The 219,564-nt window shown below is 71.7% G+C and carries 226 protein-coding genes, 3 tRNA genes and 2 riboswitches (2 of these 231 cut by a window edge); of the genes, 121 read left to right on the top strand and 108 right to left on the bottom strand.

From position 1 onward, the window contains the following. Both KME80_RS01470 and KME80_RS01465 read right to left on the bottom strand, forming a co-directional pair. Positions 1–2,592, bottom strand: the 5' portion of a protein-coding gene (locus KME80_RS01470; protein WP_219499280.1) for a helix-turn-helix transcriptional regulator. 210 nt of this gene lie to the left of the window's left edge; 2,592 of the gene's 2,802 nt are visible here — the first part of the coding sequence; the start codon lies at positions 2,590–2,592; its stop codon lies beyond the left edge, outside the window. Positions 2,593–2,888: 296 nt separating this feature from the next. After that, positions 2,889–5,144, bottom strand: a complete 2,256-nt coding sequence (locus KME80_RS01465; protein ID WP_219499278.1) for an ATP-binding protein — start codon at positions 5,142–5,144, stop codon at positions 2,889–2,891. A gap of 157 nt (positions 5,145–5,301) precedes the next feature. Between KME80_RS01465 and KME80_RS01460 the strand changes: the two genes are divergently transcribed. Both KME80_RS01460 and KME80_RS01455 read left to right on the top strand, forming a co-directional pair. Beyond that, entirely contained in the window at positions 5,302–8,133 is a 2,832-nt protein-coding gene (locus KME80_RS01460; protein WP_219499275.1) for an ATP-binding protein, read from the top strand. A gap of 34 nt (positions 8,134–8,167) precedes the next feature. Further along, the gene (locus tag KME80_RS01455) at positions 8,168–8,992 is read left to right on the top strand and encodes an alpha/beta fold hydrolase (protein WP_219499272.1); all 825 of its coding nucleotides are present in this window, start codon (positions 8,168–8,170) and stop codon (positions 8,990–8,992) included. Between the two features lie 84 nt (positions 8,993–9,076). On the opposite strand, the gene KME80_RS01450 is transcribed toward KME80_RS01455, so the two are convergent. Beyond that, on the bottom strand, positions 9,077–9,712 hold the full coding sequence (locus KME80_RS01450) for a sigma-70 family RNA polymerase sigma factor (protein WP_219499268.1): 636 nt from the start codon (positions 9,710–9,712) through the stop codon (positions 9,077–9,079). 269 nt (positions 9,713–9,981) lie between these two features. Between KME80_RS01450 and KME80_RS01445 the strand changes: the two genes are divergently transcribed. Together KME80_RS01445 and KME80_RS01440 are read left to right on the top strand one after the other, a co-directional pair. Continuing rightward, positions 9,982–10,800, top strand: coding sequence for an alpha/beta fold hydrolase (locus tag KME80_RS01445; protein WP_219499266.1), 819 nt, complete (start codon positions 9,982–9,984; stop codon positions 10,798–10,800). Between the two features lie 74 nt (positions 10,801–10,874). Next, positions 10,875–11,141 (top strand): WhiB family transcriptional regulator, encoded by a 267-nt coding sequence (locus KME80_RS01440; RefSeq protein ID WP_219499263.1) that lies wholly within the window; start codon positions 10,875–10,877, stop codon positions 11,139–11,141. Between the two features lie 20 nt (positions 11,142–11,161). On the opposite strand, the gene KME80_RS01435 is transcribed toward KME80_RS01440, so the two are convergent. The 3 genes from KME80_RS01435 to KME80_RS01425 all read right to left on the bottom strand — a co-directional run bounded on the left by KME80_RS01435 (position 11,162) and on the right by KME80_RS01425 (position 14,195). Then, a complete protein-coding gene (locus KME80_RS01435) occupies positions 11,162–11,956 on the bottom strand; it encodes a universal stress protein (protein ID WP_219499260.1) in 795 nt (264 codons plus the stop codon). Between the two features lie 105 nt (positions 11,957–12,061). Beyond that, a complete protein-coding gene (locus tag KME80_RS01430; RefSeq protein ID WP_246643626.1) occupies positions 12,062–13,255 on the bottom strand; it encodes a low temperature requirement protein A in 1,194 nt (397 codons plus the stop codon). Between the two features lie 172 nt (positions 13,256–13,427). Further along, positions 13,428–14,195 (bottom strand): alpha/beta fold hydrolase, encoded by a 768-nt coding sequence (locus tag KME80_RS01425; protein WP_219499255.1) that lies wholly within the window; start codon positions 14,193–14,195, stop codon positions 13,428–13,430. A gap of 436 nt (positions 14,196–14,631) precedes the next feature. On the opposite strand from KME80_RS01425, the gene KME80_RS01420 reads away from it, so the two are divergent. From KME80_RS01420 to KME80_RS01405, 4 genes are read left to right on the top strand one after another with little or no spacing between them, the layout of a single operon-like run. After that, complete coding sequence (locus KME80_RS01420; protein ID WP_219499252.1) at positions 14,632–16,038, top strand: amino acid permease; 1,407 nt, start codon at positions 14,632–14,634, stop codon at positions 16,036–16,038. Next, the gene (locus KME80_RS01415; protein ID WP_246643624.1) at positions 16,035–17,294 is read left to right on the top strand and encodes an arginine deiminase; all 1,260 of its coding nucleotides are present in this window, start codon (positions 16,035–16,037) and stop codon (positions 17,292–17,294) included. Before KME80_RS01420 ends, KME80_RS01415 begins: the two co-directional genes overlap by 4 nt. Positions 17,295–17,317: 23 nt before the next feature. Next, positions 17,318–18,292, top strand: coding sequence for an ornithine carbamoyltransferase (argF, locus tag KME80_RS01410; RefSeq protein ID WP_281426704.1), 975 nt, complete (start codon positions 17,318–17,320; stop codon positions 18,290–18,292). A 1-nt stretch (position 18,293) separates the two neighbouring features. Beyond that, positions 18,294–19,235 (top strand): carbamate kinase, encoded by a 942-nt coding sequence (locus KME80_RS01405; protein ID WP_219499245.1) that lies wholly within the window; start codon positions 18,294–18,296, stop codon positions 19,233–19,235. Between the two features lie 202 nt (positions 19,236–19,437). On the opposite strand, the gene KME80_RS01400 is transcribed toward KME80_RS01405, so the two are convergent. Beyond that, positions 19,438–20,799, bottom strand: coding sequence for a dihydrolipoyl dehydrogenase family protein (locus KME80_RS01400; protein ID WP_219499242.1), 1,362 nt, complete (start codon positions 20,797–20,799; stop codon positions 19,438–19,440). 649 nt (positions 20,800–21,448) lie between these two features. On the opposite strand from KME80_RS01400, the gene KME80_RS01395 reads away from it, so the two are divergent. Next, complete coding sequence (locus KME80_RS01395; protein ID WP_219499238.1) at positions 21,449–21,700, top strand: hexameric tyrosine-coordinated heme protein; 252 nt, start codon at positions 21,449–21,451, stop codon at positions 21,698–21,700. 231 nt (positions 21,701–21,931) lie between these two features. Here the strand turns inward: KME80_RS01395 and KME80_RS01390 are convergent, their stop codons facing one another. From KME80_RS01390 to KME80_RS01380, 3 genes are read right to left on the bottom strand one after another with little or no spacing between them, the layout of a single operon-like run. Continuing rightward, entirely contained in the window at positions 21,932–22,948 is a 1,017-nt protein-coding gene (locus KME80_RS01390) for a carboxymuconolactone decarboxylase family protein (protein ID WP_219499235.1), read from the bottom strand. A gap of 27 nt (positions 22,949–22,975) precedes the next feature. Next, entirely contained in the window at positions 22,976–24,109 is a 1,134-nt protein-coding gene (locus KME80_RS01385) for a flavin-containing monooxygenase (protein WP_219499230.1), read from the bottom strand. Further along, positions 24,106–24,264 carry a hypothetical protein gene (locus KME80_RS01380; protein ID WP_219499227.1) on the bottom strand — a complete coding sequence of 53 codons (159 nt, stop codon included), beginning with the start codon at positions 24,262–24,264 and terminating at the stop codon, positions 24,106–24,108. Before KME80_RS01380 ends, KME80_RS01385 begins: the two co-directional genes overlap by 4 nt. An 82-nt stretch (positions 24,265–24,346) precedes the next feature. Here KME80_RS01380 and KME80_RS01375 point away from each other — a divergent pair, with 82 nt between their 5' ends. Next, positions 24,347–24,979: a TetR/AcrR family transcriptional regulator gene (locus KME80_RS01375; protein ID WP_308125570.1), complete on the top strand. Its 633-nt coding sequence runs from the start codon at positions 24,347–24,349 to the stop codon at positions 24,977–24,979. A 36-nt stretch (positions 24,980–25,015) separates the two neighbouring features. Here KME80_RS01375 and KME80_RS01370 read toward each other — a convergent pair whose 3' ends face one another. Then, positions 25,016–25,588, bottom strand: a complete 573-nt coding sequence (locus KME80_RS01370; RefSeq protein ID WP_219499225.1) for a TetR/AcrR family transcriptional regulator — start codon at positions 25,586–25,588, stop codon at positions 25,016–25,018. 95 nt (positions 25,589–25,683) lie between these two features. On the opposite strand from KME80_RS01370, the gene KME80_RS01365 reads away from it, so the two are divergent. Continuing rightward, complete coding sequence (locus KME80_RS01365; protein ID WP_219499222.1) at positions 25,684–26,592, top strand: NmrA family NAD(P)-binding protein; 909 nt, start codon at positions 25,684–25,686, stop codon at positions 26,590–26,592. 50 nt (positions 26,593–26,642) lie between these two features. On the opposite strand, the gene KME80_RS01360 is transcribed toward KME80_RS01365, so the two are convergent. After that, entirely contained in the window at positions 26,643–27,419 is a 777-nt protein-coding gene (locus tag KME80_RS01360) for an ion transporter (protein WP_308125569.1), read from the bottom strand. Positions 27,420–27,718: 299 nt separating this feature from the next. Here KME80_RS01360 and KME80_RS01355 point away from each other — a divergent pair, with 299 nt between their 5' ends. Together KME80_RS01355 and KME80_RS01350 are read left to right on the top strand one after the other, a co-directional pair. Next, positions 27,719–29,071: a hemolysin family protein gene (locus KME80_RS01355; RefSeq protein WP_219499215.1), complete on the top strand. Its 1,353-nt coding sequence runs from the start codon at positions 27,719–27,721 to the stop codon at positions 29,069–29,071. Further along, positions 29,068–30,111, top strand: a complete 1,044-nt coding sequence (locus KME80_RS01350; RefSeq protein ID WP_219499212.1) for a hemolysin family protein — start codon at positions 29,068–29,070, stop codon at positions 30,109–30,111. The genes KME80_RS01355 and KME80_RS01350 overlap by 4 nt, the downstream gene beginning before the upstream one ends. A gap of 85 nt (positions 30,112–30,196) precedes the next feature. Here KME80_RS01350 and KME80_RS01345 read toward each other — a convergent pair whose 3' ends face one another. Together KME80_RS01345 and KME80_RS01340 are read right to left on the bottom strand one after the other, a co-directional pair. Next, positions 30,197–30,445 (bottom strand): hypothetical protein, encoded by a 249-nt coding sequence (locus KME80_RS01345; RefSeq protein ID WP_219499209.1) that lies wholly within the window; start codon positions 30,443–30,445, stop codon positions 30,197–30,199. 47 nt (positions 30,446–30,492) lie between these two features. Next, positions 30,493–30,804, bottom strand: coding sequence for a hypothetical protein (locus tag KME80_RS01340; RefSeq protein ID WP_219499206.1), 312 nt, complete (start codon positions 30,802–30,804; stop codon positions 30,493–30,495). A 182-nt stretch (positions 30,805–30,986) separates the two neighbouring features. Here KME80_RS01340 and KME80_RS01335 point away from each other — a divergent pair, with 182 nt between their 5' ends. Next, entirely contained in the window at positions 30,987–31,448 is a 462-nt protein-coding gene (locus KME80_RS01335; RefSeq protein ID WP_219499204.1) for a hypothetical protein, read from the top strand. 67 nt (positions 31,449–31,515) lie between these two features. Then, positions 31,516–31,980: a hypothetical protein gene (locus KME80_RS01330; RefSeq protein ID WP_219499201.1), complete on the top strand. Its 465-nt coding sequence runs from the start codon at positions 31,516–31,518 to the stop codon at positions 31,978–31,980. A gap of 242 nt (positions 31,981–32,222) precedes the next feature. Here the strand turns inward: KME80_RS01330 and KME80_RS01325 are convergent, their stop codons facing one another. Continuing rightward, positions 32,223–34,049: an AfsR/SARP family transcriptional regulator gene (locus KME80_RS01325; RefSeq protein WP_219499198.1), complete on the bottom strand. Its 1,827-nt coding sequence runs from the start codon at positions 34,047–34,049 to the stop codon at positions 32,223–32,225. 140 nt (positions 34,050–34,189) lie between these two features. After that, positions 34,190–34,645, bottom strand: coding sequence for a MarR family winged helix-turn-helix transcriptional regulator (locus tag KME80_RS01320; protein WP_219499195.1), 456 nt, complete (start codon positions 34,643–34,645; stop codon positions 34,190–34,192). 105 nt (positions 34,646–34,750) lie between these two features. Here KME80_RS01320 and KME80_RS01315 point away from each other — a divergent pair, with 105 nt between their 5' ends. The 4 genes from KME80_RS01315 to KME80_RS01300 all read left to right on the top strand — a co-directional run bounded on the left by KME80_RS01315 (position 34,751) and on the right by KME80_RS01300 (position 38,095). Then, a complete protein-coding gene (locus KME80_RS01315) occupies positions 34,751–35,599 on the top strand; it encodes an alpha/beta fold hydrolase (protein ID WP_219499193.1) in 849 nt (282 codons plus the stop codon). Between the two features lie 12 nt (positions 35,600–35,611). Further along, complete coding sequence (locus KME80_RS01310; protein ID WP_219499190.1) at positions 35,612–36,448, top strand: EamA family transporter; 837 nt, start codon at positions 35,612–35,614, stop codon at positions 36,446–36,448. 87 nt (positions 36,449–36,535) lie between these two features. Continuing rightward, positions 36,536–37,522 carry an ArsR/SmtB family transcription factor gene (locus KME80_RS01305; RefSeq protein ID WP_219499188.1) on the top strand — a complete coding sequence of 329 codons (987 nt, stop codon included), beginning with the start codon at positions 36,536–36,538 and terminating at the stop codon, positions 37,520–37,522. 24 nt (positions 37,523–37,546) lie between these two features. Further along, a complete protein-coding gene (locus KME80_RS01300) occupies positions 37,547–38,095 on the top strand; it encodes a hypothetical protein (protein ID WP_219499185.1) in 549 nt (182 codons plus the stop codon). A gap of 31 nt (positions 38,096–38,126) precedes the next feature. Here KME80_RS01300 and phnE read toward each other — a convergent pair whose 3' ends face one another. The 4 genes from phnE to KME80_RS01280 are packed head-to-tail and all read right to left on the bottom strand — an operon-like array spanning position 38,127 to position 41,849. After that, positions 38,127–38,936 carry a phosphonate ABC transporter, permease protein PhnE gene (phnE, locus tag KME80_RS01295; protein WP_219499181.1) on the bottom strand — a complete coding sequence of 270 codons (810 nt, stop codon included), beginning with the start codon at positions 38,934–38,936 and terminating at the stop codon, positions 38,127–38,129. Further along, on the bottom strand, positions 38,933–39,778 hold the full coding sequence (locus KME80_RS01290; protein WP_219499178.1) for a phosphonate ABC transporter ATP-binding protein: 846 nt from the start codon (positions 39,776–39,778) through the stop codon (positions 38,933–38,935). The genes phnE and KME80_RS01290 overlap by 4 nt, the downstream gene beginning before the upstream one ends. A gap of 2 nt (positions 39,779–39,780) precedes the next feature. Further along, positions 39,781–40,689 (bottom strand): phosphate/phosphite/phosphonate ABC transporter substrate-binding protein, encoded by a 909-nt coding sequence (locus KME80_RS01285; RefSeq protein WP_219499176.1) that lies wholly within the window; start codon positions 40,687–40,689, stop codon positions 39,781–39,783. 44 nt (positions 40,690–40,733) lie between these two features. Then, complete coding sequence (locus tag KME80_RS01280; RefSeq protein WP_219499173.1) at positions 40,734–41,849, bottom strand: TIGR03364 family FAD-dependent oxidoreductase; 1,116 nt, start codon at positions 41,847–41,849, stop codon at positions 40,734–40,736. A 145-nt stretch (positions 41,850–41,994) separates the two neighbouring features. Between KME80_RS01280 and KME80_RS01275 the strand changes: the two genes are divergently transcribed. Both KME80_RS01275 and KME80_RS01270 read left to right on the top strand, forming a co-directional pair. Next, entirely contained in the window at positions 41,995–42,747 is a 753-nt protein-coding gene (locus tag KME80_RS01275) for a GntR family transcriptional regulator (protein WP_219499170.1), read from the top strand. Next, complete coding sequence (locus KME80_RS01270) at positions 42,744–43,409, top strand: phosphonatase-like hydrolase (RefSeq protein ID WP_219499168.1); 666 nt, start codon at positions 42,744–42,746, stop codon at positions 43,407–43,409. Before KME80_RS01275 ends, KME80_RS01270 begins: the two co-directional genes overlap by 4 nt. 9 nt (positions 43,410–43,418) lie before the next feature. Here KME80_RS01270 and KME80_RS01265 read toward each other — a convergent pair whose 3' ends face one another. Together KME80_RS01265 and KME80_RS01260 are read right to left on the bottom strand one after the other, a co-directional pair. Further along, complete coding sequence (locus KME80_RS01265) at positions 43,419–44,978, bottom strand: carboxylesterase/lipase family protein (RefSeq protein WP_219499165.1); 1,560 nt, start codon at positions 44,976–44,978, stop codon at positions 43,419–43,421. Then, positions 44,975–45,169: a hypothetical protein gene (locus KME80_RS01260; RefSeq protein WP_219499163.1), complete on the bottom strand. Its 195-nt coding sequence runs from the start codon at positions 45,167–45,169 to the stop codon at positions 44,975–44,977. The genes KME80_RS01265 and KME80_RS01260 overlap by 4 nt, the downstream gene beginning before the upstream one ends. 101 nt (positions 45,170–45,270) lie before the next feature. Here KME80_RS01260 and KME80_RS01255 point away from each other — a divergent pair, with 101 nt between their 5' ends. Further along, positions 45,271–45,891 (top strand): TetR/AcrR family transcriptional regulator, encoded by a 621-nt coding sequence (locus tag KME80_RS01255; RefSeq protein ID WP_219499160.1) that lies wholly within the window; start codon positions 45,271–45,273, stop codon positions 45,889–45,891. A gap of 51 nt (positions 45,892–45,942) precedes the next feature. Here the strand turns inward: KME80_RS01255 and KME80_RS01250 are convergent, their stop codons facing one another. Beyond that, the gene (locus KME80_RS01250) at positions 45,943–46,623 is read right to left on the bottom strand and encodes a response regulator (protein ID WP_219499155.1); all 681 of its coding nucleotides are present in this window, start codon (positions 46,621–46,623) and stop codon (positions 45,943–45,945) included. Next, entirely contained in the window at positions 46,620–47,744 is a 1,125-nt protein-coding gene (locus tag KME80_RS01245; protein WP_219499152.1) for a sensor histidine kinase, read from the bottom strand. Before KME80_RS01245 ends, KME80_RS01250 begins: the two co-directional genes overlap by 4 nt. Positions 47,745–47,862: 118 nt before the next feature. Between KME80_RS01245 and KME80_RS01240 the strand changes: the two genes are divergently transcribed. The 3 genes from KME80_RS01240 (at position 47,863) to KME80_RS01230 (ending at position 51,982) form a co-directional block, all read left to right on the top strand. After that, the gene (locus tag KME80_RS01240; RefSeq protein ID WP_219499150.1) at positions 47,863–48,402 is read left to right on the top strand and encodes a hypothetical protein; all 540 of its coding nucleotides are present in this window, start codon (positions 47,863–47,865) and stop codon (positions 48,400–48,402) included. Positions 48,403–48,497: 95 nt separating this feature from the next. Continuing rightward, positions 48,498–50,219: an ABC transporter ATP-binding protein gene (locus tag KME80_RS01235; RefSeq protein ID WP_219499147.1), complete on the top strand. Its 1,722-nt coding sequence runs from the start codon at positions 48,498–48,500 to the stop codon at positions 50,217–50,219. Beyond that, entirely contained in the window at positions 50,216–51,982 is a 1,767-nt protein-coding gene (locus tag KME80_RS01230; protein ID WP_219499144.1) for an ABC transporter ATP-binding protein, read from the top strand. Before KME80_RS01235 ends, KME80_RS01230 begins: the two co-directional genes overlap by 4 nt. Before the next feature lie 66 nt (positions 51,983–52,048). On the opposite strand, the gene KME80_RS01225 is transcribed toward KME80_RS01230, so the two are convergent. Then, complete coding sequence (locus KME80_RS01225) at positions 52,049–52,747, bottom strand: ferredoxin reductase domain-containing protein (protein ID WP_219499141.1); 699 nt, start codon at positions 52,745–52,747, stop codon at positions 52,049–52,051. Positions 52,748–52,821: 74 nt separating this feature from the next. Between KME80_RS01225 and KME80_RS01220 the strand changes: the two genes are divergently transcribed. Continuing rightward, complete coding sequence (locus KME80_RS01220) at positions 52,822–53,475, top strand: TetR/AcrR family transcriptional regulator (protein ID WP_219499138.1); 654 nt, start codon at positions 52,822–52,824, stop codon at positions 53,473–53,475. Here the strand turns inward: KME80_RS01220 and KME80_RS01215 are convergent. Continuing rightward, positions 53,472–54,059, bottom strand: coding sequence for an SRPBCC family protein (locus KME80_RS01215; protein WP_219499135.1), 588 nt, complete (start codon positions 54,057–54,059; stop codon positions 53,472–53,474). The genes KME80_RS01220 and KME80_RS01215 overlap by 4 nt on opposite strands. A 90-nt stretch (positions 54,060–54,149) precedes the next feature. Here KME80_RS01215 and KME80_RS01210 point away from each other — a divergent pair, with 90 nt between their 5' ends. After that, positions 54,150–54,740 (top strand): TetR/AcrR family transcriptional regulator, encoded by a 591-nt coding sequence (locus KME80_RS01210; RefSeq protein WP_219499132.1) that lies wholly within the window; start codon positions 54,150–54,152, stop codon positions 54,738–54,740. A 7-nt stretch (positions 54,741–54,747) separates the two neighbouring features. On the opposite strand, the gene KME80_RS01205 is transcribed toward KME80_RS01210, so the two are convergent. After that, positions 54,748–55,716 (bottom strand): cation diffusion facilitator family transporter, encoded by a 969-nt coding sequence (locus KME80_RS01205; protein WP_308125568.1) that lies wholly within the window; start codon positions 55,714–55,716, stop codon positions 54,748–54,750. Between the two features lie 202 nt (positions 55,717–55,918). Here KME80_RS01205 and KME80_RS01200 point away from each other — a divergent pair, with 202 nt between their 5' ends. After that, positions 55,919–56,200, top strand: a complete 282-nt coding sequence (locus KME80_RS01200; RefSeq protein ID WP_308125567.1) for an ArsR/SmtB family transcription factor — start codon at positions 55,919–55,921, stop codon at positions 56,198–56,200. Positions 56,201–56,231: 31 nt separating this feature from the next. On the opposite strand, the gene KME80_RS01195 is transcribed toward KME80_RS01200, so the two are convergent. Continuing rightward, positions 56,232–57,422, bottom strand: coding sequence for an NAD(P)/FAD-dependent oxidoreductase (locus KME80_RS01195; RefSeq protein ID WP_219499112.1), 1,191 nt, complete (start codon positions 57,420–57,422; stop codon positions 56,232–56,234). A 172-nt stretch (positions 57,423–57,594) separates the two neighbouring features. Between KME80_RS01195 and KME80_RS01190 the strand changes: the two genes are divergently transcribed. Next, the gene (locus tag KME80_RS01190; protein ID WP_219499107.1) at positions 57,595–58,500 is read left to right on the top strand and encodes an RNA polymerase sigma-70 factor; all 906 of its coding nucleotides are present in this window, start codon (positions 57,595–57,597) and stop codon (positions 58,498–58,500) included. Between the two features lie 23 nt (positions 58,501–58,523). Then, positions 58,524–59,747: a cytochrome P450 gene (locus KME80_RS01185; protein WP_219499104.1), complete on the top strand. Its 1,224-nt coding sequence runs from the start codon at positions 58,524–58,526 to the stop codon at positions 59,745–59,747. Between the two features lie 57 nt (positions 59,748–59,804). Here KME80_RS01185 and KME80_RS01180 read toward each other — a convergent pair whose 3' ends face one another. Continuing rightward, positions 59,805–60,662 (bottom strand): SDR family oxidoreductase, encoded by an 858-nt coding sequence (locus tag KME80_RS01180; RefSeq protein WP_219499101.1) that lies wholly within the window; start codon positions 60,660–60,662, stop codon positions 59,805–59,807. Between the two features lie 73 nt (positions 60,663–60,735). Here KME80_RS01180 and KME80_RS01175 point away from each other — a divergent pair, with 73 nt between their 5' ends. From KME80_RS01175 to KME80_RS01160, 4 genes are all read left to right on the top strand, one after another. Beyond that, a complete protein-coding gene (locus KME80_RS01175; RefSeq protein ID WP_246643619.1) occupies positions 60,736–61,488 on the top strand; it encodes a TetR/AcrR family transcriptional regulator in 753 nt (250 codons plus the stop codon). A gap of 72 nt (positions 61,489–61,560) precedes the next feature. Continuing rightward, positions 61,561–62,547 (top strand): GlxA family transcriptional regulator, encoded by a 987-nt coding sequence (locus KME80_RS01170; RefSeq protein WP_219499095.1) that lies wholly within the window; start codon positions 61,561–61,563, stop codon positions 62,545–62,547. 67 nt (positions 62,548–62,614) lie between these two features. Further along, entirely contained in the window at positions 62,615–63,217 is a 603-nt protein-coding gene (locus tag KME80_RS01165) for an isochorismatase family protein (protein ID WP_219499090.1), read from the top strand. A 24-nt stretch (positions 63,218–63,241) separates the two neighbouring features. Further along, positions 63,242–65,023, top strand: coding sequence for a hypothetical protein (locus tag KME80_RS01160; RefSeq protein ID WP_219499088.1), 1,782 nt, complete (start codon positions 63,242–63,244; stop codon positions 65,021–65,023). A 9-nt stretch (positions 65,024–65,032) separates the two neighbouring features. On the opposite strand, the gene KME80_RS01155 is transcribed toward KME80_RS01160, so the two are convergent. The 3 genes from KME80_RS01155 to KME80_RS01145 all read right to left on the bottom strand — a co-directional run bounded on the left by KME80_RS01155 (position 65,033) and on the right by KME80_RS01145 (position 67,847). Beyond that, positions 65,033–65,959 (bottom strand): quinone oxidoreductase family protein, encoded by a 927-nt coding sequence (locus tag KME80_RS01155; protein ID WP_219499085.1) that lies wholly within the window; start codon positions 65,957–65,959, stop codon positions 65,033–65,035. Positions 65,960–66,039: 80 nt separating this feature from the next. Then, entirely contained in the window at positions 66,040–66,699 is a 660-nt protein-coding gene (locus tag KME80_RS01150; protein ID WP_219499082.1) for a response regulator, read from the bottom strand. Further along, the gene (locus KME80_RS01145) at positions 66,696–67,847 is read right to left on the bottom strand and encodes a sensor histidine kinase (protein WP_219499079.1); all 1,152 of its coding nucleotides are present in this window, start codon (positions 67,845–67,847) and stop codon (positions 66,696–66,698) included. Before KME80_RS01145 ends, KME80_RS01150 begins: the two co-directional genes overlap by 4 nt. 177 nt (positions 67,848–68,024) lie before the next feature. Between KME80_RS01145 and KME80_RS01140 the strand changes: the two genes are divergently transcribed. Further along, the gene (locus tag KME80_RS01140; RefSeq protein ID WP_219499077.1) at positions 68,025–68,909 is read left to right on the top strand and encodes an alpha/beta fold hydrolase; all 885 of its coding nucleotides are present in this window, start codon (positions 68,025–68,027) and stop codon (positions 68,907–68,909) included. Here KME80_RS01140 and KME80_RS01135 read toward each other — a convergent pair. Genes KME80_RS01135 through KME80_RS01115 form a run of 5 tightly spaced genes read right to left on the bottom strand, consistent with a single transcriptional unit; the run spans position 68,900 to position 71,895 of the window. Beyond that, a complete protein-coding gene (locus tag KME80_RS01135) occupies positions 68,900–69,547 on the bottom strand; it encodes a class I SAM-dependent DNA methyltransferase (protein ID WP_219499074.1) in 648 nt (215 codons plus the stop codon). The genes KME80_RS01140 and KME80_RS01135 overlap by 10 nt on opposite strands. A 30-nt stretch (positions 69,548–69,577) precedes the next feature. Next, the gene (locus tag KME80_RS01130; protein WP_219499071.1) at positions 69,578–70,291 is read right to left on the bottom strand and encodes a GAP family protein; all 714 of its coding nucleotides are present in this window, start codon (positions 70,289–70,291) and stop codon (positions 69,578–69,580) included. Beyond that, positions 70,288–70,893 (bottom strand): TetR/AcrR family transcriptional regulator, encoded by a 606-nt coding sequence (locus KME80_RS01125; RefSeq protein ID WP_219499066.1) that lies wholly within the window; start codon positions 70,891–70,893, stop codon positions 70,288–70,290. Before KME80_RS01125 ends, KME80_RS01130 begins: the two co-directional genes overlap by 4 nt. Positions 70,894–70,923: 30 nt before the next feature. Beyond that, positions 70,924–71,244: a DMT family transporter gene (locus KME80_RS01120; RefSeq protein ID WP_219499063.1), complete on the bottom strand. Its 321-nt coding sequence runs from the start codon at positions 71,242–71,244 to the stop codon at positions 70,924–70,926. 3 nt (positions 71,245–71,247) lie between these two features. Continuing rightward, positions 71,248–71,895 (bottom strand): FMN-dependent NADH-azoreductase, encoded by a 648-nt coding sequence (locus tag KME80_RS01115; RefSeq protein WP_219499060.1) that lies wholly within the window; start codon positions 71,893–71,895, stop codon positions 71,248–71,250. Between the two features lie 88 nt (positions 71,896–71,983). Between KME80_RS01115 and KME80_RS01110 the strand changes: the two genes are divergently transcribed. Further along, a complete protein-coding gene (locus KME80_RS01110; protein WP_219499057.1) occupies positions 71,984–72,589 on the top strand; it encodes a TetR/AcrR family transcriptional regulator in 606 nt (201 codons plus the stop codon). A 6-nt stretch (positions 72,590–72,595) separates the two neighbouring features. Here KME80_RS01110 and KME80_RS01105 read toward each other — a convergent pair whose 3' ends face one another. Then, positions 72,596–73,750 (bottom strand): agmatinase family protein, encoded by a 1,155-nt coding sequence (locus tag KME80_RS01105; protein WP_219499054.1) that lies wholly within the window; start codon positions 73,748–73,750, stop codon positions 72,596–72,598. A 64-nt stretch (positions 73,751–73,814) separates the two neighbouring features. Further along, entirely contained in the window at positions 73,815–74,372 is a 558-nt protein-coding gene (locus tag KME80_RS01100) for a TetR/AcrR family transcriptional regulator (RefSeq protein WP_219499051.1), read from the bottom strand. Between the two features lie 76 nt (positions 74,373–74,448). Between KME80_RS01100 and KME80_RS01095 the strand changes: the two genes are divergently transcribed. Then, positions 74,449–75,663, top strand: coding sequence for a CynX/NimT family MFS transporter (locus KME80_RS01095; RefSeq protein ID WP_219499048.1), 1,215 nt, complete (start codon positions 74,449–74,451; stop codon positions 75,661–75,663). A 4-nt stretch (positions 75,664–75,667) separates the two neighbouring features. Here KME80_RS01095 and KME80_RS01090 read toward each other — a convergent pair whose 3' ends face one another. After that, positions 75,668–76,579: an SGNH/GDSL hydrolase family protein gene (locus tag KME80_RS01090; protein ID WP_219499045.1), complete on the bottom strand. Its 912-nt coding sequence runs from the start codon at positions 76,577–76,579 to the stop codon at positions 75,668–75,670. A gap of 150 nt (positions 76,580–76,729) precedes the next feature. On the opposite strand from KME80_RS01090, the gene KME80_RS01085 reads away from it, so the two are divergent. The 7 genes from KME80_RS01085 to KME80_RS01055 all read left to right on the top strand — a co-directional run bounded on the left by KME80_RS01085 (position 76,730) and on the right by KME80_RS01055 (position 84,847). Beyond that, positions 76,730–77,803 (top strand): LacI family DNA-binding transcriptional regulator, encoded by a 1,074-nt coding sequence (locus tag KME80_RS01085; RefSeq protein ID WP_219499041.1) that lies wholly within the window; start codon positions 76,730–76,732, stop codon positions 77,801–77,803. A 106-nt stretch (positions 77,804–77,909) separates the two neighbouring features. Beyond that, positions 77,910–79,175: an extracellular solute-binding protein gene (locus KME80_RS01080; protein WP_219499037.1), complete on the top strand. Its 1,266-nt coding sequence runs from the start codon at positions 77,910–77,912 to the stop codon at positions 79,173–79,175. A gap of 39 nt (positions 79,176–79,214) precedes the next feature. Next, positions 79,215–80,141 (top strand): carbohydrate ABC transporter permease, encoded by a 927-nt coding sequence (locus KME80_RS01075; RefSeq protein ID WP_219499034.1) that lies wholly within the window; start codon positions 79,215–79,217, stop codon positions 80,139–80,141. Beyond that, positions 80,138–80,962, top strand: coding sequence for a carbohydrate ABC transporter permease (locus KME80_RS01070; RefSeq protein ID WP_219499031.1), 825 nt, complete (start codon positions 80,138–80,140; stop codon positions 80,960–80,962). Before KME80_RS01075 ends, KME80_RS01070 begins: the two co-directional genes overlap by 4 nt. 23 nt (positions 80,963–80,985) lie before the next feature. Further along, positions 80,986–82,191, top strand: coding sequence for a glycoside hydrolase family 1 protein (locus tag KME80_RS01065; protein ID WP_219499028.1), 1,206 nt, complete (start codon positions 80,986–80,988; stop codon positions 82,189–82,191). Next, positions 82,188–83,324, top strand: coding sequence for an SGNH/GDSL hydrolase family protein (locus tag KME80_RS01060; protein WP_219499025.1), 1,137 nt, complete (start codon positions 82,188–82,190; stop codon positions 83,322–83,324). Before KME80_RS01065 ends, KME80_RS01060 begins: the two co-directional genes overlap by 4 nt. After that, a complete protein-coding gene (locus KME80_RS01055; protein WP_219499022.1) occupies positions 83,321–84,847 on the top strand; it encodes a family 20 glycosylhydrolase in 1,527 nt (508 codons plus the stop codon). Before KME80_RS01060 ends, KME80_RS01055 begins: the two co-directional genes overlap by 4 nt. A 26-nt stretch (positions 84,848–84,873) precedes the next feature. On the opposite strand, the gene KME80_RS01050 is transcribed toward KME80_RS01055, so the two are convergent. After that, positions 84,874–85,779, bottom strand: a complete 906-nt coding sequence (locus tag KME80_RS01050) for an SDR family NAD(P)-dependent oxidoreductase (protein WP_219499019.1) — start codon at positions 85,777–85,779, stop codon at positions 84,874–84,876. Between the two features lie 51 nt (positions 85,780–85,830). On the opposite strand from KME80_RS01050, the gene KME80_RS01045 reads away from it, so the two are divergent. From KME80_RS01045 to KME80_RS01005, 9 genes are all read left to right on the top strand, one after another. Continuing rightward, positions 85,831–86,280, top strand: coding sequence for a GbsR/MarR family transcriptional regulator (locus KME80_RS01045; protein WP_219499016.1), 450 nt, complete (start codon positions 85,831–85,833; stop codon positions 86,278–86,280). Between the two features lie 137 nt (positions 86,281–86,417). Then, positions 86,418–86,591, top strand: a complete 174-nt coding sequence (locus KME80_RS01040; RefSeq protein ID WP_246643615.1) for a lipopolysaccharide assembly protein LapA domain-containing protein — start codon at positions 86,418–86,420, stop codon at positions 86,589–86,591. A gap of 113 nt (positions 86,592–86,704) precedes the next feature. Continuing rightward, complete coding sequence (locus KME80_RS01035; RefSeq protein ID WP_246643613.1) at positions 86,705–87,181, top strand: iron chaperone; 477 nt, start codon at positions 86,705–86,707, stop codon at positions 87,179–87,181. Between the two features lie 134 nt (positions 87,182–87,315). Next, entirely contained in the window at positions 87,316–89,409 is a 2,094-nt protein-coding gene (locus tag KME80_RS01030) for a protein kinase domain-containing protein (RefSeq protein WP_246643687.1), read from the top strand. Between the two features lie 11 nt (positions 89,410–89,420). Continuing rightward, a complete protein-coding gene (locus KME80_RS01025) occupies positions 89,421–89,927 on the top strand; it encodes a DinB family protein (protein WP_219499007.1) in 507 nt (168 codons plus the stop codon). Between the two features lie 70 nt (positions 89,928–89,997). Further along, positions 89,998–90,624, top strand: coding sequence for a VOC family protein (locus KME80_RS01020; protein WP_246643611.1), 627 nt, complete (start codon positions 89,998–90,000; stop codon positions 90,622–90,624). A 50-nt stretch (positions 90,625–90,674) separates the two neighbouring features. Next, positions 90,675–92,285 (top strand): lysine--tRNA ligase, encoded by a 1,611-nt coding sequence (gene lysS, locus KME80_RS01015; protein WP_219499004.1) that lies wholly within the window; start codon positions 90,675–90,677, stop codon positions 92,283–92,285. Next, positions 92,282–92,803 (top strand): AAA family ATPase, encoded by a 522-nt coding sequence (locus KME80_RS01010; protein WP_219499003.1) that lies wholly within the window; start codon positions 92,282–92,284, stop codon positions 92,801–92,803. The genes lysS and KME80_RS01010 overlap by 4 nt, the downstream gene beginning before the upstream one ends. 59 nt (positions 92,804–92,862) lie before the next feature. Then, entirely contained in the window at positions 92,863–93,834 is a 972-nt protein-coding gene (locus KME80_RS01005; RefSeq protein ID WP_219499000.1) for a ketopantoate reductase family protein, read from the top strand. Here the strand turns inward: KME80_RS01005 and KME80_RS01000 are convergent. Next, the gene (locus KME80_RS01000; RefSeq protein ID WP_246643609.1) at positions 93,800–94,327 is read right to left on the bottom strand and encodes a DUF6886 family protein; all 528 of its coding nucleotides are present in this window, start codon (positions 94,325–94,327) and stop codon (positions 93,800–93,802) included. The two genes, KME80_RS01005 and KME80_RS01000, sit on opposite strands and share 35 nt — an antisense overlap. A gap of 96 nt (positions 94,328–94,423) precedes the next feature. Between KME80_RS01000 and KME80_RS00995 the strand changes: the two genes are divergently transcribed. Then, the gene (locus KME80_RS00995) at positions 94,424–94,840 is read left to right on the top strand and encodes a hypothetical protein (RefSeq protein WP_219498998.1); all 417 of its coding nucleotides are present in this window, start codon (positions 94,424–94,426) and stop codon (positions 94,838–94,840) included. Positions 94,841–94,948: 108 nt separating this feature from the next. Continuing rightward, positions 94,949–96,850: a sensor histidine kinase gene (locus KME80_RS00990; RefSeq protein ID WP_219498995.1), complete on the top strand. Its 1,902-nt coding sequence runs from the start codon at positions 94,949–94,951 to the stop codon at positions 96,848–96,850. A gap of 25 nt (positions 96,851–96,875) precedes the next feature. Here the strand turns inward: KME80_RS00990 and KME80_RS00985 are convergent, their stop codons facing one another. Further along, complete coding sequence (locus tag KME80_RS00985) at positions 96,876–97,619, bottom strand: MBL fold metallo-hydrolase (RefSeq protein ID WP_308125566.1); 744 nt, start codon at positions 97,617–97,619, stop codon at positions 96,876–96,878. Between the two features lie 9 nt (positions 97,620–97,628). Continuing rightward, positions 97,629–97,769 carry a hypothetical protein gene (locus tag KME80_RS00980; protein ID WP_219498993.1) on the bottom strand — a complete coding sequence of 47 codons (141 nt, stop codon included), beginning with the start codon at positions 97,767–97,769 and terminating at the stop codon, positions 97,629–97,631. A 317-nt stretch (positions 97,770–98,086) separates the two neighbouring features. On the opposite strand from KME80_RS00980, the gene rho reads away from it, so the two are divergent. The 3 genes from rho to KME80_RS00965 all read left to right on the top strand — a co-directional run bounded on the left by rho (position 98,087) and on the right by KME80_RS00965 (position 102,027). After that, positions 98,087–99,151: a transcription termination factor Rho gene (rho, locus tag KME80_RS00975; RefSeq protein ID WP_219498991.1), complete on the top strand. Its 1,065-nt coding sequence runs from the start codon at positions 98,087–98,089 to the stop codon at positions 99,149–99,151. Then, positions 99,151–100,116, top strand: a complete 966-nt coding sequence (locus KME80_RS00970; protein WP_219498989.1) for a putative RNA methyltransferase — start codon at positions 99,151–99,153, stop codon at positions 100,114–100,116. Before rho ends, KME80_RS00970 begins: the two co-directional genes overlap by 1 nt. A 144-nt stretch (positions 100,117–100,260) precedes the next feature. Then, positions 100,261–102,027 (top strand): S9 family peptidase, encoded by a 1,767-nt coding sequence (locus KME80_RS00965; RefSeq protein ID WP_219498988.1) that lies wholly within the window; start codon positions 100,261–100,263, stop codon positions 102,025–102,027. Positions 102,028–102,287: 260 nt separating this feature from the next. Here the strand turns inward: KME80_RS00965 and KME80_RS00960 are convergent, their stop codons facing one another. After that, complete coding sequence (locus KME80_RS00960) at positions 102,288–103,832, bottom strand: PP2C family protein-serine/threonine phosphatase (protein WP_246643607.1); 1,545 nt, start codon at positions 103,830–103,832, stop codon at positions 102,288–102,290. 120 nt (positions 103,833–103,952) lie between these two features. On the opposite strand from KME80_RS00960, the gene KME80_RS00955 reads away from it, so the two are divergent. Together KME80_RS00955 and KME80_RS00950 are read left to right on the top strand one after the other, a co-directional pair. Then, positions 103,953–108,128 (top strand): HAMP domain-containing protein, encoded by a 4,176-nt coding sequence (locus tag KME80_RS00955; RefSeq protein WP_219498985.1) that lies wholly within the window; start codon positions 103,953–103,955, stop codon positions 108,126–108,128. A gap of 3 nt (positions 108,129–108,131) precedes the next feature. Further along, the gene (locus tag KME80_RS00950; RefSeq protein ID WP_219498983.1) at positions 108,132–108,758 is read left to right on the top strand and encodes a response regulator; all 627 of its coding nucleotides are present in this window, start codon (positions 108,132–108,134) and stop codon (positions 108,756–108,758) included. Positions 108,759–109,166: 408 nt separating this feature from the next. Here KME80_RS00950 and KME80_RS00945 read toward each other — a convergent pair whose 3' ends face one another. Continuing rightward, positions 109,167–109,529, bottom strand: coding sequence for a hypothetical protein (locus tag KME80_RS00945; protein ID WP_219498981.1), 363 nt, complete (start codon positions 109,527–109,529; stop codon positions 109,167–109,169). A 168-nt stretch (positions 109,530–109,697) separates the two neighbouring features. On the opposite strand from KME80_RS00945, the gene KME80_RS00940 reads away from it, so the two are divergent. Further along, on the top strand, positions 109,698–110,813 hold the full coding sequence (locus KME80_RS00940) for a helix-turn-helix domain-containing protein (RefSeq protein WP_246643605.1): 1,116 nt from the start codon (positions 109,698–109,700) through the stop codon (positions 110,811–110,813). A 12-nt stretch (positions 110,814–110,825) separates the two neighbouring features. Beyond that, positions 110,826–111,413 (top strand): HD domain-containing protein, encoded by a 588-nt coding sequence (locus KME80_RS00935; protein WP_219498980.1) that lies wholly within the window; start codon positions 110,826–110,828, stop codon positions 111,411–111,413. Between the two features lie 56 nt (positions 111,414–111,469). Here the strand turns inward: KME80_RS00935 and KME80_RS00930 are convergent, their stop codons facing one another. Both KME80_RS00930 and KME80_RS51590 read right to left on the bottom strand, forming a co-directional pair. Continuing rightward, the gene (locus tag KME80_RS00930) at positions 111,470–112,732 is read right to left on the bottom strand and encodes an NYN domain-containing protein (protein WP_219499452.1); all 1,263 of its coding nucleotides are present in this window, start codon (positions 112,730–112,732) and stop codon (positions 111,470–111,472) included. A gap of 184 nt (positions 112,733–112,916) precedes the next feature. Next, positions 112,917–115,265 carry a sigma factor gene (locus KME80_RS51590; RefSeq protein WP_219498978.1) on the bottom strand — a complete coding sequence of 783 codons (2,349 nt, stop codon included), beginning with the start codon at positions 115,263–115,265 and terminating at the stop codon, positions 112,917–112,919. A gap of 121 nt (positions 115,266–115,386) precedes the next feature. Here KME80_RS51590 and pyrE point away from each other — a divergent pair, with 121 nt between their 5' ends. Next, positions 115,387–115,920, top strand: coding sequence for an orotate phosphoribosyltransferase (gene pyrE, locus KME80_RS00920; protein WP_219498976.1), 534 nt, complete (start codon positions 115,387–115,389; stop codon positions 115,918–115,920). 1 nt (position 115,921) lies between these two features. Here the strand turns inward: pyrE and KME80_RS00915 are convergent, their stop codons facing one another. Continuing rightward, complete coding sequence (locus tag KME80_RS00915; RefSeq protein WP_219498974.1) at positions 115,922–116,344, bottom strand: hypothetical protein; 423 nt, start codon at positions 116,342–116,344, stop codon at positions 115,922–115,924. A gap of 135 nt (positions 116,345–116,479) precedes the next feature. On the opposite strand from KME80_RS00915, the gene fbaA reads away from it, so the two are divergent. The 3 genes from fbaA (at position 116,480) to KME80_RS00900 (ending at position 119,329) form a co-directional block, all read left to right on the top strand. Continuing rightward, positions 116,480–117,502, top strand: coding sequence for a class II fructose-bisphosphate aldolase (gene fbaA / locus KME80_RS00910; RefSeq protein ID WP_219498972.1), 1,023 nt, complete (start codon positions 116,480–116,482; stop codon positions 117,500–117,502). 34 nt (positions 117,503–117,536) lie between these two features. Further along, a complete protein-coding gene (locus KME80_RS00905; RefSeq protein ID WP_219498970.1) occupies positions 117,537–117,947 on the top strand; it encodes a DUF3151 domain-containing protein in 411 nt (136 codons plus the stop codon). A gap of 98 nt (positions 117,948–118,045) precedes the next feature. Continuing rightward, a complete protein-coding gene (locus KME80_RS00900) occupies positions 118,046–119,329 on the top strand; it encodes an adenylosuccinate synthase (protein ID WP_219498968.1) in 1,284 nt (427 codons plus the stop codon). Here KME80_RS00900 and KME80_RS00895 read toward each other — a convergent pair. Continuing rightward, positions 119,310–119,966 carry a GNAT family N-acetyltransferase gene (locus tag KME80_RS00895; protein WP_246643603.1) on the bottom strand — a complete coding sequence of 219 codons (657 nt, stop codon included), beginning with the start codon at positions 119,964–119,966 and terminating at the stop codon, positions 119,310–119,312. The two genes, KME80_RS00900 and KME80_RS00895, sit on opposite strands and share 20 nt — an antisense overlap. Before the next feature lie 86 nt (positions 119,967–120,052). Between KME80_RS00895 and KME80_RS00890 the strand changes: the two genes are divergently transcribed. Next, the gene (locus KME80_RS00890) at positions 120,053–120,472 is read left to right on the top strand and encodes a GNAT family N-acetyltransferase (RefSeq protein ID WP_219498966.1); all 420 of its coding nucleotides are present in this window, start codon (positions 120,053–120,055) and stop codon (positions 120,470–120,472) included. A gap of 64 nt (positions 120,473–120,536) precedes the next feature. Then, a complete protein-coding gene (locus tag KME80_RS00885) occupies positions 120,537–121,442 on the top strand; it encodes a glycerophosphodiester phosphodiesterase family protein (protein ID WP_219498964.1) in 906 nt (301 codons plus the stop codon). On the opposite strand, the gene corA is transcribed toward KME80_RS00885, so the two are convergent. Next, positions 121,443–122,555, bottom strand: a complete 1,113-nt coding sequence (gene corA / locus KME80_RS00880; RefSeq protein ID WP_219498962.1) for a magnesium/cobalt transporter CorA — start codon at positions 122,553–122,555, stop codon at positions 121,443–121,445. 324 nt (positions 122,556–122,879) lie between these two features. Between corA and purD the strand changes: the two genes are divergently transcribed. The 4 genes from purD to KME80_RS00860 all read left to right on the top strand — a co-directional run bounded on the left by purD (position 122,880) and on the right by KME80_RS00860 (position 127,765). Further along, positions 122,880–124,097, top strand: coding sequence for a phosphoribosylamine--glycine ligase (purD, locus tag KME80_RS00875; RefSeq protein WP_219498961.1), 1,218 nt, complete (start codon positions 122,880–122,882; stop codon positions 124,095–124,097). Further along, positions 124,094–124,930, top strand: coding sequence for a phosphoribosylaminoimidazolesuccinocarboxamide synthase (locus KME80_RS00870; RefSeq protein WP_219498959.1), 837 nt, complete (start codon positions 124,094–124,096; stop codon positions 124,928–124,930). The genes purD and KME80_RS00870 overlap by 4 nt, the downstream gene beginning before the upstream one ends. Before the next feature lie 78 nt (positions 124,931–125,008). Beyond that, entirely contained in the window at positions 125,009–126,274 is a 1,266-nt protein-coding gene (murA, locus tag KME80_RS00865) for a UDP-N-acetylglucosamine 1-carboxyvinyltransferase (RefSeq protein WP_219498957.1), read from the top strand. A gap of 201 nt (positions 126,275–126,475) precedes the next feature. Next, complete coding sequence (locus KME80_RS00860; RefSeq protein WP_219498955.1) at positions 126,476–127,765, top strand: GTP cyclohydrolase IIa; 1,290 nt, start codon at positions 126,476–126,478, stop codon at positions 127,763–127,765. Between the two features lie 232 nt (positions 127,766–127,997). Here the strand turns inward: KME80_RS00860 and KME80_RS00855 are convergent, their stop codons facing one another. Next, entirely contained in the window at positions 127,998–128,444 is a 447-nt protein-coding gene (locus KME80_RS00855) for a rhodanese-like domain-containing protein (protein ID WP_219498952.1), read from the bottom strand. A gap of 163 nt (positions 128,445–128,607) precedes the next feature. Between KME80_RS00855 and KME80_RS00850 the strand changes: the two genes are divergently transcribed. After that, a complete protein-coding gene (locus KME80_RS00850; RefSeq protein ID WP_219498949.1) occupies positions 128,608–129,546 on the top strand; it encodes an EamA family transporter in 939 nt (312 codons plus the stop codon). A gap of 16 nt (positions 129,547–129,562) precedes the next feature. Here KME80_RS00850 and hisC read toward each other — a convergent pair whose 3' ends face one another. The 6 genes from hisC to KME80_RS00820 all read right to left on the bottom strand — a co-directional run bounded on the left by hisC (position 129,563) and on the right by KME80_RS00820 (position 137,247). Continuing rightward, entirely contained in the window at positions 129,563–130,624 is a 1,062-nt protein-coding gene (gene hisC / locus KME80_RS00845) for a histidinol-phosphate transaminase (RefSeq protein ID WP_219498946.1), read from the bottom strand. A gap of 38 nt (positions 130,625–130,662) precedes the next feature. Beyond that, complete coding sequence (locus KME80_RS00840) at positions 130,663–131,328, bottom strand: NUDIX hydrolase (RefSeq protein ID WP_219498941.1); 666 nt, start codon at positions 131,326–131,328, stop codon at positions 130,663–130,665. Positions 131,329–131,358: 30 nt separating this feature from the next. Beyond that, the gene (locus KME80_RS00835; RefSeq protein WP_219498939.1) at positions 131,359–133,149 is read right to left on the bottom strand and encodes a DUF4434 domain-containing protein; all 1,791 of its coding nucleotides are present in this window, start codon (positions 133,147–133,149) and stop codon (positions 131,359–131,361) included. Between the two features lie 43 nt (positions 133,150–133,192). Further along, entirely contained in the window at positions 133,193–134,281 is a 1,089-nt protein-coding gene (locus KME80_RS00830; RefSeq protein ID WP_219498936.1) for a glycosyltransferase, read from the bottom strand. A gap of 19 nt (positions 134,282–134,300) precedes the next feature. Beyond that, entirely contained in the window at positions 134,301–135,548 is a 1,248-nt protein-coding gene (locus tag KME80_RS00825) for a nucleotide sugar dehydrogenase (protein WP_281426673.1), read from the bottom strand. Positions 135,549–135,681: 133 nt separating this feature from the next. Next, positions 135,682–137,247: a glycosyltransferase gene (locus KME80_RS00820; RefSeq protein WP_308125564.1), complete on the bottom strand. Its 1,566-nt coding sequence runs from the start codon at positions 137,245–137,247 to the stop codon at positions 135,682–135,684. Positions 137,248–137,420: 173 nt separating this feature from the next. On the opposite strand from KME80_RS00820, the gene wecB reads away from it, so the two are divergent. The 3 genes from wecB (at position 137,421) to KME80_RS00805 (ending at position 141,267) form a co-directional block, all read left to right on the top strand. After that, a complete protein-coding gene (gene wecB, locus KME80_RS00815; RefSeq protein WP_219498926.1) occupies positions 137,421–138,551 on the top strand; it encodes a non-hydrolyzing UDP-N-acetylglucosamine 2-epimerase in 1,131 nt (376 codons plus the stop codon). Between the two features lie 66 nt (positions 138,552–138,617). After that, positions 138,618–140,654, top strand: a complete 2,037-nt coding sequence (locus KME80_RS00810; RefSeq protein WP_219498922.1) for a glycosyltransferase family protein — start codon at positions 138,618–138,620, stop codon at positions 140,652–140,654. A 43-nt stretch (positions 140,655–140,697) separates the two neighbouring features. Continuing rightward, entirely contained in the window at positions 140,698–141,267 is a 570-nt protein-coding gene (locus KME80_RS00805; RefSeq protein ID WP_219498919.1) for a TOPRIM nucleotidyl transferase/hydrolase domain-containing protein, read from the top strand. 26 nt (positions 141,268–141,293) lie between these two features. Here KME80_RS00805 and KME80_RS00800 read toward each other — a convergent pair whose 3' ends face one another. After that, the gene (locus KME80_RS00800; protein ID WP_219498917.1) at positions 141,294–141,701 is read right to left on the bottom strand and encodes a RidA family protein; all 408 of its coding nucleotides are present in this window, start codon (positions 141,699–141,701) and stop codon (positions 141,294–141,296) included. A gap of 62 nt (positions 141,702–141,763) precedes the next feature. On the opposite strand from KME80_RS00800, the gene KME80_RS00795 reads away from it, so the two are divergent. Further along, positions 141,764–142,369, top strand: coding sequence for a TetR/AcrR family transcriptional regulator (locus KME80_RS00795; protein WP_219498914.1), 606 nt, complete (start codon positions 141,764–141,766; stop codon positions 142,367–142,369). A 31-nt stretch (positions 142,370–142,400) separates the two neighbouring features. On the opposite strand, the gene KME80_RS00790 is transcribed toward KME80_RS00795, so the two are convergent. Further along, positions 142,401–143,057, bottom strand: coding sequence for a hypothetical protein (locus tag KME80_RS00790; protein ID WP_219498911.1), 657 nt, complete (start codon positions 143,055–143,057; stop codon positions 142,401–142,403). Between the two features lie 255 nt (positions 143,058–143,312). On the opposite strand from KME80_RS00790, the gene KME80_RS00785 reads away from it, so the two are divergent. From KME80_RS00785 to KME80_RS00765, 5 genes are all read left to right on the top strand, one after another. Continuing rightward, positions 143,313–144,989, top strand: coding sequence for an FAD-dependent oxidoreductase (locus tag KME80_RS00785; RefSeq protein ID WP_219498908.1), 1,677 nt, complete (start codon positions 143,313–143,315; stop codon positions 144,987–144,989). Positions 144,990–145,178: 189 nt separating this feature from the next. Next, entirely contained in the window at positions 145,179–147,248 is a 2,070-nt protein-coding gene (locus KME80_RS00780) for a sensor histidine kinase (protein ID WP_219498905.1), read from the top strand. Next, positions 147,245–147,649 (top strand): roadblock/LC7 domain-containing protein, encoded by a 405-nt coding sequence (locus tag KME80_RS00775; RefSeq protein ID WP_049557807.1) that lies wholly within the window; start codon positions 147,245–147,247, stop codon positions 147,647–147,649. The genes KME80_RS00780 and KME80_RS00775 overlap by 4 nt, the downstream gene beginning before the upstream one ends. Continuing rightward, positions 147,646–148,008 (top strand): DUF742 domain-containing protein, encoded by a 363-nt coding sequence (locus KME80_RS00770; protein WP_219498903.1) that lies wholly within the window; start codon positions 147,646–147,648, stop codon positions 148,006–148,008. The genes KME80_RS00775 and KME80_RS00770 overlap by 4 nt, the downstream gene beginning before the upstream one ends. Beyond that, on the top strand, positions 147,989–148,561 hold the full coding sequence (locus tag KME80_RS00765) for a GTP-binding protein (protein ID WP_219498900.1): 573 nt from the start codon (positions 147,989–147,991) through the stop codon (positions 148,559–148,561). The genes KME80_RS00770 and KME80_RS00765 overlap by 20 nt, the downstream gene beginning before the upstream one ends. Here the strand turns inward: KME80_RS00765 and KME80_RS00760 are convergent. The 4 genes from KME80_RS00760 to KME80_RS00745 all read right to left on the bottom strand — a co-directional run bounded on the left by KME80_RS00760 (position 148,558) and on the right by KME80_RS00745 (position 152,615). Next, on the bottom strand, positions 148,558–148,929 hold the full coding sequence (locus KME80_RS00760; RefSeq protein WP_219498896.1) for a DUF742 domain-containing protein: 372 nt from the start codon (positions 148,927–148,929) through the stop codon (positions 148,558–148,560). The two genes, KME80_RS00765 and KME80_RS00760, sit on opposite strands and share 4 nt — an antisense overlap. 2 nt (positions 148,930–148,931) lie before the next feature. Then, complete coding sequence (locus tag KME80_RS00755) at positions 148,932–151,121, bottom strand: sensor histidine kinase (RefSeq protein WP_219498893.1); 2,190 nt, start codon at positions 151,119–151,121, stop codon at positions 148,932–148,934. 56 nt (positions 151,122–151,177) lie between these two features. After that, on the bottom strand, positions 151,178–151,843 hold the full coding sequence (locus KME80_RS00750; protein ID WP_219498890.1) for a DUF998 domain-containing protein: 666 nt from the start codon (positions 151,841–151,843) through the stop codon (positions 151,178–151,180). Positions 151,844–151,913: 70 nt separating this feature from the next. Then, on the bottom strand, positions 151,914–152,615 hold the full coding sequence (locus KME80_RS00745; RefSeq protein WP_219498887.1) for a TetR/AcrR family transcriptional regulator: 702 nt from the start codon (positions 152,613–152,615) through the stop codon (positions 151,914–151,916). A gap of 81 nt (positions 152,616–152,696) precedes the next feature. Here KME80_RS00745 and KME80_RS00740 point away from each other — a divergent pair, with 81 nt between their 5' ends. Then, positions 152,697–153,926: a saccharopine dehydrogenase family protein gene (locus KME80_RS00740; protein ID WP_219498883.1), complete on the top strand. Its 1,230-nt coding sequence runs from the start codon at positions 152,697–152,699 to the stop codon at positions 153,924–153,926. Here the strand turns inward: KME80_RS00740 and KME80_RS00735 are convergent. Beyond that, positions 153,915–154,103: a hypothetical protein gene (locus tag KME80_RS00735; RefSeq protein WP_219498867.1), complete on the bottom strand. Its 189-nt coding sequence runs from the start codon at positions 154,101–154,103 to the stop codon at positions 153,915–153,917. The two genes, KME80_RS00740 and KME80_RS00735, sit on opposite strands and share 12 nt — an antisense overlap. 126 nt (positions 154,104–154,229) lie before the next feature. Here KME80_RS00735 and KME80_RS00730 point away from each other — a divergent pair, with 126 nt between their 5' ends. Further along, on the top strand, positions 154,230–154,739 hold the full coding sequence (locus tag KME80_RS00730) for a VOC family protein (protein ID WP_219498864.1): 510 nt from the start codon (positions 154,230–154,232) through the stop codon (positions 154,737–154,739). A 44-nt stretch (positions 154,740–154,783) separates the two neighbouring features. Continuing rightward, complete coding sequence (locus KME80_RS00725) at positions 154,784–155,023, top strand: hypothetical protein (RefSeq protein WP_219498861.1); 240 nt, start codon at positions 154,784–154,786, stop codon at positions 155,021–155,023. Here KME80_RS00725 and pip read toward each other — a convergent pair. Further along, positions 155,020–155,967 carry a prolyl aminopeptidase gene (pip, locus tag KME80_RS00720; RefSeq protein WP_219498859.1) on the bottom strand — a complete coding sequence of 316 codons (948 nt, stop codon included), beginning with the start codon at positions 155,965–155,967 and terminating at the stop codon, positions 155,020–155,022. The two genes, KME80_RS00725 and pip, sit on opposite strands and share 4 nt — an antisense overlap. A gap of 54 nt (positions 155,968–156,021) precedes the next feature. Between pip and KME80_RS00715 the strand changes: the two genes are divergently transcribed. Next, the gene (locus KME80_RS00715; RefSeq protein WP_219498841.1) at positions 156,022–156,486 is read left to right on the top strand and encodes a MarR family winged helix-turn-helix transcriptional regulator; all 465 of its coding nucleotides are present in this window, start codon (positions 156,022–156,024) and stop codon (positions 156,484–156,486) included. A gap of 31 nt (positions 156,487–156,517) precedes the next feature. Further along, a complete protein-coding gene (locus tag KME80_RS00710) occupies positions 156,518–156,700 on the top strand; it encodes a hypothetical protein (RefSeq protein ID WP_219498838.1) in 183 nt (60 codons plus the stop codon). Between the two features lie 4 nt (positions 156,701–156,704). Here the strand turns inward: KME80_RS00710 and KME80_RS00705 are convergent, their stop codons facing one another. From KME80_RS00705 to KME80_RS00695, 3 genes are all read right to left on the bottom strand, one after another. Beyond that, positions 156,705–157,196, bottom strand: coding sequence for a flavin reductase family protein (locus tag KME80_RS00705; RefSeq protein WP_219498835.1), 492 nt, complete (start codon positions 157,194–157,196; stop codon positions 156,705–156,707). Further along, positions 157,193–158,413 (bottom strand): styrene monooxygenase/indole monooxygenase family protein, encoded by a 1,221-nt coding sequence (locus KME80_RS00700; RefSeq protein WP_219498832.1) that lies wholly within the window; start codon positions 158,411–158,413, stop codon positions 157,193–157,195. The genes KME80_RS00705 and KME80_RS00700 overlap by 4 nt, the downstream gene beginning before the upstream one ends. A gap of 73 nt (positions 158,414–158,486) precedes the next feature. Continuing rightward, complete coding sequence (locus KME80_RS00695; RefSeq protein WP_219498829.1) at positions 158,487–159,455, bottom strand: AraC family transcriptional regulator; 969 nt, start codon at positions 159,453–159,455, stop codon at positions 158,487–158,489. Positions 159,456–159,997: 542 nt separating this feature from the next. Between KME80_RS00695 and KME80_RS00690 the strand changes: the two genes are divergently transcribed. Both KME80_RS00690 and thiC read left to right on the top strand, forming a co-directional pair. Further along, complete coding sequence (locus tag KME80_RS00690) at positions 159,998–160,960, top strand: tetratricopeptide repeat protein (RefSeq protein WP_219498828.1); 963 nt, start codon at positions 159,998–160,000, stop codon at positions 160,958–160,960. A 64-nt stretch (positions 160,961–161,024) separates the two neighbouring features. After that, a riboswitch (TPP riboswitch) is annotated at positions 161,025–161,137 on the top strand. After that, positions 161,129–162,619, top strand: a complete 1,491-nt coding sequence (gene thiC / locus KME80_RS00685; RefSeq protein ID WP_219498825.1) for a phosphomethylpyrimidine synthase ThiC — start codon at positions 161,129–161,131, stop codon at positions 162,617–162,619. (Overlaps the previous riboswitch by 9 nt.) Here thiC and KME80_RS00680 read toward each other — a convergent pair. From KME80_RS00680 to KME80_RS00665, 4 genes are all read right to left on the bottom strand, one after another. Then, entirely contained in the window at positions 162,606–163,637 is a 1,032-nt protein-coding gene (locus tag KME80_RS00680) for an NAD(P)-dependent alcohol dehydrogenase (protein ID WP_219498822.1), read from the bottom strand. The genes thiC and KME80_RS00680 overlap by 14 nt on opposite strands. 67 nt (positions 163,638–163,704) lie before the next feature. Further along, positions 163,705–164,556, bottom strand: coding sequence for a DUF72 domain-containing protein (locus KME80_RS00675; protein ID WP_246643595.1), 852 nt, complete (start codon positions 164,554–164,556; stop codon positions 163,705–163,707). Between the two features lie 10 nt (positions 164,557–164,566). Next, on the bottom strand, positions 164,567–165,430 hold the full coding sequence (locus KME80_RS00670; protein ID WP_219498820.1) for an MFS transporter: 864 nt from the start codon (positions 165,428–165,430) through the stop codon (positions 164,567–164,569). Next, positions 165,421–165,816 carry an MFS transporter gene (locus KME80_RS00665; RefSeq protein WP_219498817.1) on the bottom strand — a complete coding sequence of 132 codons (396 nt, stop codon included), beginning with the start codon at positions 165,814–165,816 and terminating at the stop codon, positions 165,421–165,423. Before KME80_RS00665 ends, KME80_RS00670 begins: the two co-directional genes overlap by 10 nt. 144 nt (positions 165,817–165,960) lie before the next feature. Between KME80_RS00665 and KME80_RS00660 the strand changes: the two genes are divergently transcribed. Next, positions 165,961–167,217, top strand: a complete 1,257-nt coding sequence (locus KME80_RS00660) for a vanadium-dependent haloperoxidase (protein ID WP_219498814.1) — start codon at positions 165,961–165,963, stop codon at positions 167,215–167,217. Between the two features lie 43 nt (positions 167,218–167,260). On the opposite strand, the gene katG is transcribed toward KME80_RS00660, so the two are convergent. The 3 genes from katG to KME80_RS00645 are packed head-to-tail and all read right to left on the bottom strand — an operon-like array spanning position 167,261 to position 171,337. Then, the gene (gene katG / locus KME80_RS00655) at positions 167,261–169,492 is read right to left on the bottom strand and encodes a catalase/peroxidase HPI (RefSeq protein ID WP_219498811.1); all 2,232 of its coding nucleotides are present in this window, start codon (positions 169,490–169,492) and stop codon (positions 167,261–167,263) included. A 24-nt stretch (positions 169,493–169,516) separates the two neighbouring features. Then, entirely contained in the window at positions 169,517–169,936 is a 420-nt protein-coding gene (locus KME80_RS00650) for a Fur family transcriptional regulator (RefSeq protein ID WP_219498809.1), read from the bottom strand. A 51-nt stretch (positions 169,937–169,987) separates the two neighbouring features. Then, a complete protein-coding gene (locus tag KME80_RS00645) occupies positions 169,988–171,337 on the bottom strand; it encodes an FAD-dependent oxidoreductase (RefSeq protein WP_219498805.1) in 1,350 nt (449 codons plus the stop codon). A 171-nt stretch (positions 171,338–171,508) separates the two neighbouring features. Between KME80_RS00645 and KME80_RS00640 the strand changes: the two genes are divergently transcribed. The 3 genes from KME80_RS00640 to KME80_RS00630 all read left to right on the top strand — a co-directional run bounded on the left by KME80_RS00640 (position 171,509) and on the right by KME80_RS00630 (position 173,970). Beyond that, entirely contained in the window at positions 171,509–172,348 is an 840-nt protein-coding gene (locus tag KME80_RS00640; RefSeq protein WP_219498802.1) for a hypothetical protein, read from the top strand. Between the two features lie 28 nt (positions 172,349–172,376). Continuing rightward, positions 172,377–173,240 (top strand): hypothetical protein, encoded by an 864-nt coding sequence (locus KME80_RS00635; RefSeq protein ID WP_219498799.1) that lies wholly within the window; start codon positions 172,377–172,379, stop codon positions 173,238–173,240. An 82-nt stretch (positions 173,241–173,322) separates the two neighbouring features. After that, complete coding sequence (locus tag KME80_RS00630) at positions 173,323–173,970, top strand: DNA alkylation repair protein (RefSeq protein WP_219499448.1); 648 nt, start codon at positions 173,323–173,325, stop codon at positions 173,968–173,970. 81 nt (positions 173,971–174,051) lie between these two features. Here KME80_RS00630 and KME80_RS00625 read toward each other — a convergent pair whose 3' ends face one another. Further along, positions 174,052–174,462, bottom strand: a complete 411-nt coding sequence (locus KME80_RS00625; protein WP_246643593.1) for a hypothetical protein — start codon at positions 174,460–174,462, stop codon at positions 174,052–174,054. Positions 174,463–174,622: 160 nt separating this feature from the next. On the opposite strand from KME80_RS00625, the gene KME80_RS00620 reads away from it, so the two are divergent. Further along, positions 174,623–175,318 (top strand): poly-gamma-glutamate hydrolase family protein, encoded by a 696-nt coding sequence (locus tag KME80_RS00620; protein WP_219498796.1) that lies wholly within the window; start codon positions 174,623–174,625, stop codon positions 175,316–175,318. A 323-nt stretch (positions 175,319–175,641) separates the two neighbouring features. Here KME80_RS00620 and KME80_RS00615 read toward each other — a convergent pair whose 3' ends face one another. The 3 genes from KME80_RS00615 to KME80_RS00605 form a co-directional block, all read right to left on the bottom strand. Beyond that, on the bottom strand, positions 175,642–175,953 hold the full coding sequence (locus KME80_RS00615; RefSeq protein ID WP_219498792.1) for a hypothetical protein: 312 nt from the start codon (positions 175,951–175,953) through the stop codon (positions 175,642–175,644). A 295-nt stretch (positions 175,954–176,248) separates the two neighbouring features. After that, positions 176,249–176,321, bottom strand: a tRNA-Arg gene (locus KME80_RS00610). A gap of 48 nt (positions 176,322–176,369) precedes the next feature. Next, the gene (locus KME80_RS00605; protein WP_308125562.1) at positions 176,370–176,924 is read right to left on the bottom strand and encodes a hypothetical protein; all 555 of its coding nucleotides are present in this window, start codon (positions 176,922–176,924) and stop codon (positions 176,370–176,372) included. A 134-nt stretch (positions 176,925–177,058) separates the two neighbouring features. Here KME80_RS00605 and KME80_RS00600 point away from each other — a divergent pair, with 134 nt between their 5' ends. The 6 genes from KME80_RS00600 to KME80_RS00575 all read left to right on the top strand — a co-directional run bounded on the left by KME80_RS00600 (position 177,059) and on the right by KME80_RS00575 (position 182,082). Continuing rightward, a complete protein-coding gene (locus tag KME80_RS00600) occupies positions 177,059–178,216 on the top strand; it encodes a sensor histidine kinase (protein ID WP_246643591.1) in 1,158 nt (385 codons plus the stop codon). Further along, entirely contained in the window at positions 178,213–178,845 is a 633-nt protein-coding gene (locus KME80_RS00595) for a response regulator (protein WP_219498789.1), read from the top strand. The genes KME80_RS00600 and KME80_RS00595 overlap by 4 nt, the downstream gene beginning before the upstream one ends. A gap of 421 nt (positions 178,846–179,266) precedes the next feature. After that, entirely contained in the window at positions 179,267–179,563 is a 297-nt protein-coding gene (locus tag KME80_RS00590; protein ID WP_219498786.1) for a hypothetical protein, read from the top strand. 1 nt (position 179,564) lies between these two features. Further along, positions 179,565–180,296 carry a prolipoprotein diacylglyceryl transferase gene (locus KME80_RS00585; protein ID WP_219498783.1) on the top strand — a complete coding sequence of 244 codons (732 nt, stop codon included), beginning with the start codon at positions 179,565–179,567 and terminating at the stop codon, positions 180,294–180,296. After that, positions 180,293–181,846, top strand: a complete 1,554-nt coding sequence (locus tag KME80_RS00580) for a radical SAM protein (protein WP_308125561.1) — start codon at positions 180,293–180,295, stop codon at positions 181,844–181,846. Before KME80_RS00585 ends, KME80_RS00580 begins: the two co-directional genes overlap by 4 nt. Next, positions 181,843–182,082 carry a hypothetical protein gene (locus tag KME80_RS00575; protein ID WP_219498780.1) on the top strand — a complete coding sequence of 80 codons (240 nt, stop codon included), beginning with the start codon at positions 181,843–181,845 and terminating at the stop codon, positions 182,080–182,082. Before KME80_RS00580 ends, KME80_RS00575 begins: the two co-directional genes overlap by 4 nt. Here KME80_RS00575 and KME80_RS00570 read toward each other — a convergent pair. The 6 genes from KME80_RS00570 to KME80_RS00545 form a co-directional block, all read right to left on the bottom strand. Continuing rightward, entirely contained in the window at positions 182,069–183,325 is a 1,257-nt protein-coding gene (locus KME80_RS00570; protein ID WP_219498778.1) for a hypothetical protein, read from the bottom strand. The genes KME80_RS00575 and KME80_RS00570 overlap by 14 nt on opposite strands. Beyond that, positions 183,322–183,798 (bottom strand): SigE family RNA polymerase sigma factor, encoded by a 477-nt coding sequence (locus KME80_RS00565; RefSeq protein ID WP_219498776.1) that lies wholly within the window; start codon positions 183,796–183,798, stop codon positions 183,322–183,324. Before KME80_RS00565 ends, KME80_RS00570 begins: the two co-directional genes overlap by 4 nt. A gap of 93 nt (positions 183,799–183,891) precedes the next feature. Beyond that, positions 183,892–184,563 carry a CHAP domain-containing protein gene (locus KME80_RS00560; protein ID WP_219498774.1) on the bottom strand — a complete coding sequence of 224 codons (672 nt, stop codon included), beginning with the start codon at positions 184,561–184,563 and terminating at the stop codon, positions 183,892–183,894. A gap of 10 nt (positions 184,564–184,573) precedes the next feature. Then, positions 184,574–184,715: riboswitch (cyclic di-AMP (ydaO/yuaA leader) on the bottom strand. Positions 184,716–184,864: 149 nt separating this feature from the next. Continuing rightward, complete coding sequence (locus KME80_RS00555; RefSeq protein ID WP_219498771.1) at positions 184,865–185,323, bottom strand: MaoC family dehydratase; 459 nt, start codon at positions 185,321–185,323, stop codon at positions 184,865–184,867. 11 nt (positions 185,324–185,334) lie between these two features. Next, positions 185,335–186,549 (bottom strand): TolB-like translocation protein, encoded by a 1,215-nt coding sequence (locus KME80_RS00550; protein WP_219498769.1) that lies wholly within the window; start codon positions 186,547–186,549, stop codon positions 185,335–185,337. Further along, positions 186,546–187,016 (bottom strand): SigE family RNA polymerase sigma factor, encoded by a 471-nt coding sequence (locus KME80_RS00545; protein ID WP_308125560.1) that lies wholly within the window; start codon positions 187,014–187,016, stop codon positions 186,546–186,548. The genes KME80_RS00550 and KME80_RS00545 overlap by 4 nt, the downstream gene beginning before the upstream one ends. A gap of 235 nt (positions 187,017–187,251) precedes the next feature. Here KME80_RS00545 and KME80_RS00540 point away from each other — a divergent pair, with 235 nt between their 5' ends. Then, the gene (locus KME80_RS00540; protein WP_219498763.1) at positions 187,252–188,433 is read left to right on the top strand and encodes an ATP-binding protein; all 1,182 of its coding nucleotides are present in this window, start codon (positions 187,252–187,254) and stop codon (positions 188,431–188,433) included. Positions 188,434–188,524: 91 nt separating this feature from the next. On the opposite strand, the gene KME80_RS00535 is transcribed toward KME80_RS00540, so the two are convergent. Both KME80_RS00535 and KME80_RS00530 read right to left on the bottom strand, forming a co-directional pair. Further along, complete coding sequence (locus tag KME80_RS00535; protein WP_308125559.1) at positions 188,525–189,310, bottom strand: MauE/DoxX family redox-associated membrane protein; 786 nt, start codon at positions 189,308–189,310, stop codon at positions 188,525–188,527. 5 nt (positions 189,311–189,315) lie between these two features. Then, positions 189,316–190,263 carry a hypothetical protein gene (locus KME80_RS00530; protein ID WP_219498758.1) on the bottom strand — a complete coding sequence of 316 codons (948 nt, stop codon included), beginning with the start codon at positions 190,261–190,263 and terminating at the stop codon, positions 189,316–189,318. Between the two features lie 218 nt (positions 190,264–190,481). Here KME80_RS00530 and KME80_RS00525 point away from each other — a divergent pair, with 218 nt between their 5' ends. After that, entirely contained in the window at positions 190,482–190,970 is a 489-nt protein-coding gene (locus tag KME80_RS00525) for a SigE family RNA polymerase sigma factor (protein WP_219498755.1), read from the top strand. Here KME80_RS00525 and KME80_RS00520 read toward each other — a convergent pair. Continuing rightward, positions 190,939–191,421 carry a MarR family winged helix-turn-helix transcriptional regulator gene (locus tag KME80_RS00520; RefSeq protein ID WP_219498752.1) on the bottom strand — a complete coding sequence of 161 codons (483 nt, stop codon included), beginning with the start codon at positions 191,419–191,421 and terminating at the stop codon, positions 190,939–190,941. The genes KME80_RS00525 and KME80_RS00520 overlap by 32 nt on opposite strands. A 95-nt stretch (positions 191,422–191,516) precedes the next feature. Between KME80_RS00520 and KME80_RS00515 the strand changes: the two genes are divergently transcribed. The 3 genes from KME80_RS00515 to KME80_RS00505 all read left to right on the top strand — a co-directional run bounded on the left by KME80_RS00515 (position 191,517) and on the right by KME80_RS00505 (position 193,113). Beyond that, positions 191,517–192,086 carry a YceI family protein gene (locus KME80_RS00515; protein WP_219498748.1) on the top strand — a complete coding sequence of 190 codons (570 nt, stop codon included), beginning with the start codon at positions 191,517–191,519 and terminating at the stop codon, positions 192,084–192,086. A 216-nt stretch (positions 192,087–192,302) separates the two neighbouring features. Continuing rightward, positions 192,303–192,391 (top strand) — tRNA-Ser (locus tag KME80_RS00510). Between the two features lie 41 nt (positions 192,392–192,432). Continuing rightward, positions 192,433–193,113 (top strand): hypothetical protein, encoded by a 681-nt coding sequence (locus KME80_RS00505; protein ID WP_219498746.1) that lies wholly within the window; start codon positions 192,433–192,435, stop codon positions 193,111–193,113. Here the strand turns inward: KME80_RS00505 and KME80_RS00500 are convergent. The 3 genes from KME80_RS00500 to KME80_RS00490 form a co-directional block, all read right to left on the bottom strand. Next, positions 193,108–194,121: a DUF418 domain-containing protein gene (locus KME80_RS00500; RefSeq protein WP_219498742.1), complete on the bottom strand. Its 1,014-nt coding sequence runs from the start codon at positions 194,119–194,121 to the stop codon at positions 193,108–193,110. The genes KME80_RS00505 and KME80_RS00500 overlap by 6 nt on opposite strands. 114 nt (positions 194,122–194,235) lie before the next feature. Beyond that, positions 194,236–194,781 carry an SMI1/KNR4 family protein gene (locus tag KME80_RS00495; RefSeq protein ID WP_219498739.1) on the bottom strand — a complete coding sequence of 182 codons (546 nt, stop codon included), beginning with the start codon at positions 194,779–194,781 and terminating at the stop codon, positions 194,236–194,238. A gap of 39 nt (positions 194,782–194,820) precedes the next feature. Then, complete coding sequence (locus KME80_RS00490; RefSeq protein WP_219498736.1) at positions 194,821–195,423, bottom strand: hypothetical protein; 603 nt, start codon at positions 195,421–195,423, stop codon at positions 194,821–194,823. Positions 195,424–195,510: 87 nt separating this feature from the next. On the opposite strand from KME80_RS00490, the gene KME80_RS00485 reads away from it, so the two are divergent. After that, complete coding sequence (locus KME80_RS00485) at positions 195,511–196,113, top strand: hypothetical protein (RefSeq protein WP_219498734.1); 603 nt, start codon at positions 195,511–195,513, stop codon at positions 196,111–196,113. A gap of 36 nt (positions 196,114–196,149) precedes the next feature. After that, positions 196,150–197,289: a glycosyltransferase family 4 protein gene (locus KME80_RS00480; protein ID WP_219498716.1), complete on the top strand. Its 1,140-nt coding sequence runs from the start codon at positions 196,150–196,152 to the stop codon at positions 197,287–197,289. A 32-nt stretch (positions 197,290–197,321) separates the two neighbouring features. On the opposite strand, the gene KME80_RS00475 is transcribed toward KME80_RS00480, so the two are convergent. The 5 genes from KME80_RS00475 to KME80_RS52545 form a co-directional block, all read right to left on the bottom strand. Beyond that, positions 197,322–197,627: a YbaB/EbfC family nucleoid-associated protein gene (locus tag KME80_RS00475; protein ID WP_219498712.1), complete on the bottom strand. Its 306-nt coding sequence runs from the start codon at positions 197,625–197,627 to the stop codon at positions 197,322–197,324. Positions 197,628–197,631: 4 nt separating this feature from the next. Next, positions 197,632–198,009 (bottom strand): YbaB/EbfC family nucleoid-associated protein, encoded by a 378-nt coding sequence (locus KME80_RS00470; protein WP_219498709.1) that lies wholly within the window; start codon positions 198,007–198,009, stop codon positions 197,632–197,634. A gap of 5 nt (positions 198,010–198,014) precedes the next feature. Next, positions 198,015–198,905 (bottom strand): hypothetical protein, encoded by an 891-nt coding sequence (locus KME80_RS00465; RefSeq protein ID WP_219498706.1) that lies wholly within the window; start codon positions 198,903–198,905, stop codon positions 198,015–198,017. 13 nt (positions 198,906–198,918) lie between these two features. After that, positions 198,919–199,407, bottom strand: coding sequence for a hypothetical protein (locus KME80_RS00460; protein WP_219498702.1), 489 nt, complete (start codon positions 199,405–199,407; stop codon positions 198,919–198,921). 116 nt (positions 199,408–199,523) lie between these two features. Beyond that, positions 199,524–200,105 (bottom strand): YdeI/OmpD-associated family protein, encoded by a 582-nt coding sequence (locus KME80_RS52545; protein WP_219498699.1) that lies wholly within the window; start codon positions 200,103–200,105, stop codon positions 199,524–199,526. 157 nt (positions 200,106–200,262) lie between these two features. On the opposite strand from KME80_RS52545, the gene KME80_RS00450 reads away from it, so the two are divergent. The 4 genes from KME80_RS00450 to KME80_RS00435 all read left to right on the top strand — a co-directional run bounded on the left by KME80_RS00450 (position 200,263) and on the right by KME80_RS00435 (position 202,355). Further along, positions 200,263–201,009 (top strand): alcohol dehydrogenase catalytic domain-containing protein, encoded by a 747-nt coding sequence (locus KME80_RS00450; RefSeq protein ID WP_219498694.1) that lies wholly within the window; start codon positions 200,263–200,265, stop codon positions 201,007–201,009. A 336-nt stretch (positions 201,010–201,345) separates the two neighbouring features. Continuing rightward, positions 201,346–201,573 (top strand): hypothetical protein, encoded by a 228-nt coding sequence (locus KME80_RS00445; RefSeq protein WP_219498691.1) that lies wholly within the window; start codon positions 201,346–201,348, stop codon positions 201,571–201,573. Positions 201,574–201,586: 13 nt separating this feature from the next. Beyond that, positions 201,587–201,997, top strand: a complete 411-nt coding sequence (locus KME80_RS00440) for a TIGR03668 family PPOX class F420-dependent oxidoreductase (protein WP_219499476.1) — start codon at positions 201,587–201,589, stop codon at positions 201,995–201,997. A gap of 67 nt (positions 201,998–202,064) precedes the next feature. Next, positions 202,065–202,355, top strand: coding sequence for a YiaA/YiaB family inner membrane protein (locus KME80_RS00435; RefSeq protein WP_219498689.1), 291 nt, complete (start codon positions 202,065–202,067; stop codon positions 202,353–202,355). 3 nt (positions 202,356–202,358) lie between these two features. On the opposite strand, the gene KME80_RS00430 is transcribed toward KME80_RS00435, so the two are convergent. From KME80_RS00430 to KME80_RS00405, 6 genes are all read right to left on the bottom strand, one after another. After that, positions 202,359–203,009, bottom strand: coding sequence for a response regulator (locus KME80_RS00430; protein ID WP_219498686.1), 651 nt, complete (start codon positions 203,007–203,009; stop codon positions 202,359–202,361). Beyond that, positions 203,006–204,109: a MacS family sensor histidine kinase gene (gene macS / locus KME80_RS00425; RefSeq protein WP_219498683.1), complete on the bottom strand. Its 1,104-nt coding sequence runs from the start codon at positions 204,107–204,109 to the stop codon at positions 203,006–203,008. Before macS ends, KME80_RS00430 begins: the two co-directional genes overlap by 4 nt. 20 nt (positions 204,110–204,129) lie before the next feature. Further along, a complete protein-coding gene (locus KME80_RS00420; RefSeq protein WP_219498680.1) occupies positions 204,130–204,567 on the bottom strand; it encodes a GNAT family N-acetyltransferase in 438 nt (145 codons plus the stop codon). Between the two features lie 32 nt (positions 204,568–204,599). Continuing rightward, positions 204,600–204,968 (bottom strand): VOC family protein, encoded by a 369-nt coding sequence (locus KME80_RS00415; protein ID WP_219498677.1) that lies wholly within the window; start codon positions 204,966–204,968, stop codon positions 204,600–204,602. Continuing rightward, complete coding sequence (locus KME80_RS00410) at positions 204,968–205,345, bottom strand: VOC family protein (protein ID WP_219498675.1); 378 nt, start codon at positions 205,343–205,345, stop codon at positions 204,968–204,970. The genes KME80_RS00415 and KME80_RS00410 overlap by 1 nt, the downstream gene beginning before the upstream one ends. A 103-nt stretch (positions 205,346–205,448) precedes the next feature. Further along, on the bottom strand, positions 205,449–206,579 hold the full coding sequence (locus tag KME80_RS00405) for a S1 family peptidase (protein WP_219498673.1): 1,131 nt from the start codon (positions 206,577–206,579) through the stop codon (positions 205,449–205,451). A gap of 82 nt (positions 206,580–206,661) precedes the next feature. Here KME80_RS00405 and KME80_RS00400 point away from each other — a divergent pair, with 82 nt between their 5' ends. From KME80_RS00400 to KME80_RS00380, 5 genes are all read left to right on the top strand, one after another. Continuing rightward, positions 206,662–208,584, top strand: a complete 1,923-nt coding sequence (locus KME80_RS00400; RefSeq protein WP_219498670.1) for an MDR family MFS transporter — start codon at positions 206,662–206,664, stop codon at positions 208,582–208,584. Beyond that, positions 208,581–208,997: a hypothetical protein gene (locus KME80_RS00395; RefSeq protein WP_219498667.1), complete on the top strand. Its 417-nt coding sequence runs from the start codon at positions 208,581–208,583 to the stop codon at positions 208,995–208,997. The genes KME80_RS00400 and KME80_RS00395 overlap by 4 nt, the downstream gene beginning before the upstream one ends. Then, entirely contained in the window at positions 208,994–209,248 is a 255-nt protein-coding gene (locus KME80_RS00390) for a hypothetical protein (protein ID WP_219498664.1), read from the top strand. Before KME80_RS00395 ends, KME80_RS00390 begins: the two co-directional genes overlap by 4 nt. A 29-nt stretch (positions 209,249–209,277) precedes the next feature. After that, entirely contained in the window at positions 209,278–210,003 is a 726-nt protein-coding gene (locus tag KME80_RS00385; protein WP_246643587.1) for a M15 family metallopeptidase, read from the top strand. Positions 210,004–210,115: 112 nt separating this feature from the next. Beyond that, the gene (locus tag KME80_RS00380; RefSeq protein ID WP_219498662.1) at positions 210,116–210,961 is read left to right on the top strand and encodes an NUDIX hydrolase; all 846 of its coding nucleotides are present in this window, start codon (positions 210,116–210,118) and stop codon (positions 210,959–210,961) included. On the opposite strand, the gene KME80_RS00375 is transcribed toward KME80_RS00380, so the two are convergent. Continuing rightward, complete coding sequence (locus tag KME80_RS00375) at positions 210,944–211,270, bottom strand: STAS domain-containing protein (RefSeq protein WP_219498660.1); 327 nt, start codon at positions 211,268–211,270, stop codon at positions 210,944–210,946. The two genes, KME80_RS00380 and KME80_RS00375, sit on opposite strands and share 18 nt — an antisense overlap. Before the next feature lie 51 nt (positions 211,271–211,321). Here KME80_RS00375 and KME80_RS00370 point away from each other — a divergent pair. After that, positions 211,322–211,408, top strand: a tRNA-Ser gene (locus KME80_RS00370). A 1-nt stretch (position 211,409) separates the two neighbouring features. Here the strand turns inward: KME80_RS00370 and KME80_RS00365 are convergent. After that, complete coding sequence (locus KME80_RS00365; RefSeq protein WP_308125558.1) at positions 211,410–213,347, bottom strand: MinD/ParA family ATP-binding protein; 1,938 nt, start codon at positions 213,345–213,347, stop codon at positions 211,410–211,412. Between the two features lie 111 nt (positions 213,348–213,458). Between KME80_RS00365 and KME80_RS00360 the strand changes: the two genes are divergently transcribed. Next, positions 213,459–214,415, top strand: a complete 957-nt coding sequence (locus tag KME80_RS00360) for an NAD(P)H-quinone oxidoreductase (RefSeq protein ID WP_219498657.1) — start codon at positions 213,459–213,461, stop codon at positions 214,413–214,415. 5 nt (positions 214,416–214,420) lie between these two features. Further along, complete coding sequence (locus KME80_RS00355) at positions 214,421–214,933, top strand: bacterial proteasome activator family protein (protein WP_219498654.1); 513 nt, start codon at positions 214,421–214,423, stop codon at positions 214,931–214,933. Here the strand turns inward: KME80_RS00355 and KME80_RS00350 are convergent. Continuing rightward, on the bottom strand, positions 214,924–215,730 hold the full coding sequence (locus tag KME80_RS00350; RefSeq protein ID WP_219498652.1) for an HAD family hydrolase: 807 nt from the start codon (positions 215,728–215,730) through the stop codon (positions 214,924–214,926). The genes KME80_RS00355 and KME80_RS00350 overlap by 10 nt on opposite strands. A 223-nt stretch (positions 215,731–215,953) precedes the next feature. On the opposite strand from KME80_RS00350, the gene KME80_RS00345 reads away from it, so the two are divergent. Beyond that, complete coding sequence (locus KME80_RS00345; protein WP_043619750.1) at positions 215,954–216,157, top strand: cold-shock protein; 204 nt, start codon at positions 215,954–215,956, stop codon at positions 216,155–216,157. A gap of 281 nt (positions 216,158–216,438) precedes the next feature. Beyond that, positions 216,439–217,821, top strand: coding sequence for a hypothetical protein (locus tag KME80_RS00340; RefSeq protein ID WP_219498649.1), 1,383 nt, complete (start codon positions 216,439–216,441; stop codon positions 217,819–217,821). 32 nt (positions 217,822–217,853) lie between these two features. Here the strand turns inward: KME80_RS00340 and serS are convergent, their stop codons facing one another. Together serS and pheA are read right to left on the bottom strand one after the other, a co-directional pair. Then, positions 217,854–219,116, bottom strand: a complete 1,263-nt coding sequence (serS, locus tag KME80_RS00335; protein WP_219498646.1) for a serine--tRNA ligase — start codon at positions 219,114–219,116, stop codon at positions 217,854–217,856. Between the two features lie 41 nt (positions 219,117–219,157). After that, positions 219,158–219,564, bottom strand: the 3' end of a protein-coding gene (gene pheA, locus KME80_RS00330; protein WP_219498644.1) for a prephenate dehydratase. It continues 514 nt past the right edge of the window; only the last 407 of its 921 coding nucleotides appear in the window; its start codon lies beyond the right edge, outside the window; it ends in the stop codon at positions 219,158–219,160.

The raw sequence follows: 219,564 nt of genomic DNA, 5'->3' as shown, positions 1-219,564 counted from the left end.
GGGTCTGCTGGGGACGTCGCGTGACCGTCGCTGCCCCAGGCCCCTGAGGCGGTCACGCACGCGGGAGGCGTCGTGTTCCGCCTCGGCCTGCTCGTAGAGGCGCAGGGCCGCGTCCAGCTCGACGACCGTGCCCGTGTCCTCCAGAGCTCCCGCCAGCACAAGCGGCCGGGGGATGTCGTGGTACAGCTCTATGGCGCGGGCCAGCAGACCGGCGTCGCCGTCCACAAGGGCGCGGGCGTGCACGGCCGTGGCCTCGTAGATCGGAACGCCGGGGTTCTCGCGGTGACGGGTCTCGGCGAACTCGGTGACCAGGGACGCGCGGGCATGGTCACCGGCCCTCAGCGCCATCCTGACGAGGACGGGCTCGTCGGCTGGGTCGGGCGGGGAAGCCAGCGACGAGGTCGGGCGATGGTAGGAAGCCACGGCCTCGCCGGTCAGGTCCATGGCCAGGGCGAGGTCGCCCTCGTCTGCGGCGATCTGCGCAGCGAGCCACGCTCCCGACCGCCGTACATGTCCGGCCTCGGTCTCCATGATGGACGCGGCGAACTCCCGGGCGCGTGACAGGTCCTGCGGGTCGCCGGTGTGCAGGGCGACGCGGCCCAGCACGTAGCGGGTCGAGACGTCGTCGAAATTGCCCCGGCCGAATTCGTCGGACATGGTCAGGACGGCCTCGGCTTCGGCGCGCGCGTCGCTGAGCCGGCCCGCGTCCAGATAGATCCGGCAGCGGGCCATACCGAGCATCCTCAGCATGCCGGCCTGTCCGTGATGCTGTGCCCGGCGTACGCCGTCATCCGCCTGGGCAAGCGCTTCCTCCACCCGCCCCAGCGTGGTGAGCAGCAGGGCTCTCCAGACGCCGGGCAGCCACAGCCCTCCGGAGCTGACGTCGCCCGCCGCGGCGACCGCCTGGTCGATGAGGTCGACCGCACGGCGGGCGGCGAGCCGGCGGTTGGCGATGATCGAGCCCACGCCCAGCAGCGTGGCCCGCGACGCCTGGTCGGCCGCCTGATCCGCAGTGGCCAGCGCGGCCGGGATCAGGTCTTCCGCCTCGGCGGTCTCATCGGCGTCGATGAAGGCGAGGTTGAAGGCCAGCATGGCCATCAACTGGGCACGGATGCGGGGCGGCAGCCCCGGCAGGGCCACTCCGGCGCGGCTGTGTCGTACGGCCTCGCTGAAGGAACGCCGGTTGGCCTCGATCGCCAGGCCCAGCCTGATGCCCGCCTCGACCTCGACGGGCAGTGGCCGGAGCAGCGCGCTCTCGGCCAGTGCGACGGCTTCGCCCGCGTGGCCCGTCTGGGAGAACAGCGGCAGAGCCTCGGCGATGAGGCCCGCCTCCCCCAAGGGGTCCAGGGCGGACAGCTCGATCGCGCGGCGGCTCATCTGCACGGCGGCCGACGGTGCGACGTCCGCCAGGTCGCGGGCGGCCTGGCGGAGCAGCGTGATGGCGGCGCGGTCGCCGGGCTCGGCGGTCTCGGCCAGGTCGGCGGCTATCCGCGCGACCGGGACGCCCTGAGCGAGCCGCAGGTCGACGGCCTGGCGGCGGAGCGCCTTGCGCAGGGTCGCGGGCAGGGCCGCCTGGATCGACTCACGGATCAGATCGTGGCTGAAGACCAGCGCGCTGTCGCGTTCGACCAGAAGATCCGCCGACAGCAGTTCCTCCAGCGATTCCAGCAGCGTGACGGCGGATTCTCCGATGAGTTCGGCGAGCTGGTCGATGGAGACGGTCCTGCCCAGGACCGAGGCGATCTGCGCGGCCTTCCTGGCCAGCGGGGAGACCTGCTCCAGGCGGTGCTGAACCGAGGCGTGGAACCGCAGCGGCACGCGCTGCCGGGTCAGCCGGGCGACACCGTCGGCGACAGTGACCCCTCCCTCGTCGAGCATGCCGTTGATCAGCTCGGTGAGCAGCAGCGGGCGTCCCTCGGCCCGCTGCGCGAGCTGCAGAATGGCGCCGTCGGGAGTGGCCGCGAGCAGGTCGCCGGTCATCGCGGCGACCGCCTTGCCCCCCAAGGGGGCGAGCGTGAGCTGCTGCCCTCCGGGCTGGGCCAGTGCGAAGATCGTGGCGCGGACGTCGGGGCTGAGCGGCCCGGTCCGCGCGGCGAGGATCCAGGCGATGGGATGCAGGGACAGCCGACGCGGCAGGGTGCGCAGGGCCAGCAGGGTGCCCTCGTCGCACCACTGCAGGTCGTCGATGACGATCACCAGCGGCGCGGCCAGCGCGGCGCGCTCCAGGTGCTCGAGAAGCTCCTGCAGGAACCAGTACGTCCCCGGAGCCGCCTGGGCCGTGCCGGCCGGGATGATCTGGTCGGAGCCGGAGTGCAGCGCGCCGAGCAGGGCGCCGAAGGGGATGGTCTGCCCGTCCGGGTCGCCGCCGCCGTGGATGACGCGCAGCCCCGCCTCCTCGGCCATCTGCCGCGCCTCGGTGAGCATGCGGGTCTTGCCGATGCCAGGACTGCCCTGGATGAGGGTCGTCGTGCCCCGGCCGCGGGTCAGCGCGGCCAGATGGGTACGCAGGGCGGCGACCTCGGACTGCCGCCCGCGCAGCCGGTACCGTCCGTGCTCGGCCGAGGCGCCGATCTTCGATTCACGTGCGTTCACGTTGCCCTCTGTTCGGTGACGTCAATGGCGGATGCCGCGGCGGGTCGTCGACGGTCAGGAGATCCGGGGAGGACGTCGCCGGTGAGGCTCGCTGCCAGGTCAGAGCCGGCGGCGGCCACCCGGTGCCCTCTCCGGAGCGCTTCACGGCGACGTGCCGCCCCGTGCCGCGTGCGGCTCCCGTGACGAACCAGACGGCCATACGTGTCCACCCGAGGTCGGCCTCCTCCGGCGGGAGGCGGTGTGGACCACGGTGTCAGTTCTGTGTGGTGCGATACATCGCACGAACATGCGATGTCTCATTCGGCTGCTTCGAGCTCCTTGAGCACCTCGGCGGCCTTGTCGCCGTCGCCCTCCTCCTCGTAGAGCCGGGCCGCCTCGGCCAGCGCATGGCGGGCCTCCGCGATCCGGCCCGCGCACCGCAGCGCGGTGCCGAGCCTGTGCTGGGTGAGCGCCACCGAGAAGGGCAGCGGGTGGACGCTCAGCTGTGGCATGGCCTGCTGGTAGGCCTCGACCGCCTCTTCCCAGCGCTGGAGCGTCAGGTAGGTGGTGCCGAGATGGCCCAGGGCGGCCCCGAGCATGTAGGTGGTGACGATCGGGAACCCGCCGAAAGCGGGATCACGGAGTTCGGCCACCAGCGCGAGGTTGCGCTCCAAGGCGTCCTCCGGGCGGCCGGCCCGGCGCAGGGCGTGGACCTCGGCGAGCACGGCCTGGGGGTAGTTCTTCAGATCGCCGCCCCGCAGGGCTAGGCGGGCGCCCTGGCGGGCGTGCTCCAGCTCCTGCTCCAGTCTCGCCGGATCGCTGCGCAGAGCCCAGGCGAGGTGGACCAGAGCCACTCCCTGCTGAGGGAGGTCGCCGACCTCGCGGGCCAGTTCCAGCGCTCGCGAGGCGAAGGTCTCCGCGTCCTTCGTCCGGCCTTCGCACACGTACATCGTCCAGGCCAGCTGGTTGAGCTGCGCCGCTTCCTCCCGCCGGTCGCCGGTGGCCCGGGCCGCTTCGGTGGACAGCGTGAACACCTCGGCCCAGTGCCCCCACTTGGGCCACTGGTCCGGGAACCCCTTCATGGATCCGGCCACCTCGACCACTGTCGTGTGCTCTCCGCGTCGTGCCGCCGAGCGCAGCGCCTCCAACCAGGCCGCGCCTTCCGCCTGCAGCCAGGCGCGTGCCTCGGCCCGGCTGTCGAGCGCGACGAGGGAACGCCGCTCCGGCGGCAGCGTGCCGTGCTCGGGCTCGAACCAGCGCCCGGCGGCCACCGCCACCTCCAGGAGCCAGCTCTCCATCCGCGAGCGCGACGCCTCCCGCTCCTGGGCCGGCTCCTCCTGCTCCAGCCGGGCACGGGCATAAAGCCGGACGAGGTCGTGGAAGCGGTAGCGGCCGGCGTACGGGGAGCTGAGCAGCCCCAGGTCGACCAGTTCCTCCAGTGCGTCCTCGGCGTCGTCCACGTCGAGCTGGGTCAGGACGGCGGTCATCGGGATGCCGAAATCGGACCCCACGGCCAGCGCGAGCCGCCGGAAGGTCTGCCGGGCGGCGGGGGTGAGCTGCTCGTAGGACAGCGCGAAGGCGGCGGCGACGTGCAGGCCCCCGGCTGCCAGCGCGTCCAGGCGGTGATCCTCGTCGGCGAGCCGGCCGGTGAGCTGCCTGATCGTCCAGCCCGGACGGCTCTGCAGCCGGTTGCCCGCGATGCGTATGGCCAGCGGCAGATGGCCGCACAACCGGGCGAGTTCGTCGACGGCCTTGAGGTCGGCCACCGAGCGGGCCTCGCCGACGATGGCACGCAGCAGCTCGGCCGCCTCCGGCCCGGCGAGCTGGGTCAGCGGGATCTGGCGCGCCCCCTCCAGCCCGGCCAGCGGACGGCGGCTGGTGATGAGGACCATGCTCGGCCCGTCCCCCGGCAGCAGCGGGCGTACGTGGCTCTCGCTCTCCGCGTTGTCCAGCACGATGAGGCAGCGCCGCTCGCGCAGCAGCGCCCGGTAGTGCCCGGCGCCTTCCTGCTCGTCGGCCGGGATGTTGCGCTCGGCCACGCCCAGCGCCCTGAGCAGCTGCGACAGGCCGTTCGAGCTGGTCAGCGGGATGGCGTCCATGCCTCGCAGGTCAAGGAAGAAGCGGCCGTCGGGGAACAGGTCCGCCAACTGCCCGGCGGCGTGCACGGCCAGCGCGCTCTTGCCCATGCCCGCCGTGCCCGAGATGGTGACGATCGCGGCAGTCTCGTCCGCGCGGGAGCGCCGGGTGGCCAAGTCGCGCAGCACGCCCAGCTCGCGCTCACGACCGGTGAAGTCACCGACACCGCGGGGCAGTTCGCAGATCCCGGCGGTGGAGGGAGCGGCGCGCGGCCGGCCGGCGCGGGCTGCGGCGAGGAGCGCGTCGCGGTCCGCCTGCGACAGCCGCAGCGCCTCGGCGAGCGCGGCGACGGTACGGCCCTGCGGCCCTCGGCTGACGCCGCGTTCCATGTCGCCGATGGCACGCACGCTCACCCCCGAAGCATGCGAGAGCCCCTCGATCGTCAGGTCCGCGGCCAGTCTGTGGGCTCTCAGCAGTGCTCCGAAAGAGTCGCTCACCCCTGCTCGCTTTCCCGGCAGAAGGCAGAATCGGCCACTTCTGCCTGTCGTTCTGCCTCGTCCCACTAAGCCCCGTTTGATTCCATTGTCCTACACGATCTCCGCCTGAAAACGGCACCTCCGGCCGGGCGCCACACCACGGAAACGGAACGAGCACATGAGCCTCAACAACGCGGTAGCGGGCTTCTCGGTCCCTTCTGAGCGTCGCTCCGCCGCAGACGCCTTCCCCACGATGCCGCTGCGCGGCCGCGAGCCCGAGCTGTCGTTGCTGCGTGACCGGCTGCATGACCTGCGGCGAGGGCACGGCGGAGCCGTTCTGATCGAGGGGGCGCCGGGGACGGGCAAGTCACGTCTGCTCGCGGAGGTCGCCGATCTGGCCGCGGCCGGCAGTCTGCGCGTCAGGGCAGGCGCCGGCACGCAGGACGGCCATGCCGTACCTTTCGCCCCCCTGTTGGACGCGCTGCTGTCCGGCCCGGCACCGCTCGTGGCGCGCGAGAGGTTGCTGGCGCTCAGTGAGGCGGAGGAACAGCGTTTCTGGCTGCTGCGGGAGCTGCAGCACGAGCTGGAGAGAGCCGCGTCGGCTGCTCCGCTGGTGATACTCATGGACGATCTGCAGTGGTGTGACGCGGCCACCCGCAGCGCCCTTCGCACGCTGCCCACCCGCCTGTCCGGCCGGCCCATCCTGTGGGTGCTGGCCATCCGCGAACAGCATCAGGCCGGTACGGCACGCGCCTGGCCTGCGGAGCGGATCGTGCTGCGACCGCTGTCGACGAAGGCCGTGGCGCTCCTGGCCCAGGACATCCTGCAGGCCGTCGCCGAACCCGTACTGCTCGAACTCGCCAGGAAGGCCGACGGCCGGCCGCTGCTCCTTGTCGAGTTGCTGAACGGCATGCGCGAGGAAGGCGCCATCCTCATCCAGGACGGGATGGCGCATCTCACGGCGGCCGAGGGCATCCCCATGCGCTTCCGCTCTTCGATCCGGCAGCGCCTCGACCGGCTCTCGCCGCTGGCCCGCGACAGCGTCCGCTTCGCGGCCATGCTGGGCCGCGACGCCGACGTCGACGTCCTGGCCGAACTTCTGCGGTGCTCCCCCGTCGACCTGATGGGCCCGCTGCAGGAGGCTCTGCGCGCCGACCTGCTGACCGACCTCGACGGCCGGCTCGCCCTGCGCAACGACCTGGTCCGCGAGGCCGTACGGAACAGCGTGCCCGCCGCGTTCAAGGACCTCATCCGCCGTCAGGCCGTCGATGTGCGGCTGCGGCGCGGCGCGACGGCCATGGAAGTGGCCGCCGACCTGGCGGAGGTCGCCCAGCCGGGCGACCACGAAGCCGTCTCGCTGCTGCGCCGGGCCGCCACCGACCTCGCGCCCACCTCCCCCGCCGCCGCGGCCGCCCTGAGCGGCCGAGCTCTGGAACTCGCCCCCGCCGACCACCCCGACCGCCCGGCACTGATCGCCGAGACCGCCGTCCTGCTGTGGCTGACCGGCCACGACGACGAAGCCCGTGCGACGGCTGCCGGCGCCCTGGTCGGGCTGCTGGAACCGGAAGGCGAGGCGCAGGTACGGCTCAGCCTGGCCAGGCTGTCGAGCCAGAGCTCGTTCGCCGAGGCGGTCAGGCAGTGCCGGGTTGCGCTGGCCCTGCCAGGGCTGTCGGAGACGACCCTGGCGCACCTGCTCACCCTGCAGGCCCTCTCTCTCGTCGTGGCCGGCGACGTCGAGGAGACCGGTCGCGCCGCCGAGGCGGCGTTGCTCGCCGGCGGCTACTGCGGCAATCGCGCCATCGAGGCCACCGCGATGGCGGTGGAGGCCACGCTCTCGTTCCACCGCACGGACTGGCGGCATGCCTTCGACCGGCAGGACGAGGCGGTACGGCTGGCGACCGACGCGGGCATCCTGCACTCGCCCTGGATCCCCGGGCCGTCCTGGCAGAGCTTCCTGTGGAGCTCGGCGGGCGAACCCCTGCGCGGGCTCGAGGAGATCGACCTCGCCCTGGGAAGAGCGCGGACACACGGACAGGTGGCCGCGGCGCGCATGTGGTCGCTGTACCGCGTCCGTATGCTGCTCGACGCCGGGCGGCTGGCCGGCGCCCGTGCCGAGGCGGAAGCCGCCCTGGCCGAGGAGGGCGCGACGGGGAACACCGCCGACGTGACCGCCCGCTACGCCCTGGGCCGCTCGGCCCTGTACGCGGGTGACCGTCTCGGCATCGCCCAGCTGGCCTCCGACGGCCTGCGCATGACAGGTGACGAGGCTCCCTTCGTCACCAGGGCAGGCTCCTGGATGCTCGCTCTGGTAGCCGACTGCGACGACGACCCGGCACGCGCCCTGGCCCACGCCGCGGCGGCGGTCGCGCTGGGCCCGGACGGCGCGACGGGGGCGACCCCCCTGGACGCGGCCGACGACGTGGTGTTCGTCCGCATGGCCCTGCGCGCCGGTGACCGCGAGGCGGCCGTGCGCATGGTCTGCGAGACCGAGGCCCGGGCCGGGCGCAACCCCGGATTTCCGTTCCTGACCGCTGTCGCGGAACACGCCCGCGGACTGCTCGACGACGACGCGGCCCTGCTCTCACGTGCCGCGGAACGGTTCGCCGGCTTCCCCCGGCCGATCGTGCGCGCATCGGCGCTGGAAGACGCCGGCCGTGCCCTGGCGGCCACGGATCGGCGGGCCGCCGTCGCCCGCCTGAAAACGGCATCGGAGCTGTACGAGCAGGCCGGAGCGTTGCGGGACGCGGCCCGGGTGCGGCGGCGGCTGCGCGAGGCCGGGATACGCCGGCGCGGCCGCAAGTCCGGCGCCGCCCACGGCTGGGACGGGCTGACCGCCGCCGAACTGCAGGTGGTCAGGCACGTGGCCCAGGGCGCCACGAACCGGCAGGTCGCGGAGCGGCTGTTCCTGTCGCCGCACACCGTCAACACCCACCTCCGTCATGCCTACACCAAGCTGGACGTCAATTCGCGCGTGGAACTGACCCGGCTGGTCGTGGAGCACGACGGCTGACCCGGTACCCCAACGGAAAGGAAGCGGCGACTTCATGGCCTACCTGCCTGTAGGCGTCGACCACGGCCATACCTCGGTCGAGCTCTGCTACGAGGACTACGGTGCCGGTCGTCCCGTGGTCCTGCTCCATGACTGGCCGCTGTCCAGACATATGTGGGCGGCACAACTGCCCGCGCTGGTGGAGGCCGGGTATCGCGTGATCACCTACGATCGCCGGGGATTCGGCGACTCCACCCGTCCCTGGGGCGGCTACGGCTACGACAACCTGGCCGGCGATCTCCGCGCGATGCTCGAGGGGTTGGAGCTGACCGACGCGACGCTGGTGGGAGCGGGGATGGGCGCGGCGGAAATCGCACGCTATCTCACCCGGTACGGCCCGGCAGGGATCGCGGGGGTCGTCCTGGTGGGAGCCGCGCTGCCGTACCTGTATCGCTCCTACGGCAACCCGCAGGGCCCCTGGACCCCCGAGCACTTCGACCATCTCAGGGCGCGGCTCGGCACCGACAGGTTCACCATGATCGACTCCTACGTGACCCGGATGTTCCGGGCCGGCGACCGCGTACTGCTGAGCGACCTCCACCGCGGCCACTACCGCGACCAGGGAGCCGCCGCGTCGCCGCAGGCGCTCGACGCCGGGCTGGCGACGCTGGCGCGCAGCGATCTGCGCGCCGAACTCGCCCTGCCGGTGCCGGCCCTGATCATTCACGGTGAGGACGACGAGATCGCCCCGTTCGCGGCCACGGGCGCACGCATCGGCTGCGCTGACGTGGAGGTGATCCAGGGCGCGCCGCACGGCTGCCAGGCCACGCACCCCCTGCGCTTCAACCGCACGCTGCTCCGGTTCCTTGCCGGCAGCTGACGCGGCGAGCACTTACCGAGCCTGATCGCGACCTGTTCCGGCTGGATGACCGCGTGGACGACGCCCCCTCCACCGTGTCGCTCATCACGCACTCCTTCTCATGGAGATGTCGGCGGCGAGAAACCCTTCCAGCTCGGCCAGGTCGCCGGTCCGCGTCGCATCGAGAAACACCTGCACGAGGCGCTGATACTCGGTGATGTCCACCGGTCTGCGCCGCCCGGTCTCGATGCGTTCGCGGGCTCGCCGTACGAGCTGCCGCGCATACGCCGCGTCCAGGTGAAGGACCTCGGAGATGCGTCGGTAGGGGTAGTCGAAGGCCTTGCGCAGGAGGTAGGCGGCCCGCTCGGCGGGCGACAGCTTCTCCAGCAGCACCCGGACCGCGAGATCTACGGCCTCGTGCTGCTCGGCCGCCGAGTCGGGGCCGGCGCTGCCCTCGTTCCTTTCGGCCAGCCAGGGGCCGGGGAACGTCTCACGGCGCATGCGCGCGGACTGGACGACGTTGAGAGAGAGCCTGACGGTGGTCTTCGCGAGGAACGCGGGCGCGTTGACGATGGCCGAGCGGTCGGCGCGCTCCCACCGCAGCCACGCCTCCTGCACCACGTCCTCGGCCTCGCCCGCGTCCCCGAGATAGCGGTAGGCGATCGCGAAGAGCCGCGGTCGTGTGGTGATGAACGCAGCTTCGCGGTTGACGTTCTCCGTGAAATGGCCGATGGGGATCATTCGTCTCTCCAGCTGAGGGCCTGCATCAGTCGGATCCCAGCAAACGCCCGACGAGGTCGGACGACATCGCACGGATGCTTGACATCCGGGCGGGACGCCAGGCGGCGATGCCGGCCCGCGCGCCGCGAGGGGCGGTGCGATCTCAAGTCTTCGTGCGATGTCCGCCGGCCGCCGTGCCGGAACCGTGGAGCATGCACCGGCAGAGGAGGTCGCCGGCGCACCCGGCACCCTCATCGGCCGTGGTTCATCCCTTAACGAAAGGTCTCGTCATGCGTCATCGACCGTCCGTCTGGCAGAGCTCCGCCGCCGCTCTCGGCCTGGCCGCCGTCACGCTGTCCACCGCTCCCGCCATGGCCGGCACCGCCGAGGGCACCCGGCCCACGGTGGTGCTGGTCCACGGCGCCTTCGCCGACGCAAGCAGCTGGGACAGGGTCACCGCCCAGCTGCAGCGGCGCGGCTACCCGGTCGTAGCGGCCCCCAACCCGCTGCGCACCCTGTCAGGGGACGCCGCCTACATCGCGAGCATCCTCAAGGGCATTCCCGGCAAGGTGATCCTGGTCGGCCACTCCTACGGCGGCGTCGTGATCACCAACGCCGCCCGCGACGCCGACAATGTGAAGGCCCTGGTGTACGTGGCGGCGTTCCTGCCGGACAAGGGCGAGAGCACGGAGACCGTGCTGGACCCTGAGAAGTTTCCCGGCAGCCTGCTCGGCCCGGCCACGCTCGACCAGCGCCCGTACACCGACGCGGCGGGCGAGGGCGTCGACCTGTACATCAAGCCGGCCAGCTTCCCCGCGGTGTTCGCCGCCGACCTGCCCGCCGACACGGCCCGGCGGATGGCCGTGGCCCAGCGTCCCTTCGGGGTCGGCGCCTACACCGGCGTCTCGGGCGCCCCGGCGTGGAAGAAGATCCCCAGCTGGGTCATCGTCAGCGGCGAGGACAAGGCCATCGCGCCCGCAGGTCAGCGGTGGATGGCCGCGCGGGCCAAGGCTCGCACCATCGAGGTGAAGTCCTCGCACGCCATGTCGCTGAGCCACCCGTCCGTCATCACCGACGTCATCGTCGACGCCGACCGCCGTACCCGTTAACAGCCGGAGAGGGCCGGCCTGCCCGTCGTCGCGGGCGGGGCGGCCCTCCGGCGTCGAGCACACAGGTGGCGACCATGGACATCGAACCGAGGCTGACACTCCGCTGGGCCGACCACGGGGCCTGCGCGAACAGCGATCCCGACCTGTTCTTCCCGCTCACCTGGGACGGCAGGCCCGCCCCGCACACCGCCCTGGCCCGGCGGATCTGCATGAGCTGCCCGGTGCGCGTGCCCTGCCTGACCTGGGCCGTCGAGACCGGCGAACCGGAAGGCATGTGGGGCGGCACCACACCGGACGAGCGTCGCCGCATGCGCTCCAAGCGGCTCAAGAAGACCGGCTGAACTGTCGCCACCCCATCTCGTCAAGAGATCCGGATCACCGCGACGGGGCAGGTGGCGTGACGGAGGACTGTCTGGCTGACCGAACCCTGCAGAAGTGCGCGGAGCCCATGACGCTGGTGCGAGCCGACCACGAGCAGGGACGCCCCGGAAGCCGGGCCCACCAGCGCCTTGCCTGGGCGGCCGGTCAGCCTCTCCTGGCCGACCGTGACCGATGGGAAGCGCTCACGCCACGTCCCCAGAGCGCGTTCGGGCACGGCCGGCCCGTCGCCGGCATGCGCCAGCGTCAGGGCATTCGTGGTCCGTGAGGCATGAGCGAAGGCGAACGCGAGCAGCGCCTCGCTCTCGTCATGGTCGTCGATGCCCGCCACGACGGGCCCCTTCGGCGTGACGTGCCCGTGCACGACCACGACCGGGCAGGCGGCCTCGGCCGTGAGCCTGGCGCCGACGGAGCTCAGCAGCAGGCTTCCGACCTCACCGAGGCCGCGACTGCCCACGACGAGCAGCCCCGCCTGGTGGGACCGGCTCAGCAGCGCGTTGACCGGCACGGCCTCAGGAAGACCGGTGGTCACCTCGATGCCGGGCGCGACCGCACGCGCACGCGTCACGGCCGTGTTCAGGATGCGTTCGGCGTCGTGCCGGAGGCCGCCCTCAGGCGGGCCTCCCGGCGCAGGGCCGAGAGGCACTCCGAGCAGCGGCCAGATGAAGGCATGGAGGATCTCCAGCGGCCGACGCCGGCGTTCTGCCTCGGCGGCGGCCCACTCCACGGCCCGCAGGCCGTCCTCGGAGTCGTCCACACCTACGACTACAGCGCTCATCGCTGTTCCTTTCTCGTTGGCCGCCGGTTGTTCGACGAGCTTTCCTGTGGCCGAGACCTCCGCATGAGCGCGGCGATCCCGGTCGTCCACGCCCGGTGTCCTCGGTCACTCGGGGCCGGCATGGCGTGCCGCCGTCCTGGCCGCGATGGCCGTCGGCCAGATCGCGACGGCGACCAGCAGCACACAGCTCGCCGAGATCACCGCGACCACGCCGGCCACGCCGATCCAGGGCGTCGCGAGCGGCAGCGCCAGGACGACGACGCAATCCACAAGCGCCGCCCTGGGCGGGATGACGGGCCTCGCGAGGACCAGCGCGTGCGTCACCTGCAACAGGAGGAGATATGCGCAGACCGGGATGGCGACCGCGTAGCCGAGCGCCATGGGCGATGCCGCGACCTCCTGTCCGCTCTGTTCCACCGCCACTTCGAGCCCGGCGCCGAGGGCGGCAAGGGCGGCGAAGACGCCGTAGTGGCCGTATCCCCACAGGTACGACCGATGACGGCGATCGCTGAGGCCCCCACCCGCCTGCACCAGGAAGTACAGCCACCACAGCGCGAACAGCAGAACGAGGCCGGAACCCGCGATGACGACGAGGGCGCCGCTGATCCCGCGGGCTCCGAGCGCCCCTTCCACTCCCCTGCTCGCCGCCAGCACGCTCTCACCGAGCAAGATGATCGTGAACAGTCCGTAGCGCTCGGCGATGTGGTGCGGGTGCCACGTGGTGGGCCGCACCCGTTCCGCCCACCGCGGCACGGCGAGCTCCAGGACCACCAAGCAGACGAAGATCGGCAGCCCTGACGAAGCGGGCAGCCCACCCTTCTCCACCAGGAAGAACCGGAGGATCCACGCCAGTTGCAGGACGGCGATGCCACCGGCGTAGCGCAGCGCGGTGCGCCGGCTCGCCCGATCCTCGACTGCGGCCCGCAGCCATTGGGCGACGAGCCCCACCCTCATGATGAGGTAGCCCAGCGTGACGATGCCGAAATCAGCCTCGCCGGCCGCGGCGGGCACGCCGGCGGCCAGCACCAGCACCCCGGCCATCTGGAGCATGGTCAGCAGCCGGTAGGCGACGTCGTCGGTGTCGTAGGACGAGGCGAACCAGGTGAAGTTCATCCACGCCCACCAGATCGCGAAGAACACCTGCAGGAACGGGAGCAGCCCGGCCAGGCCGTGACCGTCCGCGAGGTCGTGCGCGAGCCGCGCGGTGACGGCGGCGACCGCGATCACGAACGTGAGGTCGAACAGGAGCTCCAGCTGGCTCGCAGCGCGGTGCGGCTCGTCGACAGGGCGAGCGCTCATCCTGACCCTGATGCGGATGGTGGTGTTGGCCGGTGGCAAGGTCGCGCTCCTGTCGCTCCGTGAGTCTGTCCCGCTAGCAAGACCGGGCAGCGCTCCGTTCTGTGACAAGAGAAACGAGCAAGGGCTCAGGCAGTGGCCTCGTGCGGGAGGATGTCCTCAACGGCCGGACCGCTCATCGTTCCTCCGAAGGCGTCGGCATGGACGGACGTTCCGGCCGGCGGCGCCGCCAGTGCCGTTCGAGGGCGGCGGCGACCTGGGCGGGCCGCTGCAACACCGTCCAGTGGTTGCAGTCGAGCTTGAGCACGCGTTCCGCCCTGACAGCCCGGCCCAGTTCGTCGGCGAACCCGACGGGGCAGGCAGGGTCGCGGGCTCCCCAGAACACCAGGCCGGGCGCGGACATCCTGCCCAGTTCCGGTTCCCACTCACCGCCCATCCGCACGGCGGAGCGGTAGAGCTTGAGAATGCTGTCCTGCATCAGCGTGTCCACGTACCGCGCCGTCTCCTCGGCCAGGTCGGCGGGGACCTCGAAGCCGGTGACGAGATCGGCCGCGAAGCCGTCGGGCGTCAGCCCTGCCATGAAGCGCTCCCCCTCGACCGGGTCCTGCCAGATATTGGCCAGCGGATGCCACGTGTATCGAGCGCTGATCGGGCCATTCCCGCCGGCCCAGGTACGTACCAGGTCGGGACGGAGAGAGGCGACCCGGGCGGTGAGGATGCAGCCCCAGTCGTGACCGACCAGATCGACCGGCTCGCCGAGCTCCTCCAGTCGGCTGATCAGCCAGTCGGCGTACTCCTCCTTCGTGCTGCCGAAGCCCTCGGGCCGTGGAGCGCCGAACCCCGGCAGGTCCCAGGCTTCCACGTCCGTACGCGTCAGGTACCGGCGGACACCCGACCAGAGACGATGGGTGTCGGGGACGCCGTGGATGAGGACTACCGGCATGATGCGTCACCCCTGGTCTGGATGGCGGCGACCGAACGGCCGGGACCCGCCGCGCCACTCTCCACGTCGGGCAGCGGGTGGGCCGCGCCGTGGACCAGAACGATGACGGGCCGTTTTCTCGTGATCATGAGCATGCCCTTTCAGGTGTCAGGGTGGTGGTCCGCACCTCAGCGGCTCCGCGCCTGTGACGTGCTGGAGGCCGAGGCCACGGCGGACGAGGCCGGGCTTCACAGCTTGGACCGGACAGCCGGCCGAATCTGTGACAGTGCCGAGCGGCGGCCTTGTACACGGAACACATGAGCGCGCGGCGAGCCGGTCCCGGCAGGTGGTTCCGGCGATTCCTCTGATTCCCCGCCTCGCCCGCCTGTCACAGATCAAGGTGGCCGCCCGGTCCAAGCGGAGGAACCGATCCGGTTCGCGGCGAAAGGGATAGATCATGAACATCACGGATGGCGCACCGCTGCGGGACGTGGCCCGTCCAGCCCTGCCGATGGACAGTGCGCCGCCCGGGCGGGAGCCGGGTGAGCGTCGTTTCGGGCTCGTCACGGCGTCTGCGCTGGTGGTCGGTTCGGTCATCGGAACCGGAGTGTTCGCCCTTCCGTCCGCCCTGGCGGTGTTCGGCCCGATATCGCTGGTGGCGTTCGTGCTCGTCACGATCGGCGCGGTCGCGCTGGCGCTGGCGTTCCGCGGCCTCGCGGCGCGGCTGCCGGCCGCAGGCGGCCCCTACGTCTACGCCCGCGACGCATTCGGCGAATTCGCCGGGTTCCTCATCGCCTGGAGCTACTGGATCACCGCTTGGGCCGGGAACGCGGCGATCGTCGTGGCGTGGGTGGGCTATGTCGAGGTGTTCTGGAACACTGGGCACGAGATCGGCTGGTCGATCGCGATCGCGCTGGCCGGGCTGCTCCTGCCGGCGCTGGTCAACCTCTCGGGACTGCGCAGCTTCGCCGCGTTCCAGGTCGTCGCGACCGTCGTGAAGTTCATTCCGCTGGTGTTCATGGCCACCATCGGCCTGCTGTTCATCAACACGGCGAACTTCGGCGAGTTCAACGCCAGTGGCGGCTCCTGGCTCGGCGCGATCAGCGCTGCGGGAGCCATCGCCCTGTTCAGCTACCTGGGCATCGAGACCGCGTCTGTCGCCGCGGCCCGGGTCAGAGACCCCAGGCGGAACGTCGGCCGGGCAACCGTGCTGGGCACCCTGGCCTGTGCCGCGGTGTACATCCTCGGCACCGTCACCGTCTTCGGCACCGTGCCGCACGACCGCCTCATCCGCTCCGCCGCCCCCTTCACCGACTCGGCGAACGCCATCTTCGGCGGACAGTGGGCGGGGGCGACGGTCGCCGTCGCGGCCATCGTGTCCGGCTTCGGGGCACTGGTCGGCTGGACACTGATCGTGGCCGAGATGCCACGGGCGGCGGCGCGGGACGGCTTGTTCCCGGCCCGCTTCGCCCGGCAGAACCGGTCCGGGGTGCCCGCGTTCGGAATCATCGTCTCCACCCTGCTGGCCGCAGGACTTACCGTCATCAGCTACACCAGCTTCGAGCAGGTGTTCATCGCTGTCGTGCTCTTGTCGGTGCTCACCTCCGTCGTCCCGTACCTGCTGTCCGCCGCGGCGCAGCTGTACTGGCTGATCGTCGACGGCAGGCGATCGCGGACCGGGCATCTTGTACGTGACGTCACCGTCTCAATGCTCGCCCTGGCGTTCGGGTTCTGGGCTCTCGCCGGGAGCGGCTACCAGGCCGTCTACTACGGAACGTTCTGCCTGCTGCTCGGCGTGCCGGTGTACGTCTGGGTCAAGGCCCGCCGCGGCGTCTACGGCGAGGCCCCGGCGGTGACGCGATGACAGCGACCGGCCAGGACACCGCCCTGCGGATCGGCGTCCACTCCGAGATCGGTCGCCTGCGCGAGGTCGTCGTGCACCGGCCCGGGCGAGAGCTGGATCGGCTGACCCCCGGCAACGCCGCTGAGATGCTGTTCGACGACGTGCTCTGGGCCGACCGCGCGCGCCACGAACACGACGAGTTCGTCGCGGCGTTGCGCGCCCGCGGCGTGCGGGTGCACCTGTTCGCCGAGTTGCTGGCGCAGGCGCTCGCGACCGACGCCGGCCGGCGCTTCGCCGTGAACCGCGTGTGCACTGATCAGCGGTTCGGACCGGCGCTGGCCCGTGAGCTGCGGGCGCTGTTCCTGGACACTGACCCGGTCGTGCTGGCCGGCCATTTGATCGGTGGGGTGCTGAAGTCGGAGATCGACCTGCCCCGCGTGGCCAGCGTGGCGTGGCACAGCCTCGACGATGACGGTTTCGTGCTCGCCCCGCTGCCCAACACGCTGTTCCAGCGCGACAACGCGGCCTGGATCGGCCGGGCCGCCGCGGTCAACCCGATGGCCAAAGCGGCCAGAAACCGCGAGTCCATCAACACTCGCACCGTCTACCGGCACCACCCGCTGTTCGCCGGCGCCGACTTCGTCACCGTCTACGGCGACGACGACCTGCCACACGCCCCGGCGACGCTGGAGGGCGGCGACATCCACGTCATCGCCGACGGCGTCGTCATGATCGGGATGGGCGAGCGCACCACGCCGATGGGCATGGAGATGCTCGCCAGGCGGCTGTTCTCCGATGGCCACGCCCGCCGCGTCCTGGCCGTCGAGCTGCCCAAGACCCGCTCGACGATGCACCTGGACACCGTGCTCACGATGGTCGACGTCGCCACCTTCGTCGCCTACCCCTACTTCGACCAGGCCGCGGCCCGGGTCTGGCTGCTCACCCCTGATGGGCGCGTCCGCCGCAGGACGGGGCTGGCAGCCGGACTGTGCGAGGCGATCGAGGACGACGGCGTCCGTGTGCTGACCGCGTCGGGAGACCGGCGTGAGGCCGAGCGTGAGCAGTGGAACGACGCCGACAACTTCCTGGCAGTCGCTCCCGGCGTGGTGCTCGGCTATGAACGCAACACCGCGACCAACGCCATGCTGCGCGACCACGGCCTGGAGGTCATTCCGCTGGCCGGCAGCGAACTCGGCCGTGGCCGCGGCGGCGCCCGCTGCATGACCTGCCCCATCCTGCGTGACCCCGTTTCCCTCACTGCGAAGGAGTCGCCGTGACCCGCCCGTCCTCGTCCGGCTCGTTGCTCACCGTGACCGGCCTCGGCCGCACGGGCTTCCTCGAACTGCTCGACCGCGCCGCGGCGCTGAAGGAGGCCAAGCGGGCCGGACACGAACGGCCCGAGCTGACCGGACGCAACATCGCCCTGGTCTTCGAGAAGGACTCCACCCGCACCCGATGCGCGTTCGAAGTCGCAGCCTACGACCAGGGCGCCCACGTCACCTACCTCGGGCCGTCGGGCTCGCACCTGGGCCGGGAGGAGAGCGTCGCCGACACCGCGCGGGTGCTGGGCGCGATGTTCGACGGGATCGAGTTCCGCGGGTTCGCCCAGGAGACCGTCGAGGAGCTGGCCAGGCACGCCGGCGTCCCGGTCTGGAACGGGCTCACCGACCAGTGGCACCCGACCCAGATGCTCGCCGACGTCCTGACCATGCGCGAACACCAGCCGGGCGACATCGAACGGATCAGCTACTGCTTCACCGGCGACGGGCGCGGCAACATGGCCCGGTCGCTGCTGATCACCGGGGCCATGCTCGGCATGGACGTGCGGATCGCCGCGCCCGCCGAGCTGAGCCCACCGGAGTCGCTGGTGCGACAGGCCGAACGCCTGGCGCAGGAGAGCGGCGCCCGGGTGACGGTCACCGACGATCTCGCGGTGGCGCTTGACGGCGCCGCCTTCGTCCATACCGACGTGTGGGTCAGCATGGGCGAGGCCGACGCCGAATGGGACCGGCGGGTCCCGTTACTCACCCCCTACCGGGTCACGGCGGAGGCGATGGCCGCCACCGGACGCCCCGACACGCGCTTCATGCATTGCCTGCCTGCCGTCCACGACACCAGCACCACGCTCGGCAAGCGGATCCACGAACGTCACGGACTCACCGGGGCCGAGGTCACCGACGAGGTGTTCGCCTCCCCCGCCTCCATAGTCTTCGAGCAGGCGGAGAACCGGTTGCACACCATCAAGGCCGTGCTCGTCGCGTCACTGGGAGCCTGACATGCTGCTGGTCGTCGCGCTGGGCGGGAACGCCCTGCTCGAACGAGGCGAACATCCCGACGAGGAGGTGCAGCGACGGCACGTGCGCGCCGCCGCCCGCGCGCTGGCGCCGCTCGCCGCCGAGCACACGCTGGTGCTCTGTCATGGCAATGGGCCGCAGATCGGGATGCTGGCCGCCGAGAGCGAGAACGACCCGGCGCTGGCCCACCCGTTCCCGCTCGACACGCTCGGCGCCCAGACCCAGGGCATGATCGGGTACTGGCTGGCGCGGGAGCTGGGCAACGCGGGCATGGTCCGGCCAGTCGTCACGATCGTCACGCAGACCGAGGTCGACGCGGACGATCCGGCGTTCCGCGCCCCCGCGAAGTTCGTCGGCCAGGGATACCCGGAGCCGGTGGCCCGGAGATTCGCGCGGGAGCACGGGTGGACCGTCGCCCGGGACGGCCCGGCCTGGCGCCGGGTGGTGGCGTCCCCGTCGCCGCGCCGGATCGTCGAACTCCCCACGATCCGGCGCCTCGTGGCCACAGGCACGACCGTCATCTGCGGAGGCGGAGGCGGCGTTCCGATTCTCGCCGTGGGCGGCGGGCGGTTCGAGGGTGCGCAGGCCGTCGTCGACAAGGACCACACGGCGGCACTGCTGGCGATCGAACTGAACGCCGACCGCCTCGTGATCCTTACCGACGTCGACGCCGTCCGCCGCGACTTCGGCACTCCACGGGAGCGGCCGCTGTCCACCATCGATGTCGGCGAGCTGCGCACGATGCCCTTCCCTGACGGGTCGATGGGGCCCAAGGTCGACGCGTGTATCCGGTTCGCCACGGCAACCGGGCGGGCGGCGGCGATCGGCGCGCTGCGGGAGGCGTCCGCGGTGCTCGCCGGCACGGCGGGAACCACCATCACGACATCGACCGGCTCGGCAAGCGCGCCAAGGCGAACACGATGAGCACAGCGGCGTACACCCGTGGGCGAGACCGTGGGCAACGGTGTCAGCCCTGAGACAGCGGCCGATCCGGCGCTCCAACTGTTGGCCGAATGATCAGCGGACGGGTGCGATTTCCTGAGGGCGGTGGGTCAACCGCTGAGCACCGCCCTCAGGTTCACAGCTCTGACCGGCGAACGATGCCGCCGGGTGTGGGCCGTAGGGTCTATGACGCTTCCTGCCGGGCTGGTTGCCCGGCCCCTGCGATCTTGTCGTGCAGGCCCTTGAGCGCGGCAACGTAGATTTCCGAGAAGGCGGGGAACGGTTGGATGGTGTCGCGCAGCACGTCCAGCGGGATCCGGGCGCGGATCGCAAGGGTCGCCTGCTGCAGCCACTCGCCCGCCTCGGGGCCGAAAGCGCAGGCGCCGGTGAGCACATGGCCGTCGCTGAACAGCGCGAGGAATCCGTTGGATTCCTCGTAGGCTCGGGTGTACGTGGCGGTCTTGGCCACCTCGGAGAGAGGAACGGTGGCGCTGAACCGCGCCTCGACGTCGCCGACCGATGCGGCCTGCGGGTCGGTGTAGACGACGCGGGGCACGGCCGTATAGTCCGCCTCACGACGCGTGCCGAGAATGTTGTCCGCAACGACCTCGCCCTGGTATTTGCCGACGTGGGTCAGCATCCATAGGCCGGTGGCGTCGCCGACCACCCAGAGCTTCTCGGCGGCGCGCAGGCGCCGATCGACGGGGATGCCATGGCCGTCGGCGCTTACCCCGACCGTCTCCAGGCCGAGGTCGTGCACGCGTGGGCGCCGCCCGGCGGCGACGAGCAGCTTGTCGCCGCGCAGCTCTTGACCGTCGTCGAGGGTGAGAACGTAGTCCTGGCCGTCGTGCCGGGCACCGGTGACCTGCGGGCCGAGCACGATCTCGACCCCGTCGCGGCGAAGGACCTCGCCGAGCGCCTCGCCAAGTGGCGCGGGCTCGCGCGGCAGGACATGCCGGCTCCGTGCGGTCAGGACCACCTCGCCGCCCAGACGCCGTACCGCCTGGGCCATCTCCACGCCGACGGCACCGCCGCCGAGTACGAGAAGCCGCCGCGGCACCGCCTTCATACCGGTCGCCTCGCGGCTGGTCCAGACGCCCGGCAGTTCCCGCAGGCCCGGGACGGGAGGAATGACGGGTGACGCGCCGGTGGCGATGACGATGTGGTCGGCGGTGTGGCGAACACCGTTCACCTCCACGACACCCGGCCCGGCGAGCCGGCCGGTGCCACGCAGCAGGTCGATGCCCTTGGCGGCCAGCCACCGCTGCTGGCCCGCGTCGGAGTAGTCGGACACCATGAAGTCCCGCCAGGCCAGGGCTCGCTCGGCGTCGACCTCGGCGGTGGCGGCCGCCTCCCGCGCTCCGTGGACCGCCTCGCCCGGACGCAACAGCGTCTTGGACGGGATGCAGGCCCAGTAGGAGCATTCCCCGCCGACCAGTTCCCGTTCCACGAGCGCGACGCGCAACCCACCGTCGGCCAGGGCGCCGACACAATGCTCTCCAGGCGATCCGCCACCGATCACGATGACGTCGTAATTGCTGCTCATCTGTCTGTCTCCTCGCTTGTTCCGATACGGGGTGTGCGACGCTGCCGGGTGTTCATGGGCGCGCCGGCATCGGCCTTTGAGGAGCCGGGGCCGGCGAAGGCCGTGCGCATCGCCCTGTTCGCGAGACGGACGCCCCGGACCCCATCGCCCCGGCGCCCTGGCCAGTGAGCCGGCCTTCATCGTCACCCCGCACCATGCTCGGTTGCGTTCCACAGCAACGACCGGATGGGGGCGACGAAATGTGACAGCACGTACCGATAGCGCGAATGCCCGGATCACCCAGGGCTGCTGGACTCAGCGAACACGCGTCGGACGGGCCATACCGGCACGGTGACGGCGACAGCCCATCTCCTCCAACCGGCCCAGGAGCACGCTGACAGCCGGGCAGGCCGACTTCGAGCGACACTCTGCTGATTCCTCCTCGCGGCGGCGTCACGAGCCCGGAGGCTGTCCGGTCTAGTAAGTGACGGGTTGGCAACAGGCCACCCCGGCAGGCTCAGGGGGCACGCACGGCTCCAGCGCGGAGTTCGTATCTGCGAGGCAGGCAGCAGGTGAAGGGCGTCACCCCCAGAAGGCACCGCCGCCTGCGAGCCACCCAGAACACGAGCACCCACAGAATTTGAGCGCATCAGTGAAAGGCGAAATCCCCATGACCCACGTTCCCGATGAAGGCATGGTGCTCGTCCCCGGCGGCACCCTCATCACCGCTACCCCCGAAGAGGGACGGGCCCTGGCCATCACGCTCGCCCGTCACACCGTGCACAACCTCCAGCCCGACCTGGAGATCCTCCGGGCCGGGCGGGCGCGGTACGGCGAAGACCCCATGGGCCTGATCGCCGCCGCCCAGGTGGTGGCGCTGGAGTTCGCCACCGTCGCCGCTGCCAACGGCTATTGGCGCTGACCCTCCCGGAGGAGAGTCCCATGACGGCTGCTCTGCACGTCGTTTCTGAAAGGCATCCACGCAACGCTGAGGCAGGGCGGGCGTACGACGTGACTTCCGGGTCTTGGTGCCCCCCGCCCGTACGGACCGCCACACCGCCGAATGCGGCGGCGTGCGGGGATGGTCCCCGGCACGGCACAGAGGCGGGGGCGCGACGGAGCTACCTCCCGCAGCACCCCGACGCGGGTGCAGTCAGACGCGGTCGGTGGGGGCAGTCGGTGTTCGGCTGGTGATGGTCTCCTCGATCCGCTCCATCGCGGTGATGGCGCCGAAGGCGAGCAGGCGCACCAGGTCGGTGTCGGTGGCGGAGGTCGTGGTGCGCCATGCGGTGACATCCGCTTCGGTGATGTCGTGTGGGCTGACAGCGGCCAGGAGCGCGAGCTTGGCGGCGGGCCGGTCGGCTTCGGGAAGCTGGGTCAACCGTTGTGTCAGCCGTGTGCCAGGTGAAAAGGGGGTGGGTTCGGCGACCGTGGCTCGGAGAAGGTTCCGGCTTGGCTCGCTCAGGAGCGTGGCGCCGGCGGCTGCCGCGCTGCGCAGGGCGGCGAACGCGGCTCCGATCGGTGTGTCGCCCGCCCAGGCCGGCCGGGGCTCCATCGGGATGCCGGCCAGGAGCGGCAGGCTGTCGCCTCGGGTGAGTTCCTGGTGGACGGTGCGGGTGTAGGCCATGGCCCCGACGCGGCGTACCGGCCGTGCTCGTTGCAGGTTGCCGGGCAGCAGTTGCTCGTCGGTGAGCGTGGAGAACATGCGGTTGATGAAGTGGGTCGACAGGGCCGTGCCGATGTACTCGGCGGCGAGGTCGGCAGGGAAGGGCGGTGCCGGCAGGTGTGCCGGGTCGAGGGTTCGGGTGGCTTTCGCCCAGGTCGTCAGGGCGGCGTGGTGAGGGTCGGCCGGGACTCGGCCGTCGAGCAGGTCCTCGGCGAGCTGGTGTTCGCCGAGGGCGTGGATGAGGATGGTGTGCGCGTCGATGCAGAACCGGCACCGGTTGGCCTGTGACACGGCCACGGCCACGACTTCCTTGTCGGTGCGGGGGGCGAGTCCTGCCAGTTCCGACTCGCGCAGCACGGCCCAGGCCGCGGCGTGCAGTTCAGGCGCCGGGGACAGCATCATGAACGCGGCCTGCCCGAAGTCGGCCGCCGACTGGGCGTACACCTCGGCTACTCGGCCGGTGGCGGATTTCCTGGGGACGGGCGCGATGTGGCGGATGGACATGCTGATCTCCTCCGTGGTTGGGCTATTTCAGGGACGCGGGCAGGCTTGGGGCGCGTTGCCGATGGCGCGGGCGATCCGCCGCGCTTCGACGGGAAACCGGCGCAGGCTGCCCTCTATCGCCGGTCGGTAGCCGATGAACCACAGTCCCGGCCGGTGCTTGCCCGCATCACGGTGGGGACGTCCGTGGTGGTCGAGGACGTCGAGGTGTCCGACCAGATCGGCGAGACCGGGGTCGTAGCCGGTGGCGGCCAGCACCGTGTCGGGTCGCAGCCGGCTGCCGTCTCGCAGCACGACCTCGGGACCGTCGAGACGGTCGATGTCGGCGACGAGGTGCAGCCGGCCGGCGGTGAGATGCCCGACGAAGCCCTGGTCGATCGCGATGGTGACGCCGGTGGTGCGCATGCGCTCGTACGGGCCCTGCCTCGGGGTGGGCAGCCCGTGGGCGCGCAGGTCGCCGAACGCGTGGTACGCCGCGGCGCGGGCGAGGCGGTCGCGGATCGGCTCCGGCAGGAGGCGCAGCGCGAGGGTGAGCGGATGCAGGGGGAGGCCGTACAGGTGCCGGGGCAGGATGGTCGGTGAGGTGCGCACCGACATCCACAGGCGCCGGACGCCCGCGTCGACGAGGTGGCCGGCGATCTCGACGCCGGAGTTTCCGGCGCCGACGAGCAGGACTCGGGCGCCGGCGAGGTCGGCGGCGCGGCGCAAGGCGGCGACGTGCTGGATCGGCCGCTGGAAGCCCGCGCGTCCGGGCCAGTCGGGCAGCTTGGGGACGCGGTCGTGGCCGGTGGCGACGACGACGTGGCGGCTGCGGTAGTGGCCGTCGTTCGTCGTGATCTGCCAGCCGCCGGCCACGGGGTCGATCCGGCGGGCTTGAACACCGCAACGTACGTGGAGTCGCGCGTGCCGGGTGAAGCGTTCGAGGTAGTCGATGTAGTCGTCCCGGGCGACCCACCGGCCGGCACGTCCGGGGATGGGCAGGCCGGGCAGGTCGGAGAGCCAGCGGATGGTGTTCAGGCGCAGGTCCTGGTGGCGGTGCCGCCAGGAGGTGCCCACCGCCTCGCCCTGTTCGAGGATGACCGGGTTGATCCGGCGCCGGCGCAGGGCCGCCGCGGCCGCCAACCCGGCCGGACCTGCTCCGATGATGATGACGGTGGGCGTCACGACGCCCGCCAGCAGCGTGGTGCGCCGGGCGACAGCGCGGTGATGCCATGTCGGCCGCCAGCGGCTCCGGTGCCGATGGTCGGCAGCGCGGTGTTCTCCGGGAAGACCGCCGACTCCACCGCGGCCGTGTGACCCGTCAAGGTGCGGTTGCCCATGTGTCATACGTCTTTCGCTGGAGCGATACTCCAGCGACAATTGCACTAGAGTGGCGCTCCAGTCAAGTTTGGGAGATCACCGGTGACACCACCCAAGCCCGGAGTGCGCGCGGCCAAGACGGCCCAGACCCGTGCCCGCATGCTCGCCGCCGCCCGCGAGCTGTTCGTCGAACGCGGCTACACCGCCACGAGCATGCAGGCCATCGCGACCCAAGGCGGGGTGGCCGTGCAGACGCTGTACTTCACCTTCGAAACCAAACGAGCGATCCTCAAGGAGCTGCTCGACGTCGAGGTGGCCGGCGACGACGCCCCGGTCGCCACGCTCGACCGCCCGTGGGCCGCCCAAGCGCTCGCCGCGCCGCCGCCGGAGCTGCTGCACCGGCTCGTCGAGGCCACCGCCGACATCCATGCCCGGGTGGCGCCGCTGCTGGAGGTCGCCCGCTCGGCCGCCGCCACCGACCCGGAGATCGCCGAACTGTGGCGCACCAACATCACGCAGCGGCACACCGTGCTGGCCGTGTTCACCGGTGCCCTGGCCGCCAAGAACGCGCTGCGCGCCGACCTCAACGCACTTCGCGCCGCGGACATGGCCCTCGCCGTCCTGGCGCCGGAGACCTACCACCTGCTCACCGGCCACCGGGGCTGGAGCAGCCGTGCCTGGGCCGACTGGGCGGCCCAGACTCTGATCAGCACCCTTCTGGCACCATCTGAATGACTAGCGTGATGCTCTAGCGAAATGCGGGAGACACCGTCAAGTCCTGGGTTGCGGGCTGAGGCCCGCTACCGCGAGCCGGAACAGGTGCTCGGCGCGGGCGGCGGGGTCGGGGTGGTGCTCAGTCGCCAGGACGATGCCGACGATCAGCGCGATCAGGTCGGCGACGGTGGCCCCTTCCGCGACCACGCCGTCTCGTACGGCGCGGCGCAGCAGCGGATCGCCTGCCTGTTCCATCATCGCCGCGCAGGTGCTCTCATCCATCGAGCCGGGCTCGGCTTCCTCGTAGGACAGGGCGGCGGTGAGCCCGCGTGCGGCGACGCAGTAGGTGAGGACGTCGCCGAGCCAGCCGAGGAGGGCCACGCGGCTGTCGTCCTCGCTCGCCAGCTCGTTCGCGCGGGCGCACAAGGACTCGATCCGCCGGTGGGAGACCGCCTCCAGCAGTGACCGGCGGGTGGGGAAGTGGCGGCGCACCGTGGCCGAGCCGACCCCTGCCACGCGGGCGATCTGCTCCAGGGAGGCGCCGGCGCCCTGCGTGGCGACCTCCTCCTCGGCGACGGCGAGGATGCGCGCGTAGTTGCGCCTGGCGTCCGCGCGCTGGCGGTCGGGCATGGCGTCATCTCCGGTGTTGCTAACTGGCGGGGCCCGCCGTATCGTACCGCAGAGAAAACGGCGGACCCCGCCGTTTATCGTCCTGAGGGAGCATCATGCCCGCATCATCCGCGCCCGTCCTGGTCGTCGGCGCCACCGGCAGGCAGGGCGGGGCCACCGCCCGCGCCCTGCTCGCGGCCGGCGTCCCGGTCCGCGCCCTGGTCCGCGACCCGGCCACCGACCGGGCCCGGGCCGTCGAAGCGCTCGGCGCCGAACTCGTCACCGGCGATCTCCACGACCGCGCATCGGTGACCCGGGCCGCCAAGGACGCCCGCGCCGTCTTCTCCGTGCAGATGGCCCCGCTGACCTCCCGAGGCTTCGACTTCGACGACGAGGTGGCCCAGGCCGTCAACCTGATCGAAGGCGCGAAGGCCGCAGGAGTGCCGCAGTTCGTGCAGACGTCCACCAGTGGCGCCGGACGCCACACCGAGACCCCCGGGCAGGAGGCGGCGGCGGCCTCTCTGGACGCCAAGGCCGCGATCGAGCAACACGTCCGCACGGCGGGCTTCCCCCACTGGACGATCCTCAAGCCGGCCTTCTTCATGGACAACTTCCTGCCGTCCATGGCGTTCCTGTTCCCGCGAGGCGTCCAGGGCGGCCTGGTGAGCGTGATCAAGCCGCGGACCCGCCTGTCCCTCGTGGCGACCGACGACATCGGCACGGCGGCCGCCGCGGCCATCGCAGCGCCGGAGCGCTTCGACGGGGTCGAGCTGGAGCTGGCGAGCGACTATCTGCCGATGACGGAGATCGCCGCGGTCCTCTCCCGCGCGCTGGGCACGCCCCTGTCGGCGCCGGAGATGACCGAGGAGCAGGCGCTCGCCGCCGGCATGCCGCCGATGGGCGGCTCGCACGAGTGGCTGAACACGGCCGGCCAGCCTGCCCGCCCGCAGTACGCCAGGGACCTGGGCCTTCCGCTGACCAGCTTCGAGGAATGGGCCCGGCAGCACCTGAGCCCTGCGGCATGACGTACTGAAAGACAGCCGGGAGCCCGTCGCGACTGCGGGACGTCCGGTGATCACAGTTGCTGGTGGCGGCGTCCCCGCCCGTTGGCCGGGCTCGCCTGGTGGATCAGGAGCTGGTCGAGCTTGGCGTTGACGGCGGCCAGCTCGCGCTTGACGGTTTCGAGCTCGGCCTGGGCCTGGGTCTCGGCCGGAGAGGGTTCGGCGTCGTTCATGGCGTTGACCACCACCGCGATGAACAGGTTCAGCGCGACGAACGTGGACATCAGGATGTAGGCGATGAAGAACATCCACGCCCAGGGCTTGTGCTCCATCACCTCCTGGGCCACGCTCCCCCAGTCGTCCCCGGTCATGATCTGGAACAGCGTGAACAACGACCGGGGCAGCTCGTCGAACCGCTCGGGCACGATGTCGCCGAACAGCGTCGTCGCGACCACGGCCGCGATGTAGATCATCAGCACCAGGAGGCCGATGATGGACGCCATCCCCGGGACCGCGGTCAGCAGGGCGTTCACCACGCGGCGCATGCTGGGCACCGCGGAGATCAGCCGGAGCGCGCGCAGGATCCGCAGGGCGCGCAGCACCGACAGGGGGCCGGTGGCGGGCACCAGGGCGACGACCACGATGATCGCGTCGAACCAGTTCCAGGGGTCGGACCAGAACTCGCGACGGTAGGCGTACAGCCGGGCCGCGATCTCCACGGTGAAGATCGCCAGAGCGAGCCGGTCGACGGCGTGCAGCAGGTCACCGGCCCGGTCCATGAGGTGCGAGCTGGTCTCCATGCCGATGGTGACCGAGTTGATCACGATCACCGCGATGATCGCGCGTTGCACGAGAGGGTTTTCCAAGACGATGCGTACGCGTTCTTGCCCGGGCACCTCGGCGACCGCTCCTCAGGAACGAAGTTTTCGATCATCGTAGAGGCGGGCCTCGCCGGGGTTCAGCAGCGAACGCCTGAGATGATGATCACACCCGGCGGCGGGTGTTTCTGCTGGTTGTCTGGGAAAGAGGCGTTTTACGGGCGGGCCTGCCCACGCCGGTTTCGGCCGGGTTCGACCAGATCGAAGGCGATGGTGATATCGGTGTCGGCCGACCCGGACACGTCCGGCGTCACCTCGCCCGGGCGGACGCGATGAGTGTGGCGCTGGGCCTGCTGGCCATCTTCGTGCTCACCCTGGCCACCGGCTACTTCGTCGCCCAGGAGTTCGCCTACGTCAGCGCCGACCGGCTGATCCTGTCCCAGCAGGCGGCCGCGGGCGACAAGAAGGCGGCCAAGGCCGTCAAGGTGATGGAACGGCTGTCGTTCATGCTGTCGGGAGCGCAGCTCGGCATCACCGTCACCGCGCTCGTGGTCGGGTTCATCGCCCGCCCGGCCCTGGCGGAGCTGATCGCGCCCGCGCTGACCGCGCTCGGCATGCCCGCCGGGGTGGTGGGGGCGGTGGCCCTGGCCGTCGGGTTCGCGCTGGCCACGATCATCCAGATGGTGCTCGGCGAGCTCGCCCCCAAGAACCTGGCCCTGGCCCGGCCGGAGCCGCTCGCCCGCGCGCTGGCCGCCTCCACGCTGGTCTACCTGGCGGTCGCGGGGCCGGTCATCAAGCTGTTCGACACCGCCGCCAACCGGCTGCTGCGCGCCGTCGGGATCGAGCCCGTCGAGGAGTTGCACCACGGCGCCACGCTGGAGGAGCTCGGCCACATCATCGGCGAGTCCGAGGCGCACGGCCACCTGCCCGGCAGTCAGGCCGACGTGCTGGAACGGGCGCTGGCCTTCTCCGACCACACCGCCGAGGAGGTGATGGTGCCGCGCGCCGACGTGGTCGCCGTGGCCGCCTCGGCGAGCGTCGCGGAGCTGGACGAGCTCATCGCCGTCCACGGCCACACCCACTACCCGGTGCTCGGCGCCACGCTCGACGACGTGACCGGGCTGGTCAGCCTGCGCGACGTGGCCGCGGTGCCCACCAGGGCCGCCGTCGCCACCCGGGTCGGCGAGCTCGCCCGGGACGTCCTGGTCGTGCCGTTCTCGCTGCCGCTGCCCGACCTGGCCGCCCAGCTCCACGCCCGGGGCGAGGAGGTGGCCTGCGTGGTCGACGAGCACGGCGGCCTGGCCGGCCTCGTCACCTGGGAGGACGTCGCCGAAGAGCTCGTCGGCGAGATCGCCGACGAGGACGACGCCGACACCCCCTCAGCGGTACGGCACGGCGACGGCTGGGAGCTGGACGCCGGGCTGCGCATCGACGAGATCGCCCTGGCCACCGACCTGAACCTGCCCGACGAGGACGACTACGACACCCTCGCGGGGCTGATCCTGCACCGCCTGGGCCGCTTCGCCGCACCCGGCGACGTCATCACCGCCGCCCTGCCCGCCACCCTCGACCCCGCCGCGCCCACCCACGCCCGCATCGAGGTCCTGACGCTGGACCGGCACGTCCCCGAACGCGTCCGGCTCACCCCGTACCGGCACCTCGACGAAGAGGAGGAGCGGCCGTGAACCTGCCCCTGGGCCTGGCTCTCACCCTGTTCCTGCTCGTCGGCAACGGCTTCTTCGTCGCCGCCGAGTTCGCCCTCGTCGCGGCCAAGCGCCACCGGCTGGAGAAGGCCGCCGCGCAAGGCAGCAAGGCCGCCTCGGCCGCCCTGTCGGGCATCAAGGAACTGTCGCTCATGCTGGCCGGCGCCCAGCTCGGCATCACGCTGTGCTCGCTCGGCCTCGGCGTCGTCTCCGAACCGCTCATCGCCGGCACGCTCACCCCGCTGTTCCACACGCTCGGCCTGCCCGAGGCAGCCGCGCACGCGGTCGCCTTCGTCATCGCGCTGGCCGTCGTGACCTTCCTGCACATGGTGCTCGGCGAGATGGCGCCCAAGTCGTGGGCGATCGCGCACCCCGAACGCTCCGCCACCATCCTGGCGCTGCCCTTCCGCGCCTTCACCCTGGCGGTACGGCCGGTGATCAGCCTGCTCAACGCCATCAGCAACGCCCTGCTGCGCCTGTTCAAGGTGCACCCGCGCGAGGAGGGCGCCAACCCGCGCACGCCTGAACAGTTGCGGCACCTGGTGGAGGAGTCACGCAGGCTCGGCCTCATCGAGGCCGACGACCACGCCGTGCTCAGCCAGGCCCTGCACGCCCCCGACGCCGCCATCGCCGCGCTCGTCACCCCGCTCGACCGGGTCGTCACCGTCCCCGCCACCGCCTCGGCCCAGGACGTGATCGACGCCTGCCTGAACGCCAGACGCTCCCGCCTCGTCGTCGGCGACCCGGCGGCGCCGCTCGGCGTCGTCCACATCCGCGACGCCTATCTGGCCGCCCGCCGCGCCCGCACCGTCACCGCCGCGCACCTCGCCTACCGCCTGCCCGCCCTGCCCTCGGACGCCTCGGTGTCGGAGGCGGTCGCGGCACTGCGAGCCGCCCACAGCCAGCTCGCGCTCATCCGCTCCGACGGCGACGGCGACCGTGTCGTGGGCATCGTGAGCCTGGACGACCTGCTCACCACCCTGCTCGTCCCGGACCGGGCACACCCGCGAGATAGCGGCTGAACCACGCACCCGTGAGCCAGGGGCGGAGCCCGGCGCCCGCAGATCAGGGAAATCCGATGATGACGAGCGTGCCGGGCCATCGTTCTCAGGACCAGAAATACAGCGTCCAGCCGTACCATCCCGGCGAGCATTTGTACTGGTTACCGAACAGGCGGCGGCCGTCGGCGTGGCACTGCTTGCGCGCAATCTCCGACAGGTCGTTGTAGATGTGGTAGAGCTCCCAGCCCATCGGTACGGCATCGGCACGCGCGGGCGCGGTCACGCCGGCCTGGATTCCGCAGGCCAACGCCGCGCCCACCAGCGAGGCGGCCATTTTTCTCGATGAAATACGCATTATTTCCTCCTTCGATGAAGACGCTTCGGATCTCAGATTTCCTGCGGTCAGATGCGGCAGGAGCCGGGCACGAGCACCATCTTGCCGACTTCACCCCACGCATACGGCGCGGGCGTCATCTGACGGTGCAGGACGCCATTCAAGAACATGGTCGCGTCGCGATATCCCGGCCGGCGTTCGCCCTTGCGCACCAGGAACCAGTTGTCGCCGTTGGGATTCTTGAAATAGTGGGCGGCGGTGATCGTGTAGGAGCACACCGTGTACTGCGCGGTGGTGGCGTTGGCCGGGGCGGACGCACCGAGTGCGACCGCTGCGGCAGCGACCGCGGTGGCGGCAGTGAGCCGGAGCAGGTTTCGCATGCCCATCCTCTTTCCTTTCGGAGGCTGTTGTCTGGGAAAGCACAGCACCTGCCGCCCTCCGCACGCCTTCAGCAGAGCCTCACCTGGCCTACGCCTCGCATTCGAAAAGCGACGGCTGTTTGAAGGCGTTATGAAGAGAGTGCGGCCTAGCGTCGGGATCACACCGATTCAAAGGAGTGTGAATGGCGCTACGCCTCAATCTTGCGTTCATCGCCGCGCTGGCGGTCGCCGGCTCGATGGGTGTCGCGGGACCCGCGGCGGCCACGGCGACCCCCGGAGCGGACGAGTTCGGGCCGCTGACGGCCACAGGGTGCACCGCCCGAAACGGCCCCGGCGACTTCAACGACACCTGTGTCTACGTCTACGGCCAGGGCACGCACGTCGAGCGTGTCCGGGGCGCGATGGTGTCCTGGAATTTCCCGCCGGTCCCGCTCACGCTCTGCGGCGTGAAGGTCCATGTGTGGGGCACCTACGCGAACGGGGCCAGGTTCGACCGCACCGGTCAGGCGCAATGCAGCTATGGCGGCAGCGCATACGTCAACTGGTATCCCAACGCCCATTTCAAGGACCGGACCAGCGTCTGCGTCCGGACCCAGTTCAAGGATCAGTGGTCGAACCCGGCCTGTATCCAGATCAGAAAGTGATGGGCCGCCACGTGCGACGGCCCGGAGCGAACGACGACGAACGAGGAAAGGTCGAAAGCAGTTGAGGATGAGAGATTTAGCCGTTGCCGCGGCGATCGCCGGCGCGATGGTGATCGCGGCGCCCGCCGGCGCCACGGCGACGACGGCCACCGCGCCCTCCGGACCGGATGAGCTCGGCCCGCTCAGCGCGAGCGGCTGCACTGCCCGCAACGGGCCGGGCCATGTCAACGAGACCTGCATTCAGGTGACGGGAACGGGCACGTTGGTCCAGAAGATCCGCGGATCGATGCGGTCCATCAAGTTCCCGTGGAGACCTATCACGCTCTGCGGCGTCAAGGTGCACGTGTGGGGTGCCTACAAGAGCGGAGCCGCCTTCAACGAGACCCGGACCGCGCAATGCTCCAAGATCGGTGATGCGTACGTCGACTGGGCGCCCTTCACCATGTTCAGGGTCAACTCCACACTCTGCGCCCGCACCTTTTTCGACAACGAGTGGTCGAACCCGGCCTGCATCACGATCAAAAGTGCATGACCGCGACGCCATGACGCTGACGGTCTGAAGCGATCACCGTTCTCGGCGCCAGACCCGGGAGCGGTGCTCGCTTCTCCGCGCTTTTCTTTTACCGGAGAGGCATCAGGACGCGCACGTCCCGCCGTCGAGAACCGTCATTCCGCCCGGGGCGATGTATCCATTGCGCGACGGAACAGACAGCCGCGAATACTTCGTGATGATGTTACCGCCTTCGGCCGGCCTTCCTCCGGCATTCAATCCGGCTAGAGCTCCTGCGTCGGCTCGGATGCCGCAAGAGCGCGGACGAGTGGCGACAGCAGATACCGTTCCGGCGCGGTCTGCTCGACGAGGTGATCGGCGTTCAGCCTGTCCAGGTGCCGCCGGATCCGTTCGAGCGGCGCCTGGACGAGCGCGGCGAGCGGCTCCGGCTCCAGCACGTTCTCGGGGTGGAGAACGGCCGCCAGGTGCAGGGTGCGCCGGGCAGCCGGGTCGAGGCGCGCGTACGACCACGACAGCGCACGCCGGACGTCCTGGTCACCGTCGCCCGCTCGGAGGGCGGCCAGGGCGTCCCGCTCGATCTCGCGCGCGAGCGTCTCGGCGGACAGCCCCGGCACGCGGGCGAGCCTCTCTCCGATGATGCGCAGGGCCAAGGGCAGGTGCTCGCACAGCTTGGCGAGCATCCTCGCCTGCTCGGGTTCGCGGCGCAGCCGGTCGCGGCCCGCCTGCGCGGCCAGCAGTTCCAGGGATTCCTCCGGGAGCAGCGGGCCGAGGGCGATCCGCGCCGCGGCGCCACTCGTGACGAGGCCGCGTAGCTGGTTACGGCTGGTGATGAGGACCGCCGGGCCGTTGCCGGGAAGCAGGGAACGTACATGGCAGGTGCTGCGAACGTTGTCCAGGACGATCAGCATCCTGCGGCCCGCGGTGCGGGAACGGAACATCGCGGCGGCCGCGTCCCGCTCCGCGGGAACGTCGGCCGAGCGCACGCCCAGAGCACGCAGCAGGATGCGCAGGGCCTGGTCGGCGGAGAGGGGCGGCAGCGCGTCGAACCCCCGCAGGTCGAGGTAGAGCTGGCCGTCGGGGAAGTCGCCGGCGGTGGCGGCGGCCCAGTGGATGGCCAGCGTGGACTTGCCGACGCCTGCCCTGCCCACGATCACGGTGGCGCCCGAGCGCGTCGTGGCCCGGTCCAGGGTCTCCAGCTCGCCGGCGCGTCCCACGAAGCCGCTGATGTCAGCGGGCACCTCCCGCGGCGGATCCGGCTCGGCGACGTCCGGCGGCGTCATGGGGGGCACGGCTCCCGCCGTAGGCTCCGCCGTCCCGGCGAGGATCTCCTGGTGGAGGTCGCGCAGTTCGGCGCCGGGCTCGACACCCAGCTCCTCTCGCAGGTGACCGAAGGCCTCACGGTAGGCCGCCAGGGACTCCGCCCGCCGGCCGGCCCGGTGCAGGGCACGCATCAACTGGGCCCAGTGCCGCTCACGCAGCGGATGCTCCTGCGTCAGCCTGCGCAGTTCGGGAATGAGATCGCCGCCGGCGCCCCGCGAGGACAGATCCAGGTCGATGCGTCGTTCGACGGCGCGTCTGCGCTCCTCTTCCAGGACGGCGACGTCCTGGTGCAGGATCTCGGAGGCGACGTCCGGGCAGGCGGCTCCGCGCCACAAGGCGACCGCCTTGTGCAACAGCGCCGCCTCCTGCTCGGGCGAGCCGGCCTGAGCGGCCCGGCCCAGCAGGTGGCGGAACTCCAGCAGGTCCAGCCGGTCAGGGCCGAGCCGGATCTCGTAGCCTCCCGGCCACGTCCGGACGACCGTTTCGTCCCCGATCCACTGCCGCAGCCGGGCGACGTACGTCTGCACGACACGCCGTTCGTCCTGCGGCGGCTGGTCCCCCCACAGCCGTCGTGACAGGCCGTCGATGGAGACGACCTGGTTGGCGTGCAGGAGAAGACTGGCCAGCAGGGTGCGGTTCTTGGCTCCCGGCACCGGCCGCCATACGCCGTCGCCGAGGCTGACGGTGAGCGGTCCCAGAACGGAGAAGCGCGACGGAAGCGTCCGCCCCCGTACCGAGCCCGAGGTCCCGACGACCTCTCCCACTGCCATGAACCACCCACCCCCGAAGCCGCATGCCATCCCGACGGCACCAGCCTTGGACCGGGCCGGGTTCAGCAGCAACCGCTTCGAAGGCTCTCGAAACGTCAGAGCGGCGGTGGCGCACGCGTCCGTACGGCTGCGCGCGTTGATCAGTGGTCGGCGGAGAGCGTGCGTTCGATGTCGACGAGAGCTGCCAGCTGACCGGCGGACAGCGCCCGGCCGAAGTGCCGGTCGATCGAGGCCAGGTGGGCGGGGGTGGCCTCCTCGTGGGCCCGCCGTCCGGCCTCGGTGAGCAGCACGTCGTCGCCGCGGCCGTCCAGCTCGCATGCCTCGCGCGCGATCAGGCCGCGCTGCTCCATGCGGCCGAGCTGGCGGGACAGACGGCCGTGGGCCCACTGCAACCGGGCGGCGAGGCGGCCCACGCGCACGCACGTCTCCGTGCTCGCCAGCTCCGTCACCGCGGCCAGCACCTCGTAATCGGGCATCGACAGGCTCGAGTTCTGCTCCAGCTCGCGGGCGATCGCCGGGTCCACCAGGAGCTGGAGCCTGCGGTAGGCGGCCCAGGCGTCGTGGACGGCCTGGGCGGGCCGGCTGGAGCGCGTCATAGGTTCCATTCTAGCGGCAACCAGTTACATGTAACGAACTCGCGTGCTACGTTCTTCGTTACATGTAACGAACCACGGGCGGAGAGGACGGCCACAATGGAGCGGATGCTCAACGTCAACGGGATCGAGCTGGCCACCGAGACCTTCGGCGACCCCGCCGATCCCGCGATCCTGCTGATCCACGGCGGCGGTCACAGCCTGCTGAACTGGGAGGAGGAGTTCGCCCGGCGCCTGGCGGCCGGCGAGCGCTACGTCGTCCGCTTCGACAGCCGGGACGCCGGCCGGTCGACCGGCTCCCCCGCCGGAGCTCCGTCACACGACCTGCGCGACCTGGTCGCCGACACCGCCGCCCTCATCGGGGCGCTCGGGCTGGACCGCGCACACCTGGTCGGCATGTCCCAGGGCGCGGCCATCGCCCAGCTCGTGGCGCTCGACCACCCCGATCGGGTAGCCACGCTCACGCTCGCGTCCTCGACGCCCGGCGGCCCCGGTCACCGCCACGACGACCTGCCGGACATGACGGCCGAGCTGCGGTCCCTGTACGCGACCGAACCGGCCGAGCCGGACTGGCAGGACCGCGAGGCCGTCATCGCCCACCTCGTCGAGGCCGAGCGGCCCTTCGCCGCACCGGGCCACTTCGACGAGCCGGCCGTACGCGAGCTCGCCGGCCGGGTCGCCGATCGCACGATCGATCTCGCCGCACAGCTGACCAACCCGTTCCTCCTGGACGCCGGCGAGCCCTGGCGGCACCGGCTCGGCCGGATCAAGGCCCCGACGCTCGTGCTGCACGGCGCCGAAGACCCCTTCCTGCCGCCGGCTCATGGGCAGGCCCTGGCCGCGGAGATCCCCGACGCTCGCCTCATGGTCATGGACGGGACCGGTCACGAGACCTTCCCCCGCCGCCACTGGGACACGGTCGTTCCCGCGATCCTCGGCCACACCGCCCATCGCTGATCGGACGCACCCGTGCTCGCCATCGCCCTGGCCCTGGGCGCCGGGCTCGGCTGGGGGGCCTCCGACTTCCTGGGAGGGCTGAAGAGCCGTTCCCGCCCCGTGCCGTCCGTCCTGCTCATCTCGCAGGCCACCGCTCTCGTCCTGCTCACGATCACGACCGCCGTACGCGGCGTGGGCCCGCCGGACCCTGCCTTCCTCGTTCAGGCGGCCGTCGCCGGGCTGGGCGAGACGGTGGGCATCGCCGCCCTCTACCGCGGCCTCGCCGTCGGCACGATGAGCATCGTCGCCCCCGTCGCGGCGGCCGCGCCCCTCATCCCCCTGCTCGCCGGGCTCGTGGCGGGGCAGGTGCCGGGTCCGCTCCAGTTCGCCGGGCTGGTGCTCACCGCGCTCGGACTGGTCATCGCCTCCCGGCGCCCAGCCACCGGGACGGGCGATCGGCCGTTGACGAGCATTCTGTACGGCCTGCTCGCGGCGCTCGGATTCGGCACCTTCTTCCTGTCCATGCACCACGCCGGCCAGGCCGACACCGGCTGGGCGCTGCTGACCGCTCGCCTGACCACCGTGATCGTGATCGCCTCTGCCGTCGTCCTCACGCGTCACCACGTCACCGTACGGAGGAGCGACCTGCCGGTGCTGGCCTCGATCGGCGTGCTCATCGTCGCGGCCGACGCCCAGTACGCCGTCGCTTCGATGCTCGGCCCGGTCAGCGTCGCGGCCGTGCTGGGCTCCCTGCACACGGTGGTGACCATCGTCCTCGCCCGGATCGTCCTGAAGGAGCGGCTCACCCGTCCGCAGATGATCGGCATGGGCGTGGTCCTCGCCGGCGTCCTGGCCCTCTCTCTCACCTAGTCACGACAAGCGGTGTTCGCTTGCGTCTCACGTCGCGTCAGGTTCTACGCTCCCGATGTCTCCCCCACTCGCGAGAGGAGAAGACGCATGCCCGGCTACTCGCAGTTACATGTCGGAGCGCTCGACGACGTCAACGCCACCGTGTCCCTGCATGCCGGCGCGACGCTCCTGTCGCTGATCGCGGGCACGGTCGGCGGCCGGCCGCATGGCGTGCCCCGCCACTGGCAGCGGGCCGTCGCAGCGGTCATCGGCGACGACGCCGTCGTCCTGCGTCCGCTGTTCGACCCCTACTACTCGGTCATCCCCGACTGCCTAACCGCGACCTCGACGATCGCGGAGGCGGACATGGGCGCCTATCTGGACGCTCTCGCCGAACTGGATGACCGCATTCTCATCCGGGAACTGGAGGCCGAGTTCGGCCCCGTCCTGCCCCGGCACTGGCACGCGGTCGCGGACCGCCCCGGACCCTGGATACGCGCCTACGCCGGTCTCATGAACCGGCTGTGGAAGGAGTTCCGCACCGTCTGGAAGAACGCCGACGCCCTCCTGCACAAGGAGCAGGAGCGCATCGGCCTTGCCGCCGTGACGCGCAGCCTGCACGCTCTCCTGCCCGGGCTGAGCGGGCGGCTGACCTGCGACAGCGCCTCCATCCGGCTTCCGGACCAGCAGGGCAGATCCTTCGACCTCGCCGGCCGTCGCCTCACCTTCGTGCCCGTCGTCTCCGGTCACGGCGCCTGCCTGTTCTCCTTCGACCAGCCCGGCCCGGCGTGGATCGGCTACCCCCTGCCCGCCGTCGGCCTCCTGTGGTCCGGCCGCACCAGCCATGCCGCCCGCGAGGACACCGACAAGCTCGCTCTCACTCTCGGTCGCACCCGCGCCGCCATCCTGCGGCTGGCTGGGACCTCCATTCCCATCGGGAAGCTCGCCGCCCTGCTGGACTGCTCGCCCTCCACTGCCAGCTACCACTGCGACCAGCTCCAGGCCGCCGACCTGCTCAGCCGCGAGCGCCGCGGCCGCCACGTCCACATCAAGATCACGGCCAGGGGGGACGAGCTCCTCTCCGTCCTGGCCTGACCTCCGTGTCGAAAGGATCTCGCGTTGCCGTCTGTTCATCAGAAGGGCCGGTCATGGGCTCCGCTGTGGCCCGCGTACGCCGCCGCCGGGTTCGTCGGCCTCTTCTGCGTGGTCGTGCTCGGCCTGGCCGTCGTCAACGCGGTCGTCGAAGGCGCCTGGCCCGAAGGAGACGGCTGGGTCGCGCTGGGATCGGTGGGGTTGCGGATCCTCACGGTCGCGCTCGCGCTGGCCAGCGTCCGCCCCTGGGGCAGGCGGCTGCCCAGCCGGCTCGTGCTGGGCGGGCTGTGGGGCTCGGCCGCTGCCCAGTTCGTCTATCCGGCGCTGGAACTCGTGGTCAAGCTGCTCATTCTGGCGGGCGTCCCCATCGCGCTCGGCAAAGGCATCAGCAACATGTCCGCGACGGGCTGGTTCAACTTCGCCGCCGTCTGGGTCGTCTTCGGAATTCCGGCCGTCTTGTTCGGGCTCGCGGCCGTGTCCTTCCAGCGCCGGATCGCGGCGTCCTCTCTTTTCGCGTGGCTGGGCATTCTTGGAGGAAGTGCGGCGCTGCTGTTGATCGGAGTGCTCATCGGATAGCGGGCCGGCCATGACGCCGGGATCCGGCTCGTCAGACGCCGAGGCGGCGGCGGATCTGGGCCGAGAGCTGGTCGACGGCGACGACGAGCACCATCACCACCAGCAGGTGGGTGACCATCTCGTCGAACCGGAACAGCTTGATCGACTGGTTGACGAGGAAGCCGATGCCGCCCGCCCCGACCAGGCCGAGCACCAGGGACGAGCGGACGTTGACGTCGAAGCGGTACAGCAGCAGCCCGACGAACTGCGGGATCACCGCGGGCAGCACGGCGTGGGCGGCGACCTGGACACCGGAGGCGCCGCCGACGCGCAGGGCGTCGCGGGGACCCAGGTCGATCTCCTCCATCGCCTCGGCCCAGAGCTTGCCCATCACCCCCGTGTTGTGGAAGATCAGCGCGAGCACGCCGGCGAACGGGCCCAGCCCCACGGCGGTGACGAAGATCAGGGCGAACACCACGTCGGGCACCGCGCGCAGGAACGACAGGATCGAGCGGGCGGCCTGGTAGACCCAGCGGTTGCGGGTGGTGGTCCGGGCCGCGAGCAAGGCCAGGACGAGCGCCGCCGGCACCGAGAGGGTGGTGCCGAGCAGGCCGATGGCGAGCGTGACGAGCGCCCCCTGGAAGCTGGGCAGCAGCACCTCGGTCCAGGACAGGTCGGGCGGCAGGGCCTGGCCGAGGAAGTCGGCCATGCCGCGCCAGCCCTGGACGAGCGCCGCCGGGGAGAACTCGGTGCCGTGCCAGGCCAGCACGTGGGCGGCCACCACGACCACGGTGACGGCCGCGGTCGCCGTGGTGATCGGCCGCCTTCGGGGCGGGGCGAGCGGGGTGGCCGGGGACTTCATCGGTGCTCCTGATGAACGACGTGCGAGGCGGGGGCGGGCGAGGCGGGGCGGCCGGCGTACAGGGTGTCGAGGTCGGCCTCGGTGATCTCGGAGGCGGGCGCGTCGATGACGGCCCGGCCGTGCAGCAGCCCCACCACCCGGTCGGCGTGGCGGCGGGCCAGCGCGGGCTGGTGCAGCACGGCGGCGACGGCCAGGCCCTCCTCGTGCGCGAGGTCGGCCAGCAGGGAGACGACCTGCTCGGCGGCGGCCGGGTCGAGGGCGGAGACGGGCTCGTCCGCGAGGATGATCCGGGCGCGCTGGCAGAGCGCGCGGGCGATCGCGACCCGTTGCTGCTGCCCGCCGGAGAGCCGGCCGGCCGGTTCGGCGGCGCGGTCGGCCATCCCGACCCGGTCCAGGCAGGCCATGGCCTCCTCGCGCAGCTCGCGCGGGAACAGGATCGGCGCGAGCGATCGGCGCAGCGGCAGCCGGCCGAGCGCGCCGGCGCAGACGTTGTCCAGGGCGCTGCGGCGGCGTACGAGGTGGATCTGCTGGAAGACCATGGCCGTCTGCTGCCGCAGCCGGTTGCTCTCGGCGTCGTGGCCGGAGCCGAGGGTCCGGCCGTGGACGGCGATGGCGCCCGCGTCGGGGGTCTCCAGGCCGACGAGGCAGCGCAGCGCGGTGGACTTGCCGCATCCGTTGGCGCCGAGCAGCGCGAGGAACTGTCCGGATTCGACCCGCAGGTCCAGGTCGTCCAGTACGGTCCTGCCGTCGAAGGACTTGGTCAGCCCCCGTACCACGAGCGCGGCCGGCGGGCCGGTCACCGCCGTCCGGAGGGGAGGCGGCGGGGCGTCGGCGGGCGTCATGGTCAGACGTCCTCCTCGGTCAGGTTCAGCTCGGCGGCCAGGTCGAACAGCGGCTGGTACGTGTCCTTCGTCACGGCGACGAGCGGCCCGGGCGGGTCGACGTCGAGGAACGCGCCGACCTGGGCGACGTCGGCGGGGCCGAGCTCCAGCAGCGCCTTGGTGACCGCTTCGCGGAAGGCCGGGTCGGCCTTGCCGGAGACGGTGATGGGGTCGTTCGGGATGGGGGCGGAGGTCCAGATCTGCCGGAAGCCGTCGGGCTTGAACGTGCCTGCGGCCTGCGCGGAGGCGAGCTGCTGGCTGTTGATCTCGGCGGCGTCGACCTTGCCGTTGACGAGCGCGAGCAGCGCCTCGGGGTGGCCTCCCGCGTAGTCGATCTTCACGGACGACTCGGCCACGCCGTCGGTCTTGAGCGCGTACCGGGGCAGCGCGTCACCCGAGGTCGATCCCGGGCTGGACAGGGCGATGGACTTGCCCGCCAGGTCCTTGACGGAGGTGATGGGCGAGTCGGCGCGCACCCAGATGCCGGCGGTGTAGGTGGTCAGGGCGCCCTTCGCGTCGGCGAACGAGGCGACGGGCCGCGCGTCCGCCATCGTGCTGGCGAAGACGTACCCGAGCGGCCCGAACTGGGCCAGTTCGAGCTGCCCGTTGCGCATCGCCAACACCTCGGCGGAGTAGTCGTCGACGATCTTCAGCTCGACGGGGCAGTTCAGCTTGCGCTGGAGGGCGTCGGCGAGGACCTGGTAGGCGGGCTTGAGCTTGGCGGGGTCCTCGTAGGGCTCGATGCCGAAACGGATCCTGCCGCCGGGGCAGGTGGCGCCGCCGGCTTCGGCGCCGGTCTCGGCGCCGCCGCAGCCGGCCAGCAGCAGGAGCGGGGCCGCCGCCACGGCGGCCAGGAGGCGTCGTGCGCGCATGGGGATCTCTCCTCGGAAGTGGTGGTGGTGTGTCGGAGGGGTGGTCAGCCGAGCAGGTCGTCGAGGACCTCGGGGGCCAGGCCCAGGGCGGTGGTCATGCCGATGCCGGACGTGACCGCGACCACGCGCACGCCGGGCATGGGGGCGGCGATCAGGAACGGCTCGGGGGCGGAGGAGTAGACGCCGCGCCAGCGCTCGCGGACCGTCAGCCGGTCGGCGCCCAGCAGCCGCCCGGTCTCGGCCAGGACGTGCCGGTCGAGCTCGTCGGCCTGGAACGGGTCGAACGTGTCGCCGTAGGCGTGGGTGTCGCCGACGATCAGGTCGCCGTCCGGGCGCTGGGTGAACATCAGGTTCAGGCCGATGCCGACCAGGTCCGGGTGCTCGGCCTCCAGCCGCGAGCGTACGGCGGCCACGCCGGGGCAGGCGGTGAAGCCGCCGTAGCGCAGGAGCGAGAAGCCCGACAGCACCGCCGGGTCCACCGTCCGGCCGTACGGGTCGGCCACCCGCAGCATGTGCAGCGCGCAGCGGCGCAGCCCGAACTCCGCGGCGAGGCCGGGGAAGTGCCGGTCCACGTGGTGGCCCACCGCGAAGACCACCCGGCCGGCTCCGACGCGGCCCCGGCTGGTGACGACCGCGCCCGGCTCCACGAGGTGGACGGAGGTGGCCCAGTGGAAGCGCACGCCCTGGCCGGCCAGCCAGTCCGCGATCGCGTGGACGGCCTGGCGGGGGTCGACGCGGATGTCCAGCGGCAGCCAGGCCCCGCCGACCACGCCGGGGCCCACCGGCACCCGTTCGGCCACCTGCCCCGCGTCGAGCAGGACGGCGTGGCCGTCGCGGGCGGCGGCGAACTCCTCCAGCACCGCGTACTCGTCGTCGGCCCTGGCCACGACCACGGTGCCGGCGTCGCGCAGCCAGAGCCCCGTCTCCTTGGCCAGCCGCAGCCAGGCGGCCCTGGCCGTGGTCCCGTAGCGGAGGGCGTCGCCGTCCTGGGCGGTGAAGCAGCCGTGCCCGAAGTTGCGGACGGACGCGCCGACGGCCCGCCCGTCGCGTTCGACGACGACGACGGACAGTCCCCGGCGTACGGCGTCCACGGCGTGGGCCAGTCCGACGATGCCCGCGCCGACGACGACGACATCGGCCGAGTCGAGCAAACTTGTCATGACAAGCAAGGTGCCGAGCATGCCCGACAGGTGTCAACAGGTGCCGAACACATGTCGCCGCCTGTTCACCTGGAAGCCATCTCTGCAGGTGAAGCCGTCATTCAAGGGTTTGCGCGACCGCCGTCCTCCTGTATGGTCAAGTCGCATGGACGGGCCTCTTCACGAACGTGTCGCAGCGGATCTGCGGCGTCGCATCCGGTCGGGCGACCTGCCGGTGGGCGCCGCCGTTCCCTCCGAGTCCCAGCTGTGCGAGCAGTGGGGAGCCTCGCGAGGGCCGATCCGGCAGGCGCTGGCCACGCTCCGGTCCGAAGGGCTGATCGGCGGCGGCCGGGGCAAACCACCCGTGGTGCGCACCCGGACGATGCCCCAGCCGTTCGAGACGTTCCTGTCGTTCTCGCGCTGGGCCGAGCAGATGGGCCACCAGCCCGGCCAGCGGACGCTGGAGATCAGCCGGCGCCCGGCCTCCGCCGAGGCGGCCGACGCGCTGGCCGTGGACGAGGGCGAACCGGTCGTCCAACTGCTGCGCCTGCGGCTACTGGACGGCGTGCCCACGATGATCGAACGAACCACGTTCGTGTGGGACGCGGGCCGGTGGCTCTTCGACTTCGACTGCGACAGCGGCTCAGTCCTGGCGTACCTGACCGGGCGCGGGGTGGACCTGAGCAGGGCCCGCCACATGATCGACGCGATCGTGGCGGACGAGACCGACGCCGAGCTGCTGACCGTCTCCCCCGGCGCGGCCCTGCTCCGCGAACGCCGCCGCACCTCCTCGGCCGACGGCCGGCCCGTCGAGTACTCCGACGACCGCTACCGTCCCGACCTCGTCTCCTTCACCATCGACAACTCCCAGCAGGCCCGCCCGGCACTGCTGCGCAGCCCCCTTGGAGAGCTACCGTGATCGAACTGGCGGTCCTGGACATCGCCGGCACCACCGTCGAGGAGCACGGCGCCGTCTACGTCGCCCTCGAACAGGCCGTCCGCGCGGCGGGCGGCGACCCGGCCGCCGACGACATCCGGCGCTGGATGGGCGCCGGCAAGCGCGAGGCGATCAGCGCCCTGCTGGGAGAGCCCCCGGCCGAGGTCACGGAGGCCGCCTTCGCCGACTTCCGCGAACGGCTGCGCGCCGCCTACGCCGACCGGCCGCCGACGCCGCTGCCCGGCGTTCCCGAGGCGATCGCGACGCTGCGCGCCTCCGGCGTCAAGGTGGCGCTCACCACCGGGTTCGACCGTGAGGTGACCGGCGCCCTGCTGTCCGCGATCGGCTGGGACACCGGGTTCCTCGACGCGGTGGTGTGCGTCGACGACGTCCCCGCCGGGCGCCCGGCACCGTACATGATCTTCCGGGCGATGGAGGCGACCGGCGTCCACGACGTCGGCCGGGTCCTCACGGCCGGCGACACCACCCGCGACCTTCAGGCGGGCGCCAACGCGGGCGCCGCGATCGTGGCCGGCGTCCTGACCGGCGGCCAGGACGCCGCCACGCTCGGCGCCGTCCGCCACACCCACCTGCTGCCCGGCGTGGCGGCCATCCCGGGGCTGCTCTCCCTGACCTCCGCCTGAGCTCGCCCGCTACCCGGCCCAGAACGCGCACCGGTGGGCGGCGGCGAGGTCGATCGGCCCTGTCGGGTCGGGCGCTAGCGCCAGCGACTGCGTGCCGGGACGGGCAGGGGCGAAGGTCCGCCAGCGGGGCAGGCCGGGGGCGTTGGGGTCGCCGGTGCGGGCGAACGCCGTCCAGTAGCGGATCATGGTGGTGGACAGCTGTTGCCGGCGGGCGTCGAGGCCGGGACCGGGGAAGAGGTAGGCCAGATCAGCGCCGTGCGCGGCCCCGAGCGGGAAGTCCGAGCCCGGGATCTCGGTCACGACGTCATCCCCGGCGAACTCGTACGCGTACGTGCGGACCCGCTGGGCGAGGCTCCGGTTCCGCTCGTACGTCGGGCAGGCGAACACCACGTCGGTGGTGAGCGCCGCCCAGGCCAGCCCCGGGGAGGCGTACCGCGTGAGGGGGTAGCGGCGGGCGACGCGTTCTGCGCGCTCGCCGAACGCCTGCCGCAGCAGCTCGGCGTATGTCCGGGCGGTGATCGGCGTGCCGGGCAGCTCGTAGAACAGGGCGACCATGTAGCGCATCTCGTCGCGGGTGGTGCCAGAGATGACCGGGACGCGGTGGAACGCGCCGGTGGCCAGGGCACGCTCGGGGTCCCGCGGGAGCACCGGGCTGCCGACGGCGGGGGTGATGAACTGGTCGTGCAAGGGCAGCAGGCGCTCGGCGGGCACCTGGCGCAGGCAGGCGAGGGCGGTCCCCGCGTCGGCGCAGCCCAGCCGGGCTGCGAGGCGGGCGCCGTCGGCCTGCCGGTCCTCGACGGACGGCCACTGGCGGAACTCGGGCACGCCGGGGAACATGGCCCCGGCCGGCACCGAGCCGGTGCAGGGAGCGCTCTGCATGATCGCACGGTGGAAGAGCCCGGCCGCTCGCGGTGACGCGAGGTGCGCGCAGACGCTCTTGCCCCCGGCCGACTCGCCGAACAGCGTGACGTTGCCCGGATCGCCGCCGAACGCGGTGGCGTTGCGGCGCACCCAGCGCAGCGCGGCCTGCTGGTCCTCCAGAGCGAAGCCGCCCGAGCCGGCCAGCCCCGGGTGGACGAACAGCCCGAAGACGCCCAGCCGGTAGTTGACGGTGACGACGATGACGTTCCCGGTCGTGGCCAGGCGGCGGGCGTCGAAGTCACTGCCGGCGCCCTCGACGAACCCGCCGCCGTGCAGCCATACCATCACCGGCTTGCGCCCGCCGGGGGCCTCGGGGACGGTGACGTTGAGGTGGAGGCAGTCCTCCGACGTGCCGGCCGGCTGTCCCGGGGCCGGTGCGGGCTGGGCGCAGCGCGGGCCCGGCCGGGTGGCGTCCCGGACCCCGGGCCACGGCCGGGCGGGCGCGGGAGAGCGCCAGCGCCGGTCGCCCGTGGGAGCGGCAGCGTAGGGAATGCCGTGAAACACCCGGTGGTCGGTGGCTTGTACGCCTTTCACCCAGCCGAGATCCGTGCGGACCACGGCGTCCTTCTGAGGGGCGGCCGCGGCGGCCGGGGCCGCGAACAGGTGCGCCACGCAGGCGGCCAGCGCCGCCCAGCATCGCCCCTTCATGCGCGGCGGCCCATCAGCCGGGCCGCTGCGACCAGGGCGAGGCCGAGCAGGCCCACGGCCGCGCCGGTCCATGCCGGCAGGTCGATCGTGCGCTCGGCGGCCGCCAGCAGCCCCCAGTCGCTCCCCCACAGCCACCGGGTCAGGGCGTTGCCGAAGCCCTGGATCATCAGCACCACACCCGCGATCATCATGACGCCTCACCCTCCACCATCAAATCAATACGTATGTACGGTATTGTGGGCCGCGAGGACAGCAAAAACAAGTCACCCGTACTGAAATAGTGGAGTCGGTTGTGGGCAAGGGCAGTCGTACGCGGGGGTTGGGCGCGCGGCACGAGGAGCGGCGGCGGCAGATCGCGGAGGCGCTGCTCGCGATGATCAACCTCCACGGGCTCGACGCGGTGAGCCTGCGTGACGTGGCGGCCAGGGCGGAGGTCTCGCTGGGCGCCGTCCAGCACTACTTCCGCAGCAAGGACGAGATGCTGCTGTTCGCCCTGAACTACATCAGCGAGCGCGGGACCGAGCGCGTACGGCAGAGCCTCGGCCAGGAAGGGCAGCCACCACGCGCGGCGCTGCGCCGCATCCTGGCCGAACTGGTGCCCGCCGACGACCAGCGCCGCGCCGAACTGCGCATCGCGACCGCGTTCACCGCCCGCTCACTGGTGAGCCCCGAGCTCGCCGGCCACCTGCGCGCGGGCTACGACTCCCTGCACGACGTGCTGGCCCTGCTGATCCGCCACGCCCAGGACGCCGGCGAGGCGCCCGCCGACCTGGATCCCGGACGGGCGGCGGCGGCGCTGTTCGCGCTGGCCGACGGCCTCGGCACGCATGTGCTCGTCGGGCACGGCACCCCGGAGACGGCACTCGCCGTCCTGGACGAGGCCCTCGACCGGCTCTTCGCCGCCGCGCCCTGAGCCGGCCTACCCGGCGGGCCTACGCAGCCGCCTGGGCGGCGGACGTCGTCCTCAGTGCTCAACGTCGCCTCCAGTCGCGGCGGTGGTCCCGTGGCCGTGCTCCCAGGCCCAGGCGGCGATGCCCACGCGGTTGCGCACCCCGAGCTTACGCTGGACGTTGGCCACGTGGGTCTTGGCCGTGCCGGCCGAGATGAACAGCTCGGCGCCGATCTCCGGGTTGGACCTGCCCGCGGCGACCAGCTTGACGATCTCCAGCTCGCGGTCGCTCAGCGGCTGTTCGCCCGGCACGCCGGTGCGCGCGGGCGACGGCGTGAGGTGGCGCAGCAGCCGCACGGTCACCGAGGGGCTGATCAGGGCGTCGCCCGCCGCCGCCGCTCTGACGCCCTCGACGAGGAGCGCCGGTCCCGCGTGCTTGAGCAGGAACCCGCAGGCTCCGGCGCGGAGCGCGGCGTGCACGTACTCGTCGAGGTCGTAGGTGGTCACGACGATCACCCGCATCGGCGACGGCGTCTCGGGACCGGCCAGGCGGCGGGTGAGTTCGAGGCCGTCCATGCGCGGCATGCGGATGTCGGCGACGACCACGTCCGGCCGGAGCTCGGCGGCGAGGCCGAGCGCGGTCACGCCGTCCGGCGCCTCGCCCACCACCTCCAGATCCGGCTGGGCACCGAGGATCGTGCGGAAACCGCGCCGGACGGCCGGCTGGTCGTCGGCGATCAGGACTCTGATCGTCATGGGAACACCGCCTTCACGACCCAGCCGCCGCCGGCGGCGCGGCCCGAGGTGAACTCCCCGCCCAGCGCCCCCACCCGCTCGGCCAGCCCGGCGAGGCCGACGCCGGCGCGGTCGGCGGTCGGCAGGCGCGGCAGGGCCTGGTCGCGCGCGTGGTCGGCCACGGTCACGACGACCGCCCCGGTCTCGTCGCTCACCCGGATGGCGACGCTCGACCCGGCCGGCGCGTGCTTCCTGACGTTGGTGAGCGCCTCGACGACGATGCGGTAGATCGTGGTGGCGACCTCGCGCGGCACCGGGCCTGACGGCTCGATGCGCATGTCGGTGTCGGGGAAGCCCGCGTCGGCGAAACGCCGTATCAGGTCGGGCAGGCCGTCGAGGCCGGGCAGCGGCTCGGCGGAGGCGCCCTCGCCCTCCAGCTCGCGCAGCATGCGCACGGTCCGGTCCATCGACGCGAGCGCCCGCGCACCGTCCTCCTCGATCGCCCGCAGCGCCGCCGCGGCCTCGGCCGGATCGCGGTCGAGCAGGATCTGGGCGGCCTGGGCCTGGATGACCATGGCGCTGACGTCGTGGGCGACGAAGTCGTGCAGGTCGCGGGCCAGTTGCAGGCGCTGGGTGCGGCGGGCCTGCCTGACCGCCTCGACCCGGCGCCGGTCGAGGGCGCGGAGATAGGCGCCGAGCCCTGTCGCGCCCGCCGTGCCGACGGACCAGAAGAGGGTGACGGCGACCGCCTCCAGGCCCGAAGGGGGCGGGTGCATGATCTGCAACGCCAGCAGCGCTTCGGAGATCGCCGCCGCCCCCACCGCCGCCGCCGCCTGCCGGACGGGGGTCCAGCGCACGGTCAGCGTGACGAGCGTGAGCACGGCGACCGTGTGGACGTACGTCGACGGGCCGCCGGCGATGCCGGGGGCGGCCAGCCAGGCGAGCGTGCACGTCGCGCCGATCACGCCGACGGCCGCCGTGACCGCCGCGAGGAAGGGGCGTGCCCTCGGCCACCAGACCAGCGACATGGCCACGGCCGCGAGCATCGCGGGCCCGACGACGAGCGGGCTCGGCAACGGCCGGAGCACGAGGGTGAGCGCGAGCGAGCCGGCCACCGCCAGCCCGCCTGCGAGGAGTCTCATGGCGGCACCCTAGGGCAGGGATCGCGCCGGCGAATCGGCCGATCGGCAGATGTCTTCCTCCTCGGGTGAGCGCAGTCTGGGTCCTGATCGAGCGGCGACGAAACGGAAGAGACCCAGGATGCGAACGCCCAGCTTGCTGCACACAGCTCCCGCCACCAGCGACACCGAACGGCCCGTCCCGCGCTGGGCGCTGCGTGCCGCCTACGCGCTTCCCTGGCTGCTGCTGCCCTCGTGCCTGTGGAGACTGCCGTTCGCCTTCCACTTCGAGATGGGCCAGGTCGACAACGCGCCCGTGTCGCCGTTGTGGATCACGATCCCGTACGTCTTCGGGCTCAGCGTGCTCACCGAAGTGGCGGCGCTGCTCAGCATCGGCCTGGTGCGCCGGTGGGGCGAGGTGGCGCCGAACTGGATCCCGGTCATCGGCGGCCGGCGCGTGCCGCCGATGGCGGCGCTCGTCCCCGCCGTGGCCGGCGGGCTGGTGATGACCGCGGTCTCGGTGTTGATGGTCCTCACCTGGGCCGGCGCCTCCAGCGGCATGGCGTACGAGAACGGCTGGTGGCGCGCGCTCGCCGTCGTGTGCATCTCGCCGGTCGCGCTCTGGGGCCCGACGGTGCTCGCCCTGGCCTACGCCTACCACCGGCGCCGCGGTCACGCCTGAGACCTCGGGCTCTTGTCACCATGCCGACGATCCGCCATGATTGCCAGCATTGCGCTATTGCGAATGACTTGCAATAAGGATGCGGGGGAGTCGACATGGTGAACCGGACACTGCTCGGCCTGATCCGTCCGGGCCGCCACTGGCTGGCCCTGGCCGTGCTGGCCGGCGTGCTGGTGTCGGCCACCTACGCCGGGCAGAGCCTGCTCCTGACCGCCGCCGTGGCCCAGGGCATCGGCGGCGACCTCACGGCGGCGGTCCTGGCCGGTTGCGGCGCCCTGGCGCTGGTCGCGATCCGGGCCCTGCTGGTGTGGGCCCGTGAGGTCGCCTCCGCACGGGGCGCGGAGGACGTGAAGGCGGCGCTGCGCGACCGGCTCTACCGCCACCTGCTCACGCTCGGTCCCGGATACGTCTCCGAGGCGCGCACGGGCGGCGTGCTCACCACCCTGGTGGACAGCGTCGAGGCGATCGACCGCTACGTCGGGGTGTTCCTGCCGCAGGTGCTCATCTCGGTGCTCGGCGGCCTGGGCATCGTCGCCGTGCTCGCCTGGATCGACCCCGCCGTGGCCGTGCTCGTCGCCGTCACGGCGATGCTGGCCGCCGCCGCGCCGAGGCTGATGCGCCGCCGGATGCGGGACGGGCTCACCGCGTTCTTCACGGGGTGGAAGGGGCTGAGCGCCGACTACCTCGACGCGGTGCAGGGACTGCCCACGCTCAAGGCGGTCGGCGCCGACGAGCGCTTCGGCGCGGGGCTGTCGGCCAAGGCGTGGGCGTTCCACCGGGACTCGCTGCGGTTCACGGTCGTCTCCACCGTCTCGGCGGGCTTCGTCGGCTTCTTCGCCGCGCTCGGCACGGCCGCCGCCGTCGGGCTCGGCGCCTGGCAGTACGCCTCGGGCGCGCTGTCGCTGACGTCGGTGTTCGCCGTGCTGCTGCTGTCGCGGGAGGCGTTCCGGCCGGTCACCGACCTGATGGCGGCCTTCCACGCCGGTCAGGGCGCGCTGCCCGCCGCGCACGGCATCGCCGGGCTGCTCGCCGCCCGCCCGGCGGTCGCCGACACCGGCGCCGCGAGCCTGCCCGGCACGCCGCCTGAGGTCACCTTCGAGGACGTCACCTTCACCTATCCCGGTCGCGACCGCCCCGCCCTGGACGGAGTCTCCCTGCGGCTGGCCGCCGGCCGCACCACCGCCGTGGTCGGGCCCTCGGGGGCGGGCAAGAGCACGCTGATCCGGCTACTGCTGCGACACGCCGATCCGACCGGCGGCAGGGTGCTGTTCGACGGGGTGGACCTGCGGGACGTCGCGCTTTCCGAGCTGCGGTCGAACGTGGCGCTGGTCTCGCAGGAGGTCTACCTGTTCCACGGCACGGTCGCCGACAACATCGCCTACGGGCGGGCGGGCGTGAGCCGTGCCGAGATCGAACGGGCGGCGCGGGCCGCGCACGCGCACGCGTTCGTCGCCGAACTGCCCGACGGCTACGACACCATGATCGGCGAGCGGGGAGTGCGGCTGTCCGGCGGCCAGCGCCAGCGCCTGGCCATCGCCCGCGCCCTGCTCGCCGACGCGCCGCTGCTGATCCTCGACGAGGCCACCTCCAGCGTGGACGTCGCCGCGGAGCGCGCGGTGGTCGAGGCCCTGGAGCGCGTCCGCGCCGACCGCACCGTGCTGGTGATCGCCCACCGGCTGTCCACCGTCGCGGACGCCGACCACGTCGTCGTCCTCAGCGAGGGCCAGGTGGCCGAGTCGGCCGCTCCTGGCGAACTGCTCACCGCCGGCGGCGCCTACGCCCGCCTGGTCGCCCGCCAGCAGGAAGGAGCGGCATGACCACCGCCGTCACCCCCGTACAGCCCGAGTCCCGCACGCCCACGGAGCCCGCCTCCGTCCGGCGCGGCGCGCTGCTCTCCCTGCTGCGTCCCCAGCGGGGCCGTCTGGCCGCCGCGATCGGCTGCGGGCTGCTCGACCAGGGCTTCGCGCTCGCGGCGGCCCTGCTCGGCGCCGCCCTCGTCGGCCGGGCCCTGAACGGCGAGAGCGCCGGCGCCCTCGTGCCCGGGCTGATCCTGCTCGCGGCGCTCGTCCTGCCCAAGGTGCTGGCCGCGTGGGCCGAGTCCTACCTCGCCCACGACCTGGCCTTCCGGGTGCTGGCGGAGCTGCGCGACCGCTGCTATCGCAAGCTGGCCGCGCTGACCCCCGGCTACCTGCTGCGCCGCCGCTCCGGCGACATCGGCGCGACCGCGATGGCCGACGTGGAGATCCTCGAACTGTTCTTCGCCCACAGCCTCACCCCGCTCGTCGTGGCCGCGTCCGTGCCACCGGCCTGCCTGGTGGCGGCCTTCTGGCTGCATCCGCTGGTCGGCGCGGCGCTGCTGCCGGCCGTGGTGGCGATGGCCACGGTGCCGTTCTGGCTGCGGCGGCGCTCGGCGGCGCAGGCCGAGCGGATGCGGGAGGCGGCGGGCGAGGCCGCCTCCGAGGCCGTGGACGCCGTGCAAGGGCTGTCCGAGACGCTCGTCTTCGGCCGCCAGGAGCACCAGGCCGCCCGGTTGAACGCCGCGACCGGACGCCTCAACCGCGCGTCGAGAGCGCATCGTTCGCGCGGCGGGGTGGAGAAGGCCGCCGGCGACGCCATCGCCGCCGTCGGCCTGATCGCCGTCCTGCTGGTGGCGCTGTCCCTGGTGAACACCGGCTCCTTGGCCGCCGACCAGGTCGTGATCGTCGCCGTGCTCGGCGGCTTCGCCTTCCTGCCGCTGATGTCGCTGGTCGACACCTGGCGGGAGCTGTCCACGATCCGCGCCGCCGCCGCCCGGCTGCTGCGCATCCTCGACGCGCCGCCGGACGTCGTCGAGCAGGCCGCCCGGCCGGTGGCCCGGATCGAGCCCGAGGTGACGTTCGACCAGGTCACCTTCCGCTACGGCCCCGACCTTCCCGACGCCGTGAGCGAGGTCTCCTTCACCATCCCGGCCGGGCGGACGGTCGCCCTGGCCGGTCACTCCGGCGCGGGCAAGAGCACCTGCGCCTCGCTGCTGCTGCGCCACTGGGACGCCTCGGCCGGCTCGGTGCGGATCGGCGGCCACGACCTCCGCGACCTGCCCTTCGACCAGCTCCGCTCGACCGTGGTCGCGGTGCCGCAGGACACGTACCTGTTCGCCATGAGCGTCCGGGACAACCTCCGGCTGGCCCGACCCGACGCCACGGACGCCGAGGTGGAGCAGGCCGCGCGCACCGCCTGCGCGCACGACTTCGTCACGGCCCTGCCCGACGGGTACGACACCCTCGTCGGGGAGCGCGGCGCCCACCTGTCGGGCGGGCAGCGCCAGCGGCTCGCCATCGCCCGCGCCCTGCTCACCAGGGCGCCCGTCCTGGTGCTGGACGAGGCCGTCTCGAACCTGGACGCCGACAGCGAGGCCGCCATCGACGAGGCGCTGCGCGCGGCCGGGGGCCGGCACACGACCCTCGTCGTCGCCCACCGCCCCTCCACCCTGCGCACGGCGGACACGGTGGTGCTGATGAACGCCGGCCGCGTGGTGGACATCGGCCACCACGACGACCTGCTGACCCGCTCCCCCGAATACCGCCGCCTGCTCGCACGCTGAATCGGTCATCCGTCTCGTGCCCTGCCCGCTGACCGCACTTCTGGCCCGCACGGGAATCGCCTGAGCTCATAGTCCTTGTTTGCCGGTGGCCCAGTACGGCTTGGTGGTGATGGCGCGGCGGGGCAGGATCCCGTGGTCGACGAGCGTGCGGCGCTGGCGCTGGAGCGATTGGGCGTGGCCGAGGAGCACTGCGCCGTCGACGCGGGCGAGTTCGCCGTCCTCGGCGGCGTGTTCGAGCCAGTCCTGGAGCGCGTCACCCGGGGCCGGCCCGGCGGGCAGGAAGCGGTAGCGGGGACGGGGGCCGGCGAGGGGGCGCACGGCGTCGGGGGGCACTTCGACGACGACGAGGTCCTCCGTGCCGGCGTAGGCGTCGATGGTGCCGAGGGTGCAGCCGTCGCCGAGGAAGAGGCGTGGGGCTCCGTGCTCGTACAGGGGCCGGTGTCGTCCGGTCAGCACGGTGAACTCGGCGCCGGCGCGCAGGCCGAGCATCCAGCAGGTGCCGGGGCCGTCGGCGCTGGTGGCGGCCAGGACGGTGACGTGCTCGGGGTCGTGGGCGCATACGGTCCGCACGGAGTAGCGGCGGCCCTGGGTGGGGGTGGCGCGGACCTGGATCTCGTGGCCGGGCTGCCAGCCGCCGGGCGGCGCTTCGGCGCGCAGGTCCACCTCGACGAACCCCGGGGCGGGTTCGGCCAGGCCGAGAACGCGGGCGCGGCGGCCCATGACTGTTTCGGCGAGCCTGCCGATGAACGTCGGTGCCTGCGGCATGGGTGTCCTCCTGGGATTCGCAGCACACTACACCGTGCAGTGTAGCTCCACACTGTACGGTGTAGTGTGGGGCTGTGGGAAACGCCATGAGGCCGGGCAAGCAGGTACGCGAAGGCGACCAGGAGAAGCGGGCGGCGATCATCTCCGCCGCACGCGAGCTGTTCGCCCGTCAGGGGGTGGACAGCGTGAGCATGGACGCCGTGGCGGCCCGCGCCGGGGTTTCCAAGCGCACGGTCTACGACTACTTCGGCGACAAGAACCGCTTGTTCCTGGCCATCCTGGCCGAGACCTCCGACACGCTGAACGCCTCGATCCAGCGCGCCCTGGACCAGCACCTCCCCGGGGACGGGACCATCACCACGATCCCCGCGCTGCAAGAGGCGATCACCGCGCTCGTCGTCGAGCTCGGCCGGACGCTGGTCGGCTCCCCCGACTACGCCGCCGCGTTCGCGCTCGTCGCCCAGCGACGCTGGCGGGAGCCGGGCAGCCAGGACGACGTCGTGACCGGGTCCGCCGAAGACGCCCTGGCCGACCGTCTCGCCCACTTCGCGAAGGCGGGGCTCCTCGACACCGACGATCCGCGGACGGCCGCCGGCCACCTCTCCGCCCTGACGATCCTGCTGGCCTACAACGACCAGCCCGACCCGGCCACCGCCGACCCCGAGCGCATCCACAGGATCATGACCTCAGGCGCCCATGCCTTCATCCGCGCGTACGCCACGCGCTAGGACTGCCCGTCCTGCTTGAGCGCGCGGGCGCGGACGGCGGCGAGCATGACGCGGCGGACGAATCCGCTCCCCAGCCGGATCACCACCCAGTACCGCAGGAACGCCCGGCGCGCGTCCGGGCTGGTCGCCTGGATGCGGGTCTCGGTGACGAGCCGGGTCCGGCCGTCGCCGGCGTCCTCCAGCAGGAAGCTGAACGTGGCCTTCGCGTAGCCGGGCCGGTCGAAGGCGCGGAAGGCGTCGAGCCCGTCGACGGAGCCGACGTTCTGCGCCCGGCCCAGCCGCCACCACTGGCCGATCACGCCCTGGACCACCTCGCGGCCGGGGTCCTCGGCGAGGGGGATGAAGTCGGGTATGTCGCGTTGGGCGTGCCCGTTCCGTACGCGGGAGAGCAGGTTGCGGGCGGCGAACAGCGGCTTGGCCAGGCGCAGGTCCGTGGCCTTCACGTTGCCGATGGCCTCCCAGACCCGGGACGGGGGCGCGTCGATCACGATCGAGTGGCGTTCGGCGGCGTCGGGGGCGGGCATGAGGTGGTGGGCGAGCGTGGGCGTGCCGCTCTTTACGGAACGCAAAGTATCGGAACTCATAGTTCCTTATCATGGAACCCGCCTCCACCCAGGCGCAATGTCGGCTGCGCCACATTACGGGTACACCGGTTCCGTAATAGACTGAGGCTCATGAGCCAACCATTGGGCCGCCCTCGGGAGGGCCGGGTCGACCAGGCCGTCGCCGCCGCGGCGCGCGCCCTCCTGGCCGAACAGGGCTATGCCCAGCTCACGGTGGACGCGGTGGCCACCCGCGCCGGGGTGGGCAAGGCCGCGATCTACCGCCGGTACGCCACCAAACAGGAGATGATCTTCGCGGCGGTCATGCACGACCTGGAGCTGACCGCTCCCCCGGACACCGGCTCCCTGGCCGGCGACCTGGCGGCGGTCACCCGCGACATCGTCGCCAACCTCGCCACGCCCCCGCCAGGAGTGATCCCCGGCCTGCTCGCCGACGTGCACGCCGACGGGGCCCTGGCCGCCAGGTTCGCCACCGGCTTCGTCACCGCCGAACGCACCTGCATCACCGAGATCCTGGACCGGGCGGTCACCCGCGGCGAACTCCCCCGCCGCCCCGACCCCGCCGTGGCCCACGCACTGCTCCTCGGCCCCGTCTTCGCCTGGCTGTTCCTCCTGATGGAGAACCGGGACACGCTCCCGGCCCTCGCCGAGACGGTCGCCGCCACCGTCGCCCAGGCGCTCCGCGACGCCGAGCCCCCGTGAGGGGTTCCTACCGGTGTGCGAGGAGGACGGCGTGGTGATCGGTCCCGGCCGGGCCGTCCGGATCGGCGTGGACCGTCGCCGCGCGCAGCCTCGGCAGTTCGTGGATCAGCCGGTGCTCGGCCTCCACGGCGACGCCGTGCGCCTCGATGAGCGAGGCGTCATGACGTACCCCGATCTCGACCTCGGCCCGCAGCGCGTGACCGACCCAGCGCAGCCGCACCGCCCCGACGCGCTCCACGCCGGGGACCGCCGCCAGGATGTCCTCCGCCCGGCTGATCAACTCCGGGTCGACCGCGTCCATCAGCCGGTGGTAGATCTCGCGGGCGGCGTCGCGCAGCACGAAGCAGATCGCCACGGTGATCAGCAGGCCCACGATCGGGTCGGCCAGCGGGAACCCGAGCGCCGCCCCGCCCGCCCCCAGCAGCACGGCCAGCGAGGTGAAGCCGTCGGTGCGGGCGTGCAGGCCGTCGGCCACCAGCGCCGCCGAGCCGATCTCCCGGCCCACCCTGATCCGGTAGCGGGCGACCCACTCGTTGCCCAGGAACCCGACCACGCCGGCGGCGGCCACCAGGCCCAGCGCCCGCATGTCCGCCGGGTCGATCAGCCGCTTGACGGCCTCGTATCCGGCCAGCGCCGCTGAGGCTCCGATCAGCAGCACGATGACGACCCCGGCCAGGTCCTCCGCCCTGCCGTAGCCGTAGGTGAAGCGGCGGGTGGCCGCCCGGCGGCCCAGGGAGAAGGCGATCGCCAGCGGCACCGCGGTCAGCGCGTCGGCGAAGTTGTGCAGCGTGTCGCCCAGCAGCGCCACCGACCCGGACAGCGACACGATCACCGCCTGGACGAGCGCGGTGGCGATCAACGCGGCGAACGAGATGCCGAGGACGCGCATGCCCCGGTTGCTGGACTCCAGCGCGGTGTCCGTCTTGTCCGCACTGTCGTGGCTGTGCGGGGTGACCAGGTGACGGGCCTTCGCCACCAGCCTCCTGAACCCGCGCTGATGCCCATGACCGTGCCCGTGACCGTGACCGTGCTGGGGGGACGTTGGATGCGCCATTCGCGTGCCTCACTTGCCTGCGACCCGTTTCGGCGGATTATATGTAGTCATGTACGCACGCGACAACGAATCAGGTGCGACCCCTGCGCAGGAACAACCCACGGGCGCGCAAGTGGAGGCCGCGGTGGAGGCGTTCCGCATGCTCAGCGACGCCACCCGGCTCCGGCTGATGTGGCTGCTGTCGACCGGCGAGTTCGACGTCGGCTCGCTGGCCGCCTCGATCGGCGTGGCCCGGCCCTCGGTCTCGCAGCACCTGGCCAAGCTCCGCCTCGCCGGGCTCGTGCAGACCCGGCGTGACGGCCGCCGCGTGCTGTACCGGGCCCGCGACGCGCACGTCCGCGCCCTGATCGGCGAGGCGCTCTTCCACGCCGACCACGAGGTCTCCGGCATTCCCCGCCACGACTGACGCCCACCACGGGCGACGGCTGGTGGGGCGGTCAGGCGAGCGCCTTCGCCGGGATCGTGCCGGGTACGGCGGCCAGGCGGTGCTTGCGCTTGGGGATGCCGTAGGTGGGGTGGGAGGTGGCCCACAGCGACATCCTGAGGATGCCCGCCTTGACGCGCAGGGCCTTCCGCCCGCCCGTGTACGTCGGCTTCGCGCGGCCCTCGTCGTCGACCAGCTGCAGGATGCCGTCCCGTCGCCCGAGGCTGATGTGGTTGTAGGAGTAGACCAGTTTGGTGCGCGCGACCGGGCGGCCGGTCAGGCGGGCCACGATCGCCTCGATGGCCTGCCTGCCGGTGAAGCCGGCCGAGGCGCAGGACATGGGCAGCGGCCGGCCGTTGTCGGCGATGGCGTGGGCACTGTCGCCGACGGCGTAGACGTCCGGGTGTGAGACCGAGCGCATGGTCCGATCGACGATGATCTGACCGTTTCCGGCGACCTCCAGCCCGGCGGCGGCAGCGAGAGGGCTGACGGCGAACCCGGCCGTCCACACGGTCACGTCGGACGCCGGCGCGGTACCGTCGGCGCACCGCACCCGCGTCGCCTCGACGGCTTCGACGGCGGTGTGCTCCAGGACGGTGATGCCCAGCCGGGCGCACGCCTGGCGCAGGTGGCGGCGGGCCCCGCCGGAGAGCCGGGCGCCCAGCTCGCCGCGGGCGACGAGCGTCACCGACAGGCCGGGCCGGGCTTCGGCGAGCTCGGTGGCGGTCTCGATGCCGGTCAGCCCGTCGCCGATGACCACCACGCGGCCGCCCTCGCCCCGACGATCCAGGCTGTCCAGGCGTTCGCGCAGGCGCAGCGCCGAAGGCCGGGCGGCGACGTCGTAGGCGTGCTCGGCCACGCCGGGGACGGCTTCGACGTTCCCCTGGCTGCCGAGCGCGTACACCAGGGTGTCGTAGCCGAGCTCGTCGCCGCCGGCGAGGGCGACGACGCGGCGCTCGGCGTCGACGGCGGTGACCCGGGCCAGGCGCAGGCGTATCGCGGTGCCGGAGAAGACGTCGGCCAGCTTCGGGGCTTCGACGGCCCGGCCGGCCGCGAGCTGGTGCAGCCGCATGCGCTGGACGAACTCCGGCACGGCGTTGACCACGGTGATCCGGGTGTCCTTCGGGGACAGCCGGCGGGCCAGGTTCCCGGCCACGTAGGCCCCGGCGTAGCCGGCGCCGAGGACGACGATGCGGTGCTTCATGTGGATGCTCCTGTGGATGCGGCGTCCTGACGACCATGCGGCGCCGCCGTCGGGGACTTTGTGACAGCGCGCTCCTGTGACCTGCGCCACCGGCCCCGGGTGTCACACAACGGCGGGCGCCGGCGCCTTGTGCGTGAAGCAGGAGTTGCGGGCGGACAGGCGGGAGCCGGAGATGGACGAGCACAGCGACCCGAGGACGGACCGGGCGACCGAGGCGTTCCTCGCCCACCGCAACCTGCTGTTCACGGTCGCGTACGAGATGCTCGGCTCGGCGGCCGACGCCGAGGACGCCCTCCAGGAGACCTGGCTGCGGTGGGTCAGGGTCGACCTGGCGCAGGTGCGCGACGAGCGCTCGTATCTGGTGCGGGTCGTCACCCGGCGGGCGCTCGACCGGCTGCGGGCGGTCAAGCGCCGCAAGGAGGCGTACGTGGGCCCGTGGCTGCCCGAGCCGCTGCTGACCGCGCCGGACGTGGCCGAGGACGTGGAACTGGCCGAGAGCGTGTCGATGGCGCTCATGCTCGTCCTGGAGACGCTGTCGCCGACCGAGCGGGCCGTCTTCGTGCTGCGCGAGGTCTTCGACATCGGCTACGACGAGATCGCGGCGGCCGTCGGCAAGACCCCGGCGACCGTACGGCAGATCGCGCACCGGGCCCGCAGGCACGTCGACGCGCGGCGGCCCCGCGAGGTGGTCCACCCGGCCCAGGTCAGGGCGGCGGTGGAGTCGTTCCGGCGCGCGCTCGAGACCAGGGACCTGCAAGGGCTGCTCGACGTGCTCGCCCCCGAGGTCGTCCTGGTGAGCGACGGCGGCGGCGTCAAGCAGGCCGCGCCTCACCCGGTCCGGGGCGCCGGCAAGGTGGCCCGCCTGATCGTCGAGGGCCTCGGCAGGACCGGGATCGCGCTCACCAGCGAGCCCACCGAGGTCAACGGCAACCCGGCCCTCCTCCTCCGCGTGGACGGCGAGATCGACGGCGTCGTCGCGGTCCGGGTCGAGGACGCCCGCATCACCGGCCTCTACTACGTCCGCAACCCGCACAAGCTGACCCGCATCGCGTCCGAGACCCCGCTCACCCTGCGGTGAACACCGAACCCTGGAGGTCCTTCATGACGAAGAGCGCTGCCGACGAACTCGCCGGCTTCAGGCTGCCGGTCGAACGTGGCTGCCCGTTCGCCCCGCCCCCCGCCTACGAACGGCTGCGCGAACAGGCGCCGATCAGCAGGATCACGTTGGCCAGTGGCGGCGAGGCGTGGTGGGTGGCCGGGTACGAGGCCGGCCGTGCCGTCCTCGCCGACCCCCGTTTCTCCTCCGACAAGCGCAAGGCGGGCTTCCCGCTCTTCACGCTGGACGAGACGACCCTGCGGCAGCTCCGCAGCCAGCCGCCGTTGATGCTCGGCCTGGACGGCGCCGAACACTCAGCGGTCCGCCGCCCGGTGATCGGCGAGTTCACCCTGCGGCGGCTGACCGCGCTGCGCCCGAGGATCCAGGCCATCGTCGACCACTTCGTGGACGCCATGCTCGCCGCCGGCCGGCGGCCGGTCGACCTCGTCCACGCGCTGTCGCTGCCGGTGCCCTCCCTGGTGATCTGCGAACTGCTCGGCGTCCCGTACACCGATCATGACTTCTTCCAGAGCCGCACCGGCATGATGGTGAGCCGTACCTCGCTCGAAGACCGCGCGCGGGCCTTCGGCGAGCTGCGCGCCTACATCGACGACCTGATCACCCGCAAGGAGTCGGAGCCCGGCGACGACCTGTTCAGCCGGCAGATCGCCCGGCAGCGCCAGGACGGCGAGGTCGACCATCCGGGCCTGGTGAGCCTGGCCTTCCTGCTGCTGACCGCCGGGCACGAGACCACGGCGAACATGATCTCGCTCGGGGTGTTCGGGCTGCTCGGCCATCCGGAGCAACTGGCCCTGATCCAGGCCGACCCGGGCCGGACGCCCCTGGCCGTGGAGGAACTGCTGCGCTACTTCACCATCGCCGACGGGGTCACCTCCCGGGTGAGCACCGAGGACGTGGAGATCGGCGGGGTGACGATCAGGGCCGGCGAGGGCGTCGTCGTCTCGACGCTGTCGGCGAACTGGGACCCGGCGGTGTTCGAGGACCCGGACAGGCTGGACATCGAGCGCGGGGCGCGCCACCACCTCGCCTTCGGCTTCGGGCCCCACCAGTGCCTCGGCCAGAACCTGGCCCGGCTGGAGCTGGAGATCGTCTTCGACACGCTGTTCCGCCGTATCCCCGCCCTGCGGCTCGCCGTCCGGGCCGAGGATCTGCCGTTCAAGTCCGACGCCGTCGTGTACGGCCTTCACGAGCTCCCGGTCACCTGGTGAGCCGGACCTGATGCGCGCCGACCACGCCGTTACCCCGTCCCGAGCTCCGGAGTCCTCCTAGCGGAAGTCCTCGACCCGGTCCCGCGCCCACTGCGCGAACGTCCGCGGCGGCTTGCCCGTCACGGCCTGCGCGGTGGGCAGCGGGCCCAGGGCGCTCGGGTCGAAGTCCTGGCTGTCCGCCGGGTCGGCCGGATTGCCGTCGTAGTCGGTGAACCCCAGCAGGAAGTCCGCGGCCTCGGCGGCGAACCCGCCCATCCGCAGGTAGATCTCGCGCGCCTCCTCCGGGCTGACCTCCTCGAACCCGACCTCTTCGCCGAGCGCGTCGGCAATGGCCCTGACCTGGTCGCGCAGGCTGATCAGCTCGGGGCCGTTGATGTCGTACGCCTTGCCGTGGTGCCCCTCCTCCAGCAGGGCTTTCAGCGCCACGTCGGCGACGTCCCGCTCGTGCACGGGGAACCAGGCGGCGTCCGGGTTGGCGTCCCGCACGAGCCGCTCGGCCCGGATCGACGGCCCCCACAGCGCGAGCTTGTTGGCCGCGAACTCCCCCGGCCGCAGGTGGGTCCATTCCAGGCCGGAGTCCTGGACGGCCTGCTCGACCAGCGGATGGAAGGTCGTGTCGAAGCCGCCGGTCACCGCGCCCGACGAGAGCACGACGATCCGCCGTACGCCCGCCCGCTCGGCGCGTTCGACGATCTCCTTCGCCGTCGACGGCTCGGGGAAGAGGAACATCCGCTCCACGCCGTCGAACGGCACGGTCTCCGGCTTGGTGAGATCTCCCTGCACCACCTCGGCTCCGGGCAGCTCGGCCCGCGCCGGGTCCCTGGTCAGGGCCCGTACCTCGACCCCGGCCTGGATCAGGCCCGCTGTCACTTGCCGCCCCACGTTCCCGGTCGCCCCGGTCACCAGCACGCGCACATGCACTCCTCTATTTTCCGTATGTCCTACGGTTAAACAATAACGTACCATCTACGGAAAATAGGGAGGCTTGATGGAACGCAGCGGCGGCGGAGATCCCCGGGAGTCCCTGCGCCTGCTCTGGCGTGCCCCGCAGGCGCGATCGGGCCGCGGCCGGCCGCCCAAGGTCTCCCTGGACAAGATCGTCGCCGCGGGCCTGGAGCTGGCGGACCGCGACGGGCTCGCCGCCATGACCATGGACCGGCTCGCCGCGTCGCTCGGCGTCGGCACGATGACGCTCTACACCCACGTGCCCGGGAAGGCCGAGCTGGTCGACCTGATGGTGGACGCCGCCTGGCAGGAGCTCGACCTCACCCGATCGGGCTCATGGCGTGACCGGATCGAGCACTACGCCGCCCGGACCGTCGCCCTGCACGGACGCCACCCGTGGCTGCGCATGGTCTCGACCGTACGGCCGCCGCTCGGCCCCGGGCTGCTCGCCAGGAGCGAGTTCCTGCTGGCCGCCCTGGCCGGGACCGGGCTGACAGCCGCCGAGAGCGCCGCAGCCACCGACTCCATCGTCACCTTCGTCGACGCCGCGGCCGCCACGCTGGCCGAGCACACCCATGCCGAACGGGTCAGCGGCCAGTCCGCCGAAGACTGGTGGGCCGCCCGCCAGGTGTTCTGGGAGACCCTCTTCGACCAGGCGCGCTATCCGGCGATCACCCAGGCCTGGCGGGACGGCGGCTTCGACCGCAACGCGGCCAGGGCGGCGGCGAACGCGTTCGACCTCGGCCTGCGCGCCCTGCTCGACGGGATCACCGCGATGGCCCGGCGGGACGGCTGAGCGGAACGCATGGCCGGATCTGACAGTGACTCGTCATTGCCGCCACCGGAAGCCACGGCAACAATGAGACGTATGTCCGATCTGCACCGTGTGGTCATCGCCGTGTTCCCCGACGTGGACCTGCTGGACGTCACGGGTCCCGCCGAGGTCTTCGCGCTGGCCAACCGCCAGGCGCCGGGCCGGGCGGCGTACCGGGTGCGGCTGGCCGGCCCCCAGGACGGCACGGTGACGACCTCCGCCGGGGTGCGGCTGGACACCGACCTCACGTTCGCCGAGGTCGGCTGGGAGGTGGACACGCTGGTAGTGCCCGGCGCGGTCGAGCTGTCCGACGAGGGGCCGATCCCCCGGATCGACCCCGAGGTGGTGGCCTGGGTGCGGAGCACCGCCCCGCACGCCCGGCGGGTGGCCTCGGTGTGCGTGGGCGCGCACATCCTGGCGGCGGCCGGGCTGCTGGACGGCCTGACCGCCACCACGCACTGGTCCACGGCGGCCCGGCTGGCGGCCGATCACCCGGCCGTGACGGTGGACCCCGATCCGATCTTCGTCAGGTCCAGCGACTCCGTGTGGACGGGCGCCGGGATCAGCGCGTGCATGGACCTGGCGCTGGCGCTGGTGGCCGAGGATCACGGCGAGGCTCTGGCGCTGGAGGTCGCCCGGCAACTGGTGGTGTACCGCAAGCGGCAGGGCGGGCAGAGCCAGTTCAGCGTGCCGATGCGGCAGGCGCCCACCGCGCGGCGGGACATCGACGAGCTGCGGCTGTGGATCGCCGAACACCTGGCCGAGGACCTGTCGGCAGGCGCGCTCGCGGAGCGGATGCGGCTGAGCGAACGGCACTTCGCCCGCGTGTTCCGGCAGGAGACCGGCACCACCGCGGCGGCCTATGTCGAGGCGGCGCGGGTGGAGGAGGCCCGCCGCCTGCTGGAGACCACCGACCAGTCCCTCGACCAGGTCGCGGCGGCCTGCGGGCTGCGCTCGGCGCAGACCCTGCACCGCGCCCTGCGCCGGCAGCTCGGCACCACCCCGGCGGCCTACCGCCGGCGCTTCCGCACCGCCGCCTGACCCCATCACCCTTCTGAGCCCGTACGGCCAGGCGGGGTTCGCATATTTCATGGAAAGGAAATCAGTAATGCATGCTTCTACCACCCTGCGCGAGGTCATCGGCCTGGACAACCGGCCGCCGAGGCTCGCCGAGTCCACGCTGATCCTGATCGACTACCAGAACACGTACCGCTCCGGGGTCATGGCGCTGCCCGGCGCCGATCGGGCGCTGGCCGCCGGGGCCCGGCTGCTGGAGCGGGCCCGCGCCGCCGGCACCCGGGTGATCCACGTGGTCAACGACGGCGGCGAGGGCTCCCCGTACGACATCCGCGCCTGGATCGGGGCGATCTGCGACGAGGTGGCCCCGATCGACGGCGAGGAGGTCGTCGTGAAGGGCTTCCCCAACGCCTTCCACCAGACCCGGCTCGAGGACGTGCTCCGCCAGGCGCAGGCGGGGCCGGATCTGATCCTGGCCGGGTTCATGACCCACATGTGCGTCACCTTCACCGCCCAGGGCGCGTTCAACCTGGGCTTCCGGCCTGCCGTCGTCGCCGACACCACCGCCACGCGGCCTCTGACGGCGCCCTCGGGCGAGGTCGTGCCTGCCGAGACGCTCCAGGCCGGCAGCCTGACCACCATCGCCGACCTGTTCGGCGTCGTGGTCGCCACCGCTGACGACCTCCCGGACTGACGCCCGCCGTTAAGATCGCGTGCCATGCTTCCGGATGGCTTATGGCGGATCGCCAGGATCGGGATCGTCAGCCTGGTTCTCGTGGCGGCGGCCGCGGGACTGGTGCTCGGCGACGTGTGGCTCTGGGCGGCCGCGGAATGGAAGCCGCCGTACTACGCGGCCTTCTACGGGGACGCGGGGTTCGACACCGCGACCACGGTGGCGCTGCTCGTCGCCGCCGTGGTGAAGGCCGCGTTCCTGTGGCTGATCCTGCGCGCGCCCATGCCGGGGCCGCTGGACCGCCGGGCGAAGGCGCTGCGCCGGCTGCTGTATGTGGCGGTGGCCGACGCGATCGTGCTGTGGTGGCCCATCGCGCTGCTTCCCGACGAGGTGGACGCGGTGTTCCAGCTCGTGCTGTGGACCGCGATCCACGTCCTCTACCTGCTCGTCATCCGCTGGCGGTCCCGCGTGCTGCGCGTGGCGACCGGGGCGCTGTTCGCGGTCGTGCTGGCCGACACGGCCGACGAGGTGCTCGACGAGTTCGGCCTGCCGGAGGTCGTGCCGGAGATCGTGCCGAACGACTTCCCCCTGTTTGCGCTGTGCGCGGTGGCGGCGACCCTGCTCACCGTCGTCGGGCAGTGGCGCGACGGCCGGTGGAGCCGCGGCACGCTGGTCGCCGGGTGGTCGTCGATGGGCGTCCCCGTGCTGGCGATCCCGCTCTACCTGTACGTCGCGGACTCCATCAGCGGCACTCTGGTGACCTCGATCGTCATGGACGCGCTGGGGCTCGTCAGCGTCGTGTGGCACGCGGCGACCGCCCGCGAGCTGCCCACCGGGGAACGCCTGGCGGACCACCGGCCCGGCGTGCACCGGGCGATCCGCGTCGCGGTGGCGGCCCTGGTCGTCCTGCCGGTCATCGCGACGATCCAGCCGGAGCAGAACGCGCATCTCACCTATACCAGCTGGTCGATGGACTGCTACGAGCACCGCGACTTCGGTGACCTGAAACCCGCCGAACGTGAGGCCGCATTCCTGTGTCAGGCGCGCAGCAGGCACGGCGGAGTCCCGCCCATGTTCCCGGACAGCCTGTCGGACCAGGCCGTCCTCGCGTACGGGCGGGCGCTGTGCCGGGCGAGGGGCCGCGAGGAGCAGGAGGCCATCCTCACGGAGGCCGGGAGCGCGCGGGCCGGCTGGGGCGCGGACCCGCGGGAGCTCGTCTATGTCTGCCCGGAGATCGTCGGCACGACCCACCCTGAGCTGCTGCGCTCGGCCCGAGAGACGGAGGCGGCGTACGACGCCTATGTCGCCGAGGAGAACGCGAAGTGCCGCGACCCGTGGCCCCGGAAGAAGGGCGTCGTCCAGGCCACGGCCAAATACTTCCTGTTCGCCGACGGCGATCACGGCTACCTCGTCCACGACCCCGGGGACGAAGCCTTCGAGGAGGCGGCGGAGCTGGCGATGGACCGGGTCTACGACGACAGCGGCGGCATCGGGGTGGCCGACAGCGCCGCGCTCGTCGGCCACGTCGCGGACGTCACGGACCTGTGCCTCACGGTGAAGGCCTTCCGCAGCGCGCCACCACGGCGGACGGCCAAGTGGGATCAGGTCACCGAGGTGCCGCTCGTCAGCCGCAGCGGCCGGCTCACCGTGCCGGAGAAGGACGGCGGCGAGGTGGGCGCGGGCGCCCCGATGCCGAACCTGGCGATCGCCGGCAAGGGCCGCTACCGGCTCCGCGTCCACGTCCGGGTCGACCGCGCCGGGGAGGAGCACCACCTGGTCGTGGTGTTCCCGGGCACGTCGAAGAAGCGGCTCAAGCTGAAGTCGTGAGCTCGGCGGTCAGGGGACGAGGACGATGCGGTCGCCGGTCTCCTCCGTCCAGACCTCGCCGATCCGGGCAAGGGGGACGGCGCGGGCGCGTACGTCAATGGCTCCCTCGGTCACCGCCGAGGCGAGTTCGGGCAGTTCGGCGAGGATGTCGCGGGCGGGGACCGAGCCGATGCCGCTGCCGACGATCCGCAGGCGGGCCGAGCGCAGCGCCGCGGCGGGGATCGGCGCGGTCGGGCCGGCGACGGAGCCGATCTGGATCCAGGTCAGCGGGACGGTGCGGTCGGCGCGGGCGACGAGCATCGGGATCATGGCCCCTGCGGCGGGCTCGCCCCACACGTAGTCGATGACCACGTCGACGTCGGCGGCGCGACCGACCTCGTCGAAGGTGATCGTCTCGTCGGCGCCGAGCGCGGTCAGCGCGCTCAGCCGGGCGGCGTCACGGCCGGCGGCGATGACGTGGGCGGCGCCGAACAGCTTGGCGATCTGGACCGCCATCCGCCCGGCGTTGCCGGTGGCGCCGAGGACGAGGACGCGCTGCCCGGCGTGGAAGTCGACGCGCCGGCGCAGCGCCACCCAGGACGACATGGCCGGGTTCATCGCGGCGGCGATGCGTACGGGGTCGATGCCGTCGGGCAGGATCACGCTGCGGCGGGGGTCGATGAGGGTGCGGTCGGCGAACGTGCCGAGCGGGGTGTCGTCCAGCACCGCGTAGCGGACGTTGCCCTCCTGGTCGCGCACCACGCCGTCGACGCCGGGGACGAGCGGGTAGGCGGCGTCGCCGGAGTAGTGGGAGCCGTTCGCCTTGGCCCTGGTCAGGTGGTGCAGCCCGGCGGCGAGGACCTCGACGGCCAGCTCGTCGCCGTGGCGCGGCTCGGGGGCGGGGTGCTCGCGGTAGACCGGCGGGGCATCGGCTGCCTGGATGACGGCGGCGTGCATGGGCGTGACCTCCGGAAAATAGTTTGTTTTACCAACCGCTCGTCATAGTAGTTGGTAATCCAAACCTTCGCGCGGACGTCTCAGGTCACCAGTCCCCTGCGGTAGGCGTAGACCACCGCCTGCACGCGGTCACGCAGGCCGAGCTTGGTCAGGATGCGCGACACGTACGTCTTGACCGTCTCCTGGCTGATCACCAGCGTGGCGGCGATCTCGCTGTTGGACCGCCCGTCTGCGATGAGACGCAGCACCTCCAGCTCACGCGGGGTCAGCGCGCTGTCGTCGGGGCCCCCTTCGGCGGGGCGGATCCGGGACGCGTACCTGCCGACGAGCCGCCGCGTCACCTCGGGCGCCAGCAGCGCGGCACCCGAGGCGACCGTGCGGATGCCGTGCAGGAGCTGAGCCGGCGGCGCGTCCTTGAGCAGGAACCCGCTCGCCCCCGCGCGCAGCGCCTCGTAGACGTACTCGTCCAGGTTGAACGTCGTCACCACCAGCACCTTGACCGGATCGGCGACCCCGGCGCCGGCCAGCAGGCGGGTCGCCTCGATGCCGTCGAGCACCGGCATCCGCACGTCCATCACCACGACGCCGGGACTCAGCCGGCGGGCGAGGTCGACCGCGACGCGACCGTCGCCGCACTCGCCCACCACCTCCATGTCCGGCTGCGCGCCGATGATCGTCGCGAAGCCGGTGCGGATCAGCGCCTGGTCGTCGCAGACCAGGACCCGGATCGGCGCGCTCACGACCGCCCACCTGCGGGGACGCGTGCCCGTACCACGAAACCGCCCGCCTGCCGGTGGGCGTCGAACTCGCCGCCCAGTGCCTCCACCCGCTCGCGGAGCCCGGCCAGGCCCCGCCCGCTCCCGCCGGGAGAGACGCCGCCGGAGCCGGGGCCGCCGGTGGTGACCTCCACGCTGATCTCCTTCTCGCCGTGGCGCACCCGGACCGTGGTGGGGGTGCCGTGGGCGTGTTTGAGAGCGTTCGTCAGAGCCTCCTGGACGACCCTATAGGCGACCAGCTCGGCGCTGCCCGCCGATTCCGCCGGGCTGCCCTCCTCTGCGAGCTCCACCGGCTGCCCGGCCCGGCGGGTCTGTTCCACGAGCGCGCGGAGCTCACCGGCCGGCGGCAGGCCGACGTGGGTGTCGTGATCGGCCTTGAGCAGGTCGAGCATGTGCCGCAGGTCGGCGATGGCCCGCCGGCCGGTGTCGGTGACGGCGCTCAGCGTCGCGTCGAGCCGGTCGGGCGCGGCCGTCAGGTAGCGGGCCGCCTCGGCCTGCACGACCATCGCCGTCACGTGGTGCGTCACGACGTCGTGGAGCTCGCGGGCGATGCGGGTGCGTTCGGCGGCGCGGGTGGCCTCGGCGACGTGGCGGCGGTGCTCGGCCTCGGCGGCGCGGGTTGAGCGCAGCCAGGCCCCGATGCACCAGGTGAGGACCAGGGACAGGTAGAAGACCACATACCCCTCCACACTCTCGGTCGCGCCCAGCCGGGCGAGCGCGATCGCGAGCGGCACGTACGCCAGGGAGAGGAGGACCACGGTGACGCGGCGGTGGCGCTCCAGGTGGGCGCCCGCGCTGATGAGGGCTATGGGCATCGTGTTGCTCGCGAACAAGTGGTAGGCGTGGAGCTGGTCGAGGGCGAAGCCGAGCGCCACCAGTGCCACGCTCACCGCCGGCAGGCGGCGCCGCACGGCGAGCGGCAGGCACTCCAGGGCGAGCACCACGAACGCCGCCTCGTCGACGGGCCGGGCCGGCAGCTCGCCGACCTGCGTCCCCTTGCCGTGGAGCCCCGGCAGGAGCGAGGCGACGGCCATCAGCAGCGCGAACGGTAAGTCCCGGACCACGACGTCGCACCGCCGCCACAGGTCCGTGATGCGCCGTGGACCGGTCATGACGACTCCCTCATGCGCAAACCCTAGGGACCCGGCGGCCTCGGTTCGTCACCACAGGGTGGACATCCGGGGGTAGCTCCTGCGAGCTACCGGCGAATGTCCACCGCACGGGGACGATCTCCAGGCGCCCGCTCCGTAGCGTTGCGACGCGATCCGAATCCCCCACTGGAGGACCACATGCCCGGCAAGATCAAGTCATCCGTCGTGGCCGCGCTGTGCTGCGCCGTGCTCGGCGCGGGCGCGGCCGGCTGCGGCGGCGACGCGCTGGAGAACTGGGACCCCCTCGCGGCCGCCCCGCTCTCCGGGGTCGAGAAGATCCAGGTCGCGGGCCGGTCGGTGAACGTGTCGTGCTCGGGCGACCCGGACAAGGGCGGCCCGGTCGTCGTCCTGATGCACGGCGGCGGCGACGGGCTCGACAAGCTGGCCGCCCTCCAGAAGACGCTGAGCGAGCGGAACCGGGTCTGCTCCTACGACCGGCTCGGCGCGGGGGCGAGCGACCCGCCGGACGGCCCGCAGAGCTTCGCCGGCACAGGGAAGATCCTCACCGGCGTGCTCGACCGCGTCGCCGGTGACGCCCCGGTCGTCCTCGCCGGGCACTCGCTGGGCGGGCTGATCGCCGCCAGGTACGCCCCCGACCACCGCGACAGGGTCAAGGGGCTGGTCCTGATGGACGCCACCCCGCCCACCATGGCGGCCGACATCGCCAAGGCCATCCCCGAGTCGGCCACCGGCCCGGCCGCCGAGCTGCGCGCGCAGAACCTGGCGATGTTCCGGGGCGAGAACCCGGAGAAGCTCGTCATGGCCGACGGCCCGGTCAGGTCCGCGGGCGACATCCCGGTGGAGGTGATCCAGCACGGCAAGCCGTATCTCGCCGCGCTCCCCGAGTACGGGCCGCGTCTGGAGCGGGCGTGGACCGCCGGGCAGCGCGCCTGGCTCGCGCTGTCCGGCGACGCCAGACTGAGCACCGCCGAGGACAGCGGCCACCACATCTACGTCGACCAGCCCGGCGTCGTCGTCCAGGCCGTCGAGCGCGTCACCGAGCAGGCCGCGCGTCAGGCGTGATCGGGCCTGGCCATCAGCAGGCGGCCGTGGCGGAACCGCTCGCCCTCCACCGGCTCGCGCGACATCCGCGCCACCTCGACGAAGCCCTCCTTGCGGGCCAGGTCCGCCAGCTCGTCGATCGGCCACCGGTAGGCAGGCGTGACCTTGTGGTCGAACTGCGAAACCGGCCCGCCGTCGGACTCGAAGAAGCCGAGCAGGAGATGGCCGCCCGGGGCCACCACCCGGCGGAACTCGGCGAGATACGGCGGCAGCTCCGCGGGCGGGGTGTGGATGAGCGAGTACCAGGACAGCAGGCCGCCCAGCTCGCCGTCGGCCGCGTCGACGGCCCCCATCGAACCGACCTCGAACCGCAGGCCGGGATGGTCCCTGCGGGCGATCCGGATCAGCTCGGCGGACAGGTCGACGCCGGACGCGTCCAGCCCGAGGTCGCGCAGGTGGGCCGTCACGTAGCCGGGACCGCACCCGGCCTCGACGACCGGCCGGGGCCCGGCGGCCCGGACGAGCTCGGCGAACGCGGCGATGATCGCGCGGTCCAGCGGCTGGCGGTCGAGCGAGTCACGGACGAAGTCGGCGTAGATGTCGGCCACGGCGTCGTAGGCGTCCGCCGTAGCGCTCAGGTAGGAGGAGGATGCGGTCATGGCGGACGACTGTAGTTGATGCCCGGCGCGTCAGGGCTCCAGCAGCAGCCTGGCCACGGCGTTGAGCGTGATGGCGATGCCGATGCCGCCCACGGTCCAGCCGAGGACCCGTGCGGTGTTCCTGGTCAGCCAGTCGTTGATCTTCTGCAGCAGCGGCTCCACCCTGCGGTGCGCGGCCAGCCGGGCGACGGCGAGCACGATCGCCGGGAGCGTCATCACCAGGCAGTATCCGGCGATCGTGACCCCCGAGAGCTGCCATCCGAGGTCCGCGTCGGCGATCAGGCCGACGGCGGCCAGATAGGGCAGCATGGTGGCGACCTCCAGCAGCGCCGCCAGCAGGGCCAGGCTCATCAGGGCGCCGGTGCTGCCGCTGCCGGTCATCGCCTTGACCCGCCAGCGCTGGACCTTGCCGGGTTCGCCCTCCTGCCGCCGGGCCCTGGCCTCCAGCCAGTAGCTTGCCGCGATGACGGCGACGCCGAGGGCGAGCTGCCCGATCTTCAGCGTCGTCGCCGGGATGTCGGCGACGAGCGCGCGGGCCGCGAGCAGGGCGGCGTCGGCGCCGAGCGTGAGCAGCACGCCTACGCAGAAGTAGAACGCGGCCACCGTGCCCAGGTAGACGGCGACGCGCCCGGCGCGCAACCGGCCGGGGGTGAGCAGCAGCCACACGGGGATGAGCAGGGTGCCGAAGCTGGTGCTGTCGATCAGGGCGAGCCCGCCGAGCATCAGCGCGAGCCCGAGCGTCACGCGGTCACCTCCGCGCCGAAGAGGCGGCCCAGGTAGGCGGCGAGCGCCGCGCGGATGCCGGCGGCGTCGTAGCCCGTGCCGGTGGCGGCGTGGTGCAGGCACAGGCCGTCGACGAACGCGACCAGCGAGGCCGCCTCCACGCGCGGGTCGAGCGCGGGGTCGAGCTCGCCCGCGCGCTGGGCCCCGGCCAGCGCGTCGGCGAGGCCGTCGAGCAGGTCGGCCGTGGCGGCCCGGTGCACGGCGGCCGTCTTGTCGTCGGTGAGCGTGGCCTGGAGGAAGGTCAGCCAGACCCTGAGCTCACGTTCGCGCTCGGGGTCCAGCGGCAGGAACGTCTCCATCAGCCGCATCACGAACCCGCGCACCGGAGTGGTGACCTGGACCTGCCTGACGCGCTCGCCGACGCGCCGGTAGACGTGCTCGATGCCGAAGAGCAGCAGCTCGTCCTTCGAGCGGAAGTAGCGCTGCACCAGGCCCACCGACACCTCGGCCGCCGCCGCGACGTCGGCCAGCGTGGTGCGGGCGAGCCCCCGTTCGGCCAGGGTCCTCATCAGCGCGTGGGTGATCTGCGAGCGCCGCGTGTCCGCGTCGGCATGTCGGGTCATGCGCAAATATTACCGTAATATTTTTTATGCCTACTCCGGGCTGGTGACGCGGGCGAGCACGATGCCGCCGACGATGAGCGCCAGCGCGGCCATGCGGCCGATCGACACCGGGTCCTTGTGCACGACGATCCCGAGGGCGATCGCGCCGACCGCGCCGATGCCGGTGAAGACGGCGTACGCGGTGCCGACGGGCAGGGTCCGCATCGCGTACGACAGCAGCCAGACGGCGGCGGCCATGAGGACGAAGCAGATCAGGGTGGGCAGCGGCCTGGTGAAGCCCTGGGTGGGTTTGATGCTCTGCGCCCAGGCGATCTCGACCAGACCGGCCAGCCCGAGGATGAGCCAGTTCATCGGTCAGTACTCCTTTCCGAGCTCGTACGCGGTCCTCAGCGCGGCGGCGTACAGCTCGTCATGCTCGGCCCGGCGGTCGGCGAGAAGGGGGTCGACCCGGGAGTTGGCCAGGTCGGCGGTGACGAAGGCGGTGTCCTCGACGGCGAAGTGGCCGGCGAAGAAGTCGCGCAGGTAGCGCGCCTGGTAGTCGTAGCGGGCCTTGGGGGCGCCCGGCGCGTAGGCCCCGCCTCGGGCGGTGGCGACCACGAAGCGGCGGCCGGCGAGCGACATCCGGGGGAAGGTCACCTGGTCGAGCCAGGCCTTCAGCGACGAGGGGACCGAGTAGTTGTACATCGGGGTGGCGATCAGCACCACGTCGGCGGCCACGAGCTCGGCCAGCAGCGGCTCGACCACGGCCCAGGCGGCGGCCTGCTCCGGGGTCCGCACGGCCTCCTTGTAGCGGTCGAGCTCGGTGATGCCGTGGGCCATGACGTGATCGCACAGCTCGGTCCAGGCTTCGCCGATGTGCGGCACGGGGTCGGCGGCGAGGTCGCGCCTGACGTGGACGCCGTCCAGGTGGGCGGCGCGCCAGGACTCGGCGAAGGCGTCGCCCAGCTCGCGGCTGATCGACCGGCGGCGGGCGCTCGCGTCCAGGTGCAGCAACGTGGTCATCGGGGGCTCCTCAACAAGTGGACGCTCTGTCCGGTTCGACCGTAGCAGCGAAGCGGACGACATGTCCACTTCGCGGTAGAGTCGCAGCATGAAGCCCCGCATCGACCTGCTCACCGGACGCCCCGCAGGCGGCGGCGCCCGCCCGCGCGAGCGCGCCGACGCCGCCCGCAACCGGGCCAAGGTGCTCGCCGCCGCCGCCGAGCTGTTCGCCGCCCGCGACCCGCGCGGCGTCACGATGGAGGACATCGCCAAGGCCGCGGGCGTGGGGCGCGGCACGCTCTACCGCCGCTACCCCGACACCGTCTCGATCGCCCAGGCACTGCTGGACGAGCACGAGTTCGCGCTGCAGGAGCGGCTGCTGCGCGGCGACCCGCCGCTCGGGCCGGGCGCGCCTCCCGGCGACCGGCTCGCCGCCTTCTACGCCGGGATGGTCGACCTGCTCGAAGCCCACATCTCTCTGGTGCTCGGCGCCGAACAGGGCGAGCTGCGGTTCACCACCGGCGCGTACGGGTTCTGGCGGGCGCACGTGCGGACGCTGCTCATCCAGGCGGCGGTCCCCGAGCCGGAGGCGCTCGTCGACGCGCTGCTCGCCCCGCTGGGCCCGGACGTCTTCGCCGAGCAGCGGCGGCGCGGCCTCACCCCCGAGCAGATCACCGCCGCCCTGGCCCGCCTGGCCCACGGGGTCACGCGTTGACAGCCGCTACGCGCCGTCGATCTCCCGGGCCCGCTCGGTCTGCGGCTCGCCGCTCCTGGTGCGGCCCAGCTTGCCCGCCTTGACCGAGGCCGCCAGCACGTCGCAGATCAGCCGGACGCCGAGCAGCGACGTCACGTCCGAGCTGTCGTACGGCGGCGAGACCTCCACCACCTCCATGCCGAGCAGCCCCTCGGCGGCGAAGCGGCGCACCAGCTTGAGCACCTCGCGCGGGTAGAGCCCGCCGGGCTCGGGCCAGCCGGTGCCGGGCGCGAACCCGGGGTCGACGGCGTCGATGTCGAACGACAGGAACACGCCCTCCGCTCCGTTGCTCCAGGCCACCTCCAGCGCCAGGTCGGCGACGGCGTCCAGGCCGTGCTCCTCGACGTCCTCGACCGTGATCACCACCGAGCCGCCCTTGCGCGCCTCCTCGACGCCGGGCCTGGGCACCTGCCAGCCGCCGATGCCGATCTGCACCAGGTTGCCCATGTCGAAGTGGAGCTCGTGAGCCGCCCAGTACCAGGGGGTCGTGTGCATGCGCTCGTCGAGGTCGCGCTTCTGGGTGTCGAGGTGGCGGTCGAAGTGGATGACGCCGATCTTCTTGCCGAACGCGTTCATCACGCCTCTGGCGGTGGGGAACCCGATCGAGTGGTCGCCGCCGAGGATGACCGGGAAGACGCCGTTGGACACGATGTGCTCGATGCCCTTGGTGATCTGGTCGAAAGCCTTCTCCAGGTTGGCGGGGGTGACGAAGATGTCGCCCACGTCCACGATGTCGAGCTGTTCGCGCAGGTCGACGCCCTGTTCGTAGTAGTAGGGCGAGTACAGCGACGAGATGCTGCGCATGCCCTCGGGGCCGAAGCGGGGGCCGGGGCGGTAGGTGGTGCCGGTGTCGAGGGGCACGCCGACGACGGCGACCTCGTGCTGCCCGACGAGCGTGACGTCCTCCAGGTACGGCGTCTTGAGGAAGGTCTTGATGCCGGAGAAGTGCGGCACCTCGCCGCGCTGGAACGTCGAGGCCAGCTCCCGGTCCTGGATGGAGTCGGCCGGAGGCAGGCCGAGGCGGTGGATGCGCCGCAGCTCCTCCTGGTACTTGCGGTCGGTCAGCTCGCGTTCGAGGCGTTTGGCCTTCTCACCGAGGAGGTCGTCAGGATCGATGCCCATGAGGTGTCCCTGCGCCCGGGCCCGACAAGCACAACGCGAAGAAGGGCATGGATTGCGAAAAGCCTCAGCGGGGGCGCAGCCCGCCGAGGGAGACCTCGACGTAGCGCCGCCAGTCGCCCGCGGCGTTGCGGATCACCGCCGCCAGGCCGCAGATGACCATGTTGACGTCCGCGGCGGTCACCTCGGACCCGACCGTGCCGCGTTCGCGGGCCAGGCCGATCAGCTCCGCGATGGCGGCGAGCAGCTCCTCGCGGGTCTCTCCGCGCGGCTCGGCCGAGCCCATCGCCCGCTCGATCACCTCGGACATGCCGCGGTCGCCGGCCAGCACCTCGCCCACGTGGCGCAGGTAGCGGGCCAGCCCGAGGTCCGGGTCGCCGGCGAACCGGCGCGCGGCCTCGGCGAGTTCGGCGGCCCGGTGGTCGGCGACGGCCTCGATCAGGGCCTCCCGGGTGGGGAACTTGCGGTAGAGGGTCCCGACGCCGACGCCCGCCGCCCGCGCGACCTCCGACATCTGCACGTCGTGGCCGCTCTCGGCGAACAACGCGCGTGCCGCTTCCAGGACGCGGTCGCGGTTGCGCTCGGCGTCGGTGCGCGGCTTGCGGCGGGCCTGCGGTGTTGACATCTCGAACGATCCCCTGACTAGACTTCCGTACGGAATCCGGAATCCTTATTCCGATTATGCAGGAAAGGTCGGCATCATGTCGAAACGGGCGGCGGGACGGTCCGGCCAGGCGCTCCTGGTGTGGGGACTGCTGGTGGTGGCCGCGAACCTGCGGCCGAGCCTGACCGGCGTCGGGCCGCTGCTGGATCGCGTCCAGGCCGATCTGGGGCTGGCTCCGGCCGTGGCGGGGCTGCTGACGACGCTGCCGCTGCTGGCGTTCGCGGCGGTGTCGCCGGTGGTCCCGCGCATGGCCGCGCGGTGGGGGCCCGAGCGGCTGCTCTGGGGCGCGCTCCTGGTGATGACGCTCGGCATCGCCGTGCGGTGGATCCCGTCGGCCGGCGCCCTGTTCGCCGGGACCGTGCTGATCGGCGCGGGGATCGCCGTGGGCAACGTGATCCTGCCGAGCCTGATCAAGCGCGACTTCCCGGACAGGGTGGGGCTGCTGACCAGCGCGTACGCCACGGTGATGGGCGGTGTCGCCGCGGTGGCCTCCGGCGTCGCGGTGCCGATCGCCGAGGCCGCCCCGGGCGGCTGGTACACCGCGCTGGGCTGCTGGATCGTGCCCGCGCTGGTGGCCGTGGCGCTGTGGTTCCCGCAGGTGCGCGCCGCGCGGCCGGCCGACGGGACGGTCCGCCGGCGGCGGCTGCCGTGGCGCTCGCCGCTCGCCTGGGCGGTCACGGCGTTCATGGGCCTGCAGTCGCTGGGCTTCTACGTCGCCGTGACGTGGCTGCCCCAGGTGTTCCAGGACAGCGGGGTCGGCGCGGCGACGGCCGGGTGGCTGCTGTTCCTCTACCAGGCGGTCGCGCTGGTGACCAGCCTGGCGGTGCCGATCGCGCTGCGGTGGGCGCGCGACCAGCGCGCGGTGGCCGCCGTGAGCTCGGCGGCGTTGCTGACCGGCTATGCCGGGCTGCTGGTGGCGCCCGGCTGGGTGCTGGCGTGGACGGTCGTCCTGGGGCTGGCCGGTGGCGCGTGCCTGGTGCTCGCGCTGGCCTTCCTCAGCCTGCGCGCCCACGACGCGACCGGCGCGGGCGAGCTGTCGGCGATGGCGCAGTCGATCGGCTACCTGGTGGCGGCGGCGGGCCCGGTGGTCTTCGGGCTGCTGCACACCGTCAGCTCCGGGTGGGAGGCGCCGCTCGCGCTGATGTGCGTCGCCGCGACCGGCCAGGTGATCGTCTCGATCGCGGCCGGCCGCGGCACGGTGCCCGGGGCCGGCGCGGACCGGGACCCGCTCGGCGCGGGCGAGCCCCGCTGACGCCCTACTGGGCGGCCTCCTGCACGGCCGCGGTCCGGGCGGCTCCGGCCTGGGCGGCGGTGGCCTGGACGGCGGCGGCCATGGCCTCGTGGCCTGCGGCGTTGGGGTGGAGGCCGACCGAGTCGACGCCCTCCATCGGCTCCATCCACCGCACGCCGAGCGGCTTGCACAGGTCGTGGCCCACCGAGCCGGCGTAGGTGTCGACGTACGTGGCGCCGTTGGCGGCGGCGCGGGCGGCGAGCATGGCGTTGAGGCGCTTCTCCACGTCCCGCAGCCAGGGCGCGTCACCCTTGGCGATGGGGACGGTCGAGTAGCAGTTGCTCCCGTCGTCCGGCATGATCACCGGGTAGCCGACGACGAGGACGTCGGCGGCCGGGGAGCGGCGCTTGATCTCCTGGAGCACGGCGTCGACCTTGTCGCCCGTGGCGGCGATCCGCCCGCCGATCGGGTCGATGCCGGCCACGGTGTAGCTGGTCTTGCACGGCGAGCCCCACGGGTTGAGCTTCCCGAGGATGACGCAGCGGGCGATGATGCCGCTGACGTCGATGTCGTTGCCGCCGATCCCCAGCGTGACCAGGCCGGTGTCCGGCCGGAGCGCGTCGAGCTGGGGCGGCGCGGTGCCCTGCGAGGCGGTCATGTGCGCCGTGGTGGCCCCGGCGCAGCTCGCGTCGGTGAACGCGGCCGCGGGTAACCCGGCCGCCGTCAGCGTGGGGTAGTTCCGGTCGGACCGGCCGCAGTTCGCGTCCGTCTGGTTCGGGATTCCGGGGCCCGCGGTGTAGGAGTCGCCGAGGGCCACGTAATGGCCGGTGGCGGCGTGCGCGGGCGGTGCCGCGACGACCGCCGAGGCGAGTGCTGCCGCGAGTGCTGGGGCGATCACGAGGGCGGTGTTCCTGAGCCGTCGGCTGGTTGCGAGCATGGCCACCTTCACTGGACGGGGGGTGAGGGCAGGAGGCGGCGGACCGCAGTTTCCTACCAGGCGGTAAGTTTTGCCATACGGAGCCCGCAGCGTCAAGATCTGCCCGAGCGGATACGATCGGATCGCAAGCGAGAGGCGGGTGATGGTCCGGTGGCGCAGAGGACGACCGTCTACGACGTCGCCGAGCGCGCGGGCGTCTCCATCGCGACGGTCTCGCACACGTTCCGGCAGCCGGAGCGGGTCCGTCCGGAGACGCGGGAGCTGGTCCTCCAGGCCGCGCGGGTCCTCGGCTACGTGCCGAGCGGCAGCGCGCGCGGGCTGGCGAAGGGCCGTTCGCAGGCGCTCGGCCTGTACGCCTTCGACATGTTCCTGCCGTCCGACCTCAGCGCCCCGGCCCTGGATCTCGACACCCTGGTGGCCAAGGAGCTCGACGGCCTCGGCGACGTGCGGCGCTTCCCTCTCTACGTGGACGAGATCCAGCGCGGCTTCGAGCTGGAGGCGCGGCGGCTGGGCCGTTCGGTGATGCTCGGGTCGGGGGCCAGCCGCGACTCGCTGGGCAGCATCGACCTGGCGGGCAGCGTCGACGGGCTGGCGATCTTCCCCGGCGGCGCGGCGCGTGACCTGCTGGAACACGTCGGTCGCGGCGTCCCGGTGGTGATCTTCAGCAGCCCGCCCATGCACGACCCGCTGCACCACATCACGGTCTCCAACGAGGACGCCGTGCGCGAGCTCGTCGACCACCTGATCGGGCAGCACGGCCATCGGACGCTGGTGTTCCTGGGCGAGCTGGCCGCCCCCGACATCGGCGCCCGGTTCGCCGGGTTCCAGGCGGCGCTGGCCGCGCACGGGCTGCCGGTCCCGGACGAGCCGTTCGACACGACGGCGCTGACCCGCGACAGCCTGCGCTCGCTGCGCGCGGCGATCACGGCCGGCGACCTGCCCGACGCGCTGGTGTGCGCCACCGACCAGCTCGCGCTCACGGTGATCGACCTGCTGGCCCGCCACGACATCCGGGTGCCCGACGACGTCGCGGTCACGGGCTTCGACGGGATCATCGCCGGCCGGCTCTCCGACCCGACGCTGACCACGGTCAGGCAGCCGTTCGCGTCGATGGGGCGGCTGGCCGTGCGCATCCTGACCGACACGGCCGCCGGGCTCTCCCACCCCACGTCGTACGTGCTTCCGACGCGCACGGTGATCGGCCGTAGCTGCGGGTGTCGCTGAAGAGTTTTATCTCGATTGCGCAATGGGGCTGGCTTCTTGGCTTGTTAAGCGCATAAATTCGCATCCACTCGGGGGAGGCATGCAGGTCAACAGGAAGGAACTGGCCGTGCGATACAGATCGACAGTGGCCGCCCTGGCCGCGATCGTCGCGGCGACGGCGCTCACCGGTTGTGGCCGCGCCGAAGAGGCCGGCGGCGGGCAGGCCCAGCCGTCGTCCACCGTCGCGGCCAAGGCGACCGGCAAGATCACCATGTGGGCGATGGGCAACGAGGGCGAGCTCCTGCCCGAGTTCGTCAAGAAGTTCGAGGCCGACAACCCGGGCGTCACCGTGGACGTGACGGCCATGCCGTGGGACTCGGCCTACCAGAAGTTCCAGACCGCCATCGCCGCCGGGAACGTTCCAGACCTGGCGATGATGCCCGGCCTGCCGGTCTTCAAGGACGCCTTCGCGCCCGTGCCCGACGCCATCGACACCTCCGGCATGTACCCGGGGTCCGTCTCGACGGGCACGATCGACGGGAAGCTCCTCGAAGTGCCCTGGTACGTCGACGTGCGTGCGCTCTACTACCGGACGGACCTGGCCGAGAAGGCAGGCTGGGACAAGCCGCCGGCCACCTGGGAAGAGCTCCAGCAGATGGCCGCCGACCTGCAGAAGAAGGCCGGGGCCAAGTGGGGCATCCGGCTGCCCGCGGGCACGACCGGGTCGTTCCAGTCGGCGCTCTGGATGGCGTGGTCCAGCGGCGCCGAGCTCATGAACGCCGACCGCAGCGCCTGGACGCTCGACACCCAGGAGTTCGCCTCCGCCTTCGAGTACCTGGCCTCGTACTTCGAGAAGGGCATCGCCGACCCGAACGCCGACACGGCTCCCGCCGCCGCGGTGAAGGACTTCATGACGGGCGCGACGCCCATGCTCGTCGCCGGCCCGTTCCTGCGCGGCGCCATCGCTCAGGCCGGCGGCGAGAAGTTCGCGAGCATGTACACGACCGTGCCCCTGCCGGCCGGCAAGAGCTCGACCTCGTTCGTCGGCGGCGCGAACCTGGTGGTCTTCAAGGGCGCCAAGAACCCGGACTCCGCTTGGAAGCTGGTGCAGTGGCTCAGCCAGGCCGACACCCAGGCCGCCTGGTACAAAGTCAGCGGCGACCTGCCGTCGATCGAGAGCGCCTGGAAGGACCCGGCCCTCGTCTCCGACCCGACGCTCGCCGCGTTCGCCGAGCAGCTCAAGACCGCCAAGGCGCCGCCGCAGGTCGTCAGCTTCGACAAGGTCGGCGCGGCGGGCGACGCCGCGATCGAGCAGATCGTCAAGGGCGGCAAGCCGGTGTCCGACGCGCTGCGGCAGCTCCAGAAGCAGGCCGACGGCATCGGGGTGTCCTGAGCAGTGTCGCGATCCACACCTTCGACAGCGCCCGGACGGGTGCGCGCGTCCCATGACGTGCGCGCCCGCCGGGCCGGCGGGGCGAACTCCGAGCGCCGCCGCCGGCAGACGCTGATCGCCTGGCTGTTCACCGCGCCCTTCGTGGTCGTCTTCGCGGTGTTCATGATCCTGCCGATCGCCAGCTCGATCGGCTTCTCGTTCACCGACATGACGGCGCAGGACATCCAGTCGCCGTTCAACGTCGACTTCGTGGGGTTCGAGCAGTACGCGAACGTGCTCTCCGACCCCGAGTTCCAGAACGCCGCCTGGGTGACCGCGCTGTTCGTGATCGTCGGCATCCCCGTGACCGTGGCGCTCGGGCTGGGGCTGGCGCTGGCGCTCAACTCCGGCATCCGGCGGCTGCGGCCGATCTACCGCGTCGCCTTCTACGCGCCGGTGGTCACGAGCGTCGTCGCCGTCTCGGTCATCTGGCGCTACATCCTGGCCCGCGACGGCCTGCTGAACATGGTCCTCGCCCTGGTCGGCGTCGAGGGTCCCGACTGGCTGAACAGCACCACCTGGGCGCTGCCGTCGCTGATCCTGATGGCCGTCTGGCGCAACACCGGCACCCTGATGATCATCTTCCTGGCGGGGCTCCAGGCCATCCCGACCGACGTCAGGGAGGCCGCGGAGATGGACGGCGCCGGGCGCTGGCGCCGCCTGCGCAGCGTCACGCTGCCGCTGCTGCGGCCCACGATGCTGCTGGGCAGCGTGCTCATCTCGGTCGGCTACCTGCAGTTCTTCGAGGAAGCCTTCGTGATGACGCAGGGCGGCCCGCTCAGCTCCACGCTCTCCATGACGTACTACACGTTCAACACCTTCGGCTTCGGCGACTTCGCCAAGGCGTCCGCGGCGAGCTACATCATGTTCGTCGTCATCGCGGCGGTCAGCATCCTGCAGTTCCGCCTGCTCAGGAGATCGACATGACCAAACTCCTGTCAGCCCGGGCCCTCACGTACGTCGTGCTGACCGCCGGCCTGGTGGCGTGGCTCGCGCCGTTCGCCTGGATGGTGCTGGGCTCGTTCAAGACGCAGGACGAGATCTTCGCCGACCCGCCGACGTGGTGGCCGCAGTCCCCCACCGGAGGCAACTTCACCCGCTGGCTGACCGAGCTGAACTTCGGCACGTTCTTCACCAACAGCCTGGTCGTCGCGGTGATCACCGTGCTCGGCAACCTGCTGTTCTGCTCGATGGTCGGCTACGCGCTGGCCAAGATGGACTTCGCCGGCAAGCGGATCCTGCTCGGCGTCGTCCTGGTGACGATCATGGTGCCGGGCGTGGTGACCTTCGTCCCGCTGTTCGTGATCGTCGCCAAGATGGGCATCCTCGACTCGTACGCGGCCCTGGTCCTGCCGTTCCTCACCCAGCCGGTGGGCGTCTTCCTGATGCGCCAGTTCATGCTGGACATCCCGGACTCGCTGCTGGAGGCGGCACGCATCGACGGCGCGTCCGAGCTGCGGATCTTCACCCGCATCGTGCTCCCGCTGTGCGGGCCCGCGCTGGCGACGCTCGGCATCCTCACCTTCCTCGGCTCGTGGAACAACTTCCTCTGGCCGCTCGTGGCCAGCCAGACCGAGGAGATGTACACGCTGCCGGTCGCGCTCTCGCTCTATTCGACCGGTCAGTACGCGACCGACTACGGCACGCTGCTCGCCGGCGCCGTACTGATCATCACCCCGATCCTGGCCCTGTTCGTGTCCCTGCAGCGCTACTTCGTGCAGGGCATCGCCACGATGGGCCTCAAATGACGACATCCCCGACAGGAGTGAACATGGCGACCCCGCACCCGGTGGCCTTCCCGGACGGCTTCCTCTGGGGGGCCTCGACGGCTGCGCACCAGGTGGAGGGCAACAACGTCGGCAGCGACCTCTGGCACGCGGAGAACGACGGATCGGGAGCCCTGCGCGACCGGTCCGGAGACGCCTGCGACAGCTTCCACCGCTGGCCGGAAGACCTCGACATCGCCCGCGACCTCGGCCTCAACGCCTACCGGTTCAGCGTCGAGTGGGCCCGCGTGGTCCCCGCGCCCGGCCACCCCTCGGCGGCGATGCTGGACCACTACCGCCGCGTCATCGAAGGATGCGCCGAGCGCGGCCTGACTCCCGTCGTGACGCTCCACCACTTCACCAACCCCGCCTGGCTGCGCGCCGAGGGCGGCTGGACCTCCGGCGAGGCGCTCACGCACTTCACCGAGTACGTCCGGGCCGTGCTGCCGATCCTCGACGGCGTCCGCTGGGTCTGCACGATCAACGAGCCCAACATGGTCGCCATGATGGTCGCCCGCCGCAGGCACGCCGCCGAGGGGGAGGTGCCCGCGTTCGTCGTGCCCGACCCCGGCGTGACCGCCGCGCTGACCCGCGCGCACGAGGCGGCCCGCGAACTGCTCGCGTCCGTCCCCGGGCTCAGATCCGGATGGACGGTGGCGAACCAGAACGTCCAGGACCACGGCGCCGGCCCCGACCGCACCGCCGAGATGTCCTACCTGATCGACGACCAGTACATCGACGTGGCCAAGGGCGACGACTTCCTCGGCGTGCAGGCCTACAGCCGCATGCGCGCGGGCGAGCAGGGCCTGATCGTCCCCGGCCCGGACGACCGGCGCACGATGATGGGCTGGGAGTACTACCCCCGCGCCCTGGAGGACACCGTCCGCCACACCGCCGCCCGGCTCGGCGGCTCGACGCCGCTGCTCGTCACCGAGAACGGCATCGCGACCGGCGACGACGACGAGCGGATCGCGTACACGGGCGAGGCCGTGCTGGGCCTGGCCCACGCGCTGGCCGACGGCATCGACGTGCGCGGCTACCTGCACTGGTCGCTCCTGGACAACTACGAGTGGGGCTCGTGGGAGCCGACCTTCGGCCTCGTCTCGGTCGACCGGACCACGTTCCGGCGTACGGTCAAGCCCAGCGCCCGCTGGTACGCGCGGCTCGTCCGCGACCCGGAGGCGACCCTCCGCCAGGGGGCCGCGTCGTGACCGAGCTGGCCCGGCTCATCGAGGGCGCGGCGGCGCTCGACCCGGGGCACCACGGCGGGCTGCGTCCGCGCCGGCTGCCGCCGTGGGCGCGCGCCCAGCACGACGACACCTGGTTCGAGCTCATGGAGCAGGCGCCCACCGGCGTCTCGCTCCGGTTCACGACCAGCGCGACCCTGCTGACCCTGCGCCTGCACACCCGGTCGGTCCGGCCGGCCGGGGTCGAGCCCGCTCGGCCGCACCTGCTCGCGCTGGTCGTCGACGGCGTGGTGGCCGAGCACGTGGCGATCCCCGAAGGCGACGTCGTCATCATGGACGCCGGCCACCGGATCGCCGGAGCCGAGCGCCGGGGCCCGTCCGACGTGTCGATGGCTCTGGTCCCCGACGGCCGGGAGAAGCACGTCGAGATCCTGCTGCCGCACGACTGCGCGGTCGAGGTCGTCAGCCTGGACGCCGACGCGCCGGTCACGCCCGCGCCGCCCGACGGCGCGCCGCGCTGGATCCACTACGGCAGCTCCATCAGCCACGGGCTGGAGGCGTCCGCCCCCGACCGCACCTGGCCGGCGCGGGTCGCCCTCGCCACCGGCTGGCGGCTGCGCAACCTGTCCTTCGGCGGCAACGCGCAACTGGACCCGTTCGTCGCCCGCATGATCAGGGACGCCCCCGCCGACCTGATCACCCTGAAAGTGGGGATCAACCTCGTGAACGTCGACTCGATGCGCGCCCGGGCGATGCTGCCCGCCGTGCACGGCTTCCTCGACCTGATCCGTGACGGCCATCCGGACACGCCGATCGTCCTCGTCACCGCGATCGCCTGCCCGGCGCACGAGCACACGCCGGGGCCGACGGTCGACCGCGACGGCCGGGCCGCGGGCGCGGTCCGGGCCCTGGAGAGCGACGACGGCGCCCTCACGCTGGCCGGGACCCGGCGCATCCTCGAACGGGCGCACGCCGACCGCGACGACTCCCACCTGCACCTGGTGGACGGCCGTACGCTGCTGGGCGAGGACGACGCCGGGCTGCTGGGCGACGGCCTGCACCCGACCGAGGAGGGGCTGGGCCTCATCGCCCGGCGCTTCCAGGACACCGTGGCCGGCATTCCGGCGCTGGCCGGGCTGCTGGGGGGCCGCCGATGACCCCGCCTGCGCTGGTGCCGTGGCCGCACGCGGTCACGCTCGACGACACCACGACGACGGTCCTCGACCCCGCCCGTGTCGTCATCGAGGCGGAGGCCCCGCTGGAGGCGGCCCGCGACTGGCTCCGGGCCGAGCTCGCCCGCACCGCCGGGACCGGCGACGCGCCGCCGCTGCGCATCACGCTCCAGCTCGGGGCGGCCCCCGCCGACGTGCCGCCCGCCGACGGCATCGCCCCGGACGAGGCCGCGCCCGACGAGCGGCACACGATCACGATCGCCCCCGGCGAGGTCACGGTGACCGGGCCGACCCCCCAGGCGGTCCTGCGCGGCGCCGCGACGCTCGTCCAGCTCGCGGAGGGCTTGGCCGGCCGGCTGCCCGTGGGCCGGATCGCCGACGGGCCCCGCCTGGCGTGGCGCGGGCTGATGGTCGACGTCGTACGGCACCCGTTCGGCGTGGACGAGATCCGCCGCGTCGTCGACCTGCTGACCCGCTACAAGCTGAACGTGCTGCACCTGCACCTCACCGACTCCGACGGCTGGCGGCTGCAGTCCGCGGCCCGCCCGGGGCTGGACGCGACCTCGCCCGGCGAGCTGATCACCCTGCGCGACCTGGACGAGCTGACGGCGTTCGCCGAGACGCGCGGGGTGACGATCCTGCCCGAGGTCGACCTGCCCGGCCACTCGCTCGCCGCCACCCGCGCCTATCCGGAGCTCACCGACGGCGGGATGGCCGCCAGGCTGGGCTACGTGGACCCCGCGGCGCCGGGGGCCGAGTCGTTCATCGCCGACACCGTCACCGAGTTCGTCCAGGCGTCCCGCGCCCGGTTCGTCCACATCGGCGGCGACGAGCCGTTCGGCATGCCGTTCGAGGCGTACACGCGGGCGGTCGGCCTCGCCGTGCGGGCGGCGCACGCGGCCGGCAGCCGGGTGGTCGCCTGGCAGGAGGCGGTACGCGCCGGCGCGCTCGGCCCCGGCGACCTCGTGCAGCTGTGGATCGGCGCGGAGACGAGCATCGACGCCGACGCGAAGAAGGCCGAGCTGCCGGAGTCCGCGCACCGGTTCGTCGACCAGATGGTGGAGCTGTTCGCGCTCGCGCCCGGCGACGGCCCCGCCGCCGCGGCCGCCGGGCTGCCGGTGCTCCTCTCGTCCAGCGACGTGCTCTACCTCGACCGCCCCTACGCGGAACCCGCCGCCGACGCCGACGGGGAGGCGCGCCGGGCCCGGCTCGGCTTCCGCGACTACCCGGCCAAGACCCTCCGGCAGATGTTCGACTGGACCCCCGAATCGCTGGTGGCGGGGCTGGACGTGCGCATCGCCGGCGTGGAGGCGGCGATCTGGTCGGAGACCGTCGACGGCTTCGACGACCTGGCGTTCCTGCTGCTCCCCCGCCTCCCGGCCGCGGCGGAACGGGCCTGGACGCGCGAGCCGACGACCTGGGAGGACCACAGCTCACGCCTGCGACCGCACGCCGGCACCTGGCAGGCGACCGGCTGGGGCGCGGCGTACCGGCCCGCCCACTGGTAGCCGGGGGTCACCAGGCCCAGGCGGGGTCACCAGGCCCAGGCGGGGTTGCCGGTGGCGGCCTGGGAGGCCGCCCACAGCCGCTCGCGGGCCGGCTCGTCGTAGGCGAAGGCCGGCGCGCGGACCGGGCGCAGGTCCTCGTCCACGTACGGGCCGGGCAGGGGTCCGTCGCCGGTGGCCAGGCGGGCGTAGGTGTCGCCGAGGCGCTCGGCGGGGACGGCCATGCGGTTCTTCGGCGCGTACAGGGTGCGCAGCAGCCACGGCATGGCGGCCACCCGGCCGGCGTCGAGCCGGACGGCGGGAACGCGCACGCAGGTGACCTCCAGGCGACCCGCACCCTTTTGTGCCCTCTCGGCCTTCTCCTCCTTCTCGGCCTTCTCCGCCCTCTCGGCCAGGGTCATGGTTGTCATGATCTGGGCGAGTTTGGCGTGGTAGTACGCGCGGGTCGGGGTGAACCAGCTCGGATCGTCGAGCTGGTCGAACCGGATGCGGATGCGCGGCATCGAGAGCAGCCCCTTGCTGGCCACGTTGATCACCCGCGGGCGGGCGGCGGCGGCGAGCAGCGGGCTGAGGCGGGCGGTGAGCAGGAAGGGGCCCAGGTGGTTGGTGGCCCAGAACAGCTCGTGGCCGTCGGCGGTGAAGCGGGGCTCGCGCAGCGTCTGGTCGAAGACGGCGGCGTTGTTGACGAGCACGTCGAGGTGGCCGGCGGTCCGGGTGAGCTGGTCGGCGGCGGCCTCGATGGAGTCCGGGGACGACAGGTCCGCCTGGACGAGGGTGGCCGGGTGCGCGGCGTGGGCGTTGATCTCGGCCAGCGCGGCGCGGCCTCGGTCGAGGTCCCGACAGAGCGCCAGCACGTGGTGGCCGCCGGCGGCGAGGGTGCGGGCGGCGCGCAGGCCGATCCCGGAGTTGGCGCCGGTGATGGCGATGGACAGCATGCCGGGGATTCTATTCTGTTCGGAACGATCCGAACAGAATAGAATCGAGGGGTGGCCGGTGCTGAGGAGTTCGTGGAGAGTGCGGGGCTTTACTTCGAGCGGCTGGGGCTCAGCCGCACGGCGGGGCGGGTCATCGGCGTGCTGCTGGTCGATCCGGACGACTCCGCCGACGCCCCAGGGCTGTGCGACCGGCTCGGCGTGGCCAAGAGCAGCATGAGCGTGGCCCTCGGCCAGCTCGAACGCGGCGGGCTCGTCGAACGCTTCCGGCCGCCCCGGGGCCGCCGCGACCACTACCGGCTGACGGAGGACGTGTTCGGGCGCGCGTTCCGGGCGAAGATGGCGGAGTTCTCCGCGTTCGCCCAACTCGCCGAGCAGGGCCTGGCCGTGGCCGGGGACAACCCCGCGAGCCGGGCCAGGCTGGAGCGGATGCGCGACCTGTACGGCTTCATGGGCCGCGAGTTCCCCAAGCTCCTCGACCAGTGGGAGCGCGAACGCCCCTGACCCACGAGGCTCGTGGTCGAGGCCGGGGCAATGCGGGTATGGCCTGCGTGGAGGGGCTTCACAGTTCGGGGGACATCATGACAGAGCAGAGGCCGACGAGCCCGTTGGGGTCGGTGCCGCCTCGGGTGTGGGTGGCGTTGGCGCTCCTGGTGCTGGCGATCGTGTTCATCCTGCAGAACCGGCAGGATGCGGCGATCCAGTTGTTCATGATCGTGGTGACCGCGCCGTTGTGGATCACGCTGGTGGTGTGCGTGGGCATCGGGATGCTGATCGGCGCGCTGATGAGCCGCAGGGGCGGGCGCCGGCGCTGACGCAGGCGGTCCGAGGCGAGGCGGTCATCGATCAGTTTTCGAGAAGCGGCCCGTCTCCCTGCCTCCCTAACATGAGAGTCACCCAGAAGGACATGTACGGGAGGAACCTCGCAATGGCGAACACCAATGACACCAAGGACAAGACCGGCGGCACCGGGTTCGAGGGCTTCTCGGACGAGGAGCGGGCCGCGATGAAGGAGCACGCCCAGGAGCTCAAGAAGGCCGCCCGCCGCGGCTCGCGCGCCACCAAGGCCGACGGCGAGAGCGACGTCCTCGCCAAGATCGCCGAAATGCAGGACTCCGACCGCTTCCTGGCCGAGCGCATCCACGACCTCGTCAAGACCAACGCCCCCGCCCTCACCCCCAAGCTGTGGTACGGGATGCCGGCGTACGCCAGGAACGGCAAGATCGTCTGCTTCTTCCAGAGCGCGCAGAAGTTCAAGTCGAGGTACGCGACGCTCGGCTTCAACGACGACGCGCGGCTGGACGACGGCAACATGTGGGCCACCGCCTTCGCCCTGACCGACCTGACCCCGGACGACGAGGCCCGCATCGCCCGGATCGTCAAGCAGGCAGTGGCCGAGGACTGACCACCCGTAAAACGCAAGCTTGCTTTTTCCTTTATTCCGCCCTTGCCGGGCTGCCGACGGAATTCAATGACGCGCCTGAGGGCGCGGGATCCCTGACAAAGATTTTCCGATATGCCACTATCTGTCGGGTGACAATGGGGGATCCTCGGGAGCAGATTCCCGGCTACCAGCTCATCGAGCCCGTGGGCCAGGGCGGTTTCGCCGTGGTCTACCGCGCCCTGCACGAGCGGGTCGGCCGGGTGGTCGCCGTGAAGATCCTGTCGGTGGCCGACGTGGACGAGCGGGCGCTGCGCAACTTCCGGCGGGAGCTGGAGGTCATGGGGCGGCTGAGCGACCATCCGAACATCGTGGCCGCGCTCGACACCGGCACGACCGCCGCCGGCCGGCCGTACATCGTCATGGACTTCCACGAAGGCGGCAGCCTCCACAGCCGGGCGGGAGCGCTCCCGCCGCACGAGGTGCTGCGGATCGGCGTCAAGGTGGCGGGCGCGCTCGCGGCCGTGCACGACGCCGGGGTCTTCCACGGCGACATCAAGCCGCAGAACATCCTCGTCTCCAAGTACGGCGAGCCCGCGCTGGCCGACTTCGGCGTGGCCCGCATGCTGGACGTGGGGCAGCTCTCGTCCAACACGCTCACGTTCACCCCGCACCACGCGGCGCCGGAGGTGCTCAACGGCTCGCCGCAGAACGTGCGCTCGGACGTGTACGCGCTCGGGTCGACGCTCTACCAGTTGCTGGCCGGGCGGCCCGCCTACCATGATCCGGCCGATGCCGGGGTGGCGCCGTTGCTGCTCAGGGTGCTCAGGCAGCCGTTGCCGCCGCTGCCGGAGCACGCCGTTCCCGCGCCGCTGCGCGCCCTGGTCGAGCGGGCGATGTCCAAGGACCCGGGCGGCCGGCCGCAGGACGCCTGGGCCTTCGTCCGGGAGTTGCAGCAGGTGCAGCGGGCGCTCGCGCTCCCGGTGACCGAGCCGGCGACCGCCGTCCCGCCGCCAGCCCCCGCACCACCACACCCCGTCGGCCCCACCCCGCAGACCCTCGGCCCCACGCCGCACGGCCCGCCCCCACCCGGCCCGCAGACACCGGTCAGCGCGCCACACGTTCCCGGCAGCGCACCGCAGGCCCCCGGCAGCGGGCCGGTGCCCGGGATGCCCGGCCCGCCGTCGTACGCCCATCAGGACCAACCGCTCCACACCAGGCCGAGCCGCAGGTCGTCGCGGCGCTGGGTGGTCGCGGGGGCCGCCGTGGTCACCGCGTCGGCCGCCGCCGTGGCCGCCGTCCATCTGACCGGCGGGTTCGCCCCCGCGACGGCGGTGCCCACCGCCACCGTCACGCCCGGCGCCCTCGCCGTCGCCACCGCGACCGAGCCCGTCGTGCCCGCGTCGAGCTCGGCCTCGTCCGAGCCGTCGGCGAAGGCCGGCAAGCCCACCCTCGCCAAGGTCTCCCTCTCGACAGACGCGAAGGTCCACGCGCCGGGCCAGACGTTCCGCCTCAAGGTGACCGGCCGCCTGTCGAACGGCCGCCCGGCCCGCCTGGCCCGCGCGGACCTGGACTTCCACAGCGCCGACCCGCGCGTGGCCACCGTCAGCCCCGACGGCCAGGTGACGGTGCTGAAGGAGGGCCGGGTCCGCATCACGGTCAAGGTGACGATGAACGGCTCGGCCAAGGTGGCCGCGCTCCCCCTGACGGTCGGGTCCAAGGCGACCCCGGAGCCGGAGGCCGAGCCGGAGAGCGGCCCCCGGACGCTGCGGGTGCCCGCCACGCTGACGAACATGGTCCGGGGCGGCGGCTACTCCGCCAAGTCGTTCCCCGCCTGCCAGGTCTGCAAGGTCAAGAACGGCAACCCGGGCTTCTACCGCGAGACGTACTTCCGCTTCGACCTCAGCCGGGTCAAGGTCAAGCCGGACCGGATCGCCTCCGTCGTGCTGCACGCGCACATGCGGGTCGACGACTCGGTCGACACTCAGGGCGCGGCGATGGCGTACGCGATGGGCAACGGCTGGAACGCCGGGGTCACCTTCGACACGCGCCCGCAGCTCGGGGCGCAGCTCGGCGAGTTCCCGGCAGTGGGCGTGAACGGCGCCTGGGTGAAGCTGAACCTCACCGGCTACTTCCGGCCGAAGGTCGGCGGCCCGGCGAGCGTGGGGCTGGCGGAGTCGGGCGGGGTGGGCACGGCGATCGGCGGCCTGGGCTCGGGGACCGTCCCGTACCTGGTGATCACCACTCGGTAGGGTGGGCGTCCATGGCAGAGACCAGGACTCCTCCGATCTTCGACGGTGACGAGCGCGCGATCCTCTACAGCTGGCTCGACTGGCATCGTGAGACGCTGGCCGCCAAGTGCGCGGGCCTGTCGGAGGAGCAGCTCAGGCGGCGCGCGGTGCCGCCGTCGGGGATGTCGCTGCTGGGGCTGGTGCGGCACATGGCGCACGTGGAGCGGGCCTGGTTCCGGCGGATGATCGACGACGAGGACGTGCCGCTGCTCTACGGCAAGCAGGAGCGCCAGGACGCCGACTTCGAGGACGTGGACGACGCCTCGGCCGAGGAGGCGTTCGCCACCTGGCGGGCGGAGATCGAGCGGGCCCGGCAGGTGTCGGCGGCGCTGCCGCTGGACGCGATCGCCAAGCGGCGGCGCGACGGCAACGAGGTGTCGCACCGGCGCATCCTGGTTCACCTGATCCAGGAGTACGCGCGCCACAACGGCCATGCCGACCTGCTGCGCGAGCGCATCGACGGCGTGACCGGCGAGTAGCGCGGCGGTGATTGCCGCGCCGCCCATGCCGGACTTGGATGGCTCTACGCCGACATGGGAGGGGCCGACCTTGATCGATCGTCGACTGGACCATCTGCTGTACGCGGTGCCCGATCTGACCGCGGCCGTGGCCGAGTTCGGTGACAGGACCGGCGTGACCCCGGTGGCGGGCGGCAGCCATCCGGGCGGCACCGCGAACTACCTGGTCGGACTGGGACCGTCCGCGTACCTGGAGATCATCGGGCCGGACCCGGCGGCCGACCCGGCGACGCGGCGGCGGGCGGCCGAGCTGGAGCTGCTCGACGTGCCCCGGCTGGCGGGGTGGGCGGTGCACCCCGACGACATCGGGGCGGCCGTACGGCAGGCGCGGGCGCGGGGGTACGACCCGGGCGACGTGGAGCCGATGTCGCGCCGGACCCCCGACGGGCGGCTGCTGGAGTGGCGGCTGACCCGCTGGGACGAGCCGGGGCGGGTGGATCCGGTGCCGTTCCTCATCGACTGGGGCGCCACGCCGCATCCGGCCGCGTCGGGGCTTCCGCAGGTGAAGCTGACGGCCTTCAGGGCGACCGTGCCGGAGCCGCCGCTGCTGCTGGCCCGGCTGCGCGCCCTGGACGTGGAGCTGGACGTCGAGGCGGGGGCGCCGGTGGCGCTCCACGCAGTGCTGGAGAGCCCGCTCGGGCGCGTGCAACTGACCTGACGGGGGCGAACGCGTTGGCGGCCGGGCCGCCGAGCCGCAAGAATGGCGCGATGAGCGCTGCTGACAGCACGGAGGCCGACTGGGTCTCCCGATTCGCGGACGAGGTCATCTCCGAGGCGGAGCGTCGCGCGCCGGGCAAACCGATCGTGTGCGCCTCGGGGCTGAGCCCGTCGGGGCCCATCCACCTGGGCAACCTGCGCGAGGTGATGACCCCGCACCTGGTGGCCGACGAGATCAGGCGGCGCGGCCACGCGTGCGTCCACCTGCTGTCGTGGGACGACTACGACCGCTTCCGCCGCGTCCCCGCGGGGGTCGACCCGTCGTGGGCCGAGCACATCGGCAAGCCGCTGAGCTCGGTGCCCGCGCCTCCCGGCAGCCCGTACGGGTCCTGGGCCGAGCACTTCAAGGCGCCGATGGAGGCCGCGCTGGCCGAGCTGGGCGTCGAATACCGGGGCATCAGCCAGACCGAGCAGTACACCTCGGGCGCCTACCGGGAGCAGATCCTGCTGGCGATGCGCGAGCGGGAGCGGATCGACGCCGTCCTGGCCCGCTACCGGTCGCAGCAGCGCGAGGGCTATTTCCCGTACAAGCCCTACTGCGAGCTGTGCGAGCGCGACCTGACCACGGTGACCGCCTACGACGACGACAGCACGGAGCTGGCCTACACGTGCGAGTGCGGGTTCGGCGAGACGGTGCGGCTGGCCGAGCACGACCGGGGCAAGCTGGTGTGGAAGGTCGACTGGCCGATGCGGTGGGCGTACGAGGGGGTGGTGTTCGAGCCGTCCGGCGTCGACCACCACTCGCCCGGGTCGGCGTGGATCGTCGGCGGGCAGATCGTCGGCGAGGTGTTCGGCGGCGAGCAGCCGATCGGGCCGATGTACGCGTTCGTCGGCATCACCGGCATGGCGAAGATGAGCAGCTCCAAGGGTGACGTGCCGACTCCGGCCGACGCGCTGGAGATCATGGAGGCGCCGGTGCTGCGCTGGCTGTACGCGCGCCGCAAGCCCTCGCAGTCCTTCAAGATCGCCTTCGACCAGGAGATCCAGCGGCTCTACGACGAGTGGGACGCGCTCGGCCGCAAGGTCGCCGGCGGCGAGGCGCAGCCCGCCGAGCTGGCGGCGCACGGCCGGGCGGTGCGCACGGCGGCCGGGCCGCTGCCGGTGACGCCGCGACCGGTCGCCTACCGCACGCTGGCCTCCATCGCCGACGTCACGACCGGCGACTCCGCGCAGATCCTGCGCATCCTCGGCGACGTCGACGCGATCGGCTCGCTGGAGGAGGCGCGGCCCCGGCTCGACCGGGCGCAGCGGTGGATCGACACGCAGGTGCCTGCCGAGCAGCGCACCCGCGTGCGCGAGGCCCCCGACGCCGAGCTGCTGGACTCGCTCGGCGAGGCCGAACGCGAGGCCCTGGCCATGCTGGTCGACGGCCTCGACGCGCACTGGTCGCTCGACGGGCTGACCACGCTGGTGTACGGGGTGCCGAAGCGCCAGGCGGGCCTGGACCCCGACGCAAAGCCGACGCCCGAGGTGAAGGCGGCCCAGCGGGCCTTCTTCGCGCTGCTCTACCGGCTGCTGGTGGGCCGCGACACCGGGCCCAGGCTGCCCACGCTGCTGATGGCGGTGGGGGCCGACCGGGTGCGGAAGCTGGTCGGGGCGTGACCGCGTTCCTGATCACCGGGATCTCCGCGTCGGGCAAGTCCACGGTGGCGCAGGCGCTGGCCGAGCGGCTGCCGAAGGCGGCGCACGTACGCGGCGACGCCTTCCGGCGGATGGTGGTCAGCGGCGGCGTCGGCATGACGCCCGACCAGCCGGAGGAGGCCGTACGCCAGCTCCGCCTGCGCTACCGGATCGCGGCGGCGGCGGCCGACCTGTATGCCGGCGAGGGGTTCACCGCGGTCGTCCAGGACGTGGTGCTCGGCGCGGACCTGAAGCTGTTCGCCGGGCTGATCCGCACCCGCCCGCTGCACGTGGTGGTGCTGGCCCCGAGCGCGGCCGTCGTCGAGCGGCGCGAGCGCGAGCGGGCCAAGACCGGCTACGGGGCGTGGACGGTCGCCGAGCTCGACGCGGCGCTGCGCCGCGACACGCCCCGCCTGGGGCTGTGGCTCGACACCTCCGCGCAGACGCCGGCGCAGACGGTGGACGAGATCCTGGCCAGGGCCGCAGAGGCGCGCGTCTAGCGAGCCGACTCGGGCACCTCGGTGGCGCTCGTGAGCGAGCGGATGACATGCTCGGAAGCATGCGTTACATCGTGATCGGAGCGGGGGCCGTAGGCGGCACGATCGGCGCCCGGCTGTTCCAGGGCGGGCACGACGTGCTCCTGGTCGCCCGGGGCGCCCACTACGAGACGCTGAAGAACCGCGGCCTGCGCCTCCTCACGCCCTACTCCGACGACCTCCTCGACATCCCGGCGGCCGACGGCCCGGTGGCGTGCCGCGACGACGACGTGCTGATCGTCGCCACCAAGTCGCAGGACACCGTGACCGCGCTCGCCCCGTGGCCGACCCACCTGCCGGTGGTGTGCGCGCAGAACGGCGTCGAGAACGAGCGCACCGCGCTGCGCAGGTTCGAGCGGGTCTACGGGATGTGCGTGTGGCTGCCCGCGCTGCACACCGAGCCCGGCACCGTGGCCGCCTACGGCTCGCCGCGCTCGGGGCTGCTGCACGTCGGCTGCTACCCGCACGGCTCCGACGAGCTGGCCAAGCAGATCGCCATCGACCTCGACCGCAGCAGGTTCGTCGCGCTGCCGTCGGCCGAGGTGATGCGCTGGAAGTACGGCAAGCTGCTCGCCAACCTGGCCAACGCCGTCGAGGCGCTCGTCGGCCACGAACCGGGCGTGGAGGAGGTGCTGGAGCTGGCCAGGTGCGAGGGCACCCACGTGCTGGAGGAGGCCGGCATCTGCTACTCCACGCCGCGCGAGGAGCGCGAGCTGCGCCGCGACCAGGTGGACCTGCTGCCGATCGGCGGCAGCATGCGCGGCGGCGGCTCGTCGTGGCAGAGCCTGACCAGGGCGACCGGGTCGATCGAGGCAGATTACCTCAACGGCGAGATCGTGCTGCTGGCCCGCGAGCTCGGGATCGCCACCCCGGCCAACGAGGTGCTCCAGCGGGAGGCCAACCGGTTCGCCAGGGAGCGCCGCGAGCCTGGCTCGATGCCGCTGGAGACGCTGATGGCGCTCATCGCCGAGCGTTCCGGAGCCGGATCCCGCTGAACTCCAGCGTGCTGGCCGTCACCTCGTTCCAGAACCGCCACAAATTGTCCAGCACGCGGAGCTGGATCCCGGCCTCCTCGTGCAGCTCGAACAGGTCGCGGACCGGCTCGGGCGGGCCGAGCGGCAGCACCGGCACGGTCGCCACGACCGCGGCGGGCGGGTCGCCGAGCGGCGTGAAGACGTCGGCGGGCAGCCTGTAGGCGAACAGGCGCACGTCCATCATCGCCTTCAGCCACCCGTACTCGATCGCGTGCACCCGCTCGCCGCAGCCCGCGCCGATGATCCGGTCGGCGTCCTCCCGCGTGGTGCGCGATCCGGGCCACGCCATCGCGCGGGGGCAGGCGCGGGGGAACCAGTAGGAGGGACAGCGTTCGCCGTCGACCGCCCAGACGTACGGCTCGCTCTGCCGTGAGGTGGGTGCGACGTGCGGGACGAACCGCTCGATGGTGGGGTCCTCGGAGAAGTGCAGCACCTGTCCTGGTTCGGGTCTCATGACCGCCATCATGACCTGCGAGCCCGTGTGGGCAGGGCATACCGCGCCGGATGATGGGCAGGGGGATCTCGCTCTGACGACGAGGAGTGAGACGAAATGATCTTTCTGGGTCTGTTACTGGTCCTGCTCGCCGGCGCGGCGGCCGTCGTGGCCATCACGGAGGAGAGCGCCCGGTACATCCTGTTCGGTTACACGTTCCAGCCCGACCACGTGGAGATGTTCCTCGCGGGCGCGGCGGCGGCCGCGGTGATGGTGCTCGGCTTCTGGCTGATCGCCGCCGGTTCGCGCCGGTCCGCCCGCCGTCGCCGCCGGCTGGCTCACGTACGCGCCGACGCCTCCGACAAGGTGGCGCGGCTGGAGGACGAGAAGCGCGAGCTGGAGCGGAAGCTCGAACGCGAGCACGCCGCCGCAAGCAAGCCGATCGCGGGCCGCGCTGACGGCCGCACCGACGGGCACGCTGACGGGCACGCCGATGACCGGCTGGTCGCCGGCCGTGAGGAGCGCGCGCGGTGACCTCACCGGTGCGGGGTGGCGGGGTGGCCCCGCACCGGTGATTCGCGGCGATACTTCGCATGACGGGTGTAATCTGCGTTGCGCGCTCATCATGCACCCGGAGGTCGCATGCCCCCCACACGTGGCCGTCCCATCGCGATCAAACTCCTCATCCTCCTGCTCGTCCCGCTGACCTCCCTGGTCGGCCTGTGGGCGTTCGCCGCCGCTCTGACGGCAGGCGACGGGCTGCGCATGCTGGAGATCGACGAGCTGGCGACGAACCTGGCCGAACCCTCCGAGGAACTCACCACCCACCTGCAGAACGAGCGGCTGTCCTCGATCCAGTACGTGGCCGCCAGGCGCAATGCCGAGACCCTGAAGATCCAGCGCTCGCAGACCGACGCGGCGGCCAAGCGGTTCCGTGCGCTGGCGGCGAGCCGGCGCGGCCTCAGCCCGGAGATGACCGCCCAGCTCACCACTCTGAACCGGCGGCTCGACCAGCTCGCGCAGGTCCGGCGCGATGTCGACGCCACCGGCGCGGCCCCCCTCGACCTGATCAACGGCTACAGCCAGATCGTGGACGCCTCCTTCCGCATGTACGACGCGATGGTGCTGGTCCCCGACATGACGCTCTACCGCAACGCCCGCGCGCTGACCATGCTGGGCGAGGCCAAGGAGCTGCTGTCACGCGAGCGCGCGATGATCGCCGTGGTGCTGAGCCGGGGCCGGGTGACGCCCGCCGAGCGCGAGGCGTTCGCCGACTGGACGGCCACCCGGCGGCTGCTCCACGCCCAGGCCATGTCCCACCTCGACGACGGGCTGCGCAAGCCGTACCAGCAGCTCATGGCCTCCCCGATGTACACGGAGTTCACCGAGGCCGAGGACGCCATCAGGGGGCAGGCCATCATCAACGGCCTGCCCGCCGACGCCGCCACCTGGCCGGTGGACGCCACCAACCTGTGGAAGGCCGCCGAGCGCGCCCAGCGCGTCACCGCCAAGGCCATCACCGAGCGGGTCACGCCCGCGGCCACCGGCATCCTCACCAAGATCGGCGTCGCGGGCGGCATCGGGCTGCTCGCCGTGATCGCCTCCATCCTGCTGTCGCTGCGCTTCCGCAAGCGGTTGGTACGCGAGCTCGCCGGCCTCCGCGACGCCGCCACCGAACTGGCCGACGTGCACCTGCGCGACCTGGTCAAGCGGCTGCGCACGAGCACCCAGCCGCCCTCCGCGGCCGAGCTCCCCCCGCTGGAGATCAAGGCGGAGACGTCCGAGGTGCGCGACATCGTGCAGGCGTTCAACCGCGTGCAGTCCACGGCCGTCGAGGCCGCGGTCACCCAGGCCCGCCTCCGGCACGGCGTCAACCAGGTGTTCGTCAACCTGGCCAGGCGCAACCAGTCGCTGCTGCACCGCCAGCTCCTGCAGCTCGACGGCATGGAACGCGGCACCGAGGACCCCGAGGAGCTGGAGGACCTGTTCAAGCTCGACCACCTGACGACGCGCATGCGCCGCCACGCGGAGAGCCTGATCATCCTGTCCGACCAGACGCCGGGCCGCGGCTGGCGCAACCCGGTGCCGATCCTGGACGTGCTGCGCGCCGCCGTGGCCGAGGTGGAGGAGTATCAGCGGGTCGAGGTGCTGCAGGCGCCGCCCGTCGCGCTGACCGGCTCGGCGGTCACCGACGTGGCCCACCTGATGGCCGAGCTGATCGAGAACGCCACGCTGTTCTCGCCGCCGCGCACCCGGGTCGACCTGCGCACCACGGCGACCCCGTACGGGCTGATCGTGGAGGTGGAGGACCGCGGGCTGGGTCTGTCGCGGGCCGAGCTCGACGAGCTCAACACCCGCCTGGCCGAGAAGCCCGAGTTCGACCTGGCGCAGAGCGACCGGCTCGGGCTGTTCGTGGTCGGCCGGCTGGCGGCCAGGCACGGCATCAAGGTCGCCCTGACCGCGTCGCCGTACGGCGGCCTGACGGCCAGGGTGTCGCTGCCGGCGTCTCTGCTGGCCGACCAGCCCGCGCTCACGGGCGCCTAGCCGGTCAGAGCCTGGCCAGAGCCGGTCAAAGCCGCACGAACGGGTCGGCGAAGTGCGCCGTGGCGAGCAGCGCGCGGGCGGCGCGCAGCTCGGCGAGCACGGCGGCGCGGGTGGCGGCGGCCCGCTCCTGGTCGTCGTCGTAGACGTAGCGCACGGCCGGGTCGGCGAGCTGCGCGGGATGCAGGACCAGGTCGCCGGTCACGGCCAGGTCGCCGACGCGGGCGATCTGGTGGCCCGGCGTGTGGCCGGGCGTCAGGTGGACGCGCACGCCGGGCGCGGCCTCGGTGTCGCCGTCGACGACGTGCAACTGGGCCTTGAGCGGGGTGACCACCCGGTCGAGCGTCGCGCTCTCGGCGGCGTCGAGCTCGGCCTGCTGGAGCACGTACCGGGCGTTCTCGAAGATCGGCCGGCCGTCGTCGGAGACGGCGCCGCTCGCGTGGTCGCTGTGCAGGTGGGTGAGGATCACCGTGTCGACGTCGGCGGGCGCGACGCCGACGGCGGCCAGCTCGCCGGGCAGCGTGCCGGGAACGGGCGCCCAGCTCGACGCGAGCGAGCCGGGGCCGCCGATGCCGGTGTCGACCAGCGTCAGGCGTCCGGCCCGGTCGCGGAGCAGGTAGCAGTGGAAGTGGAGCACCCACGGCTCGTCGGGCAGCGCCGAGCCGGGAAACATCTCCGGCAGCGGGCGGCGGATCGCCTCGCCCATCGCGCCCACGGCGTCGCAGAGCGGCGTGACCTCGACGCCTGAAACGATCTTCGATTCGTGCGGCACGCGCCCAGCTTAGGCGGCCACGGGCTCGCGCGGCACGTACTCGTTCTCCAGGTCGGCCGCGTAGACGGCGCGGCAGCAGGTCGCGCACCGGTACATGATCGGGCCCTCGTCGAGCTCGCTGTGGCAGCGCGGGCAGCGGGTGCTGTTCATCTCATCCCCCTAGGGTTCTCTTCTCCATGGAACCTTCGGCGCATTGCAAAGGTCCTGCAGCTCGCTTGCTCGGACGCAGAGGGAGCGGAGAAGAACATTGTTACGTTCCGCTGCCCCGAACGCGCGCCGGGACACGAGGAATCCCCCGGGAATAGCCCAACAGGACTAGGCGTTGCATGGACAGCGACGTGTGATACGTTGCCCCCAGCGTTGAGCTTCAAGCTCCGCTGATCTCACCGCCCCCTTCTTCGCGGGGCCGGTCTTCTCATTTCCCGCCGGCGTTCTCCTTCGTTCGGCGCACCCTCAAGGGGTTCACCATGTCTGTTCACAAGGGCCTTCTCGACGTACGGGAAAAGGCCGCCTACATCCGCATCGACCACCTGCCCGGCCCCGGCGACCTGCGCCTGAGCCCGGCCCAGATCCAGCAGTACGGCCTGCGTCCCGGCGACCACGTCGTCGCCGAGGCGTCGGACGGCAAGCTCGCCAGCGTCGAGACCGTCAACGGCCACGCCGACTGGCGGAACCGGCCGCGTTTCGCCGAGCTGACCCCCGTACACCCGCAGGAGCGTCTCCACCTGGAGACCGAATCGCTCAGCACCCGGGTCATCGACCTGTTCGCGCCCATCGGCAAGGGCCAGCGCGGGCTCATCGTCGCCCCGCCCAAGGCCGGCAAGACCATGGTCCTCCAGGCGCTCGCCGACGCCGTCACGCGCAACCACCCCGAGGTCCACCTCATGACGCTGCTCGTCGGCGAGCGGCCCGAGGAGGTCACCGACATGCGCGCCACGGTGCGCGGCGAGATCTTCTCCTCCACCTTCGACCACCCCGACCGCGACCACACCGCGATCGCCGAGCTCGCCATCGAACGCGCCAAGCGCCTGGTCGAGGCCGGTCAGGACGTCGTGCTGCTGCTCGACTCGCTGACCCGGCTGGCCCGCGCCTACAACAACCTGGCGCCCGGCGGCGGCAAGACCCTCACCGGCGGCCTCGACGCCGCCGCGCTCTACCCGCCCAAGCGCTTCTTCGGCGCCGCCCGCAACGTCGAGGGCGGCGGCTCGCTGACCATCCTCGCCACCACGCTCGTCGAGACCGGCTCGCGGATGGACGACAGCCTGTACGAGGAGTTCAAGGGCACCGGCAACATGGAGCTGCACCTGGCCCGCGACCTGGCCGAGCGGCGCCTCTACCCGGCCGTCAACCTGGACGCCTCCGGCACCCGCCGCGAGGAGATCCTGCTGCCCGACCGCGAGCGGCAGATCGTGTGGCGGCTGCGCCGCAGCCTGAGCGGCCTGGACCGGCAGCAGGCGATGGAGATGCTCGTCGGCAAGCTGCGCGACACCCCCTCCAACGCGGCGTTCCTGACCTCGGCCACAATGGCCTGATGCTGGCTGACATCGTCGGACACCTGGCCTGCCCGGTCTGCCGGGAGCCGGTGCGGCTCGACGCCGACGCGCTGCGGTGCGCCCGGGGGCACTCCTTCGACGTGGCCAAGCAGGGCTACGTGAGCCTGCTGGTCGGCTCCCGCCCGCCCGGGACCGCCGACAGCGCGGAGATGGTCGCGGCGCGTTCGAGCTTCCTCGAAGCGGGGCATTACGCGCCGCTCGCCAGGGCGCTCGGTGGGAGCGTTCTCAGTCATACCGAATCGTTCTCACACTTGCCTGACGGAGAGGCCGCGAAGGCGTACGGTAGTGCCGAAATGGGTTCCGGCCCGGCACCGCAAGCGCTTGCGGACCGGCCGGTGATCGTTGACGCCGGTGCGGGGACCGGCTATTACCTTTCGGCGGTGCTCACGGCTGCGGGGCGTGGCGTTGGGATGGCCTTCGATGTGTCCAAACATGCTGTACGGCGAGCCGCGCGGGCGCATCCCCGGGCGGGGGCGTTCGTGGCGGACGTCTGGCGCACGCTGCCCATCCGCGACGGAGCCGCCGATGTGGTGATCAACGTGTTCGCGCCGCGCAACGGGCCGGAGTTCCGCCGGATCCTGCGGCCGGGCGGGGCGGTCGTGGTCGTGACGCCGACGGGCGACCACCTGAGCCCGCTGGTCGAGGAGCTGGGGCTGCTCTCCGTCGACGCCGACAAGGAGCGGCGGGTGGCCCGGAGCCTGGAGGGGTTCACCGAGACCGCGCGGCAGGAGGTCGCCTTCGAGATGGAGCTGGGGCCGGCCGACGTGCTCCAGGTCGTGGGGATGGGACCGAGCGCGTGGCACACGGGGACGGCGGAGCTGGAGGAGAGAATTTCGAGCTATTTCTCCCCCAGAGTCACGAAAAAGCGGGGAAAAGTAGTCGTGAAGGCGGCGTTTTCTCTATCTACCTTCGAAGTGACACCTTACGCAAGACCCGTTCCTTGACGGATGAGTGGGACAGGTGTTACTGATGGGGCATTTAGTCCGAAATTCCCCCACATTCCCGGAGTATTTCCGCGACACAGGCGTAATACTGGACGGCAACCCGCGCCGGGACGGCACGGGCCACAGAGGGAGGGGGCTCGCCGGATGAAGGCGGAGGAACGCTGGCAGGCCAGGTTCCGCGCGTCGCGCATGTCGCTGCCCACCTGGGCCCGACGAGCGCCGAGCCGCTCCATCTACCGCTCCAACGTCACCGGCACCTGGGAGGTCTACGCCTGGGACCGGGCGACCGGCGCCACCCGCCAGGTCACCGAACGCCCCGGCGGCACCTCCTACGCCGCCATCGACCCCAACGGCCAATGGGTCTACTGGTTCGCCGACACCGACGGCGACGAATTCGGCCGATGGTTCCGCCAGCCGTTCTCCGGCGGCCCCGCCGAGCCCGTCGCCCCCGACCTGCCGCCCGGCCAGCCCGGCGGCATCGCGCTGTCCACCACCGGCCTCGTCGCGCTCACCCTCGCCAGCGAAGGCGCCTTCCGCATCCACCTGGCCCGCGCCGGCGAGCCCAGCCGCCTGCTGTACGAGCACCCCGACGCCGCCTGGGTGACCGACATGTCGCTCGACGGCGAGCTCATCGCCATCAACCACGGCGAATACGGCGGCTTCCGCCACCCCGCGCTCCGCGTCATCCGCCAGAACGGCGCCACCGTGAGCGAGCTCTACGACGGCCCCGGCAAAGGCATCCACGGCCTCACCTTCGCCCCCGTGCCCGGCGACCGCCGGCTGCTCGCCCTGCACGAACGCCGCAACCGCCACGAACCCCTCGTCTGGGACCCCGTCACCGGCGAACAGCGCGAGATCTGGCTGAAGGACTCCGGCGACCTCACCGCCGACTGGTACCACGACGGCCGCGGCCTGCTCATCCTGCGCGGCGACCGCGCCCGCAGCCACCTGCACCGCTACGACCTCGCCGGCGGCGGCCTCACCCTCATCGACACACCCCACGGCGTCATCGACGACGCCATCCCCCGCCCCGGCGGCCACGTCGAATACTCCTGGTCCAGCGCCTCCCGGCCGCCCGTCATCCGCTCCAGCACCGGCCAGGTCGTGATGAACGCCGGCGGCCCCGCCGCCCCGCCCAGCGTCCCCGTCGAAGACCTCGACGTGGACGGCCCCGGCGGGCGCATCCACGCCCTCGTCAACCGGCCCGAGACCGGCTCCGCGCCGTTCCCCGCCGTCTTCATGCTCCACGGCGGGCCCGCCGAACACGACCAGGACTCCTTCTCCCCCGAGGTCGCCGCCTGGGTCGACGCCGGCTTCGCCGTCATCCGCGTCAACTACCGCGGCTCCACCGGCTACGGATCCGCCTGGCGCGACGCCCTCCGCCTCGACGTCGGCCACATCGAACTCGCCGACGTCGCCGCCGTCCGCCAGTACGTCGCCGCCCGCGGCATCGCCGACCCCCACCGCATCCTCCTGTCGGGCACCGGCTGGGGCGGCTACCTCACGCTCCTCGGCCTCGGCACCCAGCCCGGCCTCTGGGCCGCCGGCATCGCCGCCCTGCCCATCGCCTGCCACCAGACGGCCTACGAGGACGAGGGCGAGAGCCTGCGCGCCTACCACCGCGCGCTGCTCGGCGGCTCCCCCGACGAACAGCCGGAGCGCTACGCCGCCAGCTCGCCCATCACGTACGTCGACCAGGTCAAGAGCCCGGTGCTCATCCTCGCCTGCGAGGACGACATGCGCAGCCCGCTGCGGCAGGTGCGCATGTACGTCGACCAGCTCGCCGAACGCGGCTGCGAGCACGAGCTGTACACGTACAGCTCCGTCCGCGGCACCCTCGTCGTCGCCGAGCGCATCACCCAGATGGCCCTGCAGCTCGACTTCGCCCGCAAACACCTCCACGTCCCCTGACGGAAGCGGGCGCCCTCTCGGGAAGGGAGCTCCCTGGGGTAGCGCCCCCTCGGGCTGAGCACCCCAGGCCCTGGAGGAGGCGGGCGCCTTAGGGACAGAACGCCCCGAGGCCGAATGCCCCTGAGGCGGGACGCCCCGTCTGTCTGGAAGGCGTGGCGCTTCCCGGGGGCGTCCCCTGAGGTGGGTGGGAGCCAACACGGTGGGAGCGGCCCTCCCCTTAAGGGTGGGGCGCTCTGAAGTGGGTCTCCCTGGATGGTGCGTCAGCGGGCGCGGAGGACGAGGATGGCGAGGTCGTCCGCGCTCGGCCCGGCGGCGAAGTCGGCGGCGCCGCGGCGGATGCGTTCGGCGACGGCGCGGGCCGACAGGCCGGCGCATTCGGCGAGCATCTTGGCCAGGCCGCCGTCGTCGTCGAGGAGCCGCCCGCCGGAGCGTCGTTCGGTGACGCCGTCGGTGACGGCGAGCAGGACGTCGCCCGGGTCGAGGTGGATGGTGTCGGCCTCGAAGACGACCTCGGGGAAGACGCCGAGCAGCGACTGCGGCGTGGTCACGCCCTCGACGACGCCGTTGGGCTTGAGGCGCAGCGCCTCGGGGTGCCCGGCGGAGACCAGCCGCACCTCCAGCCCCTTGTCGGCGGGCGAGATGTCGCCGTGCAGCAGCGTCAGGAACCGCGCCCGCTCCCCCTCTTCGAGGATGGCCTGGTTGAGCCGCCCGAGCACGGCGGCGACGCCGTAGCCCTCGCGGGCCAGCAGCCGGAGGGTGTGGCGGGCCAGGCCGGTGACGGCGGCGGCCTCGGGCCCGGTGCCGCAGACGTCGCCGATCGCGAACCGCCAGGAGTCGTCGCCGGCCTTGAACAGGTCGTAGAAGTCGCCGCCGACCTCGTTGACCTCGCCGGCGGGCTCGTACACGACGCCGTAGTCGAGGCCGGGCACCTCGGGCTCGTTGGGCGGGAGGAGGCTGCGCTGCAGGGCGCGGTTGGCGGCGGCCTGCTGGGCGTAGACGCGCGCGTTGTCCATGGCGAGCGCGGCGCGCCTGCCGATGTCCTCGGCGAGCTGGATGACCTCGTCGGGGAAGCGGTCGGCGCGGCCGAGGCACATGACGCCGAGGCTGCGCCCGCGGGCGGTCAGCGGGACGGCGAGCACGTTGGCGTCGGGCAGGTGGAAGGTGGAGGTGGCGCGGGAGCCGACGGCGGTGACGTCCATCTCGTCGAGCTGTTCGCGCAGGGCGTCGATGCGGGCCTCGTCGGCGTGCCACAGGTAGACCAGGCGCTGCGGCCCGGCCTCGCTCTCGGCGGTGTAGACGCCGCACCAGCTGCTCAGGCGCGGCACCACGATCTGGGCGATGATGGCAGGCACCATGTCGGGGTCGAGGGTGCCGGCCAGCAGGTCGCTCGCGTCGGCGAGGAAGCCGAGCCAGTGGGGGCCGCGGGAGGTCTGCTCCAGCCATTCGGAGGACTCTGCGCCCTTTGCGCCGGGTAGCGTGAGCCTAGCCCAATGGACACGGGAATCGCCCGCGAAGGTGATCCCCCACTCTTCGACGGTGACGGAGGGAGCTTTCGGATCGCCCGATGATGTGCTTCGCTGCTTCAACTCGACCTGGACAGCGCCGCCCAGGTGCTTCCAGATGACCTCGAACGGTTCGTCGACCACCTGCTCGGCGAGATCGCCCGCGACCTGCTCGGCGATGTGGAGCATGCCTCCGGTGGCCCACGCGGTCATCACCTCGCGCGTGAACCTCATCGCGTCCGTCACGGCCGTCTCGCCTGGTGCGAAGGTCGCGGCGAGCACCGCATGGGGAGAAGCAGTCATCCGTACGTGCCTACCACACTTCCCGCTGACTTGGGGTAAATCCAAGGACAGGACTACGAGCTACTCATCGTGACAGACTTGAATCACTCGCCGGAGTCACCGGTGGGTGAAGGAGGCCCCATGACAACGGCCAAGGCCGCGCCAAGTCCTGAGGAGAGGACCTATACCGAGTCGGATCTCGTGCCGATCCTGGAGACGTTGTTCTCCTGGCGTGACGGCGACTTCCGGCGGCGGGTCCCGTACGCGCCCCCGGGAATCCTCAGCGAGGTGCGGTTGCTGCTCAACGAGGTCGCGGACCGTCGCGAGCACCTCGCCAACGAGCTGGTCCGGGTGCGCAAGGAAGTTGTCAAGGAGGGCCGGTTCGGCGAGCGGCTGACGCCCGGGCCGGGCGTGGGGGCCTGGGCGGAGAGCGTGGAGTCGGTCAACATGCTGATCGACGCGCTGGTGAGCCCGGTGAGCGGGGCGGCCGACGTCATCGACGCGGTGGCCAAGGGTGACCTGTCGCGCCGGATCGATCTGGACCGGTCGGCCCGGGGCGAGGTGCGCCGCCTGGGCAAGGCGATCAACGGCATGGTCGACCAGCTCGCGTTGTTCAACTCCGAGGTGACGAGGGTCGCGCGGGAGGCCGGCACCGAGGGCCGGCTGGGCGGCAGCGCCAATCTGCGCGGCATGTCCGGGAGCTGGCGTGACCTCACCGAGGCGGTCAACACGATGTCGTCCCGCGTGGCCGCGCAGGTGCGTGACATCGCGGTGGTGACGACGGCGGTGGCCAAGGGCGACCTGAGCCGCAAGGTCACGGTCGACGCCGTGGGCGAGATGTTCGAGTTGAAGAACACCGTCAACACGATGGTCGACCAGCTTTCGGGCTTCGCCGAGGAGGTGACCCGGGTGGCCCGCGAGGTGGGCACCGAGGGGCAGCTCGGCGGTCAGGCGCAGGTGACGGGCGTGTCCGGGGTCTGGAAGGACCTGACGGAGAACGTCAACTCGATGGCCAACAACCTCACCTACCAGGTGCGCAGCATCGCGACCGTGGCGACGGCGGTGGCTCAGGGCAACCTGTCGAAGAAGATCACCGTTGACGCGCAGGGTGAGATCCTGCAGCTCAAGGACACCCTCAACACGATGGTCGACCAGCTCTCGTCGTTCGCCGACGAGGTGACCCGGGTGGCCCGCGAGGTGGGCACCGAGGGCAAGCTGGGCGGGCGCGCCGAGGTGAAGGGCGTGTCGGGTGTCTGGAAGGACCTCACCGACAACGTCAACTCGATGGCCAACAACCTCACCTACCAGGTGCGTAACATCGCCCAGGTGACGACGGCCGTGGCCAACGGCGACCTCACCCGCAAGATCGACGTCGACGCCCAGGGCGAGATCCTGGAGCTCAAGTCGACCATGAACACGATGGTCGACCAGCTGTCCTCGTTCGCCTCCGAGGTCACCCGCGTGGCGCGCGAGGTCGGCACGGAGGGCCAGCTCGGCGGCCAGGCGCAGGTGCGCGGCGTGTCGGGCGTGTGGAAGGACCTCACCGACAACGTCAACTCGATGGCCAACAACCTGACCTCTCAGGTGCGGCAGATCGCGGCGGTGTCGTCGGCGGTGGCGCAGGGCAACCTGTCGAAGAAGATCACCGTCGATGCGCAGGGCGAGATCCTGCAGCTCAAGGACACCCTCAACACGATGGTCGACCAGCTCTCGTCGTTCGCCGACGAGGTGACCCGGGTGGCCCGCGAGGTCGGCACCCAGGGGCAGCTCGGCGGCCAGGCACGGGTGGGCGGCGTGTCGGGCGTGTGGAAGGACCTCACCGACAACGTCAACTTCATGGCCAACAACCTGACCTCGCAGGTGCGTAACATCGCCGAGGTCACCACCGCGGTCGCCAACGGCGACCTCACCCGCAAGATCGACGTCGACGCCCAGGGCGAGATCCTGGCCCTGAAGACCACCATCAACCGGATGGTCGACCAGCTCTCGTCGTTCGCCTCCGAGGTCACCCGCGTGGCCCGCGAGGTGGGCTCGGAGGGGCAGCTCGGCGGCCAGGCCCGGGTCGAGGGCGTCGAGGGCACCTGGAAGCGGCTCACCGAGAGCGTCAACGAGCTGGCGGGCAACCTCACCACGCAGGTGCGCGCCATCGCCACCGTGACCAGCGCCGTGGCGCGCGGCGACCTGACCCGGTCGATCGCCGTCGAGGCGCAGGGCGAGCTGGCGGAGCTGAAGGACAACATCAACTCGATGGTGGCCAACCTCCGCGAGACCACCCAGGCCAACCAGGAGCAGGACTGGCTCAAGTCCAACCTGGCCCGCATCTCCCGGCTCATGCAGGGCCACCGTGACCTGTTCGAGGTGGCCAAGCTGACGATGAGCGAGCTGACGCCGCTGGTGTCGGCCCGCTACGGCGCCTTCTACGGCGTCGATCCCGAGGGCGAGCACGAGCTGCTGCTGATCGGCGGCTACGGGGTGCGGCCGGATCGGGGTCCGCGTCAGCGGTTCGCGTTCGGCGAGGGCATCGTCGGGCAGGCCGCCGCCGAAGGGCGCCACATCATCCTCGACGACGTGCCGCCGAAGTTCATCACGATCGACAGCGGGCTCAGCCAGTCGACGCCGGCGCAGATCGTGGTGCTGCCGGTCCTGTTCGAGAGCCGCGTGCTCGGTGTGCTGGAGCTGGCCTCGTTCACGCCGTTCGGCGAGGTGCACCTCGACTTCCTGACGCAGCTCGTGGAGACGATCGGCGTCACGATGAACACGATCATCGCCAACTCGCGCACCGAGGACCTGCTGACCGAGTCCCAGCGGCTGACGCGCGAGCTGCAGGAACGCTCCGACGAGCTGCAGCGCCAGCAGGAGGAGCTGCGCCGGTCCAACGCCGAGCTGGAGGACAAGGCGGCGCTGCTGGCCAAGCAGAACCGCGCCATCGAGATCCAGAACTTCCAGATCGAGCAGGCCCGCCGCACCCTGGAGGAGCGCGCCGAGCAGCTCGCGGTGTCCTCGCGCTACAAGAACGAGTTCCTCGCCAACATGTCGCACGAGCTGCGCACGCCGCTCAACAGCCTGCTCGTGCTGGCCAAGCTGCTGACGGAGAACGCCGAGGGCAACCTGACGTCGCAGCAGGTCGAGTTCGCCCGGACGATCCACGGCGCCGGGTCGGCGCTGCTCCAGCTCATCAACGACATGCTCGACCTGTCCAAGGTCGAGGCGGGCCGGATGGACATCCACCCGATACAGGTGTCGCTGCCGAAGATGGTCGACCTGCTGGAGGCCGCGTTCGCGCCGCTGGCGGCCGACAAGGGGCTGGCGTTCGCCGTCGACGTCGACCCGGACGTGCCGCAGGAGCTGCGCGCCGACGAGCAGCGCCTGCAGCAGGTGCTGCGCAACCTGCTGTCCAACGCGGTCAAGTTCACCCCGAAGGGCGAGGTCAAGCTGCGGGTGGCGCCCGCGCCGACCGACGTCGACTTCGACGACGAGACCCTGCACGCCGCGCCCGACCTGCTCGCCTTCCAGGTGATCGACACCGGCATCGGCATCGCGCCCGACAAGCGCGAGGTCATCTTCGAGGCGTTCCGGCAGGCCGACGGCACCACCAGCCGCAAGTACGGCGGCACCGGCCTGGGCCTGGCCATCTGCCGCGACATCGCCCGCCTGCTGGGCGGCGAGATCCACGTCGACAGCGAGCTGGGCAAGGGCAGCACGTTCACCCTCTACCTGCCGGCCTCCTACACGGGCCCGCTGGCCGCGACCGACGGCGGCGCGCCGCGCAGGCAGCTCATGACCGCCTCGATCGAGGAGCCCGAGTCGACCTCGCCGGAGCCGCCGCTGCCGCTCGACCTGCCGCTGCCCGAGCTGGTGGAGGCCCCGGTCGAGACCAGCCAGTGGCAGGGCGAGGACCCGCTGAACGGCGCCAAGATCCTCATCGTCGACGACGACATCCGCAACGTGTTCGCGCTGACCAGCGTGCTCGAACGGCACGGCTCCACGGTCGTCTACGCTGAAAACGGTCGTGAGGGGATCGAGCAGCTCGAACGGAACGAGGACGTCGCACTCGTGCTGATGGACATCATGATGCCGGAAATGGACGGGTGGGCCACCACCTCGGCCATCCGGCGCATGCCGCAGTTCGCCGACCTGCCGATCATCGCGCTCACGGCCAAGGTCATGCGCGGCGACCGGGAGAAGAGCATCGCCTCCGGCGCCTCCGACTACGTGCCCAAGCCGGTCGACGTCGACCGCCTGCTCGAACGGCTGCGCGGCTGGCTGAGCCGCGGCCGCGCCGCCGCACCCGAATCCTCCTCCCCGGAAGGGTCGTGATCCATGGCGGATCGGGCCAAGATCCTGCTGGTCGACGACCGCGAGGAGAACCTCATCGCGCTCGAGGCCATCCTCAGCTCGCTCGACCTGGTGCCGGTACGCGCCAGGTCGGGTGAGGAGGCGCTCAAGGCGCTGCTCAACACCGAGTTCGCGCTCATCCTGCTCGACGTGCGGATGCCCGGCATGGACGGGTTCGAGACCGCCGCGCACATCAAGCGGCGGGAGCGCACCCGTAACATCCCGATCATCTTCCTGACGGTGGTCGACAGCGCGCCCGATTACGCCTTCCGCAGCTATGCGGCGGGCGCGGTCGACTATCTGACCAAGCCGTTCGACCCGTGGGTGCTGCGGGCCAAGGTGTCGGTGTTCGCCGAGCTGTACAACATGCACAAGCGGCTGGCCGAGCAGGCGTCGATGCTGCGTGAGCGGCTGGCCGGCGAGCTGCCGCCGGACACCCCCGACGGGAGCGTCCTGCCGGAGCTCTCCCGCCGCCTGACGGCCGTCGAGGACGAGCTGGCTCGGGTGCGGGAGCTGGCCCGCAAGGCCCAGGACCCCACGCTGGCGGGGCCGCTGAGCGACCTCGCCGAGCGCGTCCTCCACCTGCGCGCCGGCTTCGACGCCCTGTCCTGACCCACCCGACCTGCCCGTCGCGGCCCGTACGCCTGCCCGATCGGGCCGTACGGGCCGGACGGCGGCGTGCTGGCCGTCAGCTTCCTCTGGACGCCGCAGACGTGAGGCCTCCACGCCCGTCCTACCGGGCTCTTCCCGACAGCAACGCCGCCCAGATCACCCGAGCTTCGTTGGCCGGCCAGCGCGGAGTCTCGTGGATCTCCGGTGTGCCATCGAGTTGCACGGTCCTCCGGATGAACGCCTGTCCCCCGCCCTGGCACAGCTCGTAGACCGTGGCCCGGCACACGCACGTCCAAGCCATCGGTCGTATCCGTTCCAGCGTCCGGGACGGCGTCCGCCAGTCGAGTCGGATGTGACCCCGCCGCGCCATGGCCACGTGCGGGCTGAGGCACTCACCCTCCAGCGCGATCACGAAGCGCTCTCCACGACCGGCTGCACCAGCAGGCGGGTTTCCTGGAGTTCGGTGCAGCGCAGTGCGACGGCCCGCGCCACTGTGTCCGGGTTGCCGGTGCCGTAGACCCGGTAGAGGCGCCGACCGGTCTTCTCCGAGTTCTGCCCAGTCCACCACCGATAGCAGTGGCCATCAGTCCATACGACGAGGTCCGCCCATACCGACACCAGTGCGATGCCCTCTCCCTCGTGAACATCGCCGGCGACGCCGAGATCACGCAGGGCCGACGCCAACCGCTCAGCAGAAGCCGTCCAGGGCGGAAGACAGACCGAGCCGTCGACCGCGCCTCTGACGATCGGTGTTCCGGGTGGCGATTCCATTGCTCCCACCTGATCAGTCGGTCTCCCCAAGCCCCTGCGGGATAGGCTGGATGGGCTTGTCCGTGCTGGTAGCAACGCTAGGAACCATGCGGATGCCGCAGAACTGACCGGAAGTACGAGTACCGACGGCGGTGACCATCTGTGATAACCTCTCGTGGAGCGACAACCATGACCGGGGGTCGGGGTAATGGCGACCATGCCCGCGAAGGCCGCATCTCCGGCTACGCACTCAAGATCATCCGCGAGTCAGCGGGGCTCACTCAGGAGCGGTTCGCCGAGCGTATGGCCGTCGACATCACGACGATTCAGGGGTGGGAGTCCGGACGCCGCCCGCTGATGGCGATCTCCACAGGTGCTTACCTGTCGCTACGGCATGCACTGTTGCGGCTCGGCGCACAATTCCGGTTGCTGATGCAACTCGACATGGCCCTTGAGGCGGACCGGTTCGTCGGTTACGTGCTCAGCGCCAAGGCCGACAATCCCTCAGCCGTAGACCATCCGCTCGCATCATGGGTGATTACGCGTCCGTTCACCGATCTCGTGGCATGGCCGTTCACGGCAACCGTCCCATCCGGCCTGGCCGGAGCGACACGAATGACCGGCCGCCGCGGGCCGGTCGCCACAGCCCCCTCTCTGCTGCCGGATGAGCGTGCGCACTTCTTCACGCATCTGCGAGCCGCAACCGAGAACGCCGACGCCGACAGGGTGGACGGCATGCTGCTCCGCCGCCAGGCGCATTACGTGGCCGGGTTCGACGACGGCGATGACACCCCTGACTGGCTGGCGACCATGCAGCGCGCTGAGGAACGCCGGACGCGCCGAGCTGACCAGTGGACGCCGTCATGGGCGGTCCTACGGTCCGGAGCCCATTCCCTGGCGCGCTTCGGCGACCGCGAAGCCTTGCAGCACTTCATCCGGACGCGCCTGGCCGAGGAGGTCTGTGAGATCGCCAATCTCAACTACTGGGCCTACTGGCTCGGCGAGGTCAGCGAGCCGCAGTCAGCGGACACCTTCATGGTCGAGCTGGACCCGCACGCCTGGCGCGGGACCGAGCTGCTGCGGCACCTGGTCGGCAAGCTGTACTCCACCAACCCTTACGTCGACGTGGTCGCGCACACGCTGTGGGCGCTGGTCATGTTGCGCCCGTCGACACTGGACCCGCACACCGCCGACGATCTCAGGCAGGCCGCTACGCGCACGCTGGAGGAGGACACCGTGTCGGTGCAGTCGCAGCGGGAACTTGAGGCGATCATCTACGCTCTGCGCATGATCCACCGAGGATGAGAAGGGACTTCCATGGCGGAGGAACTGGCCAGGGTGACCGGTCTGCTGTACGAGATCGGCCTGCTCAAGCGGTACAAGCGCACCGGATGGCTGGTCGCGGGCGTCCAGGCCCCCGAGAGCATCGCCGACCACTCCTTCCGTACCGCGATCATCGCTGCCGTGATCACCGCCATGGAGGGCGGCAACCCTGAACGCGCGGCGTTCATGAGCCTGTTCCACGACACCCAGGAGACGCGCGTCACCGACATCCCCTACATCGGCAAGCGCTACCTGAAGGCCGTCTCGAACGAGCAGGTCACCTCCGACCAGATGCGCGGTGTCCCCGAGGCCGTGGCCCGGGTGGTCAGCGGCGCGGTCGGCGAGTATGAGGACAGGACCAGCCTGGAGGCCATCTGCGCCCGGGACGCCGACAAGCTGGAGTGCCTGATCCAGGCGATCGAGTATCGCGAGCAGGGGCATCAGAACGTACAACCGTGGATCGACACCTCCCTTGCCGCCCTCACGACCGCATCCGCCAAGTGCCTGGCCGATGAGGCTCTCCGCACCGGCTCCCTGGAATGGATGGTGCGCGTCCTCGGCGAGGACCAAGACGCCCGATAACTCCTGGGCTTTGATGCCCCCCAGAACTTCCGACGTGGGCGGGCTGGGGTTGTGGGTCAGTGGCGGGCGCGTTCGAGGGCGTCCCAGAAGCCTCGGCGCAGGGCGTGGCGGACCTCGTCGTGCAGGAGGAAGTCGATGGGCAGCGACGAGCCCTGCAGCAGCCGGGCCTCCAGGTCGGAGGGCATGCGCGGTTTGCGGGCGAGGACGGCTTCGAGCCAGAGGGCCGGGGCGTCGCGGGCGACCGACTCGCCGAAGTCGTGGCCCTCGCGGTGGGCGGACTTGACCGCGTCGGCGAGCGTGGTGGCTCCGGCCGTGGCGGCCGACGGGGGTGACACCGGGGCGGCCTGGGGGCCGGTGTAGGAGGTGCCGAGCTGCGACGGGTAGGCGCCGGCGCTGGACGGCGAGGAGAACTGGCCGGTCGTCGGCGACTGCTGCTGCGGTTGCTGTTGCTGCTGGGGGACGGGGCCCGTGGCCGGGGCGGGTGACGGCGACGGCGGGGGCGAAGACGCAGGGGCCGGGGCCGGGTCTGCCTGGAAGGTGTAGGTGGGCAGCGCGGGCGGCGGCTGGGCGCGGCCCGGCGACGACCCCGAGGACGGCTGGGGTGACGGCTGGGCGGGCGGCGGGGTGCTCGGACCGGGCTGCGGGACGGCGTGGCTGCCGGTGCTGGTAGGGGCCGACGGCAGCGACGGCGGGAGCGCGGCGGCCGGGAGCGAATGGGCGCCCTGGCCGTTGCCGAGCGGCTGGTGGTGGTGGCCGTTGGACGCCTCGGTCGCGCCGGTGACGAGCGTGACGTACGGGCGCAGGTGGGCGCCGCCGAGCTCGATGAGGTCGTCGCTCTCCTGCCGGAGCGTGCGCGAGACGGCCCAGCTCGCGGAGCTGGCCTCGGCGGCGATGTTGACGACGGTGACGCGGATGCCGAGGTCCTGGGCGTCGCACACGACCTGGGTCAGGTCCTCGTCGCCGCTGACCACGACCGCGTCGCAGATGGCGTTGTTGCGGGCCAGCGTCATCAGGTCGCGGTGCACCTGGGCGTCGACGCCCTCGCGGCGGCCCGGCCGGATGCGCGACAGCCTGAGCTTGAGGCCGGGGATGTCGGCGAGCGCGTCGTGCTCGGGGGTGTGCCGGCCCTCGACCGTCGCCTCGTACCAGTAGCAGCGCAGCAGCGGCAGGCCGGTGCGTTCGCGCGACAGGCTCGACATGAGCTGCAACAGCCCCGGATAGTCCCAGGAGACGGCTTCGCGATGGCGAGTCCCATGCACGGCCATCGCCCCGTCAGCCAGCAGATAGCCGGCGTCCACGAACAGCGCGCAGCGATCCACTGACACGGCCCCTTTCCTGGTGGTCCGACTTGCTGGCTCCGCACCGTGAGAGCCGGACTCGGCGGCCCTGTCCCAGGGTAATGAAAGCAAGTGATCGCGCGAGGGTTAATCCCGACGATTCGCCCCGCCGCCGACGTTATGCCTGACCAACAAGCCGCACGGTACCATTTTGTCCCGTTATTGGTCACGGCTCTGCGCGCACGCTCACGGCCGCGACCCCGAACATCACCGCGTCCCGCTCCGAGGCGATCGACACCCACGGCCGCGATCCGAGCCGCCCGGTGATCGTGTCCACGTCGACCCCGAACGTCATCCCGCCGGCACCGCCGGACGAGCCGTCGAAGACGTTGTCCCGGTCGCGGTCGCCGCCCGACGGCGTGAGCGGACCCGTGCCGAGCGACACCTTGTCCCCCTTCAGATCGGCGTCGCCCTCCCAGACGACGACCTGCGCCCTGGCGTCGGCCGCCCCGCGTCCCAGCCCGCCGAGCGGCATCCGTACGAGATCGTGCTCGCCGCCGACCACGGCGGCGCCGTCGAGGACGACGGCCCTGCTGTACGGGACGTCCGGGGCGGAGACGACGACCACCAGGCTCCAGCCGGCATGCCCGGGCAGTTCCGCGGGCGGGGCGGCGGCCCACCACGTGCCGGACCTGTTGACGGCGTTGACCAGGCTGGTGACCTCGGCGAACGCCTGGTAGGCGGGGCCTGACGGCAGCTCCGCCCAGTCGACGTGGGTCGGCCGGATCTCCACGTAACGCTTGCGGCCCGGGGCCCTGAGCCTGACGGGCGCGACCTCCTGGGGTTCGTCGGCCTCCGGGGCGCCCGCCGACCAGTAGAGGCCCGCCCAGACGGCGCGGGCGCCCTTGGGCAGGGCGAGCCGGGCCGCGCTGGAGACGGGCGTGTCAGGCTCGTCGTCCTGGTCCTGCGGGCGCATCGGCCACAGGTCGTTGTCGCGCTGGTCGCCGTGGCGTCGCCGGGCCATCGCGCATTCGTCGTGGCCGTCCGGGCAGTCGACGAACGAGTTGCCCGTGGCCCGTACGGTGATCTTGCCGTCCGCCGCGAACCTGGCGGGGGCGCCGGAGGCGCGCACGCCCGCCGCCGACTCGGCCCGCGCGCGGAGGGGGCCTGCCTCGACCCTGAGAATCGGCCCCTCGCCGCCCGGGGCGGAGGCGGCGACCTGGACGCGCAGGAACACCGCCGTGGCCTCGCCCGCCCCGAGCGGCCGCCTGGCGCACCTGACGCCGCGCCCGGCCAGCCGGCAGGACCAGCCGTCGACCGCGCCGACCGGGGCGGCCCGGCCGTGCGTGGCGGGGGACGTACGGGCCGAGGAGGTGACGCCGGACGGGCGGGTGCCCGGGGGCACGGGGGTGACGCCCGGCGGGAGGTCGATGGCGGCGTAGACCGGGGCGGTCGCCTTCTTGCCGGTGTTGCGCAGGCGCATGGCGACGATGCCGGGGCGGTCGCGGACCAGGGCGCCCATGGCGCTGATCGTGGCCGTCAGACGGGCCTTGGCGGGGGTTCCGGCAGGCGGGCCGGCGGATTCGCGGGCTGGGACGCGCGACGGCGGGGCAGGGACGCGCGACGGCGGGGCGGGGCGCGGCCGGGACGACGGCGGCTCGGCGTGCGACGGCTCGATGGGCAGCGGCTGGGAGACCGGCGCGGTCTCGGGCCGGTCGGCGGAGACGAGGGCGAAGGCGGCGGCGACGGCCATGACGGTGAGCGCCCCGGTGGCGACCACGACGTGCTGGCGGCCGGGCAGGGCGCGGACCCAGGCGAGGGTGCGGCGGACGCGGAGCCTGACGGGCGAGGACATGGCGGCGACGTAGCCGCCGGCGGCGGGGCCGAGCAGGAGCGGTGCGACGACGGTGCGCAGGGCGCGGCGCACGTCGGTCAGCTCGGCCAGGACGGTCCGGCAGGCGTCGCAGCCGCGTACGTGCTCGTCGACGGGCTTGGACTCGCGCCTGGTCAGCCCGCCCTTGACGTACGCGCCGAGCTTTCCGAGCACCGGGCGGCACTCCAGGGGCGGCGAGGCGGTGAGCCGGGTCTGCAGGTAGGCCTGGCGCAGTCCCTCGCGGGCGCGGTAGGCGAGCGCGGCCGCGCCGTTGGCCGACAGCCCGAGCAGCGGCGCGACCTCGGCAGGCCGGGCGCCCTCGACCTCGACGTGCCACAGGACGGCCCGCCAGCGCTCGGGCAGCGACTGGTAGGCGACGGCGGCCGGGGCGCGCACGGGCTCGTCGTCCGCCGTCTCGGGGCCGGTGGACAGGCGGGTGCGGTGGTCGGCGGTGCGCCGGACGACGGTGAGGAGGTGGGTGCGGAAGGCGGCCTCGGGGCCGTCGCCTCGGCCCATCACGTCGAGAACGCGGGTGAACGCCTCGGCCACCACGTCCTCGGCCTCGTCGTCGGGCACCAGCCGGCGGGCCAGGACGCGGGCGGCGGCGACGTGGCGTTCGTAGAGCCGTCCGTATGCGGTGGCGTCGCCTCCTCGGACGGCTTGGATGAGTTCTGCGTCGCTCTGGGATGTTTCGGCACTCATAGTGACCTCACGGTTACGAACCGTTGCCCCGGGAGTCATTCCGCACCCACCCCCGTGGTTAAACCGATCGCGTGTCTTTGCCTGCGTCAGGCCCCCGGAGCGGTGGTCCTAAGCTGGGGACATGAGTGACCGCGACAGCCTGCTGGCCGAGATCAAGAAGAAGGCCGTCGTGCACGGCCGGGTGGTGCTCTCCTCCGGGCGGGAGGCCGACTTCTACCTCGACCTGCGCCGCATCACGCTCGACGGGGTCGCCGCGCCGCTGGTCGGCAGGGTGATGCTGGAGCTGACGGCCGACCTGGAGTTCGACGCCGTGGGCGGGCTGACGCTGGGCGCCGACCCGGTGGCGACCGCCATGCTGCACGCGGCGGCGGCGCAGGGGCGCTCGCTCGACGCGTTCGTGGTGCGCAAGGCGCAGAAGGCCCACGGCATGCAGCGCCGGATCGAGGGCCCGGAGGTCAAGGGCCGCCGGGTGCTGGCGGTGGAGGACACCTCGACGACGGGCTCGTCGCCGCTGACCGCCGTGGAGGCGCTGCGCGAGGCGGGCGCCGAGGTGGTGGCCGTGGCGACGATCGTCGACCGGGGCGCCGCCGCGCGGATGGCCGAGGAGGGCCTCGACTACCGCACCGCCTTCACGCTCGCCGACCTGGGGCTCTGACTCACTCGCCGGGGCCGGTGACGGTGAACTCCTCCTGCTCGCCCGCGTCGCCGCGGGGCCTGGTGCTGCCGTTCTCGGTGACCCGTACGGTGCCGGCGTCGGTCAGCACCACGTCGAGCTCCGGCTCGTAGTAGCTGACCTCCTCGCCGCGGGTCATGTCGCGGTGCTGGAGCACGTCGCCGCCGGGAACCCGGACGGTGACCATCGGGCAGGTGTCGGCCAGGCATTCGATGCGCACGGTGGGCACCCGGCCGCCGCTCGACGGCGTGCCTGAGGTGTGGGCGCGGCCGGGCGGCGCCGTGGTGTCGAGCGAGCTGAGCAGTGCCCGCACGCCGATGACCAGCAGCGCCACCACGGCGATGACGGCCAGCACGGCGAGTGCCATGCGGGCGAGGCCCATCGGATCCGACCTGTGGCGTCCCACAGTGGGGAGAGTACCCGGTGGTAACGCTCCGTTCCGGATGGTCGCGAAAGATCGCGCGGGCGTTGTCTCTACCACGGCGGGTAACAGACCGGGATACTGGCTGCGCGAAGCCGTTACTTCTCAGGGAGATGACTCATGCCTATCGCGACTCCAGAGGTCTACGCCGAGATGCTCGACCGTGCCAAGGCCGGCGGGTTCGCCTATCCGGCGATCAACGTGACCTCGTCCCAGACCCTTAACGCGGCGCTGCGCGGCTTCGCGGAGGCGGAGAGCGACGGCATCGTCCAGGTGTCCACCGGTGGCGCCGAGTTCCTGTCCGGGGCCACGGTCAAGGACATGGTGACGGGCGCGACCGCGCTGGCCGAGTACGCCAGGGTGGTGGCCGCCAAGTATCCGGTCACGGTGGCGCTGCACACCGACCACTGCCCCAAGGACAAGCTCGACGGCTTCATGCGGCCGCTGATCGACATCTCGCTGGAGCGGGTGTCGAAGGGCCTCGACCCGCTGTTCCAGTCCCACATGTGGGACGGCTCGGCCGTGGAGCTGGAGGAGAACCTGGAGATCGCCAAGGAGCTCCTCGACAAGTGCGCCCGCGCCAACATCATCATGGAGATGGAGATCGGCGTCGTCGGCGGCGAGGAGGACGGCGTCGTCGGCGAGATGAACGAGAAGCTCTACACGACCGCCGGTGACGCGCTGGCCACGGCCGAGGCCGTCGGCCTGGGCGAGAAGGGCCGCTACATGCTGGCGGCCACGTTCGGCAACGTGCACGGCGTCTACAAGCCGGGTCACGTCAAGCTGCGGCCGAGCGTGCTGAAGGAGATCCAGGACGCGGTGGGCGCCAAGTACGGCAAGGACAAGCCGTTCGACCTGGTCTTCCACGGCGGCTCCGGCTCGCTGCTGGAGGAGATTCACGAGGCGATCTCGTACGGCGTCGTCAAGATGAACGTCGACACCGACACGCAGTACGCGTTCACCCGGCCGGTGGCCGACCACATGTTCCGCAACTACGACGGCGTGCTCAAGGTCGACGGCGACGTGGGCAACAAGAAGGCGTACGACCCGCGCTCCTACGGCAAGGCGGCCGAGGCGGGCATGGCGGCCCGGGTGGCCGAGGCGTGCGAGCACCTGAAGTCCAGTGGGACGAAGATCTCCTAGCCACGTACGCGGCCCGGCGGGTATGACTTGTCCTATGGATAACCTTCTCGCCGGGCCACCCCCGACTCACCTGCCGGACCTGCCCGAGGCTCGGGAGGCCCTGGAATCCGGCGCCAAGGCCTCGGACGTGGCCGCCCGCTTCCCCGCTTTCCCGGCGGCCTGGGCCGCGCTCGCAGAGGAATACTTCGCGCAGGGTCACGCCGTCACCTCTTACGCGTTCGCCCGCACCGGCTATCACCGGGGCCTCGACCAGTTGCGCCGCAGCGGCTGGAAGGGACACGGGCCGATCCCGTGGGAGCACGAGCCGAACCGGGGGTTCCTGCGCTGCCTGTACGCGCTGTCGCGGGCGGCTCAGGCGATCGGCGAGAAGGACGAGGCCGAGCGGTGCGCGCAGTTCCTCAGGGACAGCACCCAGACGGGTTACGACGCGCTGACCAAGGGCTAGCCCTTGGGACGAATGCGCACGTTCGGGTAGTCTCTCTACGCAAGAGCCCCTGTCGCGCTTGCGCCAGGGGTTTCGTTTTGTGCTCGGGAGACTGAACAATGCCGGCTGCCGTTCTCGTGGGCGCCCAGTGGGGCGATGAGGGCAAGGGCAAGGCCACCGATCTGCTCGGTGGCGACGTCGACTACGTCGTCCGTTACCAGGGTGGCAACAACGCGGGTCACACCGTGGTCATCGGTGACCAGAAATACGCGCTTCACCTGCTGCCTACGGGCATCCTGTCGCCGGAGGTGGTCCCGGTGATCGGCAACGGGGTCGTCATCGACCCCGGCGTGCTGCTGGGGGAGATCGACGGCCTGGCCGAGCGGGGCATCTCCGCGGAGCGGCTGCTCATCTCCGCCAACGCGCACCTGATCATGCCGCACCACAAGGCGCTGGACAAGGTCACGGAGCGCTATCTGGGCAAGGCCAAGATCGGCACCACCGGCCGGGGCATCGGCCCCGCCTACGGCGACAAGATCTACCGCGTGGGCATCCGGGTCCAGGACCTGCTCGACCCGGGCATCCTGGCCAAGAAGATCGAGGTCGCGCTGGGCGAGAAGAACCAGGTGCTGACCAAGCTCTACAACCGGCGGGGCCTGGAGCCCGAGGCCGTCCTGGAGGAGTACCTCGGCTACGCCGAGCGGCTCAAGCCGCACATCGCCGACACCTCGCTGGTGCTGAGCAAGGCGCTGGACGAGGGCAAGTTCGTGCTGCTGGAGGGCGGGCAGGGCACGCTGCTCGACATCGACCACGGCACCTACCCGTTCGTCACGTCGTCCTCGCCCACCTCGGGCGGAGCCTGCGCCGGCTCGGGCATCCCGCCGACGCGGCTGACGCGGGTGATCGGCATCCTCAAGGCCTACACGACCCGCGTCGGCTCCGGCCCGTTCCCCACGGAGCTGGAGGACGAGATGGGCGAGTGGCTGCGCCAGACGGGCGGCGAGTACGGCGTCACGACCGGCCGCAACCGCCGCTGCGGCTGGTTCGACGCGGTCATCGCCCGGTACGCGACCCGCATCAACGGCGTCACGGACTTCTTCCTCACCAAGCTCGACGTGCTGTCGGGCCTGGAGCGCATCCCGGTGTGCGTCGCGTACGACGTGGACGGCACGCGGCATGACGAGATCCCGATGACGCAGACGGACTTCCACCACGCCAAGCCGATCTACGAGGAGTTCCCCGGCTGGCAGGAGGACATCACGGGAGCCAAGACGTTCGAGGACCTGCCGCCGAACGCCCAGGCTTACGTGCGCACGCTGGAGGAGATGAGCGGCGCGCCGATCTCGGCGATCGGCGTCGGCCCGGGCCGTGACCAGACGCTGGTCATCCGCTCGCTGATCTGAGCACGGCCGCCGTCATCGGCGAGTGCAGCCGCCAGCCGAGGCGTTCGTAGAGCGCCCGGCCCTCGGGGGTGGCCACCAGCACGCCGCCGGTGGCGCCCGCCGCGTGGGCGGCGGCTGTCAGCGTGCGCATGACGACGCTGCCGAGGCCGCGCCGCCGGTGGCCGGGGGCGGTCTCGACCCGGTCGACGACGGCGGTGCGGCCGGCGACGGCCAGTTGGCCGCGTGCGGCCATCTCGCCCGCCGTCGTGAGGAGGCGGGCGACGGTGACGCCGGAGCGGGTGGTGACGGCCGCCGTGTAGCCGGCGGGCGCCTTGACGGGCTCGGGGCGCAGCGCGGCGGTCATCATGAACTCGGGCGGCTCGATGTCCCAGCCGGCGGGCAGCCAGGGCGCGATCAGGTCGGCCGGGGCGCAGAGCTTGAGCCAGGTGCCGGGGACGGTGATCGTACCGGTCAGGTGCTGGATGAGGGCCGGTGTCGGGGCGGGCAGGACGTGGCGGACGAGGTGGCCGGGCAGGCCGACGTCCACGCGGTAGCCCCAGGGCTCGGGCACGGGGGGCGGGGTGTCGCGGGAGATCACCCACCCGTCGACCCATGCCCTGACCGTGTCTATTTGGGTAGTTTTGAGAGCCCCCGTCATGGTTGTGCATCTTATTGCAAGACTGTTGCATTTATCGCGTTAAATTCGGGTGCGATCATCGGGATGAGCTGCCTACTCTCCCCCTCATGGACATCCGACGCGTCACCCGCTCCGAGGCCGTCGAGGCGGCCGGCCGGCTCTTCGACGCGGCGCCCGAGCGCGAGGCCACCGAGAGGTTCCTCGCCGACGACAGGCACCACCTGCTCGTCGCCTACGTGGACGACGTCCCCGCGGGCATGGTCACCGGGGTCGAGATGACCCACCCCGACAAGGGCACCGAGATGTTCCTGTACGAGCTCGGCGTCGACGAGGCGTACCGCGGCCAGGGCATCGCCAGGGCGCTGGTGCTGGCGCTCGGCAGGCTGGCGCGCGAGCGGGGCTGCTACGGGCTGTGGACGGCCACCGGCGAGGACAACGAACCGGCCCAGGCCACGTACGAAAGCGCGGGCGGTTCGCCGGAATGGGACCAGGTCGTCTACTCATGGACCTACGAACAAAGCCCGTAACCGTACAAAATGGGCACGGCGTGGCGGCGCGTGAAGGCACGCCGGGCCAGGTAGGGTCCCCGGTGTGCGCGTTGAGATACATGGTCATCGGGGTGCGAGAGGCCTCTGGCCCGAAAACACGCTGCCCGGCATGAGCCGCACGATGGAGCTCGGCGTCCACGCGCTGGAGCTCGACGTGGCGCTCACCGCCGACCGGCGCCTCGTGCTGACGCACGACCTCACGGTCTCGGCCGTGACCAGCACCGACACCCGCCCGGTCACGCCCGGCGACCCCGCCTTCCCGTACGTCGGCAAGCCGATCAACGCGCTGACGCTCGCGCAACTGCGCACGCTCGACGTGGGCGTGCGGCTGCCGCGCCACCCCGACGACCCGTTCGCGCTCACCCAGGTCGCGATGCCCGAGACCCGGATGCCCACGCTCGGCGCCGTGCTCGGCCTGGTCAACGCCTACGCGGCCGAGAGCGTACGGGTGCACGTCGAGCTCAAGTCCGACCCCACCAGGCCCGCGCTCACGCCCGACCCCGAGCTCTACACCGAGATGGTGGTCGACGAGCTCGACCGGCACAACAGGCTGCGCAACGCCGCGATTCTCAGCTTCGACTGGCGCATCATCGGCTACGCCGCCAAGCTCGCGCCCGACACGCGCCGCTTCGCGCTCGTCGAACGCGCCACGCTCGGCTGGAACGGCCCGCTCGGCGACGACATCCCCGCCGCCGCCCGCGACGCCGGGGCGACCACGCTCTCCCCCGAGCACGTGATGGTCGACGAGAAGCTGATGGCGCAGGCGTCGCGCGCCGGGCTCGACGTGGCCGTGTGGACCGTCAACGACGCCGCGCTCGCCGCCCGCATGCTCGACCTCGGCGCGGCCGGGATCGTCACCGACTATCCCGACCGCATGCGCGCCGTGTGGGCCGAACGGGGCCTGGAGCTGCCCGACCCCGTCGAGCCGCTCAAGCCCGTCGGCGTCTAGTCAGAGCCAGCCGTTGCGGCGGAAACCGCGGTGCAGCAGCACACAGGCGGTGATCATCACCGCGAGGACCGCCGGATAGCCCCACACCTGCTTGGTCTCCGGCATGAAGTCGAAGTTCATGCCGTAGATGCCGGCGATCATCGTCGGCACCGCCAGGATCGCCACCCACGACGAGATCTTGCGCATGTCCTCGTTGGCCAGCGCGTTCGAGCGGGCCAGCGCCGCCTGGAGGATCGAGCTGCACAGCTCGTTCGACGAGTCGACCTGCTCGCACACCCTCGACAGGTGGTCGCCCACGTCACGGAAGTATTCGCGCATCTCCGACGGGATCACCCGCCGCTGGGGCAGCGCCGCCAGCGGCGCCTGGAGCGGCGTCACCGCCCGCTTGAGCTCCAGCATCTCCCGCTTGAGCTGGTAGATCCGGTTGATGTCGCGGGAGCTCACGTCGGCGAACACCGTCGCCTCGACCTCCTCCAGCTCCAGCTGCATCAGGTCGGCCACCTGGAGGTAGCGGTCGACCACGTGGTCGGAGATCGCGTGCAGCACGCCCGCCGGGCCGCGCTCCAGCAGCTCCGGCTTGGTCTCGATCCGCTCGCGCACCTCAGCCAGCGGGCAGTGCTCGCCGTGACGCACCGTCACCACGAAGTCGACGCCGAGGAACACCATGATCTCGCCCGCGCCGATGATCTCGCTCGTGGCGGTCAGCTCGTCGTGGTCCAGGTACGCGATCGTCTTGAGGACCATGAACAGCGAATCGCCGTAGCGCTCGACCTTGGGACGCTGGTGGGCCTTGACCGCGTCCTCCACGGCCAGCGGGTGCAGGCCGAACACCTCGGCGAGCCACTCGACCTCGGGCGCGGCGGGCTCGTGCAGCCCGACCCAGACGAACGCCCGGGGCCCGGCCGAGGCCACGCGGTTGTGGGCGCGGACCAGCTCGACGGACTCGGCTATGCCGGTGGCGGGAGCCTTCTTGCCGTCGATGTACGCGCCGTACTCGACGATGGAGTCAACAGGGGGCACGCAGGCTTCACGCACCGGCTGCGGGCGCTGACGCGGGGCGTGCGGCTGCACAGGGTGACGGTTGATGCGACGGAAAAGCGTGGACGAGCGCATGGCAGTCCCTTTCCGCCCGACCTGGCACGCTCCACGCGCGACGAAAAGTCACCTCAATCAACACGCATGCGTGGAGGCACGATCAGGCTGCCGGATTGGAGTGGTCGGGGGTATTCGGGGAGTACGTGGGTGAGCACGTACTGCTGGGATCACCAGGATTCATCCCGGACCACCTCCAATCGCGTGGGGACGCCAGAAAGCCGCCCTAACTTACCACAGGAGCGCCAGTCAAGCGCCGCGTACACGCCGACGAACTCGGCACCGGTTCCGGCGGCTTCCCGGGGGCGGGGCCGGTTCGGGGCGGTGGGCTGCGAGAATGGGCGGGTGCGCGTTCTAGTCATTGGATCCGGTGGGCGTGAGCACGCCCTGTGCCGTTCGCTCCGCCTCGACCCGCAGGTCGGCGAGCTTCATTGTGCCCCCGGCAACCCGGGGATCGGGGAGGTCGCGACCCTGCACCGCGTCGATCCGCTCGACCCGCAGGAGGTCGCGGGGCTGGCCGGGCGGCTGGGGGTGGATCTGGTCGTCGTCGGGCCGGAGGCGCCGCTGGTGGCCGGCGTGGCCGACGCGGTCCGCGAGGCGGGCATCGCGTGCTTCGGGCCGTCCCGGGAGGCGGCGATGATCGAGGGCTCCAAGGCGTTCGCCAAGGAGATCATGCGCGCGGCCGACGTGCCGACGGCGCGGTCCCGGGTGTGCGTGACGCCGGAGGAGGCCGCGGCGGCGCTCGACGAGTTCGGCACCCCGTACGTGGTCAAGGACGACGGGCTGGCGGCGGGCAAGGGCGTCGTGGTGACCGGCGACCGCGACGCGGCGCTGGAGCACGCGCGGGCGTGCGGCCGGGTGGTGATCGAGGAGTTCCTCGACGGGCCCGAGGTGTCGCTGTTCGCGCTGTGCGACGGCAGCACGGCGGTGGCCCTGCAGCCGGCGCAGGACTTCAAGCGGGCCCACGACGGCGACGCCGGGCCCAACACCGGCGGGATGGGCGCCTACACGCCGCTGCCGTGGGCTCCCGAGGGCCTGACCGACCAGGTGATGCGCGAGGTCGTGCATCCGACGATCGGGGAGCTGAGCCGGCGCGGGCTGCCTTTCCAGGGCGTGCTGTACGTGGGGCTGGCCCTGACGTCGAAGGGCCCGAAGGTGATCGAGTTCAACGCGCGTTTCGGCGACCCGGAGACGCAGGTGGTGCTCGACCGGCTGGAGACGCCGCTGGGCGGGCTGCTGATGGCGTGCGCGACCGGTGAGCTGGGGCCCGACCCGGTGTTCCGCGACGGCGCGGCGGTAGCGGTGGTGATCGCGTCGGAGGGCTACCCGGAGGCGCCGGTCAAGGGTGACGTGATCGGCGGGCTGGAGCCGACGCCCGGCGCGTACGTGCTCCACGCGGGCACGGCGAGCGACGGCGACGGCGGGATCGTGTCGGCCGGCGGGCGGGTGCTGACCGTCGTGGGCACCGGTCCCGACCAGGACAGCGCCCGGCGCAACGCCTACGAGCTGGTCTCGCGCGTCGAGCTGCGCGGCTCCCACTACCGGACGGACATCGCCCGATGAAGCACCTGCATTCCGGCAAGGTTCGCGATCTCTACCAGACGGACGACGGGCTGCTGCTGATGGTGGCCTCCGACCGGATCTCGGCGTTCGACTACGTGCTGGAGCCCGACATCCCCGACAAGGGGGCGATCCTCACGCAGATGTCACTGTGGTGGTTCGAGCAGTTGCGTGACGTGGTGCCCAACCACGTGGTGGCGCGGGGGGCCGAGCCGCGTGGTGTGCTGGTGCGCCCGCTGGAGATGGTCCAGGTGGAGTGCGTGGCCCGGGGCTATCTGACGGGCGGCGGGCTGGCCGAATACCGGGAGACCGGCACGGTGTCGGGAGTGGCGCTGCCGGCCGGGCTGGAGGACGGCTCGCGGCTGCCTGAGCCGATCTTCACGCCGTCGACGAAGGCGCCGATGGGGCAGCACGACGAGCCGATCGCCTTCGAGCGGGTGGTGGCCGAGGTCGGCGCGGAGACGGCCGAGGAGCTGCGCCGGATCACGCTGGCCGTCTACGCGCGGGGCGCCGAGATCGCCCGCGAGCGCGGCATCATCGTGGCCGACACGAAGATCGAGCTCGGCTGGGACTCCGACGGGGTGCTGACGCTGGGGGACGAGGTGCTCACGCCCGACTCCTCGCGCTTCTGGCCGGCCGACGAGTGGCAGCCGGGGCGTTCTCAGCCGTCATTCGACAAGCAGTATGTCCGGGATTGGCTAACGTCGCCCGAATCCGGATGGGACAAAAACTCCGGAAACCCCCCACCGCGCCTTCCTGACCACGTGGTCGAGCGCACCCGGCAGCGCTATCTCGACGCCTACGAGCGCCTTACGGGCACTTCCTTTACCGGATGATTCGGCCGGGTCACGTGGTGATAGCGGCTACTGTTGGCCGGATCTAGCCCCACCGATAATTTGCAAGGAGCCGCAGGAATGGTCCGTTACCGCGTGCGCGGTGGCAACGCACTGCGTGGAACCGCCTTCATCCAGGGCGCGAAGAACGCCGTGCTGCCGATGATCGGCGCGGCCCTGCTGGCCGCCAAGGGCCGCACCGTCCTGCGCAACGTGCCGATCATCGAGGACGTGCGCCGCGCCGTCGAGCTGGCCGAGTGCGTCGGCGCCTACGTCGAGCTGCACGAGTCCGAGCGCACGCTGGTGATCGACGCCTCCCGCCTGAACAGGCCGGTGCTGCCCGCCGAGATCGCCCGGCGCTTCCGCGGCTCCGTGCTGTTCACGCCCGCCCTGCTGCACCGGCTGGGCGAGGCCATCGTCGAGGGCGTCGGCGGCTGCAACCTCGGCAGCCGCAACCTCGACTTCCACTACCTGGGCTACAAGCGGCTGGGCGCCGTGGTGGACGAGGGCGAGACCGTCATCCACGTCAAGGCGTCCGGCCTGACCGGCGCCACGCTCTACCTCGACACCCCGTCCCACACCGGCACCGAGAACCTGATCATGGCCGCCGCCCTGGCCAAGGGCACCACCGTGATCGAGAACGCGGCGCTGGAGCCCGAGGTGCTCGACGTCATCGACATGCTCACCAAGATGGGCGCCCGGATCAGCGGCGGCGGCACCGGCTTCATCACCGTCGAGGGCGTCGAGGAGCTGCACGCCGTCGAGCACACGGTGATGCCCGACCGGCTCGACGCCGGGGTGTTCGCGATGGCCGCGGCCATCACGCAGGGCGAGCTCAGCCTCGTCGGCACCGGCCTCGACCTGGGCGTCGTCCGCTACAAGCTGGAGCAGATGGGCGTCGACTTCGCCCGCCAGGGCGCGGTGCTGCACGTGCGCTGCGACCGGCCGCTGCGCCCGATCAACATCATCACCGACACCTACCCGGGCTTCGCCACCGACCTGCAGTCGCCGATGATGACGGTGGCCGCGCTGGCCGACGGCACCAGCTACATCCACGAGCGGATCTTCGACGGGCGCTTCGCCCTGGCCGGCGAGCTGAACAAGATGGGCGCCAACGTGGAGGTCGACGGCAGCCGGGCGATCGTGCGCGGCGCCACGCCTCTCGCCGGCGCCCGAGTAACCGCCCATGATCTGCGCTCCGGTATTGCCCTGGTTCTCGCCGGACTGGCGGCCAAAGGCGAGACCGTCATCGACTCGGGTTACCTGATCGATCGCGGCCACGCAGATCTCGCCGTGCGAATGCGGGCACTCGGCGCGGACATTACACGAGAGATTTCCGAAGACTGAAAAGAGCCTGGAAAACCCCGTTGAGCTGCTAAAACACCTTGACGGACGGTCAACCAGAACGTCTTTCCGGAAAAGTCGGGCGTGACATTACGGCCCCCGCGAGCGATCGTTCCAAAAGAGAGCACTGCATCGGATCGCAGGATGGGACGAACATTGGTCGAGAGGGCCGAAGAAACACCCCGAGTGTCACGCCCGGGCGCCATGACACCGGACCTCACTATTGGCGTGGTCGGGCCCCATGATCTGGTCGAGCGGGTCATGCTCATGGGGCACGCGGCGGCACCGCTGCCGTGCCGTCTCGTGGCGGCCGCCTACCGTGACGAGCAGGAGGCGCCCGACAAGGTGACCCGGCTCGGCCCGGGCGTCGACGCGTGTCTGTTCGCCAGCCCGGTCCCGTACGACCTGGCGAGGCGTTCCGGCGTGCTGACGATGCCCGCCACGTACGTCCAGCTGGGCGGGGCGGCACTGGTGGCGGCACTGGCCAAGGCGGCGCTGGATCCGCGCGTCGACCCGCAACGGGTCAGCGTGGACGTGGTCAGCCGGGCCGACGTCGAGGAGGCGTACACCGATCTCGGGATTCCGGCGGCGGACGTGCACAGCCGTGACGAGCCCGGCGCGACCGGGACGATCGCCGCCTTCCACGAGCGGCTGTCGCGCCAGGGTGCCACGACGGGGGCGCTGACGTGCCTGCCGGCGGTGGCGGAGCGGTTGCAGGCGGCGGGCGTTCCGGTCATCCGGGTGCGGCCGACGTCGGCGGCGGTGCGCACCGCGCTGCACACGGCCGCGCTGCTGGGCGCGCATCACCGGCTTGAGGAGTCACAGCTCACGGTCGTGCTGGTGGAGGTGCCGACGCTGCGCGAGCCGGTACGGCGCGCGGCTCCCCGCTACTGGCGGGACGAGCTGCGGCTGTCGCTGCACCGGCTGCTCGTCCAGGAGGCCAACCGGATCAACGCCACGGTGTGGCCGATCGACGACCACAGCTACCTGGTCACCGCGACCCGGGGCTCGATCGCCTCGGCCACCGACGGGTTCCGGGTGCTGCCGTTCGCGGCCAGGATCCGCGACGAGCTGGGGCTGGCGGTCGAGGTGGGCGTGGGCATGGGCCGCACGACGCACGACGCCGAGTCGCACGCACGGGCCGCGCTGGCGCGCACGCAGGCGGGCAAGCAGGCCCAGGGGTTCGCGGTGGACCGGGAGGGGCGGGCGCTCATCCCCGCGCCCCGGATGCCGCCGACGGGGTCCACGGCGCTCAAGCCGAAGGGGGTCGAGGTGCTGGCCCGGCTGGCTGCCAAGCTGGAGGGCGGCGACACCGTGGTGGACGCCGAGGGCGCCGGGAAGATGCTGGGGGTGACGCCGCGTACGGCTCGGCGGTTGCTGCGCACGCTGGTTGACGAGGGACTCGCGTGGCCGCTGCCGCCGAACCGCACGCCGCAGCCGGGGCGCCCGCGCCAGCTCTACCGGCTCATCGTGGAGAAGCTCGGCCCGCGCTGACGCTTCTCCTCCAGGTACGGGCCCGCCGTCATCCCTTCCCCCTCTGACGGCGGCGGGCCTCTTCACCGGGTGAGGGGTGTACGGCAGCGGACCTCTTCACCGAGTGAGGGGTGGGTCGTCTTCACTCTGGGTGAGATTCAGGGGTTGGCCGCGCCGGAACACGGGTATGAATGGCGACGCCCCCGATCGACAGGATTCGGACGGGGGCACCAAAAGCCTCCGCCGCTCTCCGTCAGCAGGCGCACGTGAGCGGGTCCACCGGGCGACCGGCGGGCCCGTCGATCGAGTCAACGGCCAGCCCCTCACGGGCCCAGTATTCGAAGCCGCCGATCATCTCCTTGACCTTGTAGCCCAGCTTGGCGAACTCCAGCGCGGCCCGGGTGGAGCCGTTGCAGCCGGGCCCCCAGCAGTAGGTCACGACGGTGGCGTCCGGCGGCACGAGGCCGGGGGCGCGGGCGGCGATCTCGGCGGTGGGCAGGTGGAGCGCGCCGGGGATGTGGCCCTGGTCCCAGCTCCTCTCGTCGCGCGAGTCGACGACGACCAGGCCCGTGACCCCGGCGGCCAGGTCGGCGGCCACGTCGGAGACGTCGGTCTCGAAGGCCAGGCGGGCGGCGAAGTGGGCGAGCGCGGCCGGGGTGTCGGCGGCGGGCACGGCAGTCACGACGGACGCAACGGGCATGGTTTTTCTCGTTTCCTCGCAGGTCGGGGACGGGTTCGATGTTGTCAGCCCGCGCGCCGGCGGAGAAGTGGCACGAATGCCGACTATCGATAAGATCTCGCCAGATTTCCTCGTCCGGTACCCGCCGGGAAGCTGTCGGAGCCGGGGTCTATTGTCATGAGTCATGACACGTGACACCACTGACCGGCGATCCTCGCTCCTCGTGTGGGGAGCGCTGGCCATCGTCTACGTGGTCTGGGGCTCCACCTACCTCGGCATCGCCATCGTCATCGAGACGATGCCGCCCATGCTCAGCGGGGCGCTGCGCTTCATCACCGCCTCGGTGCTGCTCGGCGGGATCCTGCTGGTGCGCAAGGGCACGGCGGCGTTCCGGATGACGCGCCGGCAGTTCGGCGGCGCCGCGCTCGTCGGCCTGCTGCTGCTGACCGGCGGCAACGGCATGGTCGCGGTGGCCGAGCAGCACATCTCCAGCGGCCTGGCCGCCCTGCTCGTCGCCTCGGTGCCGCTGTGGCTGGTGGTCTTCCGCATCGCGGCCAGGGACCGGCCCGGCGTGCTCACCCTCGCCGGGGTGCTCGTCGGCTTCGCCGGGGTCGCCGCGGTGTCGCTGAGCGGCGGCGCGACCGGCGACACGGCCGGCGTCGTGGTGATCCTGGTGGCGTCCGCGTCCTGGTCGATCGGCTCGTTCCTGTCGGGCCGCATCCAGATGCCCGCCAACCCGTTCGCCGCCAGCACGATCGAGATGGTGGTCGGCGGCGCCGGCATGATCGCCGTGGGCCTGACGGCCGGCGAGCGGCTCGACCTCGCCGCGGTCTCCGGCCGTTCGTGGGCGGCGCTGGCCTACCTGGTGCTCGTGGGCTCGCTGATCGGCTTCACCGCCTACAGCTGGCTGCTCGGCAACGCGCCCATCTCGCTCGTGTCGACGTACGCCTACGTCAACCCGGTCGTGGCGGTGCTCCTCGGCATGCTGGTGCTCGACGAGCAGGTGACCGGGCAGATCGTGCTGGGCGGTCTGGTCATCCTGGTGGGCGTCGCCCTCGTGGTGTCCACCGAGCGACGCTCCAGAGCGTCCAGGAAGGCCGAAGGGGAGGCGGTGAAGGTCTGACCCCTCGGGACAGGCCCTAGCCCTTCAGGAACGCGCCCGCGGCCTTCAGGAAGGCGTCGTTGGCCTCCGGGTCGCCGATCGAGACCCGGGCGCCCTCGCCCGCGAACGGCCGCACCGCCACGCCCTCCACCGCGCAGGCGGCGGCGAAGTCCATCGTGCGCTCGCCGGTGCGCAGCCAGACGAAGTTCGCCTCCGTGGGCGGCACCGTCCAGCCCTGGGCGATGAGCGTCTCGCGCACCCGGGTGCGCTCCTTGACCACCGCGTCGACCCGTTCGAGCAGCTCGTCCTCGGCCTTCAGCGAGGCGATCGCGGCGATCTGCGCCAGGTGGTTGACCGCGAACGGGATGATCGTCTTGCGCACCGCCGTCGCCACCGGCTCGTGCCCGACCAGATAGCCGACCCGCAGCCCCGCCAGCCCGTACGCCTTGGAGAACGTGCGCAGCACGCACACGTTGGGCCGGTCGCGGTAGAGGGTCAGGCCGTCGGGCACCGACTCGTCGCGCACGTACTCCCGGTAGGCCTCGTCCAGCACCACCAGCACGTCCTGCGGCACCCGGTCGAGGAACGCCACCAGCTCGCGCTCGCGGACCGCCGTGCCGGTCGGGTTGTTCGGGTTGCACACGAACACCATGCGGGTCTCGGGCGTGATCGCCTCCGCCATGGCGTCGAGGTCGTGCTGCTCGTCGGCCAGCGGCACCCGTACGGACGTGGTGCCGGACAGGTCGGCCAGCAGCGGGTACGCCTCGAACGACCGCCACGCGTAGACGACCTCCGCGCCCGGCTCGCCCACGGTCTCGAACAGCTGCTGCGCCACCGTCACGGACCCGGCGCCCAGCGCGATGTGCTCGAACGGCACCCCGAACCGCTCCGCGATCGCCTCGGTCAGCTTGATCGCGCCGGGGTCGGGATAGCGGTTGACCTGCCGTGCCCCCTCGGCGATCGCCTCCACCACCGAAGGCAGCGGGTCGTAGGGCGACTCGTTGGAGGACAGCTTGTACGACCGGCCGTCGGGGGTGGTGACGGCCTTGCCCGGCTTGTAGGCGGGCATCGTGTCCAGAATCGTGCGGAAACGAGGCATGGCCTTACCTTATGGCAGCCGGTCGGGGGCCTTCCCGGTCACTCCTTGAGGGAGCGCAGCATCGGGGGATGCAGCAGCTCGGCGGGGCCGCGGCGGTAGAGCTTGGCCGGGCGGCCGCCGTCGCGGGTGGTGGTGGCGCCGGTCTCGACGAGGAAGCCCTCGGCCTTGGTGACCTTGCGGTGGAAGTTGCGCGGGTCGAGCGTCCGGCCCCAGACGATCTCGTACACGCGGCGCAGGTCGGCGACCGTGAACTCCGGCGGGCAGAAGGCGGCGCCGAGCGCGGTGTATTCGAGCTTGCTGCGGGCCCGCTCGACGCCGTCGAGCATGATGCGGCGGTGGTCGAAGGCCATGACGGTCAGCGTGTCGACCGGCTGCCAGCTCATGTGGGCCTTCTCCGAGGCGGGCAGGTCGGGGGCCAGGCCGAGGTAGGCGACGCTGAGGACGCGCTGGCGGGGGTCGCGGTCGGGGTAGCCGTAGGTCTGGAGCTGCTCCAGGTGGACGGGGGCGCCCGGGAGGCCGGCGCGCTCGGCGAGGATGCGGTGGGCCGCGGCCGGCAGGTCCTCGTCGAGCTGGATGAACCCGCCCGAAAGCGACCAGCGGCGCAGGAACGGCGGGTTGTCGCGCCGCCACACGAGCGCGCTCAACGCCTGGTGTCGTACGGTGAGCACGACCAGGTCGACGCTGACCGGGATGCTCGGAACCATGCCAGGCACGTTACACGGCCCCGGCGCCGGTCAGGCCGCGATGCGGACGTGCAGCGGCTCGGTGGTCTCCTGGCCCGCCGCGGTCCTGACGCGGATCCTGACCCATTCCCCGGCCGGGACCAGCGTCCAGTCGAACGGCACCCAGGCCGTGACCATGTGCTCGGGCAGCTCCTCCAGCGGGTCGAGGTCCAGCCAGCCGGCCTCGGCGACGACGATCTCCCTGGAGCCGCCGGACCATTCGATGCTGACGGTGCCGTCCTTGAGGTTGTAGCCGCGCACCTCGACGCCGTCCTGGGGGGCGCGGGCGCGCCTGATGGCGTCGACGGCGATGGGCCGCTGCCAGTCCTTCTTGAGCTCGCTCTCCAGCGACGGCGTGCCGCAGGTCATGTAGTCGCTCCACATGTAGGAGACGATCTTCTGCACGTAGCGGCCGGCCATGGTGACGGCCTGGTCGAGGCGCTTCTTGTCGGTCTTGCCCCGGGTGCCCTGGGGGGCGCACGGCTTGTCGCCGGACGGCTCGAACGCCTCCACGTTCGCCCAGAGCTGCACGTTGAAGCCGGCCTCCAGCATCTCCTCGCGGGCGGTCGCCATCTCGCGGTAGTAGTCGCGGGTGGAGCCGTGGTAGGCGATGCCGTACGTGGTCTCGCCGACGATGGAGCGCAGCCGCTCGTCCACCTCCTCGTCACGCTGGTCGGGCCAGAACAGGCCCACCTTGCCGGTGCCGCGGCTGTCCTGCGGGGCGATGATGCCGACCCCGGTCCTGGTCAGCGCCTTGAACGCGGCGGCGACCTGGGCGGGCGTCTGGCCGAAGGCGACCCGCTTGCGCGCGTCGAGGTAGGGGCTGATCAGGATGGGCTTCTCCGGCAGCTCCTGCTGGACGATCTTGTGCTGGTCGGCGTACACCTGGAGGGTCGGGTGCTCGTCGGTCAGCGACTCGCTCATCTGCACCTCGAACGGCTGGTAGACGCCGCCGAGCGACCCGCGGTCGGCGAAGCGCGCGCCGTAGTCCTGGAGGATGCGCCGGGTGAGCGTGGTCAGCGTGCCCAGATGCTCCGGGTTGGCCCTGATCTGCACCTTCGGGTCGCGCGGCGCCAGCGGCAACGCCGGGAACACCCGCACGCCGAACCGGTCACCCAGGTCGAGCAGCTCGGTCAGGCTGTCCTCGGGCGCGCCCGCGATCAGGATCAGGTCGTACGTCCTGGCCCGGCTGAAGTCGCAGGTCGGGTCGTCGGAGCCGTCCATCGGGGCCAGGACGCGGAAGTAGAGGTGCTTGCCGCCCCGGATCGTGCGCTCCATCGGCGCGCACCTGAACAGGCCGGGGCCGAACGACTCGTCGGTGCGGTAGACGTACGTGCGCCCGATGCGGTTGTCCGGGTTGGCCGCCTTCAGGTCGCGCACGGCGGCGGCGTGGCAGGACAGGCCGTCCTCGACGCAGTCCTCGTAGCGGGCGTCGACGGTGCCGTCCTTGGCCTGGACGAAGCCGTCGTCGTCGACCGTGCGGTACTGCAGGCCGTAGCCGATCCTGATGACGGTGTCGCCGCCGACCTGGTGGATCTCCTGGAACTGGCGGCGCCAGGTGCACGGGTTGGACCGGGGGGTCACCCAGTAGCCGGTGACGGCGTACGGGGCCTTCTCGCCGGTGTCGAACGTTCCGCACGGGTCGGTGAAGCCGGGGACCGACGGGGTCCGCTCGGTCTCGCTCGGCGTCGGGCGCGCGGTGCGGGTGGCGGTCCTGACGGGTTCGTCGTCGGGCAGCACCACGATCACGGCCCCCACCGCGGCCAGGATCGCTGCCCCCAGGAGTACGAAGAGCCAGCGCACGTTCAGGAACCTACCGCCCTCATGATCTGCCCGGGATAAACGCTTATCGCTTGACGCCGGCCCAGGCTTCGAGCTGCGAGACGAACCGCTTGGCGGAGTTGGGCCAGTGGTGGTTCGCGCGTGCCGCCGCGTAGCCGCGCGCGCCCTGCGCCCGGCGCTCGCGCACGTCGTCCCTCAAGGTCAGCACCGCCTGGGCCACGGCCTTCGGGTCCTCCCAGGGCACCACGACGCCGCTCTCGTAGCGCTCCACGAGCTCGACCGCGCGCGGGGACGGCGTGGTGATCACCGGGATGCCGTGCGCCATGTACTCCACGATCTTCGTGGGCATCGAGTGGCGGTAGTTCGGCTCGTCGTGCAGCAGCGACAGGCCGGCCAGCGCGCCGTCGAGCCGCTTGAGCGCCTCGTCGTTCGGCATGAAGTCGCGCCACTCCAGCAGCCCGTCGGCGACCGCCTGGTTGAGCAGCGGCCGGCTCTGCGGGTCGGCGTAGCCGATCAGCTCGACCGTCACCCGGTACGGCTGGAGCAGCTTGGCGACCTCGATCGACTCCATCACCCCGCGGGCCCTGGACAGCCAGCCGAGGTAGACCACCCGGTCGTCGCCCGGCGGCGTCACCGAGTCGGGCACCCACGTCTCGTTCGGCACGATCAGGTGGGCGTGCTTGAACCGCCCCGCGTAGGCCGTCTCGGCCAGCAGCAGGTGCAGGTTGCTCTCGGCGGCGCCCTCCAGCATGCGGGCCAGGAAGCGCGCCGGCGGGCGCAGCGGCGCGGGCAGCCACGGCTTGAGCGACAGCGTCGCCGGGGTGTCCTCGTGCACGTCCCACACGACCGGCGGCCTGTTGCGCACGCCCCAGACGGCGAACAGCAGCTCAGGGTCGTGGATCAGCACCAGGTCGACCTTGCCGCGCATCCGCTTGAACAGCCTGCGGGCCTGCCAGGTGGCCGACAGCCTCTTGCGCTGGACGGCCCTCGGGAGGTCGGCGCCGTTCACCCACGGCCTCGGCACCACGCCGTGGGCGGTGAAGGGGGCGGCGTACGTGACCTCATGACCGGCATCCACGAGTGCGCGAATCTGCCTATGCAGAATTCTCGCGTCCTCGGGGTTATGCACCACCGTCATGACGAGCACGTGCACTGCGCGCAGCCTTCCGTCGCTACAGCCGCTCGACGCGTTCACCCTCGGTGAGAACACCGCGGGTGTCGAGCACGAGCCGGGCCTTAGCCTCGACCATGCCGAGGTCGAACGCGGCGTGCTGCTGCAACAGCAGCGTCACGTCGGCGTCGGCCACGGCCTGGGCCAGATCTTCCTCACGCCCGACGGGCGTGCCGTCTACCGACCACTCCTTGACGTACGGGTCCGCGAACGTGAGCTCGGCCCCCAGCTCCAGCAGCGCACGCGCCACGGGCAGGGCCGGGGTTTCACGCTCGTCGGCGATGTCCGGCTTGTAGGTTACGCCGAGCAGGACCACCCGGGCGCCGTTGACTGCCTTCTTGTGCCTGTTGAGCAGGCGCTGCACGCGGGCCACCACGTACGACGGCATCCGCTCGTTGATCTCCTGGGCCAGCTCGACGAACCGGAACGGGTAGCCGAGCTTGCGGACCGTGTAGGACAGGTAGGACGGGTCGACGGGGATGCAGTGCCCGCCGACGCCCGGCCCCGGCAGGAACTTGTGGAACCCGAACGGCTTGGTCGCCGCCGCCTCGATCGCTTCCCACAGGTCGACGCCGAGCTCGTCGCAGAAGATCGCCATCTCGTTGACGAGCGCGATGTTGACGTGCCGGTAGGTGTTCTCCAGCAGCTTGGCCATTTCGGCCTCGCGGGTGCCGCTGACCGGGACGACCTGCTCGATGAACTGGCCGTAGAAGGCCGTGGCCCGGTCGCGGCAGGTCAGCGTGTAGCCGCCGACGACCTTGGGGGTGTTGCGCAGGCCGTACTTGGGGTTGCCCGGGTCGATGCGCTCGGGCGAGAAGGCCAGGTGGAAGTCCTCGCCGGCGACGAGGCCGGAGGCTTCGAGCAGCGGGCGGGCCACCTCGTCGGTGGTGCCGGGCCAGGTGGTGGACTCCAGGACGACGAGCGTGTCCTTGGTGAGGTTGCGCGCGACGGTCTGGGTGGCGCCCTCGACCGCGGACAGGTCGGGGCGGTGATCCTCATCCAGCGGCGTCGGCACGCAGATGACGATCGTGTTGCTCCGGGCCAGTACGGACTCGTCGAGCGTGGCGCGGAAACCGTTGGCCAGCATGTGCTCGAGGTCGGCGTCGGTCAGGTCATCGATGTAGGACTGCCCGGCGTTGAGCGCGTCGATCTTCCGGGGGTCGACGTCCACGCCGACGACCCGCAGCCCGGCGGCCACAGCCTCTTTGGCGAGAGGCATGCCGACGTAGCCCAGACCGATGACAGCCAAGTCGATTTCTGTCACAGCAGTGCCTTGGAGAGCCGGAAACAACACTTCATGGTCGCAAAGGTTATCTCAAGTCCACCTAGCTCACGCCTAATGCGACCGAACCCGTCACAACAGACAGCCAATCCGTAGGTCATCATTCGGCAAGCGATCGGTAGAGAGCCTGATATGTCTCGGCAACGCGGCTCCACGTGCGCTTCGCCGCGACTTCCGCCCGGCCCGCCTCGCCCATCTCGGCGCGCTTGGCCGGGTCCTGGGCGAGCCCCGCCAGCGCCTTGGCCAGCGCCTCCGGGTCGCCGGGCGGCACCAGCATGCCCGCCCCGTCGGAGCCGACGAGCTCGGACAGCGCCGGCAGGTCGCTGAGCACCACGGGCTTGCCCAGCGCCATCGCCTCGACCGGCTTGAGCGGCGTGACGAGCCGGGTGACCCGCAGGTCCTCGCGGGGGCAGACGAAGATGTCGATGGCGTCCTGGGCCTGCAGCGCCTCGTCGGGGCCGACCCGGCCGGGCAGGATCGCCGTGGTCAGGTTCAGCTCCTCGACGAGCTCCAGCAGGTTGGCCCGCTCGGTGCCGTCGCCGACGAGCAGCACCCGCACCGGGGCGCCCTCGTCGCGCAGCAGCGCCGCCGCGCGCAGCAGTGTGGCGAATCCCTCGTAGGCGACGATGCTGGACACCGAGCCGACGACGATCTCCTTGTCGCCGATGCCCATCTCGCGGCGGAACGACGCCCCGTCGTAGTGGGCGGTCAGCAGCGCGTCGTCGACCGCGTTGGGGGCCAGGTGGATGCGCTCGCGGGGCACGCCCCGCTCGACGATCTCCGCCGCCATCGTCTCGGCCAGCGTGACGACCGCGTCGGCCTCGTTCATCAGGAACGCCTCGCGCTCGCGCTGGAGCACGTGGCGCTGGCTGCCGATGCGGACCGGGTCACGCGAGGCCCAGGTCTCCTCCAGGAACCCGCGCACCTCGTACACGAACGGCGTGCCGGTGCGCTCGCGCACCGCGTGGGCCACCGAGCCGTTGCGGTGGTCGGTGGCGGCGTGCAGCACCTGCGGCCGGAGCTGGGCGACCAGCGTGGTGACGGCGTCGGCGCCCCGCACCATGCGGCCGTGCATCTCGAACGGCACCTCGCCGTGCCCGTCGGGCATGTGGCGGTAGTAGGGGATGCCGTCGATCTCCTCGTACGGGGCGGCGTCGGCGTGGCCCTGGAGCATGGGCCAGCCCCAGCTCGTGACCACGTGCGGGTCGAGGCCGGCGGCCTTCTGCGCGGTGACGATGCGGTGGGTGCGGACCGTGTAGCCGGCCTGCGTGTAGGGCAGCGCGTTGGTGACCAGGTGGACCACCCGCCCGGCCACTCGCTCCAGGATCGCCACCTTGGGGCCCGGCGGGATCGGGTCGGGGCTGATCGCCGCCAGCTCGCCCCGGTAGTACTGGTAGCGGCGCTTGACGAACGGGTACTTGATGAACGGCTCCAGCACGTCACCGGCCTGGCTGACGCGGCCGGTGTTCCAGTGCTCCTTGGCCTCGTCCCAGGGCGCGCGGACCATGCGCATGCCGAGCTTGCGGGCGATGTGCCGGGCCTTGCGCGCGGCGGGCCAGGCGACGCTGCCCACGACCGGACGCAGGCGCGGCGGCATGGCGTCTGCCGCCGCCTGGGCGGCCCTGACCGGATCGGCCCGCACCTTCGTCACGACGACGCGGGTCACGATGATCGGATGCTGGATGAAGCCCTTGAGAAGTCCACCGACGCCGGCACGGGCAGACTTCGCGGAAACCCCAGCGGAAACTTTTGAGGAGTCTTGACGACTGGCGTCGGATGCCACGCGGTGACCGTACCATAGGCAGCGTTTTTTCCCTTCCGCTATGAAAGGCGAGGTCAATGAGGGAGAACCCCCTGGTCCTGCACGTTCTGGGCGCTCGTCCCAATTTCGTGAAAGCGGCCCCGGTGGTGCGAGCACTCGGCGAGCTCGGCGTGCGGCAGGGCATCATCCACACCGGTCAGCACTACGACGCCCTGATGTCGGACGTGTTCTTCGCCGACCTCGGCCTGCCCGACCCGGTGGCCAATCTGGGCGTCGGCTCCGGCAGCCACGCCAAGCAGACCGCCGCGCTGCTCGTCGGCCTGGAGGAGACGTTCGAGCAGCAGCAGCCCGACCTGGTGGTCGTCTACGGCGACGTGAACTCGACGCTGGCCGCCATCCTCGTCTGCGCCAAGCTCGGCATCCGCACCGCGCACGTCGAGGCGGGGCTGCGCTCGTTCGACCGCGGCATGCCGGAAGAGGTCAACAGGATCGTCACCGACTCCCTGTCCGACCTGCTGTTCGCCACCTCCCCTGACGCGCTGTCGCACCTGGCGGCCGAGGGCGTGCCCGCTTCCAAGGTGCACCTGGTCGGCAACCCGATGATCGACAGCCTGTTCTCGGCGCTGCCGTCGCTGGACCCGGCTCCGGTCGTCGAGCGGCTGGGCCTGACCGGCCGCTACGCCGTGGCGACGCTGCACCGCCCGGCCAACGTCGACACCCCCGAGGCGGCCCGTGAGCTGGTCTCGGCCGTGCTGGAGGTGTCGCGGCAGATCCAGATCGTGGTGCCGATCCACCCGCGCGGCCGCACCCGGCTGGCCGAGGCGGGGCTCGTGGACGGCCCGTCGATCAAGGTGGTCGACCCGCTGGGCTATGTGGACTTTCTCTCACTCGTACGGGGCGCCGCGCTGGTCGTCACCGACTCCGGCGGCGTGCAGGAGGAGACGACCATGCTGGGCGTGCCCTGCCTGACCGTGCGGCCCAACACCGAGCGCCCGGTCACGATCACGCACGGCACCAACCGGCTGGTCACCCCGGCCCTGCTGCCGGCCGCCGCCGAGAAGGCGCTGGCCGACGGGGCGGTCACGCCCTCGGGCGAGCTGCCGCCGCTGTGGGACGGCGCCGCCGGGCCGCGCATCGCCCGGGTGATCTCGGCCTGGCTGAAGGGGGACAACCTCTCGCCCGCCGCCCAGGGGACCCGATCCGAGTAAAACCCCCATTTCGTACGGTGTCCGCCGTACTATGACAATCCTCCGCAGAGCGATAGGCGATACCTCATGGCCGAAACCCCAGAAGAGCCCGCGTTCCAGCGGCTCGGTCCCGTCAACTGGCTGCCTGAGGAGCGCAAGGTCGTCGAGCGCTACGAGGCGGAGGTCGTGGAGCTGCGCAGGCGGCTGGAGATCGCCGAGGCCAAGGCCGCCTACGCCACCTGGAAGCTGGAGGCCACCCAGGCCAAGCGGACGTTCAAGCTCGGCGAGGCGATCGGGTCCAAGAGCCCCGGCAGGGTGCTCGACGCCGTCCGCTCCCGCGAGCGCGCCCCCAAGCCGCCCGTCCCGGTCACCGAGGTCGTCGAGGCCGCCGGGAAGCGGCCGCCCCGGGTCGAGATCCCGCCGGTCAAGTGGCCGCTCGGCCCGGTCAACCGGCCGGACCTGAAGGTGGCCGTGATCCTGGACGACTTCTCCAGGATGGCGTTCCGCTACGAATGGGACCAGATCGAGTTCGGGCTCAAGGACTGGCCGGAGATCTTCGCCGAGCGGCGGCCCGACCTGCTGTTCTGCGAGTCGGCCTGGCACGGCAACCAGGGGCGCTGGCGCTACCAGATGACCGGGACCAACGCGCCCAAGGAGCCGCTGCGGGAGCTGGTCGCCTGGTGCAAGGCGGAGGGCATTCCCACGGTCTTCTGGAACAAGGAAGATCCGCCCAACTTCGACTTCTTCATCGACACGGCCAAGCTGTTCGACTACGTGTTCACGTGCGACGGCGACATGGTGCCGAAATATCGCGAAATATTGGGACATGATCGGGTTGATGTGTTGCAGTTCGCAGCGCAGCCGCGCGTGCACAACCCGATCCAGCAGAAGCAGGGCCGCCTGCACGACGTCGTCTTCGGCGGCATGTACTTCCGCGACAAGCACCCCGAGCGCCGCGAGCAGATGGAGATCGTCCTCGACCCCGTCCGCGAGCTCGGCCTGCACATCTTCGCCCGCAACGGCGAGGTGGACGAGAAGTACGCCTGGCCGGAGAAGTACCGCCCGCACATCGTCGGCGAGCTCCCCTACGACCAGATGCTCGCCGCGTACCGGATGTACAAGGTCTTCCTCAACGTCAACTCGGTGCTGGACTCGCCCACCATGTGCGCGCGGCGCGTCTTCGAGCTGTCGGCCTGCGCCACCCCGGTCGTCTCCGGCTGGTCCCGGGCCATCGAGGAGACGTTCGGCGACCTCGTCCCCATCGCCCGCGAGCCGATCGAGTCGTACAACCAGGTCCTGCACCTGATCAACAGCCCCGAGCTGCGCGCCCGGATGGGGCACCTGGCGATGCGCGAGGTGTTCGACAAGCACCTGTTCTCGCACCGGGTGGACCAGATCCTCCAGCTTCTCGGCCGCCCCGTCACCCCGCGCACCCGGTCGATCTCCGTCGTGCTGCCCACCAACCGCGCCTCGCAGATCGAGCACGCGATCTCCTCGGTGGCCAAGCAGATCCACCGGCCGCTCCAGCTCGTCATGGTGCTGCACGGCCTCGACATCGACCCCGTCGTGGTGGCCGACAAGGCCCGCATGGCCGGCATCACCGACGTCGTCGTCCTGCCCGCCGCCCCCGAGCTGTCGCTCGGCGCCTGCATGAACCTGGGCATCGACGCCGCCGAGGGCGAGCTGATCGCCAAGATGGACGACGACAACCTGTACGGCGAGCACTACCTGTCGGACCTGGCCCGCTCCTTCGACTACACCGACGCCGAGCTGACCGGCAAGGGCGCCCACTACTCCTACTTCGAGGGCACCAACACCACGATGCTCCGCCTGCCCGGCCTGGAGCACCGCTACTCGTTCCTGGTGCAGGGCGGCTCGTTCCTCGGCAAGGCCGACATGTTCCGCTCCTACCAGTTCCCCGACCTGACCAGGGGCGAGGACACCCACCTGGTCCGCCGCCTCAAGGAGGACGGGGTCAAGATCTACTCGGCCGACCGGTTCAACTTCGTCTACTGGCGCAGCGCCGACGCCTCCATGCACACCTGGCAGGCGGACCACATCAAGCTGACCCGCAACGCGCAGTTCTCCTTCGTCGGGCGGCCGGACGACCACGTGCTCATCTGATAAAGGGGATGAATCCCTCCGGGTCCGGTGCGAGGCTGGGCCCGTGAGCAACACGCGTACCGTGATCCTTCTTGAGGGCGAGAGCGACAGGGCGGCGGTCGAGGCGCTGGCCCGGCGCCACGGCCTCGACCTGGCCGCCGAGGGCGTCTCCCCGGTGGCGATGGGCGGCGCCACGAACATCGGCGCCTACGTCGGCAAGTACGGCCCCGCCGGGCTCGGCCTCCGCCTGGCCGGTCTGTGCGACGCCGGGGAGGAAGGCGACTTCCGCAAGGCCCTGGAGCGCGCCGGGCTCGGCGCCGACCTCGGCCGCGACGGGCTGGAGGCGCTCGGGTTCTTCGTCTGCGTCGCCGACCTGGAGGACGAGCTCATCCGCGCGCTCGGGACCGACGCCGTCGAGCGGGTCATCGACGCCGAGGGCGACCTCGGCTCGTTCCGCACGCTCCAGCGGCAGCCCGCCTGGCGCGCGGGCAACACGCACGACCAGCTCCGCCGGTTCATGGGGTCGGGCAGCGGCCGCAAGATCCGCTACTCCAGCCTGCTCGTCGACGCCCTGGACCTCGACCGCGTGCCGCGCCCCCTGGCCCTGCTCCTGGCCCACATCCGGCAGTCCTAGCACGTCCTGGCACGCCCGTTTACGGGCTAGTCGAGGACGGCGGTGGCCTCCACCTCCACCAGCAGGTCGGGCTCGCCCAGCGCCGCCACGCCCAGCAGCGTGATCGGCTTGACCGGGTCGACGCCCAGCCTGGCCGCCGCCCTGGCGACGCCCTCACCCAGCAGCGGCATCTTGTCGGGAGTCCAGTCGACGACGTAGACGGTCAGCTTGGCCACGTCGTCGAAGGACCCGCCGATCGCGGCCATCGCCGTGCCGATGTTGAGGTACGCCTGCTCGACCTGGGCCGCCAGGTCCCCCGCGCCCACCGGCGTCCCGTCGGCGTCACGCGCCACCTGCCCGGCCAGGAACACCAGCCTCGACCCGCTGGCGATCGACAACTGGCGGTAGACCTCCGGCTTCGGCAACCCGTCCGGGTTGACCAGCGTCACGCTCATCCCTGCTCCTTCGCTCGTCGGGCGTCCGCTCATAACATAGCAGCGCTATGTATTGTGGGGACATGGCGCGAACGAAGGACCCGGCGATCCGCTCCCTGCTCATCGACCGGGCGGCCCAGATGCTCGCCGCCCGGGAGCCCGTCACGCTCCGCTCCCTGGTCGCCGGCACCGGCGTGTCGACCATGGCCGTCTACACGTACTTCGACGGCATGGACGGCCTGTGGACCGCGATGCGTCAGGAAGGCTTCACCCGGCTCGCCGCCCGCCTCGCCGCCGTCACCCCCACGGACGACCCCGTACGCGACCTCGCGGCACTCGGCGCGGCCTACCTCTCGAACGCCCTGGCCTGCCCCGACCTGTATCGCGTGATGTTCGACGCCCGCTTCGAGCTGGCGGACGCAGCCGCCGCGGACGACACCCTGCACTGCCTCGTCACCGGCGTCGACCGCGCCCGGGCGGCCGGCCGCTTCCGCGCCGGCGTCGACCCGCTGGAGCTGGCCACGCAGAGCTGGATGATCGGACACGGCCTGGCGTCACTGGTCGCCACCGGCCCCCTGCCGCCGCAGACCCTTGCGCACGGCGTCCCCCTGCTGACCGCCCTCTTCGTCAGCGCCGGCGACACCCCCGACCGCTGCCGCCGATCGGTCGAACAGGGCTGGCACCCCTGACCCGCCCGGCCCTCACCCCGTTCGGGTCTGGTCAGGCGGTGGCGCGGGAGAGGTTGTGGTCGGCGAGGCGGCCGAGCTCCATGAGGCCGGCGCGCTTGACCTTCTGGCCGACGACCATGAGGCTCATCACGACGTTGCCCCGGCGGATGACGACCGAGCCGATCTGGGCGTTGCGGTCGCCGCCGGTGGCGGTGGTCAGGTAGGCGCGCGACTCGTCGCCCTGGCGCGGCATGGCGAGGTGCTGGGTGCGGTAGGTGACCTTGGTGCCCTGCACGTCGGCGTGGTAGGCGGTGCACTGCTTGGGGAGGGCGACCGGGAAGGCGCCGCGCGGGAGCTCGACGACGGCCTGGGTGATGGAGCCGCGCGGCGAGGCGAAGGCGATGACGGCGGCCGGGGCGCCGGCGATCTCGGGCTTGGCCGGGTCGAGCTGGGTGGCGCCGGCGCATTCGGGGCGGTCGAGCTTGGTCTGGCGGACGGCGGCCAGGCCCTCCTTGACGGACTTCAGGCTGCCGAAGGTGCCGATCTCGGGCCCGTACGCGACGCGCATGCCCTTGGGGGCGGGGAGCAGGGCGGTGCGGAGCTTGCCTGCCTGGGGCGCGGTGGAGGCGGCGGGCGGGGCGGCCTCGGGCTTGCTCTGGGCGGGGGGCTCGTCGGCGGAACAGCCGGTCATGGCGGTCACGGCGGTCATGGTGAGACATATTGCGGAAAGGGCCCTGAGCATGGTCGCTCCATTCGTCGGCACGGCATTGGATAAACGCTAAGGGAAGTCCGAGTGCCGGAGCCGGGCAACGCGAAATTGTGAGGCTTTGTCGCGTAAGCCCTGGTCAGTGAGCCCTTTGCGGCGCGGCAAAGGGGAATTTCCGGTACCAGGTCCTGCAAAATGTTGCCCGGCCTTCTGCGCGGCATGACGCGGCATTCGTACCGGAGTTTCGATGATCGCGGGATGAGTGACTTCACCGGACCGTCCATTTCGCGCCGCGACTTCTTCGACGGCGTCGCCGTGACGGCGGGCGCCGCGGTGCTGGCGTCACCGGACGCGGCCCTCGCCGCCGGCGGCCCGGCGGACCTGACCGGACCGGCCGGGCTGAGCGGGCATGCCGGCGGGCTGCGGGGCGACACCGCGCAGGCGCTCAGCGTGCCGCACGCGCTGCGTGACGGCCGGTTCTGGCAGTACGCGGACCCCGGCTCCCCCACCGGCGAGGAGTACGACCTGGTGGTGGTCGGCGGCGGCGTCAGCGGCGTCAGCGCGGCCTACGCGTGGCTGCGCCACGAGCCCGGGGCGCGGGTGCTCGTGCTGGACAACCACGACGAGCTCGGCGGCCACACGCGCGGCGAGGAGCTGCGGCCGGGCGGCTGGCCCGGGGCCGTGATCCGCACGCCCGAGGCCAGGGCGCTCGTCGAGGAGCTCGGCGTCCCCGCCGAGTCCACCGGGACGACGGTCAGGACGCGGGCGTACGACAGCGTGATGTGCGACCGGGAGAGCTTCGGGTCCGACGTGCTGGTCGGGCAGGACGGCGACGTCGAGGCGTGGGCCGGGCGGCTGCCGATCGCCGGGCAGGCCAGGCGGGACCTGGTGCGGCTGCACCGGGACCCGCCGGACTGGTTCCCCGGGCTGTCGCAGGAGGAGAAGGAGGAACGGCTGGCGGGCCTGACGTACTCGGCGTTCCTGCTGGAGGTGTGCCGGGCGCATCCGGACGTGGAGCGGTTCTGCCGGACGATGTCCAGCGCGGCCTGGGGCTACGGGACGCGGGCCTTCGGCGCGATCGACGCCTGGGCGAGCGCGTACCCGGGGTTCGGCGGGCTCGGGCTGGACCGGGGCAAGCCGTCGCGGTTCAACTCGCCCACGGTCAAGCAGGAGTGGGAGCGGCCCGCGTACCGGCTGACCGGGGGTGTGCGGTCGCTGGTGGCGCGGATGGCCGGGCGCATGCCGGGGGCGCGGTTCCGGCTGTCGAGCCCGGTGGTGTCGGTGCGCGACGACGGGGCCGGGGTGGTCGTGGGCTACTTCGACGGGCACGCCGTCAGGACCGTGCGCGCCGGGGCGGCGATCCTGGCCTGCTGGCACATGGTCATCCCGTACCTGGTGCCGGACCTGCCGGACGAGCAGCGCGCGGCGTTGCGGCAGGCGGTCAAGATGCCGCTGGTGGAGGCCGTGGTACGGCTGCGCCGCCCGCAGGAGTGGCGGGGCCGGGCCCGCTGGACGGGGGCGTACTGGACGGCGACGGAGGTGGACGGCACGCGGGCGCACCTGGTGGCGGCGCCGTGCCGCTCGGAGCTCGGCCCGGCGGAGGGGGCCGCGGCGGGGCGGCGGGAGCTCTTCAGGACGTCCTACGCGGCGCTGGAGCAGGGCGTGCGCGACCAGCTCGGGCGGCTGCTCGGGAGCGGGTTCGACCCGGCGGGGGACGTCGAGGCGATCACCGTCTACCGGTGGGGGCACGGGTTCGCGCCGGAGTACTGCCGGCCGTGGCACCCGTTCCATCCGGACGGGCCGTCGCCGGCGGAGGCCGCGCGGCGGCGGTTCGGCCGGATCGCGATCGCCGGATCCGACGCCATGCCGGGCGCGCGGGCCGACGCGGCCATCAGCGCGGCACACCGCGCCGTGACGGAACTCCTCGCCGGGTAATCGCGTTGAACATCCCCTTGCTCCCCCTGCGCCAGACGCATAATCGGTGCTAGTCTCCTGTGCGATCTTCCGGAGGTGTATTTACACGAAGGTGTGAAATGCCCTCGACTCCGAGGTTGGGACATGGGCTCGCAAAACCGGTCAATTCGGTTCAAGATCTTTTTATTGTTACTGCTACCCCTCCTGTCCTTGAGCGCGCTCTGGGGTTTCGTGCTCAACCTCACCGTGAGCGACGGCCAGGCCCTCCTCCGCGGCGACACCCTCTACCAGACGATCGGCATCGCCTCCACCGACCTGGGGCTTCAGCTTCAGGCCGAACGGGAGCGGTCCATGGTCGCGGTCACCACCCGTAAGCTCACCGAGGACCTCGGCGCCCAGCGCGCCCAGACCGACCAGGCGCTCGGCGAGTTCCGCCAGGCCGTCACCGAGGCCGGCGGCGCGGTCAGCCCCGAGCTGCGCGGCCAGATCGACGCCCTCGACGCCGAGCTGCGCCGGCTGGGCCCCATCCGCGACGGCATCGACGACGGCTACAGCTCGCGGCTGACCGGGCTCACCGAGTACAACCGGGTGCTCGACGCGGTGTTCCGGTTCTACGACCACCTGACCCCGATCCCCGACCTGACGATCTACCAGCAGGCCTCCGCCCTGCAGACGATGGGCAACGCCCGCGAGTTCCTCTCCAGGGAGCGGGCGCTGATCAAGGCGGCCCTCCTCGACCGGCAGCTCACCGAGCCGGAGGCGGCGGCCTTCACCGAGTACGTGTCCTCGCGCAAGTTCCTGCACGCGCGCGGCCAGGCCGGGCTCGACGTCCAGTTCCGCGCCCCGTACGAGGAGCTGTTCAAGAGCCAGACGTTCCAGTCGTTCGCCACGATGGAGGCGCGGATCATCCGCACCGGCGCGCCGCCCCCCGACGCGCCGTCCTGGGCGGCGGCGGCCGACAGGCTGATGGCCGAGCTGGACCGGATCGGCTCGGAGTCGGCGCTCACGCTGGCCTCGCGGGCGGCCTCCGGGGCGACCACTACCAAGATCGAGATCGGCGTGGCCGGCGGCGTCGGACTGCTCGCGGTGCTCGCCTCCATCATCATCTCCGTGCGCTTCGGCCGGCGGCTCGGCGCCGAGCTGGCCGGGCTGCGCTCGGCGGCCGTCGAGCTGTCGGAGCGGCGCCTGCCCGGCCTGGTCGAGCGGCTGCGCACCGGCGAGGAGGTCAACGTCAAGAAGGAGGCCAAGCCGATCAAGGTCAGCGGCTCGGCCGAGATCACCGACGTGGCCAGGGCGTTCGGCTCGGTGCAGCGCACGGCCGTGCACGCCGCCGTCGGCCAGGCGGCGCTGCGGCGCGGCGTCGGCCAGGTCTTCCTCAACCTCGCCCGGCGCAAGCAGGGGCTGCTGCACCGCCAGCTCTCGCTGCTCGACAGCATGCAGCGCCGCACCCACGACCCGGACCGGCTGGAGGAGCTCTTCCGCCTGGACCACCTGACCACCCGCATGCGGCGGCACGCCGAGAGCCTGATCATCCTGTCCGGGGCCGCGCCCGGCCGGGCCTGGCGCAAGCCGGTGCCGGTGGTCGACATCGTGCGCGCCGCCGTCGCCGAGGTCGAGGACTACACCCGCGTCACGGTCGCCACCATGCCCCCGGGCGCGATCGACGGCGCGGCCGCCGCCGACCTCACCCACCTGGTCGCCGAGCTGGTCGAGAACGCCACCATCTACTCCCCGCCCGACACCGCCGTCGAAGTCCGCGGCGACCGGGTGAGCAACGGCTACTCGATCGAGGTCGAGGACCGCGGGCTGGGGCTGTCGGCCAACGAGTACGCCGCGTACAACGCGTTGCTGGTCGACCCACCCGAGTTCGACCTGGCCGACAGCGACAGGCTCGGCCTGTTCGTGGTCGCCAGGCTCGCGGAGCGGCACGGCATCAAGGTTGTGCTGCGCCGCTCCCCCTTCGGCGGCACCACCGCCATCCTGCTGGTGCCGCGCCCGCTCGTCACCGACCAGGAGGAGCTGACCGCCTCCGGTGACGAACTGCCCGCCCTGCCCAGCCGTACCCGGAAGAAGGCCCTCGCCGTCGTGAGCGGCGGCACGCACGCGGGGTTGCCAAGGCGGGTCAGGCAGGCCAACCTTTCATCCCGGCTCCAGCGGTCCGAGCCGGGACCTGAGCGGAAGAACGAACGCTCTCCCGACGAGGTACGCGACCTGTTCTCCGCGTTCCAGCGGGGAACCCAACGTGCCCGAGAAGATGTGAACGAGGAGGGGGAGGCATGAGTGTGCCGACGACCAACACCGGTGAGCTGAACTGGCTGCTTGACGACCTGACGACCAGGGTGGGCGCGGTCAGGCAGGCCGTCATCCTGTCGACCGACGGCCTGGCCGTCGGCCATTCCAAGGGCCTGAGCCGGGAGGACGCCGAACACCTGTCAGCCGTGGCGGCCGGTTTCCAGAGCCTGGCGCGCGGCACCGGGCGGCATTTCGGCGGCGGCGACGTGCGCCAGACCATCGTGGAGATGGAGTCGGCGTTCCTGTTCGTGACGGCGGCCGGGCAGGGCACCTGCCTGGCGGTGCTGGCCGACGCCAACGTGGACGTCGGGCACATCGCCTACGAGATGGCGATGCTGGTCAAGCGGGTGGGCCAGCACATCACCACCAATCCGCGAGCAACACCGTGAGCGAGACCCCGCGGTGGCTGGACGAGGACGCGGGGCCGGTCGTCCGGCCCTACGCCCTCATCCGCGGCCGCACGAGGTCCTCGGGGGACAATCTCGATCTCATCGCCACCGTGAGCGCCGTCGGGGAACCTCCCGCAGACCTCGGCCCCGAACAGGCGCTCATCCTGCGTGTCGCACGTCATCCGATCTCGGTGGCCGACGTGGCCGTCGAGCTCGACCTGCCTGTCGGCGTCGTCCGGGTGATGCTCGGCGACCTGCGTGACCACGGCCTCATCTCTGTGTCGGCCCCCGCAGCGGCTGGGTCGCGCCCGAATGAGGGCATTCTCAAGGAAGTGATCAATGGACTCCGTGCTCTCTGAGGACCCCGTCGCGTTGAAGATCCTCATCGCCGGGGGGTTCGGCGTGGGCAAGACCACGCTGGTCGGCTCGATCAGCGAGATCAAACCGCTGCGCACGGAGGAGGTGCTCTCCGACCGCGGGATCGGCGTGGACGATCTCGACGGCGTGGAGGCCAAGACCACCACGACCGTCGCGATGGACTTCGGCCGCATCACGATCCGCGAGGGGCTGGTCGTCTACCTGTTCGGCACGCCCGGCCAGGAGCGGTTCTGGTTCATGTGGGACGAGCTGTCCTACGGGGCGCTGGGCGCCGTCGTCATCGCCGACACCCGGCGGCTGACCGACTGCTTCCCGTCGGTCGACTACTTCGAGCAGCGCGGGACCCCGTTCGTGGTGGCGGTCAACTGCTTCGACGGCGCCGACCAGCACAGCGTCGACGACGTGCGGATCGCGCTCGACCTCGACGACGGGGTGCCCGTGATGCTGTGCGACGTGCGGCGGCGCGCCTCGGCCAAGGAAGTCATGATCACCCTGGTCGAGCACTCGCTGCGGACGCTGACCGCCGCCGGCTAGAGCGCCCGCAGGCCGTTGATCACCTCTCTGAGGAGGCTCTCCGTCGGGGAGGACCCCTTGGAGATCGGCGCGCGCACCGCCACCAGGCCGTAGCCGAGCAGGTCGCCGAGGAGCACCCGGGCGACCTGCACCGGCAGGTTGAGCTCGGAGGCCACCTCCGCGACCGGCCGCGCCTGGGCGGCCACGCAGGCGAGCAGCCGCCGGTGCTGCGTGCCGAGATCGGCGTGCGCGGGCGCCTGCTGCCCCGTCGGGGCCACGGTCGCCAGCAGGTCGAGCGATGCGGTGGCCTTGGTGCGCCCCCGCGCCACCGCGTACGGCCGGACCACGGGCCCGGCCTCGTCGTCAACCCACTCGTGCTCGCGGCTCACGATCACGCTCCCCCATCCTGGTCGGTATCCTGACGCCCGCGCTGCCAGCCCGACTGGAGCGAGGAGAGCAGGGCCCTGGCCTCCTCTGGTGAGCGCTCCTCGACGGGCTCGGCGGGTTCCTGCGGTTGCCTGAGCTGCTGCGGCAGGTTGGCCTGCCGGACGCGCCTGGGCAGCCCCGCCTCCTGCCGCGGCTCGATGCTCCGCCTGTTGGTACGGACGCGGCGGGGCAGCTCTCCCGGCCCGGTGTCGTTGCTCACGACCGAGACCGAGACGGATTCGAGCTGCTGCATCGGCTGGGGCGACGGCATCGGCTGCACCAGGGAGCCCGGCACGAGCACGATGGCCGTGGTGCCCCCGTACGGGGAGGGCTTGAGCGTCACGCTGATGCCGTGGCGGGCGGCGAGCATGCCGACGACGGCGAAGCCGAGTCGTTCGGTCTGCGCCGGGTCGAAGTCGGGCGGGCTGGACAGGCGGCGGTTGACGGCGTCGCGGTCGGCGTCCGACATGCCGAGCCCGCGGTCCTCCACCTCGACGGCGAACCCCTTGCCGACCAGCTCGCCGCGGACGGACACCTCGTTGCCCGGGGAGGAGAACGTGGCGGCGTTCTCGATCAGCTCGGCGAACAGATGCATGAGGTCGGCCACGGCCGCGCCGGCGATGCCGCACTCGGGCATCGGATAGACGCGGACCCGGGTGTAGTCCTCGACCTGGCCGGCTGCGCCGCTGAGCACGTCCTCGACCGGGATGACGCCGCGCCACCTGCGCCCGGCGCTGCCGCCGGAGAGCAGCACCAGGCCCTCGGCGTGGCGGCGCATGCGGGTGGTCAGGTGGTCGAGCTTGAACAGCCGCTCCAGCGCCTCGGGCTCCTCGGTCTGGCGCTGCATCTCGTCGAGCAGCTTGAGCTGCCGCTGCACCAGCGACTGGCTGCGCCGGGCCAGGTTGCGCAGCGCCTCGGCGACGCCCTCGCGGAGCCTGGCCTGCTCCACGGCGGCGTCCACGGCGGTGTGCTGGACGCTGTCGAAGGCGGTGGCCAGGTCGGCGACCTCGCTGGTCGCGCCCTCGGCCACGGTGAGGGGCGGCGCCTCGGCGGCGATGTCCACCTGCTCGCCGGAGCGCAGCTTGGCGACGACCTCGGGCAGCCGGATCTCGGCGAGGTCGAGCGCGGTGTGGCGGAGCTCGGCCAGCTCGCGGGAGACGCGCCGGCCGACGCGGATCGAGACGAACACGGAGAAGACGACGGCGATGAGGCCGAGCGCGCCGGCCACGGCGGCCCGCACGATGACGACCATGCCGGCGGGCTCCATCCGGCTCAGCAGGATGCCGCCGGCGGCGTTGACGGCCTCGGTGTAGTCCTTCAGCACGGGGTCGACGGTGCCGCGCCAGAGCTGGAGGTCGACCTTGTCGCCGGCGACGTAGGTCTGCAGCGCCCGTTCCATCGTGGCGTGGCGGGGGGAGGCGGCGACCCGCTCCAGCGGGGCGCGCATCTCGGCGTCGAGGTTGGCCAGGGCCTTGGGGAACAGGTAGGTCCTGGCCCCGTCGAGGCCAGCCAGCATGTGCACCTCGGCCATCGTCCACTTGGTCGGCTCGTCGTCGCCGCCGTTGCCCGCGACGATGAGCGCGTGCTCACGGCTGAGCAGTTCGCGCACCTGCTGGACGGCGATGAGGCCCTGAGACTGGCGTGACAGCTCGACGTCGGTGCTGACGGTGAAGGCCGCGTAGAGGCGGTCGATGGCGTCGGGGATGGCGGCGTACCGGTTGACCAGGTCGTGCGGGGACAGCGCCCGCTCGTCGACCTGGCGGCGGATCTCCGACAGCCCGTCGACGGCCTTGAGCGCGGCCTGGAGCTGGACCTTCATGTCCTCGGTGAGCGACTCCTGGGTGTCCTCGGCCAGCGCGCTGTCCTTGAGCCGCTTCCTGACCTCGTCGGACGTGGCCCGGATGTCGGCCAGCTTGCGGGTGTCGGTGGTGACGCCGGACATCAGCTCGGCGGAGGCCAGGCGTTCGGCCTGGAGCTGGACGATCAGGGTGTCGGCGTGGTTGATGATCCCGTTCCAGAAGGTCTCGACCTTGAGGAGGTTGAGCGCCTCTCTCGACGTGGTGCTCGCGGCGAAGCCCCAGAGTGCCACCAGGGAGATCAACGGGATGATGAGCAGCGTCGAGATCTTGAATCTGATGGATCTGCCCGATGCCATGACACCCGCTCCCGGATAGAAGATCGCGGGAGACAATATCACCGAAAGACACGGTTTTAAGATCGACTAGCGATAAATCTGTGACATGTCGGGAAATTCACCGCCTTCCCCATCCACACCACTCGTACCAGCCAGGCGGCCAGCACCGCAAGCAGGGCCACCTCCGCCCCCAGCAGCACCCGCTCGACCAGCCCGATCATCACCCGCTCCCCCGGCAGGGCCACGTACGTGATCGCCAGCAGCCCCAGCCCGCCCGCCAGCGCCAGCCACTCCACCGTCCTGGCCACCGGCTTCCACGCCGGGTCGGCGGCCAGCCTCGGCACCAGCAGCGCCCCCGCCGCGGGCAGCGCCACGAACGCCGCCACCGACACGTACCGGTGAACCTGCGCGGCCACGTCCAGGTCCGCGCCGAGCGGCGTGGTCGGGATGACGGCCGCGACGAACAGCGCCCCCGACCACACCAACATCAGCCGCTCCGGCATCCCCCTGACCGGCGCCCCCGCCGCCCGCAGCCCCGCCAGCAGCGCCAGCGACCCCAGGGCCATGACCGCCATCGCGACCTCCGTGACGCCCCCGCGGTCGGCCACGGCGTACTCGCTGACGGTCACGTTCAGCGGGTCCAGGTACGGGTCGGGGCCGAACTGCCCCACGACCACCCCGGACACCGCGAACACGATCGCGGCGCACGCGATGAGCGGATAGGCCTTCTTGACTGCGGACATGGGGCCATCCTTCGCCCGGAGGGGCCCCGGCGCATCCGGGCCTCCCCCCTACCCGTCCCTGAGGCGCCCCCTAGAGGGCGGCCAGTTGCGCCGTGGCACTGGCCAGGAGCAGGTCCAGGGCGGCCGGGTAGGCGCTGTCGTTCATGTTGGCCACCAGCAGGTGGGCCGTGGCGGCGATGTGCGGGTGCGTGGCGGCGGGCAGGCGGGCGTAGGTGGCCTGCCAGACCTGCTCGTCGGCCGCCCGCGTGGCCGGGGGCAGGGCGAGCGTGGCCGCGTCCAGGACGGCGAAGCCGAGCGCCTGGTCGATGAAGGCGTGGTAGATCCGGACCGCGTCGGGGTCGGGGAAGCCCGCCGTGCGCAGGATCGCCAGGATCGTCTCGTCCACCGCCACCTCGTGCGGCCGGCCCGCCACCCGGCTGGCCGTCAGCACCGCCGCCTGCGGGTGGGCCAGGTAGGCGTCGTAGATGCTGAGGCCGAGACTGCGCAGGTCGGCACGCCACTCGCCGGTGGCCCGCCAGCCGGTCAGGGCGTGCGCGAACAGCTCGTCGGCGATGGCCAGCGTGAGGTCGTCCATGCCGCGGAAGTAGCGGTAGATCGTGCTCGCGTCGGCGCCCAGGGCCAGGCCGAGGCGGCGGGCGGTGAGCCCGGCGGCGCCGTGCTCGCGCAGCATGCGCAGGGCGGTCTCCACGATGAGGTCGTGGGTGAGCACCTGACCTTCCTTGGTGCGGCGGCGCCGCTGGCGTGCCGCGTCGGGAACCACTCGCTTGGCCATGTCACCCCTTATGCCAACACCATTGACGTTGACGAGCCTACTGGCCTTTCCTGGGAGAACACCGATTTGGGGAGAGTTGTCATGCGTGTTCTGCTCATGGGCGCCGGCGGTGTGGGCACCGCCGTCACCCGCATCGCCACCCGCCGCTCGTTCTTCGACCATATGGTGGTCGCTGACTACGACCTGTCCCGTGCCGAGGCGGCCGTGGCGCCGCTGGACCCGCGCCGCTTCACCGCCGTGCGCGCCGACGCATCCGACCAGGCCGCGGTCACCGACCTGCTCCGCGAGCACCGTTGCGACGTGCTGCTCAACGCCACCGACCCGCGCTTCGTGATGCCGCTGTTCGAGGCGGCGCTCGCGGCCGGGGCCGACTATCTGGACATGGCCATGTCCATGTCCAGGCCGCACCCCGAGCGGCCGTACGAGAAGGCCGGGGTCAAGCTCGGCGACGAGCAGTTCGCCCGCGCCGGCGCGTGGACGGACGCCGGGCGGCTCGCGCTCGTCGGGATGGGCGTCGAGCCGGGCCTCGCCGACGTCTTCGCCCGCTACGCCGCCGACGAGCTCTTCGACGAGATCGAGGAGATCGGCATCCGCGACGGCGCCAACCTGACCGTGGACGGCTACGAGTTCGCGCCGTCGTTCTCCATCTGGACGACGATCGAGGAGTGCCTCAACCCGCCGCTCATCTACGAGCAGGACCGCGGCTGGTACACCACCGAGCCGTTCAGCGAGCCGGAGGTCTTCGACTTCCCCGAGGGCATCGGCCCGGTGGAGTGCGTGAACGTCGAGCACGAGGAGGTGCTGCTGGTGCCCCGCTGGGTCGACGCCGGCCGGGTCACCTTCAAGTACGGGCTCGGCGAGGACTTCATCGCCAAGCTCAAGACCCTGCGCGCGCTCGGCCTCGACCGCACCGACCCGGTGACCGTGCCGACCGAGGAGGGCCCGGCCCGCGTCTCGCCGCGCGACCTGCTGGCCGCCGTGCTGCCCGACCCCGCCGGGCTGGGCGCCAGGATGCGCGGCAAGACCTGCGCCGGCACCTGGGTGAAGGGCGTCAGCGGCGGGTCACCGCGCGAGGTCTACCTCTATCACGTGGTCGACAACCAGTGGTCGATGAGCGAGTACGGCTCCCAGGCGGTCGTGTGGCAGACCGCCGTCAACCCGGTCGTCGCGCTGGAGCTGCTGGCCACCGGCGCGTGGAAGGGCACCGGCGTGCTCGGCCCCGAGGCGTTTCCGGCCCGCCCGTTCCTGGACCTGCTGGAGGAGTACGGGTCGCCGTGGCGGATGCGGGAGCAGGTGCCGTCAGAGGCCTGACGGGTCGCGGCCGACGCTGATCTCCTCGGCGATGCGCCGGATCTCCGCCAGGTTGATGCCGGGGGCCGGAGGGAGCTGCCGGGCCAGCGCGTCCATCACCACGGGCACGGGCTGGCCGGCCAGCCGCCCCGCGATCGAGTGGACCACCCTGAACAGCGCCTCTTCCGTCTCACGCATCCCGTCTCCTCACTCGGCTACCGCCGTAGACCTTACGGGGTGCCGGCGACAGTTTTCGCGCTCCGGCTCTCGCGTCGGCTTAGTTGACGCCTCATATAAATTTGAACAAAACGAAAGGGGCCCGTCATGCCTGTCCAGCGACTCAACCACGCCGTCCTGTACGTCCGGGACGTCGAGCGCAGCGTCGCCTTCTACCGCGAGGCGCTCGGCTTCGAGGTCGTCATGGGCATGCCGGGCGCGGCCTTCCTCCAGGCGCCCGGCTCGACCAACGACCACGACCTCGGCCTGTTCCAGATCGGCCAGGACGCCGGCCCGTCACCCGCCGGACGCACCGCCGTCGGCCTCTACCACCTGGCGTGGGAGGTCGACACGCTCGACGAGCTGGAGCGCATCTCCGCCAGGCTGAGCGAGCTCGGCGCGCTCGTCGGCGCCTCCGACCACGCCACCACCAAGGCCCTGTACGCACGCGACCCCGACGGCCTGGAGTTCGAGGTCTCCTGGCTGGTGCCCGCCGCGTTCGTCGACGAGGCCCTGCTCGCGGCCCGGTCCAGCATCCGGCCGCTGGACCTGGCCGCCGACCGGGCCCGATACGGCGGGCAGACCCGGGGCGGGGTCGGGGTGTCGATCCCCGGCTAGCGGGTTACCGTGGGAGGACCAGTTTCCTTCTCTTGGAGAACGTCATGCCGAGAGATCCCGACCACGTGCTCGACGCCATCGACGGCGTCGTCGACGAGTGGGAGACGCTGAGCGCCGACGCGATGCGCTGGGCGCCTCCCGAGAACAAGGGCGACGACCTCCTGCGCGAGGTCACCGAGATCTTCGCGCCGCTGGCCGAGGCCCTTACCGAGGCGTTCCGGCCGCTGGGCGACGCCGTCACCCGCGCCCTCGACACCCTGGTCGACGAGGACGACGACCGTTAACGGGCGAACCGGTCGGTGGCGGCCAGCAGGGCCTCCCTGACGCCCGCGTAGGCGTTGGAGTGCCCCGCGCCCTCGACCACGATCAGCTCGCAGCCCGGCCACGCCCGCGACAGGTCCCAGGCCGTCTGGAGGGGCGTGCTGATGTCGAGCCGGCCGTGCACCAGGACCCCGGGCACGTGCCCCAGGCGCTCGACGCCGGTGATGATCTCGTCGTCGGGCAGCCAGGCGGCGTTGCGCCAGTAGTGGGTCACCAGCCGGACGAACCGCATCCGGAACACCGGGTCCTCGAACGTCGGATCGGGCTTGTGGTCGGCGTTCACCCGTACGTGGGAGTCCTCCCAGCGGCACCACTCGCGGGCCGCACGATCGCGCACGGCCGGGTCGGGGTCGGCGAGCAGGCGCGCGTAGGCGTCGGCGAGGTCGCCGTCGCGGTCCTTCTCCGGCACGCCGTCGCGGAAGCGTTCCCACTCCTCGGGGAAGTAGCGCCCGACGCCCCTGGTGATCCAGTCGACCTCGTGCCTGCGCGTGGTGGCGACCCCCGACATGATCACCTCGGTGACCCGGTCCGGGTGGCGCACGGCGTAGGCCAGGCCCAGCGTGGTGCCCCAGGAGCCGCCGAAGAGCTGCCAGCGGTCGATGCCCAGGTGCTCGCGCAGCAGCTCCATGTCGGCCAGCAGGTGGTCGGTCGTGTTGACGGACAGGTCGGTGTCAGGGTCGGCGGCGTCGGGCGTGCTGCGCCCGCACCCGCGCTGGTCGAACAGGACCAGCCGATAGCGCTCCGGGTCGAAGTATTCACGCCAGCGCGGCCCGGCCCCGGACCCCGGCCCGCCGTGCACGATGACGGCGGGCTTGCCGTCGGGGTTGCCGCTCACCTCCCAGTGGACGAGGTTGCCGTCGCCCACGTCGAGCATTCCCTGGTCGTACGGGTCAATTCGCGGATACATGGTCGCGCTCCTCCCGATGGGGCTCAGATCTAACAGCGCTGTTATATTAACCCCATGACCGCGAGCCTCGGCACGCTGCTGCGCCACCTTCACGACCTGATGGACTCCGCCATCGCCGCCACCTACGCCGAGCAGGGCCTGGAGGGATATCGGCCGCGCTTCTCCCCCGCCGTCCGCGCCCTGGCAGCCGCCGGGCCGATGGCGATCCGCGACCTCGCCGAGGCCACCGGCGTCACCCACTCCGCCGCCAGCCAGACCGTCGAGCAGATGCGCCGCGCCGGCTGGGTCACCCTCGCCAAGGGGAGCGACGCCCGCCGCCGCATCGTCCACCTGACCGACCAGACCCGCCGGGCGCTGCCCGCCATCGAGGCCGAGTGGGCCGCCACCGAGCGCGCCGTACGCGCCCTGGACGCCGAGCTGCCCATGCCGCTCACCGACGTCCTCCAGGCCGCCGCCGACGCGCTCAGGCGCCGCCCCTTCCACGAGCGCCTGTCGTCAGAGGCCGGTAAAACGGGCTGATCTTGTCGGTGGGGCCTGCGATAGTGAGCGGGTGGTTCACACCTTCTCCCTCCTGCCCTGCCATGTCCGGGAGCTGCCCGCCGGGGCGATCGAGCTGATGCCGATCGTGCTCCCCATGACGCTCACCAGCGTCCAGCGCCGCGAGCTGGCCGCGATCCTGCTCCACGGGCTCGACGACCCCTCCCCCGTCGAGCCGGAGCTGTGCGCCGTCTGACCGTTCAGGCGCCGATCCGCGCCAGCGCGCCGTCCCTGGCGCACAGCTCCCGATAGCGGCCCGCGTGGAAGACCAGCGGGTCGCCCTCCTGCCACTCGAAGTGCTCGATCTCCCCCACCATCACCAGATGGTCGCCCGCCTCCTGCGCGCTCACCGTACGACAGGCGAAGAACGCCAGCGCGCCCGCCAGCGCCGGCAGCCCCGTGGGCGTCAGCCGCGTCGCCACCCCGTCGAACTTGTCCGGAGCCGGCCTGCTGAACCGCCGCGACAGCTCCTCCTGCCCGGCGGCCAGCACGTTCACCCCGAACCGGCCGGCCCGCAGGAACGCGGGCGCGCTCGGCGCCCGGCTCGACAGGCACCACAGCACCAGGGCCGGGTCCAGCGACACCGAGGCGAAGGAGTTCACCGTGAGCCCGGCGCGCTCGCCGGGCAGGGCGGTGGTCACCACGGCCACCCCGGTGGCGTAGCGGCCGAGCGCGTCACGCAGCGCCCTCATGACGACACCTCGGCCAGATAGCGCCGGGCGCTGTCCGGGTCCATGAACCACTCGGCGAAGTCCGTCGGGTCGTCGAAGCCGTTGACGAAGCGCGAGGCCACCTCGGGCAGCGACCCGGCCGCGCCGAGGATCTCCAGCACGTGCGGCGGGGGCGGGGCGAGCAGCGCGTTGGTCCAGTCGGTGACGTGCCGCGCCTGCTCCCAGAACCGCTCGAACGTGCGCTCCATCCACGCCTGGTCGAACGGCCGGTCGCCGTGCTCCAGGATCGCCTGGAGGTAGGCGGCGGCGCACCGGGCCGCGTTGCCCGCGCCCTGGCCGGTGATGGGGTCGTTGAGCACCACCACGTCGGCGACGCCCAGCACCGGGGCGCCGGTGGGCAGCACCGCGACCGGCCGCCGCACGGTCGGCGCGAACCGGCCGGTCAGCGTGCCCATCGCGTCGGTCAGCTCGATCCCGTCGCACCGGGCGGCCTCCCACGGCAGGAACGTCTCCAGGATCGACCGGCTCGTGGCCAGGTGCTCGGCGGGGGTGCGCACCTCGCCCCAGCAGTCCATCGGGCCGCCCGGGACGCCCTCGAACACCATGATCTCGCACGGGCCGGCCACGGTCAGCGCGGGGAAGACGAAGTACTCGCCCACGCCCGGGATCACGTTGAAGCACACCGCCGAGTGCTCCGGCCTGGGCGTCAGGCCGGTGACGTAGGTGAGCGCGAGCGCCCGCTGCGGCGCGTCGTAGGGGGACCTTGCGGCGTCCCGCTCGAACAGCGAAGCGATCTTGCCCTTGCCGGCGGCCACCAGGACCAGGTCGTGCGTGGCGGCGTAGGCCTCCAGGTCGGCGGGCGTCACGTCGCGGATCTCGACCCGGCCGCCCAGCTCCTCCACCTCGGCCAGCCAGGCGGGCATCTTGACCCGCTGGTCGACGCTGCGGGCGGGCTCGCGCAGCCGGGCCGCCCAGCCGATCGCCTGGCCGCCGTCGGGCCCCGCGACGGCGAACCGGATGCCGTCGATGGGCGGGCAGTGCGGCCAGTGGTCCAGGCCGAGCGCGCGCTCGTGGCCCAGCGTGGTGCCGAACATGGCCTGGCTCGACATGACCCGGCCGTCGCGGATGTCGTCCGGGGTCCGGTTGGAGACCACGGTGACGTCGTAACCGTTCTTCAGCAGCCCGAGCGCCAGGTGCAGTCCAGACTGCCCGGCGCCGACGATCAGAATCTTTCGCATACCGGGAACGGTATTTTCCGGCCCCCCGGCCGAGCCATCCGCTGAGCGCGGATCCCGTCCGCTGGACGCGAAGTCAGCTCAGCCGCAGCGTGGCCGAGGGCGCGCGGCCGTACCTGTCGCGGTAGGCGGCGGCGAAACGGCCCTGGTGGAGGAAACCCCACCGGGCGGCGACCGTGGTCACCGTGCACCGGGCCGGGTCGCCCGCCAGCAGCTCGGCGTGCACCCGGGCCATCCGCACGTCGCGCAGGTGCGCCATCGGGGTGATCCCGAGGTGGGCGCGGAAGCCCTCCTGGAGCGAGCGGACGCTCACGGCCACGGCCCGCGCCACGTCGCCGGTGGTGATCGGCAGGTGGGCGTGCTCGTCGATGAACGCCATCGCCCGGCGCACCACCTTGGGCACCGCCGCGGGCCGGGGCGCGATCAGCCGGCCCAGGTAGTTGGACGGCTGCGTGGTGACGAGGCTGAACAGCAGGGCGTTCTCCAGATGGGCGGCGGCCAGCGGCTGCGCGCCTCCGGTCTCGGCGGCGCCGACGAGCAGCCCGGCCATCGCCCGCCAGCCCTGCCCCCACGCGCCGGTCAGGTCCACGCCCAGGTCGAACACCACCGGCTCGGCGACCGGCTCGCCGAGCAACTGCTCGACCGCGCCTTCCACGGCCTGCCGGTCGAACTTGACGATGAGCTGCGGGCAGCCCGCGCCCCAGCGCATGTCCAGGCGCTCGGTCGGCGACGGCAGCGAGGCCAGCCCCGGCGTCGAGACGATCTCCTGGCCGCCGCACCGGATCAGGCTGCGCCCGGCGATCGGGATCTGCACCAGGTAGAACGACTCCAGCTCGCCCGGCTCGATGCGCACCTCGGCGCCGTAGTCGAGGTAGCTGACGCGCACGGAGCCGAGCTGCGCGGAGTTGAAGCGGGCGGCCAGCAGCCCGGCGTCGCCGGTCACGTCCAGCCGGTGCGGGCAGAACACCCGTCCGACCTGCTCCCGCACCTCGTCGAGATCCGAGCTGGCGAACAGCGGGCTGTTGCCGAGCAGAACACCGTCCATGCCCGATCATCGACATGATCTGCGTAAGCGTTCCAGGCAAAAATGCACAGTTCAGGGGAGCCGGCTCCGATACACCTCCCTGGCGCGTTCGTACAGGTCGAGGTGGTCGCTCGGCCGGCTCCTCGCCCATCCAGTTGAGGTGCACGCGCAGATCGCCGCCGTACCCGTCCACCTCGCCGAGCCGGTGCGCCGGGTCCTCCCCCGGGAAGCGCTCGGCGAGCTGGCGCAGCGCCGGGCCCCAGTAGTCGTGGCGCCGGTCGAGGAAGACCGTGGCCCGGGCCTGGGTCACGTACGCCAGCGGCTCCTCGCCCCAGCACGGCCCGTGCCTGTCGCGCAGCCTCCGGTACTCGGCGAGTGCGGCGGCCACCGGAGCCGGCATCAGCGGTTCACCGCACATCGGGATACCTCCGGGCCTCACCGAGATAAGCTGAAAATGGCCAGAGCAATTGTCGTGCCATATAATCGCAGCTTAATAAGCTCAATGATCCGACATGGCGTATTTCTCATTGCGCCGGCACGACACTTCGCGATATTCATCAGCCGTGATCCCGGTCAAGGTGTTTCGCGCCGCCGCGTTCGTCCTGGAGAAGACCTCCCGCATGCAGGTGGGCAGGGCGTGGCACGACCCCGCGCTGGACGTGGCCCTGCGCCGCGTCCGCGCCGGGCGGCTGGAGCGCGGCCTGGACCTGATCAGGCAGGCCCGCGACGACCACGAGCTGCGTGCCCTGCGCGTCACCGAGCTCGCCACGGCCGCCGAGGCGCACCTCGACGCGCTGGAGCGGCTGGCCGGCGACGACCCCGACGCGCTGCTGTGGCTGGGCGCGGCCCGGGTGCAGCACGCCTGGGAGCTGCGCGACGACCTCACCGGCCGCTTCCACGAGCAGCTCGCCACCGCAGCCGAGCCGCTGCGCCGGGCCGCCGAGGCGGACCCCGCCGACCCGGTGCCGTGGGACGTCCTGCAGTGGCAGGCCATGGGCCTGGGCGACCGGGACGAGCTGGACCGCCTGTGGGAGGAGCTGGCCAGCCGCGCGCCCCGCCTGTTCGCCGGGCACTACACCCGCGCTCAGGCGCTGTGCGGCAAGTGGCACGGCTCCGACGAGGAGGTGCTGGCCTTCGCCCGCACCGCCGCGGCCACCGCAGGCCCCGGCGACCTCGTCACCGCGATGCTGCCGCTGGCCCACTTCGAGGTCGCCTGGAGCGAGATCGCCGCCTCGGGCCGCGACGCCCAGGAGGTGCTCGAAGCGCACTTCCGCGACCCGTACGTGGCCGAGGAGCTGATCGACGCCGTCGACACCTGGCACGCCAGGCCCCGGCCGCACCCCCGGTCCGTGGAGGCGATGCACCTGTTCGGCGCCGCCTTCTACTACGGCGGCCACCACGCGCGCGCCCAGAGCCTGCTCATGAACGCCGGCCGCCGCGTCCCGGAGATCCTGCCCTGGTCGGCCGGCTCGCTCACCCCCGGCCGCCGCTACGCCCGCGCCCGCCGCGAACTCGGCCTCGACTGAGCCATAAACGGCCGCCACTAATTCGGCCGATCTTGCATGACTTTCTTCGCCGGGTTACGTTGACCGGGTCCAACGCGGGAGCCCGGTGCGACCGGGCTGAGAGGACGGCTGCCCAGCCGCCGACCGCCAGAACCTGCTCCGGGTAATGCCGGCGAAGGGAGTTGCGCGATGAGCGACGCGCGTTTTTCCAAGGTCTACACCGGGGATCTCCGCGTGCCGATGCGCGAGATCAGACTGTCCAACGGCGAGCGCGTCCGCCTGTACGACACCTCGGGCCCGTACACCGACCCGGAGGTCACCGTCGACCTGGCCCGGGGGCTGGCGCCGAGGCGCGCGGAGTGGATCCGGGCCCGCGCCGGCGGGCCCGTCACGCAGGTGGGCTGCGCGCGGGCCGGGACGATCACGCCCGAGATGGAGTTCGTGGCGGTCCGGGAGGGCGTCGAGCCGGAGTTCGTCCGGCAGGAGGTCGCCGCGGGCCGGGCCATCATCCCCGCCAACGTCAACCACCCCGAGTCCGAACCGATGATCATCGGCCGCAACTTCCTCGTGAAGATCAACGCCAACATCGGCAACTCGGCGGTCACCTCCTCGATCGCCGAGGAGGTCGAGAAGATGACCTGGGCCACCCGGTGGGGCGCCGACACGATCATGGACCTGTCGACCGGCCGCGACATCCACGCCACCCGCGAGCGGATCATCCGCAACTCCCCCGTCCCGGTCGGCACCGTGCCGCTCTACCAGGCGCTGGAGAAGGTCGGCGGGCAGGCGGCCGAGCTGTCGTGGGAGGTGTTCCGCGAGACGCTGATCGAGCAGTGCGAGCAGGGCGTCGACTACATGACCGTGCACGCCGGCGTGCGCCGCGCGTTCGTCCCGCTGACCGCCGGGCGCAAGACCGGCATCGTCTCCCGGGGCGGCTCGATCATGGCCGCCTGGTGCGTGGCCCACGGGCGCGAGAGCTTCCTGTACGAGCGCTTCGCCGACATGTGCGAGATCTTCGCCGCCTACGACGTGTCGTTCTCGCTGGGCGACGGCCTGCGCCCCGGCTCGATCGCCGACGCCAACGACGAGGCCCAGTTCGCCGAGCTGCGCACGCTGGGCGAGCTGACCAGGATCGCCCGCGACCACGACGTCCAGGTGATGATCGAGGGCCCCGGCCACGTGCCCATGCACAAGATCAAGGAGAACGTCGACCTCCAGCGCGAGATCTGCGACGACGCCCCCTTCTACACGCTCGGCCCGCTGGTCACCGACATCGCGCCCGGCTACGACCACATCACCTCGGGCATCGGCGCCGCCATGATCGGCTGGTACGGCACCGCGATGCTCTGCTACGTCACCCCCAAGGAGCACCTCGGCCTGCCCAACAGGGACGACGTCAAGACCGGCGTGATCACGTACAAGATCGCCGCGCACGCCGCCGACCTCGCCAAGGGCCACCCGCAGGCCCAGGCGTGGGACGACGCGCTGTCGGACGCCCGGTTCGAGTTCCGCTGGGAGGACCAGTTCGACCTGTCGCTCGACCCGGCCACCGCGCGGGCCTTCCACGACGAGACGCTGCCCGCCGAACCCGCCAAGAACGCGCACTTCTGCTCGATGTGCGGGCCCAGGTTCTGCTCGATGCGGATCAGCCACGAGCTGCGCGACCTCACGGGACGATGACGGCCCGGCCGACGATCTCGTTGTCGTGCAGGCGCTGGTACGTGCGCGGCGCCTCGTCGAGCGAGTGCGGCTCCACGCGCACGCCGATGGCGCCCGACCGGGCCAGCGCCAGCACCTCGATGAGCTCGTCCCGGCCGCCCCAGTAGGGGACCGAAACCGCCATCTCGTACGGGCCGCTGCCGAACCCGACGGGCAGGCGGCCGTCGGCCACCCCGACGATCGTCACGTCCGAGCACACCCCCGCGCACGCGCCCGCCAGCGTCACGGTGGGCTGGATGCCGACGAAGTCCAGCACCAGGTCGGCGCCCAGCCCGCCGGTCAGCTCCCGCACCCGGCCGGCGGCGGCCTCGTCGGAGATCACGGTCTCGTGCGCGCCGATCTCCCTGGCCAGCTCCAGCTTCTCCTCGCTGATGTCGAGCGCGATCACCCGCGTCGCGCTCATCGCCCGCAGGATCTGGACCGCCATGTGGCCCAGCCCGCCCGTCCCGATGACCACCGCCGTGCTGCCCGGCACCAGCTTGGCCAGGCTCCGCTTGATCGCGTGGTAGGGCGTGAGCCCCGCGTCGGTCAGCGGCGCCGCCTGCGCCAGGTCCAGCCCCTCCACCGGGACCAGGTGACGGACGTCGTCGACGATCATGTACTCGGCCATGGCGCCGGGAGCGCCCAGGCCGGGCGGCTTGATGGCGAGGTCCTGGGCCCGGGTGCAGTAGTTCTCCGCGCCCCTGGAGCAGTTGCGGCAGGTGCCGCACCCCCACGGCCCGTACACGACCACGTCCTGGCCCACCTCGACGCCCGTCACCCCGTCGCCGAGCGCCGCCACCGTGCCCGCGCCCTCGTGGCCGAGGATCAGCGGCAGGCTGCCCCCGACGAGCAGCGGGTTCTCGATCACCGCGATGTCCGAATGGCACATCCCGGACGCCCTGACCCGGAGCAGCACCTCACCGGGAGCCGGCTCGGGGTCGGGCACCGTCACGACCTCGGGCATGCTCCCCTGGCCGGCCAACTGGACAGCTTTCATGCCTCTCCTCGCTTCCCGAGCCCCTCCCCCGGTACATGCCACGTTCCGGGCGGCCGAAATCCCGAGCTCAGAACAGCGTCGGCGGCTCGGCGGGCATCGGCTCGGGCAACGGCTCCAGCCCGGGGACCCGGGCCCGTACCTCGTCGTGGAAGCGCCGGGCGAGCGGCAGCGCCTCGGCGTTGTCCGGCGTGTGCACGAACACCGTCGGCGAACGGCCCTCGCGCAGCCACCCGGCCACCGTGCCGACCCAGCCCTGCCAGCCCGCCACCGTCCGGTCCACGTCGTCCCTGCCCAGGTAGCGGACGATCGGCCGGTCCGTCAGCGCCCGCGCCCGGCGCGGGACCCGCGGCTTCTTCGTCCACGCGTCACGCTCGGCGTCGCTGGTCGGCGGGCTGCCGAACAGCGTCGTGGTGTCGAACGGCACCCACTCCGCGCCCGCCCCCGCCAGCACCCGCTCCAACTGCCCCACGGCCCGCTCGTCCTCGAAGAACGCCCGATGCCGCACCTCCACCGCCGGGCGCAGCCCCGCGGGCAGCCTGCGGAGGAACGCGGCCAGCGCGCCCAGGTCACCCGGCCCGAACGACCCCGGCACCTGCACCCACAGCGCGTGCACCCGGGGCCCCAGCGGCTCCATCGCGTGCAGGAACGCCCCCAACTCCTCCTGCGCCCCCGTCAGGCGGCGCATGTGCGTGATCGCCTTCGGCAGCTTCACCACGAACCTGAACCCCGGATCGGTCTGGGCCGCCCACGTCTCCACCGTGCTCCTCGACGGCGTCGCGTAGAACGTCGTGTTGCCCTCGACCGCGTTGCACCACGTCGCGTACGCCCGCAGCCGCTCGCCCTGCGCGAGCGGATGGGGGAGGAACCGACCCTGCCACGGCGCGTGCGTCCACATCGCACAACCCACATGAAGCCGCATGCACCCGACGCTATCGGGTCTCCGCACCGGCCCGCCGGTTCGCGGCGCGGGCCGTGACGGCGCCCACCGCGCAGACGAGCGCGAACCCGAACAGCACGTACCGGGCAGAGGTCAGCATCGACGCGCCCCCGGCGTTGAGCAACACCCCGGCCACCGCCGTGCCGAACGCGATCGACAGGCTCGTCACCGTGGCGATCGCGGCAGCCGCCTGACGGCCCTCCGCCGGATCCGGCGTGCTCGACATCGCCGCCACCGACAGATGCGGATACGCCAGCCCGATCCCCGAACCGGCCACGACCAGCACCGGAGCCCACACCAGCATCAGCCAGCCCGGCGCCGCGTCCCTCAGCAGCAGGCCCTGCGCGAGGAAGCCCAGCGCCAGGACCAACGGCCCCAGCACGCACAGCCGCCGCACCGCGCGCCCGCCTGCCGCCGAGGCGCTGCCGAGCTGCGTCAGCGACCAGCCGAGCGAGACCGCCGCACCCAGCAGCCCCGCCGTCACCGGAGGCAGCCCGCCCAGCCGCTGCGCGAACAGCGGCACGAACGTCTCGACCGCCACGCCGAACGTCAGCAGCCCGATCGTCAGATACACCCACTTCAGCGCCGACCCCGCCGTGTAGGTCGTCCGGGGGAACACCCGCCTCCCGCTGCGCCGCTCATGCGCCACGAACCCGCCGACCAGCAGCAGCGCCACCGCGACCCCGGCCGCCATCGCCGCCGTCCCGGGCAGCACCCCCGCCAGGCTCACGGCCGCCGTGGCGGCCGTCACCAGCACCAGCGACACCACCGGCACCGGCGTCCGCCCTCCCCCGCGCTCACCGCGCGGCACCACCCGGGGCACGATCCCAGCGCACACCGCCCCGATCACCGCCATCGCCACGAACGCCAGCCGCCAGGCCCCTGCACGCCCCGCCCAGCCAGCAGCACCGGCATCGCCGGGCTCACCGCGCACGCCAGCGACCCCGCCACGAACCCGCCGAACCCCATCAGGTACGCGCCCACGTTCCCCCACCGGGCCAGCACCCGGCTGACCAGCATCGTCGCGATCACCATGGCGACGAGGTAGAACGTCATGTTCCAGGCGTAGAAGCCGGCGCCCCCGATGTCGGCCACCGCCGTGGGCAGCAGGCTGGAGGCCAGGTAGATGTTGATCGCGCCGACGAGCACGCCGCCCGCCAGCACCACCGCCGAACCCAGATGGCGCGGGCCCAGCAGTTCCCGCCAGGACGCGGCCTCGACCGCGTCGTCCGTTGAAGTCATGGCTTCAAGCGTGTCGTTGCACCGGCCCCGGAGACTTCCCGCGCCCAGCGCCCCCGCCCACCAGCAAGCCCGGTGGGCGAACCCTCCACCCTCGGTCGAAGGCGCCCCCTATCTGGGCGATCTTCCGGGAGGTACGTTGCTTGCATGTCCGCATTACGCAAGACCGTCGGGGCAGTGGTGGCGTTCGTCGTCGTGGCCGGGGCGCCCGGCGCGAGCGCGGCCGAGGCGCGAGCGCCGGAGAACGCCGTCATCGTGTGGGACAGGAACGCCGAGACGGCGATCTGGGAGGTGGCCAGGCAGCAGCCGCAGGTGCAGGCGCGCAGCTTCGCCATGGTGCACGGCGCCGTCTACGACGCGGTGAACGCGATCGCCGGCAGCCCGTACGAGCCGTATCTGGTGGCGCCGAAGGCCGGCGGGAGCGCGTCGACGGAGGCGGCCGTGGCGTCGGCGGCGTTCGGCGTGCTGCGGGCGCTGTTCCCGGAGCAGCGGGAGAGGCTGGAGGCGCAGTACGGCGAGTCTCTGGCGGCGGTCCCCGACGGGGCGGCCAAGCGGCGCGGGATCGCGGTCGGGGCGCGGGCGGCCGCGGCGATGGTGGCGGCGCGGCGGGACGACGGGGCGTTCGGGGATCAGACGTGGCCGACGGGGACGGAGCCGGGCCGGTGGCGGCCGACGCCGCCCGGCTTCGGGTCGGACGGCGCCTGGGTGGGCGAGCTGAAGCCGTTCATGCTCCCGCGCCCGTCGATGTTCCGCACCTCGGGCCCGCCGGCGCTGACCAGCGAGCAGTACGCGCGCGACTTCAACGAGGTCAAGGCCGTCGGCGGCAAGGACAGCACGCTGCGCACGGCCGACCAGACGCAGGCCGCGATCTGGTGGCACGACCGGCACCTGGCCGAGTGGGAGATCAAGCGGCAGCTCGCGACGACGCAGCGGCTGAGCACGCTGCGGACGGCGCGGATGTTCGCGATGGTCGGCATGGCCGAGGCCGACGCGACGATCGCCTGCTACAACGAGAAGGCGCGATGGGCGTTCTGGCGGCCGGTCACCGCGATCCGGGAGGCCGACGGCGACGGCAACCCGGAGACGGCGGCCGACCCCGGCTGGACGCCGCTGCTGGTCACGCCGCCGCATCCGGACTACACGTCCGGGCACACGTGTTTCAGCGGGGCGGGCATGTCGGCGCTGACGCACTTCTTCGGCCGTGACGACATCCCGTTCAGCGGGTTCAGCCACGACGCCGGGACGACCAGGCACTTCCGCGGCTTCTCGCACGCGCTGGCCGAGGTCACCGAGGCCCGGATCTGGGGCGGCATCCACACCCGCGCGGCCGACGTGGCCGGCGCGAAGATCGGCAGGCAGGTGACCGCCTACATGGTGAAGCACCACTTCAGGCCGAGGCGGTGACGGATCAGGGCCGGTCCGGCGCGGACCGGCCCTGACGTCGTGACTAGGCCAGGTCGAACCGGTCCAGGTTCATGACCTTGTTCCAGGCCGCGACGAAGTCCGTCACGAACTTCTCCTTGGCGTCGTCGCTGGCGTAGACCTCGGCGACGGCACGAAGCTCGGAGTCGGAGCCGAACACCAGGTCAGCGCGGCTGCCGGTCCACTTGACCTCGCCCGTGGCGGCGTCGCGCCCCTCGAACGTGGTCGCGTCGCCGGACGTCGCCTTCCAGGTCGTGCCCAGGTCGAGCAGGTTGACGAAGAAGTCGTTGGTCAGCACGCCGGGCGTCGTGGTGAAGACGCCGAGCTGCGAGCGCTGGTAGTTGGCGCCCAGCACGCGCAGGCCGCCGACCAGGACCGTCATCTCGGGGGCGCTGAGCGTGAGCAGGTTGGCCCGGTCGATGAGCAGGTATTCGGCCGGAAGGCGGTTGCCCTTGCCCAGGTAGTTGCGGAACCCGTCGGCGGTCGGCTCCAGGGCGGCGAACGACTCGGTGTCGGTCTCCTCCTGGGAGGCGTCCACCCGGCCCGGCGTGAACGGGACCTGGACGGCGAAACCGGCGTCCTTGGCGGCCTTCTCGACGCCCGCGCAGCCGGCGAGCACGATCAGGTCGGCGAGCGAGATCTGCTTGCCGCCGGTCTGGGCGCCGTTGAACGCCTTCTGGATGCCCTCCAGGGTGCCGAGCGCGGTCGCGAGCCGGTCGGGGTCGTTGACCTCCCACCCGATCTGCGGCTGGAGGCGGATGCGCGCGCCGTTGGCGCCGCCGCGCTTGTCGCTGCCGCGGAACGACGAGGCCGACGCCCACGCGGTGGACACCAGCTCCGACACCGACAGGCCCGAGGCCAGCACCTGCTCCTTGAGCGCGGCCACGTCGGCGGCGTCGACCAGCTCGTGCGTCACCGCGGGCAGCGGGTCCTGCCAGAGCAGCACCTCGGACGGGACCTCCGGGCCGAGGTAGCGGGCGACCGGGCCCATGTCGCGGTGGGTCAGCTTGAACCACGCGCGGGCGAAGGCGTCGGCCAGCTCGTCGGGGTGCTCCAGCCAGCGCCGGGTGATCTGCTCGTAGATCGGGTCGTAGCGCAGCGACAGGTCGGTGGTCAGCATCGTCGGGGCGTGGCTCTTCGACGGGTCGTGCGCGTCGGGCACGGTGCCCTCGCCGGCGCCGTCCTTCGGCCGCCACTGGTGGGCCCCCGCCGGGCTCTTGAACAGCTCCCACTCGTACCCGTACAGGATCTCCAGGAAGCTGTTGTCCCAGGTCGTCGGGGTGTTGGTCCAGATGCCCTCAAGGCCGCTGGTGATCGTGTCGCCGCCCTTGCCGGTGCCGAAGCTGTTGCGCCAGCCGAGGCCCTGCTCCTCGATCGAGGCGGCCTCGGGGTCGGGGCCGACGTGGTCGGACGGGCCGGCGCCGTGCGTCTTGCCGAACGTGTGACCGCCGACGATCAGGGCGGCCGTCTCCTCGTCGTTCATCGCCATCCGGCGGAACGTCTCGCGGATGTCGCGGGCCGCGGCGAGCGGGTCGGGGTTGCCGTTCGGGCCTTCGGGGTTGACGTAGATGAGGCCCATCTGGACGGCGGCCAGCGGGTTCTCCAGCTCGCGGTCGCCGCTGTAGCGCTGGTCGCCGAGCCAGGTGGACTCGGGGCCCCAGTAGACGTCCTCGTCGGCCTCCCACACGTCCTCGCGGCCGCCGGCGAAGCCGAACGTCTGGAAGCCCATCGACTCCAGCGCCACGTTGCCGGACAGGACCAGCAGGTCGGCCCAGGAGAGCTTGCGGCCGTACTTCTTCTTGACCGGCCACAGCAGGCGGCGGGCCTTGTCGAGGTTGGCGTTGTCGGGCCAGCTGTTGAGGGGCGCGAAGCGCTGCTGGCCGGCCCCGGCGCCGCCGCGGCCGTCGCTGATCCGGTACGTGCCCGCGCTGTGCCAGGCCATCCGGATGATGAACGGGCCGTAGTGGCCGAAGTCGGCGGGCCACCAGTCCTGCGAGGTCGTCAGCACCTCGGCGATGTCCCGCTTCACGGCCGCCAGGTCGAGGCTCTTGAACTCCTCGGCGTAGTCGAAGTCCCCGCCGAACGGGTTGGCCACGACCGGGTTCTTGGCGAGAATCCTCAGGTTGAGCCGCTCCGGCCACCACTGGCGGTTGCCGCCGCCCTGGGTGGGGTGCGGGGCGCGATCGTGCGCGACCGGACAGCCTCCCGTTGCCTCCGTCTTCGGGTCGGTGACGATTGCATCATGGTTCTCGGACATGGAATCCTTCCGGGATTTTCTTGCTCAGGAGCTGGAACATCGGGGGCACAGGCCCCAGTAGATGACCTCGGCCTCGTCGATCGCGAAGCCGTGGTCGTCGGCCGCGCTCAGGCACGGCGCGTGGCCGACCGCGCAGTCGACGTCGGCGACGGCGCCGCACGACCGGCAGACGATGTGGTGGTGGTTGTCGCCCACGCGGCCCTCGTAGCGGGCGGCGCTGCCAGCGGGCTCGAGCCGGCGTACGAGCCCGGCCGCGGTGAGGGCGTGCAGCGCCTCGTACACGGCTTGCAGGGAGATGTGTCCCACACGGTCACGCACCCCGGACGCGATCGCCTCGACGCCGAGGTGGTCACCGTCCCGGACGGTCTGGAGCATGGCGACGCGGGCGGCGGTCACCCGCAGGCCGGCCCCGCGCAGCTCCTCGGCGATGGTCGGTGCGGTCATGGCCGCCAAACTTACCTACGCAAAGGCGAACGGTACAAGATAACGAATCGTTTAATTTTGGTGCCGCGCCGGATAGCTCGGCTCCCCCGCCGGCACCGCGTCTCCAGTATCGCCGCGCACCACGTCCGAGCCCCCGCGTAACACGCGGAAAAGGCACGCCGGACGCAGGAGCGCCGACGGCGGATCGAGGAGGTTGGCCACCCGCAGGAAGCGACGGCCGAGCTCGGTGTCGTGCTCGGCGGCGCGGTGGAAGCGCTCCAGATAGGCGTTCACCATCTTGATCTTCGCGGTGCGCCGGCCGCGCACCCCGGGCAGGCGCAGATCGTTGGCGGCCACGATGTCCCACGGCGCGTCGACGACCCGGGCGATCGACCGGAACAGCTCGCGGGCGGGCCGGTCGCGCCTGGCCCACTCGCCCAGCCGCAGCGCCTCCACGGCGGCCACGCTCATGCCCTGGCCGTAGATCGGGTTGAACGCGCACACCGCGTCACCCACGACCGCCAGCCCGCGCGGGAAGCGGGGCAGCCGCTCGTACCGCCGCCGCACGCTGGCCGGGGTCCGGTGGTGGGTCCCCTCGTCCAGCGGCTCCGCCCGGGAGACCAGCTCGTGGATGTCGGGCGCGGGCAGCGACCTCGCGTACGCGACGAAGCTGTCCAGATCGGCGGGCGGCGCGTCGCCGTAGCCGCCGATGGTGACGATCCACCGGTCGCCCTCCATCGCCAGCGCCACCCCGGCGCGCGGCACCGCCCTGGTCGCCGCCATGATCACCACCGGGTCCCCGGCCAGGTCGTCGGGCCTGCGGCGGAACACCCGCGTCGTGTACGTCAGGTCGATCTCCACCCGCTCCTCGGCGGGCGCCGGGAACCCGAGCTGCCCCAGCCACGCCGGCATCCGCGAGCCCCGCCCCGACGCGTCCACCACCAGGCCCGCGCTGACCGTCTCCCCCGAGACGAGCCGCACCCCCGTCACCCAGTCGCCGCTGTGCGTCAGGTCGGCCACCTGGCTCTCCCCGGCCACCTCCACCCCCGGCAGCGCGCTCACCCGCCGCCGGATCTGCCCCTCCAGCAGCAGCCGGCTCACCAGCAGCCCCGGCATGCGGCCCGGCGCCGGAGCCAGCCGCCGCCCCTCGTTGATCCACCGGCAGTCCGCTTGCAGGTCCCCGCCGAACGCCCCCCGCTCCATCAGCTCCACCGTCAGGCCGGGAAGCAGCAGCTCCATCACCTCCAGCCCGCGCGCCAGCAGGCCGTGCGCGTGCCGGCTCTGCGCCGTGCCGCGCCGGTGCACGTCCTCCCCGGGCAGCCGGTCCCTGTCGAGCACGGTGACCCGCTCGGCGATCCTGCTCAGCGCGGCGGCGGCCAGCAGGCCGGAGACGCTGGCTCCGATGACGACGGCATGCCTCATGACACCCACGATGACCGCCGCCCGTCCGCCACCCCACCCCTAAACCGCAGGACGAACCCGCTATCACCGGACGCGCCCTTTGCGGACGCGCTTTTCGGACGGGACAGGCGGAAAGCCGCGCGATACCCTTGGGGACCGCCTTCACAGCGCCCCCGAGCAAGGACCGATTCCATGAGACGACGGGTCACCCTCGCCGCCGCCCTCCTGATCGCCTTCGTCCCCGTCGCCCCCGCCCAGGCCGCCGGCGCCGCCCCCGACCCGGCGAGCGCGCTCAAGCGGCAGCTCCGGCACGAGCACGGCGTCCGCGTCACCGAGACCACCCGTTACTCCTTCGGCACGAAGGCCAAACCTGCCGGGACCCGGATCACCGGCCGCGTCCAGCTCTCCCCGTCGGGCCCGGTGGCCGCCGACCTGTCCTGGCGCGACCTCGGCGAGTCCAGGTCCCACCGGGTGATCCGCGTCCGCAAGGACGTGTACGTCAGCCGCAGCCACGTGTCCGGCCCGGTCCCGTCCGGCAAGAACTGGATCATCTACCCCGACCGCCACCGGGGCCGCTTCGGCCGCGACCTGGCCGGGGACGCCAGCCTCCAGCCCATCGACGTGTACGATCCGGCCCTGGTGAAGGCCCTGCTGAAGTGCTCGACGAGCAAGGCCGTCCCCGGCGGGCGCCTCTACCGCGGCACGATGAGCTACGCGGAGCTGCTCCGGAACACCAAGGGCACGCTGGTCAACTGGTCGTCCGGCAAGGCCATCACCGCCCGGAGCAAGGGCAAGGTCTCCTGGCAGCTCTGGACGGGCCGCGACGGGCTGCTCAAGCGCCTGGTCACCAACGACACCGCCGGGACGGGCAAGAACCCCCTGGTCAAGCGGAGCGACACGCGCTACACCGGCTGGGGGTTCCGCCTCGCCGTCACCGCCCCGCCCGCCGACGAGGTCATCACCGAGGCCGCCCTGCTGAAGTACACCCGCGACGAGAACACCCCCATCCCCGAGGACTCGGGCAACACCTGATCCGGTCGCCTCAGGGAGGGTGATGTCCGTGCGCGAGCGTGCGGCGGGAGCGTTACGCGCCGGCGCGGTCCTGGCCGCGTCCGGGCCGGTGATCCTCACGACGTTCGGGATCGGCAGACCGGGCACCGGCTGGTTCTGCGCCCCGACCGTCCTGACCGCGCCGGACGGCCCGACCAGCCTGACCGTCCCGACCGCCCCGGACGGCCCTTACGCGCTCGGCGGCGCGCACCTGCCGGGCGAGCTGCTGTTCTGGGGCGTCCTCCTGCTGCCGGTCGCCGTCGCCTGGCTGCTTCTGCGCGGGTCGCGCCGCGCCACGCTCGCCGCCGTAGCCGCAGTCGGGGTCGTGCTGGCCTACGGGCTCGGCACCGCGTTCCTCCTGCCGGGTCCCGACCCGTGCACCGGGCTCGCACGCGCCGCCGAACCGCCCTGGCTCCTGATTGGCTGCTACCCGGTCGCCGCCGCCGCCGCGCTGCTCACGGCCTCCCGTTCAGCCCGGCCCCGGAGGCCGTACCGGATCGTCCTGTGGCTGCTGGCCGTGGGGGCGGCGGCGTGGGGGCCGGCGTTCCACCGCCTGACGCCGGTGGTGCACGAGGAGCGCCTGCTCCACACCGTGTACGTGTGGACGCGGGGGACGTTCTGGGATGATCTCACCCAGTGGTCCGTGGATGCCGGGGTGATCGGGCTGCCGGTCGTCCTCGTCGCGCTGGCGGCCACCGCGTACTCCCACTGGCGGCTGCTGGTGCCGGCGGCCGGGTTCGTCCGCAGGGGGCGCGACCGGGTTCTGAGGCGGCCGTCGGTGCAGGCCACCGGCCTGGGGCGGCTCGGCGTGGGGGTCGTGCTCGCCGTCGCCGTCGTCTGGGCGGCCGTCTCGTCCTTCACGCCGTCGCGGTGAACGGCCGCCGAGTCGGGCGTACGCTGAACCCGCAGGTGACGGACGGGAGGCTGACGTGGCCGAGACGACGGTGGCCGAGGTGATGGCCGAACTGGCCGAGCTCGAGGACCCCAGGGTCCGCGAGGTGAACGAGAAGCACGGCGACGACCACGGGGTGAACCTCGGCAAGCTGCGCGCCCTCGCCAAGCGGCTGAAGACGCAGCAGGACCTCGCGCGCCGGCTCTGGGAGACGGGCGACACCGCCGCCAGGCTGCTGGCGATGCTGATCTGCCGCCCGAAGGCGTACGAGCGGGACGAACTCGACGCCATGATGCGCGAGGCGCGCACGCCCAAGGTGCACGACTGGCTCGTCAGTTATGTGGTGAAGAAGAGCCCGCACGCCGAGGAGCTGCGCGTGGCCTGGTTCGCCGACCCCGACCCGGTGGTCGCGAGCGCCGGCTGGGCGCTGACCTCCGAACGGGTGACGAAGAAGCCCGAGGGGATCGACCTCGCCGGGCTGCTCGACCTCGTCGAGAAAGAGATGAAGGACGCCCCGGAACGGCTTCAGTGGGCGATGAACACCTGCCTCGCCCAGATCGGGATCGAACACCCCGAACACCGCGCCCGCGCCCTGGCCATCGGGGAGCGGCTGGAGGTGCTCAAGGACTACCCGACCTCACCGGGGTGCACGTCGCCGTACGCGCCGATCTGGATCGGCGAGATGGTGCGCCGGCAGCAGGCGGCCTCGTAGCCGTTTCCCGGGCCACAGGGTCACGGGGCCCGTCGTGGACCCCGTGACCGTGCGTACGATTCTCGCCCGGACCCGCATGGATCAGGCGGCGTCGAGAGCCACGGTGATCTTGCGGGCCATGTCCGCCAGGGCGGGGCTGGGCGTGCCCTTGTGGATCTGCGCCGCCGCGTCCACGGCGACGAGGACGGTGCCGCGGAAGTTGGCCGCCTCGGCCGGGTCCTGCTGGTTGAGCAGGCGCATCGACTCCGTCAGCGCGGGCAGCACCTGGTCGGCCAGCGTGGCCACCGTCCTGCCGTACTTCACGCCCTTGGGCGCCTTGGCCAGCACGTGCCCGACGAGCCCGGTCGCCGAGGTCAGCGCGATGGACCCCTCGGTGGCCACCCGGTGCGCCGAACCGGCGGCGCCGGCGGCGGACATCAGCGAGACGGCGCCCCAGGCGGCGACGCGGAGGGTGAGCTTGTCCTGGTCGGTGAGGGAGATGGCGATGGTCATGAGACGCTCCTTCTGAGCTGTACGGTGCCTGTCGGCCGGGTGGCGCGGTTCGCAGTGACGAACCGCTTATGTCCCCAACTTTCGCCCACCGCCCTGACACCAGATCGTCGCCGCCCTGACACGGCCCCTGATACCGGGACGAGATGACACGATGGGCGCCATGCGAAAGATCATCACCGCCGGGCTCGTGGCCCTGCTCGTCCCCACGGTCGCCCCGCACCCCGCCCACGCCGCAGCCGCCGACACGTACCCCGACTACGCCACCCTCGCCGCCAAGGAGGTCGAAGGCCGCGACTACCTGCGCCTGCGCCGCCTCCCCCGGGGCGCCAAGGTGGCGCACATCGCCATCCACGGCGGCGCGATCGAGTCACCCACCACCCAGCTCGCCGACCACGCGGCAGGCACCAAGCACGCCTTCTACTCGTTCGTCGGCATCAAGCCCGGCGGCAACAGCAAACTCCACATCACCTCGACCCGCTTCGACGAACCTCGCGCGCTCAAGCTCGTCGCCGCCGTCGACCGCACCGTCTCCTGGCACGCCGCCGCGGCCACCCACGCGACCACCTACGTCGGAGGCCGCGACGCCCGCCTGGTCGCCAAGGTCACCGCCGCCCTCAGGAAGGCCGGCTTCCCCGTGGCGGCCACGATCCCCGACCGGATCAACGGCACCAGCCCCCGCAACATCGTCAACAAGAACAAGCGCCGCATGGGCGTACAACTGGAGATCAGCAAGGGCCAGCGCGCACGCTTCTTCAAGGGCGGCAAACTGTCCAGGGCCCGGGTGGAGAACCCGGCCAACCGCACCAGCGCCTTCTACCGCTACGTCAACGCCGTCAACAGCGCCCTAGCCTCCTGACCAGCGCCTTCCGGGAGCGCGGGTTCCCTCCCCGTCAGCCGTCCCGCCGGACCGCGGGCGCGAACGCACCTCGTACCTTCCCGCCGTCGGCACAGAGCGGCCCCGTCGCCCGTCGCACCGTGCGAGTCCACGACCAGCACGACCGCACCACCGGCCCCGTCGACGGCCCCAGCCAGGCGGTACGCTCTTCAGCCTCCTCGGGACCGGCGATGCCCTCGACGAGTCCGTGTCTGCAAGATCCCGGGATTGCCCGAACAAACCGAAAGGCCCGTCCCAGATTTCCCTGGTAGCACGGGCCTTCGTTTCGGGGTGTGGAGCCGGCGTCAGCAGATGAGGGCGACTCCCACGGTGAAGGGGATGCTGTGGTACGGCGTGTGCTCGGAGCGCTGTCCGGTGGACACGCAGGTGCCGACCTCGTGCCAGGAACCGACGCCGGCGTTGGGGTTGGGGTGGCTGACATAGATGAGGACGGCGTACCGGGCGTAGCCGGTGCAGATCGCCCAGGCGGTCTTGGGACTATCCACGCCGGTTGTGCAGTTGGGGTCGGCGTTCGCCGGAGAGGCCATGCCGAAGAGGGCGGAGGCGGTGAGGAGAGCTGTGGCGGACAGGGCCGCGGCGTGCTTTCTGAGGTGCATGTGCTGACCTCCAGCAGGGTTGGCTGGTGCGCGGATGGTCCCCGAAGGTGGTGCACTCTTAGGAAAGCTTCTTATTAGAAAGTAGCCGGACGCAGCGCACAGTCAAGGGCGAGCGCCTTTCCGCTTCGGTGTGCGCGGGTCACGTACCTCCGCGCGAAGGTCAGCTGATCCGTGGGCTTCCAGGAACCGTCTCCGGCGCGCCGTCAGGGCCAGCGGAGAAAGGCGGTAGAGCCCGTTGCTGTACGCCCATGCGAAAGGCCCTCCGGGATCATCCCGAAGGGCCTTTGACCTGCTGTGCGGCCGGAGGTACTCGAAACCCCAACCTTCTGATCCGTAGTCAGATGCTCTATCCATTGAGCTACGGCCGCTCGCTGCGTAAGCAAGCATAGCGGGTCCGGAGCGATGCCTCGAACCAGTTACGCCGATCGCGCGTCTTCGGTCTCCACCTTCTTGGGCCACAGCGTGTGGCTCACCGGCCAGATCAGGGCGATCGCCGGCACCCTGACGAGTTGCAGGGCGAACATCCGAAGCTCCTCCGTACGCGCCGGGTCGCCCACGAGCCAGGTCATGAGCAGGACGACGGCCCAGGTGATCCCGTACGCCAGCAGGATGAGCAGCCAGTAGCGCCATTCGTAGAGGGTGCGGGCCCTGCCTCCGGGTGGGGGTTTCGGGGGCGGGGGGCCGCCGGCGAAGCGGTGGTGGAACTTGGCGTCGGCCCAGCGCAGGGTGCGGTGGCCGAAGACGACGGAGTACGCGAGGTAGGCGGCCGCGAGGCCGTGCTTGAAGTCGGCCACGGCGCCGCCGCGCATGTCGATCACGGCGGCGGTGAGGAGGACGACGTCCAGGAGGGGGACGCCGACCAGCAGGGCCGTGCTGAGGCGGCGGCGCTTCCAGAGATAGCGGCAGGCGAGGCCGAGTCCGAGGAGGACCCAGAAGCCGATCTCGCACGCGATCAGGATGGCGACAATCACGCTGTCCAGTCTTGCGGGCGCTTTGGGCGGTTTCCTCCGCCAGGAAAAGGAACCTGTGGATACATCGAAGGGTGTATCCACAGGCGGCCCCGCGAAGGAGGGAACCGGTGGTCCGGGGTGGTGGGATAGGAGGCATGAAACGCGTGCCGCTGCTGGCGGGGCTGGCCTTCGCGGTGGGTCTGCTCCTGATCGCGGCTGGAGCCTACATCCCCCGCGACCCGCCCGCGTGGCAGCCGTCCCGGTGGATGATGGCGGTGCCGCTGGCGATGGTGTGCCTCGCCACGCTGGGGCGCACGCGGGCGCCGATGGCCTCGCTGGGGCTGGGCACGACCGGGATCCTGCTCGACACCGTGGTGGGGCCGTCGCTGGGCACGGTGCTGGTCTACACGGACAATCTGTACGCGGCCGCGCTCTACGGGCCGGCCAGGGCGTCGCGGTGGCTGTTGATCGGCACGACGATGATCGCGGTGGTGTCCGGGGCGGTGGGCGGGTTCCTGGCGAGCGACTGGCGGGTGCTGGCGCTGATCAGCGTGCAGCTGGGGCTGGTGCTGGTGTCGCCGGTGACGACGGCCCAGGTGCTGCGGCAGCAGCGCGACCGGGCGGTGGCCGAGCGGACGCGGGCTGAGCAGGTGGCGCGGCTGGCCGAGCTCGACCGGCAGGCGGCGATCACGGCCGAGCGCACGCGGATGGCCCGCGAGCTGCACGACATGATCGCCAACCATTTCAGCGCCATCGCCATCCAGTCCACGGCCGTGCTGTCCCGCAAGGACCTGGATCAGGGCACCGTGCGAAAGATCATGGAGTCCGTACGTGAGAACAGCGTGAAGGGGTTGTCCGAGATGCGGTCCATGATCGGGTTGCTGCGGCAGGCGGGCGAGGAGGCCGAGGCGGTGCGGCCACGGCTGGCCGACGCGGAGGGCCTGGTCGAACGGGCCCGCGGGTCGGGGATGGAGACGTCGTTGCGTGTCGAGGGCGAGCCCCGGGAGCTGCCCCCGCCGGTCGATCTGGCCGCGTTCCGGATTCTTCAGGAGGCATTGACCAATGCGCTCAAACACGGCGAGCAGCCGGCGAGCGTGCACATCCGCTACGAGGCGCGGCAGGTCTCGGTGACCGTGGACAACGCGGTCAACGGGCGTGACGCGCGGCTGCCGGGCGCGGGCGCCGGGCTGGTGGGCATGCGGGAGCGGGCCGCGCTGGTCGGCGGCACGTTCGAGGCCGGGCCGCAGGGCGACGGGTGGCGGGTCACGGCACGGTTGCCGACCTCTGGACAGGATGACGGGAGCGCGGGATGAGCATCAGGGTTCTGGTGGCCGACGACCATGCGGCGGTCCGGGCCGGGATCGTGCTGATCCTCGACGGCACCGACGACATCGAGGTCGTGGGCGAGGCGGCCGACGGGGTGGAGGCCGTGGCGCTGGCCAGGGAGAAGCGGCCGGACGTGGTGCTGATGGACGTGCGGATGCCGCGGATGGACGGCATCTCGGCCACCAGGGAGCTGGTCGGGGTGGCCGATGTGCTGATCTTGACGACGTTCGACGTGGACGAGTACGTGTTCGGGGCGTTGCGGGCGGGGGCGGCCGGGTTCCTGTTGAAGAACACCGACGCCGATTCGCTGGTCGAGGCCGTGCGGCTGGTGGCCAGGGGTGACGGGCTGATCTCGCCGGCTGTCACGAGGCGGCTGATCACGGCGTTCGGCGAGCAGGCGCCGCCGGTGCGCAAGGAGGCGGTCGATCCGGCCGGGCTGACGCCGCGCGAGCGGGAGGTGCTGGCCTGCATCGGGCGCGGGCTGTCCAACGCGGAGATCGCCCGGGAGCTCGACATGGCGGAGGCCACGACCAAGACCCACGTCAGCAGGGTGCTGAACAAGCTGGGGCTGAAGAGCCGGGTTCAGGCGGCGATCTATTACTCGGAGGGGCTATAGGGCGGTCTGAGGAGGTTCTTCCTGGGCAGGGCTGGGGGGTGGGGCCGGGCGCGGGGCAGCAATATCGGCCGGTATGTATAGCCAAGTGAAAGTGTCGCCCCCTAACCTTTGCCGGACCAGGGGGGGAGAGCCAATGACCACACCACCGCCGCCGCCGCAGGGCCCGGACGACCCGGCGTGGCGCCAGCCACCCCAGGGACCGCCGCAGGGGCCACAACAAGGGCCGCAGCAAGGGCCTCCGCACGGGCCGCCGCCGCACGGGCCACAGCAAGGCCAACAGCACGGGCCACAGCAAGGCCAACAGCACGGGCCACAGCAAGGCCAACAGCACGGGCAACAGCAGTGGCCGCCGTACGGGCAACAGCACGGGCCGTGGCCGCCTCCGCCTCCGCCGCAGCCGCAGGGCAGCTCGGCGGGGATCGTGGTCGGGCTCGCGCTCGCCGGGGTGGCCATCTACAGCGTCATCAACGTCATGGTCGTGTTCGGGGTCCTCATGGTCGCCGGCTCGGCCATGGGCGGCGACCAGGCGGGGGTCGTGATCGGGGCGGCGGCCGCGTTCCTCGCCCTGGTGGGGCTCGGCGTGGGCGTCGGCCTGCTGCTGGTGCGCAAGCCGTGGTCGATCGGCACCGGGCTCGGGCTGATGATCGGCTGGGCGCTGTGGTCGATCGTCACGGCGGGACTGTGCACGGGTCTCAACCCGAGCCTCTACGGCGGCTGACGTGCCGCTGCACGAGATCTTCGTCGGTCTCGGCGTGCTGGTGGCCTCGGTGGTGTTCGTCCGCGAGGCCCGCAGCCGGGGGGCGCTGAACGAGCAGTCGCTGGTGGCGGTCACCGGGGCGCTGGTCGGCGGCGCCATCGGCATGCGCCTGGCGGGCTGGCTGGAGACGCTGGACCTGCAGAGCCTCTGGCTGTACGGGTCGCGCAGCGTCCTGGGCGGATTGACCGGCGCGTACGTGGGCGTGCTCGTCGCCAAGCGGGTGATCGGCTATCGAGAGCGCACCGGTGACCTGTTCGCGCCGGCGGTGGCGCTGGGCATGGCGGTCGGGCGGATCGGCTGCCATCTGACCGAGGCCCCGGGGCGGCCGACCTCGCTGCCGTGGGGCATCCACGCGCCGGCGACGACCCCGGACTGCCCCGGCTGCCTGGCGGGCCAGGCGATGCACCCGTCGTTCGTCTACGAGATCGTCTTCCAGCTCGCCGCGTTCGCCGCCCTGGTGTGGGCGCGCAAGCGGCTGACCAGGCCGGGCGAGCTGTTCACGCTCTATCTGGCGGGCTACGCGGTGTTCCGTTTCCTGGTGGAGTTCACCCGGGTGAACGACATCCTGTGGTCCGGCCTGACCGGTCCGCAGTGCTTCCTCCTGCCGGGTCTGCTGCTGCTGGGCATCCGGGTCGGCTACGGCTGGCGGCGCGGCTACTACGATGCCCTCTTCGACCGGAAGGTGCACCAGTGAGCACAGGCATGGAGCTGCGGGGCGACCGCATCCTCCGCTACGTCAACGCGTTCTGCCCGCACTGTCAGGAGCCCGATCTCACCCGGGTGGAGCGGCTGAGCGGCTACCTGGCGGAGCGGGACGGCCGGGTGTGGCTCGAACGCGGGTGCCGCGAGCACGGGCTGGTCAGGACGCTGTACGACGAGGACCCGGAGATTCTTGCCTATCTGGAGGAATGGACCGCTCCCACCAAGCAGCACATCCCGGACGTGTCGGGCAACTTCGCCCCCGTGCCGGGCGCGTACCTGCAAGGGCTTCCGGAGATGCAGACGCAGCACACCTGCATCCTGCTGGAGGACATCGCCGAGGCGTGCAACCTGCGCTGCCCCACCTGCTTCGCCGGCAGCTCTCCCGACCTGTCCGGCATCGTGCCTGTCGCCGAGGTGCTGGCCAACGTGGACCAGCGGCTGGCCAGGGAGAACGGCAGGCTGGACGTCCTCATGCTGAGCGGCGGCGAGCCCACGCTGCATCCCGAGCTGAAGACGCTCCTGGCCGAGCTGACCGCCCGGCCCGTCACCCGCATCCTGATCAACACCAACGGCGTCCTGATCGCCCGCGACGACTCGCTGCTGGACCTGCTCACCGAGCACCGCGAGCGGGTCGAGGTCTACCTCCAGTACGACGGCTCGTCGGCCGAGTCCTCCCGGCATCACCGAGGCGGTGACCTGCGCAGGCTGAAGGCCGACGCCGTACGGAGGCTGTCGGAGCGGGAGATCTTCACCACGCTGGTGATGACCGCCGCCCTGGGCGTCAACGACGGCGAGATCGGCGACGTGATCAAGCTGGCCCTCGACACCCCGTACGTGGGCGGCGTGTCGTTGCAGCCGCAGTTCGGCTCGGGCCGGTCGGGGGCCATCGACCCGATGGACCGACTGACCCACACCGGCGTGCTCAAGCGGCTCGGCCCGCAGACCGGCGGCCTGGTGACCTGGCGCGACCTGACCGCGTTGCCGTGCTCGCACCCGCACTGCTGCTCGGTGGGCTACCTGATCCGCGACGACTCCCGGCAGTGGCGCTCGCTGGTGGCGCTGATCGGCCACGACCGGCTCAAGGAGAACCTGGGCCTGGTCGCCAACCGCATCGCCGACTCCGAGATCCCGCGCGAGCTGCGGCTGGCCGTCCAGGAGTCGCTGCTCGGCCTGCTGTCGGAGCAGTCGTCGCTGTCGCACCCCCGGATCGGCGACCTGTGGCGCAACATCTGCGAGAACTGCGACCTCGGCGTCTCCACCCTGCTGGCGCTGGCCTCGTCCGCGCTGCCGGGCAGGCGGGCGAAGCTGCGCCGGATGCTGGGCGAGCGGGTGGTGCGGGTGACGGTCAAGCCGTTCATGGACCTGTCGACCATGATCGAGGAGCGGCTGACGCAGTGCTGCGTGCACGTGGGCACGCGGTCCGACCGTGACCAGTGCGCGCCGTTCTGCGCCGTGCAGGCGTGGCCGCAGCTCTCGGCCCAGCGGCTGTCAGCGGTGGCCGCCGAGCCGAGGGTACGGCTCCCGCTGGAGGTGATCACGTGAAGGCCGAGCCGTACGATCCGCTGAGGTTGTGCGTCTATGCCACGGTCGCGCTGCTGGCGTGGCTGTTCGGGCCGTGGGCGTTGCTGGCGTTCGCCGGGCTGGGGTTCGCGGGCTACTGGAAGGCGCGGCGGGCCGGGCTGACCCGGAGCAAGTGCCTGCTCCGGGACACCCGGCTGGTGCTGGCCTACCTGGGGCTGCTGGCGGCGCTCGCGGTGGCGGCGATCATCTTCTGGTGACGGCCGCCAGGTTCATCACGGTGACCTCGGGGCCCTTGCCCCAGTACATGATCGTGGTGGGCGAGGACGACGTTCCGCTGCCGTAACTGGCGGACCCGTCGGGCGACACCCGGTTCACGCCGGCGATCTTGCCGGTGGCCGGGTCGTAGACCGCGACGGGCGCGACGTACTCCTTGGCCGGATCGGCGTCACCTCTGACCGGCATGACCGAGGCGAACCGGTCGCCCAGGACCTCCCCGTGGAAGCCGAGCGACGGGAGCAGCGTGGCGTCGGAGCCGTCGAGGCCCTGCACCAGGAGCCCGCCGCCCTTGGCGTCGCCGTAGCACCACTCGGCGGCGCAGGTCAGCTTCGTGACGGAGCCGGAGGCCGGGAGCGGGGTCTTCTCGCCGGTCACCAGGTCGACCCTGCGGTCCTGGTTCTTCTGCCCGCGCTCGCCCGGCGCGTAGCCGACGGCGTACGGCCAGGAGTCCAGGTGGAGGCCGTCGGAGCCGGCGACCTTCTCGGGCTCGCCGCCGGACAGCGGAAGCCGGTGGACACCCCCGTCGCGTACGGACCAGACCAGGGCGTCCTCGGTGAGGCCGATCCGCTCCACGTTCGCCAGGTCGCCGGTGACCTCGCCGACCCGCTGGGCGGTGCCGCCCTCGCGGGGGATGATCCAGAAGTCGGCCCACTTGTCCCTGTCGTTGGGCGTGGTGCCGTACCAGGCGAAGTGCCGCTCTCCCACCTCGACGTCCTGGACGAAGTAGCCCTTGACGCCTTCGGGGGCGGGCATGTCGCCCACCACCCTGGTCGTGCGGGCAGTGGTGTCGTAGATCTCCAGGCGGCCGGCCTTCTCGAAGGAGGACTCGGCGGTCAGCAGCACCTCGGTGGGGGAAATTCCGGTCACCGGGCGATATTTCCAACCATCGGGGGCCGCCGCCGGCATCGTGAACACCGCCTCCGGCCACACCTCGGCCACCGGCTTCACCTCCGCCACCCTGGGGACGGCACTGGCCACCTCCCCAGGCGACACCGTGGTCACCGCGACCGCCGGCTCCACCGACACCCGAGGCTCCCCCCGCCACACCGCCATCGTCCCTCCGGCAACCAGCACCACCGAGGCGGCCGCCAGGGCCATGCCCGCCCACTGCCGGCGTCGCCGCGCCCGCCGCCGGGCCGCGACGGCCGCCGCCAGCCCGCCGGTCGGCGTGACGTGCCCGGCCCCGGCACGCAGGGTACGGACCAGGTCCTCTTCGCTTCTCATCGTGCCTCCTGCAGCATTCGCTTGATCCGGAGCTTGTCCAGGGCACGCGCCGCCTGGCTGCGCACGGTGCCGCGCGAGACGCCGAGGATCGCGGCGATCTCCGCGTCGGGCAGGTCCTCGTAGTAGCGCAGCACGAGGACCACTCGCATCCTGGGCGGCAGCCGTTGCAGGTCCGCCCACAGGTCCGCGTCCTCGTAACGGTCGAAGCGCCCCTTCTCCGGCACGACGGACACCAGTTCCTCCCGGTGCCTGCGCCGCCACGAGGTGATGTGCAGCCTGACCATGGTCGTGCGCACGTACCCCTCGGGGTCGTCCTTCTTGCGCACACGTGACCAGGCGTCACCCAGCCTGGCCAGGGCCTCCTGGACGAGGTCCGCCGCGTCGTCCGCGTTGCCGGACAGCACGTAGCCGTACCGGAGGAGCGCGTCGCCCCGGCTCCGGACGAACTCGTCGAACTCGGTTGTGTGGTCCACGTATCCAGGGATCCTCCAGCACGCCGTACCGTTGCACGAAACGCGAAAAGCGCGCGCCCCCGGAAGGGGACGCGCGCTTTCGAGGCGGTCTGATCAGGCGGCGTACGACGGGTAGCCGTAGCCGGCGACCTGCGAGGTGGGACGGACCCGCTCCTCGACCTTGCCGTTGCCGGTGTTGCCCTCGATCGTGGAGATCGTGCCGTCACCGTTGTCCTTGACGACGAAGCCGACGTGGTCGATGGAGCTGATGTCCTTGCTGCCGCTCCAGGAGAAGAAGACCACGGCGCCGGGCTTGGCCTCCTGGCCCCAGCGGTCGTTGGCGGCGAACCACTTGGCGTGGGTCACGGTGTAGGCGTCCCAGCCGACCTGCGGGCGGGCGCCGGTCTGCTCGCCGACCCAGGAGACGAACATCGAGCACCAGGCGGCGTTCAGGTAGTCCTGGCGGTTGCCGCCGTCACGCTGGACGGTCTCGGCGGCGCGCTGGGAGTTGGCGTACCACTGCTGGAACTTGGTGCCACCGCCGGCGGCGTTCTCGGAGGTGCCGACCTGGGCCTTGGCGACGGCCAGGACCTGCGAGGCGGAGACGTTGACCCTGGTGTTCTGGTTCGTGGCGGCCTGCTGGGCCTGGGCGGCCTGCGGCTGGGTGTTGGCGGTGGTCGCGGTGCTGGCGTCCGCCGACACGTGGGCGCCGAACGCGGTCGCGACGAGCGCGGCGCCGAGGACGGCCTTGGACACGTTGATCTTGGGGGTGCGGATGGGGCGCATTAAGGGTAACTCCTCGCTTCCATACCGCTTACCGGGTTAGCTGACGGGTTCGGGCGTGGAAGCTGCCCTACGGCGATGTCGGTGCCGATTCACCCCGGTGGAACACATGGGTCCCCGGTTCCGCGTGTGAGCGGATTCAGCGGTCACAGGTCGGTCCCTGTGATGGACGGTGGGTCGTGACGCCCGAGAGTCGGTCGCGTCTTACCCGCGTACAGAAATGTCCAACACACCCCTGACCTGGGTAATTCCCTCGTAACGAAATTTCCACGAAACCGGCCGCGGGCGGGGGCCCGCGGCCCGGCTACTCCGCAGGAACGTAAAGGCTGAGCGTCTCGGCGATGCACGCCGGGCGCTTCTCGCCCTCGACCTCGACGGTCATCTTGAGGTTGGACAGGTAGCCCGCCGGCGTCCCCTTGACGTCGGTCAGCTCGGCCGTGGCCCGCACCCTGGCCCCGACCGGCACCGGGCGGGGGAAGCGCACCTTGTTCAGGCCGTAGTTGACGCCCATCGCGATGCCCTCGACCCGCACCAGCTCGAACATGAACGCCGGCAGCAGCGACAGGCTCAGGTAGCCGTGCGCGATCGTGCCGCCGAACGGGCCCTCCTTGGCCCGCTCCACGTCGACGTGGATCCACTGGTGGTCGTCGGTGGCGTCGGCGAAGAGGTTGACCTGTTCCTGGGTGACGGTGCGCCACTCAGTGGGGCCGAACTTCTCGCCGACGGCAGCCTTGAGTTCCTGTACGTTCGCGAAGGTCCGCATGAGGCGGAACGCTATTGCGCCGGTGGGACCGCTGCCAAGTTCAGCACCCGGAACTTGTCCGGCTTGTCCCCCTTGGTGGCGCCCCAGTAGAAGACGGTGCTCGGTTCCGACGAGACGCCCGCCCCGTACCAGTTGCCCGGGTTGCCGAAGCTCACCATCGTGCTCGTCGCCAGGTCGTACACCGCATTGCCCGCCGCCAGGAACCGGTCCAGGATCGGGTAGCGCGCCACGCCCATGCCGATGCCGCGCGCGACCTCCCGGGGCGGCTGCGAGCCGTCGACGCGGCTGATGACCGTGCCGCGCTCCCCCCGGCCGTAACACCAGACCGGCCCGCAGCGCATGCCCTGCACGCCCGGCGGCGGCTGCACGGTGCGGCTGGAGCCGTCCTCCAGGTTCACCAGCCGGAGCTGGTTGCGGTCCAGGTCCCCCGGCAGGCCGGCCACGTCGGTGGCCCAGGGCCACTGGACGAGGTGCAGGCCGTCGCTGCCGGGGACGCGCTCGGGCTCGATCCCGCCGAGCGGGTGCCGCCACACGCCGCCGTCGACCTCCGACCAGACGACGTGGTCGCCGTCCAGGCCGATCGCGTCGAGGTCGGCGTCCTGGCCCACGCGGCTGGCCACCAGCCTGGCCTCGCCGCCGGCCAGCGGGACCGTCCAGATGTCACGGATCTGCGCGCCGTCGCCCTGCTCGCCGTACGCGAACCAGGCGACGTTCGCGCCGTCCACGGTCACGCCCTGCACGATGTACTTCTTCAGCCGGTCGTCCTTCGGCACCTCGGCGACGAGCCTGGCCTTTCCGGTACGCGAGTCGTACACCTCGAACTTGCCGGCCTTCTCGAACGACGACTCGGCGCTGAGCAGGACCTCCGTGGGGCTGATGGCGGTGATGGGGCGGTAGCGCCAGCCGTCGGAGTTCCTGGCCGGCATGGTGAACACCGCCTCCGGCCACAGCTCCGCCGCCACCGCTTCCACCGGCTCGACGGGCACCGGGGCGATCGACGCCGTGGCCGTCGCCAGCGGCTGCGGGGTCTCCTGGACGGCGGTGCCCCTGAAGACCGCCGTGCCGGTGCCCGCGACCGCCACCACGGCCGCCGCGGCCAGCAGTTGCGCCCTTCTCCTGGCGCGCCGCCGCCTGCGCAGCCGGGCGACCCCCGCCAGCAGGTCCGGCTCCGGCGCGTCCGCGGCGCCCTGCCGCAGCGCTGTGACCAGCTCGTCCTCTGTCCTCACGCCCGTCCCCTTTCGAGCATCGCCGGCCTGACCCGGAGCGTGTTGAGCCCGCGGAACGCCTGGCTTCGCACCGTTCCTCGGGAGATGCCGAGGATGTCGGCGATCTCCTGGTCGGACAGGTCCTCGTAGTAGCGCAGCACCAGCACGGCGCGTTGCCGCCGCGGCAGCGTGGCGAGCTCTCTCCAGAGCTCGCCGGTGGAGTGGATGTCGGTGTAGGAGCCCTCGGGCAGCTCGCCCGTCAGGCGCTCGCGCCGCACCTTGCGCCACCAGCTCACGTGCTGGCGGGCCATGATCGTACGGACGTACGACTCCGGATTGTCCTTGTTGCGCACCCGCCGCCAGGTGTCGCTCAACCGCAGCAGCGCCTCCTGCACCAGATCGGCGGCGTCCTCGGCGTTGCCGGTGAGAACGTAGCCGTATCGCAGGAGGGCCGGCCCGCGGGCCCGGACGAAATCCTCGAACTCCACACCACCATGACGCCCGGGGTGGGCTCGGCTGTTGCAAACTTCTTTACCCGAAATCATCGCGCACCTGTTCGAGTCCGCGCTACAGTCTTAGGTACTCGAATCGAACAAGGGTTCGGCCTGGTGAGAGGGGGTGTGTCCGGTGACGGTGCTCGCGCTCGCCCCTGCCCGGACACGCCGTAGCGCTTTCTTCCCAAATCTAAGACGGCCGCTATATCCGGCAATAGAGTCCGAGAGCGTGGACCCTGTGCGCAACCCCTACGCCCCCGGAGCCGGACAGCGTCCGCCGGAGCTCGCCGGGCGCGACCGTGAGCTGCAGCAGTTCGAGGTCGTGCTGGAGCGGGTGGCCCGCGGCCGTCCCGAGCGCAGCATGGTCGTCACCGGCCTGCGCGGCGTCGGCAAGACCGTGCTCCTCAACACCTTCAAGTCCATGGCGATGCAGCGGCTGTGGGGCACGGGCAAGATCGAGGCCCGGCCCGACCAGTCGATCCGCCGTCCCGTCGCCGCCGCCCTGCACATGGCGATCCGCGAGCTGGCTCCGCGCCACCGCGCGCCCGAGCGCATCGAGGAGTTCCTGGGCGTGCTCAAGGCGTTCGCGATGCGCGACCCGGCCGCCGCCAAGGGCACCTCGCACTGGTCGCCCGGCATCGAGGTGCCGGCCAGCCGGGGCCGGGCCGACTCCGGCGACCTGGAGATCGATCTGACCGAGCTGTTCGTCGACGCCGCCGGCGTGGCCACCGACCTGGGCGTCGGCATCGCCCTGTTCATCGACGAGATGCAGGACGTGCAGGCCGCCGACGTCTCGGCGCTCTGCGCCGCCTGCCACGAGCTGTCACAGTCCGGCGGCCCGCTCATCGTGGTCGGGGCCGGGCTGCCGCACCTGCCGAGCGTGCTGTCGGCCAGCAAGAGCTACAGCGAGCGGCTGTTCCGCTACGCGCGCATCGACAAGCTCGACCGGGAGGCCGCCGACCTGGCGCTCATCCTGCCCGCGCGCGAGGAGCAGGTCGAGTTCACCCAGGAGGCGCTCGACGCCCTCTACGAGGCGGCCGACGGCTACCCCTACTTCGTCCAGGCCTACGGCAAGGTGGCCTGGGACCTGGCGCTGCGCAGCCCGATCACGCTCGACGACGTCAAGGTGTCGGCCCCGGAGGCGGAGGAGGAGCTGGCCGTGGGCTTCTTCGGCAGCCGCTACGAGCGCGCCACCCCCGCCGAGCGCGACTACATGCACGCCATGGCGGAGATCGGCGACGAGCCGGTGCCCACCGCCGAGGTCGCCGAGGCGCTGGGCCGCAAGCCCTCCAGCCTCTCCCCTGCCCGCGACAGCCTCATCAAGAAGGGCCTGATCTACAGTGCCGAGCGCGGCCTGATCGCGTTCACGGTGCCGCATTTCGGGAGGTTCCTGCGTGCCCAACCGGTGTGAGCACCGCCCCTAGCCCTCTATTGGGCTGTCTAGTGGGGAAGCTAGACAGCCCAATAGAGTTCAATCGAGCGCTCTATAAGGCTGTCTACCGTCAGGCCGATACGGTCGTATATTCCGGCAGAGACTCCGCGCTCACCACCGCGACCCGCACCGCGGGCCGCCGCCCCGCCAGGTGCACGGCGAAGACCACGTCGTCCCGCTCGTGGTTCTGGAAGGCGAAGAAGCGCCAGCACAGCTCCCGCCAGCTGTCATAGGGCTCGGTGGCCGCCAGTTGCGCCGCGTGGGCCCGCCACGTGCCGCTCGACTTGAGCCGCGCCAGCGACACCCCCTCCTGCGGGCCGCGCCGCTGCTCGCACGGGGCCCGGTGCCGGGCCCGGTCGACCAGCTCGTCGATCTCCGGCGACAGCACCGCCAGCACCGCCGCCCCGGCCAGCGTGAACCCCCAGGCCGGCTCGGCGAACGCCGTCCAGCCCGGCGTCCCGGCCCACACCGCCATGAGCGCCATCCCGGTCAGCACCACGGTCCGGCCGATCGAACGCAGCCCGACCGGCGCCGAGCTCACCTCGCCGAAGCAGCCGCACCCGGCATCCGGCCGGCGCCTGCGCAGCTCCAGCAGCACGTACGTGGACAGCGCGAAGAACGTGACCGTCCCCCACCGGAACAGCGGGTGCGCCGAGACCAGCAGCCCGGCGGCGAGCACCAGCTCGACGACGCCGCACAGCAGCAGGGCCGGTTGCTGGAGCCGGCCCGGCATCAGGACCGCCGGGCCCAGCCGGGCCAGCTCCCCCGGCTCCCGGCCCGACCGGACGACGGAGAACTTGGCCACCGTCCCCAGGACGAGCAGGACGATCAGGACAGGCACCTGTGAAGCCAGCACGTGTGTCACCCCAATCCGATCTGCGCGTTGAAACACCCGTTCACCAGGTCCCCGCCCAGCTCCACGTAGCTGGCCGGGGAGAGCTCGGTGATCCGACCGCGTGGCGAGGTGCCACACTCGACACACCGGTCGCAGAACCGCCCGGCCACGCACCCGCACGCGACGATCGGCACGACCGCCGACCGATTCGCGCACACGTTCTGGATCTGCAGCAGCGAGCCGATCGCCAGGTACGGCAGCGCCGCGCACGACACGCCCGCGTCGGGGCAGCCCGCGTCCGAGCGCTCCACCATCGGGTACGCGGCGCCGCGCTCCTCGCCGTCGAACACATCGGACCAGGTGATGGTGCCCGCGATGCGCGCCTGGGCGCCGGCGTAGGACGGCGGTGGCGGCGGCACGGCCCGCGCCGGGTAGGCGGGCTGCGACGTGGCGGGCAGCAGCGCCAGCGCGGCGCCGTCCTTCCTGACCCCGATCGCGTCGAACAGGTAACCGGGCTCGAACTGGGGATGGCGCACCCGCAGCCGGCCCGTGGCGCGGTAGGGGATCACGATCGTGCGGCGGCCCCGGTGCGGGCCGCAGTCGAGCTCCACGGTGACGTCCTTGCGGCCTTCGATCGACACGATGGTGCCGGTCAGGCGTACGGTGTCGGCCCAGATCCGCTCGACAACCTTGCCCTCGCGCAACGCCCTCATCAGCACGGTGGCCCGTACCGGAAGGTCGGCCGGGGCGACGTCGCCGCCGTGCCACGCGGTCGCCCACGGCGCGATGACCAGGCGCTCCTGCCTCCCGTCTGGAGTCTCGACGGCGATCATGTGCGGGCTCACGTCGAGGATCTCGCCGGTGACCGCGCGCAGGGGCTCGCCCCCTTCCGGCCCCGGGCCCGGCGTCGTCGCCTCGCGCCCCAGCGCCGCCGCTGCCAGCACCCGGCGACGCTCAACATCAGGAAAGCCCATCCGCCCCTCCCTCGTCCCGGGTACCAGAGTCACACGCATGCGGCTGGGCCAGGGCCTTCCACCGCACACGGGAGCAAAATACGCATCCCCCGGGGAAGGAGATGACATCCGGCGTCATACAAACTGCCACCGACCTTGACTGACCTTTATCCACGGCGGGCCGAATCCTGAATTGCGGTTCTGCCTGAATGCGGCCCCGGGCTGGGATTCTGGCCGGGATGCAGAGATTCGACGAGGAGTTCCGCGAGTACGTGATGACGCGCGGCCCTGCGCTGCTGCGTGCCGCCAAGCAGCTGACCGGACACCCTCTGGATGCGGAGGATCTCCTGCAGAGCGCACTGACCAAGACATACCTCGCATGGGACCGCATCCAGGACCGGGGGGCGCTCGACGGGTACGTGCGTCGGGCGATGGTCAACATCAACATCTCCCAGTGGCGACGGCGCAAGCTGGAAGAGTACCCGTCCGACGAGTTGCCCGAGGTGGTTACGCCGGCAGAAGCCTGCGGCGACGTGCACGAGCGGCTCGAACTGGCCCTGCAGAAGCTGCCCGAGCGGATGCGGGCGGCCATCGTGCTGCGCTACTACGAGGACATGACCGAGCCGGAGATCGCCAGCGCGCTGGGGATCAGCGTCGGCACGGTGAAGAGCACGGTGTCGCGGGCCATGGCCAAGCTCAGGAGTGAACTGGGTCTGCCCCGGCCGTAGCGCAGGGCCGCACGACCTGCCGGATCTTGCGCAGCGTGGCCAGGAACGTCTCCAGCTCGGCGGAGCTCAGCAGCCCGGTCAGGCACTCGTCGATGTCCTCCAGGTGGCGGGGCAGCACCTCTTCCAGCTTGTCGCGGCCGGACCCGGTGAGCGTGGCGTAGGAGGCCCGCCGATCGGTGGCGCACGCCTCGCGGGAGACCAGGCCGTCACGTTCCAAACGGTCGATCACGCGGGTCACGCCACTCGTGGACAGACCGGTCTGCGCGGCCAGATCGGTCATCCGGAGCTGCTGACGCGGCGAACGCCCCAGCCTGACCAGGGTCTCGAAGTCGACGTCCGACAGCCCGGCCGCGCTGAACACCGGCTGCATCCTGGCCGTCAGCCCGGCATGCACCTCCGCCAGCAGGCCCATGGCCGTCAGCCTGGGGTCGTCAATGTTCGTCACGCTCATACCCTAACGGACGTTGGTTGACGCGCGGAATATTCCTCGTGTAGAAATTTGTTGGCGCAAACGTCCGCACAACAAGCTCCATCGGAGGGAACCCCATGAGCACGCGCACCTGGAACGGCCTGACCGTCCCCGCCGCCGGCACCTACACGCTCGACGTCGCCCACACCACCATCGGCTTCGTGGTCAAGCACATGATGGTCAGCAAGGTACGCGGCAGCTTCTCCAACTTCTCCGGTTCCGTCACGATCGCCGAGAACCCGCTGGACTCGTCCGCCGAGCTCACGATCAAGACCGAGAGCATCTCCACCGGCGTGGCCGACCGCGACGGCCACCTGCGCAGCGACGACTTCCTCGCCGTGGACAAGTTCCCGGAGATCACCTTCAAGAGCACCCGCGTCACCGACCACTCGGGCGACGAGTTCACCGTCGTCGGTGACCTCACGATCCGCGAGGTCACCAAGGAGGTCGAGCTCACGGTCGAGTACGGCGGCGCCGGCACCAACCCGTGGGGCCAGGCCGTCTGGGGCTTCTCCATCAACACCGAGTTCGACCGCGAGGACTTCGGCCTCACCTGGAACCAGGCCCTGGAGACGGGCGGCGTTCTGGTCGGCAAGAAGATCAAGGTCGAGATCGAGGGCGAGGCGAACCCGGCGGCTGCCGCCTAGGCTTCGCGGTTGTCCACAGCGGGGGGTTATCCACAGCCCTGAGCCCGCTCCTGACCAGGAGCGGGCTTTGTCCACAGCCCGTTACCCACAGGGTGTGGACAACTCGCTGGACACTGATTGGACAGCGACGAGGCGGCCGCGCGGGGACGCGTGACGGGAACCGCTTTGCCGCACTGCCAGAAGGCCGGTACGCTGTCCTGAGCCACGTGGCTACCAGGAGGATTCGCCTAGTCAGGTCTATGGCGCCGCACTGCTAATGCGGTTTGGTGGCAACACCATCCGGGGTTCAAATCCCCGATCCTCCGCAGGTGAAAGGCCCTCGCCCCTTGGATGGGGAGAGGGCCTTTTGATTTTCGACGTGTGCTGTGACTGGCCGGCCGAGTCGTGCGCAGCGGATATGCGTTGGCCCATGATCCCCGTATCGGGCGATGCTGTACCGATGTCGTCATGGTTGCTGACCCAGGCGGAGTACGAACGTACGGCTGCCATGTTGCGAGGTCGGCGTATTCAGAGGGTCGTCTACTACCCGTTGACGGGCGGCGACGACGGTTGCGACGTCGAGGAGTGGGACTTCGGGACGTGGCACCAGCCGACCATGGGGGTGGAACTGTTCACCGACTGTGGTGCTTGCTTCTCGGCTGTGTGGGGCAGCAGCTTCGACCACTTCGGGCTTGAAGTCTTCCCTGAGCCGATGACCGCTCACCTGCGGATGATCGGGCAGCCCGGCGGGGCGGCGGCGGTGGACGTGACGGATCACCCACGCTGGTCGGGCCTCGTCGGCAGAAAAGTCACCAGCGTCGATATCGCCTGGTCCTCAGACTCCGAGAGCGGCCTCCCGACGCCGAACGCGATCAGGTTGTGCTCGCGGGAGGAGGCCGTGTGGATAGCCGTCGCGAGCCCGGCGGAATGGCCGCCAGCCGAGGCCTACCGCCTGGGCACCGACGATGTCATGGTCGTCTTCACCGCTGAGTTCGCGGCCAAGGTAGGCATTCCCTCTGTCGGCGCCGGCCACGGCTCCGTGTCATGACGTCCTAGTTCGGCTGAGGCGTGGGCGGTGCAGCCAGGTGGTCCAGCGCCAGAGCCACTCCAGGGGCCCCTGGCGGTAGTGGCGTAGCCATAGTGCGCTGAACAGCCACTGGGTCAGGAGGATGGCCCCCGCGGTCCAGTACGCCGTCTCCAAGGACTGGCCGATCGGCAGGCCGAGGACACGACTGGCAACCAGTACGAGGAGTGTGGCGGTCAGGTAGTTGGTCAGCGCCATCCGGCCCAGTGGCGCGAAGACGAACTGCAGCACCGGTCGCAGCGGCGTTCGGAGCAGGAGCAGCAGGCCGCACACGTACACGCCGACGAGCAGCAGGTCGGCGAGGCTCGTCACGGCGGGCAGGTGCGTCGTGGCGCCCACGGCCCGCAGGCCGGCCTTCGCCCACAGGGTGGTGGCCAGTGCCGCCGCGAAGAGCAGGCCCAGCAGGAGCGGCCCTCGGGTGGACTGCTCGATCCGCTCGATCACGCCATAGCGGACCAGGGCCGAGCCGAGGACGAAGAGCCCGGCGATCAGCAGGGGCCCGCCCATGCCGAAAATTATCGCCGCCGGGATGAGTGCCGCGGCGAGGCTGGCCATGGCCCACCGCGGCAGCCAGGTCGAGGGCAGCAGCACCAGCATGCCGACGATGGCGTAGATGGTGAGGATCTCGCCCGGCCAGAGCAGCATGTGTACGAGACCGATCGCGAGCAACGCCAGCAGCTGGCGCAGCAGGACCAGGCGGGGGCGGGGGGCGCGGTTCGCGGCGGAGCTCAGCAGCAGTGCGAACCCGATGCCGAACAGCAGCGAGAAGATCGGCAACCCCAGCCAGGGGTCCCAGTCGCCCATGGGCTGCACCACGACGGCGGAGGCGCCGGTGGCTATGAGCTGGATGTTGGCGAGCAGGATCTCGCACAGCGCGAACCCGCGCAGCACGTCGAGCGCGATGATCCGGGGCCGCCCCAGGGACGGGAGGCGGTGGCTGGACGGGGCCTCGGGGAGGTCTTCGCGTGGCATGGGGCCTCATCCTGTACGGCCTCCCGGGGGACGGCACCGGTCCAAAGCAGGATCCGGCGCGTCCGGGATCGTCCTTTCGGCCGGTTCGATGAGGACGAGGCACAGCCGGTCAGGTCAGCTACTCGCTGAAAGTCGTTGCCGGGCCGCCTCCCACGGCCGCATCCCGCCGTCTTCGCCGGCGTCCTCCTCGTACCAGCCCGTCCCCGAAAGCCACGTCTCCAGCCAGCCGGCCAGCCCTTCTGCGTCGACGTACCACGCCTGGGACCACTCGTCGTCGACGCCGTTCGGCTCGAAGAGCAGCACGGCGCCCTCGGCGCTGCGGCAGTCCACGGCGGCGAACATGCCGCATCCCCAGTCGAGGACCGGCAGGACGTCCGCAGGCCAGTGCGGAGCCCCGTCCGCAAGCTCCTCGCGTTCCTCGCGGTAGACACTGACCGCGGTACGGCCTTCGCCCACGAGCGGAAGGAGCTGGTAGTCGGGGCCGAAGCCGCCGTTGGCCACCTCGCGGTAGAGCCGGACGAGCAGAGGGGGAAGGCTGAACCCCAGGGTGCTCTCCGCCTGCGCCACCTCCACGGCCGTGGCAGGGGAAGGCAGCTGCTGCTCTGCGGTCGCGTACGCCTTCGCCCGCACCCGCTGAAGAAGGTCGTCCAGGTTCGTCACGGCGATGATGTTGCCATCCGGCCCCGACATTCTCGGCTGTCAGGCGGAGGGAGCAGAGCGGTGGAGGCGATCCCAGGCGAAGCGCCGGCGTTCCGCTGACAGCCCCTGGTCCCTCATGGCCCGATCCAGCAGGTCCACCTCACACCCGTGCGCGCTCAGGTGGCGGAGAAGGGGCTCGTACCGGTCGGCTCTGTCCCGTACGAGCTCCGTCGCCAGCCGTAGCTCCAGCCGGACCGCGGGCACCCGGTGCGAGCCGCATGCGACCCATACGTAGTGCTGCCACGGGCCGCGCCCGATGCATTCCATCCCGTCGGAGTCGAACGGTTTCTCAACGGTGCTCATCTCCACCTTGACCCCGCGCACCTCGTACCTGGCGAAGTATTGCGAGGACTCCGCAATCCACGAGGCAGCGTAAAGGCAGGGAAACGAGGCGAGCGCGGCGCCGAACGTGTCGACGTCCTCCCGCCGCGCCACCAGAAGGTCGATGTCACCGACAGGAAGGTGAACCCCCTGAAGAAGGGCCGCGCTCGTGCCCCCCAGGCGGTAGGTGATGTCGGCGCCAGCAGCTCGCATGGTGGTGAGCACCGTGTCCAGCGCCGCAGTGATGTTCGCCAGTTGGGGATGTGTTCCGCCGTTGTCCATGAGGCGCAGCGTAAGAGCCTGAGGATCCACTATGTCAGCGCACCGGGGAGCCTTTTCCGAGTGAGGGCGGGCCTACACTCGGCGCGCATGCGACTGAAGGCGATCTTGGCGCTGTTCGCTGTGTACGCCGTCACGGCGGCGCCTGAATTCCTGCCCGGCGGGTGGCGGGTGATCGTGCAGCCCGCGACGAGCGACGCCGCCGAGGTCTACTACCACCCGGTTTCACCCGTGCTGCTCCGGTCACACGAGGGCATCGAGCCCTTCCAGGACGCCCAGCAAGCCGCCCTGCGACGGGCCGAGCTCCACCCGCACGATCTGGCTCCGCCGTACATCCTGTACGAGCCGTACCGGCTGGTCGCGCCCTACGTCACCGCGCGAGGACGCGCGCTTGCCTCGCCCCCGATCTCCGGGGTGAGCCGGTCGGACGGGAAACCCGTTCCGTACGTGATCGTGCCCCAGGTCCGGCCGGCGGAGAACAGCCAGGCGGAACTCACCGCGCTGATGGAGGCGGAACGCGGTCCGATCGACGAACCGGAAGTGTGGGGCATGGGAATCAGGCCGGAGCTCAACCGGATCGTCCTCCAGACCAATGCCTTCGATCAGGGCTTACGCCGCCGGATCGCCAAGCAATACGGCGGACTCGTCACCATCGAATGGGACCCCTCCGGCCAACGCCCGCAGCTCGACTGAGGATTAGGAGGCGACCGGCGTGAAACACTCCACGGCGTGCGCGAATATCTGTACCTCGTTCTCACGGCAGCGGTGGCGACGTACATCCTCGTGCCACTCGTTCGCAGATTCGCCGTCTCCATAGGCGCGATGCCCGAGGTCAGAGAGCGCGACGTGCATGCCACCCCGACGCCCCGGCTGGGCGGGCTGGCCATGTGCGCGGGTTTGGTGACGACCCTTCTGATCGCCGCTCGGCTCGACAAGTCGGGCGCCAAGCTCGCGGACAGCAATTTCCTTTACGGGCTGGTCATTTCCTGCGTCGTCATCGTGGCTCTCGGCTTTCTTGACGACTGGCTGGGTCTCGGCTCGCTCACGAAGCTCTGTGGGCAGATCGCCGCAGGTGGAGTGCTGTCCTTCTTCGGAATCAGGCTACCGTGGATACCGCTCCCCAACGGGGCGACGTACATACTCGACAGCACGCTGAGCACGATAGTCACCATCGGCATCGTCGTGGCCATCATCAATTCGCTGAACTTCGTCGACGGGCTCGACGGCCTGGCCGCGGGCATAACAACGATTGCCGCGGCCGGGGTATGGCTTTATTCGATCATGCTTTCCCAGCATCTGAGCGGCGATCGCATTCAGGTGACCGCCATCATGTCCGCCATTCTGATCGGCGTCTGCCTAGGGTTCCTGCCGCACAACTTTCACCCCGCGCGGATTTTCATGGGCGACACAGGCTCCATGCTCCTGGGGCTGGTGCTTGCGACCTCCATGGTGCTGGTGACATCGGATATCGCGCCGGACGCGGTTGCCGAGGTGAACCGCTTTCCGATGGTCATTCCCCTTGTCCTGCCCGTTGCGCTGATCGCCGTGCCTCTCATAGACCTTTTGAGCGCCGTCATACGCAGGACGTCCCACGGGAAATCCCCGTTCGCCCCGGATCGGGGGCACCTTCACCACGTCATTCTGGACAGCGGACACTCCCACACCCGGACGGTGCTCATTCTCTACGCCTGGGCAGGCATCTTCACGTTCGGCGTGGTGGCCCTCGCCCTGGGCGGTGTTCCGCTGGTCGTTCTCCTGGTCGCAGTAGTGTTCGCGCTGCTGGTCCTGGCGCTCACCCTTCACCCTCGCCTGCGCGCCGCGAGTGATTCCGCAGCTGCACGGGAACACAGGGGCGCAACGCGCCCATAGGCCCCAGCTCGTGGTCGGGGCGGAATGAGCCTTCAGGGCTTCTGGCGGGGTCCTGGGTGCAGGTCGGTGAGCAGGGCGTCCCTGGAGGCGGTGGCGGCTTCCTCGGCCGTGCTGATGGCCTGCAGGATGGCGGCGGCGAGGTTGGTGGCGTCCAGGCGTCGTCGGGTGCGTGGGGAGATGTCCAGGCGGGTGAGGGCGCCGAGGGCGTCGGTGACGGCAACGATGCCGCCGTCGTCGGCCCGGCCGGTGAACTCGGCGGCGCTCCACTCGTCCACCCGCGCCTCCGCTCGTGCGGCGGCGGCGATCAGCTCCTCCAGGCGCGCGTTCGCGTCCTGCATGCGTTCACTCCCCCTTCAGCACGTTGCGGATGTAGCCCTCCAGCGGGTCGGCCGCGCTGCCGGCGGCGCCCGGGACGCTCAGGCCCTCGATGACCTCCTCCAGCCGCTCCCCCATCGTGGCGTGGGCGGCGGCGATCGCGTCCAGCACGGCCTGGGCGAGCCGCAGGTGGTCCAGGTCGCGGGAGAGGCGCGGGTCGATGGTCAGGGCGCGCAGGCGTCCGCCGCCGGACACCACGGCGCGTACGGCCCCGCTCGGGTCCGTGCCTTCCAGGCGTTCCTGCTGCAGGTCGCTCATCGCCCCGGACAGCGCGCCGGCCCAGCTCTCGGCCTCGCGCAGCAGCCCGGAGAGGTTGTCGGGCCGCCCTTCTGCGAACGATTCCACGTGCCTCATGTCGTGGCCTGCGGCTGCTTGGGCTGCTGGGGCTGTTGCGGCTGGGAGGCCGGGACCCAGTATTCCTTCAGCCGGAAGGGGTCGGCGATCGCGGGCGTGAGGTTGAGGTCGCGCGCCCCCATGTCGGGGTTGCCGCTCTTGTAGAAGGCGCCTCGCAGCTCGTTGAGCTTGAGTTCGAGCTTGTTGAGATCGCCTTCGTACGAGTTGTACACGTCGGCGAACTGCTTGACCATGTTCCCCGCCATGCTCATGAACACGCCCACCTGGGTCCACAGCGCGACCTTGCCGACCGGGTGGGCGCTGAGCGAGGCGATGGTGCGCAGCACGGGCGCGGAGGAGGCGTACAGGCTGAACACCGACAGGTCGTACTCCAGCACCTCCTTGAACTGGCTGTGCATGGTGCTGCTCATCTCGCCGGAGATCTTGCCGAGCTGGCTGTAGAGGCCGTTGACGTTGAATCGCACGTACTGCTGCAGGGTTTCGACCGCGCGGCCCTTCCAGTTGGGCGCGATGTCGTCGAAGAACGACCGCCACAGGTCGGAGCGGCTGCCTTCGAGCTGCCCGGCCATGTCCTTCCACTGTTCGCGCCGGTCGTAGAACAGGAACGGGTTGCCCATGTTGAGGGTGGCCGCCACGTCCAGCGCGAGTGCCGCGACGCCGAGGCCGGAGATGACCATGGCGCTCCGGGTGGTCTGGCGCAGGGGGTTGAGCTGCGAGATCAGCCGCCGGTAGAAGCCGGGGTCGGTGCGCGGCTGCGGCGGCGAGACGGTGATGGTGCGCTGCACGGCGCCCCGGGCGTTGGCGACGTGCAACTGCTGGCCGCCGGCAGGAGGCGTGGTCTGACCCGGCACGATCAGTTTCGGCGGTTCGCCGGATGGGGTGGTCATCGCGGGGTTCCTCCTACTTGATGGTGCTGGCCTTCTGGGCGGCGACGTAGTTCGCGGCGGCGGTGGAGATCTTGCCGCTGTCGGTGCGCAGCACCTCGGTGAGAATGCCGGCGCTGTCCCGCCAGGTGTCGGCGATGGTGTTGAGCCGGTTGACGAACATCAGTCCGACGATCGGAATGCCGGCCATCGGGGCCAGGTGCCAGCCTTCGAAGCGGGGCGTCCACTGCTTGACGCTGTCGACGCCGATGGCCGAGTCGCCCATCGTTCCGGCGAACTTGCGCACGTACCAGGCGTCGACCTCGTAGCCGCCCGAGGGGGTGCCGCCTCCGGGGTCGGCGACGGACGGCGGCGGCGCGGACGACGCCTGTACGGTCTGCGCCGACTGCGCGCGCACGGTGGGCGGGAGGCAGACCGGTGGCGGGCACGCGGGAGTGTGCGGGCACGGGCTCACCAGCGGCGGCGGCACCGTGCCGGCCTGGGAGGACGGGTCATCGGTCGACACGGCCTCGTTTTTACCAATTTGGATCAAGGCCGTGGGGTGATTCGGTGCCGCTGAAGTCAATGTTCAGCCGTTCGTCACCATTGCGACATTTACCCGTCCTCGGCACGCCTGCGTGCTCACGGGTAGATCTTCTGGTGCTCCCGGAGCATCGCGACGAACTTCTCGATCCGCGCCGCCCGCGTCGCGGGCCGCTTGGCGTCGCCGACGCGGTAGAGGATCGCGTAACGGTTGGCCCTGTCGAGCGTGGCGAAGAACTCCGCCGCCACGGGGTCGGCGTCGAGCGCCGCCTGAAGGTCATCGGGTACGGTCGCCGTGCTCGACGATTCGTAGGCCGCCTCCCACCGGCCGTCGGCCTTCGCCTTCTCGACCTGCGCGAGACCGGCCGGGCGCATCGCCCCGGCGGCGATGAGCCGTTCGACCTTGCCGCAGTTGACCTTCGACCACCGGCTCCTCGGCTTGCGCGGGGTGAACCGCTGCAGCCAGTGCTCGGCGTCGAACTTCACCTTCTGCCCGTCGATCCAGCCGAAGCAGAGCGCCACGTCCAGCGCCTCGGCGTACGTGACGGACGGAATGCCGGAGTCCTTCTTAGCGATCTTCAGCCAGAGGCCGGGCGAGACGGCGTGCTCGGCGTCGAGCCACTTCTCGAACTCGGCCTGGGAGGCGAAGGCGAGGATGGGGAGATCTTGCTTGTCCGTCACTGCTTGACGCGCTCCTTCGGAACGGGGTCGGTCTCGGCTCGATCGTCGCACCCGGGCGTACGTAAGGCACCTTGAAGTGCGTACTTCCTGGTAGAAAGCCGCTCTCCATACGGTAATCCGCGATTCCTGAAATATCCGGAACTGGGGGCGATTCTTCATGCGTGCCGTTGTCATCCGGGCCTTCGGCGGGGCCGAAGTCCTGCGGATCGCCGACGTCCCGGCGCCGGTCGCCGCGGAAGGGCAGGTCCGCATCCGGGTCGAGGCCGCGACGGTCAACCCGGTCGACCTGGCCACCCGGTCCGGCGCGCTCACCGGAGCGGGCCTGCTGCCGGCGCGCGACGTGATCGGCATCGGCTGGGACGCCGCCGGGACCGTCGACCAGATCGGGCCCGGCGTCACCGGGTTCAAGCCCGGCGACCGCGTCATCGGGCTGTGCGACCGGCTCGACGTGCCCCTCGGCGCCCAGGCCGAACACGTCGTCCTCGACGCCGACGCGGTCGCCGCCGCGCCCGCGGGCCTGTCGCCCGTGGAGGCCGCCACGCTGCCCCTGAACGGCCTGACCGCCGCCCAGGCGCTCGACGGGCTCGGGCTGGACGACGGGCAGACGCTGCTGGTGACCGGGGCGGCCGGGGCCGTCGGCGGGTTCGCGGTCCAGCTGGCCGTCGCGCGCGGGCTCCGCGTGGTCGCGGTCGCCGGAGGCGCGCCGCCCCCGCTGCGCGGCATCCGGGTCTTCAACCACTGGATCCGCGCCGACGGCGCCCACCTGTCGCGCCTGGCCGCCCTGGCCGAAGCGGGCGCCCTCACCCTCCGCGTCGCCGGCGCCCTCCCCCTCGACCAGGTGGCCGCCGCCCACCACCGCCTCGCCACCACCCCCCTCCGCGGCCGCCTCGTCCTCACCCCGTAGCCGTACGATCCCGCGCGGCATGCGACCCGGACGAGGAACCGTACGGCGGGCAATCCAGAGGCCCGTCGACACCCTGCTGGCGTCCGGGCGGGCACCGGGTGCTGGAGGTCGCCTGGGGTGAGCCGGGTCAGGACCGGTTCGAGATGACGGTGGCGCCGGTGCTCAGCGGATCTGGCCGGACCGGCCGGAGCGGGGTCTCACGCCTACGACATAGGCGGATTCGGAGGGGGATTCGGCCCCACAAGCCTTCTCCAGCCTGGTGCGAACAGTGTTCACCACGGACAAGTAACCTACCCCCGGTCGCGGGTAGTGGCTTGGGCGGCACATACTGGAGGGGTGAAGCCAGCTAGCGGCGCGCCCCGCCGCCACCTGCCTACCAGTCCCTTCAAACCCCCGCCTCCCGCTCCACCGGTCGAGCAGCTCAGCCTGAACGACCGGGTCACCCATGACCGTTTTGGCCTGGGTGTCGTCATCGGAGTGGAAGACGAGATCGCCGTCGTCGTCGACTTCGGGTCACGGCAGGAGCGGATCACGACACCTTTCCACAAGCTGTACAAGCTGTAGGACCGCTCAGGCGGTGCGATTGGATGCCGGGACGGCGCGCCGGCTGTTCGGGGCCGCGCGGGTCGCCCGGCTGGGCACCGCCGGTTCCGACGGGTTGCCGCGTGTGGTGCCCGTGACGTTCGCCGTGCTCGGCGAACGGGTCGTGACGGCTGTCGACCACAAGCCGAAGCGCACCGCCGACCTGAGGCGGCTGCGCGACATCCGCGCGAATCCGAACGTCTCGCTGCTCGTCGACCATTACGAGGACGACTGGACGCGCCTGTGGTGGGCGCGTGCCGACGGCAGCGCGCAGATCGCCGACGAGGCCGAGCGTGCCGAGGCGCTCGACGCGCTGGTGGCCAAGTACGACCAGTACGCGGGCCGACGCCCGGAGGGTCCGGTGATCGTCGTGGCCGTGACCCGCTGGTCCGGCTGGCGCTACTGAGAACGGCGGCACGTACTCAGGTACGCGTACTCATGTGCTCGCCTGCCCGGTGGCGGACCCTGGGGGCATGACCAAACCAGTCCAGCCCACCATGACCGCCGCCTACTACGCGCAGAGTGTCATCTCGTTCGCCGTGGCGCTCGGCAGCACGGCGCTCGGCATCGTCTTCCTGCCGATCGACCCCTGGGTGCGGGCGTTCCTGGCGATCGCGGTGCTGTATACGGTGACGTCCGCGTTCGGCCTGGCCAAGGTCATCCGTGACCGGCAGGAGGTCGCCCACATGTCCAGCCGGGTCGACCAGGCGCGCCTGGACAAGCTGCTCACCGAGCACGACCCGTACAAGGTCGACAGTCTTTGACCGTCAGGCCTGGTCGAGCCCGCGTTCGATGGCGTAGCGGACGAGTTCGACGCGGTTGTGGAGTTGCAGCTTGTTCAGAGTGTTCTGTACGTGGTTCTGCACGGTGCGGTGGCTGAGCACGAGGCGTTCGGCGATCTGCTTGTAGGACAGGCCCTTGGCGACCAGGCGCAGCACCTCGGTCTCGCGGTCGGTGAGGCTGGGCCCGTCGGCGGCGGGGCGCTGGGTGGCGAGGCGGCGGTATTCGCCGAGCACGAGCCCGGCCAGGCCGGGGGTGAAGACGGGTTCGCCTTCGGCGGTGCGGCGGACGGCGTCGAGGAACTCCTCCCGGCTCGCCGACTTGACCAGGTAGCCGGAGGCTCCGGCCTTGACCGCCTCCAGCACGTCCTCGTGCTCGCCGCTGGCCGACAGGACCAGGACGCGGGGCGGCTGTTCGGTGGCGGCGAGCCCGCGGGCGACCTCGACGCCGGGCAGGTCGGGCAGTTGCAGGTCGAGGATGACCACGTCGGGCCGGATGGCGCCGGCGACGCGCAGCGCCTGGCGGCCCTCGCCGACGGTCGCCACGACCTCGTAGGCGGCGTTCTCCAGGTCGCGGGCGACGGCGTCGCGCCACATCGGGTGGTCGTCCACCACCATCACGCGCAGGGCACTGGTCATCTGGTCACTGTAATCTCGACCTCGGTGCCCTGGCCGGGCACGGAGGCGATGGTGACGGTGCCGCCGAGGCCGGCGATCCGGCCGCGGATCGACTGCGCGACGCCGAGCCTGCCTTCGGCCTCGGCTTCGGCGAGGCGGCCTGCGGAGATGCCGGGGCCCTCGTCGCGCACGGTGATGGTGATCGATCCGGCGTCGTCCTCGGCGAAGACCCAGGCGCGGGCGTCCTCTCCGCAGTGCCGGCGCACGTTGTCGAGCGCCGCGCCGACGGCCGCCTCGACCTCGCGGGCGCGGGCGGCGGGCAGTGGCAGCGGGGTGGCCGGGGCCGAGACGGTCACGGTGGGCGTGGTGAAGCGGCGTAAGCGGGCGCCCACGTCGACCAGGCCGGTGTCGTCCTCGGCCGTGGCGGGGCCGCTGCGGATCAGCTCGCGCACGGCGGCCTCCTGCTCGCCGGCGAGCCGGCCGAGCTCGGCGGCCTCTCCGCCGATCTCCAGGCCGCGCCGCTGCACCAGCGCCAGCACCTGCAGCACCGAGTCGTGGATGCCGCGCGCGATCCGTTCGCGCTCGCGCACGGCGGCCTCCCGCTCGACGGCCCGTTGCAGCCGCTCCTCCGCCTGCTTGGTGAGCCTGGCCACGTGGCCGACGACGGTGCCGGCCAGGATGAGCAGCACCGCGCCGTTGACCGGGACGGAGAGGTCGAAACCGTGCGGTCCGCGCAGCCACAGGTCGGCGAGCGACAGCACGATCGCCGCGACGGCGCCCGCGCGCCGCCCGCCGTGGACCGCCCAGGCGAGCACCGGGCCGCCGACCCAGGTTGCCGTGACGGGCATCACCCCCGGCCCGGCGTAGGCCCCCTGGACGTACGGCGAGGCGGCCATGCAGCCGAGCGTGACGAGGACGTCGATCACCAGGAGGGCACGGCTGCGCGAGGTCGTGTAGGCGATGGTGGTGGCCACGGTCCACCCGGCCATCACGCCGAGGACGAGCCACCCGGCGACGGGCCGCGCGTAGCCGCCGGCACTGGCCAGCAGCAGCGCGGCGTAGCCCAGGGAGGCGAAGCGATAGACCGCGATGGCCCGCCAGAACGACCCCTCGATGCCCATGTGGCCCGACTATAGGCCGGTCAGCTCAGCACCAGCATGACGTGGCCGTCGGGGTCGGTGCCGGTCCGCCGGAAGCCGCACCGCTCCAGCAGCCGGACGGACCCGGCGTTGCCCTCGTGCGGGTCGGCGTGCAGCGGCCGCTCCCGCTCCAGCTCAAGGAAGCGGGTCAGGGCCAGCGTGCCGACGCCCCTGCCCCAGAACTCGCGGCCGAGCCAGTAGCCGATGAACCGCCGCTCGCCGTGCCACCAGGCCACCACGTTGCCCGCGAGCGCGCCGTCGACGGTCACCGCCTGGACGAGGCAGCCGGGGTCGCCGAGGACGTTGGCCTTCCAGTGGGCCATGAAGGCCTCGCGCTCCCGGGGCCGCCAGCGGGCCCGGGAGGCCGCCTCCGGGTCGCACTCCTGCTCGTGGAAGGTGTCGAGGTCGGCCTCGGTGACATCTCGCAAACGCACGTCCATGCGCCCGAGTGTGCCGCCCGGCACCGACAGAACTACTCCTGCAGCACGGACAGCACGTTGCCCGCCGGGTCGGTGAACCAAGCGATGAGCGGGCCGCCGCCCCGGAAGATCCCGCGCTCGTCGGTCTTCATGTGCGGGTAGCGCTCGAAGCGCACCCCTCGGCGGGCCAGCTCGTCCACCGCCTGCTCGATGTCGTCGACCGGGAAGTTGAGGATCGTGTACGTGGCCGGCACGTGATCCTCCTTCGGGTAGACCAGGATGTCGCGGTCGCCCGCGATGTGCAGGGTGAGCATGCCGTGCTCCTCCGACACCCTGATGCCGAGCGTCCGGCCGTAGAACTCCTTGGCCGTGGCGATGTCGTCGACGGAGAAGCCGCTGAATGCCTTGGTCGTGCCGAACATCACATCGCCGCCCTGTGCTCGTCGCTGAGCTGGATGATCTGGACGTAGTTGCCGTCCGGGTCGATGGCCGTGGCGAACAGGCTGCCGTCGCGGTCCTCCAGCTCGGCCAGCCAGGCGGCGCCGGTGCTCTCCACCCGCTTCGCCACGGCGCGGGCGTCGTCGACGTCGAAGTTGAGGATCATCCTGCCGGGCTCGGGGTTCTTGTCCGAGATGTCCGTCCGGTGGTCGATGATCAGGTGAAAACTCCCGTACGTGAGCACCCGGTAGCCGTCGACGTCGGCGGTCTCGGTGGCGTCGAGGACCGTCTCGTACCAGGTGGCGAGCCTGCGCGGATCGGCGCTGGCCAGGAGCATGCCGTCAAGTGCGGGCCGCTTCATGGTCTCTCTCCTTGCGGGTCGATGTCGCTGTCACCCATGAAGACCAGGCTGCCCGCCGAAACTCATCGGAGCCCGGCGGCGCGCCGCCGGGCTCCGACCCGGGTCAGATCGTCCTGAGCGTCAGCCCGTACGTGCTGAGGATCTCGTTGACCGGCTGGTGGTACGTGGTCCCGCCGGTGCTGCAGTTGCCGGAGCCGCCCGAGGTGACGCCCTGGGCCTGGCCGTTCGAGATGAACGGACCGCCGGAGTCACCCGGCTGGGCGCACGCGCTGGTGCGGGTCAGGCCGCTGACCGTGCCCTGCGGGTAGGTGACGCTGGCGTTGTGCTGCTGGATGGTGCCGCAGCGCCAGCCGGTGGTGGAGCCGGAGCGGCAGATGGACGAGCCCACAGGCGCCTGCGTGGAGCCGCGGACGGCGACGAGCGAGCCGCCGGCGCCGCGGACGTACGGGGTGGCGTTGTGGCCGGGCGTGGCGACCCAGGCGTAGTCGTTGCCCGGGAAGGAGGAGCCCTGGAAGGTGCCCGACGGGCTGCTGGTCCGGGCGCCGGTGCGGCCGCAGTGGCCCGCGGTGACGAAGCCGGGGGTGGAGCCGCGGGTGACGGAGAAACCGATGCTGCACCGGCTGGAGCCGATGTAGTAGGGGTCGCCGCCGACGATGTCCTGGTAGAGCTGCGGGCTCTCGGTGCTGACGGTGAGCTGGACCGCGCTGCGGTCGACGCCCGCGGCCGCGGCCAGGGCCTCGGCGGCCTGCTGCTGTCCGGCGACGATGACGACGCTGTTGGTCGTCACGTCGACGTACCAGAGGGAGGCGCCGGAGCGGGCCTTGCGGGGGGCCTGGTCGATCTTCGCCTTGACGCCGTCGAGCTGGGCCAGCGTGCGGGTCACCACGACGGGTTCGGCGCCCTTGGCCTCGATGGCCGGCTTCTCGGCCGCGTCGGTGGTGGCGACCATGAGCTTGGACGCGTCGGCGTTCAGCCAGGCGCCGCCGTACGAGTCGCCTAACGAGGCGGTCAGCGTGGCTTCGACCGCGGCGGCTCGCTGTTCGTTGGCGAGGCGGGTGACGACCTGCTGCTCGGTGAGGCCGAGGTCGCGCTCGAGTGCGTCGATGACGGCCGGCGGGGTGTCCGCTGGTGCCGCTTGGGGGACCGGTTCGGCGGCCAGCGCGGGGGTGAATGGAGTGGCCAGGCAGGCGGCCAGGAGGGCGGTTCCTGCCAGCGCACAGCGTTTACCGAACATGTGCACTCCTTGATGGGGGTGCTGTCAAGTTACCGCTGCGTATGTCGGCCGCCACGTACCAAACGACCCGTATTACGGAGTTATGGGGCCCCTTGCGGTCACAGACCGGAATCTTCCATGCTCGGGAATATATCCACTTGCCGAGCGGCTAGTAAACGGGCGTATACTCCAATGCGGACTTAAGAGGGGAAGTGGTGTCTTGGTAGCCCGGACACAGACCGCGACCCCCGCGGGACGGCACTACACCCACCGCGAGATTCTCGAGGTCATGTCGGGGCTCATGCTCGCCATGCTCACCTCGATGATCTCGACCTCCGTGGTGGGCACCGCGCTGCCGACGATCGTGGGGGAACTCGGCGGACAGGACCAGTACTCGTGGGTGGCGTCGGCGACCATGCTGACGATGACGGTGTCGACGCCGTTGTGGGGCAAGCTGTCGGACCTGTTCGGCCGTAAGCTGCTCTTCCAGACCGCCCTCGGGCTGTTCGTCGCGGCGTCGCTCGTCGCCGGCCTGTCACAGGACATGGGCCAGCTCATCGCCGCCCGCGCCGTGCAGGGACTGGGCGTCGGCGGCCTGTCCGCCCTGTCACAGGTCATCCTGGGCGACATCGTCTCGCCGCGCGAGCGCGGCCGCTACTCCGGCTACATGGGCGCCGTCTTCGGCATCTCCACCGTCGCCGGGCCGCTGCTCGGCGGGTTCATCGTCGACGCCGACTGGCTCGGCTGGCGCTGGTGCTTCTACGTGGTCGTGCCGTTCGCGCTGGTGTCCTTCTTCGTGATCCAGAAGGTGCTCAAGCTGCCGTCGGTCAAGCGCGACACCACGATCGACATCTGGGGCGCCACCACCATCACGGCCAGCGCGAGCGCGCTGATGCTGCTGCTGACCTTCGGCGGCAACCAGTTCGCGTGGAACTCGCCCTGGACCTACTTCCTCGGCGCGCTCAGCCTGCTCATGCTGGCCCTGGCCGTGGTCGCCGAGCGCACCCACGGCAACCCGATCCTGCCGCCCCGCCTTTTCCGCAACCGCACGTTCGTGCTGACCAGCCTCGCCTCGCTGTTCGTCGGCATGGCGATGTTCGGCGCGATGATCTACCTGCCGCAGTACCTGCAGATCGTCAAGGGCATGTCGCCGACCGCGTCCGGGCTCATGACGCTGCCGATGGTGCTCGCGCTGTTCGTGTCCGGCGTGGTCTCCGGCAAGATCGTCACCCGGACCGGCAGGTGGAAGCTCTTCCCCGTCGCCGGCCTGCTCATCGTGGCCGTCGGGCTGTTCCTGCTGTCGCGGCTGCACGTCGACTCCGGCGAATGGCTCATCGGCTTCGACGTGGCCGTGCTGGGCCTCGGGCTCGGGCTGTCCATGCAGATGCTGATCCTGGCCGCGCAGAACGGCTCCGAGCTGCGCGACATGGCCGCGACCACGTCCGGCGTGTCGTTCTTCCGCTCGCTCGGCGGCGCCGTCGGCGTGGCCGCGTTCGGCGCCATCCTCACCAACCGCCTCAACAGCGAGATGGCCGACATGCTGCGCGCCGCGGGCATGAAGCCCAGCGCCGACACCGCCTCGCTCGGCAGCCCCGACCAGATCCAGCACCTGCCCGAGCCGATCAAGAACATCATCCTGGAGGCGTTCACGCGCGGCCTGGAGACCGTGTTCATCGTCGGCGTGCCCATCGCGCTGCTCGGCTTCGTCGCCACGCTCCTGCTCAAGGAGCTGCCGCTGCGCGGCTCCGCGGCCCCGCCTGAGCCCGCCGCCCCGCCGCTCGGCAAGGACGACATGGTCCTGGCCGGGCTGCTGCTGGAGCTCGTCGCCCAGCGGGTGGAGCGTACCAACGGGCGGCCGTCCGCCCTGCTCACCGCGGTCGCGCGGATGGCTCCGCCCGACGACCGGTCCGAGCCGGAACGCGCCAGGTCGGTGGCGCAGAACGTGCTGCGCCCCACCTCGCGCGCGCTGCTCGCGCAGGCCGCGCCGCCGCGCAAAGACCTCGTCACTGGAGGGATCCCGCAATGATTCGCAAGTTCATCGGCGCCGTCACGGCCGTCCTGGCGGCCCTGGCCGGCCTGTGGCTGATGCTCGCCCCGTTCGCCCTGGGCACCCAGCCGGCGAACGCCGACTGGACCGATCCGACCACCGCCGAGTTCTTCACCGGCCTCGGCGTGGCCGTCATCGGGCTCGCCGGCGCCTCCGCCTTCGCCGCCGCCATCCACGAGGACCTCGTCGCACGCGGCCTCGTGACCGTACGCGAGCGCAAGGCCGAGCCGGAGCCCGAGCCCGCCCCGGCGGCGCCGCAGACCTCATCCGCGGAGCTCGCCGCCCTCCTCGCGCCGCTCGTCGAGGCGCTGCGCGAGGACCTGAACCACACCGCCCGCCCGAACCGCCAGAACGGCTCGGTCACCCTGGTCACCGCCGAGGAGAACCGATGAAGGCCAAACTGGGCGTCTCCGCCCTCGTCCTGCTGTTCCTGACCGGCCTCTGGCTGGTGGCCGCGCCGTTCGCGATCGGCTACCAGCCCGCCGGTGTCGCCTACACCGACGTCACCGTCAACGACCTGTGGATCGGCGGCGGGCTCGCCGGCGTCTCGTTCCTCGCCCTGGTCGTGTACGCGGCCGACGCCCTGCGCGAGCTCACCCGGGGGCGGCACGTCGGCTCGCCGACCGGCGACCGTACACCCTGACCTGGCACGACGTCGCATATGGTGGCCAGATGAAGCGTGCTGCCGCCATGACGTTCGTGATGCTCGCGTCCGTCGCGTGCGGCGGGCAGGCGCCGGTCGCGTCCTCCGCGCCCAGCCCGCCGGCCGCACCCACGACGCGGACGCCCGCCACCCCGGCCCCGACGCCGACCCCGACCGCCACCGAGCCGCCCGAGTTCAAGGCCGAAGTCAGCACCATCAGCCGTGACCGCCTGCGGCACTCATGGCGCTCCGGCTGCCCGGTCCACTACCGCGACCTGCGGCTGATCACGATGTCCTACTGGGGCTTCGACGACAAACCGCACACCGGCGAGCTCGTCGTCAGGAAGACCGTCACCGACGACGTCGTCACCGTCTTCCGCAAGCTGTACGACTGGCGGTGGCCGATCCGGCGGATGGAGCTCGTCGACGTCTACCGGGGCGACGACTACGACTCCATCGACGCCGACAACACCTCGGCCTTCAACTGCCGCCGCGCCACCGGGTCCGGGAGCTGGTCCAACCATGCCTACGGCGAGGCCATCGACCTCAACCCGCGCGAGAACCCGTACGTCACCGCCGGCGGCGACACCGCCCACCCGAACGCCGAGAAGTACACCGAACGCCCGATGAAGGGCAAAGGCGTCATCAACCCCGGCGACAAGGTCGTACGGGCCTTCGCGGCCGTCGGCTGGGAGTGGGGCGGCGACTGGTCCGGCACCAAGGACTACCAGCACTTCAGCAAGGGCGGCGGCTGAGCCCGGACCCGGCGCCCGTCACGCACGGTGCGCCCAGGGTTACCGCAGGTCAGAAGGTACGTAGGATGATGACCACCACGTCATCTCAAGCGAAGGCTGCGACAATTTCGACATGGCGGACAAGGACGGCGACGGCTGGACCGAATGCGGACGAGGCCACCGGCACTGGGGGCTCCACGGCGCCTCCGGGCTCCTGGCCGTGCACCATGACGACCTCGGCACCCCGCACGTGCTGATGCAGAAGCGGTCCTGGTGGAGCCACCACGGCGGCACCTGGGGCCTGCCCGGCGGAGCCCGCGACAGCCACGAGGACGCCGTGGCGTCCGCGCTGCGCGAGGCCCACGAGGAAGCCGCGCTCGCCGCTGACGGGCTGCGCGTCCAGGGCGTCTACCTCGACGACCACGGCGGCTGGCAGTTCGAGACCGTGATCGCCGAGTCGGCCGAGCGGCTGGCCGCCGTGTGCGCCAACGGCGAGAGCGACGAGCTGCGCTGGGTGCCGCTGCCCGAGGTGCCGGGGCGCAAGCTGCATCCCGGGTTCGCCGAGACGTGGGACGACATCCAGGGCGCGATCAGCCCCGAGACCGTCGTGCTCGACGTGGCCAACATCGTCGGCGCCCGCCACGAGCACGGCTGGTGGAACGACCGGCTCGGCGCCGCCACCCGGCTGCTGCACGACGTGGCGGGGCTGCGGCTGGACCATCCGGTGCTGGCGCAGTGGTTCCCGCGCATGGTGGCGGTCGTCGAGGGCGCCGCCAGGGGCGTGCCCGACATGCCCGGCATCCAGGTGGTCGCCGCCACCGGCAGCGGCGACGACGCCATCGTGGACGTGGTGGCCCGGGCCAAACGGTGGGAGCGGATGCTCGTCGTCACCGCCGACCGGGCCCTGAAGGACCGCGTCACCGAGCTCGGCGCCGAGACCACCGGGCCGCGCTGGCTGCTCTCACAGCTGGGCAGGTAGGACCCCGTCGAAGACCGCCTTGAGCCCGGTCACGTCGAGCACCCGGCGCAGCACCCCGTGCACGCCCGTCAGGCGCAGCCCGCCACCGTGCGCGCCCACCGCCCGCTGCAGCTCCACCAGCACCCACAGGCCGCTCGAATCGCAGAACTCCAGCCCGAGCGCGTCCACCACCAGATCGAACCGGCCCTCGGCGGGCAGGTCGGCCAGCCGCTCCTTGAACCGGGGGGCCGTCAGCTTGTCGAGGTCGCCGGCCAGGCGCACGACAATGACGCCCTCGCCGCGCTCCACCTCGACGCTGAGATCCGCCACCTCCTGAACGTACACCGGCGTCACCGCAGCCGCTATCGTGGTGTGCGCACTGGAGGGTTCGCATAGTGGACGAGTGCAGCCGCCTTGAAAGCGGCCAGGTCAGCGATGGCCTCGTGGGTTCGAATCCCACACCCTCCGCTTACTCGTGGCTGCCCGCGAAGCCGTCGCCCACGCTGGCCGCGACCTGCAGAAACGCCTCCCGCGTGTCCTCCTGCAGCCGGTCCAGGTCGATCTCGGCGCCCTCCTCCAGATGCGGGTCGTAGGGCACCTGGATCACGGCACGGCAGCGGGCGGCGAAGTGGGCCTCCAGCTTCTTGATGTCGACCGCCGACTTCGAACGCGGCCTCACGCTGCACAGCACCACCGTCGCCTCGCGCACCAGGCCGCCGTAGTGGTGGGCCTCCAGCCAGTCGAGCGTCGCCGAGGCCGCCCGCGCGCCGTCGACCGAGGGCGAGCTGACCAGCACGATCTGGTCGGCCAGGCCCAGCACGCCGCCCATGGCCGAGTGCAGCAGGCCGGTGCCGCAGTCGGTGATGCAGATCGAGTAGAAGTTCTCCAGCACCTGCGAGACCGCCTGGTAGTCGGCGCCGCTGAACGCCTCCGACACCGACGGGTCACGGTCGGACGCCAGCACCTCCAGCCGCGACGGCGCCTGCGACGTGAACGCCCTGATGTCGACGTAACGCTTGACCTGCTCGCGCTCGTTGAGCAGGTCGCGCACGGTCGCGGACGTCTCCAGCTCCAGCTTGTCCGACAGGGTGCCGCGGTCGGGGTTGGCGTCGATGGCGATCACCCGGTCGCCGCGCATCTGCGCCAGCGTCGCGCCCAGGCCGACCGTGGTCGTGGTCTTGCCGACGCCGCCCTTCAGGCTCAGCACCGCCACCCGGTGGTGACCTGCGGCCACGGGGGTGCGGGCCCTGGCCATCAGCGCGCGGCGGCGCCTGACCTCCGGGGGCTCGCCCGGCTTGATCCAGCCGCCTGACGCCTTGTAGATCAGGCGGCGCCAGCCCTTGGACGGGGCGTTGCGGCGGCCGCGCAGCAGGGTCTCGGGGTCGAGACTGTCGGCCGTGGGCCTGCCGGTGACGGGCGGCTTCGGCGGCGCGTTGAAGACCGGCGCGGGGGCCGGGCGGCGGCGCGGCTCCGGGCGCTGGAACTCGGGGGCCTGCCGGTGCCGCGGCTCCACGGCCTCCTGCGCACGCTCCTGGCGTTCCTGGCGCTCTGGGCGCTCTGGGCGCTCCTGGCCGCCGAACGGGCGGTCGGCGGCCTCGGAGGGCCACTCGGGCCGCGCGTGCTCGCCCGAGCCCCACCGCAGCCGGATCGGCTCCGACGCCCGCTCCTGCTCCGCGGCCCCCCAGCCGACGCGATCGGGCAGCTCACGCTCCCCAGCGCCCGAACCACCCCGCTCGGGCCCCTCGGGCTGCTGATGCTCGCCGGAGCCCCAACCAAGCCTCTCGGGCCGCTCGTGCTCGCCGGAGCCCCAACCGGGGCTGTCGGCCGGATCCGGGCGGTCGGGTTCGGTCCGGTCGGGGGTCCAGACCGGGCGGTCATGGGTCTCGGGGTCCGGCTCGCCCGCGTCGTCGGACGGCGGGGTGTCGGCGACGGCCGGCTGGGGCGCGGTGTCCTCGCGGGACGCGGGCCGCCAGGCCGGGGGCGCCGGCCAGGGCAGGTTCTCCTCCGTCTGCTCCTCGGCCCGCTCCGGCGCCGGCTCCTCGGGCCGGGGCAGCGGCCGCAGCGGCGCCATGAACGCCTCGTCGGCGGACACCGTACGGGCGGCGGCGGGCTCGGCCTGGTCCGGCCACTCCCCCGCCTCACTCCCGGCCGAGGGCGCGGGCGGCGGCTCCTCAGCCGTGGCGGCCCCGTACACCGAGTCGACCGCGGCCCGGAACAGCGGCGGGGGCGGCGTGTCGTGCTGCGGCACCGCGAGCCACGGGTCCTGCGGGTACGGCGACACGACGGCGGTGTCGTCGGCGGACGCCGACGACGCGCTGACCTTGACCGGAGCGTCTTCCGTCTCCTTGATGGCGTCGAGCCAGGCCAGCTGTTCCTCGAGGGATTCTTCCCGATCGTGCCTTGCCACCGTGTTCCCCCTGTGGGTCTAAAGGGGCAGCAAATACTTCGCAGGTTAACGTCAAGAGTGGAGGGTAACGCCGCCAACCCACAACTTCTCTGCCCCGTTACCGTGGATCGCATGCGAGCCATCGAGATCACCCGCAGCGGCGGGCCAGAGGTGCTGGAATGGCGTGAGGTGCCGGATCCGCGGCCGGGGCGCGGCGACGTGCTCGTCGAGGTGACGGCCTCCGCGGTCAACCGGGCGGACGTGCACCAGCGCATGGGCCGCTACGATCCGCCGCCCGGCGCGCCGGCCTACCCGGGGCTTGAGGTGTCCGGCGTGGTGGCCGAGGTCGGCGCGGACGTGGAGCAGTTCAAGGCCGGCGACGAGGTGTGCGCGCTGCTGGCCGGGGGCGGCTACGCCGAGCGCGTGAGCGTGCCGTGGCAGCAGGTCATGCCGGTGCCGCAGGGCGTGCGGCTGGTGGAGGCCGCCGGGCTGCCGGAGGTGGCGTGCACGGTGTGGTCGAACGTGTTCATGACGGCGCGGCTGCGACGCGGCGAGACGCTGCTGGTGCACGGCGGGGCGAGTGGGATCGGCACGTTCGCGGTGCAGCTCGCCAAGGCGCTGGGCGCGCGGGTGGCGGCGACGGTGGGGTCGGCGGCCAAGGCCGAGCGGGTCAGGGAGCTGGGCGCCGACGAGGTGGTCAACTACCGCGAGGAGGACTTCGCGGACAAGGTCGAGGCGGATGTGATTCTCGACATCATGGGCGCCAAGTACCTGTCCGGAAATATCCGGGCGCTGCGTACGGGCGGGCGGCTCGTCGTCATCGGCCTCCAGGGCGGCCGCAAGGCCGAGCTCGACCTGGGCGCGCTGCTGGCGAAGCGCGCCTCGGTCCACGGCACCACGCTGCGTTCCCGGCCCGTCGACGAGAAGGGCGCCATCGTCCGCAGCGTCGTCGACAACGTATGGCCGCTGGTCAGTGCCGGGGCCGTGCGCCCTGTCGTGTACGCCGAGCTGCCGATGTCCGACGCCGCCGAGGCGCATCGAATGGTCGATTCCGGGGAGCACGTCGGGAAGATCCTGCTAGTACGGTGAGACGTATGAATGCTGAGGACAACAACACCCCCCACATCGTGGTGGTGGGCCCCGACTTCCAAGGTCAGGGCGATAACGGCGAGGAAGAGCGGTCGGTCACCAACCTGGTCGAGCAGCCCGCCAAGGTGATGCGCATCGGCAGCATGATCAGGCAGCTCCTGGAGGAGGTGCGCGCGGCCCCTCTCGACGAGGCCAGCCGCAAGCGGCTGAAGGAGATCCACGAGTCCTCCATCAAGGAGCTCGAGGACGGCCTGGCGCCGGAGCTGGTCGAGGAGCTGGAGCGGCTGTCGCTGCCCTTCACCGAAGACAACGGCGCGGTTCCCAGCGACGCCGAGCTGCGCATCGCGCACGCCCAGCTCGTGGGGTGGCTCGAAGGGCTCTTCCACGGCATCCAGACGACGCTGTTCGCGCAGCAGATGGCCGCCAGGGCTCAGCTGGAGCAGATGCGCAGGGCGCTGCCCGGCGTGCCGCAGGGTGAGGACCAGCCGCGGCCGCACGGCTCCGGCCCCTACCTGTAAAGCTCCTCCAGCACCCGCGCGACGCCGTCGTCGTCGTTGGCCTCGGTCACATGGTCGACCGCCGCCAGCACGCCGGGGTGCGCGTTGGCGACCGCGTAGGACGTGCCTGCCCAGCTCAGCATGGGCAGGTCGTTCGGCATGTCGCCGAACGCCACGACCTCCGACGCCTTGATCTCGTGCCGCTCGGCGAGCGTGGCCAGCGCCGTGGCCTTGGTGACGCCGTGGGCGCTCATCTCGATGAGGCTCCGGCCGCTGGAGTGGGTGGCGGTCACCAGATGGCCCACGAGGCCCTGGACGGTCGCGTGGAGGGTGTCGGGGTCCATCTCGGGGTGCAGAGCCAGCAGCTTGGCGCAGGGGCGCCCGGTGAGCGTCTCGCAGCCGGCGTCGAGCCCCTGGACGGCCTTGCGGTCCCAGCTCCCGAGCGGGAAATCTGACTCGTGCGCAAAACCGCCTTCATACTCGACCGAAAAGGCGAGTTCGGGCACGTTCGCTCGAAGCTGAGCGACGACTTCCTCCAGCACCTCCGCGTCGATGAGGTGAGATTCAACTATCCGTTCGGTATGCAGATCGTAGATCAGCGCGCCGTTGGCGCAGATGGCCAGGCCACGGTGGCGCAACGCGCCCGCCACGCCGCCCATCCAGCGGGGCGGCCGCCCGGTCACGAACACGAGCATGGCTCCGGCATCCTCCACCTTGGCGAACGCGGCAGCCGTGCGGGGAGACACGGTTCCGTCGGTACGCAGGGCAGTGCCGTCCAGGTCGGTGGCCACTAGACGCGGCGCGGGAAGGCTGTACATAACAGGTTCCAGTTTGCCCGGTGATGCGACCGGCCAGAAATCTTCCTACCGACGGGAACACCAACGCGCCAGAATGGTGTTAGATGTGGAGGCGTTGTATTAGCTGATCCCGTAGTGAAAACCAGCATGACATTGTCTGAGCCACCCCGGGTGCTTGCTGTACGACACACCGGGACCCACGAGGTGTGGGTCCCATAGATTCACATCCTGAGGGAGAGCTTTTATGGCTCAGGGAACCGTCAAGTGGTTCAACGCTGAGAAGGGCTTCGGCTTCATCGCCCCGGACGGCGGTGCGCCGGACGTGTTCGTGCACTTCTCCGAGATCGTCGGCAACGGCTACCGCAGCCTTGAAGACGGCCAGCGGGTCGAGTTCGAGATCACGCAGGGACAGAAGGGGCCGCAGGCCTCCCAGGTCCGTGCCATCTGACCTGTAGCAGCGAGACAGGCCGGGGTTCGCTTCCAGCGGGCCTCGGCCTTTCGCATTCCGGACTGAGCCCCGGCCGATCCCGTGCCGATCCCGGGCTGATCACGGATGTGACTCGATTCACATCGCCGCCGAACCACGCGGCCTTTCGCGACATCAAGCCATATATGAGGCATGCGTGGTTATCGCACCCCGCGACGCTCGTCGCGGCACTCGTTCTGCTTCTCAACGACCACCTGCTCAAACACGCCTGGTCAAGCCCTGTCACGGGCAAGCTCAGCGACGTGGCCGGACTGGTGGTCGCGCCGCCTCTGGTGGCCCTCCTGCTGTGCCGCCGCGCCGATCTGGCGGCCACGGTCCTGACCGGTGTGCTCTTCACGCTCGTGAAAACGACGGAGACGGGCGCTGAGGCCGCCTCCCATGTCTGGACAGCCGTGGCGGGCCCGTCGCGCGTCCTGGCCGATCCCACGGATCTTCTGGCACTGCCGGCGCTCGGTCTGGCGTGGTGGATCCGGCGGCGCAGCCTCACGGCCGTCCCGCGGCGCTGGCTCGTGATCACCACCATGCCGCTGGCCGTGCTCGCCGTCACCGCCACCTCGGCGGCGCTCGGTCCCCCGGCCGCCCACGTCGTCGTGGTGCGCGGCGACTCCATCGTGGTCGCGGGCGAGTCCATGGGCCCGCTGGCGTCCTCCGACGGCGGGCGTACGTGGACGGACTGGGAGAGCGAGAGGGCGTCGGCCGCTCTGGAAGGCGACGAGCCGCCGATCGGCCCCGCGTGGGACGGGCAGGAGCTCGGCCCCGGCCAACGCGCCGCCTGCCTGCGCGAGCACTGCTACCAGATCGTCGAGGGCGCAATGAAGGTCATGCGCTCCGGCGACGGCGGCGCGACGTGGGACCCCGGCTGGGAGGTGTCGCCGGGGCGCGCCAAGATGCTGGAACGCGCCCTCTCCGACGGCGCTCCCATCGTGTCGAGGTCGCTGGCCGTCCAGGAACACGGCGACGGGCACGTGGTCGTCGTGGCCAACGGCCGCGACGGCGTGGCCGTGAAGGACGCCGACGGGGCCTGGCGGCGGCTCGGCCTCACGCCCCAGGGCGAGCTGTCGGACGCCGCTGCGATCCCGCTGAGCCGGCCCGCCGACGCCTCCGGCGAGATGCGGGTCGCCGTGCTGGCCGCCGTCCTGGCGGCCCTGGCCGGGCTTGCCATTCAGGTGGTACGGCCGCTGCGGCGCACCCGCCCCCTGGCCGTCGTCATCCTCGGCGGCGCCGGCCTGGTGCTGCTGGGGCCGTGGCCGTACGACGAGTGGTCCGAGATGGAGCGGCACGTGCTCATCAGCAACAACCCGGCGCCGGTGATGGCCTCGGTACTCGGCGGCGCGTTGCTGCTCACTGCCGTGATCGTGGCCACCTCGCTGATCACCGACGCGCACCTCGGCCGGCGCGGCCTGTCGCGGGCGGTCGCGGTGGGCGTGGCGGTCGGGGTGGGCGTGGCGGCGCCGTTCAGGGCGTGGAGCGTGGGCCTGGTGGACGACTACGGCCTCGCCCTGGCGACCGCCGCCCTGCTCGGCGTCGGCGCCGCCGCCGCCGGGCTCGTCACGCTGCGCAGACGCGCCCTGCTGGAGGCACCCGAGCCGCGGCCGGACGCGTACACGCTCCCAGGACGCGGCTGACGGCCCGCGCGGGCCGTCAGCCGGTCGGGTGGCTACTTGGCGGGCTCCAGCACGTCGAGGCCCACGTACGGGCGCAGCGCGGCGGGCACCACGACCGAGCCGTCGGCCTGCTGGTGGTTCTCCAGGATGGCGACGATCCAGCGGGTCGTGGCCAGCGTGCCGTTGAGCGTGGCCAGATGCTGCGGCTTGCCGTCCTTGTCCCGGTAGCGGACGGCGAGCCGGCGCGCCTGGAACTCGGTGCAGTTGGAGGTCGAGGTCAGCTCGCGGTAGCGGCCCTGCGTGGGGATCCACGCCTCGCAGTCGAACTTGCGCGCCGCCGACATGCCGAGGTCGCCGGCCGCCGTGTCGATGATCCGATACGGCACCTCGATCTTGGCGAGCATCTCCTTCTCGTACTCAAGCAGCCGCTGGTGCTCGGCGGCGGCGTCCTCGGGACGCACGTAGGAGAACATCTCGACCTTGTCGAACTGGTGGACGCGGATGATGCCCCGGGTGTCCTTGCCGTAGGAGCCCGCCTCGCGGCGGAAGCACGACGACCAGCCCGCGTAGCGCAGCGGCAGCTCGTCACCGCCGATGATCTCGTGCGCGTGGTAGCCCGCCAGCGACACCTCCGACGTGCCGACCAGGTAGAGGTCGTCGTCGGGCAGACGGTAGATCTCCTTGTCGTGGGCCACGTGGAACCCGGTGCCCTGCATCGTCTCCGGCTTGACCAGCACCGGCGTGATCATCGGCGTGAACCCGCGCTCGATCGCGTGCTGCATCGCCATGTTGAGCAGGCCGAGCTGCAGCCTGGCGCCCACGCCCTTGAGGAAGAAGAACCGCGAGCCGGACACCTTGGCGCCGCGCTCCATGTCGATGGCGTCGAGCCGCTCGCCCAGCTCCAGATGGTCCTTCGGCTCGAAGTCGAACACCCGGGGCTCGCCGTGCGTCTCCAGCACGACGTAGTCGTCCTCGCCGCCGGGCGGGGCGGCCTCCTCGACGATGTTGGGCACCGTCTGCAGGACCTCGTCGAGCTCGCCGGCCAGCTTTTCGGCCTCGGCCTCGGCGGACTTGACCTGCGAGGCGAGCTCCTTGGCCCGCTGGAGCAGCGCGGCCTTCTCCTCGCCCTGCGCCTTGGAGACCGACTTGCCCATGCTCTTCTGCTCGGCGCGCATGGCCTCGAACGAGGTCAGCGCGGATCGGCGGCGCTCATCGAGCGCGAGCAGCGTGTCGACGACGGAGTCGTCCTCACCGCGGGCACGCTGCGACGCCCGTAGCCGGTCGGGATCCTCACGAAGGGTACGCAGGTCAATCACAAGGAAAGGCTACCGGCGCGGGCCCCTCACCCGCTCCCGGATTAGACCTCGCCGGCGCGGACGCGGGCCAGCCAGCCCGCCGCCTCGGCGAACTCCGCGTCGGCGGTGCCCCGCTTGATCTGCGGCGCCACCCCGTCCGCGCGCGGATAACTGCCCAGGAAGCGCACCTCGCCGCAGATGCGGTGCAGCCCGGAGATCGCCTCCCCCACCCGCGCGTCGGCCACGTGACCCTCGAAGTCGAAGTGGAAGAAGTAGCGGCCGATGCCGTTGCCGGTGGGCCGCGACTCGATCCGGCTCAGGTTGACGCCGCGCACCGAGAACTCGGTCAGCATCTCCAGCAGCGCGCCCGGATGGTCGTCGGCCAGGAAAGCCACCAGCGTCGTGCGGTCGGAGCCGGTCGGCTCGGGCAGCGGGCCCGGCCTGCTCACCCTGACGAACCTGGTCACGG

It is taken from the genome of Nonomuraea ceibae (genome assembly GCF_019396325.1).
GTDB classification, from domain to species: domain Bacteria; phylum Actinomycetota; class Actinomycetes; order Streptosporangiales; family Streptosporangiaceae; genus Nonomuraea; species Nonomuraea ceibae.
The sequence above is the reverse complement of the archived record's forward strand: the minus strand, read 5'-3'. Positions and strand labels throughout refer to the sequence as shown.

Bases quoted from the DNA above. Each gene is read 5' to 3' on its own strand.
- KME80_RS01460 (WP_219499275.1), top strand. From the start codon at position 5,302: ATGAGCCTCAACAACGCGGTAGCGGGCTTCTCGGTCCCTTCTGAGCGT.
- KME80_RS01455 (WP_219499272.1), top strand. From the start codon at position 8,168: ATGGCCTACCTGCCTGTAGGCGTCGACCACGGCCATACCTCGGTCGAG.
- KME80_RS01450 (WP_219499268.1), bottom strand. From the start codon at position 9,712: ATGATCCCCATCGGCCATTTCACGGAGAACGTCAACCGCGAAGCTGCG.
- KME80_RS01445 (WP_219499266.1), top strand. From the start codon at position 9,982: ATGCGTCATCGACCGTCCGTCTGGCAGAGCTCCGCCGCCGCTCTCGGC.
- KME80_RS01440 (WP_219499263.1), top strand. From the start codon at position 10,875: ATGGACATCGAACCGAGGCTGACACTCCGCTGGGCCGACCACGGGGCC.
- KME80_RS01435 (WP_219499260.1), bottom strand. From the start codon at position 11,956: ATGAGCGCTGTAGTCGTAGGTGTGGACGACTCCGAGGACGGCCTGCGG.
- KME80_RS01430 (WP_246643626.1), bottom strand. From the start codon at position 13,255: ATGAGCGCTCGCCCTGTCGACGAGCCGCACCGCGCTGCGAGCCAGCTG.
- KME80_RS01425 (WP_219499255.1), bottom strand. From the start codon at position 14,195: ATGCCGGTAGTCCTCATCCACGGCGTCCCCGACACCCATCGTCTCTGG.
- KME80_RS01420 (WP_219499252.1), top strand. From the start codon at position 14,632: ATGAACATCACGGATGGCGCACCGCTGCGGGACGTGGCCCGTCCAGCC.
- KME80_RS01415 (WP_246643624.1), top strand. From the start codon at position 16,035: ATGACAGCGACCGGCCAGGACACCGCCCTGCGGATCGGCGTCCACTCC.
- KME80_RS01405 (WP_219499245.1), top strand. From the start codon at position 18,294: ATGCTGCTGGTCGTCGCGCTGGGCGGGAACGCCCTGCTCGAACGAGGC.
- KME80_RS01400 (WP_219499242.1), bottom strand. From the start codon at position 20,799: ATGAGCAGCAATTACGACGTCATCGTGATCGGTGGCGGATCGCCTGGA.
- KME80_RS01395 (WP_219499238.1), top strand. From the start codon at position 21,449: ATGACCCACGTTCCCGATGAAGGCATGGTGCTCGTCCCCGGCGGCACC.
- KME80_RS01390 (WP_219499235.1), bottom strand. From the start codon at position 22,948: ATGTCCATCCGCCACATCGCGCCCGTCCCCAGGAAATCCGCCACCGGC.
- KME80_RS01380 (WP_219499227.1), bottom strand. From the start codon at position 24,264: ATGGGCAACCGCACCTTGACGGGTCACACGGCCGCGGTGGAGTCGGCG.
- KME80_RS01370 (WP_219499225.1), bottom strand. From the start codon at position 25,588: ATGCCCGACCGCCAGCGCGCGGACGCCAGGCGCAACTACGCGCGCATC.
- KME80_RS01365 (WP_219499222.1), top strand. From the start codon at position 25,684: ATGCCCGCATCATCCGCGCCCGTCCTGGTCGTCGGCGCCACCGGCAGG.
- KME80_RS01355 (WP_219499215.1), top strand. From the start codon at position 27,719: ATGAGTGTGGCGCTGGGCCTGCTGGCCATCTTCGTGCTCACCCTGGCC.
- KME80_RS01345 (WP_219499209.1), bottom strand. From the start codon at position 30,445: ATGCGTATTTCATCGAGAAAAATGGCCGCCTCGCTGGTGGGCGCGGCG.
- KME80_RS01340 (WP_219499206.1), bottom strand. From the start codon at position 30,804: ATGCGAAACCTGCTCCGGCTCACTGCCGCCACCGCGGTCGCTGCCGCA.
- KME80_RS01335 (WP_219499204.1), top strand. From the start codon at position 30,987: ATGGCGCTACGCCTCAATCTTGCGTTCATCGCCGCGCTGGCGGTCGCC.
- KME80_RS01330 (WP_219499201.1), top strand. From the start codon at position 31,516: ATGAGAGATTTAGCCGTTGCCGCGGCGATCGCCGGCGCGATGGTGATC.
- KME80_RS01325 (WP_219499198.1), bottom strand. From the start codon at position 34,049: ATGGCAGTGGGAGAGGTCGTCGGGACCTCGGGCTCGGTACGGGGGCGG.
- KME80_RS01320 (WP_219499195.1), bottom strand. From the start codon at position 34,645: ATGACGCGCTCCAGCCGGCCCGCCCAGGCCGTCCACGACGCCTGGGCC.
- KME80_RS01315 (WP_219499193.1), top strand. From the start codon at position 34,751: ATGCTCAACGTCAACGGGATCGAGCTGGCCACCGAGACCTTCGGCGAC.
- KME80_RS01305 (WP_219499188.1), top strand. From the start codon at position 36,536: ATGCCCGGCTACTCGCAGTTACATGTCGGAGCGCTCGACGACGTCAAC.
- phnE (WP_219499181.1), bottom strand. From the start codon at position 38,936: ATGAAGTCCCCGGCCACCCCGCTCGCCCCGCCCCGAAGGCGGCCGATC.
- KME80_RS01290 (WP_219499178.1), bottom strand. From the start codon at position 39,778: ATGACGCCCGCCGACGCCCCGCCGCCTCCCCTCCGGACGGCGGTGACC.
- KME80_RS01285 (WP_219499176.1), bottom strand. From the start codon at position 40,689: ATGCGCGCACGACGCCTCCTGGCCGCCGTGGCGGCGGCCCCGCTCCTG.
- KME80_RS01280 (WP_219499173.1), bottom strand. From the start codon at position 41,849: ATGACAAGTTTGCTCGACTCGGCCGATGTCGTCGTCGTCGGCGCGGGC.
- KME80_RS01275 (WP_219499170.1), top strand. From the start codon at position 41,995: ATGGACGGGCCTCTTCACGAACGTGTCGCAGCGGATCTGCGGCGTCGC.
- KME80_RS01265 (WP_219499165.1), bottom strand. From the start codon at position 44,978: ATGAAGGGGCGATGCTGGGCGGCGCTGGCCGCCTGCGTGGCGCACCTG.
- KME80_RS01260 (WP_219499163.1), bottom strand. From the start codon at position 45,169: ATGATGATCGCGGGTGTGGTGCTGATGATCCAGGGCTTCGGCAACGCC.
- KME80_RS01250 (WP_219499155.1), bottom strand. From the start codon at position 46,623: ATGACGATCAGAGTCCTGATCGCCGACGACCAGCCGGCCGTCCGGCGC.
- KME80_RS01245 (WP_219499152.1), bottom strand. From the start codon at position 47,744: ATGAGACTCCTCGCAGGCGGGCTGGCGGTGGCCGGCTCGCTCGCGCTC.
- KME80_RS01240 (WP_219499150.1), top strand. From the start codon at position 47,863: ATGCGAACGCCCAGCTTGCTGCACACAGCTCCCGCCACCAGCGACACC.
- KME80_RS01235 (WP_219499147.1), top strand. From the start codon at position 48,498: ATGGTGAACCGGACACTGCTCGGCCTGATCCGTCCGGGCCGCCACTGG.
- KME80_RS01230 (WP_219499144.1), top strand. From the start codon at position 50,216: ATGACCACCGCCGTCACCCCCGTACAGCCCGAGTCCCGCACGCCCACG.
- KME80_RS01225 (WP_219499141.1), bottom strand. From the start codon at position 52,747: ATGCCGCAGGCACCGACGTTCATCGGCAGGCTCGCCGAAACAGTCATG.
- KME80_RS01215 (WP_219499135.1), bottom strand. From the start codon at position 54,059: ATGAGTTCCGATACTTTGCGTTCCGTAAAGAGCGGCACGCCCACGCTC.
- KME80_RS01210 (WP_219499132.1), top strand. From the start codon at position 54,150: ATGAGCCAACCATTGGGCCGCCCTCGGGAGGGCCGGGTCGACCAGGCC.
- KME80_RS01195 (WP_219499112.1), bottom strand. From the start codon at position 57,422: ATGAAGCACCGCATCGTCGTCCTCGGCGCCGGCTACGCCGGGGCCTAC.
- KME80_RS01190 (WP_219499107.1), top strand. From the start codon at position 57,595: ATGGACGAGCACAGCGACCCGAGGACGGACCGGGCGACCGAGGCGTTC.
- KME80_RS01185 (WP_219499104.1), top strand. From the start codon at position 58,524: ATGACGAAGAGCGCTGCCGACGAACTCGCCGGCTTCAGGCTGCCGGTC.
- KME80_RS01175 (WP_246643619.1), top strand. From the start codon at position 60,736: ATGGAACGCAGCGGCGGCGGAGATCCCCGGGAGTCCCTGCGCCTGCTC.
- KME80_RS01170 (WP_219499095.1), top strand. From the start codon at position 61,561: ATGTCCGATCTGCACCGTGTGGTCATCGCCGTGTTCCCCGACGTGGAC.
- KME80_RS01165 (WP_219499090.1), top strand. From the start codon at position 62,615: ATGCATGCTTCTACCACCCTGCGCGAGGTCATCGGCCTGGACAACCGG.
- KME80_RS01160 (WP_219499088.1), top strand. From the start codon at position 63,242: ATGCTTCCGGATGGCTTATGGCGGATCGCCAGGATCGGGATCGTCAGC.
- KME80_RS01155 (WP_219499085.1), bottom strand. From the start codon at position 65,959: ATGCACGCCGCCGTCATCCAGGCAGCCGATGCCCCGCCGGTCTACCGC.
- KME80_RS01145 (WP_219499079.1), bottom strand. From the start codon at position 67,847: ATGACCGGTCCACGGCGCATCACGGACCTGTGGCGGCGGTGCGACGTC.
- KME80_RS01140 (WP_219499077.1), top strand. From the start codon at position 68,025: ATGCCCGGCAAGATCAAGTCATCCGTCGTGGCCGCGCTGTGCTGCGCC.
- KME80_RS01135 (WP_219499074.1), bottom strand. From the start codon at position 69,547: ATGACCGCATCCTCCTCCTACCTGAGCGCTACGGCGGACGCCTACGAC.
- KME80_RS01125 (WP_219499066.1), bottom strand. From the start codon at position 70,893: ATGACCCGACATGCCGACGCGGACACGCGGCGCTCGCAGATCACCCAC.
- KME80_RS01120 (WP_219499063.1), bottom strand. From the start codon at position 71,244: ATGAACTGGCTCATCCTCGGGCTGGCCGGTCTGGTCGAGATCGCCTGG.
- KME80_RS01115 (WP_219499060.1), bottom strand. From the start codon at position 71,895: ATGACCACGTTGCTGCACCTGGACGCGAGCGCCCGCCGCCGGTCGATC.
- KME80_RS01110 (WP_219499057.1), top strand. From the start codon at position 71,984: ATGAAGCCCCGCATCGACCTGCTCACCGGACGCCCCGCAGGCGGCGGC.
- KME80_RS01105 (WP_219499054.1), bottom strand. From the start codon at position 73,750: ATGGGCATCGATCCTGACGACCTCCTCGGTGAGAAGGCCAAACGCCTC.
- KME80_RS01100 (WP_219499051.1), bottom strand. From the start codon at position 74,372: ATGTCAACACCGCAGGCCCGCCGCAAGCCGCGCACCGACGCCGAGCGC.
- KME80_RS01095 (WP_219499048.1), top strand. From the start codon at position 74,449: ATGTCGAAACGGGCGGCGGGACGGTCCGGCCAGGCGCTCCTGGTGTGG.
- KME80_RS01090 (WP_219499045.1), bottom strand. From the start codon at position 76,579: ATGCTCGCAACCAGCCGACGGCTCAGGAACACCGCCCTCGTGATCGCC.
- KME80_RS01070 (WP_219499031.1), top strand. From the start codon at position 80,138: ATGACCAAACTCCTGTCAGCCCGGGCCCTCACGTACGTCGTGCTGACC.
- KME80_RS01065 (WP_219499028.1), top strand. From the start codon at position 80,986: ATGGCGACCCCGCACCCGGTGGCCTTCCCGGACGGCTTCCTCTGGGGG.
- KME80_RS01055 (WP_219499022.1), top strand. From the start codon at position 83,321: ATGACCCCGCCTGCGCTGGTGCCGTGGCCGCACGCGGTCACGCTCGAC.
- KME80_RS01050 (WP_219499019.1), bottom strand. From the start codon at position 85,779: ATGCTGTCCATCGCCATCACCGGCGCCAACTCCGGGATCGGCCTGCGC.
- KME80_RS01035 (WP_246643613.1), top strand. From the start codon at position 86,705: ATGGCGAACACCAATGACACCAAGGACAAGACCGGCGGCACCGGGTTC.
- KME80_RS01030 (WP_246643687.1), top strand. From the start codon at position 87,316: ATGGGGGATCCTCGGGAGCAGATTCCCGGCTACCAGCTCATCGAGCCC.
- KME80_RS01025 (WP_219499007.1), top strand. From the start codon at position 89,421: ATGGCAGAGACCAGGACTCCTCCGATCTTCGACGGTGACGAGCGCGCG.
- lysS (WP_219499004.1), top strand. From the start codon at position 90,675: ATGAGCGCTGCTGACAGCACGGAGGCCGACTGGGTCTCCCGATTCGCG.
- KME80_RS01005 (WP_219499000.1), top strand. From the start codon at position 92,863: ATGCGTTACATCGTGATCGGAGCGGGGGCCGTAGGCGGCACGATCGGC.
- KME80_RS01000 (WP_246643609.1), bottom strand. From the start codon at position 94,327: ATGAGACCCGAACCAGGACAGGTGCTGCACTTCTCCGAGGACCCCACC.
- KME80_RS00995 (WP_219498998.1), top strand. From the start codon at position 94,424: ATGATCTTTCTGGGTCTGTTACTGGTCCTGCTCGCCGGCGCGGCGGCC.
- KME80_RS00990 (WP_219498995.1), top strand. From the start codon at position 94,949: ATGCCCCCCACACGTGGCCGTCCCATCGCGATCAAACTCCTCATCCTC.
- KME80_RS00980 (WP_219498993.1), bottom strand. From the start codon at position 97,769: ATGAACAGCACCCGCTGCCCGCGCTGCCACAGCGAGCTCGACGAGGGC.
- rho (WP_219498991.1), top strand. From the start codon at position 98,087: ATGTCTGTTCACAAGGGCCTTCTCGACGTACGGGAAAAGGCCGCCTAC.
- KME80_RS00970 (WP_219498989.1), top strand. From the start codon at position 99,151: ATGCTGGCTGACATCGTCGGACACCTGGCCTGCCCGGTCTGCCGGGAG.
- KME80_RS00965 (WP_219498988.1), top strand. From the start codon at position 100,261: ATGAAGGCGGAGGAACGCTGGCAGGCCAGGTTCCGCGCGTCGCGCATG.
- KME80_RS00960 (WP_246643607.1), bottom strand. From the start codon at position 103,832: ATGACTGCTTCTCCCCATGCGGTGCTCGCCGCGACCTTCGCACCAGGC.
- KME80_RS00955 (WP_219498985.1), top strand. From the start codon at position 103,953: ATGACAACGGCCAAGGCCGCGCCAAGTCCTGAGGAGAGGACCTATACC.
- KME80_RS00950 (WP_219498983.1), top strand. From the start codon at position 108,132: ATGGCGGATCGGGCCAAGATCCTGCTGGTCGACGACCGCGAGGAGAAC.
- KME80_RS00945 (WP_219498981.1), bottom strand. From the start codon at position 109,529: ATGGAATCGCCACCCGGAACACCGATCGTCAGAGGCGCGGTCGACGGC.
- KME80_RS00940 (WP_246643605.1), top strand. From the start codon at position 109,698: ATGACCGGGGGTCGGGGTAATGGCGACCATGCCCGCGAAGGCCGCATC.
- KME80_RS00935 (WP_219498980.1), top strand. From the start codon at position 110,826: ATGGCGGAGGAACTGGCCAGGGTGACCGGTCTGCTGTACGAGATCGGC.
- KME80_RS51590 (WP_219498978.1), bottom strand. From the start codon at position 115,265: ATGAGTGCCGAAACATCCCAGAGCGACGCAGAACTCATCCAAGCCGTC.
- pyrE (WP_219498976.1), top strand. From the start codon at position 115,387: ATGAGTGACCGCGACAGCCTGCTGGCCGAGATCAAGAAGAAGGCCGTC.
- fbaA (WP_219498972.1), top strand. From the start codon at position 116,480: ATGCCTATCGCGACTCCAGAGGTCTACGCCGAGATGCTCGACCGTGCC.
- KME80_RS00905 (WP_219498970.1), top strand. From the start codon at position 117,537: ATGGATAACCTTCTCGCCGGGCCACCCCCGACTCACCTGCCGGACCTG.
- KME80_RS00900 (WP_219498968.1), top strand. From the start codon at position 118,046: ATGCCGGCTGCCGTTCTCGTGGGCGCCCAGTGGGGCGATGAGGGCAAG.
- KME80_RS00895 (WP_246643603.1), bottom strand. From the start codon at position 119,966: ATGACGGGGGCTCTCAAAACTACCCAAATAGACACGGTCAGGGCATGG.
- KME80_RS00890 (WP_219498966.1), top strand. From the start codon at position 120,053: ATGGACATCCGACGCGTCACCCGCTCCGAGGCCGTCGAGGCGGCCGGC.
- corA (WP_219498962.1), bottom strand. From the start codon at position 122,555: ATGCGCTCGTCCACGCTTTTCCGTCGCATCAACCGTCACCCTGTGCAG.
- KME80_RS00870 (WP_219498959.1), top strand. From the start codon at position 124,094: ATGAAGCACCTGCATTCCGGCAAGGTTCGCGATCTCTACCAGACGGAC.
- murA (WP_219498957.1), top strand. From the start codon at position 125,009: ATGGTCCGTTACCGCGTGCGCGGTGGCAACGCACTGCGTGGAACCGCC.
- KME80_RS00860 (WP_219498955.1), top strand. From the start codon at position 126,476: ATGACACCGGACCTCACTATTGGCGTGGTCGGGCCCCATGATCTGGTC.
- KME80_RS00855 (WP_219498952.1), bottom strand. From the start codon at position 128,444: ATGCCCGTTGCGTCCGTCGTGACTGCCGTGCCCGCCGCCGACACCCCG.
- KME80_RS00850 (WP_219498949.1), top strand. From the start codon at position 128,608: ATGACACGTGACACCACTGACCGGCGATCCTCGCTCCTCGTGTGGGGA.
- hisC (WP_219498946.1), bottom strand. From the start codon at position 130,624: ATGCCTCGTTTCCGCACGATTCTGGACACGATGCCCGCCTACAAGCCG.
- KME80_RS00840 (WP_219498941.1), bottom strand. From the start codon at position 131,328: ATGGTTCCGAGCATCCCGGTCAGCGTCGACCTGGTCGTGCTCACCGTA.
- wecB (WP_219498926.1), top strand. From the start codon at position 137,421: ATGAGGGAGAACCCCCTGGTCCTGCACGTTCTGGGCGCTCGTCCCAAT.
- KME80_RS00810 (WP_219498922.1), top strand. From the start codon at position 138,618: ATGGCCGAAACCCCAGAAGAGCCCGCGTTCCAGCGGCTCGGTCCCGTC.
- KME80_RS00800 (WP_219498917.1), bottom strand. From the start codon at position 141,701: ATGAGCGTGACGCTGGTCAACCCGGACGGGTTGCCGAAGCCGGAGGTC.
- KME80_RS00795 (WP_219498914.1), top strand. From the start codon at position 141,764: ATGGCGCGAACGAAGGACCCGGCGATCCGCTCCCTGCTCATCGACCGG.
- KME80_RS00790 (WP_219498911.1), bottom strand. From the start codon at position 143,057: ATGACCGCCGTGACCGCCATGACCGGCTGTTCCGCCGACGAGCCCCCC.
- KME80_RS00785 (WP_219498908.1), top strand. From the start codon at position 143,313: ATGAGTGACTTCACCGGACCGTCCATTTCGCGCCGCGACTTCTTCGAC.
- KME80_RS00775 (WP_049557807.1), top strand. From the start codon at position 147,245: ATGAGTGTGCCGACGACCAACACCGGTGAGCTGAACTGGCTGCTTGAC.
- KME80_RS00765 (WP_219498900.1), top strand. From the start codon at position 147,989: ATGGACTCCGTGCTCTCTGAGGACCCCGTCGCGTTGAAGATCCTCATC.
- KME80_RS00755 (WP_219498893.1), bottom strand. From the start codon at position 151,121: ATGGCATCGGGCAGATCCATCAGATTCAAGATCTCGACGCTGCTCATC.
- KME80_RS00750 (WP_219498890.1), bottom strand. From the start codon at position 151,843: ATGTCCGCAGTCAAGAAGGCCTATCCGCTCATCGCGTGCGCCGCGATC.
- KME80_RS00745 (WP_219498887.1), bottom strand. From the start codon at position 152,615: ATGGCCAAGCGAGTGGTTCCCGACGCGGCACGCCAGCGGCGCCGCCGC.
- KME80_RS00740 (WP_219498883.1), top strand. From the start codon at position 152,697: ATGCGTGTTCTGCTCATGGGCGCCGGCGGTGTGGGCACCGCCGTCACC.
- KME80_RS00735 (WP_219498867.1), bottom strand. From the start codon at position 154,103: ATGCGTGAGACGGAAGAGGCGCTGTTCAGGGTGGTCCACTCGATCGCG.
- KME80_RS00730 (WP_219498864.1), top strand. From the start codon at position 154,230: ATGCCTGTCCAGCGACTCAACCACGCCGTCCTGTACGTCCGGGACGTC.
- KME80_RS00725 (WP_219498861.1), top strand. From the start codon at position 154,784: ATGCCGAGAGATCCCGACCACGTGCTCGACGCCATCGACGGCGTCGTC.
- pip (WP_219498859.1), bottom strand. From the start codon at position 155,967: ATGTATCCGCGAATTGACCCGTACGACCAGGGAATGCTCGACGTGGGC.
- KME80_RS00715 (WP_219498841.1), top strand. From the start codon at position 156,022: ATGACCGCGAGCCTCGGCACGCTGCTGCGCCACCTTCACGACCTGATG.
- KME80_RS00705 (WP_219498835.1), bottom strand. From the start codon at position 157,196: ATGAGGGCGCTGCGTGACGCGCTCGGCCGCTACGCCACCGGGGTGGCC.
- KME80_RS00700 (WP_219498832.1), bottom strand. From the start codon at position 158,413: ATGCGAAAGATTCTGATCGTCGGCGCCGGGCAGTCTGGACTGCACCTG.
- KME80_RS00695 (WP_219498829.1), bottom strand. From the start codon at position 159,455: ATGGACGGTGTTCTGCTCGGCAACAGCCCGCTGTTCGCCAGCTCGGAT.
- thiC (WP_219498825.1), top strand. From the start codon at position 161,129: ATGAGCGACGCGCGTTTTTCCAAGGTCTACACCGGGGATCTCCGCGTG.
- KME80_RS00680 (WP_219498822.1), bottom strand. From the start codon at position 163,637: ATGAAAGCTGTCCAGTTGGCCGGCCAGGGGAGCATGCCCGAGGTCGTG.
- KME80_RS00675 (WP_246643595.1), bottom strand. From the start codon at position 164,556: ATGCGGCTTCATGTGGGTTGTGCGATGTGGACGCACGCGCCGTGGCAG.
- KME80_RS00670 (WP_219498820.1), bottom strand. From the start codon at position 165,430: ATGGCGGTGATCGGGGCGGTGTGCGCTGGGATCGTGCCCCGGGTGGTG.
- KME80_RS00665 (WP_219498817.1), bottom strand. From the start codon at position 165,816: ATGACTTCAACGGACGACGCGGTCGAGGCCGCGTCCTGGCGGGAACTG.
- KME80_RS00660 (WP_219498814.1), top strand. From the start codon at position 165,961: ATGTCCGCATTACGCAAGACCGTCGGGGCAGTGGTGGCGTTCGTCGTC.
- katG (WP_219498811.1), bottom strand. From the start codon at position 169,492: ATGTCCGAGAACCATGATGCAATCGTCACCGACCCGAAGACGGAGGCA.
- KME80_RS00650 (WP_219498809.1), bottom strand. From the start codon at position 169,936: ATGACCGCACCGACCATCGCCGAGGAGCTGCGCGGGGCCGGCCTGCGG.
- KME80_RS00645 (WP_219498805.1), bottom strand. From the start codon at position 171,337: ATGAGGCATGCCGTCGTCATCGGAGCCAGCGTCTCCGGCCTGCTGGCC.
- KME80_RS00640 (WP_219498802.1), top strand. From the start codon at position 171,509: ATGAGACGACGGGTCACCCTCGCCGCCGCCCTCCTGATCGCCTTCGTC.
- KME80_RS00630 (WP_219499448.1), top strand. From the start codon at position 173,323: ATGGCCGAACTGGCCGAGCTCGAGGACCCCAGGGTCCGCGAGGTGAAC.
- KME80_RS00625 (WP_246643593.1), bottom strand. From the start codon at position 174,462: ATGACCATCGCCATCTCCCTCACCGACCAGGACAAGCTCACCCTCCGC.
- KME80_RS00620 (WP_219498796.1), top strand. From the start codon at position 174,623: ATGCGAAAGATCATCACCGCCGGGCTCGTGGCCCTGCTCGTCCCCACG.
- KME80_RS00615 (WP_219498792.1), bottom strand. From the start codon at position 175,953: ATGCACCTCAGAAAGCACGCCGCGGCCCTGTCCGCCACAGCTCTCCTC.
- KME80_RS00600 (WP_246643591.1), top strand. From the start codon at position 177,059: ATGAAACGCGTGCCGCTGCTGGCGGGGCTGGCCTTCGCGGTGGGTCTG.
- KME80_RS00595 (WP_219498789.1), top strand. From the start codon at position 178,213: ATGAGCATCAGGGTTCTGGTGGCCGACGACCATGCGGCGGTCCGGGCC.
- KME80_RS00570 (WP_219498778.1), bottom strand. From the start codon at position 183,325: ATGAGAAGCGAAGAGGACCTGGTCCGTACCCTGCGTGCCGGGGCCGGG.
- KME80_RS00560 (WP_219498774.1), bottom strand. From the start codon at position 184,563: ATGCGCCCCATCCGCACCCCCAAGATCAACGTGTCCAAGGCCGTCCTC.
- KME80_RS00555 (WP_219498771.1), bottom strand. From the start codon at position 185,323: ATGCGGACCTTCGCGAACGTACAGGAACTCAAGGCTGCCGTCGGCGAG.
- KME80_RS00530 (WP_219498758.1), bottom strand. From the start codon at position 190,263: ATGGGCTTTCCTGATGTTGAGCGTCGCCGGGTGCTGGCAGCGGCGGCG.
- KME80_RS00525 (WP_219498755.1), top strand. From the start codon at position 190,482: ATGCAGAGATTCGACGAGGAGTTCCGCGAGTACGTGATGACGCGCGGC.
- KME80_RS00520 (WP_219498752.1), bottom strand. From the start codon at position 191,421: ATGAGCGTGACGAACATTGACGACCCCAGGCTGACGGCCATGGGCCTG.
- KME80_RS00515 (WP_219498748.1), top strand. From the start codon at position 191,517: ATGAGCACGCGCACCTGGAACGGCCTGACCGTCCCCGCCGCCGGCACC.
- KME80_RS00500 (WP_219498742.1), bottom strand. From the start codon at position 194,121: ATGCCACGCGAAGACCTCCCCGAGGCCCCGTCCAGCCACCGCCTCCCG.
- KME80_RS00490 (WP_219498736.1), bottom strand. From the start codon at position 195,423: ATGGACAACGGCGGAACACATCCCCAACTGGCGAACATCACTGCGGCG.
- KME80_RS00485 (WP_219498734.1), top strand. From the start codon at position 195,511: ATGCGACTGAAGGCGATCTTGGCGCTGTTCGCTGTGTACGCCGTCACG.
- KME80_RS00475 (WP_219498712.1), bottom strand. From the start codon at position 197,627: ATGCAGGACGCGAACGCGCGCCTGGAGGAGCTGATCGCCGCCGCCGCA.
- KME80_RS00465 (WP_219498706.1), bottom strand. From the start codon at position 198,905: ATGACCACCCCATCCGGCGAACCGCCGAAACTGATCGTGCCGGGTCAG.
- KME80_RS00450 (WP_219498694.1), top strand. From the start codon at position 200,263: ATGCGTGCCGTTGTCATCCGGGCCTTCGGCGGGGCCGAAGTCCTGCGG.
- KME80_RS00435 (WP_219498689.1), top strand. From the start codon at position 202,065: ATGACCAAACCAGTCCAGCCCACCATGACCGCCGCCTACTACGCGCAG.
- KME80_RS00430 (WP_219498686.1), bottom strand. From the start codon at position 203,009: ATGACCAGTGCCCTGCGCGTGATGGTGGTGGACGACCACCCGATGTGG.
- macS (WP_219498683.1), bottom strand. From the start codon at position 204,109: ATGGGCATCGAGGGGTCGTTCTGGCGGGCCATCGCGGTCTATCGCTTC.
- KME80_RS00420 (WP_219498680.1), bottom strand. From the start codon at position 204,567: ATGGACGTGCGTTTGCGAGATGTCACCGAGGCCGACCTCGACACCTTC.
- KME80_RS00415 (WP_219498677.1), bottom strand. From the start codon at position 204,968: ATGTTCGGCACGACCAAGGCATTCAGCGGCTTCTCCGTCGACGACATC.
- KME80_RS00410 (WP_219498675.1), bottom strand. From the start codon at position 205,345: ATGAAGCGGCCCGCACTTGACGGCATGCTCCTGGCCAGCGCCGATCCG.
- KME80_RS00405 (WP_219498673.1), bottom strand. From the start codon at position 206,579: ATGTTCGGTAAACGCTGTGCGCTGGCAGGAACCGCCCTCCTGGCCGCC.
- KME80_RS00400 (WP_219498670.1), top strand. From the start codon at position 206,662: ATGGGGCCCCTTGCGGTCACAGACCGGAATCTTCCATGCTCGGGAATA.
- KME80_RS00395 (WP_219498667.1), top strand. From the start codon at position 208,581: ATGATTCGCAAGTTCATCGGCGCCGTCACGGCCGTCCTGGCGGCCCTG.
- KME80_RS00390 (WP_219498664.1), top strand. From the start codon at position 208,994: ATGAAGGCCAAACTGGGCGTCTCCGCCCTCGTCCTGCTGTTCCTGACC.
- KME80_RS00385 (WP_246643587.1), top strand. From the start codon at position 209,278: ATGAAGCGTGCTGCCGCCATGACGTTCGTGATGCTCGCGTCCGTCGCG.
- KME80_RS00380 (WP_219498662.1), top strand. From the start codon at position 210,116: ATGGCGGACAAGGACGGCGACGGCTGGACCGAATGCGGACGAGGCCAC.
- KME80_RS00360 (WP_219498657.1), top strand. From the start codon at position 213,459: ATGCGAGCCATCGAGATCACCCGCAGCGGCGGGCCAGAGGTGCTGGAA.
- KME80_RS00355 (WP_219498654.1), top strand. From the start codon at position 214,421: ATGAATGCTGAGGACAACAACACCCCCCACATCGTGGTGGTGGGCCCC.
- KME80_RS00350 (WP_219498652.1), bottom strand. From the start codon at position 215,730: ATGTACAGCCTTCCCGCGCCGCGTCTAGTGGCCACCGACCTGGACGGC.
- KME80_RS00345 (WP_043619750.1), top strand. From the start codon at position 215,954: ATGGCTCAGGGAACCGTCAAGTGGTTCAACGCTGAGAAGGGCTTCGGC.